At 70.0% G+C, this 223,786-nt stretch carries 202 protein-coding genes and 1 pseudogene (2 of these 203 cut by a window edge); 109 read left to right on the top strand and 94 right to left on the bottom strand.

Going from position 1 to position 223,786, the window contains the following annotated elements; all coding sequences use genetic code 11:
* The 3 genes in view from LG388_RS06870 to rsmA are tightly spaced (at most 55 nt apart) and all read left to right on the top strand, a layout consistent with a single transcriptional unit that may run on beyond the window.
* On the top strand, positions 1–1,405 hold the 3' portion of the coding sequence (locus tag LG388_RS06870; protein WP_225782122.1) for an LPS-assembly protein LptD. 1,172 nt of this gene lie to the left of the window's left edge; 1,405 of the gene's 2,577 nt are visible here — the last part of the coding sequence; the start codon falls outside the window, past its left edge; it ends in the stop codon at positions 1,403–1,405.
* Between the two features lie 55 nt (positions 1,406–1,460).
* Positions 1,461–2,885, top strand: coding sequence for a peptidylprolyl isomerase (locus tag LG388_RS06865; protein WP_225782121.1), 1,425 nt, complete (start codon positions 1,461–1,463; stop codon positions 2,883–2,885).
* 43 nt (positions 2,886–2,928) lie between these two features.
* Positions 2,929–3,711: a 16S rRNA (adenine(1518)-N(6)/adenine(1519)-N(6))-dimethyltransferase RsmA gene (gene rsmA, locus LG388_RS06860; RefSeq protein WP_225782120.1), complete on the top strand. Its 783-nt coding sequence runs from the start codon at positions 2,929–2,931 to the stop codon at positions 3,709–3,711.
* Positions 3,712–4,018: 307 nt separating this feature from the next.
* Here rsmA and LG388_RS06855 read toward each other — a convergent pair whose 3' ends face one another.
* From LG388_RS06855 to LG388_RS06840, 4 genes are all read right to left on the bottom strand, one after another.
* Positions 4,019–4,159: a hypothetical protein gene (locus tag LG388_RS06855; RefSeq protein WP_225782119.1), complete on the bottom strand. Its 141-nt coding sequence runs from the start codon at positions 4,157–4,159 to the stop codon at positions 4,019–4,021.
* A gap of 77 nt (positions 4,160–4,236) precedes the next feature.
* The gene (locus tag LG388_RS06850; protein WP_225782118.1) at positions 4,237–4,659 is read right to left on the bottom strand and encodes a barstar family protein; all 423 of its coding nucleotides are present in this window, start codon (positions 4,657–4,659) and stop codon (positions 4,237–4,239) included.
* A gap of 59 nt (positions 4,660–4,718) precedes the next feature.
* Positions 4,719–5,162 carry a ribonuclease domain-containing protein gene (locus LG388_RS06845; protein ID WP_225782746.1) on the bottom strand — a complete coding sequence of 148 codons (444 nt, stop codon included), beginning with the start codon at positions 5,160–5,162 and terminating at the stop codon, positions 4,719–4,721.
* A gap of 183 nt (positions 5,163–5,345) precedes the next feature.
* A complete protein-coding gene (locus LG388_RS06840; protein WP_225782117.1) occupies positions 5,346–7,691 on the bottom strand; it encodes an NADP-dependent malic enzyme in 2,346 nt (781 codons plus the stop codon).
* Positions 7,692–7,869: 178 nt separating this feature from the next.
* Here LG388_RS06840 and LG388_RS06835 point away from each other — a divergent pair, with 178 nt between their 5' ends.
* From LG388_RS06835 to LG388_RS06815, 5 genes are all read left to right on the top strand, one after another.
* Positions 7,870–8,916, top strand: a complete 1,047-nt coding sequence (locus LG388_RS06835) for an SPFH domain-containing protein (RefSeq protein ID WP_225782116.1) — start codon at positions 7,870–7,872, stop codon at positions 8,914–8,916.
* A gap of 84 nt (positions 8,917–9,000) precedes the next feature.
* Positions 9,001–10,518, top strand: a complete 1,518-nt coding sequence (locus LG388_RS06830) for a DUF4178 domain-containing protein (RefSeq protein WP_225782115.1) — start codon at positions 9,001–9,003, stop codon at positions 10,516–10,518.
* Positions 10,519–10,554: 36 nt separating this feature from the next.
* Positions 10,555–10,782 carry a DUF350 domain-containing protein gene (locus tag LG388_RS06825; RefSeq protein WP_225782114.1) on the top strand — a complete coding sequence of 76 codons (228 nt, stop codon included), beginning with the start codon at positions 10,555–10,557 and terminating at the stop codon, positions 10,780–10,782.
* Positions 10,783–10,941: 159 nt separating this feature from the next.
* Positions 10,942–12,504: a polyamine aminopropyltransferase gene (locus LG388_RS06820; RefSeq protein ID WP_225782113.1), complete on the top strand. Its 1,563-nt coding sequence runs from the start codon at positions 10,942–10,944 to the stop codon at positions 12,502–12,504.
* Between the two features lie 10 nt (positions 12,505–12,514).
* Positions 12,515–14,119 (top strand): FAD-dependent oxidoreductase, encoded by a 1,605-nt coding sequence (locus LG388_RS06815; RefSeq protein ID WP_225782112.1) that lies wholly within the window; start codon positions 12,515–12,517, stop codon positions 14,117–14,119.
* A 44-nt stretch (positions 14,120–14,163) separates the two neighbouring features.
* Here the strand turns inward: LG388_RS06815 and LG388_RS06810 are convergent, their stop codons facing one another.
* The 3 genes from LG388_RS06810 to LG388_RS06800 all read right to left on the bottom strand — a co-directional run bounded on the left by LG388_RS06810 (position 14,164) and on the right by LG388_RS06800 (position 16,333).
* Complete coding sequence (locus LG388_RS06810; RefSeq protein WP_225782111.1) at positions 14,164–14,556, bottom strand: hypothetical protein; 393 nt, start codon at positions 14,554–14,556, stop codon at positions 14,164–14,166.
* A 184-nt stretch (positions 14,557–14,740) separates the two neighbouring features.
* Positions 14,741–15,373: a type VI secretion system-associated protein TagO gene (locus LG388_RS06805; RefSeq protein ID WP_225782110.1), complete on the bottom strand. Its 633-nt coding sequence runs from the start codon at positions 15,371–15,373 to the stop codon at positions 14,741–14,743.
* Positions 15,374–15,535: 162 nt separating this feature from the next.
* Positions 15,536–16,333 (bottom strand): helix-turn-helix transcriptional regulator, encoded by a 798-nt coding sequence (locus LG388_RS06800; RefSeq protein WP_225782109.1) that lies wholly within the window; start codon positions 16,331–16,333, stop codon positions 15,536–15,538.
* A gap of 86 nt (positions 16,334–16,419) precedes the next feature.
* Between LG388_RS06800 and LG388_RS06795 the strand changes: the two genes are divergently transcribed.
* The 3 genes from LG388_RS06795 (at position 16,420) to LG388_RS06785 (ending at position 19,383) form a co-directional block, all read left to right on the top strand.
* A complete protein-coding gene (locus LG388_RS06795; RefSeq protein WP_225782108.1) occupies positions 16,420–16,887 on the top strand; it encodes a DUF3237 domain-containing protein in 468 nt (155 codons plus the stop codon).
* A 71-nt stretch (positions 16,888–16,958) separates the two neighbouring features.
* On the top strand, positions 16,959–17,966 hold the full coding sequence (locus LG388_RS06790) for a tripartite tricarboxylate transporter substrate binding protein (RefSeq protein WP_225782107.1): 1,008 nt from the start codon (positions 16,959–16,961) through the stop codon (positions 17,964–17,966).
* Positions 17,967–18,093: 127 nt separating this feature from the next.
* Entirely contained in the window at positions 18,094–19,383 is a 1,290-nt protein-coding gene (locus LG388_RS06785) for a flavin-dependent oxidoreductase (RefSeq protein ID WP_225782106.1), read from the top strand.
* 81 nt (positions 19,384–19,464) lie between these two features.
* Here the strand turns inward: LG388_RS06785 and LG388_RS06780 are convergent, their stop codons facing one another.
* The 3 genes from LG388_RS06780 to LG388_RS06770 all read right to left on the bottom strand — a co-directional run bounded on the left by LG388_RS06780 (position 19,465) and on the right by LG388_RS06770 (position 22,106).
* Positions 19,465–19,743, bottom strand: coding sequence for a DUF2061 domain-containing protein (locus tag LG388_RS06780; protein WP_225782105.1), 279 nt, complete (start codon positions 19,741–19,743; stop codon positions 19,465–19,467).
* A gap of 142 nt (positions 19,744–19,885) precedes the next feature.
* Positions 19,886–21,268, bottom strand: coding sequence for an aminopeptidase P N-terminal domain-containing protein (locus tag LG388_RS06775; RefSeq protein WP_225782104.1), 1,383 nt, complete (start codon positions 21,266–21,268; stop codon positions 19,886–19,888).
* 97 nt (positions 21,269–21,365) lie between these two features.
* A complete protein-coding gene (locus LG388_RS06770; protein ID WP_225782103.1) occupies positions 21,366–22,106 on the bottom strand; it encodes a nucleotidyltransferase family protein in 741 nt (246 codons plus the stop codon).
* 176 nt (positions 22,107–22,282) lie between these two features.
* Between LG388_RS06770 and tkt the strand changes: the two genes are divergently transcribed.
* The 4 genes from tkt (at position 22,283) to LG388_RS06750 (ending at position 27,073) form a co-directional block, all read left to right on the top strand.
* Positions 22,283–24,310: a transketolase gene (gene tkt, locus LG388_RS06765; protein WP_225782102.1), complete on the top strand. Its 2,028-nt coding sequence runs from the start codon at positions 22,283–22,285 to the stop codon at positions 24,308–24,310.
* Between the two features lie 65 nt (positions 24,311–24,375).
* Positions 24,376–25,374, top strand: coding sequence for a type I glyceraldehyde-3-phosphate dehydrogenase (gene gap / locus LG388_RS06760; protein ID WP_225782101.1), 999 nt, complete (start codon positions 24,376–24,378; stop codon positions 25,372–25,374).
* Positions 25,375–25,678: 304 nt separating this feature from the next.
* Complete coding sequence (locus LG388_RS06755) at positions 25,679–26,074, top strand: response regulator (RefSeq protein ID WP_225782745.1); 396 nt, start codon at positions 25,679–25,681, stop codon at positions 26,072–26,074.
* 132 nt (positions 26,075–26,206) lie between these two features.
* Positions 26,207–27,073 (top strand): hypothetical protein, encoded by an 867-nt coding sequence (locus tag LG388_RS06750; protein ID WP_225782100.1) that lies wholly within the window; start codon positions 26,207–26,209, stop codon positions 27,071–27,073.
* 19 nt (positions 27,074–27,092) lie between these two features.
* Here the strand turns inward: LG388_RS06750 and LG388_RS06745 are convergent, their stop codons facing one another.
* Positions 27,093–28,175 carry a pirin family protein gene (locus LG388_RS06745; RefSeq protein ID WP_225782099.1) on the bottom strand — a complete coding sequence of 361 codons (1,083 nt, stop codon included), beginning with the start codon at positions 28,173–28,175 and terminating at the stop codon, positions 27,093–27,095.
* A gap of 332 nt (positions 28,176–28,507) precedes the next feature.
* On the opposite strand from LG388_RS06745, the gene LG388_RS06740 reads away from it, so the two are divergent.
* Entirely contained in the window at positions 28,508–28,888 is a 381-nt protein-coding gene (locus LG388_RS06740) for a response regulator (RefSeq protein WP_225782098.1), read from the top strand.
* 55 nt (positions 28,889–28,943) lie between these two features.
* Here LG388_RS06740 and LG388_RS06735 read toward each other — a convergent pair whose 3' ends face one another.
* On the bottom strand, positions 28,944–29,423 hold the full coding sequence (locus LG388_RS06735) for a peptidylprolyl isomerase (RefSeq protein WP_225782097.1): 480 nt from the start codon (positions 29,421–29,423) through the stop codon (positions 28,944–28,946).
* 174 nt (positions 29,424–29,597) lie between these two features.
* On the opposite strand from LG388_RS06735, the gene LG388_RS06730 reads away from it, so the two are divergent.
* Both LG388_RS06730 and LG388_RS06725 read left to right on the top strand, forming a co-directional pair.
* The gene (locus LG388_RS06730; RefSeq protein WP_225782096.1) at positions 29,598–29,840 is read left to right on the top strand and encodes a DUF3606 domain-containing protein; all 243 of its coding nucleotides are present in this window, start codon (positions 29,598–29,600) and stop codon (positions 29,838–29,840) included.
* An 82-nt stretch (positions 29,841–29,922) separates the two neighbouring features.
* A complete protein-coding gene (locus LG388_RS06725) occupies positions 29,923–30,876 on the top strand; it encodes a YihY/virulence factor BrkB family protein (RefSeq protein ID WP_225782095.1) in 954 nt (317 codons plus the stop codon).
* Here LG388_RS06725 and LG388_RS06720 read toward each other — a convergent pair.
* Positions 30,833–31,249 (bottom strand): hypothetical protein, encoded by a 417-nt coding sequence (locus tag LG388_RS06720; protein WP_225782094.1) that lies wholly within the window; start codon positions 31,247–31,249, stop codon positions 30,833–30,835. The genes LG388_RS06725 and LG388_RS06720 overlap by 44 nt on opposite strands.
* A 128-nt stretch (positions 31,250–31,377) precedes the next feature.
* Positions 31,378–31,686: a hypothetical protein gene (locus LG388_RS06715; RefSeq protein WP_225782093.1), complete on the bottom strand. Its 309-nt coding sequence runs from the start codon at positions 31,684–31,686 to the stop codon at positions 31,378–31,380.
* Between the two features lie 442 nt (positions 31,687–32,128).
* On the opposite strand from LG388_RS06715, the gene LG388_RS06710 reads away from it, so the two are divergent.
* Positions 32,129–32,620, top strand: coding sequence for a hypothetical protein (locus LG388_RS06710; RefSeq protein WP_225782092.1), 492 nt, complete (start codon positions 32,129–32,131; stop codon positions 32,618–32,620).
* Between the two features lie 277 nt (positions 32,621–32,897).
* Positions 32,898–34,079 carry a metallophosphoesterase gene (locus LG388_RS06705; protein WP_225782091.1) on the top strand — a complete coding sequence of 394 codons (1,182 nt, stop codon included), beginning with the start codon at positions 32,898–32,900 and terminating at the stop codon, positions 34,077–34,079.
* Positions 34,080–34,094: 15 nt separating this feature from the next.
* Here LG388_RS06705 and LG388_RS06700 read toward each other — a convergent pair whose 3' ends face one another.
* The 3 genes from LG388_RS06700 to LG388_RS06690 all read right to left on the bottom strand — a co-directional run bounded on the left by LG388_RS06700 (position 34,095) and on the right by LG388_RS06690 (position 37,386).
* On the bottom strand, positions 34,095–35,279 hold the full coding sequence (locus LG388_RS06700; protein WP_225782090.1) for a YbhN family protein: 1,185 nt from the start codon (positions 35,277–35,279) through the stop codon (positions 34,095–34,097).
* 31 nt (positions 35,280–35,310) lie between these two features.
* Positions 35,311–36,591 (bottom strand): cardiolipin synthase ClsB, encoded by a 1,281-nt coding sequence (gene clsB / locus LG388_RS06695; RefSeq protein WP_225782089.1) that lies wholly within the window; start codon positions 36,589–36,591, stop codon positions 35,311–35,313.
* Between the two features lie 66 nt (positions 36,592–36,657).
* Positions 36,658–37,386 carry an endonuclease/exonuclease/phosphatase family protein gene (locus tag LG388_RS06690; RefSeq protein WP_225782744.1) on the bottom strand — a complete coding sequence of 243 codons (729 nt, stop codon included), beginning with the start codon at positions 37,384–37,386 and terminating at the stop codon, positions 36,658–36,660.
* Between the two features lie 444 nt (positions 37,387–37,830).
* Here LG388_RS06690 and LG388_RS06685 point away from each other — a divergent pair, with 444 nt between their 5' ends.
* Positions 37,831–38,256, top strand: a complete 426-nt coding sequence (locus LG388_RS06685) for a serine/threonine protein kinase (RefSeq protein ID WP_225782088.1) — start codon at positions 37,831–37,833, stop codon at positions 38,254–38,256.
* Positions 38,257–38,431: 175 nt separating this feature from the next.
* On the opposite strand, the gene LG388_RS06680 is transcribed toward LG388_RS06685, so the two are convergent.
* Complete coding sequence (locus tag LG388_RS06680) at positions 38,432–39,046, bottom strand: Spy/CpxP family protein refolding chaperone (RefSeq protein WP_225782087.1); 615 nt, start codon at positions 39,044–39,046, stop codon at positions 38,432–38,434.
* Between the two features lie 167 nt (positions 39,047–39,213).
* Positions 39,214–40,659, bottom strand: coding sequence for an ATP-dependent RNA helicase DbpA (dbpA, locus tag LG388_RS06675; RefSeq protein ID WP_225782086.1), 1,446 nt, complete (start codon positions 40,657–40,659; stop codon positions 39,214–39,216).
* 137 nt (positions 40,660–40,796) lie between these two features.
* On the opposite strand from dbpA, the gene LG388_RS06670 reads away from it, so the two are divergent.
* Genes LG388_RS06670 through LG388_RS06655 form a run of 4 tightly spaced genes read left to right on the top strand, consistent with a single transcriptional unit; the run spans position 40,797 to position 47,733 of the window.
* Positions 40,797–42,356, top strand: coding sequence for a type I restriction-modification system subunit M (locus LG388_RS06670; protein ID WP_225782085.1), 1,560 nt, complete (start codon positions 40,797–40,799; stop codon positions 42,354–42,356).
* Positions 42,353–43,600: a restriction endonuclease subunit S gene (locus LG388_RS06665; protein WP_225782084.1), complete on the top strand. Its 1,248-nt coding sequence runs from the start codon at positions 42,353–42,355 to the stop codon at positions 43,598–43,600. Before LG388_RS06670 ends, LG388_RS06665 begins: the two co-directional genes overlap by 4 nt.
* 12 nt (positions 43,601–43,612) lie before the next feature.
* Complete coding sequence (locus LG388_RS06660; RefSeq protein ID WP_225782083.1) at positions 43,613–44,638, top strand: virulence RhuM family protein; 1,026 nt, start codon at positions 43,613–43,615, stop codon at positions 44,636–44,638.
* The gene (locus LG388_RS06655; protein ID WP_225782082.1) at positions 44,635–47,733 is read left to right on the top strand and encodes an HsdR family type I site-specific deoxyribonuclease; all 3,099 of its coding nucleotides are present in this window, start codon (positions 44,635–44,637) and stop codon (positions 47,731–47,733) included. The genes LG388_RS06660 and LG388_RS06655 overlap by 4 nt, the downstream gene beginning before the upstream one ends.
* 95 nt (positions 47,734–47,828) lie before the next feature.
* On the opposite strand, the gene LG388_RS06650 is transcribed toward LG388_RS06655, so the two are convergent.
* The 4 genes from LG388_RS06650 to LG388_RS06635 form a co-directional block, all read right to left on the bottom strand.
* Positions 47,829–49,145, bottom strand: coding sequence for a biosynthetic peptidoglycan transglycosylase (locus LG388_RS06650; protein WP_225782081.1), 1,317 nt, complete (start codon positions 49,143–49,145; stop codon positions 47,829–47,831).
* A gap of 156 nt (positions 49,146–49,301) precedes the next feature.
* Positions 49,302–49,874 (bottom strand): hypothetical protein, encoded by a 573-nt coding sequence (locus tag LG388_RS06645; RefSeq protein ID WP_225782080.1) that lies wholly within the window; start codon positions 49,872–49,874, stop codon positions 49,302–49,304.
* Positions 49,867–50,919, bottom strand: a complete 1,053-nt coding sequence (gene xrtQ, locus LG388_RS06640; RefSeq protein ID WP_225782079.1) for an exosortase Q — start codon at positions 50,917–50,919, stop codon at positions 49,867–49,869. The genes LG388_RS06645 and xrtQ overlap by 8 nt, the downstream gene beginning before the upstream one ends.
* Before the next feature lie 10 nt (positions 50,920–50,929).
* Positions 50,930–53,107 (bottom strand): VIT domain-containing protein, encoded by a 2,178-nt coding sequence (locus LG388_RS06635; protein WP_225782078.1) that lies wholly within the window; start codon positions 53,105–53,107, stop codon positions 50,930–50,932.
* A gap of 227 nt (positions 53,108–53,334) precedes the next feature.
* Here LG388_RS06635 and creD point away from each other — a divergent pair, with 227 nt between their 5' ends.
* Together creD and LG388_RS06625 are read left to right on the top strand one after the other, a co-directional pair.
* Complete coding sequence (creD, locus tag LG388_RS06630) at positions 53,335–54,849, top strand: cell envelope integrity protein CreD (RefSeq protein WP_225782077.1); 1,515 nt, start codon at positions 53,335–53,337, stop codon at positions 54,847–54,849.
* A 28-nt stretch (positions 54,850–54,877) separates the two neighbouring features.
* Positions 54,878–57,322: a penicillin-binding protein 1A gene (locus tag LG388_RS06625; protein WP_225782076.1), complete on the top strand. Its 2,445-nt coding sequence runs from the start codon at positions 54,878–54,880 to the stop codon at positions 57,320–57,322.
* Between the two features lie 63 nt (positions 57,323–57,385).
* Here the strand turns inward: LG388_RS06625 and LG388_RS06620 are convergent, their stop codons facing one another.
* From LG388_RS06620 to creB, 4 genes are all read right to left on the bottom strand, one after another.
* Positions 57,386–57,811: a VOC family protein gene (locus LG388_RS06620; RefSeq protein ID WP_225782075.1), complete on the bottom strand. Its 426-nt coding sequence runs from the start codon at positions 57,809–57,811 to the stop codon at positions 57,386–57,388.
* A gap of 108 nt (positions 57,812–57,919) precedes the next feature.
* On the bottom strand, positions 57,920–59,380 hold the full coding sequence (gene creC, locus LG388_RS06615; protein WP_225782743.1) for a two-component system sensor histidine kinase CreC: 1,461 nt from the start codon (positions 59,378–59,380) through the stop codon (positions 57,920–57,922).
* Between the two features lie 63 nt (positions 59,381–59,443).
* Entirely contained in the window at positions 59,444–60,325 is an 882-nt protein-coding gene (locus tag LG388_RS06610; RefSeq protein ID WP_225782074.1) for a hypothetical protein, read from the bottom strand.
* A 43-nt stretch (positions 60,326–60,368) separates the two neighbouring features.
* Positions 60,369–61,133, bottom strand: a complete 765-nt coding sequence (gene creB / locus LG388_RS06605; RefSeq protein ID WP_225782073.1) for a two-component system response regulator CreB — start codon at positions 61,131–61,133, stop codon at positions 60,369–60,371.
* Between the two features lie 113 nt (positions 61,134–61,246).
* Here creB and LG388_RS06600 point away from each other — a divergent pair, with 113 nt between their 5' ends.
* On the top strand, positions 61,247–62,260 hold the full coding sequence (locus tag LG388_RS06600; RefSeq protein ID WP_225782072.1) for a YcjF family protein: 1,014 nt from the start codon (positions 61,247–61,249) through the stop codon (positions 62,258–62,260).
* Positions 62,261–64,672: 2,412 nt separating this feature from the next.
* Here LG388_RS06600 and cueR read toward each other — a convergent pair.
* Entirely contained in the window at positions 64,673–65,020 is a 348-nt protein-coding gene (gene cueR / locus LG388_RS06595) for a Cu(I)-responsive transcriptional regulator (RefSeq protein WP_370630130.1), read from the bottom strand.
* A 115-nt stretch (positions 65,021–65,135) separates the two neighbouring features.
* Positions 65,136–65,342: a heavy-metal-associated domain-containing protein gene (locus LG388_RS06590; protein ID WP_225782070.1), complete on the bottom strand. Its 207-nt coding sequence runs from the start codon at positions 65,340–65,342 to the stop codon at positions 65,136–65,138.
* A gap of 159 nt (positions 65,343–65,501) precedes the next feature.
* Between LG388_RS06590 and LG388_RS06585 the strand changes: the two genes are divergently transcribed.
* Together LG388_RS06585 and tenA are read left to right on the top strand one after the other, a co-directional pair.
* A complete protein-coding gene (locus LG388_RS06585) occupies positions 65,502–67,814 on the top strand; it encodes a cation-translocating P-type ATPase (RefSeq protein WP_225782069.1) in 2,313 nt (770 codons plus the stop codon).
* Positions 67,815–68,013: 199 nt separating this feature from the next.
* On the top strand, positions 68,014–68,733 hold the full coding sequence (tenA, locus tag LG388_RS06580) for a thiaminase II (RefSeq protein WP_225782068.1): 720 nt from the start codon (positions 68,014–68,016) through the stop codon (positions 68,731–68,733).
* A gap of 25 nt (positions 68,734–68,758) precedes the next feature.
* Here tenA and LG388_RS06575 read toward each other — a convergent pair whose 3' ends face one another.
* The 6 genes from LG388_RS06575 to gstA all read right to left on the bottom strand — a co-directional run bounded on the left by LG388_RS06575 (position 68,759) and on the right by gstA (position 76,559).
* Entirely contained in the window at positions 68,759–69,862 is a 1,104-nt protein-coding gene (locus tag LG388_RS06575) for an alkene reductase (protein ID WP_225782067.1), read from the bottom strand.
* A gap of 131 nt (positions 69,863–69,993) precedes the next feature.
* On the bottom strand, positions 69,994–71,742 hold the full coding sequence (locus tag LG388_RS06570; RefSeq protein WP_225782066.1) for a bifunctional protein-serine/threonine kinase/phosphatase: 1,749 nt from the start codon (positions 71,740–71,742) through the stop codon (positions 69,994–69,996).
* 75 nt (positions 71,743–71,817) lie between these two features.
* Positions 71,818–72,630: a formate/nitrite transporter family protein gene (locus tag LG388_RS06565; protein WP_225782065.1), complete on the bottom strand. Its 813-nt coding sequence runs from the start codon at positions 72,628–72,630 to the stop codon at positions 71,818–71,820.
* A 48-nt stretch (positions 72,631–72,678) separates the two neighbouring features.
* Positions 72,679–73,017: a nitrite reductase small subunit NirD gene (nirD, locus tag LG388_RS06560; RefSeq protein ID WP_225782064.1), complete on the bottom strand. Its 339-nt coding sequence runs from the start codon at positions 73,015–73,017 to the stop codon at positions 72,679–72,681.
* An 11-nt stretch (positions 73,018–73,028) separates the two neighbouring features.
* Positions 73,029–75,548, bottom strand: a complete 2,520-nt coding sequence (gene nirB / locus LG388_RS06555; protein WP_225782063.1) for a nitrite reductase large subunit NirB — start codon at positions 75,546–75,548, stop codon at positions 73,029–73,031.
* Positions 75,549–75,950: 402 nt separating this feature from the next.
* Entirely contained in the window at positions 75,951–76,559 is a 609-nt protein-coding gene (gstA, locus tag LG388_RS06550; protein ID WP_225782062.1) for a glutathione transferase GstA, read from the bottom strand.
* A 295-nt stretch (positions 76,560–76,854) separates the two neighbouring features.
* On the opposite strand from gstA, the gene LG388_RS06545 reads away from it, so the two are divergent.
* The 8 genes from LG388_RS06545 to LG388_RS06510 all read left to right on the top strand — a co-directional run bounded on the left by LG388_RS06545 (position 76,855) and on the right by LG388_RS06510 (position 84,140).
* On the top strand, positions 76,855–77,040 hold the full coding sequence (locus LG388_RS06545) for a DUF1328 family protein (protein WP_225782061.1): 186 nt from the start codon (positions 76,855–76,857) through the stop codon (positions 77,038–77,040).
* Between the two features lie 167 nt (positions 77,041–77,207).
* Positions 77,208–78,167, top strand: a complete 960-nt coding sequence (locus LG388_RS06540; RefSeq protein WP_225782060.1) for a transglutaminase family protein — start codon at positions 77,208–77,210, stop codon at positions 78,165–78,167.
* Positions 78,168–78,332: 165 nt separating this feature from the next.
* Positions 78,333–80,303 (top strand): tRNA uridine-5-carboxymethylaminomethyl(34) synthesis enzyme MnmG, encoded by a 1,971-nt coding sequence (mnmG, locus tag LG388_RS06535; RefSeq protein ID WP_225782059.1) that lies wholly within the window; start codon positions 78,333–78,335, stop codon positions 80,301–80,303.
* A complete protein-coding gene (gene rsmG / locus LG388_RS06530; RefSeq protein ID WP_225782058.1) occupies positions 80,300–80,965 on the top strand; it encodes a 16S rRNA (guanine(527)-N(7))-methyltransferase RsmG in 666 nt (221 codons plus the stop codon). The genes mnmG and rsmG overlap by 4 nt, the downstream gene beginning before the upstream one ends.
* 113 nt (positions 80,966–81,078) lie before the next feature.
* Entirely contained in the window at positions 81,079–81,693 is a 615-nt protein-coding gene (locus LG388_RS06525) for a LysE family transporter (RefSeq protein ID WP_225782057.1), read from the top strand.
* A gap of 13 nt (positions 81,694–81,706) precedes the next feature.
* On the top strand, positions 81,707–82,600 hold the full coding sequence (locus tag LG388_RS06520) for a ParA family protein (RefSeq protein ID WP_225782056.1): 894 nt from the start codon (positions 81,707–81,709) through the stop codon (positions 82,598–82,600).
* Positions 82,597–83,166: an alpha/beta hydrolase gene (locus LG388_RS06515; protein ID WP_225782055.1), complete on the top strand. Its 570-nt coding sequence runs from the start codon at positions 82,597–82,599 to the stop codon at positions 83,164–83,166. The genes LG388_RS06520 and LG388_RS06515 overlap by 4 nt, the downstream gene beginning before the upstream one ends.
* Positions 83,166–84,140: a ParB/RepB/Spo0J family partition protein gene (locus LG388_RS06510; RefSeq protein WP_225782054.1), complete on the top strand. Its 975-nt coding sequence runs from the start codon at positions 83,166–83,168 to the stop codon at positions 84,138–84,140. Before LG388_RS06515 ends, LG388_RS06510 begins: the two co-directional genes overlap by 1 nt.
* Positions 84,141–84,311: 171 nt before the next feature.
* On the opposite strand, the gene LG388_RS06505 is transcribed toward LG388_RS06510, so the two are convergent.
* Positions 84,312–84,662, bottom strand: coding sequence for a hypothetical protein (locus LG388_RS06505; RefSeq protein WP_225782053.1), 351 nt, complete (start codon positions 84,660–84,662; stop codon positions 84,312–84,314).
* 328 nt (positions 84,663–84,990) lie between these two features.
* On the opposite strand from LG388_RS06505, the gene LG388_RS06500 reads away from it, so the two are divergent.
* The 5 genes from LG388_RS06500 (at position 84,991) to LG388_RS06480 (ending at position 88,187) form a co-directional block, all read left to right on the top strand.
* Positions 84,991–85,896 carry a CsgG/HfaB family protein gene (locus tag LG388_RS06500; RefSeq protein WP_225782052.1) on the top strand — a complete coding sequence of 302 codons (906 nt, stop codon included), beginning with the start codon at positions 84,991–84,993 and terminating at the stop codon, positions 85,894–85,896.
* A 400-nt stretch (positions 85,897–86,296) separates the two neighbouring features.
* Positions 86,297–86,629: a hypothetical protein gene (locus LG388_RS06495; RefSeq protein WP_225782051.1), complete on the top strand. Its 333-nt coding sequence runs from the start codon at positions 86,297–86,299 to the stop codon at positions 86,627–86,629.
* Between the two features lie 54 nt (positions 86,630–86,683).
* A complete protein-coding gene (locus LG388_RS26780; protein ID WP_225782050.1) occupies positions 86,684–87,145 on the top strand; it encodes a DUF3592 domain-containing protein in 462 nt (153 codons plus the stop codon).
* Between the two features lie 57 nt (positions 87,146–87,202).
* Entirely contained in the window at positions 87,203–87,613 is a 411-nt protein-coding gene (locus LG388_RS06485) for a DUF6228 family protein (protein ID WP_225782049.1), read from the top strand.
* The gene (locus LG388_RS06480; protein WP_225782048.1) at positions 87,606–88,187 is read left to right on the top strand and encodes a hypothetical protein; all 582 of its coding nucleotides are present in this window, start codon (positions 87,606–87,608) and stop codon (positions 88,185–88,187) included. Before LG388_RS06485 ends, LG388_RS06480 begins: the two co-directional genes overlap by 8 nt.
* 177 nt (positions 88,188–88,364) lie before the next feature.
* On the opposite strand, the gene LG388_RS06475 is transcribed toward LG388_RS06480, so the two are convergent.
* Positions 88,365–89,795, bottom strand: a complete 1,431-nt coding sequence (locus LG388_RS06475; protein ID WP_225782047.1) for an FAD-binding oxidoreductase — start codon at positions 89,793–89,795, stop codon at positions 88,365–88,367.
* Positions 89,796–89,941: 146 nt separating this feature from the next.
* Here LG388_RS06475 and LG388_RS06470 point away from each other — a divergent pair, with 146 nt between their 5' ends.
* The 6 genes from LG388_RS06470 (at position 89,942) to LG388_RS06445 (ending at position 95,264) form a co-directional block, all read left to right on the top strand.
* The gene (locus tag LG388_RS06470; RefSeq protein ID WP_225782046.1) at positions 89,942–90,604 is read left to right on the top strand and encodes a TetR/AcrR family transcriptional regulator; all 663 of its coding nucleotides are present in this window, start codon (positions 89,942–89,944) and stop codon (positions 90,602–90,604) included.
* An 81-nt stretch (positions 90,605–90,685) separates the two neighbouring features.
* Positions 90,686–91,663: a tripartite tricarboxylate transporter substrate binding protein gene (locus LG388_RS06465; protein ID WP_225782045.1), complete on the top strand. Its 978-nt coding sequence runs from the start codon at positions 90,686–90,688 to the stop codon at positions 91,661–91,663.
* Complete coding sequence (locus LG388_RS06460) at positions 91,660–93,171, top strand: carboxylesterase/lipase family protein (RefSeq protein WP_225782044.1); 1,512 nt, start codon at positions 91,660–91,662, stop codon at positions 93,169–93,171. Before LG388_RS06465 ends, LG388_RS06460 begins: the two co-directional genes overlap by 4 nt.
* A 49-nt stretch (positions 93,172–93,220) precedes the next feature.
* Positions 93,221–93,802 carry a cob(I)yrinic acid a,c-diamide adenosyltransferase gene (locus LG388_RS06455; protein WP_225782043.1) on the top strand — a complete coding sequence of 194 codons (582 nt, stop codon included), beginning with the start codon at positions 93,221–93,223 and terminating at the stop codon, positions 93,800–93,802.
* A 121-nt stretch (positions 93,803–93,923) separates the two neighbouring features.
* Entirely contained in the window at positions 93,924–94,697 is a 774-nt protein-coding gene (locus tag LG388_RS06450) for a class I SAM-dependent methyltransferase (RefSeq protein ID WP_225782042.1), read from the top strand.
* Positions 94,698–94,898: 201 nt separating this feature from the next.
* A complete protein-coding gene (locus tag LG388_RS06445) occupies positions 94,899–95,264 on the top strand; it encodes a hypothetical protein (protein ID WP_225782041.1) in 366 nt (121 codons plus the stop codon).
* Positions 95,265–95,766: 502 nt separating this feature from the next.
* Here the strand turns inward: LG388_RS06445 and LG388_RS06440 are convergent.
* Positions 95,767–96,036 carry a DUF2164 domain-containing protein gene (locus LG388_RS06440; RefSeq protein WP_225782040.1) on the bottom strand — a complete coding sequence of 90 codons (270 nt, stop codon included), beginning with the start codon at positions 96,034–96,036 and terminating at the stop codon, positions 95,767–95,769.
* Positions 96,037–96,161: 125 nt separating this feature from the next.
* Here LG388_RS06440 and LG388_RS06435 point away from each other — a divergent pair, with 125 nt between their 5' ends.
* Positions 96,162–96,569 carry a PaaI family thioesterase gene (locus LG388_RS06435; protein ID WP_225782039.1) on the top strand — a complete coding sequence of 136 codons (408 nt, stop codon included), beginning with the start codon at positions 96,162–96,164 and terminating at the stop codon, positions 96,567–96,569.
* Between the two features lie 243 nt (positions 96,570–96,812).
* On the opposite strand, the gene phaP is transcribed toward LG388_RS06435, so the two are convergent.
* The 4 genes from phaP to minC form a co-directional block, all read right to left on the bottom strand.
* Positions 96,813–97,328 carry a TIGR01841 family phasin gene (phaP, locus tag LG388_RS06430; protein ID WP_225782038.1) on the bottom strand — a complete coding sequence of 172 codons (516 nt, stop codon included), beginning with the start codon at positions 97,326–97,328 and terminating at the stop codon, positions 96,813–96,815.
* 142 nt (positions 97,329–97,470) lie between these two features.
* Complete coding sequence (gene minE, locus LG388_RS06425; RefSeq protein WP_225782037.1) at positions 97,471–97,743, bottom strand: cell division topological specificity factor MinE; 273 nt, start codon at positions 97,741–97,743, stop codon at positions 97,471–97,473.
* A 5-nt stretch (positions 97,744–97,748) separates the two neighbouring features.
* The gene (minD, locus tag LG388_RS06420; protein ID WP_225782036.1) at positions 97,749–98,561 is read right to left on the bottom strand and encodes a septum site-determining protein MinD; all 813 of its coding nucleotides are present in this window, start codon (positions 98,559–98,561) and stop codon (positions 97,749–97,751) included.
* A 64-nt stretch (positions 98,562–98,625) separates the two neighbouring features.
* The gene (minC, locus tag LG388_RS06415) at positions 98,626–99,375 is read right to left on the bottom strand and encodes a septum site-determining protein MinC (protein WP_225782035.1); all 750 of its coding nucleotides are present in this window, start codon (positions 99,373–99,375) and stop codon (positions 98,626–98,628) included.
* Between the two features lie 274 nt (positions 99,376–99,649).
* On the opposite strand from minC, the gene LG388_RS06410 reads away from it, so the two are divergent.
* Together LG388_RS06410 and LG388_RS06405 are read left to right on the top strand one after the other, a co-directional pair.
* A complete protein-coding gene (locus tag LG388_RS06410) occupies positions 99,650–99,997 on the top strand; it encodes a hypothetical protein (protein WP_225782034.1) in 348 nt (115 codons plus the stop codon).
* 237 nt (positions 99,998–100,234) lie between these two features.
* Positions 100,235–101,980 (top strand): wax ester/triacylglycerol synthase family O-acyltransferase, encoded by a 1,746-nt coding sequence (locus tag LG388_RS06405; RefSeq protein ID WP_225782033.1) that lies wholly within the window; start codon positions 100,235–100,237, stop codon positions 101,978–101,980.
* Between the two features lie 76 nt (positions 101,981–102,056).
* Here the strand turns inward: LG388_RS06405 and LG388_RS06400 are convergent, their stop codons facing one another.
* Together LG388_RS06400 and LG388_RS06395 are read right to left on the bottom strand one after the other, a co-directional pair.
* Positions 102,057–103,340 (bottom strand): solute carrier family 23 protein, encoded by a 1,284-nt coding sequence (locus LG388_RS06400; RefSeq protein ID WP_225782032.1) that lies wholly within the window; start codon positions 103,338–103,340, stop codon positions 102,057–102,059.
* Positions 103,341–103,391: 51 nt separating this feature from the next.
* Positions 103,392–103,817: a hotdog fold thioesterase gene (locus tag LG388_RS06395; protein ID WP_225782031.1), complete on the bottom strand. Its 426-nt coding sequence runs from the start codon at positions 103,815–103,817 to the stop codon at positions 103,392–103,394.
* Between the two features lie 173 nt (positions 103,818–103,990).
* Between LG388_RS06395 and LG388_RS06390 the strand changes: the two genes are divergently transcribed.
* From LG388_RS06390 to LG388_RS06380, 3 genes are all read left to right on the top strand, one after another.
* Positions 103,991–105,406 (top strand): AsmA-like C-terminal region-containing protein, encoded by a 1,416-nt coding sequence (locus LG388_RS06390; RefSeq protein ID WP_225782030.1) that lies wholly within the window; start codon positions 103,991–103,993, stop codon positions 105,404–105,406.
* A gap of 170 nt (positions 105,407–105,576) precedes the next feature.
* The gene (locus LG388_RS06385; RefSeq protein ID WP_225782029.1) at positions 105,577–105,906 is read left to right on the top strand and encodes a hypothetical protein; all 330 of its coding nucleotides are present in this window, start codon (positions 105,577–105,579) and stop codon (positions 105,904–105,906) included.
* Between the two features lie 35 nt (positions 105,907–105,941).
* Complete coding sequence (locus tag LG388_RS06380; RefSeq protein WP_225782028.1) at positions 105,942–106,421, top strand: hypothetical protein; 480 nt, start codon at positions 105,942–105,944, stop codon at positions 106,419–106,421.
* 14 nt (positions 106,422–106,435) lie between these two features.
* Here LG388_RS06380 and LG388_RS06375 read toward each other — a convergent pair whose 3' ends face one another.
* The 8 genes from LG388_RS06375 to LG388_RS06340 all read right to left on the bottom strand — a co-directional run bounded on the left by LG388_RS06375 (position 106,436) and on the right by LG388_RS06340 (position 113,583).
* The gene (locus LG388_RS06375) at positions 106,436–107,143 is read right to left on the bottom strand and encodes a glutathione S-transferase N-terminal domain-containing protein (protein ID WP_225782027.1); all 708 of its coding nucleotides are present in this window, start codon (positions 107,141–107,143) and stop codon (positions 106,436–106,438) included.
* Positions 107,144–107,306: 163 nt separating this feature from the next.
* On the bottom strand, positions 107,307–108,641 hold the full coding sequence (fahA, locus tag LG388_RS06370) for a fumarylacetoacetase (RefSeq protein ID WP_225782026.1): 1,335 nt from the start codon (positions 108,639–108,641) through the stop codon (positions 107,307–107,309).
* 13 nt (positions 108,642–108,654) lie between these two features.
* Entirely contained in the window at positions 108,655–109,461 is an 807-nt protein-coding gene (locus LG388_RS06365) for a cyclase family protein (RefSeq protein WP_225782025.1), read from the bottom strand.
* A 35-nt stretch (positions 109,462–109,496) separates the two neighbouring features.
* Complete coding sequence (locus LG388_RS06360) at positions 109,497–110,276, bottom strand: ABC transporter permease (protein ID WP_225782024.1); 780 nt, start codon at positions 110,274–110,276, stop codon at positions 109,497–109,499.
* On the bottom strand, positions 110,273–111,043 hold the full coding sequence (locus tag LG388_RS06355) for an ABC transporter permease (protein ID WP_225782023.1): 771 nt from the start codon (positions 111,041–111,043) through the stop codon (positions 110,273–110,275). Before LG388_RS06355 ends, LG388_RS06360 begins: the two co-directional genes overlap by 4 nt.
* Positions 111,036–111,857, bottom strand: coding sequence for an ABC transporter ATP-binding protein (locus LG388_RS06350; RefSeq protein WP_225782742.1), 822 nt, complete (start codon positions 111,855–111,857; stop codon positions 111,036–111,038). Before LG388_RS06350 ends, LG388_RS06355 begins: the two co-directional genes overlap by 8 nt.
* Before the next feature lie 32 nt (positions 111,858–111,889).
* Positions 111,890–112,837 (bottom strand): ABC transporter substrate-binding protein, encoded by a 948-nt coding sequence (locus LG388_RS06345; RefSeq protein WP_225782741.1) that lies wholly within the window; start codon positions 112,835–112,837, stop codon positions 111,890–111,892.
* Entirely contained in the window at positions 112,834–113,583 is a 750-nt protein-coding gene (locus tag LG388_RS06340; RefSeq protein WP_225782022.1) for a TetR/AcrR family transcriptional regulator, read from the bottom strand. The genes LG388_RS06345 and LG388_RS06340 overlap by 4 nt, the downstream gene beginning before the upstream one ends.
* Positions 113,584–113,704: 121 nt before the next feature.
* Here LG388_RS06340 and LG388_RS06335 point away from each other — a divergent pair, with 121 nt between their 5' ends.
* Both LG388_RS06335 and LG388_RS06330 read left to right on the top strand, forming a co-directional pair.
* Positions 113,705–115,711 carry an acetoacetate--CoA ligase gene (locus LG388_RS06335; protein WP_225782021.1) on the top strand — a complete coding sequence of 669 codons (2,007 nt, stop codon included), beginning with the start codon at positions 113,705–113,707 and terminating at the stop codon, positions 115,709–115,711.
* 177 nt (positions 115,712–115,888) lie between these two features.
* Complete coding sequence (locus LG388_RS06330) at positions 115,889–117,112, top strand: MFS transporter (RefSeq protein ID WP_225782020.1); 1,224 nt, start codon at positions 115,889–115,891, stop codon at positions 117,110–117,112.
* Positions 117,113–117,128: 16 nt separating this feature from the next.
* Here the strand turns inward: LG388_RS06330 and LG388_RS06325 are convergent, their stop codons facing one another.
* The 3 genes from LG388_RS06325 to LG388_RS06315 form a co-directional block, all read right to left on the bottom strand.
* On the bottom strand, positions 117,129–117,533 hold the full coding sequence (locus LG388_RS06325) for a phage holin family protein (RefSeq protein WP_225782019.1): 405 nt from the start codon (positions 117,531–117,533) through the stop codon (positions 117,129–117,131).
* 293 nt (positions 117,534–117,826) lie between these two features.
* Entirely contained in the window at positions 117,827–118,156 is a 330-nt protein-coding gene (locus LG388_RS06320) for a cupin domain-containing protein (RefSeq protein ID WP_225782018.1), read from the bottom strand.
* Between the two features lie 118 nt (positions 118,157–118,274).
* On the bottom strand, positions 118,275–119,543 hold the full coding sequence (locus tag LG388_RS06315) for an MFS transporter (protein ID WP_225782017.1): 1,269 nt from the start codon (positions 119,541–119,543) through the stop codon (positions 118,275–118,277).
* Between the two features lie 331 nt (positions 119,544–119,874).
* On the opposite strand from LG388_RS06315, the gene LG388_RS06310 reads away from it, so the two are divergent.
* A complete protein-coding gene (locus LG388_RS06310) occupies positions 119,875–121,296 on the top strand; it encodes a YncE family protein (RefSeq protein WP_225782016.1) in 1,422 nt (473 codons plus the stop codon).
* A 196-nt stretch (positions 121,297–121,492) separates the two neighbouring features.
* Here the strand turns inward: LG388_RS06310 and kdpE are convergent, their stop codons facing one another.
* The 5 genes from kdpE to LG388_RS06285 all read right to left on the bottom strand — a co-directional run bounded on the left by kdpE (position 121,493) and on the right by LG388_RS06285 (position 126,689).
* Positions 121,493–122,209 carry a two-component system response regulator KdpE gene (gene kdpE / locus LG388_RS06305; RefSeq protein WP_225782015.1) on the bottom strand — a complete coding sequence of 239 codons (717 nt, stop codon included), beginning with the start codon at positions 122,207–122,209 and terminating at the stop codon, positions 121,493–121,495.
* A 376-nt stretch (positions 122,210–122,585) separates the two neighbouring features.
* Positions 122,586–123,482: an alpha/beta hydrolase gene (locus LG388_RS06300; protein ID WP_225782014.1), complete on the bottom strand. Its 897-nt coding sequence runs from the start codon at positions 123,480–123,482 to the stop codon at positions 122,586–122,588.
* Positions 123,479–124,339, bottom strand: a complete 861-nt coding sequence (locus LG388_RS06295) for an ABC transporter ATP-binding protein (protein WP_225782013.1) — start codon at positions 124,337–124,339, stop codon at positions 123,479–123,481. The genes LG388_RS06300 and LG388_RS06295 overlap by 4 nt, the downstream gene beginning before the upstream one ends.
* On the bottom strand, positions 124,336–125,403 hold the full coding sequence (locus tag LG388_RS06290) for an iron ABC transporter permease (protein ID WP_225782012.1): 1,068 nt from the start codon (positions 125,401–125,403) through the stop codon (positions 124,336–124,338). Before LG388_RS06290 ends, LG388_RS06295 begins: the two co-directional genes overlap by 4 nt.
* A gap of 173 nt (positions 125,404–125,576) precedes the next feature.
* On the bottom strand, positions 125,577–126,689 hold the full coding sequence (locus tag LG388_RS06285; protein ID WP_225782011.1) for an ABC transporter substrate-binding protein: 1,113 nt from the start codon (positions 126,687–126,689) through the stop codon (positions 125,577–125,579).
* A gap of 277 nt (positions 126,690–126,966) precedes the next feature.
* On the opposite strand from LG388_RS06285, the gene LG388_RS06280 reads away from it, so the two are divergent.
* Positions 126,967–128,016: an alpha/beta hydrolase gene (locus LG388_RS06280; protein ID WP_225782010.1), complete on the top strand. Its 1,050-nt coding sequence runs from the start codon at positions 126,967–126,969 to the stop codon at positions 128,014–128,016.
* A 113-nt stretch (positions 128,017–128,129) separates the two neighbouring features.
* On the opposite strand, the gene LG388_RS06275 is transcribed toward LG388_RS06280, so the two are convergent.
* Positions 128,130–128,798: an ATP-binding cassette domain-containing protein gene (locus tag LG388_RS06275; protein WP_225782009.1), complete on the bottom strand. Its 669-nt coding sequence runs from the start codon at positions 128,796–128,798 to the stop codon at positions 128,130–128,132.
* Positions 128,799–128,979: 181 nt separating this feature from the next.
* Between LG388_RS06275 and LG388_RS06270 the strand changes: the two genes are divergently transcribed.
* Complete coding sequence (locus tag LG388_RS06270; RefSeq protein ID WP_225782008.1) at positions 128,980–129,591, top strand: DUF4124 domain-containing protein; 612 nt, start codon at positions 128,980–128,982, stop codon at positions 129,589–129,591.
* A gap of 86 nt (positions 129,592–129,677) precedes the next feature.
* Here the strand turns inward: LG388_RS06270 and LG388_RS06265 are convergent, their stop codons facing one another.
* Positions 129,678–131,573, bottom strand: coding sequence for an adenylate/guanylate cyclase domain-containing protein (locus LG388_RS06265; protein WP_225782007.1), 1,896 nt, complete (start codon positions 131,571–131,573; stop codon positions 129,678–129,680).
* A gap of 398 nt (positions 131,574–131,971) precedes the next feature.
* A complete protein-coding gene (locus LG388_RS06260) occupies positions 131,972–132,883 on the bottom strand; it encodes a LysR substrate-binding domain-containing protein (protein WP_225782006.1) in 912 nt (303 codons plus the stop codon).
* Between the two features lie 215 nt (positions 132,884–133,098).
* Here LG388_RS06260 and LG388_RS06255 point away from each other — a divergent pair, with 215 nt between their 5' ends.
* Both LG388_RS06255 and LG388_RS06250 read left to right on the top strand, forming a co-directional pair.
* Positions 133,099–134,298, top strand: coding sequence for an acyl-CoA dehydrogenase (locus LG388_RS06255; protein WP_225782005.1), 1,200 nt, complete (start codon positions 133,099–133,101; stop codon positions 134,296–134,298).
* Positions 134,299–134,311: 13 nt separating this feature from the next.
* Positions 134,312–135,550: a CaiB/BaiF CoA-transferase family protein gene (locus tag LG388_RS06250; RefSeq protein WP_225782004.1), complete on the top strand. Its 1,239-nt coding sequence runs from the start codon at positions 134,312–134,314 to the stop codon at positions 135,548–135,550.
* A 110-nt stretch (positions 135,551–135,660) separates the two neighbouring features.
* On the opposite strand, the gene LG388_RS06245 is transcribed toward LG388_RS06250, so the two are convergent.
* From LG388_RS06245 to LG388_RS06230, 4 genes are all read right to left on the bottom strand, one after another.
* Positions 135,661–136,554 (bottom strand): DMT family transporter, encoded by an 894-nt coding sequence (locus tag LG388_RS06245; protein ID WP_225782003.1) that lies wholly within the window; start codon positions 136,552–136,554, stop codon positions 135,661–135,663.
* Positions 136,555–136,685: 131 nt separating this feature from the next.
* Positions 136,686–137,153 (bottom strand): CopD family protein, encoded by a 468-nt coding sequence (locus LG388_RS06240; protein WP_225782002.1) that lies wholly within the window; start codon positions 137,151–137,153, stop codon positions 136,686–136,688.
* A gap of 106 nt (positions 137,154–137,259) precedes the next feature.
* Entirely contained in the window at positions 137,260–137,415 is a 156-nt protein-coding gene (locus tag LG388_RS06235) for a hypothetical protein (RefSeq protein WP_225782001.1), read from the bottom strand.
* A 6-nt stretch (positions 137,416–137,421) separates the two neighbouring features.
* Entirely contained in the window at positions 137,422–137,613 is a 192-nt protein-coding gene (locus LG388_RS06230) for a hypothetical protein (protein ID WP_225782000.1), read from the bottom strand.
* A gap of 128 nt (positions 137,614–137,741) precedes the next feature.
* Between LG388_RS06230 and LG388_RS06225 the strand changes: the two genes are divergently transcribed.
* Positions 137,742–138,662: a LysR family transcriptional regulator gene (locus LG388_RS06225; RefSeq protein ID WP_225781999.1), complete on the top strand. Its 921-nt coding sequence runs from the start codon at positions 137,742–137,744 to the stop codon at positions 138,660–138,662.
* A gap of 66 nt (positions 138,663–138,728) precedes the next feature.
* Here the strand turns inward: LG388_RS06225 and LG388_RS06220 are convergent, their stop codons facing one another.
* Entirely contained in the window at positions 138,729–140,723 is a 1,995-nt protein-coding gene (locus tag LG388_RS06220) for a sigma-54-dependent Fis family transcriptional regulator (RefSeq protein WP_225781998.1), read from the bottom strand.
* Between the two features lie 326 nt (positions 140,724–141,049).
* Between LG388_RS06220 and LG388_RS06215 the strand changes: the two genes are divergently transcribed.
* Entirely contained in the window at positions 141,050–142,897 is a 1,848-nt protein-coding gene (locus tag LG388_RS06215; RefSeq protein WP_225781997.1) for an NAD(P)/FAD-dependent oxidoreductase, read from the top strand.
* Positions 142,898–142,934: 37 nt separating this feature from the next.
* Here LG388_RS06215 and LG388_RS06210 read toward each other — a convergent pair whose 3' ends face one another.
* Positions 142,935–143,867: a glutaminase gene (locus tag LG388_RS06210; RefSeq protein WP_225781996.1), complete on the bottom strand. Its 933-nt coding sequence runs from the start codon at positions 143,865–143,867 to the stop codon at positions 142,935–142,937.
* A gap of 86 nt (positions 143,868–143,953) precedes the next feature.
* Between LG388_RS06210 and LG388_RS06205 the strand changes: the two genes are divergently transcribed.
* Together LG388_RS06205 and LG388_RS06200 are read left to right on the top strand one after the other, a co-directional pair.
* The gene (locus LG388_RS06205; RefSeq protein WP_225781995.1) at positions 143,954–145,174 is read left to right on the top strand and encodes a helix-turn-helix domain-containing protein; all 1,221 of its coding nucleotides are present in this window, start codon (positions 143,954–143,956) and stop codon (positions 145,172–145,174) included.
* A gap of 129 nt (positions 145,175–145,303) precedes the next feature.
* Positions 145,304–145,963 (top strand): glutaminyl-peptide cyclotransferase, encoded by a 660-nt coding sequence (locus tag LG388_RS06200; RefSeq protein WP_225782740.1) that lies wholly within the window; start codon positions 145,304–145,306, stop codon positions 145,961–145,963.
* 22 nt (positions 145,964–145,985) lie between these two features.
* Here the strand turns inward: LG388_RS06200 and LG388_RS06195 are convergent, their stop codons facing one another.
* The 4 genes from LG388_RS06195 to LG388_RS06180 form a co-directional block, all read right to left on the bottom strand.
* Positions 145,986–146,882, bottom strand: coding sequence for a DMT family transporter (locus LG388_RS06195; protein WP_225781994.1), 897 nt, complete (start codon positions 146,880–146,882; stop codon positions 145,986–145,988).
* 173 nt (positions 146,883–147,055) lie between these two features.
* Positions 147,056–148,453, bottom strand: coding sequence for an amidohydrolase family protein (locus LG388_RS06190; RefSeq protein ID WP_225781993.1), 1,398 nt, complete (start codon positions 148,451–148,453; stop codon positions 147,056–147,058).
* Positions 148,454–148,461: 8 nt separating this feature from the next.
* Positions 148,462–149,208, bottom strand: a complete 747-nt coding sequence (locus LG388_RS06185; protein WP_225781992.1) for a sulfite exporter TauE/SafE family protein — start codon at positions 149,206–149,208, stop codon at positions 148,462–148,464.
* A 22-nt stretch (positions 149,209–149,230) separates the two neighbouring features.
* Positions 149,231–150,244 carry a tripartite tricarboxylate transporter substrate binding protein gene (locus tag LG388_RS06180; RefSeq protein ID WP_225781991.1) on the bottom strand — a complete coding sequence of 338 codons (1,014 nt, stop codon included), beginning with the start codon at positions 150,242–150,244 and terminating at the stop codon, positions 149,231–149,233.
* Positions 150,245–150,373: 129 nt separating this feature from the next.
* Between LG388_RS06180 and LG388_RS06175 the strand changes: the two genes are divergently transcribed.
* Together LG388_RS06175 and LG388_RS06170 are read left to right on the top strand one after the other, a co-directional pair.
* Positions 150,374–151,093: a GntR family transcriptional regulator gene (locus LG388_RS06175; RefSeq protein ID WP_225781990.1), complete on the top strand. Its 720-nt coding sequence runs from the start codon at positions 150,374–150,376 to the stop codon at positions 151,091–151,093.
* A gap of 18 nt (positions 151,094–151,111) precedes the next feature.
* Positions 151,112–152,032: an isopenicillin N synthase family oxygenase gene (locus tag LG388_RS06170; RefSeq protein ID WP_225781989.1), complete on the top strand. Its 921-nt coding sequence runs from the start codon at positions 151,112–151,114 to the stop codon at positions 152,030–152,032.
* A gap of 22 nt (positions 152,033–152,054) precedes the next feature.
* Here the strand turns inward: LG388_RS06170 and LG388_RS06165 are convergent, their stop codons facing one another.
* The 3 genes from LG388_RS06165 to LG388_RS06155 form a co-directional block, all read right to left on the bottom strand.
* Positions 152,055–152,603, bottom strand: a complete 549-nt coding sequence (locus tag LG388_RS06165; protein ID WP_225781988.1) for a CinA family protein — start codon at positions 152,601–152,603, stop codon at positions 152,055–152,057.
* Positions 152,604–152,761: 158 nt separating this feature from the next.
* Positions 152,762–153,271 carry a flavin reductase family protein gene (locus LG388_RS06160; protein WP_225781987.1) on the bottom strand — a complete coding sequence of 170 codons (510 nt, stop codon included), beginning with the start codon at positions 153,269–153,271 and terminating at the stop codon, positions 152,762–152,764.
* A 100-nt stretch (positions 153,272–153,371) separates the two neighbouring features.
* On the bottom strand, positions 153,372–154,601 hold the full coding sequence (locus LG388_RS06155) for a nucleoside recognition domain-containing protein (protein ID WP_225782739.1): 1,230 nt from the start codon (positions 154,599–154,601) through the stop codon (positions 153,372–153,374).
* 121 nt (positions 154,602–154,722) lie between these two features.
* Between LG388_RS06155 and LG388_RS06150 the strand changes: the two genes are divergently transcribed.
* The 3 genes from LG388_RS06150 to LG388_RS06140 are packed head-to-tail and all read left to right on the top strand — an operon-like array spanning position 154,723 to position 156,267.
* Complete coding sequence (locus LG388_RS06150; protein ID WP_225781986.1) at positions 154,723–155,154, top strand: GNAT family N-acetyltransferase; 432 nt, start codon at positions 154,723–154,725, stop codon at positions 155,152–155,154.
* 43 nt (positions 155,155–155,197) lie between these two features.
* Complete coding sequence (locus tag LG388_RS06145) at positions 155,198–155,743, top strand: DUF4256 domain-containing protein (protein WP_225781985.1); 546 nt, start codon at positions 155,198–155,200, stop codon at positions 155,741–155,743.
* Positions 155,740–156,267, top strand: coding sequence for a GNAT family N-acetyltransferase (locus LG388_RS06140; RefSeq protein WP_225781984.1), 528 nt, complete (start codon positions 155,740–155,742; stop codon positions 156,265–156,267). Before LG388_RS06145 ends, LG388_RS06140 begins: the two co-directional genes overlap by 4 nt.
* 31 nt (positions 156,268–156,298) lie before the next feature.
* On the opposite strand, the gene LG388_RS06135 is transcribed toward LG388_RS06140, so the two are convergent.
* Positions 156,299–157,108 (bottom strand): metallophosphoesterase, encoded by an 810-nt coding sequence (locus LG388_RS06135; protein ID WP_225781983.1) that lies wholly within the window; start codon positions 157,106–157,108, stop codon positions 156,299–156,301.
* A 211-nt stretch (positions 157,109–157,319) separates the two neighbouring features.
* Between LG388_RS06135 and LG388_RS06130 the strand changes: the two genes are divergently transcribed.
* Positions 157,320–157,493 carry a hypothetical protein gene (locus LG388_RS06130; protein WP_225781982.1) on the top strand — a complete coding sequence of 58 codons (174 nt, stop codon included), beginning with the start codon at positions 157,320–157,322 and terminating at the stop codon, positions 157,491–157,493.
* Between the two features lie 67 nt (positions 157,494–157,560).
* On the opposite strand, the gene LG388_RS06125 is transcribed toward LG388_RS06130, so the two are convergent.
* Positions 157,561–158,544, bottom strand: coding sequence for a LysR family transcriptional regulator (locus tag LG388_RS06125; RefSeq protein WP_225781981.1), 984 nt, complete (start codon positions 158,542–158,544; stop codon positions 157,561–157,563).
* Between the two features lie 114 nt (positions 158,545–158,658).
* On the opposite strand from LG388_RS06125, the gene LG388_RS06120 reads away from it, so the two are divergent.
* Positions 158,659–159,198 (top strand): hypothetical protein, encoded by a 540-nt coding sequence (locus LG388_RS06120; protein WP_225781980.1) that lies wholly within the window; start codon positions 158,659–158,661, stop codon positions 159,196–159,198.
* A 296-nt stretch (positions 159,199–159,494) separates the two neighbouring features.
* Here LG388_RS06120 and LG388_RS06115 read toward each other — a convergent pair whose 3' ends face one another.
* From LG388_RS06115 to LG388_RS06105, 3 genes are all read right to left on the bottom strand, one after another.
* Positions 159,495–161,387, bottom strand: a complete 1,893-nt coding sequence (locus LG388_RS06115; protein WP_225781979.1) for a phosphoenolpyruvate carboxykinase (GTP) — start codon at positions 161,385–161,387, stop codon at positions 159,495–159,497.
* Between the two features lie 149 nt (positions 161,388–161,536).
* Positions 161,537–161,689 carry a hypothetical protein gene (locus LG388_RS06110; RefSeq protein ID WP_225781978.1) on the bottom strand — a complete coding sequence of 51 codons (153 nt, stop codon included), beginning with the start codon at positions 161,687–161,689 and terminating at the stop codon, positions 161,537–161,539.
* Between the two features lie 113 nt (positions 161,690–161,802).
* Positions 161,803–163,011, bottom strand: coding sequence for a threonine ammonia-lyase (locus tag LG388_RS06105; protein WP_225781977.1), 1,209 nt, complete (start codon positions 163,009–163,011; stop codon positions 161,803–161,805).
* A gap of 314 nt (positions 163,012–163,325) precedes the next feature.
* Here LG388_RS06105 and LG388_RS06100 point away from each other — a divergent pair, with 314 nt between their 5' ends.
* The 7 genes and pseudogenes from LG388_RS06100 to LG388_RS06070 all read left to right on the top strand — a co-directional run bounded on the left by LG388_RS06100 (position 163,326) and on the right by LG388_RS06070 (position 172,483).
* Positions 163,326–165,653 (top strand): ATP-binding protein, encoded by a 2,328-nt coding sequence (locus tag LG388_RS06100; RefSeq protein WP_225781976.1) that lies wholly within the window; start codon positions 163,326–163,328, stop codon positions 165,651–165,653.
* A gap of 45 nt (positions 165,654–165,698) precedes the next feature.
* Positions 165,699–166,355 (top strand): LysR family transcriptional regulator, encoded by a 657-nt coding sequence (locus tag LG388_RS06095; protein WP_225781975.1) that lies wholly within the window; start codon positions 165,699–165,701, stop codon positions 166,353–166,355.
* 200 nt (positions 166,356–166,555) lie between these two features.
* A complete protein-coding gene (locus LG388_RS06090; RefSeq protein WP_225781974.1) occupies positions 166,556–168,088 on the top strand; it encodes an AMP-binding protein in 1,533 nt (510 codons plus the stop codon).
* 92 nt (positions 168,089–168,180) lie between these two features.
* Positions 168,181–169,404, top strand: a complete 1,224-nt coding sequence (locus tag LG388_RS06085; RefSeq protein WP_225781973.1) for an acyl-CoA dehydrogenase family protein — start codon at positions 168,181–168,183, stop codon at positions 169,402–169,404.
* A gap of 50 nt (positions 169,405–169,454) precedes the next feature.
* A pseudogene (locus tag LG388_RS06080) lies at positions 169,455–170,445 on the top strand (tripartite tricarboxylate transporter substrate binding protein).
* 41 nt (positions 170,446–170,486) lie between these two features.
* The gene (locus LG388_RS06075) at positions 170,487–171,545 is read left to right on the top strand and encodes an MBL fold metallo-hydrolase (RefSeq protein ID WP_225781972.1); all 1,059 of its coding nucleotides are present in this window, start codon (positions 170,487–170,489) and stop codon (positions 171,543–171,545) included.
* Complete coding sequence (locus tag LG388_RS06070; RefSeq protein ID WP_225781971.1) at positions 171,431–172,483, top strand: alkyl sulfatase dimerization domain-containing protein; 1,053 nt, start codon at positions 171,431–171,433, stop codon at positions 172,481–172,483. The genes LG388_RS06075 and LG388_RS06070 overlap by 115 nt, the downstream gene beginning before the upstream one ends.
* 42 nt (positions 172,484–172,525) lie before the next feature.
* Here LG388_RS06070 and recQ read toward each other — a convergent pair whose 3' ends face one another.
* Entirely contained in the window at positions 172,526–174,421 is a 1,896-nt protein-coding gene (gene recQ, locus LG388_RS06065; protein ID WP_225781970.1) for a DNA helicase RecQ, read from the bottom strand.
* 327 nt (positions 174,422–174,748) lie between these two features.
* On the opposite strand from recQ, the gene LG388_RS06060 reads away from it, so the two are divergent.
* The 11 genes from LG388_RS06060 to LG388_RS06010 all read left to right on the top strand — a co-directional run bounded on the left by LG388_RS06060 (position 174,749) and on the right by LG388_RS06010 (position 188,528).
* Positions 174,749–175,732 (top strand): ABC transporter substrate-binding protein, encoded by a 984-nt coding sequence (locus LG388_RS06060; protein WP_225781969.1) that lies wholly within the window; start codon positions 174,749–174,751, stop codon positions 175,730–175,732.
* A gap of 147 nt (positions 175,733–175,879) precedes the next feature.
* Positions 175,880–176,686 (top strand): ABC transporter permease, encoded by an 807-nt coding sequence (locus LG388_RS06055; protein WP_370630113.1) that lies wholly within the window; start codon positions 175,880–175,882, stop codon positions 176,684–176,686.
* A gap of 14 nt (positions 176,687–176,700) precedes the next feature.
* On the top strand, positions 176,701–177,483 hold the full coding sequence (locus LG388_RS06050; RefSeq protein ID WP_225781967.1) for an ABC transporter ATP-binding protein: 783 nt from the start codon (positions 176,701–176,703) through the stop codon (positions 177,481–177,483).
* Positions 177,484–177,487: 4 nt separating this feature from the next.
* The gene (hutC, locus tag LG388_RS06045; RefSeq protein WP_370630112.1) at positions 177,488–178,354 is read left to right on the top strand and encodes a histidine utilization repressor; all 867 of its coding nucleotides are present in this window, start codon (positions 177,488–177,490) and stop codon (positions 178,352–178,354) included.
* Between the two features lie 62 nt (positions 178,355–178,416).
* Positions 178,417–179,961 (top strand): histidine ammonia-lyase, encoded by a 1,545-nt coding sequence (hutH, locus tag LG388_RS06040; protein ID WP_225781965.1) that lies wholly within the window; start codon positions 178,417–178,419, stop codon positions 179,959–179,961.
* Between the two features lie 29 nt (positions 179,962–179,990).
* Positions 179,991–181,709 (top strand): urocanate hydratase, encoded by a 1,719-nt coding sequence (hutU, locus tag LG388_RS06035; protein ID WP_225781964.1) that lies wholly within the window; start codon positions 179,991–179,993, stop codon positions 181,707–181,709.
* On the top strand, positions 181,710–182,303 hold the full coding sequence (locus LG388_RS06030; RefSeq protein ID WP_225781963.1) for a HutD family protein: 594 nt from the start codon (positions 181,710–181,712) through the stop codon (positions 182,301–182,303).
* A gap of 41 nt (positions 182,304–182,344) precedes the next feature.
* Complete coding sequence (gene hutI / locus LG388_RS06025) at positions 182,345–183,562, top strand: imidazolonepropionase (protein WP_225781962.1); 1,218 nt, start codon at positions 182,345–182,347, stop codon at positions 183,560–183,562.
* The gene (locus LG388_RS06020; RefSeq protein WP_225781961.1) at positions 183,559–184,938 is read left to right on the top strand and encodes a formimidoylglutamate deiminase; all 1,380 of its coding nucleotides are present in this window, start codon (positions 183,559–183,561) and stop codon (positions 184,936–184,938) included. The genes hutI and LG388_RS06020 overlap by 4 nt, the downstream gene beginning before the upstream one ends.
* A gap of 28 nt (positions 184,939–184,966) precedes the next feature.
* Positions 184,967–185,794 carry an N-formylglutamate deformylase gene (hutG, locus tag LG388_RS06015; RefSeq protein ID WP_225781960.1) on the top strand — a complete coding sequence of 276 codons (828 nt, stop codon included), beginning with the start codon at positions 184,967–184,969 and terminating at the stop codon, positions 185,792–185,794.
* Positions 185,795–186,140: 346 nt separating this feature from the next.
* Entirely contained in the window at positions 186,141–188,528 is a 2,388-nt protein-coding gene (locus tag LG388_RS06010; protein WP_225781959.1) for a CHASE2 and HATPase_c domain-containing protein, read from the top strand.
* An 18-nt stretch (positions 188,529–188,546) separates the two neighbouring features.
* Here LG388_RS06010 and LG388_RS06005 read toward each other — a convergent pair whose 3' ends face one another.
* From LG388_RS06005 to LG388_RS05995, 3 genes are read right to left on the bottom strand one after another with little or no spacing between them, the layout of a single operon-like run.
* Entirely contained in the window at positions 188,547–189,743 is a 1,197-nt protein-coding gene (locus tag LG388_RS06005) for an amidohydrolase family protein (protein ID WP_225781958.1), read from the bottom strand.
* Positions 189,689–190,453 carry a TetR family transcriptional regulator gene (locus tag LG388_RS06000; RefSeq protein ID WP_225781957.1) on the bottom strand — a complete coding sequence of 255 codons (765 nt, stop codon included), beginning with the start codon at positions 190,451–190,453 and terminating at the stop codon, positions 189,689–189,691. Before LG388_RS06000 ends, LG388_RS06005 begins: the two co-directional genes overlap by 55 nt.
* Positions 190,454–190,478: 25 nt before the next feature.
* Positions 190,479–191,252 carry a ferredoxin--NADP reductase gene (locus LG388_RS05995; RefSeq protein WP_225781956.1) on the bottom strand — a complete coding sequence of 258 codons (774 nt, stop codon included), beginning with the start codon at positions 191,250–191,252 and terminating at the stop codon, positions 190,479–190,481.
* A 474-nt stretch (positions 191,253–191,726) separates the two neighbouring features.
* On the opposite strand from LG388_RS05995, the gene LG388_RS05990 reads away from it, so the two are divergent.
* The 12 genes from LG388_RS05990 (at position 191,727) to LG388_RS05935 (ending at position 207,333) form a co-directional block, all read left to right on the top strand.
* Entirely contained in the window at positions 191,727–193,349 is a 1,623-nt protein-coding gene (locus LG388_RS05990; protein WP_225781955.1) for a 6-hydroxynicotinate reductase, read from the top strand.
* Positions 193,350–193,374: 25 nt separating this feature from the next.
* The gene (locus tag LG388_RS05985; protein WP_225781954.1) at positions 193,375–194,340 is read left to right on the top strand and encodes a UPF0280 family protein; all 966 of its coding nucleotides are present in this window, start codon (positions 193,375–193,377) and stop codon (positions 194,338–194,340) included.
* 106 nt (positions 194,341–194,446) lie between these two features.
* Positions 194,447–195,088 carry an amino acid synthesis family protein gene (locus LG388_RS05980; protein ID WP_225782738.1) on the top strand — a complete coding sequence of 214 codons (642 nt, stop codon included), beginning with the start codon at positions 194,447–194,449 and terminating at the stop codon, positions 195,086–195,088.
* Positions 195,089–195,124: 36 nt separating this feature from the next.
* Positions 195,125–195,709 (top strand): amino acid synthesis family protein, encoded by a 585-nt coding sequence (locus LG388_RS05975; RefSeq protein ID WP_225781953.1) that lies wholly within the window; start codon positions 195,125–195,127, stop codon positions 195,707–195,709.
* A gap of 151 nt (positions 195,710–195,860) precedes the next feature.
* Positions 195,861–197,072 carry an ABC transporter substrate-binding protein gene (locus LG388_RS05970; protein WP_225781952.1) on the top strand — a complete coding sequence of 404 codons (1,212 nt, stop codon included), beginning with the start codon at positions 195,861–195,863 and terminating at the stop codon, positions 197,070–197,072.
* A gap of 237 nt (positions 197,073–197,309) precedes the next feature.
* The gene (locus LG388_RS05965) at positions 197,310–199,301 is read left to right on the top strand and encodes an ABC transporter permease (RefSeq protein ID WP_225781951.1); all 1,992 of its coding nucleotides are present in this window, start codon (positions 197,310–197,312) and stop codon (positions 199,299–199,301) included.
* Positions 199,298–200,122, top strand: a complete 825-nt coding sequence (locus LG388_RS05960) for an ABC transporter ATP-binding protein (RefSeq protein ID WP_225781950.1) — start codon at positions 199,298–199,300, stop codon at positions 200,120–200,122. The genes LG388_RS05965 and LG388_RS05960 overlap by 4 nt, the downstream gene beginning before the upstream one ends.
* A complete protein-coding gene (locus tag LG388_RS05955; protein WP_225781949.1) occupies positions 200,119–200,868 on the top strand; it encodes an ABC transporter ATP-binding protein in 750 nt (249 codons plus the stop codon). Before LG388_RS05960 ends, LG388_RS05955 begins: the two co-directional genes overlap by 4 nt.
* 83 nt (positions 200,869–200,951) lie before the next feature.
* Positions 200,952–201,683: a bifunctional nicotinamidase/pyrazinamidase gene (gene pncA, locus LG388_RS05950; RefSeq protein WP_225781948.1), complete on the top strand. Its 732-nt coding sequence runs from the start codon at positions 200,952–200,954 to the stop codon at positions 201,681–201,683.
* Positions 201,684–201,819: 136 nt separating this feature from the next.
* Positions 201,820–202,947, top strand: a complete 1,128-nt coding sequence (locus LG388_RS05945; RefSeq protein WP_370630129.1) for an ABC transporter substrate-binding protein — start codon at positions 201,820–201,822, stop codon at positions 202,945–202,947.
* Positions 202,928–203,491 carry a (2Fe-2S)-binding protein gene (locus LG388_RS05940; protein WP_225781947.1) on the top strand — a complete coding sequence of 188 codons (564 nt, stop codon included), beginning with the start codon at positions 202,928–202,930 and terminating at the stop codon, positions 203,489–203,491. Before LG388_RS05945 ends, LG388_RS05940 begins: the two co-directional genes overlap by 20 nt.
* Entirely contained in the window at positions 203,488–207,333 is a 3,846-nt protein-coding gene (locus tag LG388_RS05935) for a molybdopterin cofactor-binding domain-containing protein (protein WP_225781946.1), read from the top strand. The genes LG388_RS05940 and LG388_RS05935 overlap by 4 nt, the downstream gene beginning before the upstream one ends.
* Before the next feature lie 22 nt (positions 207,334–207,355).
* Here the strand turns inward: LG388_RS05935 and LG388_RS05930 are convergent, their stop codons facing one another.
* Positions 207,356–207,601 carry a hypothetical protein gene (locus tag LG388_RS05930; RefSeq protein ID WP_225781945.1) on the bottom strand — a complete coding sequence of 82 codons (246 nt, stop codon included), beginning with the start codon at positions 207,599–207,601 and terminating at the stop codon, positions 207,356–207,358.
* Between the two features lie 111 nt (positions 207,602–207,712).
* Between LG388_RS05930 and LG388_RS05925 the strand changes: the two genes are divergently transcribed.
* Entirely contained in the window at positions 207,713–208,207 is a 495-nt protein-coding gene (locus LG388_RS05925) for a DUF2165 family protein (RefSeq protein WP_225781944.1), read from the top strand.
* 33 nt (positions 208,208–208,240) lie between these two features.
* Here the strand turns inward: LG388_RS05925 and LG388_RS05920 are convergent, their stop codons facing one another.
* A complete protein-coding gene (locus LG388_RS05920; RefSeq protein WP_225781943.1) occupies positions 208,241–209,194 on the bottom strand; it encodes an acyltransferase in 954 nt (317 codons plus the stop codon).
* A 218-nt stretch (positions 209,195–209,412) separates the two neighbouring features.
* On the opposite strand from LG388_RS05920, the gene LG388_RS05915 reads away from it, so the two are divergent.
* Complete coding sequence (locus LG388_RS05915; protein WP_225781942.1) at positions 209,413–210,609, top strand: fumarylacetoacetate hydrolase family protein; 1,197 nt, start codon at positions 209,413–209,415, stop codon at positions 210,607–210,609.
* Positions 210,610–210,633: 24 nt separating this feature from the next.
* Here LG388_RS05915 and LG388_RS05910 read toward each other — a convergent pair whose 3' ends face one another.
* Positions 210,634–212,358 (bottom strand): M10 family metallopeptidase, encoded by a 1,725-nt coding sequence (locus tag LG388_RS05910; RefSeq protein ID WP_225781941.1) that lies wholly within the window; start codon positions 212,356–212,358, stop codon positions 210,634–210,636.
* Positions 212,359–212,431: 73 nt separating this feature from the next.
* Here LG388_RS05910 and LG388_RS05905 point away from each other — a divergent pair.
* A protein-coding gene (locus LG388_RS05905) for an IS5 family transposase (protein WP_225781940.1) occupies positions 212,432–213,198 on the top strand; the annotation gives its coding sequence in 2 pieces (ribosomal slippage) (positions 212,432–212,747 and positions 212,747–213,198; 768 coding nt in all).
* 162 nt (positions 213,199–213,360) lie between these two features.
* Here the strand turns inward: LG388_RS05905 and LG388_RS05900 are convergent.
* Positions 213,361–214,338: a tripartite tricarboxylate transporter substrate binding protein gene (locus LG388_RS05900; RefSeq protein WP_225781939.1), complete on the bottom strand. Its 978-nt coding sequence runs from the start codon at positions 214,336–214,338 to the stop codon at positions 213,361–213,363.
* Positions 214,339–214,439: 101 nt separating this feature from the next.
* Positions 214,440–216,005, bottom strand: a complete 1,566-nt coding sequence (locus LG388_RS05895; RefSeq protein WP_225781938.1) for a YifB family Mg chelatase-like AAA ATPase — start codon at positions 216,003–216,005, stop codon at positions 214,440–214,442.
* Between the two features lie 206 nt (positions 216,006–216,211).
* On the opposite strand from LG388_RS05895, the gene LG388_RS05890 reads away from it, so the two are divergent.
* The 3 genes from LG388_RS05890 (at position 216,212) to LG388_RS05880 (ending at position 218,905) form a co-directional block, all read left to right on the top strand.
* Positions 216,212–217,060, top strand: a complete 849-nt coding sequence (locus tag LG388_RS05890) for a TorF family putative porin (protein WP_225781937.1) — start codon at positions 216,212–216,214, stop codon at positions 217,058–217,060.
* A 74-nt stretch (positions 217,061–217,134) separates the two neighbouring features.
* Positions 217,135–217,473, top strand: a complete 339-nt coding sequence (gene glnK, locus LG388_RS05885) for a P-II family nitrogen regulator (RefSeq protein WP_225781936.1) — start codon at positions 217,135–217,137, stop codon at positions 217,471–217,473.
* A 40-nt stretch (positions 217,474–217,513) separates the two neighbouring features.
* Complete coding sequence (locus LG388_RS05880; protein WP_225781935.1) at positions 217,514–218,905, top strand: ammonium transporter; 1,392 nt, start codon at positions 217,514–217,516, stop codon at positions 218,903–218,905.
* Positions 218,906–219,087: 182 nt separating this feature from the next.
* Here the strand turns inward: LG388_RS05880 and pgaD are convergent, their stop codons facing one another.
* The 4 genes in view from pgaD to LG388_RS05860 are tightly spaced (each overlapping or abutting the next) and all read right to left on the bottom strand, a layout consistent with a single transcriptional unit that may run on beyond the window.
* On the bottom strand, positions 219,088–219,660 hold the full coding sequence (gene pgaD, locus LG388_RS05875; protein WP_225781934.1) for a poly-beta-1,6-N-acetyl-D-glucosamine biosynthesis protein PgaD: 573 nt from the start codon (positions 219,658–219,660) through the stop codon (positions 219,088–219,090).
* On the bottom strand, positions 219,653–220,930 hold the full coding sequence (pgaC, locus tag LG388_RS05870; protein WP_225781933.1) for a poly-beta-1,6-N-acetyl-D-glucosamine synthase: 1,278 nt from the start codon (positions 220,928–220,930) through the stop codon (positions 219,653–219,655). The genes pgaD and pgaC overlap by 8 nt, the downstream gene beginning before the upstream one ends.
* Positions 220,927–222,999 (bottom strand): poly-beta-1,6-N-acetyl-D-glucosamine N-deacetylase PgaB, encoded by a 2,073-nt coding sequence (gene pgaB / locus LG388_RS05865; RefSeq protein WP_225781932.1) that lies wholly within the window; start codon positions 222,997–222,999, stop codon positions 220,927–220,929. Before pgaB ends, pgaC begins: the two co-directional genes overlap by 4 nt.
* Positions 222,996–223,786, bottom strand: the final stretch of a protein-coding gene (locus tag LG388_RS05860) for a tetratricopeptide repeat protein (protein WP_225781931.1). The gene runs 1,840 nt beyond the window's last position; only the last 791 of its 2,631 coding nucleotides appear in the window; its start codon lies beyond the right edge, outside the window; the stop codon is at positions 222,996–222,998. Before LG388_RS05860 ends, pgaB begins: the two co-directional genes overlap by 4 nt.

The following is a 223,786-nucleotide window of genomic DNA, read 5'->3' as shown; positions in this document are numbered from 1 at the left end:
GCCCAACGATGCCTCGCTCAACTGGGGCAAGGGCAACTGGAGCGGCCGCGTGCGCGCCCTGTCCTACCAGACGCTGCAGGACCCGGACAACCGCATCCTGCCGCCCTACGACCGCCTGCCGCAGCTGACGGCCGACTACACGCTGTACGACTGGCGCGGCTTCGACTTCTCGCTCAACACGGACTTCACGCGCTTCCGTCGTTCCGGCCTGGGCGTGCAATGCACGCTCACCGATTCGCGCGAAGAATGCCAGCCCGATGCCGACCGCGCACTGGCACGGCTGCAGCTGAGCCGGCCTTTCGTGTGGCCCGGCGCGTACATCACGCCCAAGGTGCAGCTGCAGTCCGTCAACTACTCGTTCTCGGCCCCGCTGAGAACCGACGGCCGCACCTCGGCCACCAGCACGGTGCCCACCTTCAGCCTCGACAGCGGCATGACCTTCGAGCGCGACACCTCGCTGTTCGGCAAGGCCTACCGGCAGACACTGGAGCCGCGTGCGATGTACGTCTACACGCCGTACCGCGCTCAGAACCACCTGCCCATCTACGACACGGCGGCCAACGATTTCAGCTTCGCCACGCTGTTCACCGAGAACGAGTTCTCGGGCTACGACCGCGTGTCGTCCACCCATTCGCTGACCGTGGGCCTGACCTCGCGCTTCCTGGACGCGGAAACCGGCGCCGAACGCGCGCGCTTCGGCATCGCGCAGCGCCGCCGCTTCGACGACCAGCGCATCACCATTCCGGGCACCTCGGCCGTCACCGACCGCGCCAGCGACCTGCTGCTGGGCGCGCAGGTCACGCTCAGCCGCAAGTGGAGCGTGGACACAACGGTGCAGTACAACCCGGACGACCGGCGCTCGAACCGCAGCACCATCACGGCGCGCTACACGCCCGGCCCCTACCGCACGCTGTCGGCCTCGTACCGCTACCAGGCCGACCGCATCTCGACCGGCGGCAACGGCAACGAGTCCATCGACATCGGCTGGCAGTGGCCGCTCAACGACCTGTGGGGCGACAAGGGCCAGGACCTGGGCCCGGGCCGCGGCCAGGGCGGCGGCCGCTGGTACGCCGTGGGCCGGCTCAACTACAGCCTGCGCGACAAGCCTGCGAAGTACGACAGCCTGGGGATTCCCCAGTACACCAGCGCCAGCGACAAGCCGGGCCTGACCGATGCCGTGATCGGCGTGGAATACGACGGCTGCTGCTACATCGGCCGCGTGGTGCTCGAGAAGGTCAGCACCGGCTTGGCCACCTCCACCAAGCGCATCATGTTCCAGATCGAATTCCTGGGCTTCACCAGCATCGGTGCCAGCCCCATGCGCACCCTGCAGATGAACGTGCCGCGCTACCAGCCGCTGCGCCTGCCGCAGCTGGCCCCCAGCCGCTTCAGCAACTACGACTGAGCGGGCTTCCGTTTTGCACCGCTTCGCTCACGCACCGAGAAAGAAAGGCCTTGCCATGAACGCCTTGCGCTCCACACTCTTGCTGGCTCTGCTGGCCCTGACGGCCCTGGCCGCGAGCGCGCAAACGCCCGCGCCGCGCACCGCCGCGCCGCAACGCTCGGGCATCACCGACATCATGCGGGCCGGTCCTTCGGTCGCCGTGCCGGCGCCTGCCGCGCGGGCGGCCGCCCAGCCCGCGCAACGCGCCGCCGAGTACATCGTGGCGCTGGTCAATTCCGAGCCGATCACCAACACGCAGGTGCAAAAGCGCTTGCAGCGCGTGCTGGAAGAAGCCGGCCCGCGGGCGGCGGGCGTGCCGCGCGACGTGCTCACGCGCGATGTGCTGGAACAGCTCATCAGCGAGCGCGCCCAGCTGCAACTGGCCAAGGAGCAGAACATCCGCGTGGACCAGATGGCCATCGAGCAGGGCGAGCAATCGGTCGCCCGCCAGAACGAGCTCACGCTGACGGCGCTGTACCAGCGCCTGAGCCAGGCCGGCATCTCGCGCGAGGAGTTCCGCAACAACATCCGCGACCAGCTGCTGCTCACGCGCCTGCGCGAGCGCGAGCTGGAATCGCGCGTGCGCGTGAGCGAGCGCGAGATCGACGACTTCCTGGCCGAGCAGCGCGGCGGCGCCGGCGCGCCGGCCGAGCAGATCAACATCGCGCAGGTGCTGCTGCCCCTGCCCGAGAACGCCACCCCGGCGCAGGTCGCGGCGGTGCAGAAGCAGGCGCAGGACATCGCGGCGCGCGCGCGCAACGGCGAGGATTTCGCCAAGCTGGCGGCCGAGTTCTCCCAGGCGCCCGAAGCGCGCGGCGCCGGCGGCGCCCTGGGCCTGCGCGCGGCCGACCGCTATCCCACGCTGTTCGTCGAGGCCACGCAGAACACGGCCGTCGGCGGCGTGGCCGGGCCGCTGCGCTCGGGCGCCGGCTTCCACGTGCTCAAGCTGCTGGCACGCGAGCGCGGCGCCAGTGCCGCCGACGCGACCATCACCCAGACGCAGGTGCGCCACATCCTCATCCGCCCCGACGACAAGCGCACGGCCGAGCAGATCGCCGCCCAGCTGGCCGAATACAAGCGCCGCGTGCAAAGCGGCAGCGCCGACTTCGCCGCCCTGGCCCGCGACCACTCGCAGGACACCGGCAGCGCGCGCAACGGCGGCGACCTGGGCTGGACCGTGCCGGGCAGCTTCGTGCCCGAGTTCGAAGAGGCCATGAACCGCCTGCAGCCGGGCCAGATCAGCGACCCGATCGTGTCGCGGTTCGGCGTGCACCTGATCCAGGTGCAAGGCCGGCGCGAGGCCAAGCTGGACCCGCGCGAAGCCCGCGACGCCGCGCGCAACGTGCTGCGCGACCGCAAGATGGAGCAGGCCTACGAGGCCTGGGCGCAGGAAGTGCGCCACCGCGCGTACGTGGAAATGCGCGAGCCGCCGACCTCCTGAACGCCGAACGCGCGCACCGCATCCGCGCCGCCCTGACGACCCCATGAAGCACATCGCGCGCAAGCGCTTCGGCCAGCATTTCCTGTCCGACCACGCCATCATCGACGCCATCGTGCGGGCGATCGCGCCCCAGGCGGGCGAGCCGATGGTCGAGATCGGCCCCGGCCTGGCGGCGCTGACCCAGCCGCTGGTCGAACGCCTGGGACGCCTCAGCGTGATCGAGCTGGACCGCGATCTGGCCGTGCGCCTGCGCCAGCATGCGCAGCTGGACGTGATCGAAAGCGACGTGCTGGCGGTGGATTTCGACGCGCTGGCCGACCGGCTGGTGGGCGCCGGCCACGGCGGGCTGCGCGTGGTGGGCAACTTGCCCTACAACATTTCCACGCCCATCCTTTTTCATCTGCTGCGTTTTGCCGGCCGCGTGCGCGACCAGCACTTCATGCTGCAAAAGGAAGTCATCGACCGCATGGTGGCGCGCCCGGCCACGGCCGACTACGGGCGCCTGTCGGTGATGCTGCAGTGGCGTTATGCGATGGAGAACATCCTCTTCGTGCCGCCCGGGAGCTTCGAGCCGCCGCCGCGGGTGGACAGCGCCGTGGTGCGCATGCAGCCGCTGGCCCAGCCGCCCCAGGTGGATGCCGCGCGGCTGGAAGCCCTGGTGCAGCTGGCCTTCAGCCAGCGCCGCAAGCTGCTGCGCCATACGCTGGGCCGCTGGCTGGACGCGCACGGCTTCGGCGGCCGTTTCGACACCCAGCGCCGCGCCGAGGAAGTGCCGGTCGACGAATACGTCGCCCTGGCGCAGGAAGTCGGTCCGGTGGTGCGCTGATCCTCAGCGCGACCGCTGCTGCGCAGACGTGCGCGCATGACGCGAGCGCACCGGTTGCGCCATAGGTCCCGACTCCGCACGCCCAAAACAAAGCCCGCGCAATGCGCGGGCCGGCGAGCGAAGCGAAGCCCCCGAGGAACTGGCTCTGCCAGGCCTCTGGGGAGGTCTTGCAGACCGCGCGAGGCCAGTGGCCTCGCTCTTCGCCAGTCACCAAAGGTCCACTGGACCTTTTGTGTACGGGCTCAGCCCCCCTCCCGCCGAAGGCGAGAGAGGGGGAGCCGCGAAGCGGCCTGGGGGGTGCCTCTTGTTACGCCGCAGACAGCCAGTAGCTGCTGTTGAAGGGGCTGCTCATGCGCAGCGCCAGCGGCGAGACGTCGACGATCTTGTCGGTCGGCATCTTCTCGCCCGCTTCTTCAGCGGCGGCGGCTTCGAGCGAGATGCCGCTCACCGCGGGTGCCGCAGCGGCTTCGCCTGCGGCGGGGGCCGGATTGGCCCGTTCTGCTTGGCCGGTGGTTGCAGAACGGGCTACAGAAAAGAATAGAAGCAGCGGAAGGGCACCTTGCGGTCGCCCCAGTAGTCGGCGGCGTCGCGGAAGATGTCGAGCAGCTGCTCGCGCGCCTCCTTGTCGAACTTGGCATTGGCCGGAATCTGCTCCAGCACCACGACGAAGCCGGGCTGCGGGCCCGACTTGTGCAGCGGGTCCGTCATGCAGTCGTACAGCGCGTCGAAGTTCTTGCCGAAATGCGCCGGGAAGGTGAACTGCTGCGCGATCAGGTCCAGCACGTCCTGCTTGCTCTGCGCCTGCGACAGGTTGGCGTAGAGGAAGTGCTGGCCGGCCGCATGGGCGGCTTCCTGCAGGTCATGCACGCGGAAGGCGCGGATCGACTGGACAATGTTCGGGCGAACGCCACGCAGGGGCTGATTCGTCTCCGGGCTTCTTTCTTCCATGGTGGTCAAGGCTTCTCCCAAGCACAGGGGTGCGTCATTGCTCACGTCGCGCTCACAGTTCACGGCAGGATCCTTTTGAAACTGGCGTAGTGATCTGCGGTGTACCAACAGGCCTCGGGCGTGCGGGGCGGGCCGCCGCACACGATGCGGCGGGCGCCGCGGTTGCGTGCGCCGGGGGTGTCGACCGTGTATTCGCGGTAGTGGCCCCGCCGCTCGCGCGGCAAGAGGCGTTCCCGGTTGCCGAACACCGAGCCGTCCTTGTCGTAGCGGAAGGGGCCGCCGTCGAGGATGAGCTGGTAGGTTCGCCGCCCTTGCGCCGGCAGATCCCGCAGCGCAATGACGTTTTCCACACGATCCGCCCCATCGGACGGCCGGGCCTCGCGCGATTCCCGGGCCCAGCCGGCCTCACCGCCGCCCCACAAGGCTGCCAGCACTGCGCCCGTCAGTACGAACTTGGACGCGAATCTGGAAGCCGAGGTAAAGAGCGGGGCAGGTGCCGCCATGAAGGGCATCGAGAACTTTTGAGCGCGGTTTGGCGCGATCCAGAGCTGCGGGTTAACCCGCAGATTCAAGCCCGCCAGTGTGCACCAGAGCTGCACAAATAGCAAGCTTCTGCCTAATTGTTAGGCAGCAGGACGGGCGATGGGCACCCACGTCATGTGAGCGCCCACTCTTATGCAATCCGTTCAGCGGTCGGCGTTCGCGTCCGCCACCGTCAGCGCCGTCATGTTCACGATGCGGCGCACCGTGGCGCTGGCCGTGAGAATGTGCACAGGTTTGGCCGCGCCGAGCAGCACCGGGCCGATGGCGATGTTGCCGCCCGCGGCCGTCTTGAGCAGGTTGTAGGCGATGTTGGCCGAATCGATGTTCGGGAACACCAGCAGGTTGGCGTCGCCGGCCAGCGCGCTGTGCGGCATGATGGCCGTGCGCTGCTTGCCGTCCAGGGCCACGTCGCCGTGCATTTCGCCATCCACTTCCAGCCAGGGTGCCTGTACGCGCAGCAGCTCCAGCGTCTGGCGCATCTTCACGGCGCTCGGGTGGTTGCTGGTGCCGAAGTTGGAATGGCTCAGCAGCGCGGCCTTGGGCTTGAGGCCGAAGCGCATCATTTCCTCGGCCGCCATGGTCGTGATCTCGGCCAGCTCCTCGGCGCTCGGGTCGTAGTTGACGTGCGTGTCGACCAGGAAGACCTGGCGCTCGGGCAGCATCAGGCCGTTCATGCAGGCGTAGACAGGCACGTCCTGCGGCGTGCTGGCGCAGCCGCCCGCACGCTTGCCGATGACCTGGTCGATGTGGTTCAGGTGCTGCAGCGTGGTGCCCCAGGTGCCGCAGATCAGGCCATCCACCTCGCCCTTGTGCAGCATCATGGAACCGATCAGCGTCAGGCGGCGGCGCATCTCGATCTTGGCGACCTGGGCGGTGATGCCCTTGCGTTCGGTCATGCGGTGGTAGGTCTGCCAGAAGTCGCGGTAACGGTGGTCGAAGTCGGTGTTGACCACGTCGTAGTCCAGCTCCTCGCGCAGGCGCAGGCCGAACTTCTGGATGCGCTGGGCGATGATGGCCGGGCGGCCGATCAGCGTGGGGCGCGCGATGCCTTCGTCGACCACGATCTGGCAGGCGCGCAGCACGCGCTCTTCCTCGCCCTCGGCATAGGCCACGCGCTTCTTTGCGGCGCGCTTGGCGGCGTCGAAGATGGGCTTCATCGTCGTGCCGGAGGCATAGACGAAGGTCTGCAGCTTGTCGCGGTAGGCGTCCAGGTCCTGGATCGGGCGCGCGGCCACGCCGCTTTCCTCGGCCGCCTTGGCGACCGCGGGCGCGATCTTCATCATCAGCCGCGGATCGAAGGGCTTGGGAATGAGGTACTCCGGCCCGAAGCTCAGCTTCTCGCCCACGTAGGCCGCGGCCACGCGCTCGCTCTGCTCGGCCTGCGCCAGTTCGGCGATGGCGTGCACGGCGGCGATTTCCATCTCGTCCGTGATGGTGGTGGCGCCGCAGTCCAGCGCGCCGCGGAAGATGTACGGGAAGCACAGGACGTTGTTGACCTGGTTCGGGTAGTCCGTGCGGCCCGTGGCCATGATGACGTCGTCGCGCACGCCATGCGCCACTTCGGGCAGGATTTCCGGGTTCGGGTTGGCCAGCGCGAAGATCACCGGGCGCGGCGCCATCTTCGCCACCATCTCGGGCTTGAGCACGTTGGCGGCCGACAGGCCCAGGAACACGTCCGCGCCCTCGATCACCTCGCCCAGCGTGCGCGCGTCGGTCTTGCGCGCGAACAGCGCCTTGTCCTCGTCCATGAGCTCGGTGCGGCCCTCGTAGACCACGCCAGCCAGGTCGGTGACGAACACGTTCTCGCGCTTGAGGCCCACCTTGAGCAGCAGGTTCAGGCAGGCCAGCGCCGCCGCGCCCGCGCCCGAGGCGACCAGCGTCACGTCCTCGATCTTCTTGCCCGCCACCTTCAGGCCGTTGAGCATGGCGGCCGCCACCGTGATGGCCGTGCCGTGCTGGTCGTCGTGGAAGACCGGGATCTTCATGCGCTTGCGCAGCTCGCGCTCGACGTAGAAGCAGTCCGGCGCCTTGATGTCCTCGAGGTTGATGGCGCCGAAGGTCGGCTCCAGCGCGGCGATCACCTCGACCAGTCTCGTAGGGTCCTTCTCGTCGATCTCGATGTCGAACACGTCCACGCCGGCGAACTTCTTGAACAGCACGCCCTTGCCTTCCATCACCGGCTTGGAAGCCAGCGGCCCGATGTCGCCCAGGCCCAGCACGGCGGTGCCGTTGCTGATCACCGCCACCAGGTTGCCGCGCGAGGTGTACTTGAAGGCGTTGGCCGGGTCCTTGACGATTTCCTCGCAGGGCGCCGCCACGCCGGGGGAGTAGGCCAGGGACAGGTCGCGCTGGTTCACCATCTGCTTGGTCGCCGAAATCGCCACCTTCCCCGGGGTGGGCAGGGCGTGGTAGTCGAGCGCGGCACGGCGCAGCAGGGCGCGTTTGTCTTCGGGCGAGGCTTGAGGCGTCGTGGCGGTGGATTCGGACATCAGGGCTGGCTCCTGGCGTCGCGAAGGCGACGCTCGCTTGTTCTGAGGGGCGCTGATTGTAGGAGGGCGCCCTTGACCGAGGCCTGCCCTTTGGCATATCGGCCATGCACAACCGGCAATCGGCCATGCCCTTGTGGCAACATCCGCCCCCAACTTCATCCCGACCGAGGAGAACCGCATGGCCCTGATGGATTTCATCAAGAAGCAGTTCATCGACATCATCCAGTGGACCGAGACGGGCGACGGCACGCTGGCCTGGCGTTTCCCGATGCAGGAGATGGAGATCCAGAACGGCGCCTCGCTCACCGTGCGCGAATCGCAGATGGCCGTCTTCGTCAACGAAGGCCAGGTGGCCGACGTCTTCGGCCCGGGCATGTACAAGCTGACGACGCAGACGCTGCCCGTCCTCACCTACCTCAAGAACTGGGACAAGCTCTTCGAGTCCCCCTTCAAGAGCGACGTCTACTTCTTCAGCACGCGCCAGCAGGTCGACCAGAAGTGGGGCACGCCGCAGCCCATCACCATCCGCGACAAGGACTTCGGCGCGGTGCGGCTGCGCGCCTTCGGCAACTACGCCTTCCGCATCGCCGACCCGAAGCTCTTCCACACCGAGATTTCGGGCACGCGCGAGAGCTATGGCGTGGCCGACCTCGACGGCCAGCTGCGCGGGCTGGTGCTGCAGAACATCAGCAACGCCATCGCCGCCAGCGGCGTGCCCTTCCTGGACCTGGCGGCCAACCAGATCCAGTTCGCGCAGGCGCTGTCGAACCAGCTGGCGCCCGAGTTCGCCAAGATCGGCATCAAGCTCGAGACCCTCACGGTCCAGAATGTCTCGCTGCCCGAAGAGCTGCAGAAGATCCTCGATCAGAAGATCGGCATGGGCATGGTCGGCAACGACATGGGCAAGTTCATGCAGTACCAGACCGCGCAGGCGATCCCCAAGTTCGCCGAAGCCTCGGGCAGCGGCAGCGGGGTGGCCGGCGACGCCATGGGCCTGGGCGCCGGCGTGGCGCTGGGCCAGGTGCTCGCGCAGAACCTGGCCCAGGGCCTGAACCCCAACGCGGCGGCGCAGGCCGCCGTGGTGGCCACGGCGCCGGCGGCCACCGTGAGCGCCGACGAGGTGATCGCCACCCTCGAAAAGCTGGGCGAGCTCAAGGCCAAGGGCATCCTCACGCAGGAAGAGTTCGACAGCAAGAAGGCCGAACTGCTCAAGAAGCTGGTCTGAAGCGGTCCATGCGCTGGATGGCACGATGCGCCGGTGAGGGCGGCGCTTCGTCGACGCTGAACGCCCGCGCGGGCGGGGCGGCCCGTGGCTGAGCCCGGCACCGCCCAGCGCACCTACCGCGCGCCCTGCCCGGGCTGCGGCGCGCCGGTCGAGTTCCGCTCGGCCCAGTCCACGCACGCCGTCTGCGCCTACTGCCAGAGCACGGTGGTGCGCCAGGGCGAGCAGCTCGCGCGCATCGGCAAGATGGCCGAGCTGTTCGAGGACTTCAGCCCGCTGCAGCTCTTCGCCACCGGCCGCATCCAGGGCCGGCCCTTCACGCTGGTCGGCCGGCTGCAGTACGCCTATGCCGAGGGCCGATGGACGGAGTGGACGGCGCAGCTCGACGGCGCGGGCGCCACCGGAGAACAGGCCGAGGACCGCATCGGCGCGCTGAGCGAGGACAACGGCGCCTACGTCTTCTCGCTGCCGTATGCGCTCCAGCGGCCGGCGCCCGAGGCCGACAGCCTGCGCGTGGGCATGACCACGGCCATCGACGGCCGGCCCTTCACCGTCAGCGCGAACCAGGAAGTGTGGCTGGCGTCGGCGCAGGGCGAACTGTCGCACCTGCCCAAGCTGGGCGAGCGCTTCCGCATGGTGGAGCTGCGCAACGACCAGGGCCTGGTGCTGAGCCTGGACTACGGCAGCGCGCCGCCCACGGCTTCGCTGGGCCGCTCGGTGCAGCTGGCCGACCTGCAGCTGGCGGGCCTGCGCGCCTCCAGCGACAAGCAAGAGCAGGGCGGGCGCGACTTCAACTGCCCGAACTGCGGCTCGCCCGTGCATGTGGACCTGGAGAGCAGCAAGGCCGTGACCTGCGGCAACTGCCGCAGCATCATCGACCTCAGCCAGGGCATCGGCGCCGAACTGAAGTACGCGCTGCAGGACGAACCCGTGCGCCCGCTGATCCCGCTGGGCAGCCGCGGCCAGTTCAACGGCGCCACCTGGCAGGTGGTGGGCTTTCAGCACCGCGTGGGGCAGGAGCCCGGCGACGACGAGCAGTTCGGCTGGAACGAGTACCTGCTGTTCAACCGCCAGAAGGGCTTCAGCTTCCTGGTCGATGCCTCGGACGGCTGGAGCCTGGTGGCGCCCACCACCGGCGCGCCCCAAATGGCCGGCAACGGCAGCAGCGCCAGCTACCTGGGCAAGACCTACCACAAGCTCTACGCGTACAACGCCGAGACCACCTACGTGGCCGGCGAGTTCTACTGGCAGGTGGCGCGCGGGCAGAAGAGCTTCAACCGCGACTTCGCGCTCGGCAAGGCGCTGCTGTCGTCCGAAAGCACGCCGCAGGAGCTGACCTGGTCCAGCGGCGACCGGCTGGACAGCGCCGCCGTCGCGCAGGCCTTCGGCATGGACGCGCGCAAGGCGCAGTTCAAGCGCGACGAGGTGCAGCCCTTCACGGCCGCGCCCTCGCTGAGCATCGGCACCATCATCGTGATCGTCGTCGTGATCCTGGTGCTGCTGTCGCTGCTGAGCACCTGCTCCGGCGGCTCGGGCAGCGGCGGCGGCTACCGCAGTTCGGGCGGCTCCTACGGCGGCTACAGCAGCGGCGGCAGCCACAAATGACCTTTTCTTCTCTCTCACTCACCCCCGGAGGTTCTCATGCTGGGAATTGAATGGCTTCGGCCCGCCGCCTTCCTCGGCTCCATCCTGTTCGCGCTCATCGGCGTGCTGGTGTTCTGGATCTGCTTCGTCATCATCGACAAGATCACGCCGGTGGACATGTGGCGCGAGATCGTCGAGAAGCAGAACGTGGCCCTGGGCCTGGTGGTGGCGTCGATGAGCCTGGGCATCAGCCTGATCGTGGCCGCGGCCATTCACGGCGGCTGACCCCCCTCTTCCGTTTCTCGTGCACCCCGTGCTGCCCGCTTCCCCGCCGGGGACACAGGTGGCGGCCCGGCTCGACCGGCTCCACGGGTGGCCACTATAGGCTTCGCCGCGCGCGTCCCCGCAACCCACCGCCACGGGCCCTGAGCGCGCCCCTTCTCCATGAGTTCTGACGTTCTTGCGACGGCCGAGGCGCCCGACGACGGCGCCCGGGCGCGCGTGTCGCCCACCGCGCTGGTGCTGCTGACCAGCGTCTTCGTGGTCGCGGCCTGCGGGCTGGTCTACGAACTGAGCGCGGCGGCGCTCAGCTCCTACCTGCTCGGCGATTCGGTGCTGCAGTTCAGCACCATCATCGGCACCTACCTGTTCGCCATGGGCGTGGGCTCGTGGCTGTCGCGCTATTTCGACCGACAGCTGCCCGCGCATTTCCTGCGCGTGGAACTGCTGGTGGCGCTGGTCGGCGGGCTGCTGCCGGCCATCCTCTTTCTCGCGCACGCCTATGTGCCGGGCGCCTTCCGGCTGCTGCTGTACGGACTGGTGATGATCGTGGGCATGCTGGCGGGGCTGGAGATTCCGCTGGTGATGCGCATCCTGCGGCGCGACATCGGGCTCAAGGACCTGGTCTCGCAGGTGCTGACCTTCGACTACCTGGGCGCGCTCGCGGTGTCGGTGGCCTTTCCGCTCTTGATGGTGCCGCAGCTGGGCATGATCCGCACGGGTCTCTTCTTCGGCCTGCTCAACGCCTTCGTGGGCGTGTGGGCGCTGTGGCTGTTCCGGCACGAGCTGCGCCACGTGGGCGCGCATGCGCTGGCCTGCGTCATCACCATCGGCACATTGCTGGCCGCCTTTGTGGGCGCCGACGCCCTCACCTCGCTGGCCGAGGACAAGTTCTACCAGGACCGCATCGTCGTCAGCGCCACCTCCCCGTATCAGCGCATCGTGGTCACCCGAGGCAGCGCGGGCCACCGGCTGTACCTGAACGGCAACCTGCAGTTCGCCGAGCGCGACGAATACCGCTACCACGAGGCGCTCGTGCACCCCGTGATGGCCGCGCACGGCGCACCCAGGCGCGTGGCGGTGCTGGGCGGCGGCGACGGCATGGTGGTGCGCGAGGTGCTCAAGTACCCTTCGGTCGAACAGGTCACGCTGGTGGAGCTGGACCCGAACATGACGCGGCTCTTCCGCGACGACGCGCAGCTCGCGGCGCTCAACGGCGGCTCGCTGCGCTCGCCCAAGCTGAAGGTGGTGAACACCGATGCCTTCCAGTGGCTGTTCAAGCAGACGGAAGCGTTTTATGACGTGATCGTCGTGGACTTCCCGGACCCGACCAACTTCGCCATCGGCAAGCTCTACACCGAGTCCTTCTACGCGCTGCTGGACAAGCGCCTGTCGGCTGGCGGCTATGCGGTGATCCAGACCACCTCGCCGCTGATCGCGCGCCAGAGCTACTGGACCGTGGTGCAGACGGTGGAGTCGGTGGGGCTCACGGCCACGCCGTACCACGCGCATGTGCCCAGCTTCGGTGAGTGGGGCTTCGTCATCGCGAGCCGGCGGCCCTGGCGCCTGCCGGAACAGCTGCCCGAGGGCCTGCGCTTCCTCACGCCCGCCACGCTGCCGCTGCTGTTCGACTTCCCGAAGGACATGGCGCGCCTGCCCGCGCAGGTGAACCGCCTGTCGAACCAGGTGCTGGTCAACACCTACGAGCGCGAATGGGGAAAACATTGAGCGCCCGGCCATGAAGCGCCGGACCTTCATCGGCGCCACGGCCGCGGCCAGCGCGCTGGCCCTGGCCGGCTGCGAAGCCGATGTGCCGGCCATCGACGGCGGCTTCACCGGCATCGACCTGGCGCGCGGCCATGCCTGGCGCGATGGCGCGGGCCGCCGCGCAGCGCCCGCCCGCACCGAACGCTGCCGGGTGCTGATCGCGGGGGGCGGCGTGGCCGGCCTGGCGGCGGCGCGCGCGCTGCGGCTGCAGGGCATCGAGGATTTCGCGCTGCTGGAGCTCGAAGACGTTGCCGGCGGCAACGCACGCGGCGGCCAGGTCAACGGCATCGCCTGTCCGCTGGGCGCGCATTACCTGCCGGTGCCCGGGCCCGACGCGCACGAGGTGCAGGACCTGCTCGAAGAACTGGGCCTGCGCCAGCGCGTGGCCGGGCGCTGGGTGCTCGACGAGCGCCACCTGTGCCACAGCCCGCAGGAGCGGCTGTACTTTCAAGGCGAATGGCAGGAGGGCCTGCTGCCCGTGCACGGCGTGGGCGACCGCACGCTCGCCCAGTACCGGCGGCTGGCGCAAGAAATCGCCGAGCTGCGGCAGCGGGAGCGCTTCGCCATCCCCGCCTTTCGTGCGCCGTGGACACCGACGCTCGCCGCGCTCGATGCACAGCCCTTCGCCACGTGGCTCGACGCCCAGGGCCTTCATGATCCGCAGCTGCGCTGGTACCTGGACTACTGCTGCCGCGACGACTACGGCGCCGGCATCGAGCATGTGTCGGCCTGGGCCGGCATCCACTACTTCGCGAGCCGCCACGGCTTCCATGCGCCGGGCGAGGCGGAGGACGACGACGGCGAGCGCGAAGCCGTCTTCACCTGGCCCGAGGGCAACGGCTGGCTCAGCGCGAAACTGGCGGCGCCGCTGGGCGAGCGGCTGCGCAGCGGCCATGCCGTCACGCGGATCGCCGACGGGCGGCATGGCGTGGAAGTCGACGCCTGGGACGCGCGCACGCAGCAGACCGTGCGCTGGCAGGCCGAGCGCTGCATCGTCGCGCTGCCGGCCTTCGTCGCCGCGCGCGTGGTCGAAGGCGCGCCCGGCTGGCTGGCAACCGCCGCGCGCCAGCTGCCGTACGCGCCCTGGCTGGTGGCCAACGCCCACCTGCGCGCGCCCTTGAAGGACCGGCCCGGCGCCGCGCCCAGCTGGGACAACGTGGTCTTCGGCACCCAGGGCCTGGGCTATGTGGATGCCGGCCACCAGCGGCTGGACCCGACGCCGCAGGCCACCGTGCTGAGCTGGTACCGCCCGCTGGGCCCCAGCCGCTGGGACGGCGCCAGCGCACGCGAAGGCCGGCAGCAGCTGCTGGACGCCCCATGGACCCACTGGCGCGACCAGATGCTGGGCGAACTTGGCGTGCCACACCCTGACCTGGCGCAGCAGATCACGCGCATCGACATCATGCGCTACGGCCATGCCATGGCCATTCCGACGCCCGGCCTGCGCCAGCAGCTGCCGCGAGTGGGCGTCCTACATGCTGGCCGGCTGGCCTTCGCACATGCCGATTGGTCCGGCTATTCAATCTTCGAGGAAGCCTTCACGCGCGGACACTTGGCGGCGGCGAGCTTGCTTTAATTTCTCTGGCCTGCGTCCCGTCCACGACGCGTTCTATTTCTGATTTAGTTGTAACCCAACTCATAACGAGCCGCCTCAATTGAAATCACCTTATGTAGTGAGTCACACAAAGATTTTGGCTCTCCACTTTTTCTACAGTTGTTGTTGGCTTCAAGGCTCTTTCCTGCTAAGTTAAGAACTTCAATATGCTCGCGCGCCGTGTCTCGCATCCATTTTTTATCGATTTCGGTGCAGATAGCTCTACCTTGAATCTCTACGCCGCTTCTGTTCTTTGCCAAATAGGTCAATTTTCCGTCGCTGTAGTCGAAAACTTTCCCAGAGTTTGGGGAAACTAGGTCCTTCCTAAAGGACTCAAGGCACTGCTCAGCAGGGGATTTTGTGCATCCGGCAGTACCGAGTAAGGTAAGAGCTAAAACCCAGAAGAGAGGGGTACGCATTACACAATTCCTTCTTATTTCAGTCATGGCTATCCTCCAACCAATTTAGCTCTCGCTCCAATTCCCGTTGATAACACAAAATTCCACCCGCATTTGCACGGCGCTCGTATGCACTTCGGTAGGGCGCATTTAATCCCGAGTGCAACACCCATATATTTTATCTGGACTTATTCTCTTGCCTACCTCACCATTGACATGCCGAGCGAATGTCGGCGAGTGCCGCGACCCCGCCAGAGGTGTTGAATATTGCTGTGACTGGGCTCTCGCTGTAAGGAGTCAGGCTAACAACGAATGACGAACTGTCCCCAATTTGCTTGAGGAGTGGGATGGGATTCCTGATGAACGATGCTTTGTGGTCTGTCGAGATTGACCACTTCACCTTTACGGCGGCGTCCTTATCAACCCTATAGGTGACGGCAATTCCATCAGAACCCAAGAAAGAATTCCAGTTTACATAAGCCTCAGTACTATTGTTCTTGCATCGCACGATCAATGAGACGGGGCCACCATATTTTCCTTTACCTTCGTCAGCGTCAAGCATTGCGTAAAAAATCGGCTTGTCGGTTAATGGGTCTTTGTCGCTTGACGTTGACCATTTTCCTTTTTGCCCCGCAACGGCCACTTGTGCTTTAGGTGCACTCGCCGGCTTTAGTTTCTTAGTGGCTTGATCAAAGCAGTTCAGGCGCAGGGCATCAGTCCCAAATGATGCGCAGCGAGCGAGTTCAGCATCCGGCACTGTAGCGATTCCGGAGATGCTTTGGCCGTGCGCATGCACCACCGTTGCTGCTGCGACGACGGCCAGTCCCAAACGAATCATTCCAACCTCCACAATTGATACGCCATGTTACATCATGGTCGGCTCTGCGTAATTCGGGAATGTCACTGTTGTGGCGCCGCAGCGGCGGCGCCGGTTCAGTTCTCCTGGGTGGCACGAACAGCACCAGATGGACTTTTCTGACCCCCACGAGGCGCAGCCCGATCAGCTCGCCTGCAGCACTCGTGCGAACAACTCGTCGCGAAAGTGGATGCCCAGCCGCGCGAAAGCGCGCTGACGGTAGGTCTTGACCGTGGGCAAGGCCAGTTCCAGGTCGGCCGCGATGCCTTCCAGCGTCAGGCCGCGCAGCAGGCGCACGCACACCGCCTGCTCGCGCGCCGTGAGCGTGGGGCACAGGCGCAGCAGCCGCGCCTCCAGATCGGTCGGCACGGCAGCCACCGCCTGCAGGTCGGCGGACGGCAAGGCCGCCGGAAGGCTCAGCGCCACATGCTTGCGCACGATGGCCAGCAGCGCCGGCGCCAGCGCGCCCAGCCGCTCCAGCGCCGTCGGCCCGAAAGCGGGCTGGTGGGCGTGTCGGTAGAAGTTGATGGCCAACATGCCGCCTTCGGCCGCCTGGGCCAGCGACAGCCGCTCCGTGATGCCATGTGCGTCGTAGACCTTGGCACGATGCTCGGCCGGCGCTTCCTGCGCGTCCAGGTGGCACAGGTGCGGCGTGCGGGCCGACAGCAGCGTCATCGGGCCGAAGCTGCGGTCGGCACGGTGCGGGCCGCTCAAGTAGGCGCGCCAGCAGTCGCGCGTGGTGTCGGGCACGCCGCAGCTCGCGGACAGCAGCAAGGCCGGATCGGTGCCCAGCCGGTACACCGACCAGGACGCGGCGGGCAGCACGGCCTGCACGCCTTCCAGCGCAGCAGTGCCGAAGCCGGGCTGGCCGATCTCGTCGATCAGGCCGCCGAGCAGGCGGGGAGCGGCATCGGGCGCCGCATGGAGCGGCCAAGTCTTCATGGGAAAACAGGGAACGGTGGGGCGAACAGCGGCTGTCATCTTCGCGGATGACAGTGCGCCCTGCCACCCGGACATACGCTAGCGCCATGACCTTGCCCGAACCGCCGCCGCTGCATTTCTTCGCCAGCCTCTGCGTGGAGGTGGCCGCCCCGCAAGAGGTGGGCGCCACCCCGCGCGGGCGCCGCCGCCTGATCCCGATCACGGGCGGCCACGCCCAGGGCGTGGACTGGCAGGCGCGCGTGTGCGAAGGCGGCGCCGACTTCCAGCTGATCGGCGAGGACGGCCTCACGGACCTGGACGCGCGCTACACGCTGGAAACCGATGCCGGCGACTGGATCTACGTGCAGAACACGGCCCTGCGCGCCGGCCCGCCCGAGGCCCTGGCCCGGCTGGCGCGCGGCGAGCCGGTGGACCCGGCGCTGATCTATTTCCGCTGCCTGCCGCGCTTCGAGACCGCGTCGAAGGCGCTGGGCTGGATCAACAGCCGCCTGTTCGTGGGCACCGGCGCGCGCCGGCCGCAGCAGGTGGAGATGCAGTTCTTCCTGCTGGGCTGAGAAGCTGTGAACCCGCCCCGGCCGCGGCCCAGCCAGCCCTTTTCCTTACAGATTCAGAACACGGAGACACCATGACGCCCATCCATCGTTCCTTCCCGCCCCGCCGCACCGCACTCGCCCTGGCCGCGACCACGCTGGCCACCTTCGGCCTGGCCCTGCCGGCCGCCGCCCAGGGCAGCTACCCCGACAAGCCGGTGCGCATCATCGTCGGCTTCCCGGCAGGCACGGGCCCCGACATCGTGGCCCGCCTGCTGGCGCAGAAGCTGTCGGAAGGCTGGAACCACGTCGGTGTGGTGGTGGACAACAAGCCCGGCGCCGGCGGCCTGATCGCCGCCAGCGAAGCGGCCCGCGCCGCGCCCGATGGCTACACGCTGATGCTCGGTGAAACCGGCCAGCTCGCCATTGCGCCCAGCAGCTACAACCGCCTGCCCTATGACCCCGCCAAGGACTTCGTGCCCGTGAGCCAGGTGGCCAGTTCCGACTTCGTGCTGCTGGTCAACCCGCAGAAGGTGCCGGCCCGCAACGTGAAGGACTACGTGGCCTGGACTCAGCAACAGAAGGGCCTGTTCATGGCCACCTTCGGCGCCGGCACGCCGGGCCATTTCGGCGCCTACCTGTTCGGCGAGGCCGTGGGCCAGAAGCCCGAGCCCGTGCACTACCGCAACACGGCCGATGCGCTGGGCGGCCTGTTCGGCGGCGATGTGTCCAGCGTGTTCGCCAGCGTCGGGCTGGCCGTGCCCAACGTCAAGGGCGGCAAGCTGGTGGCCCTGGGCAGCACCGGCACGGCGCGCAGCCCCTCGCTGCCCGAGGTGCCCACCATCCGCGAGCAGGGCTACCCCGACCTGGCCTTCTCGTCCTGGTTCGGCATCGTGGCGCCGGCCAAAACGCCCTCGGAGGTCGTGCGCAAGCTCAGCGCCGATGTCATGCGCGCGGTGCAGTCCGTCGACGGCAAGCAGAAGCTCACCGATGCGGGCTTCCGGCCCACCGGCACCACCGCGTCCGAATTCGCCCAGATCATCGCCACCGACACCGCCACCTGGGGCAAGGCCGTCGCGGCGACTGGCTTCAAGGCCGACTGATCCACGGAAGGGCCTCGCCGGCTGCCCTGGTGCCTCAGCCCAAGGGCTCCCCTCGTGGCCGGGCCGCCACCGCGTCACGCCGACCGGGATGACAATCCCGGCACCTGCTGCACCCAGAGAGAAATTCATGAAAGTCGCCATCATCGGCGCCGGCATCGGCGGCCTCACGCTCGCGCTGGCGCTGCACCGCGCCGGCATCGCCGCCGAGGTCTACGAGGCCTCCGAAGAAATCCGCCCGCTGGGCGTGGGCATCAACCTGCTGCCGCATGCCGCCGCCGAGCTGACCGGGCTGGGCCTGGGCGATGCGCTGGACCAGATCGGCGTGCAGACCGCCGCACTGAACTACTACAACCGCTACGGCCAGCAGATCTGGCACGAGCCGCGCGGCCTGGCCGCCGGCTACCCGGTGCCGCAGTACTCGGTGCACCGCGGCGAATTCCAGATGGCGCTGTACCAGGCGGCGGTGCAGCGCCTGGGCGCCGGGCGCATCCACACCGGCCTCGCGCTCGAATCGGTGACGCGCGCCGGCTCCACGCTGATGGACCCGACCGGCGAGCCGGCCGTGTTCACGCTACGCCGGCGCAGCGACGACACACTCGTGGAAGCCAGCGCCGACGTGCTGGTGGGCGCCGACGGCATCCACTCGGCCGTGCGCCGCAGCTTCTACCCCACGGGCGATGCGCCGCGCTTCTCGCGCCGGCTGCTGTGGCGCGGTGTGACCGATGCGGCGCCCTACCTGGACGGCCGCACCATGTTCATGGCCGGCCACCAAGACCAGAAGTTCGTCTGCTACCCGATCAGCGAACAGCTGCGCCGCGAAGGCCGCTCGCGCATCAACTGGATCGCCGAGCTGCGCGTGCCCGGCACCGAGGACGACACGCCGCCCAAGAGCGACTGGAACAAGCGCGTGGACAAGTCGGTGTTCGCGGACAGCTTCGCCGACTGGCGCTGGGACTGGATCGACATTCCGGCCGTGATCGACGGCGCCGAGGCGATCTACGAGTTCCCGATGGTGGACAAGGACCCGCTGCCCGGCTGGACGCGCGGCCGCGTGACCCTGCTGGGCGACGCCGCGCACCCGATGTACCCCATCGGCTCGAACGGCAGCGCGCAGGCCATCATGGACGCGCGCGCGCTGACCGACGCGCTGGTGCAGTTCGAGGATCCGTCGATGGCGCTGCGCGAGTACGAAGCCGACCGGCTGCCGCGCACTTCGGGCATCGTGCTGCGCAACCGCATGAACGGCCCCGAGCAGGTGATGCAGCTGGCGCACCAGCGTGCGCCGCAGGGCTTCGACGACATCGAAAAGGTGGTGCCGCATGCCGAACTGGCGGCGATTGCGCTGCGCTACAAGCAGCTGGCGGGCTTCGATCCGGCGGCCGTGGCGCGAGCGGCGGCAGGCGCCGTCAGGGGCTGAACCAGCCGAGCGGCAAGAGCGCGACGGCTCCCCAAACAAGGGCCACGATGCGGCCTTTGGGCATTGGCGCGGATCCGGCGTTCAGGCGCCCACCGGTTGCACGGCAGGCTGCGGCGCGTGCACGCCGGCCGACGCGACGGCTTGGGCCGCCACCCGGCGGTTGCGCCGGCGCTCCCAAAGCTTCTCGTGGAAGAAGAAGGCCACGGCCTGGACGCTGGGCTCCAGCAGACTCAGCGTCAGTGCCATCCACAGGTTGCCGGTGACCGCATAGGCCACCAGCGCCGCCACCGTGATATGCAGCACGTAGTAGCTCGCGGTCTTCTGCAGGGCGGGCAGGTGGGGGCGGATCAGGCGGCTCATGGGCGACTCCGGTCTGGCAGCGAACCAGATGACGATCAACATGCCTCAAATGATAATTACTATCAATTGAAACCATGATGAGATCCGCCCATCGCCGCCATGCACGGGCCCTATGGCCGGCCGCTCCTGGCGGCCCCCCAGTTCAGCCGCGCATCAGGGCCTCGATCTCGTCACCGTGCACGGGCACGCCCCGCGTGATCAGCTCGCAGCCGGTGGCGGTCACCACCGCGTCGTCCTCGATGCGGATACCGATGTGGTGGAACTCGGCAGGCACGCCCTCGGCTGGCCGCACGTAGAGGCCGGGCTCGATGGTCAGCACCATGCCGGGCTTCAGGATGCGGCTGGGGCGGTTCTTGATGAGTTCGCCCGAAAGCGGATCACGCCGCTCGCTGACTTCGCCCACCTGCGTGGGCTCCACGTAGCTGCCGCAGTCGTGCACGTCCATGCCCAGCCAGTGGCCGGTGCGGTGCATGTAGAACTGGAAGTAGCTGCGGTTGTCGATCACGTCCTGCACCGAGCCCACCTTGTTGGCGTCGAGCAGGCCCAGGTCGAGCAGGCCCTGCGCCAGCACCTTCACGGTGGCGTCGTGCGGGTCGTTGAAGCGGTTGCCGGCCTTGGTCGCGGCCACGGCCGCGTCCTGGCTGGCCAGCACCAGGTCGTACAGCGCGCGCTGCGGGCCGGTGAACCGGCCGTCGGCCGGGAAGGTGCGCGTGATGTCGCTGGCGTAGCCGTCCAGCTCGCAGCCGGCGTCGATCAGCACCAGCTCGCCCGCGCGCACGGGCGCCGCGTCGGCGCGGTAGTGCAGCACGCAGGCGTTGGCGCCGGCCGCCACGATGGAGCCGTAGGCGGGGTACTGCGAGCCGCCGCGGCGGAACTCGTGCAGCAGCTCGGCGTCGAGGTGGTACTCGCGCACGTCTTCGCCGGCGCGCAGCATGCGCGCGCTGGTCTGCATGGCGCGGATGTGGGCGCGCGCGCTGATGGCGCTGGCGCGGCGCATGATGTCCAGCTCGTGCGCGTCCTTGACCAGCCGCATCTCGTCGAGCAGGCCGCACAGGTCGCGCTGCTGCTCAGGGCACAGGGCGCCGAAGCGCACGCGCGCGCGCACCTGCTGCAGCCAGCCGTCGATGCGCGTCTCCAGCCCCGCGTGCGTGGCAAAGGGGTACCAGACCACGGCCTTGTTCTCCAGCATCCTGGGCAGCCGGCTGCCCAGCTGGTCGACCGAGAAGGCCTCATCGACGCCCAGCGTGCCGGGCGCCGCGTCGGGGCCCAGGCGATAGCCGTCCCAGATCTCACGCTCCAGGTCCTTGGGCGCGCAGAACAGCGTGCTGCGGCCGTCCCCGGTCAGCACCAGCCAGGCATTGGGCTCGGTGAAGCCGGTCAGGTAGTAGAAGTAGCTGTCGTGCCGGTACAGGAAATCCGTGTCGCGGTTGCGCGGCCGCTCGGGCGCGGTGGGAACGATGGCGATGCCGTCGGGCCCGATCTGGCGGGCGAGTGCGGCGCGGCGGGAGGCGTAGGGCGAGGTCATCGGCGCATCGTAGCGCCGCGCCGGCCGTCTGTGCGCGCGGCGGGGGCGGCCCGAAGCGGCAGGGCCCACCCTGGCGCTGCAGGCGGGCGAAGGGCCCTCAGGCCGCCTCGGCGTTGAGCTGCGCCAGCCGCTCGGGCGTGCCGACGTCGGTCCAGCGGCCGGTGTGCAGCTGCGCGCCGACGCGGCCCGCGCCCATCGCGCGGCGCAGCAGCGGCGCCAGCGGCGCGTGGATGCCTTCGGGATTGCCGGGCGCGATCTCGCACCAGGGCGTGCCAAACAGCTCGGCCCGGTACAGGCCGATGCCCGAGAAGGTGAAGCGCGGCCCCGGCGCGTCGGCCGGCAGGTCGAGCGCGCGGCCTTCCGCATCGATGCCGAAGTCGCCTTGCGGATGGTGCGGCGGATTGACGACCAGCCACAGCTGCGCCAGCAGGCCGCTGGCGGCGAAGGACTCGACCACCGGCGCGCTGAAGCGGAAGTCGGGCGCATGCACGTCGCCGGCCACGGCCCAGAACACCTCGCCCAGGCTCGGCAGCGCGCGCACGATGCCGCCTGCGGTTTCCAGCGCGTCGCCGAAGTCGCGGCCCTCGTGCGAATACGCGATGTCCGACGCGCCGCCTGCGGGCCAGGGCGCATGGGCGCCGAAACGGGCCTCGATCTGCTCGCCCAGCCAGGCCGTGTTGACCACCAGCCGCGTGAAGCCGCCGCGCGCCAGTGCCTGCATGTGCCACTGCATCAGCGGCTGGCCCTGCACGGGCAGCAGGGGCTTGGGCGTGGCATCGGTCAGCGGCCGCATGCGCTGGCCGCGGCCGGCGGCCAGGATCATGGCCTGCGCCTTCATGGACAGGCCTCCCGGCCAGCGAAAGAGAGGGGAAAACGGGACATGGCGGCACTCTATCAGCGGGCTCCGCAAGAACCGCTGCGCGGGCCCGGCAAAGGCCGCCACGGGCCGGGCCACCCCCCGCTCGCTAAAATCGCGGGTTCTCCCCTCTATCCCTTCCCCCGAAAGCTCACCCCATGGCCCCACAAGCCCTGATGGCCAACGCGATCCGCGCGTTGGCGATGGACGCCGTTCAGCAAGCCAACTCCGGCCACCCCGGCGCCCCGATGGGCATGGCCGACATGGCCGTGGCCCTGTGGGGCGAGCACCTGAAGCACAACCCCGCCAACCCGCAGTGGGCCGACCGCGACCGCTTCGTGCTGTCCAACGGCCACGGCTCGATGCTGATCTATGCCGTGCTGCACCTGACGGGCTACGACCTGCCGCTGCAGGAGCTGAAGAACTTCCGCCAGCTGCACAGCAAGACCGCCGGCCACCCCGAAGTGGGCATCACCCCCGGCGTGGAAACCACCACCGGCCCGCTGGGCCAGGGCATCACGAACGCCGTGGGCTTCGCGCTGGCCGAAAAGCTGCTGGCCAGCGAGTTCAACCGCGACGGCCACACCATCGTCGACCACCGCACCTACGTGTTCCTGGGCGACGGCTGCCTGATGGAAGGCATCAGCCACGAAGCCGTGGCCCTGGCCGGCGCCTGGAAGCTGGGCAAGCTGATCGCGCTGTACGACGACAACGGCATCTCCATCGACGGCAAGGTCGCGCCCTGGTTCATCGACAACACGCCCGAGCGCTTCCGCGCCTGCGGCTGGCACGTGATCGGCCCGGTCGATGGCCATGACGCCACCGCCGTGTCGGCCGCCATCGCCGAAGCGAAGCAAGGCGGCGACAAGCCCACGCTGATCGTGTGCAAGACGCAGATCGGCAAGGGCAGCCCCAACCGCGCCAACACCGCCAAGGCCCACGGCGAGCCGCTGGGCGCCGAGGAAATCGGCCTCACGCGCAGCGCCATCGGCTGGGCCCACGCGCCCTTCGAGCTGCCCGAGACGGTGTACGAAGCCTGGAACGCCAAGGCCGCCGGCGCCGAGAAGGAAGCCGCCTGGAACGAGAAGTTCGCCGCCTACGAGGCCGCCTTCCCCGACCTGGCCGCCGAGTTCAAGCGCCGCATGGCCGGCGAGCTGCCCAAGGCCTTCGACCAGGTGGCCGTCGACGCCGTGCTGGCCGCCCACACGCAGGCGCAGACCGTGGCCAGCCGCAAGGCCAGCCAGATCGCGCTGGAAGCCTTCACCGCCGCGCTGCCCGAACTGCTGGGCGGCAGCGCCGACCTGACCGGCTCCAACCTGACCAAGACCGCCGCCACGCCCGACCTGCGCTTCGACGCCGAAGGCGCCGTGGTGAAGAACGAGGCCGGCCTGGGCGGGCGCCACATCAACTACGGCGTGCGCGAATTCGGCATGGCCGCCATCATGAACGGCGTGGCGCTGCACGGCGGCTTCATCCCCTACGGCGGCACCTTCCTGACCTTCAGCGACTACAGCCGCAACGCGATCCGCATGGCGGCGCTGATGAAGCAGCGCGTGGTCCACGTGTTCACGCACGACTCCATCGGCCTGGGCGAGGACGGCCCCACGCACCAATCGATCGAGCACGCGGCCAGCCTGCGCCTGATCCCGAACCTGGACGTCTGGCGCCCGGCCGACACCGCCGAAACGGCCGTGGCCTGGGCCGTGGCCCTGCGCAACAGGAACAAGCCGACGGCGCTGCTGCTGTCGCGCCAGAACCTGCCCTACGCCCCCAAGGACGAGCTGGCCGACATCAGCCGCGGCGCCTACGTGCTGGCCGAACCGTCGCGCGTGGGCCTGAAGAAGAAGCCCAAGGCCGTGATCATCGCCACCGGTTCCGAAGTGCAGCTGGCGCTGCGCGCGCAGGAGCTGCTGGCCGCGCGCAGGATTCCCGTGCGCGTGGTGTCCATGCCCAGCACCACCACCTTCGACCGCCAGGACGTGAAGTACAAGAAGGCCGTGCTGCCCAAGGCCCTGCCGCGCGTGTCGGTGGAAATGGGCACGACCGACGGCTGGTGGAAATACGGCATCGACGCCGCCATCGGCATCGACACCTACGGCGAATCGGCCCCCGCGCCGGTGCTCTTCGAGCATTTCGGCTTCACGCCCGAGCACGTGGCCGCCACGGTCGAGGCCGTGCTGCGCTGAGGCGCGGCGGCCTCGCACGCACGGCAGAGATTGGCAGAGTTTTCCAACTTCAGGAGATTTTTCGCATGACGATCAAACTGGGCATCAACGGCTTCGGCCGCATCGGCCGCAACGTGCTGCGCTCGGCGGTGCAGAACTTCCCCGACATCGAAGTCGTGGGCATCAACGACCTGCTGGAGCCGGACTACCTGGCGTACATGCTGCAGTACGACTCGGTGCACGGCCGCTTCAAGGGCGAGATCGCGGTCGAAGGCAACACGCTGATCGTCAACGGCAAGAAGATCCGCCTGACGCAGGAACGCGACCCCGCCAACCTCAAGTGGAACGAGGTGGGCGCCGACGTGGTGCTGGAATCCACTGGCCTGTTCCTCACCAAGGAAACGGCGCACAAGCACATCGACGCGGGCGCCAAGAAGGTCATCATGTCGGCCCCGTCCAAGGACGACACGCCCATGTTCGTGTTCGGCGTGAACGACAAGACGTACAAGGGCGAGGCCATCATCTCCAACGCCTCGTGCACCACGAACTGCCTGGCGCCGCTGGCCAAGGTGCTCAACGACAAGTGGGGCATCAAGCGCGGCCTGATGACCACCGTGCACGCCGCCACCGCCACGCAGAAGACCGTGGACGGCCCGTCCAACAAGGACTGGCGCGGCGGCCGCGGCATCCTGGAAAACATCATCCCGTCGAGCACCGGCGCCGCCAAGGCCGTGGGCGTGGTGATCCCCGAGCTGAACAAGAAGCTCACGGGCATGAGCTTCCGCGTGCCGACTTCCGACGTGTCGGTGGTGGACCTGACGGTGGAGCTGAACAAGGAAGCCACCTACAAGGAAATCTGCGCCGAGATGAAGGCGCAGTCCGAAGGCGCGCTCAAGGGCGTGCTGGGCTACACGGAAGACAAGGTCGTCGCCACCGACTTCCGCGGCGACGCCCGCACGTCCATCTTCGACGCCGAAGCCGGCATCGCGCTGGACGGCACCTTCGTCAAGCTCGTGTCCTGGTACGACAACGAGTGGGGCTACTCCAACAAGTGCCTGGAAATGGCCCGCGTGGTGAGCAAGTAAGCGGACCTCGCGTCGCTGCGAAAGGCGCCTTCGGGCGCCTTTTGCTTGGGCGCGGCACCATCCGCCGGGCCGTCCTACATCGGCGGGCCGCCTCGGCTGTCAGGCCGGCATCCCCGGGCGCCGCAGCATCGCGGGCATGTTTCACTTCGACGACGAGGAATCCGACCATGCCTTCTCTTTTGCTGTGGCTGCTGGGCGTTCCGCTGAGCGCGATCATCCTGCTGAACCTGTTCGGCATCCTCTGAGCGCCGGCGGCGCAGCGCCGCTAGACTGCATGCCCGACAGAAGCTGGCTGCAGGAGAGCATGGCGCTGATCACCTTTCTGGTGGAGGACAACTCCACCATCCGCGAAAACCTCATCCCGGCGCTGGCGGACCTGGCCGACGCACCCGTGGTGGGCGTGGCGGAAACCGAGGCGCAGGCCGTGCAATGGCTGCAGGACCACCGCGAGGTCTGGCACCTGGCGGTGGTGGACCTGTTCCTGCGCGAAGGCTCGGGGCTGGGCGTGCTCAAGCATGCCTGCGCCAACCGCCAGCCGCACCAGCGCGTGGTGGTGCTGACCAACTACACGCAGCCCGACATCCGCGACCGCTGCCTGGAGATGGGCGCCGACGCGGTGTTCGACAAGTCCAATGAACTGGACGATTTCCTCGAATACTGCGCGCAGGACCGGCCTTCGCAGATGAGCCCGCTGGGCTGATCGCTGACCACTGGCCGCTGGCCGGCGGCACCCACCGCGCTGCGCCGCGCGCGCACCGGCTTGCCGGGTCCACAGCATCGGGCCAGGGGAATTGCGCCGGGCGGCCATGCGCCCGTGGCTAAGCTCCCCGCCATGGACCGCCCCTGCCGCCTTCGTCGCCCGTTCATCGTCCTCTTCAGCCTCGCCGTGCTCGCGGCGTGCTGGCTCACCCCCGTCGACCGGTATGCACGCGAACAGGTCAGCGCCGGCCTGCAGCGTTCGCTGACCGCCTTTGCCGCCGCGCGCACGCTGGGCGCGGCCGTGTCGGTGGTGCAGAGCGTGCGGGTCGATGCCGTGGTGGGCGTGGCCCCAGGCGAGGCGCTGCGCCCGCTGTCCGAGCTCATCGACCGCTTTGCCGCCGTGATGCTGGCCGCCAGTGTGGCCTTCGGCGTGCAGTTGCTGCTGCTGGGCGTGGGCGGGCACCTCGCGGTGTCGGCCGCGCTTACGGCGGTGCTGCTGGCCTGGGCGTGGATGCGATGGCGCGGCGAGCGGCCGGCGGCAGCGTCCGCGGCGTCCGCCGCCGCCGGCCCCTGGGCATCACCGCCCCCTTCCCGCAGCAGCCTGCGCTGGCTCATGCCCGTGCTGATCGGGCTGCTGATGGCGCGCTTTGCCGTGCCGCTCTCGGCGGTCGCGAGCGAAGCCGCGTACCGCGCCGTCATGGCCGGCGAGTTCCAGAGCGCCATGGCGAGCCTGGAAGGCGCGCCCGCCGCGGTGGAAGCCAGCGGGGTGGCGGGCGCGGCCGATGAGAAAGGCTTCGTCGACCGCCTCAAGGCGCTGGCCGACCGCGTGAAGAACACGCCGGCCGTCATCGAAGGCCTGCTGCAGTCCGCCAAGGACTGGGCGACGCAGATCGTGCGCCTGATGGCGGTCTTCGTGCTGCAGACGGCCGTGCTGCCGCTGGCCTTCCTGTGGCTGTTCTGGCGGCTCGCGCGCGGGCTGGTGGGCCCGCCCGCGCGCTAGCCAGCGGTGCACCCGCGGGTCACGCGGCTGCCGGGGCCGGTGCGGGCCGTTCCTCGCGCCCGTCGGGGTGGCGCGCAAAGCGCTGCGGGTCGCGCCCGTGCACGGGCGCGTCCTCGGCCCAGGGCCAGCCGCCGAACTGGGTGCGGCGGTAGTCCTGCATGGCCTGCATGATCTCGGCCTGCGTGTTCATCACGAAGGGGCCGTACTGGGCCACCGGCTCGCCGATCGGCCGGCCCTGCAGGAGCAGCAGCTCCACCGGCGCGCCGCCGAGGGCCGTGAGGGCTACGTCCTGCCCGGCGTGCAGTTCGATGGCCGCCGGGCCCTGCACGCGCTGCCCGCCCACCTGCAGCGCCTCGCCGCGGAACAGGTAGAGCATGCGCCGCGTGCCCGCGCCGGCCGCCGCCGGCAGCGTCCATTCGGCGCCGGCGTCCAGGCGCAGCGTCCAGATCGCCACGTCCGCATCGGCCTGCGCGGCCCAGGAGTCGGGCGGCGGCGCCAGCGGCTGGTCGACGCCCGTGCCGCCATCGGCGGGCGCCAGCCGGCCAGCCACCACGCGCACGTCGGTGCGGCGGCCCTGCGCATCGATGCTGTGCCACTGCGGCACCTGGTCGGCCCAGAACATGGTGAAGTTCGGCGTCACCATCTTGCGGCGCGCGGGCAGGTTCAGCCAGATCTGGAACAGCTCCAGCGGGTTGTCGGCCTCCTGGTTGAGCAGCGGGAACATCTCGGCATGCTGGATGCCCGCGCCGGCCGTGAGCCACTGCACGTCACCGTCGCCGTAGCGCGCGGCGGCGCCCAGCGAATCGGCATGGTCGATCAGCCCGCGCCGCACCACGGTCACGGTTTCGAAGCCGCGGTGCGGGTGGCCCGGAAAGCCGGGCACCGGGTGGCCGTGGTACAGGCTCCAGCCGTCCTTGCGGCTGAAGTCGGCGCCGATCTGGCGGCCCTGCACGGGCGCGTCCGGGCCCATTTGCGCATTGGCGCGCGGGTAGGCGTCGTCGTGGTACGCGCAGAAGAGGAAGGGGTCGATCGTGGGCCAGGGAAAGCCCAGCGGATGGACCTGGAGGATCGGGGAGGTGGTTGCGGAAACGGGGGCGGACATGGGGTCAGCGGCTCCAGAAGGACTGCGCGGCCGGCCTGCCGCGCCATGGATCGAAGATGGAGCCAGTGTCCCCGCTTTCCAGCGCCGCAACAGGCCTGCGGGTGCAACAGCCTGGCCGCATGGCTGCAACAACGAAAGGCGGATGCAGACGGCCGCCTTCGGCCGGACGGCCGCCCGCCCAGGGCCAAAGCGGTAGGCGTCGTCCGACTCCGCGGAGGGCTGCCGGCGTCCAAGAGGGGCGCGGCGCGACGGGTACGGTGCGAAGCATCCGGCGCAGCCGCATGCTGCATGCACTTCTGCATGACAGGGCCCGCCCCGTGCTTTTTCGCATCATGACCCTGCGCATCTTTCTTGTCGAAGACAACAAGACCATCCGAGACAGCCTGATCCCCGCGCTGGAGGATCTGGCCAGCGCCGAGGCCGTGGGCTACGCCGAGAGCGAGGACGCCGCGGTGAACTGGCTCACCGAGCATTCGGATGCCTGGCATGTCGCGGTGATCGACCTCTTCCTGCAGAAAGGCTCCGGCCTGGGCGTGCTGCGCCGCTGCCTGCAGCGCCAGCCGCATCAGCGCGCGGTGGTGCTGAGCAACTACGCCACCGACGACATGCGCTCGCGCTGCCGGGCCCTGGGCGCGGACGCCGTGTTCGACAAGTCCAACGAGCTGGAAGACTTCATGGACTGGTGCAACGGGCTGCGCTGGCGCGCGGCCTGACGCGACGCCTGGCGCTTCCCGTCGGCGCGCATTCGCGCGCCTTCCTGGATGCCGCTCAGTGGTGATGCCCGCCCGCGCCATGCACGTGGCGGTGGGCGATCTCTTCGGGCGTGGCGGCGCGCACGCCGGCCACGGTGAGCTGGAACTTCAGCGTCCTGCCGGCCCAGGGGTGGTTGCCGTCCAGCAGCACCTGCGGACCCTTGATCTTGACCACGGTGAACACATGGTCCCGGCCGTCGTCGAGCTGGCCGCGCAGTTGGCCGCCCACCTTCACGCCGGGCGGGAATTCGCTCTTGGGGATGGTGCGCACCAGCGCCTCGTCGCGCTCGCCGAAGGCATCGGCCGGCGCCAGCGTCAGCGTGGTCTGGTAGCCCGTGTCCTGGCCCTCCAGCGCCTCCTCGATCCTGGGCAGCGTGTTCTGGTAGCCCCCGTGCAGGTAGGCCGTGGGTTCCTTGCCGGCCTCCACGAGTTGGCCGGTGGTGGCATCGCTCACCCTGTAGCGCAGGGTGACGACGGAATCCTTGGTGATGGGCATGGTGCGAATGCTTGATGCTGGAACTGAATGGAAGCGCGCATTGTCGGCGCGCGAGGCCGGCCTTGCAGGCAGACACCGCCCGGGGATCCGGATGCACCTGTTCCTACACCCGCGCCGCCGCCTGCGCCCTACGGTGACCGCTTTCGAACCGCATTCCCTCCAGGAGCACGCACCATGAGCGACACCCCCGACCCCGCCGTCCTGGCCCCCGAAGGCAACGACCCCGACCGCATCGACCTGCGCTCCGAAGCCGGCAAGCGCGAATGGACCCGCAAGCTGGACGTGAGCGAAGAGCAGCTGCGCGAGGCCATCGATGCCGTGGGCGACCGTGCCACCGACGTCGAGATGCACCTCAAGGGCAGCCGCAGCACCACCAACCAGGAACGCGTGGCCGAGACACCGCCCGGCAACGGCTGACAGGCGGCGGGGCTGCGCATGCGCTAAGGTGCGAAGCGGCAACCGGCCACGCGCCCTTGGCAACGCTTTCCCTCACCGACGCATGCGCCCCCAGGAACTCTTCCAACTCTGCAAGAAGGCCGTCCAGGCCTGGAGCGACGACTACGCCCCCAGCATGGGCGCGGCCATCAGCTACTACACGATGTTCTCCATCGCGCCGCTGCTGATGATCGTGATCGCCGTGGCGGGCTACCTCTTCGGCGAGGAAGCGGTGCGCGGCGAGATCGCGCAACAGCTGGCCGGCCTGATGGGCGCCGACGCCGCAGGCGCCGTGCAGGCCCTGGTCGCCAATGCCAGCCGGCCCGACAAGGGCTTCGTCGCAGGCGCCATCGGCGTCGGCGTGCTGGTGGTGGGCGCGACCACGGTCTTCGCCGAACTGCAGAGCGCGCTGGACCGCATCTGGCATGTGCCGCGCGACCAGAAGCGCGGCGGCGCGCTGGCCACGCTGTGGGCCCGCCTGCTGTCCTTCGGCCTCATCCTGGGCCTGGCCTTCCTGATGATGGTGTCGCTCGTCGTGAGCGCCCTGCTGGCCGCGCTGGGCAGCTGGGTCGGCGCGCTGCTGCCGGGCTGGGAGCTCATGCTGCAGGCGCTGAACCTCGTCATCGCCTTCGCGACCATGACGCTGCTGTTCGCGATGATCTACAAGTTCATGCCTTCCACGCACATCGCCTGGCGCGACGTGTGGGTGGGGGCGGCCGTCACCTCGCTGCTGTTCCAGGTCGGCAAGACGGCCATTGCGCTCTACCTGGGCCGCAGCGGCATGACCGAGACCTTCGCCGCCGCCGGCTCGCTGGTGGCCGTGCTGGCGTGGGTGTACTACGCGGCGCAGATCTTCCTGCTCGGCGCGGAATTCACGAAGGTCTATGCGCAGGAACACGGCTCCAAAAGGCCCGCGCCTGGTGCCGCGCCGGCGGCGCTGCCGGACGCGGCGATGGAATGGAACCAGGCGCTGCTCAGGCGCGCAGCAGCACGTAGAGCCCAGCCGCCGTCAGAGTAGCGGCCACCGCCAGTCCGCCTGCGGCCAGCTGTCGCATCCGTCGGCGATGCAGCTCGATGCGCTGCACCAGCAGCGTGTTCTGGTCCGCCAGCGCCTTGATCAGTTCGCTGGATGCCTGCATCTGCTCCGACAGCTGGCGCACTTCCGCCTCCAGCGCCTCGACCTTCCTTTGCAGCGCCTCGGCGGGCGTGTGCGTCACGGCGGCGCCGTCGCCCGGCGACTCGTCCGGCGCCGCTGCGGCCGCCGGCTTCCTGCGCCGCGCGCCCACCGTGTTCCACAACCGCGTCGCGCCTTCGGCCACCTTGGGCGCGTTGTCGATCACCTGGCCCCAGGGGATGTTGGACAGGACAGTGAAAAGGACTCCGGGGGACATGGCGGCAAACGGGCAGGGCGGAAGGACATGGTGACATATGCCTCGCCGGCCCGGGACCAAAAGGCATGGATGCCATGGGCCTTGACGGCCCCCGCCGCTTGCGGGACAGCGGCCGCCGAGGAAAAAGCTCAGCGCGGCAGGTAGCGCTCGGCCAGGCGTGCGCCCTGGTCCATCAGCCGCGTGAGGCCGCCGGTGCCGCTGGCGGCGCGGCCGACCAGGGCGCCGCCGATGGCGGCCTTGAGCAGGCGGCCGCCCACGGAGCGGCTGCGGCCGGCCGAGGCCAGCATCCACAGGCCCAGGCCCAGCACGACCACATGCTCGCCCGGCAGATCGGGGCGGCGCGCGTCGGCCTCGCGCAGCGCCTGCCACCACGGCTGGCGCGGGAGGCCGGTATCGGCGGCGTCTTCATGGATGGCGGAAGACAAAGGGGTGTTCATGGGCATTCGACGACGTGAGGGGTGCGGGGTGCGTGCGGGGCCGGCGCCAGGCCGGCGCCCGCGGTTGAACGAAGCCGCATTCTTGCCGACTGCCAGCGCGCTGCCCCCGCGCCAGGGGCGCGGCGGGCCGTAGGTCCGCACCGCACGTTGGCCGCCCGGGCGCGCCCCGGGGAGGGGCGCCGTGCCTCCTGGCGCCCGCAAAGTCCGACCAAATCAGTCAGGTGCAAGGCGCCGCACGGCCCCTTGGATCGGCGATTTTCGATCCTCGCAATACTTCGTTGCATTTGAAGGGGACTCGCTGCGACGCTCCCGATGCAATAGCAGCCCCCGCGTAAACGCCGATTCGCGCCCCATTCTTGCTACGCAGAATCGGCGGCCGGGCGCCAGACCGGCCCAGGCTGACCTCCCATCTTCCGGACCTTCGCTTGCCATGACACCGTCGATGTTCTCCCTTCGCCCCTTTCTGGCCCTGGGCACCGCCGCCCTGCTGATGGGTGCCAGCCTTTCGGCGCAGGCTTTTGCCAACCCGCCGATCCAGATGGCTCCCCAGGGGGTGGAGTTCATGTGCGGCGGCCAGCGCAGCGCCGCCGAACTGGCGTTCATGGAGCGCGTGTCGCCGCGCTGGGGCGCCACGGTGGAATTCGCCGTCAACGGCGCGCCGCGCGGCCGCTTCGACGCGCCGGTGCAGGTCAGCATGCGCAACAAGTACAACGGCGAGCATGTGCTGCAGGCCCAGGCCGACGGGCCGCTGATGGTGGCGCGCCTGGCGCCGGGCACCTATGAAGTGCAGGCCACGCTGGGTTCGCTCACGCTCACGCAGGAACTGGTGGTGCGCCTGGGCCAGCCCGGCCGCACGCTGTTCCTGTGGCCCTCCAACTTCGACATCGCCTCGGCCACCCTGCCGCGGCAGACACTGGCCCAGGGCGCACGCTGACGAAGCCTTACCGCTTTCGCAGCGAACCGCCGGGCCCCGGCGGTTTTTTCCTTGCGGGGCGCCGCCTCGCTGATGGGCGTTCCCCACCCAGGCAGGCGCGGCGGTTCGGCCCCCCGGAATCCTGACGCGGCCCAAGCCCATTGCGCGCAGGGTCGGCGCGCCGCGCTCTCGATGATGTAGCGTTGCCGAAGTGACCTTTCGCGCGCATTGTTTCCCCTGCGCGACACGCGCCCGCCCACTTCCGCGTATGCTGCGGCGCAGCATAATTCGCGCCCCCATGCCACTCGCTCCGCTCACCGTCCTCACGACGCTGCTTCACGTCTACATCGCGCTGCGGCTCACGCCGGCCCTGATGCAGACTGGCGCCGCCTGGGCGCTGCTGCCGGCCGTGCTGGCGGTGTCGGCCGCCACCATGCCGCTGCCTTTCCTGCAACGGCCCTGGCTGCGCGGCGCGCTGGGCCGCCGTGCGCAATGGGTCGGCCTGCTCGCGATGGGCTGGTTCTCGTCGCTGCTGCTGCTCACGCTGGCGCGCGACGCGGGGCTGTTGCTCGGCACGGCGGCGCAGTGGCTGGGCCTGCACGACTGGAACCTGCCGCGCTGGCAGGTGGGCAGCGCGCTGGCCGTGGTGGGCCTGGCCACGGGCGTGAGCGCGGCCGGCTACTTCAATGCCCGGCGCACGGCGCCCGTGCGCCGCGTCGAAGTGCCGATCGCGCACCTGCCGCAGCAGCTGCACGGCTTCACCATCGCGCAGCTGTCGGACATCCACGTCGGCCACACCATCGGCCGCGGCTACATCCAGCGCATCGTCGACCGCGTGAATGCGCTCGACCCCGACATGGTGGCCATCACCGGCGACCTGGTGGACGGGCCGGTGGCCGAACTGCGCGAGCACATCGCGCCGCTGGGCCAGCTGCGCGCGCGGCATGGCACCTTCGTGGTGACGGGCAACCATGAGTACTACGCCGGCGCGCAGCCGTGGATCGACGAGTTGCGCCGCCTGGGCCTGCGCGTGCTGCTCAACGAACACGTGGTGCTGCAGACGCGCAACGTGCACGGCGCGCAGACGGATGAGGAGGTGCTGGAAAGCGCGCTGGTGGTGGCCGGCGTGACCGACTACACCGCCGGCCATTTCATCGCCAGCCATGCCAGCGACCCACAGCGCGCGCTGCAGGACGCGCCGCCCCTGGTGCGCACGCGCGTGCTGCTGGCGCACCAGCCGCGCACCGCGCCCGCCGCGGCCGAGGCCGACTTCACGCTGCAGCTGTCGGGCCACACGCACGGGGGCCAGTTCTTTCCGTGGAACCTGTTCGTGCCGCTGCAGCAGCCCTTCACGGCCGGCCTGCACCGGGTGCAGCAGATGTGGGTCTACATCAGCCGCGGCACGGGCTACTGGGGCCCGCCCAAGCGCTTCGGCGCGCCGTCGGAAATCGCGCTCATCACCTTGACGGGCCAGGGCTGATCGGCCTGGGAAGCCTCAAGGCCTCCGGCCACGCGCGTCGGCCGCAGGCGCCTGCGCCGCAGCCCCCGCGCGCAGCTTGCGCGCATTGGCTTCCATGCCCAGGTACAGCACGGCCGCCACGCCCAGCGGGATCCAGTAGTACACGGCGCGGTAGCACAGCACGGCGGCGAGCAGGGCGTTGCGCGAGGGCGAGCCTTGCGTGCCCATCAGCAGCGCCACCACCACCGATTCCAGCACGCCCAGGCCCGCGGGCACGCGCGACAGCAGGCCCGCCACAGCGCCGATCAGCAGCACGCCGAGCGCCAGCGGGTACGGCACCTGCCCTTGCAGCAGCACGAACATCGCCGCGCCCATCACGGCCCAATTGCTGCACGACAGGAGCAGCTGCAGCAGCGCCACGCGCCAGCCCGGCAGGTCGATCGCGTGGCCGCGCACATGGAATTCGCGGCGCGTGGAAAAGGCGCACATCGCCCCATAGGCCAGCACCAGCCCGACCATGCCCGCGCCCACCGCACGCAGCGCCAGGCCGCCCAGGTGCCAGCCTTCGGGCAGGACGGGGGGCCACGCCGCGAAGGCCAGCCCGGCCAGCAGGCAATAGCCCAGCCAGTTGGTCAGCATGCTGGTGCCCACGATGCGCGTGACCGTGGCCGCCTTGAGCCCCAGCCGCGTGTAGAGCCGCGCGCGCATGCCCACCGCGCCCACGATCGTGCCCATGTTGAGGTTGAAGGCATAGCTCACGAAGGTGATGGCCATGACCGTGGCCGCAGGCAGCCGGTGGCCGGTGTAGTGCCGCCCGATCAGGTCGAAGGTGGCATAGATCCCGTGGCTCAGCGCCGCCAGCGCCGCCGCCGCCGCGAGCACGGCCCAGGGGTAGGCGCGCATGGCGGTGAACACTTCGGCCCATTCCACGGCGCGCGCCTGCTGCACCAGCAGCACGGCCACCAGAAGCAGGAAGACGAGCACCGCGCCGCGCCTGGCCCACGGCCACCACGGGCGCGTGCGCAGCGGGCGATGCGCCGGTGGCGCGCTCGCGCCTTCACCGCCGGGCTGCGGGCCGGACGGCGGCCCGCGCCATGCGATGGGCGGCCCGCCCGGGCCTTCGCCGTGCGGAGCTTCGCCCCGCCGTTGGCCCGCAGGCAGGGGCGCCAGGCCGAATTCGCGCACCCGCCCGTCGTTGCCGCGCGATGCGCTGGCGGTCATGGGCGGGCTCCGGGTCGCATGAGGCGAGCGCTCAGGCGCAATCGGTCTGCGGCGCGCGGTTGACGGGCGTCTGGCCCTGGCTGGCCTGATTGGCTGGGCTCGCGGCAGCCTCGGCCAGGTCGGTGGCATGGGCCGGCACCAGGCGCGGGGCATGCCGGGGCAGCCAGCGCGCCCACGCCGGGAACCAGCGCATGAAGTGGAAGACGAAGAAGCTGCGCACCAGGCGCCAGCCGCTCCATTCCTGCAGGTCGTCCGGCTGCACCTGCTTGCAGGCCTCGCGCATCAGGTGCTCCAGCCGTTCGTACAGCTGCGCGTTGAAGGCGGGGTCGCGGATCAGCACGTTGGCCTCGAGGTTCAGCGACAGCGACAGCGGATCGAGGTTGCTCGAGCCCACCGTGCTCCACAGCCCGTCGGTGAGCGCCACCTTGCCGTGCAGCGGGCGCTCGCAATATTCGTAGATGCGCACGCCGGCATGCAGCAGGTGGTGGTACAGCATGCTGGCCGCCGTCTTCACGATCGGCATGTCGGGCTCGCCCTGCAGGATGAGGCGCACGTCCACCCCCCGGCGCGCGGCACGCCGCAGTTCCTTGATGAGGCGGTAGCCCGGGAAGAAGTAGGCATTGGCGATCACGATGCGCTCGCGCGCCGTGCGGATGGCCGCCAGGTAGTGGCGCTCGATGTCGTCGGTGTGGCGGCGGTTGTCGCGCACCACGAACATCATCTCGGCCTCGCCCGTGGGCTCGTTGCGCACGTCGGCCGTCACCTTCAGCCGGCGGCGGAACCAGCGGTGCCCCTTGCCGCCCAGCGCCACGGCATGCAGCATGAAGCGGTGGATCTCGTCGACCACCGGCCCGGTGATCTCCACCGCGTAGTCCTGCTTGGCCTCGGGGCCAAAATCCATCAGGTGGTCGGCCGAATAGTTGATGCCGCCCACGAAGGCCAGCCGGCCGTCGACGACCACGATCTTGCGGTGCATGCGGCGGAACACGTTCAGGCGCTGGCCCAGCACGCGCCGGCCCGGGTCGAACACGCGCAGGTGCACGCCGGCCTCGCGCATCGAATCGATGAAGCGGGCCGACAGGTCGGGCGAGCCGAAGCCGTCCACCATCAGGTCCACGCGCACGCCGCGGCGCGCGGCTTCGCACACGGCGGCATGCAGTTGCAGCCCCACCTTGTCCTCGAAGAGGATGAAGGTCTCGATCAGCACTTCGCGCTCGGCGGCGCGGATGGCCTCGAACACGCGCGGGAAGAAGGCTTCTCCGTTCTCCAGCAGGCGCACGCGGTTGCCTGCATGCCATTGGCGCTTGCTCATGAGCGTTCCTGGTTCGTCGTCATCGTCGATGCCGGGGGCGTCGCCATCGCGGCCGCGCGCCCGGGCTCACAGCGAAATCTCCGCCACCAGCGGTGCGTGGTCGGACAGGTGCGACCAGGGCTGGCGCGGCAGCACCACCGGCGCATGGGCCTGCGCATTGCGCACGTAGATGCGGTCCAGCGGCAGCAGCGGCAGGCGCGACGGGAAGGTGCGCGCCGCCGCGCCGCGCGCGGTGCGGAACACCTCGTGCAGCCCGGCGCGCTCTTCCAGCAGCTGGTGCGCGCGGTTGCGCCAGTCGTTGAAGTCGCCCGCCACCACCAGCGGCGCGTCGGCCGGCACTTCGTCGCGCACGATGTGGCACAGCAGCTCCAGCTGCTGCTGGCGGTGCGATTCGGCCAGGCCCAGGTGCGCGCAGATGGCATGCACTTCCTGCGCGCGGCCCGGGATGCGCAGCACGCAATGCAGCAGCCCGCGCTTTTCGGGCCCCGCGATGGACACGTCGTGGTTGCGGTGATGCACGATGGGGAACTTGGACAGCAGCGCATTGCCGTGATGACCGCGCGGATACACCGCGTTGCGGCCATAGGCGAACTGCGGCCACATCGTGTCGGCCAGGAATTCGTAGTGCGGCGCCTCGGGCCAGTTGTCGACCTTTTTCTGGTGGCGCGAATGCGTGCCCAGCACTTCCTGCAGGAACACCACGTCGGCGCCCACCGTGCGCACGGCTTCGCGCAGCTCGGGCAGGATGAAGCGGCGGTTGAGCGCCGTGAAGCCCTTGTGCGTGTTGACCGTCATCACCTTGAGCGACGACGGGGGCAGGGGCTCGGCCGCCGGGCCGCCTGCAGGGGCAGCCGCCTGCACGGCGGGGCCGGCAGGGGCCGCACCAGGCGTGGCATGCGGGGGCGTCGTCGGCGCGGGATCGGTGAGATAGGACACGTGCCATTTGTACGAAGCGGCGCCCGGGCGCCCCTGTAGGAAGGCGCGAGAAATCGGCCACGGCGAACTTCCGGCGCGCACCGGCCCGCACGCGCGCGCAGCCGGTTCCTACACCGGGGCCTTGCCGGCCCCGACAAATGCGGCCCGGACGTGTCACTAGCTTGAAAAGGTCAGAGTCCCAGCGCGCCGCGGCCGGCCCGAACCTGCAACCTGTTCAGGGCCACCTTCTGCGAAGAGCCACGCGCACTGCGTCTTTGCCCATGGACGCCCCGTTCTTCACACCCCCCTTCAGGAGCCATTCTCATGACGCACCTCCGCCTTCGCCGCCCCTTGCTGAGCCTTGCCGCCGCCGGCCTGCTGGCCGCTGCCGCCGTCGCCCACGCACAGCCCTCGGTGCCCGTCACCCGCTCGGGCGAGGCGAGCACGCAGACGCCCGCGGGCGAGCCCAACCCCACCCAGCGCCCCGGCGTGGGCATGCCGGCCGACCGCAGCGCCGTGCGCAGCGAAGCCGCCATGAACAACCGCCACCAGAACACCACCAACGCCCCGGCGTCGGGCGAGGCCAGCACCAAGTACATGGGCCAGCCCAACACCACGCCGCCCACCGGCCAGCGCACGCGCGAGGAAGTGCGCCAGGGCGCGCTGCATCAGGCGCGCCCCTTCGGCGACAAGGGCGAGCGCCCCGACGTGCCGACCAACCCCACGACGAGCACCGGCACGCCGAAGTAAGCGGCGCGCGACAGGCGAGCGGCCCGGCCTTGCGCACCCGGCCCGCGCCTCATGGAAAAAGGAAGAAGCCCCGCCGGGCTGCCCGGGCGGGGATTCTTTTCATGGAGCACGAGGCTCGGCTGGGCCAGCCGCCCGCGCCGCTGCAGCAGCAGCGGGCCACGGGGCGGGGCGCCGGTCAGCTCTTGGCCGGCGCCGCCGGGGCATGGCCGTCATGCCCACGGTGGTGCGGGTGGTGCGGGCCATGGCCGTGGCGCGGACCGTGACGCTGGAGGGTCTCGGCGTCGAAGGTCTTCTGCTGCTCCGGCGTCAGCTGCGCGTAGAACTGCTTGGTGGCCTGCGCGCGCTGGGCGAAGCGTGCCTGCCGCTCGGCCTGGCGGGCCTGCATGCGGTCCAGGCGCTCGGGCGTGCTGAGCTTGGCGAAATCTGCACGCGACAGACGCGACTGGCCGGTGGCGGGCGGAACAGGGGGCTGGAGCGCGCCCGTGTACTGCGCCCAGGCCGCTTCCTGCGAAGCGTTGAGCTTGAGCTTGTCCTTGAGCTGCGCCTGGCGCTCGACCATGCGCTTGTGCATGCGCTCGAAGCGCTCGGCCGGGTCCAGCTTCTTGTGCTCGCCACGATGGCCGGGCTTGTCGGCCTTGGCCTGCGCCGCTTCCTGCGGGGCGGGGCCCGAAGGCGCCATCTGAGCCTGCACGGGTGCCGCGCCCACCGGTGCCGGTTGCTGCGCCGAGGCGGCGAATGCGGCCGACGCCATCAGGCTGGCCCACAGAACACGTTGGCGAAGAGAGATCATGCTTGGCTTCCTTTGCATTTCAAACCGCTGACCGAAAGTTCAGCGGGTGAATGAAGTGTGAGCCGCAGGCGTCAACCCGCCGTGGCGGCCGGGTCAAGAAGTTGGGGCCGAAGGTAAAGAAGATCGATGGCGTCGTGCGTCGGAAGGTGCGCCTCGCGGTGCCTTCTTCACGCCTCGTCCATGATGCGGACCTTCACACTCTTGCCCTTCACGCCGCCCTTGGTCAGCTTCTGCTGCGCCTGGCGGGCCAGCGTGCGCTCGACGGCCACGTAGGTCGAGAACTCGTTGACGTTGATCTTGCCCACCTGTTCGCGCGTGAACGGCGCCACACCGCCCGCGTCGCCCGTCAACGCACCCAGCACATCGCCCGCGCGGATCTTTTCCTTGCGCCCGCCCACGATCTGCAAGGTCACCATGGGCGGCAGCAGCGGCGCCTGGCTGGCTGGGGTCAGTTCGGCCAGCGGGTGCCATTCGGATTCGGACTTCTGCAACTGCTCGATCTTGCCGACGTTGCCCATCTCGTCCATGCTGGCCAGACTGATGGCCCAGCCTTCCTCGTCGGCACGGCCGGTGCGGCCGATGCGGTGGATGTGGACCTCCGGATCGGGCGTGACATCCACGTTGATGACCATCGCCAGCTGGGCGATGTCCAGCCCGCGTGCGGCCACATCGGTCGCCACCAGCACCGAACAGCTGCGGTTGGCAAACTGCACCAGCACCTGGTCGCGCTCGCGCTGCTCCAGCTCACCGAACAGGGCCAGCGCGCTGAAGCCCTGCTCCTTCAGATAGGCCACCAGCGCGCGGCACTGCGCCTTGGTGTTGCAGAAGGCCAGCGTGCTGGCCGGGCGGTAGTGCCGCAGCACATCGGCGACGGCCGCCAGGCGGGCTTCGTCCCCCGGGCTGCCGGGCACTTCGTACCAGCGCTGCTGGATCTTGGTCTTTTCATGCTGGGCCTGCACCGTGATGGTCTGCGGCGCCTTCATGAACTGGTGGCTGAGTTTTTCGATGCCTTCGGGATACGTGGCCGAGAACAGCAGCGTCTGGCGTTCCTTGGGGCATTGCTTGGCGACCACGCAGATGTCGTCGAAGAAGCCCATGTCGAGCATGCGGTCCGCCTCGTCGAGCACCAGCGTGTTCAGGGCCTCCAGGCTCAGGTTGCCGCGCGCCAGATGGTCCATGATGCGCCCAGGCGTGCCGACCACGATGTGGGCGCCGTTCTCCAGGCTGGCCGTCTGGTTGCGCAGCGGCACGCCGCCACACAGCACCACCACCTTGATGTTCTCTTCCGCGCGCGCCAGGCGACGGATCTCCGTCGCCACCTGATCGGCCAGCTCGCGCGTGGGGCACAGCACCACCGACTGCACCGCAAAGCGCCGGGCATTGAGGTTGGCCAGCAGCGCAATGCCAAAAGCGGCGGTCTTGCCGCTGCCGGTCTTGGCCTGCGCGATCAGGTCTTTGCCCAGCAGCGCCACCGGCAGGCTGGCCGCCTGAATGGGCGTCATCTGCGTGTAGCCGAGCTGGGTGAGGTTGGCCAGCACGTGGGGGGGCAGGGGCAGGGCGCTGAAGTCGGTGGGGAGGGGGCCATGGGGGGATTGTCGCGGGCTGGGCTGCACCAGTCGCGAATGGCATTCGGAACAAGTGACAGTCGTATAGGCGCGCTTAGACTGCCTCAAAACGCTAGCCGACGCAGCGACTCATCAAGACACGCACAACACGACGCATCTATCTGAACTGCCTTGCGCAAAACATCATGACAAGCAACGAACAACGCGCCGCCCTGCAGCGCAAGATCTGGGATATCGCCAATGACGTGCGCGGTGCCGTCGATGGGTGGGACTTCAAGCAGTACGTGCTGGGCACGCTGTTCTACCGCTTCATCAGCGAGAACTTCATCGATTACATCACCGGCGGCGATGCATCCGTCCATTACGCAGCCATGGCAGACAGTGATCCGAACATTGCGGCCGCCAAAGACGACGCCATCAAGACCAAGGGCTACTTCATCTACCCCAGCCAGCTGTTCGTCAACGTGGCGGCCAACGCCCACACCAACGAGCGCCTGAATACCGACCTGGCCAACATCTTTTCCGCCATCGAAGCCTCCGCCAACGGCTACCCGTCCGAGCGCGATATCAAAGGCCTGTTTGCGGATTTCGACACCACCAGCAATCGTCTGGGCAACACCGTCAAGGACAAGAACGCCCGATTGGCCGCCGTGCTCAAGCGCGTGGCCGAACTGGACTTCGGTGGTTTTGACACCAGCCGTATCGACCTGTTCGGCGATGCCTATGAATTCCTGATCTCCAACTACGCCGCCAACGCCGGCAAGTCGGGCGGCGAGTTTTTTACCCCGCAAAACGTCTCCAAACTGATCGCCCAGCTGGCGATGCACAAGCAAACCAGCGTCAACAAGATCTACGACCCGGCTTGTGGCTCTGGCTCGCTGCTGCTGCAAGCCAAAAAGCACTTTGACGCCCACATCATCGAAGAGGGTTTCTTCGGCCAGGAGCTCAACCACACCACCTACAACCTGGCGCGGATGAACATGTTCCTGCACAACATCAACTACGACAAATTCAACATCCAGCTCGGCAACACCCTGACCGAACCGCACTTTGGCGACGAAAAGCCCTTCGATGCCATCGTTTCCAACCCGCCGTATTCGGTGAAGTGGATCGGCAGCGATGACCCTACGCTGATCAACGACGACCGCTTTGCCCCGGCCGGCGTGCTGGCGCCCAAGTCCAAGGCCGACTTTGCCTTTGTGCTGCACGCGCTCAGCTATCTGTCCAGCAAGGGCCGCGCCGCCATCGTCTGCTTCCCCGGCATCTTCTACCGGGGCGGGGCCGAGCAGAGAATCCGCCAGTATCTGGTGGATAACAACTACGTCGAAACCGTGATATCGCTGGCGCCCAACCTGTTCTACGGCACCACCATCGCCGTGAACATCCTGGTAATGTCCAAGCACAAGACCGACACGAACATCCAGTTCATCGACGCCAGCGGGTTGTTCAAGAAAGAAACCAATAACAACGTGCTGCTGGATGCGCACATCGACCAGATCATGGCCGTGTTCGACAGCAAGGCCAACGTCGATCATTTCGCCAGGTCCGTGTCGTTGGAAGAGGTAATTGCCAACGACTACAACCTGTCGGTCAGCAGCTATGTCGAGGCCAAGGACAACCGCGAGGTGGTGGATATCGCCCAGCTCAATGCCGAACTGAAAAACACCGTTGCCCGGATCGACCAGTTGCGCAAGGACATTGATGCCATCGTCGCGGAGATTGAAAGTGGGGAGTTGGAGGCATGAGCGGCAAGAACTTCTTGGAAAAGCTGCTGGATGGCGTTGATGTGGAGTGGAAGGCGCTGGGTGAAGTGCTAGTTCGCACCAAAGGCACGAAGATCACTGCGGGTCAGATGAGGGACCTCCACAAAGAGGGAGCACCAGTCAAGGTATTTGCCGGCGGAAAGACGGTAGCATTTTTGGACTTTGGAGATATTCCAGAAAAGGACGTAAACCTAGAGCCTTCAATCATTGTTAAGTCTCGCGGCGTGATCGAATTCGAGTATTGCGATCAGCCGTTCTCGCACAAAAATGAGCTGTGGTCTTACAACGCTAGCGGGAAAGCGATCAACATTAAGTATGTTTATTATTTCCTCAAGCTAAACGAACCGTACTTCCAGAACATTGGCAGCAAAATGCAAATGCCGCAGATTGCAACGCCGGATACTGATAGGTTCGAAATACCCATTCCCTGCCCGGACAACCCCAAAAAATCGCTTGAAATCCAGGCCGAAATCGTTCGCATACTGGCCAGCTTCACCGAGCTGACCGCCGAGCTGACCGCCGAGCTGACCGCCCGCAAAAAACAATACAACTACTATCGCGACAAGTTGTTGAGTTTTGAAGAAGGGGAAGTGGAGTGGAAGACGTTAGGGGAAGTTATCTATTCACTAAAAACAGGGCTAAATCCGCGAAAGAACTTCCAGTTAAACACACCGGACGCCAAAGGATACTACGTGACTGTTCGTGAGATTCAGAACGGTAGAGTTACGTTTCTTGAAAAGACTGACAGGGTAAATGAGCGGGCATTGAAATTGATTAATGGTCGCTCCAATTTGGATGCTGGCGACGTACTTTTTTCCGGTACGGGAACAGTCGGGCGAACGGCTGTGGTTGAAAATAAACCAGAGAACTGGAATATCAAAGAAGGTGTATATGTGATTAAGCCGAAGCAAGAGGAGATATTGCCTAGGTTCCTTGCTCATCTTTTGAATTCTAGTGAAATAGTTAAAGAGTACAGCAAGAAAATTGTGGGAAATCCTGTGGTTAGTTTGCCAATGGGTGATTTGAGGAATTTGAAAATTCCTGTGCCACCATTGAATAAGCAAGCCCGCATCGTCGCCTTCCTCGACAAATTCGACGCCCTGAACAACTCCATCACCGAAGGCTTGCCGCGCGAAATCGAATTGCGCCAGAAGCAATACGCGTATTACCGCGACTTGCTGTTCAGCTTCCCCAAACCAGAAGCCGCTTTAGCCGCCAGTGCGTAAAGGGATACGGCCATGCCCAAACACCCGCTCACCCTGCGCGATCAAACCACGGAATTCTTGCTCTACACGGCCCCGAATGGCGCGATCAAGGTGGAGGTTCTGCTCGCCAACGAGACCATTTGGCTGACCCAGAAGCGCATGGCGGAGTTGTTTGGCGTAGGCGTCCCCGCCATATCCAAGCACCTGAAAAACATCTTTGAAAGCAATGAGTTAGACCCGAATTCAGTTATTTCCGTTTTGGAAACAACTGCCGAAGACGGCAAAAAGTACCAGACCCAGTACTACAACCTGGATGCGGTGATCTCGGTGGGCTACCGCGTCAATTCGGCGCAGGCGACGCAATTCCGCATCTGGGCGACCCAGCTGATCAAGGAATACATCATCAAGGGTTTTGCCATGGATGATGAGCGGCTGAAGAATGGCCGTTACTTTGGCAAGGACTATTTCCGCGAACTGCTGGAGCGGGTGCGTTCGATCCGTGCCAGCGAGCGGCGGATTTATCAGCAGATCACCGACATCTTTGCCGAGTGCAGCATCGATTACGACCCGAAATCCGAGACGACACGCCTGTTCTATGCCCATGTGCAGGACAAGTTTCATTTTGCGATCACCGGCCACACGGCAGCCGAAATCATTTCGCTGAAGGCAGATGCCAGCAAGCCCTTGATGGGCATGACTACCTACAAGAACGCGCCCGATGGCCGGGTCCTGAAATCCGATTCACTGGTGGCGAAAAATTACCTGAGCGAAGAGGAAATCCGGAAACTGGAGCGGACCGTTTCGGCGTTCTTCGATTACATCGAGGGCATCATCGAGCGGCGCACCACCTTCACGATGGAGAGCTTTGCCGCAAGCGTGGACAAGTTTCTGTCCTTCAACGAATACCGGATTCTGGAAGGCTACGGCAACGTCACCCGCCAGCAAGCAGAGCAGAAAGCCGTTGCTGAATATGAGAAGTTCAATAAGCAGCAGCGCATCGAATCCGATTTCGATCGCACCGTGAAAAAGCTGCTGAAAAGGAAGGACACCAAAGAATGAGCGACTACAAAACCATCGCCGAGTCCCGGAATTTCATCGTTCTGGACAGGTACGAGCGGGAATGGACGGTTGCCGAGGGCTACCAGAGTGAAAGCGATCTGGAGCGCGAGCTCATTCAGGATCTGCAAAATCAGGGCTATGAATATCTGCCTGGCCTGAGCACGCCCGAGGCCTTGCTGGCGAATGTGCGCGTCCAGCTGCAATCACTCAACGCCGTTCAGTTCACGCATGGCGAATGGCTGCGCTTTGTTGAAACCTTCCTCGACAAGCCCAGCGATGGCATCGTCGAGAAGACCCGCAAGATCCACGACGACTACATCCACGACTTTGTCTTTGACGACGGCCGCATCCAGAACATCTACCTGCTGGACAAGAAGAACATCGCCCGCAACAAGGTGCAGGTGATCAAGCAGTTCGAACAGGCAGGCAGCCACGCCAACCGCTATGACGTGACGATTCTGGTCAATGGCCTGCCGCTGGTGCAGGTGGAGCTGAAGAAGCGTGGCGTGGCGATCCGGGAGGCCTTCAACCAGGTGCATCGCTACAGCAAGGAGAGCTTCAACAGCGAACATTCCTTGTTCAGGTATCTGCAGCTGTTCGTGATCTCCAACGGCACCGACACCCGTTACTTTGCCAACACCACGCAGCGCAACAAGAACAGCTTCGACTTCACCATGAACTGGGCGAAGGCGGACAACACGCTGATCAAGGACCTGAAGGACTTCACGGCCACCTTCTTCCAGAAGCACACCTTGCTCAATGTGCTGCTGCATTACTCGGTGTTCGACGTCAGCAACACGCTGTTGGTGATGCGGCCTTACCAGATCGCCGCCACGGAACGCATTCTGTGGAAGATCAAGAGCAGCCATCAGGCCAAAAATTGGAGCAACACGGAGAGTGGCGGCTACATCTGGCACACCACCGGCAGCGGCAAGACGCTGACCAGCTTCAAGGCAGCGCGCCTGGCCACCGAACTGGACTTCATCGACAAGGTGTTCTTCGTGGTGGACCGCAAGGATCTGGACTACCAGACCATGAAGGAATACCAGCGCTTCTCGCCGGACAGCGTCAACGGCTCGGACAGCACGGCGGGCCTGAAGCGCAACCTGGAGAAGGACGACAACAAGATCGTCGTCACCACCATCCAGAAGCTCAACAACCTGATGAAGAGCGAGGCGGACCTTCCCATCTACGGCAAGCAGGTGGTGTTCATCTTCGATGAGTGCCACCGCAGCCAGTTTGGCGAGGCCCAGAAGAACCTGAAGAAAAAGTTCAGAAAGTTCTGCCAGTTCGGCTTCACCGGCACGCCCATCTTCCCGGAAAACGCACTGGGCGCCGAAACCACGGCCAGCGTGTTTGGCCGTGAGCTGCACTCGTACGTGATCACGGATGCCATTCGTGACGAGAAGGTGCTCAAGTTCAAGGTGGACTACAACGATGTGCGCCCGCAGTTCAAGGCCATCGAGACCGAAAAGGACGAGAAGAAGCTGAGTGCGGCGGAGAACAAGCAAGCCCTGCTGCACCCGGATCGCATACGCGAGATCACCCAGTACATCCTGAACAACTTCCGGCAGAAAACCCACCGCTTGCATGTTGGCAGCAAGGGCTTCAACGCCATGTTTGCCGTCAGCAGTGTGGATGCAGCCAAGCTTTATTACGAGTGCTTCCGGGAGTTGCAGAAGAACAGCGACAAGCCTCTGAAGGTGGCGACCATCTTCTCGTTCGCCGCCAACGAGGAGCAGGACGCGATTGGCGACATCCAGGACGAGAGTTTTGATGTGTCGGCCATGAACAGCAGCGCCAAGGAGTTCCTGAGCGCGGCCATCGCCGACTACAACGCACTGTTCAAGACCAACTTCAGTGTGGACAGCAATGGTTTCCAGAACTACTACCGCGACCTGGCCAAGCGCGTCAAGGAGCAGGATGTTGATCTGCTGATCGTGGTCGGCATGTTCCTGACCGGTTTTGATGCGCCCACGCTCAACACGCTTTTTGTCGACAAGAACCTGCGCTACCACGGGCTGATGCAGGCCTATTCGCGCACCAACCGGATTTTTGACGCCACCAAGACCTTCGGCAACATCGTCACCTTCCGCGACCTGGAGCAGGCGACCATCGACGCCATCACCCTGTTCGGTGACAAGAACACCCGGAACGTGGTGCTGGAGAAGAGCTACAAGGAGTACATGGAAGGCTTCACCGATGCGGCCACCGGCGAGGCGCGGCGAGGCTTCATGGAGGTGGTGCAGGAACTGGAAGCGCGTTTCCCCGACCCTGCGGCCATTGAGAAGGAGGCCGACAAGAAGGCCTTCGCCAAGCTGTTCGGCGAATACCTGCGCGTGGAGAACGTGCTGCAGAACTATGACGAATTTGCCAGCCTGAAGGAGCTACAGACAGTTGACCTCGCGGATGCAACTGCGGTGGAGGCCTTCAAAGCCAAGCACTACCTGAGCGATGACGATCTAGCGGAACTGCAAACCATCACGCTGCCCGCTGAACGAAAAGTTCAGGACTACCGCTCTACGTACAACGACGTGCGCGACTGGCTGCGCCGCGAGAAAGCAGGCGCCGACAAAGACAAGTCGACCATCGACTGGGATGACGTGGTCTTCGAGGTGGATCTCTTGAAGTCGCAGGAAATCAACCTGGACTACATCCTGGAACTGATCTTCGAGCACAACAAGAAGACCAAGAAGAAATCGGATCTGGTGGATGAGGTGCGGCGGGTGATCCGCGCAAGCCTGGGCAACCGCGCCAAGGAGAGCCTGTTGGTGGACTTCATCAACCAGACCGACCTGGACCAGCTCGGCGACAAGGCCAGTGTGATCGATGCATTCTTCACGTTCGCCCAAGCCGAGCAGCAGCGTGAAGCGCAAGACTTGATCGCGACGGAGGGCCTCAATCCCGAGGCAGCGAAGCGCTACATTGCCGCCTCACTCAAGCGAGAGTTCGCCAGCGAGAACGGCACCGAACTCAACGCAGTGCTGCCCAAGATGAGCCCCTTGAACCCACAGTTCAAGACCAAGAAGCAAACCGTCTTTCAGAAAATCGCCGTGTTCGTTGAGAAGTTCAAAGGGGTCGGCGGGAATATCTGACTGAACCTTCTTTTGGGCCGAACTGCCGAACGGCCTCATGCAGCCCATGAAAACGCACACGCCGCCCCCGCTGCTGCAGCCGTTGCCGCCGCCGGTCAGCGCCGCGGCTGCGTTTCACTGCGCGCGGGGGTAGCGGTGTCGGCCAGCCACGGGTACTTGGCCTGCTCCACCTGCTTGAGCAGCGCCTCGCGCTGCCGCCGCGGAATGCCGCGGATGCTTTCGGCCACCCATTGCAGGCGCTTGGGGTCCAGCCCGCCCTCCTTGGACCAGCGTTCGGCGGCCAGGCCGGGCGCGTGCAGCATGCTGGCCAGCCACACGGCCTGGGCGGGTTCCAGGCGCAGGGCGCTGCGCTTGAAGTACAGCTGCGCCGCCGCCTCGGCGCCGCACACGCGGCCCCAGGGGGCGTTGTCCAGGTACAGCTGCAGGATGCGCGCCTTGCCCAGGGTGTTTTCCATTTCCACGGCGTAGAGCAGTTCGCGCAGCTTGCGCTCCAGGCTGCGTTCGCTGCCGGTGACGAGCATCTTGGCCAGCTGCTGCGTCAGGGTGCTGCCACCGCGGTCGATGCCGCCCTTGGCCTGGTTGCGGTCCAGCGCGGCGCTCAGCTCGATCAGGTCGTAGCCCGGGTGGTTGAAGAAGCGCTGGTCTTCGGCGGCGATGACGGCGCGCGCCAGCCAGCTCTGGTCCGTGAGGCGGCTGGGGGCGCCGCAGCTGCTGCGCGCGCCCAGCATGGCTTCGGTGCCCAGGCCTTCGACGCTGAATTGCGCCACCTGCGGCTGCAGCTTGAAGTGGCCCGAAGGCTGGCTCACGTGCGCCTGCAGCGCCAGCGTGCCGCCGATGCGCGCGCGCTGCAGCTCGGGCAGGTGCGGGGCGGCCACGGCGTACCAGCGCGCGATGGGCGCTTCGTCCATCTGCAGGTCCACGTCCAGCGCGGTCTGCGACAGGCGGCCCGTCCATTGGCCGCGCAGCGGCGCGTCGGCCGCGGGCAGGCGCCCGGCCGCCTCGCGCGGGGGGGCAGCTTCCAGCGTGCCGCGCAGGCGGCTGGCGTCGCGGTGCAGGCCGATCTGCAGATGGTCCAGCTGCAGCGGCTGCGGGCCCAGCGCCGCCACCTGCGCGCTGCACGGGGCGCAGCGCAGGTACAGCAGCTGCGCGCTGTCGACCCAGCGGAACTGCACGGGGCCGTAGCGGGTGTTCAGGCGCAGGCCGTCCAGGCGCGGCGCCAGCCAGGGCGAGGTGGCCACGCGCAGCAGCGTGGGCACGCCCAGTTCCAGCGTCAGCGGGCCCACCTTGCGCTCGATCGCCCATTCACCCCGGGCGGGCGCCAGCCCGATCTTCACGACCAGCGCCAGGGCCACCCCCGCCGTCACCAACAGGGCCAGCAGCCCGAACAACACGATGCGCAGCGCTCTCTTCACCACAACGTTCCCTTTGCCGGCCCGTGGGAACGGCCGGCCTCCTGCCTGCATGGTGCCACGGCCCCGCGTCGGTGCGCGGTCATCCGGCGCCGCGATGCGCGGGGGTTGCGCGCGGCACACATTTCGCGCGTGGCGCGGCGGCGCTCTCGCCGGGGTTCACCGCAGCGGCGCGGCCACGGTCACGGCCTGCCACGGGCCGGTGGACTGGCCGCTGGCACCGGCCCAGTACCAGGCCGAGGTGTCGGTGAAGGACTGGCCCTTGGCGTCTTCGATGCGCTCGCAGACACGCAGGCCGTTCGAGCCCTTGCGTTCGGCCTGGAAGCAGCGCCACATGCGGCCCTGGGCGTCGCGTTCCAGCCGCGCCTTTTCGATGCGCCAGCCCAGCGCGCGGTAGCAGTCCACGGCGGGGTGCAGCATGCGCGTGGGCTGGGTCACGTGGCGCATGACGAACAGGCGCTCGCCGTCGGTCATGCGCGCGATCTGGCCCGGGAACTGGCGCGCAAAGCGCGCTTCCACCTCGCCCAGGGCCAGCGGGCGCAGCGCGGCGCCGTCCCATTGCTGCGGCCATTCGTGGTGCGACACGGCCAGCGTGTCGGCATGCGCCGGGGCGCGCAGCGCGGCCACGCTGCCCCACAGCAGGCACAGGCCCAGCGCGGCGGCAAAGAGGATCTTGTGCAGGGTGCGGTGCACGAAGGTGTTGGCGAAGGGCTGCGCCAGAAAGTCAGGCATGCGTATCGACACGGCGGGCTCCGGGCGTGGTGATGAGGGACGAGGGCGGCGTGGCCGCATCGGTGGCGAAGTGCGCGCGGCGGGGGGGCCAGGCGATCAAACCGGACCCTGACTTTCGATTGCTCGCGTGTCTGGCAGTGCGCGCAGGCCGCGCCATGAAGAAGGCAATGCCGCCGCACACCGCCGCCAGCACCGCCAGGCCCAGCGCCTCGTGCGCCCAGCCGGGCAGGGCGCGGCCGGCGCCTTCGGCGGCCACCAGCAGCGCGTTGCGAACCACGTTGCCCACCAGCACCAGCGCGCTCACCACGGGCAGGCGCGTCAGGAAGGTGCGGCTGTCGCTGTGGGCGAAGAACAACGCCGTGGCACAGGCCGTGAAGTAGCCCAGCCACACCATCTGCACGCCCGAGCAGGGCGCATCGACGATGACCAGCCGGCCCGATATCCACAGGCTCGCGCCTTCGCGCGCCACGCGGAAGAAGGGCATGAGCAGCCAGTGGCTGAGTTCGGCCGTGAGCACGCGCAGCGGGTAGCCGGCGTAGAACTGCAGCGACGACAGCAGCGGCAGCGCGAGCACGGCCAGGCCCAGCACGGGCAGGGCGGGCACGCCGGGCAAGGGCGCATCGGCGGCCGCGCCCAACGCGGGGCGCGGCAGGAAGGCCAGCAGGCCGCAGGCGATGGCCAGCACGGCCAGCAGGCTGGCCAGCAGGGGCGGCCAGGCCGGCAGCGGGCCCAGGCCGGTGCGCAGCAGCGTGGCGGCCACGGTGGCGGCGCCGGCCAGCAACAGCCAGCCCAGGCGCGGGGCGGTGCGCAGCGCGGCGCGCTGCTGCCAGGCCAGGGCCGCCAGGGCGGCCAGCGCCAGCAGGCCCAGCGGATCGTCGGAGCCATCGGCCAGGCGGCGGCCCATCCACAGCCAGGCGGGCCACAGCGCGAGGGCCTGGGCGGCCAGCCAGAAAGGCGCGGGCACGCGGTCGAGCCGGATGCCCGCGTCGAGCCAGCGCGGGTGGTGCTGCGCGAGGTGAGAGAGGGTCAGGGTGGCAGGTCGCACGACGATCCCCTCAGGCCGTGAGCTTGCGCGCGTCGTGGCGGCGGGCGCGGCGGCGCAGCATCAGCAGCACCGACAGGGCGACGGCCATCGCACCCAGGGTTTCGGGTTCGGGTGTGCTGGGCACTTCGGCGCCCAGGGCGGTTTCGCCCACGCCCTGCGGCAGGGGCAGCGGCTGGTTCACGCCATCGACCGCGCCGGTGGTGTTGCGCACCACCTGGTCCACCGCGATGAAGCTGGTGTACTGCGTGAGCAGGCTGTACTTCAAGCCGAGATCGGTGATGGCCTGGCGCAGGTCGTCGCCGGCCTGCAGCGCTTCCTGGTCGCTCAGCGCGGCGATGCGGTGGCGGGCCCACAGGGCGCGCAAAGCCGGGGTGCTGCGCGGCGTCGCGGCGTCGATGCGGATCTGCTGCTTCCACGGGCCGGTGGCGCTGCGGCCTTCGATGCTGACGCCGCCCTTCGCTTCACCGCGCCACTTGCCGAACACGATGACCGGGCGCTCGCCCAGCACGTCGGGCAGCTGCTTGGGTTCCACGTCGTACACGTCCAGGCCGCTGAAGGTGGCGCGCACGTTGGTCAGCACGGGCGACTCGACCATGCGGCGGAAGCGCGCGGCCTGCTCGGGCGCCTGCACGGGGTCGGTGATGATGAAGGGCTCGCCCATGCCGGCGCGGGCCAGGCCTTCCATCAGGTGGCGGTTCACCGACGAACCGATGCCGAAGGAGAACAGGTTGGCCTTGTCCAGGTTGCGGCGCACCAACTCGAAGGCTTCGCGCTCCACGGTCACGTAGCCGTCGGTCACCACCACGATGCTGCGCGACACGCCTTCGGCCTTGGGCTCGGCGTACACGCGCTTGAGGGCGGGGATCAGCTCGGTGCTGCCGCTGCCTTGATAACGCTCGATGGTGGCGATGGCCTGCGCGATGTTGGCGCTGGTGGCAGGCACCGACTTCGGGTTGAGCATCTTGTTGCTGCCCGAGAAGAGCAGCACGTTGAAGGTGTCGCTGGGGCGCAGGCCGCCGATCAGGCGCTGCAGCACGTCCTTGGCGGTGTCGAGCGGAAAGCCGTGCATGGAGCCCGAGATGTCGACCACGAAGATGTAGTCGCGCGGGTTGATGGCGCTCGCGGCCACGGCCTTGGGCGGCTCGATCATGGCGAGGAAGAAGTTCTCGGCCCCGTCACCCTGGCCCTTGTGCAGCAGCAGGCCGGACTGGATCTGCTCGCCGGCCAGGCGGTAGTCGATCACCACGTCGCGGTTGTCCAGCGGGCGGCCGTCGTTCTTGAGGGCGATCTCGGCATGCTGGTTGCCGTCGCTCTTCTTCACGTCGATGGCATGGGTGCGCGAGCGCACTTCCTGCAGGCCCATGGGCGTGTCGAGGGTGGCCTTGAGCGTGAACTGCGTGGACGGCGCCACGCCTTCGCGCAGCGTGGGCTGGGCGACCCACTTGGCGTTTGCGTTCTCCGACTGCGGGCTGGAACGAGCCCCCACGCTCGGCACTTCGTGTCCTCGCTGCCCCCCGAGGGGGCCGACGCCAGCTTGGGACGGCCCGGCGCTGGCATAGCGCGGCCCCACCACGGTCGGGAACACGAACTGGTAGTTGCCGCCCTGCGGCACCAGCAGTTCGGTGTAGCGCAGTTCCACCTTCACGTCATCGCCGGGCAGGATGTTGGCCACGTTCATCTGGAACACGTTGGGCAGGTGCTGTTCCAGCAGGGCGGCGGTCTTGCCTTCGGTCTTGGCGGTTTCGTACTCGATGCGCGCCTGCTGCTTCTCGCGGATCTGCGCGGTGATCAGGCGGTCGGCCAGGCGCACGTTCAGGCCGCCCACGGCCGCCTGGGTGGAGCCGGGGAACACGTACTTGGCCTGGATGGGGCGCGTGCCTTCGTTGCGGTAGCGCTGCGTGACGGTCACGTCGGCGATCACGCCGGCGATGCGCACGTCCACCTGCGTGCTCTTGAGCGGCAGGCGGTCCAGCTCGGGCGAATCGCTCTTCACGAAGAAGTAGGGGCTCTCGGTCTTCTGGCGCGGGGCCGAGTCCGTGCGGTCTTGTGCATGCACCGGACGCAGCGTGAGCAGCGCGAAACAGCCCGCGGCCAGGCCCACGGTGGCCAGCCACATGGCGGCGGAACCCCAGCGGCCGCGCGGGCGTTCGGTGGCGGGGGGCTTGCGGTCTGGTTCGGTGATCTGCATGGCGCGGTTCCTTCCTCGGTGGTGCCGGTGTGTGCGGTGCCGCTACTTTCTTTGCGGCCCGAGAAGGCAGAAGGAAGCCAAGAAGAAGCACGAATCCGCTTCGACGCGTTGTGTGAAGTCGGTGTGAAGTCTTTGTGCAGCGGCGCTCCCGCGGGCTTCATCGCCGCTTCGGCTGCGCGGCCGACCATGCGGGCCACGCAACGAACACACCCCGGAGAGGAAGAACCATGCTCATCCAGACCCTGCGCCATTCGGCGCTCGCCAAGGTGGCCCTGCTGATGCTGCTCATGCTGCTGCTGTGCATTCCGCTGGGCGAGATCGGCAGCCTGGTCAGCGAACGCCGCGCCAGCCGCGACGAAGCGGCGCAGGAGCTGGCCGCCACCCATGCCGGCACGCAGACGCTGACCGGCCCGCTGCTGCTGATGCCCTTCACCGAGCGCTGGACCGAGGCCCAGCGCAACAGCGAGGGCAAGGTGATCGGCCAGGTGCCGCAGCAGAAGCTGCGCCACACGGTGCTGCTGCCCGAGCAGTTGCGCATCGAGGGGCAGATGCTGCCGGAATCGCGCTACCGCGGCATCTTCGAGGTGCTGTTCTACAAGCTCGACGCCCGGCTGGGCGGCCGCTTCGCCATTCCGGCGCTGCCGCCGCGCCCCAGTGAAAGCGGCGGCCAGCTGGAGCTGGGCACGCCGATGCTGGCGCTGGCCCTGGGCGACGTGCGCGGCATCGTCGGCATGCCGCAGGCCACGCTGGGCGGCGTGGCGCTGAAGTTCCAGTCGGGCATGCCGGGGCTGAACGGCCACGGCATCCATGCGCCGCTGCCGCCCGAAGCGGTGAAGGCGCTGCGGGCCGGCCAGCCGCTGGAATTCGACATGGGCCTGCAACTGGTGGGGCAGGACCGGCTGGACATCGTGCCGCTGGCCGAGGACACGCAGGCCCGCATCCACTCGCCCTGGCCGCACCCGAAGTTCGGCGGTCGCTTTCTGGCCACCGAGCGCACGGTGACCGATGCCGGCTTCGACGCGCGCTGGCAGATCTCGTCGCTGACCAGCGATGCGCGGGCGCAGCTGATCCGCCATTTCAAGGCCGAAGCCGCGCCCACGGCGCTGAACGCCCAGGCGGTCTGCAACGGCGACGCCTCGGATTGCGCAGCGGCCGACGCGTCGGCGGCGGCATCGGTGGCGGCCGTGCGCAGCTACCCTGGCGGCGTGGACCGGGCCTCGTCGGGCGCCATCGACACCTTTGCCGTGTCGCTGACGCAGCCGGTGGACGTGTACGTGATGGCCCACCGCGCCGCCAAGTACGGCGCGCTCATCATCGGCCTGGTGCTCATGGGCTGCTTCATGGTCGAGCTGTTCCGCCAGCTGCGGCTGCACCCGATCCAGTACGGGCTGGTGGGGCTGTCGATTGCGCTGTTCTTTTTGTTGCTGGTGGCGTTGTCGGAAAAGCTAAGCTTCTGGCAGGCCTACGCGCTCTCCGCCTGCGCCAGCGTGGCGCTGCTCATGGCCTACTTCAGCGCGGTGCTGCACAGCGTCAAGCGCGGGCTGGGCCTGGGTGGCTTCGTGGGCGTGCTCTATGCCGCGCTGTACGGGCTGCTGGCCTCGGAAAGCAACGCACTGCTGCTGGGCGCCCTGCTCACTTTCGGGATGCTGGCCACCTTGATGCTGCTGACGCGGAACGTCGACTGGTATGCGTTGTCCAACGGCCGGGCCGCCCGTCCGGCCGCCCCCGCGGGCGGCCATTGATGCCCCGCACTGATTCTTGAAAGAACCCATGACTTTTCTCTCTCGCATCCAGGCCCTGGCGGCCGGTTCGCGCGCGCGGCTCATCGCCGTGTGGGGCCTGGCCGGCCTGCTGGGCCTGGCCGTGGCCGGCGTGCTGGCCCTCGGCGTGGCGGTGGCGCTGGTGTCGCGCCAGCTGCCCGACGTGTCCTCGCTGGCCGACTACAAGCCCAAGCTGCCGCTGCGCGTGTACTCGGCCGAAGGCTCGCTGATCGGCGAGTTCGGCGAGGAACGCCGCCAGCTGGTGCCCATCGACCAGATGCCCAAGGTGCTGAAGGATGCCGTGCTCGCCACCGAGGACGCGCGCTTCTACCAGCACGGCGGCGTGGACAGCAAGGGCCTGCTGCGCGCCTTTGTCGCCAACCTGTCGGGCGGCCGCGCGCAGGGCGCGTCCACCATCACCATGCAGGTGGCGCGCAACATGTTCCTGAGTTCCGAACGCACCTTCACGCGCAAGTTCAACGAGGTGCTGCTGGCCTACCGGCTGGAGGAACGGCTGACCAAGGACCAGATCCTGGAGATCTACCTGAACCAGATCTACCTGGGCAACCGGGCCTACGGCTTTGCGGCCGCCGCGCAGACCTACTTCGGCAAGCCGGTGCAGCAGCTCACGGTGTCGGAAGCCGCGATGCTGGCCGGCCTGCCCAAGGCCCCCGGCACCAACAACCCGGTGAACAACCTGCGCCGCGCCGTGGCGCGCCAGCAGTACGTGATCAACCGCATGCAGGAAACCGGCTACCTGAGCGCCGAGCAGGCCGAAGCGGCCCGCGCCGAGCCGCTGAAGCTGCGCGACCCGGCCGACCCGAACCGCGTGCATGCCGAGTTCGTGGCCGAGATGGTGCGCCAGCAGATGGTGGAGCGTTTCGGCGAGGAGGCCTACACGCGCGGCCTGAAGGTCTACACCACGCTGGCCGACGCTGACCAGCGCGCCGCCTACGCCGCCCTGCGCGAGGGGATCATGGATTACGAGCTGCGCCAGCCCTGGCGCGGGCCCGAAGGCTTCGTGGCCCTGCCCGAGGACGCGCAGGACGTGAAGGCCATCGACACCGCGGTGGACGACGCCCTGGCCGACCACCCCGACAACGGCGACCTGCTGGCGGCCGTGGTGCTGGAAGCCAGCAGCAAGAAGTTGACGGCCGTGCGCGCGAACGGCGACACGGTGGAGATCACGGGCCGTGGCCTGCAGCTGGCCCAGCGCGGCCTGGCCGCCAAGGCGCCGCCGAACCTGGAGATCCGGCGCGGCTCCATCCTTCGCGTGATGCAGACCGAGGGCAAGACGCCCACCTGGACCGTGGCCCAGCTGCCCGAGGTGGAGGGCGCCCTGGTCGCGCTGGACCCGCGCGACGGCGCCGTGCGCGCGCTGGTGGGCGGCTTCGACTTCAACAAGAACAAGTTCAACCACGTCACGCAGGCCTGGCGCCAGCCGGGCTCGGCCTTCAAGCCCTTCATCTATTCGGCCGCGCTGGAAAAAGGCTTCATGCCGTCCACGCTGGTGAACGACGCGCCGCTGTACTACGACGGCAGCACCACGGGCGGCCAGCCCTGGGAGCCCAAGAACTACGACGGCAACTTCGACGGCCCGATGACGCTGCGCGAGGCGCTCGCGCGTTCGAAGAACATGGTGACCATCCGCGTGCTGGAGGCCATCGGCACCCAGTACGCTCAGGAGTGGATCGCGCGCTTCGGCTTCGAGCCCGAGAAGCACCCGGCCTACCTGCCGATGGCGCTGGGCTCGGGCGCCGTCACGCCGCTGCAGATGGCCGGCGCCTACGCCGTGTTCGCCAACGGCGGCTGGAAGGTGCCGCCGATGCTGGTCACGCGCATCACCGACCACCGCGACCAGCTGATCGAGGAATGGAAGCCACCGGTGCTGGAACAGATGCCGCGCGCCATTCCCGAGCGCAACGCCTTCGTGATGGACACGCTCTTGGCCAGCGTGGTGAAGAACGGCACCGGCCGCCGCGCCTACACCGCGCTGCGCCGCGACGACCTGTACGGCAAGACCGGCACCACCAACGATTCGCACGACGCCTGGTTCGCCGGCTTTGCCACCACGCGCGTGGCCGTGGCCTGGATGGGCTACGACACGCCGCGCCAGCTGGGCGTGCGCGGCGAGACCGGCGGCAGCCTGAGCCTGCCGGTGTGGACGCGCTACATGCAGGGCGCGCTCAAGGGCGTGCCGGTGGCGCAGTTGCAGGCGCCGGCCGACGTGGCCAACCTGGGCGGCGAATGGGCGTACGCCGAATATGCGCACGGCGGCGGCGTGCAGCGACTCGGCGTGGAAGAGCCGCCGCCGCTGTACCCCGTGATGCCGGGCGACGCGGGCAGCACGCCGGGATTCGGCGGCAGCGTGCCGGCCGAGGCGGGCGGCATGCCGTCCATGCCCGCGCCGGCCTCGTCGCCGGAGCGCAACCGCATCCTGGACATCTTCCGCTGAGGGCGCAACGCCTGGCCGCGGTGGGCAGGCGCCGCGGCCAGCCCTGGCTGCGCCGCCGGGGAATCAGGCGCCTTCGGCTTCCCACTGCGGGTTGAAGGCGACCTCCCACACATGCTGGTCCGGGTCCTGGAAGTAGCCCGCGTAGCCGCCCCAGCTCGTGTGCCGGGCCTGTTTGAGGATGTGCGCGCCGGCGGCCTTCGCCTGCGCCATCACCGCATCGACCTGCGCGGCCGAGCCCACGTTGTGCGCCAGGGTCAGCGAAGTGGGCGAGGCCGCCGCCAGCGGCAGGCCCGTGTCGTGCGCGATGCTGGCCCGCGGCCACAGCCCGAGCCGCAGCCCCGGCTGTAGGTCGAAGAAGGCGACGGCGCCATGCGCGAATTCCGTGCCGATGACGCCTTCCGTGGGCCAGCCCAGGCCATCGCGGTAGAAGCGCACGGCGCGTTCGAGGTCGTCGACGCCGAGGGTGATGAGGGTGAGGTGGGGTTTCATCGCGATCCCATGTGTGATCCCTTGCGCAATCCGCTGCACAAGTCCAGGAATGGAAGACGGAAGGCAGAGCCGGCGCTGTCGCGCACCGGCTTCCGGGGTGGAGCGCCGTCAGGCATCGCGCCCCGGCTCCACGCGCTGCGCCGTGGTCGGCAGCGTGAGCACGGCCAGCGCGCCGCCGCCGGGCGCGTTGCCGAGGTCCACCCGGCCGCTGTGCAACGTGGCGATTTCCTGCACGAAGGCCAGGCCCAGGCCCGTGCTTTTCTTCTGGCTGTGCGGCCGCGCCAGCGAATAGAACTTCTGGAACACCTTGTCGCGCGCATAGTCGGGGATGCCGGGGCCCTGGTCGCGCACGCTGATGCGGGCCTGCCGCGAGCTGCGCTCCAGCGCCAGCTGCACTTCGCCGCCGGCCGGCGAGAAGTCGATGGCGTTGGCCAGCAGGTTGGACAGCGCCTGCTGCAGCAGGAAGCGGTCGCCTTCCACGGCCGCGTCGCCACGCATCTGCAGAGTCACGCGCACCTGCCGCTGGCTGGCGGCGGCGCGGGCGCTGGCTGCGGCCTCTTCGAGCAGCGGCCGCAGCGCCACCACCTCCGTGCGCTCCAGCACGCGGCGCGCTTCCAGCGCCGTCAGCTCCATCATGCGGTCGACGATGTGCTGCACGCGCAGCGTCTCGCGCTCGATGTTGGCCAGGAAGCGCGTGCGCTCCTCGGCAGGCATGCCTTCTTCCTGCAGCAGCTCGGCCGCGCCGCGGATGGCCGACAGCGGGCTCTTGATCTCGTGCGTGAAGGTCTGCACGTAGTCGGCCACGTAGTTGCGGCCGGTGACGGCGTCGCGCATTTCGTGCACCGCATTGCGCAACATGACGACGGCCTGCCGCACCATGCGCACCGGATGAAAGCCCCGCTGCGTGCGCAGCCAGCGGATGTAGTCGGCGGTGAGCCCGAAGGGCCGCACCAGCCACACCGAGACGATGAGCGCGAACACCAGGAGCGCCGCCGCGGAGCCGATGCCCACCCACAGGGTGCGCGTGCGCGCGTCCTCGACGAAGCGGCCGAAGCTCTGCACCGGCTTGCCCACGCTGACCACGCCCACGATCTCTCCGGCCCAGCGGATGGGCGCGGCGACGTAGAGCACGGAGCTGCGCGGGTCGCTTTCCAGGTCGCGCGTGGCACGCGCGCCGTACTGTCCGGCGAGCGTGCGGGCCACGTCGCGCCACTGCGAATAGTCGGCGCCCACCGAACGGCCCGTCGAATCGAAGAGCACGCGGCCGTTGCGGTCGGTCACGTACACGCGCAGCTCCACCTTCTGCTTGTGCAGGTTGTAGATCTGCGCCGAGAACTCGCGCGCGTAGACCGACTGGAACAGCGGCACCAGCCGCTGCACGTTGATGGCGCCGGCCAGCACGTCCTGCTCGATCAGGCTGGCCAGCAGCTGCGAGGTTTCGACCTGCGATTCCTCGGCCGACTCGCGGTAGCGCGGGTCGATGTCCTGCATCACGCTGTACAGCAGCCCGCCGATGCCGGCCACGTAGATCAGCAGGATGCCCAGGAAGATGCGCGTGCGGCGGGAGATCAAGGGGCGGCCACGGCGATCGATTCGGTCACGGGCCCGCGTCGTGCCGCAGACCCAGCGTCATCAGAACGCGTACAGGTGCATCTGCAGCACTTCGGCCGCGCCCGAGACGGTGTCCAGCCCCACCAGGTTCACGTCAGGCAGCTCGGACACGGCACCGGTGCCGGGGTCGTAGCTGCGCACCTCGCCGTCGCCGGCGAAGGCCAGCACCTGGCCGTCGAGCGTGCCCGCCAGCCCGTAGTAGTCGGAGCGCAGCCCGCTGGCCAGCACGGTGGTTTCGCCGTCCAGGCCCACGCTGACCAGGCCTTTCGACTCCGCCGTGCGGTAGAGCACGCCATCGACGAAGGCCAGGTCGCCCTGCGAGGCGCCTGCACTCTGCGCACTGGCCGAATTCAGGCTCAGCACTTCGTTGAAGGTGCCCAGTTCATAGACCTTCACGCGGCTGCTGAAGGCCGTGGCGACGCCGATGTAGTTGCCCTCGATCACCAGCGAATTGACCATGCCGCCGGCTTCGAGCACCTGCGACATCTGGCCGGTGGCCCAGTCGAAGCGGTACAGGCCGCCGAAGTCGGAGGCATAAATGTCGCCATTGCTGGCCACCGCCACGTCCGTGATCGGCCGGTCGAAGGAGTAGATCTCCCGGCCCTCGCCCGTCTTCGCGTTGTGGACGAAGATGTCGCCATCGCTCAGGTCCGACAGGAAGACCCAGTCGGTCTTGGCCGAAGCGTGCGCGTCCAGCACCGCGGCATCGAGCCCGTTCGCCCCCAGGTAGGCCCGGGCATCCGCTTGCGACACCCCGGCCAGCTCGGCCGCCATGGCCGTGGTGATCTTGAAGTGATCCAGGGCCGCGAAAAGCTGGCCGGGCGTCGCCACCAGCTTGGCCAGTTCGGCCTGCGCCTGTTCAACGGTCACGCCATGCTGGGCCAGGATGTTCGCCAAAGACATTCGGTGTTCCTTGATGGAGGATTGGAAAAGGGGAGACTGCCCCTCACGGAGCGGCCGGCAAGTCCTCGTTCAAGGCATAGCCGGTGCCCCGGAGGGTACGGATGGGGTCGAGTGCGGGCGCCACGGCGCGCAGCTTGGCCCGCAAGGTCTTGATGTGGGCGTCGACGGTGCGATCGAAGCTCTCGCTGGCATCGTCCCACACCTGGTTGAGCAGTTCGTCGCGCGTGAAGACGCGGCCCGGCCGCTGCACCAGCAGGCGCAGCAGGCCGTATTCGTAGCGCGACAGCTCCAGCGCGCGGCCGTAGTAGCGGATCTGCATGCGCTCGGTGTCGACGACGAAGGGCAGCGCGGGGGCCGCCGCAACGGCCGGTGCTGCCACGGGCGGCGCCACGCCCACGGAGGGCGCGGCAGCGACACCCCGCTGGCTGCGCCGCAGGATGGTGCGCACGCGCGCCACCAGTTCGCGCGGCGAGAAAGGCTTGGCGATGTAGTCGTCCGCCCCCAGTTCCAGCCCGACGACGCGGTCGATCTCGTCGCTGCGGGCCGTGAGGAAGACCATGGGCAGCTCGGGCAGGGCGCGCTCGCGCAAATGGGCCTGCATCTTCCTGAACAGCTCGAAGCCGTTCATGTCGGGCAGGCCCACGTCCAGGATGGCCAGGGCCGGCAACTCCGCCCTGAAGCTCTGCAGCGCGGCCTCGGCCGTCTCGCACCACACGGGTGTGAACCCGTCGCTGCGCAGCACGTACTGCAGGGTGTCGGCAATGCCCGATTCGTCCTCGACGATCAGGATGCGGGGTGGGGTGGACATGGGCGCCGATGGTAGCGGCGCCCGCCCGGATGCAGGCACGTGGAACCTTTGGTCACTCACATGTCCCCAAAGTGCTGCACATTGATGTTTTTGAACAAGGAGTTCGACCGAGCATGAGCCCCCAGGACAGCCGCAGCATCGTCACCCTCTGCCTGATGGCCGCGTTCGTCGACGGCCAGAAGCACGACCGGGAGCGCGAGGAAGTGCGCCGCATCGCCGAAAGCCTGGCCCAGGCGGCCGGCGACATCCACCTGCCCACGCTCTACCAGGACGTGCTGATGAAGCGCCAGACGCTGGCCAGCGTCGCGGCTTCGCTGCAGGACGACGGCGCCCGCCACCTGGCCTATGAGATGGCCGTGTGCGTCTGCGATGCCGACGGCAGCCAGAGCGAGCCGGAACGCGCCTTCCTGCGCGAGCTGCGCGAAGCCCTGAAATTGAGCAGCAGCGAAGCGCAGGCCTTTGACGAAGCCGCCGACGCGGTGGCACAAGCCCCGTTGACGGCCCCCGTGCCTCCTCTGGCCGCAGCGGCAGCCGCAGGTGCCGTGGTTCCGGTGGCGCCCGAGATTGCCCCTGAAGTGCCCGCCGCGCCCGTGGCCGCAGGCCCCACGGTGGACGCCGCCGCCCTGGACAAGCAGATCCTCAACGCCTCCATCATGAACGGCGCGCTCGAGCTGCTGCCCGAGAGCCTGTCCACCCTGGCCATCATTCCGCTGCAGATGCGCCTGGTCTATGGCATCGGCAAGGCGCATGGCTACGAGCTGGACAGCGGCCACATCAAGGACTTCCTGGCCACGGTGGGCGTGGGCCTCACTTCGCAGTACCTCGAACAGGCGGGCCGCAAGCTGATCGGCGGGCTGCTGGGCAAGGTGGGCGGGGGCTTGCTGCGCGGCGTGGGCAAGCAGGCCGTCAGTTCGGGCATGAGCTTCGCGACGACTTATGCCCTGGGCCATGTGGCCAAGCGCTACTACGGCAGCGGCCGCCAGCTGTCCACCCAGATGCTCAAGGACAGCTTCGCGGGCGTGGTCCAGCAGGGCGAGCAACTCCAGACCCGCTATCTGCCGCAGATCCAGGAACAGGCGCGCAGCCTGGACACGGCCAAGGTCCTGGCGATGGTGCGCGGCCGCTGACCGGCGAACCGCCGGGCACACCGGAGCCGGCCTCGAGGCCGGCTTTTTTTCGCCCCCGATTCCGTGCAGCTTCCGTGCGGCGGATGTCCACAGCTTCCTGGTGCCCGGATTCTGTGGACAGATGGTTTTTCAGTGCGCACGGCCGCGATTGGGTGTGTTGAAAAGGTTGTGGATGGATGGAAGCGGATGCGCCGCGCAAGGGGCCGGCCCGAGCCTGGATCCGGACGCTTGCAGGCCGAAGGGCGCAGTTTTCCAGAAACTGTCCACAACCTTGTGCTTTGACACGAACGTCCGGATCGGCGATGGCCGACTGCGCTGCCGGCTGTGCACTGCACAAAAGTCCAGCAGATTGTCGAAAATTCTTTGAAATCAATGGGTTGCGATTGCTTTACAACCCAGCGCCCAAGTTGCCCACAAAGTTGTCCAAGTTTTGTGGGGAGAAGCCAGGAAAAGGCGGCTCCGCAATGCTTTCGCCAGAGTCAGCGGCAGGGCCGTCGCAGCGCGGCGAGGTGCGGTTGTGCGGCGCCGGGTATCGATGCGCAGGGCGTGTGCCTGGCCGGGCATGAGGGAACGCACCACGCTGCCTTTCAGCCCCCGGATCCAGGTCCGGCGACCCCGTCGCAGCACGGGCGGTTTCGCGGGTCGGCCCGTTGTGCCCCCGAGTTCGGCCCACGTCCCACGGCCCGGAGATTTTTTCGCATGCCGAGCGGGCCTGGTTTTCCCAGTTATTTCTTTTCTATCTGATTGGTAGTAGTAGATAAGGGAAGGCCGCAGCTGTGGATAGCCGCTCTTTCTTCAATGGCCACAGGTGCTTGACGACGCGGCATGGATGTGCGCAGCCATGCTTTCGGACCGTTCTGCCGCGGCGAACAAGAATCCTGCGTCGCGCACGGCTGTGGATAAACGGCTGCTTGTGCCAGTTTTTTCCCCAGAGTTGTCCTTTGACAGGCCCTCCGGAATCCGAGAATAGGCGTGGCTCAAGAGTGAACACGCCCTGCCCAATTGCTGAGCAGTTCATTGGATGCCCTTGAAAATCAAGCACTTGCGGTTGCCCTACAACAAAGCGCCCAGCTTGCTCACATAATTGTTCAGGATTTGCGGGGAGAAAGCGCCCGAACGCGGTCGAGGCGGGTTCCGCGAGCGGCCAGCCAGCCCGGACGGCGCCCGCCGTGCGCATGGGCCTGAAACCGGGGTCCCATTTCTGCGGAGATCCCCTTTTTTTTAGGGTGAGGCGCCCTGGGTTTTCCTATCAGGTCTTCTATTTCTGATGAGTCGCCGGAGTCAGCCTCGGCCCGGCCTGTGGAAATCCGTTGTTTCTTCAATGGCCACGCTTGGTTGCGGCCACGCGCAGGCTGTGGGCAGCCATGCGTTCGCACTGCCGCCGAGGCGCGAACAACCCCTCGCAGGGCGCCTGCACTGTGGATAACACCGGGGGTTGTGCCCGGAATCTCCCCAGACTTGTCCTTTGACAACCTGCTCCTTGTTCGGGCTGGCCGCCCTTGCCGCCCGAACTGTGCACTGCACAATATTTCAGCAGAGCGTTGAAATTCATTGTGAATCAAAGACTTGTGCGTGCTTTACAAGGAAGCGCTCAAGTTGCTCACAAAGTTATCCCCGCTGGGCGGGGACAAGGGGCCATGGCGACCTCACCCCGCCGAGCAGGTCGCTCCAAGCGAGGCGTCGCGGAACCGGCTGCCGGGCCCCTGAGGCGCGCGCAGGGCCTGCCCGGGCGGCGCGCCATGACACATGCCGCATGTCCGCGCGTGCCGGGCACAGACCGCGCTCGGCGAGGGGTCGCCAGATGCGTCGGCCGATCCGCGAGCAGGCGCGACTTTCAAAAAAGCTTCGCACGCGCTTTCAGCGGCGCCGGTGGACGCTCGAGCCGATGCGCTCGGCCATTTTTTTCCGGGGCCCGGCTGCCTTTGTTTTCCCAATCTTTCTTCTATTTCTGATTAGTAGTAGTAGTTAAGGGCCCGGCCTGGCTGTGGACACATGCTTTTTCTTCAATGGCCACGCGCGCTTGCTTCGTCCGCCATCCTGTGCGCAGCCCTGCTTCGTGGCTGTCCGCCGGGCGGGAACAAGTGCGAAGCGGTGCGGCGGTCTGTGGATAACCCGGCCGTTGTGCCGCGGAAGTCCCCAGCGTTGTCCTTTGACACCGGTTCCAGAATGTGGGAAAGCGCGGGGCCGGCGCAAACTGTGCACTGCACAAAAAACCGGCATATTGTTGAAAGCCTTTATGCATCAATGACTTGCATGGGCTTTACAACAAAGCGCGCAACTTGCCCACAAAGTTATCCAAGCAAGATGGGGAGAAGGCAGGCCCCGCCCTGCGGCGGCTGCGCCAGCGTCGAGGGCTTGGTGCGTGAGGCCTGCCCGGGACGCGTCTCGCGCGTCCCGCCGCCCATTCGGCGTTCAGGCACTGCCGGCCAGGTCGTCCAGGATCGGACATTCCGGCCGCGTATCGCCATGGCAGCACTGCACCAGGTGCGAGAGGGTCTGCTGCATCGATTGCAGCGCCGCGATCCGCGTTTCGAGCTCCGTGAGGTGCTTCTGCGCGATCTGACGCACGCGGGCGCTGCTGCGCCGGCGGTTGTGCCACAGGCCCACGAGTTCGGCGATGTCTTCCATCGCAAAACCCAGGTCCCGGGCGCGCTTGATGAAGCGCAGGGTGTGGATGTCCGCCTCGCTGTACTGGCGGTAGCCGCCGTCGGTGCGGGCCACGGGAGGCAGCAGGCCCAGGCCCTCGTAATGGCGCACCATGCGCGCCGATACGCCCGAGCGCCGGGCGGCCGTGCCGATGGAGAACAGCGTTCTCGTGCTGCGGGCGGCCGGGACGGCAGGCGCCGCGGCCGGGAGGACGGCGCTCATGCGGGCCTCAGCCCTGCACGGTGTAGCCGGCTTCGGCGATCGCGGCGGCCAGCGCTTCGCGGGGCTGCGAGCTCTGCACGTCGACACGGCCGGTGGACAAGTCCACCTGCACGCGGGCCTGGGCATCGAGCCCCTGGATGGCATCCTCGACGCTGCGCACGCAATGCTGGCAGCTCATGCCCTGGACTTGGAAATTCTGCGACGACGGATTCATGGAAGCTCCTGGATCTGGGTAGGAAAGAATGGCTCGCAAGATGAGCACGGCGCCGATGATGAACCTTCTCACCGTGGCAAGGTCAAGCCTGCGCTGGCGAAAGGGATTCCGCGCCGGGGCGCTTGACCTTCTCATGATGGCAAGGTTTAGGCTTCTTCCATGAACTCCAACCCCAGCCCTTCTCTTTCGGGCGCTGCGCCGCGCGCAGCGCAGTCCTTCGACCTCGGCGTGGGAGGCATGACCTGCGCTTCCTGCGTGGCGCGGGTCGAGCGCGCCCTGCAACGCGTGCCCGGCGTGGCCAGCGCGAGCGTGAACCTGGCGACCGAGTCGGCACGCGTGCAGGCCGCGCTGCCCCCGGGCGATGCCGATGCCGCCCAGCAGCTGCAGGCGCAGCTCAGCCGCGCCGTGCGCGCGGCGGGCTATGAGCCGCGCGCGCCGCAGGCCGCCGCGGCGGCCGAGCAGGCATCGCCCTGGGCCGGCTTCGGCCCGGTGGCCGCCGGGCTGGCCTTGTCGGCGCCGCTGGTGCTGCCGATGCTGCTCATGCCGCTGGGGGTGGCGTGGATGCCGCCGCCCTGGCTGCAGCTGCTGCTGGCCGCCCCCGTGCAGTTCTGGCTGGGCGCACGCTTCTACCGCGCGGGCTGGCATGCGGCGCGCGCAGGCACCGGCAACATGGATCTGCTGGTGGCCCTGGGCACCAGCGCGGCCTTCGGGCTGTCGCTGTGGCTGTGGTGGCGCAGCGCGACGGGGGCGCACGCCGGGCATGGGGCGCCGCATCTGTATTTCGAGGCGTCGGCGGTGGTCATCACGCTCGTGCTGCTGGGCAAGTGGCTGGAAGCGCGCGCCAAGCGGCAGGCCACGGCCGCCATCCGCGCGCTGCAGCAGCTGCGGCCGGAAACCGCGCACCTGCAGCAAAAGCGCGGCGCGCGCATGGAAGAAGTCGACGTGCCCATCGCCGAGGTGATGGTGGGCGACCGGCTCGTGGTGCGCCCCGGCGAGCGGGTGCCGGCCGATGCCCGGGTGGTCGAGGGCCGCTCCGAATTGCAGGAGGCCATGCTCACCGGCGAGCCGCTGCCCGTGCCCAAGCAGGCCGGCGACCGGGTGACCGGCGGCTCGGTCAACGGCGAGGGCCGGCTGGTGGTGGAGGTGCTGGCCACGGGTGCCGAAAGCGTGCTCGCGCGCATCATCCGGCTGGTGGAGGACGCGCAGGCGGCCAAGGCGCCGATTCAGCGGCTCGTCGACCGGGTGGCCGCCGTCTTCGTGCCCGTGGTGCTGCTGATCGCGCTGCTCACCTTCGGCGCCTGGTGGCTGGTGCTGGGCGCCGGCGTGGAGACCGCGCTGATCCATGCGGTGGCCGTCCTGGTCATCGCCTGCCCCTGTGCGCTGGGCCTGGCCACGCCGGTGGCCGTGATGGCGGGCACCGGCGTGGCGGCGCGGCACGGCATCCTGATCAAGGATGCGCGCGCGCTGGAACTCGCGCACCGCGTGGACACCGTCGCCTTCGACAAGACCGGCACGCTGACGGTCGGCCAGCCGGTGCTGAGCGGCTTCGAGCCGGTGACCGGTGCGTCCGAAGCCGACCTGCTGGCCGTGGCCGCGGCGCTGCAGTCGGGCAGTGAGCATCCGCTGGCGCGCGCGGTGGTGCAGGCGGCCCGCGCGCGCGCGGTGGACCTGCCGGCCGCCGAAGCGGTGCGCGCCGTGCCGGGCCGCGGCGTGCGCGGCCGCGTGCAGGGGCCGGGCGGCGGCGGCGAATGGGCCATCGCCAGCCTGCGCTGGTGCGAAGAGCTCGGCGTGCAGGTGGATGCCGCGCAGGCGCAGCGCTGGTCGGCACGCGGCGCATCGCTGTCGGCCCTGCTGCGCCTGCCCGCGGGCGCCGATGGCACGGCGCCCGCCGGGCCGGCGCAGCTGCAGGCATTGCTGGCCTTCAGCGACGAACCCAAGCCCGGCGCGGCCGAAGCCGTGGCCGCGCTGCGCGAGCGCGGCCTGCGCGTGGTGATGATCTCGGGCGACAACGAAGCCGCCGCGCGCGCCATGGCCGCGCGCGTGGGCATCGCGGCCGAGGACGTGCGCGCCCAGGTGCTGCCCGGCGACAAGGCGGCGGCCGTCGGCGCGCTGCGCGAGGGCGGCCGCACGGTCGCCATGGTGGGGGACGGCGCGAACGATGCGCCGGCGCTGGCCGCGGCCGACGTGGGCATTGCCATGGCCAATGGCACCGACGTGGCCATGGAGGCGGCCGGCATCACGCTGATGCGCGGCGACCTCGCGTTGGTGAGCCAGGCCCTTCAGCTCTCGGACCGCACCGTGGCCAAGATCCGCCAGAACCTGTTCTGGGCCTTTGCCTACAACGTGGTGGGCATCCCGTTCGCGGCGCTGGGCCTGCTCAGCCCCGTGGTGGCAGGCGCCGCCATGGCCGCCTCGAGCGTGAGCGTGATGGCCAATGCGCTGCTGCTGCGGCGCTGGAAGCCGAAGGGCTGACCGCAGAGGCAAAGAGGCGGAAAGAGGCGGAAAGAGGCGGCACAGGCCGCGTCGATCACCACCGCCGTGCCGCCGGCCGAAACCGTGCGCCTGCTGTTCTTCTCGCCCAGCACTTCATGGTCCAGGTCGTGTCTCCAAGGGCCGGGTCTGAGAAACTGGCGCGTTGACCGCCTGTTCCCCCTGTGACCCCCCGTTGCCCATGTCCCCTGCCGCCCGCCCCGCCGTTGACGCCCCGATGAACCCCGAGCCCTTGTTCGAGCGCCTGAAGGCGGCGCGTCCCGCCGACTGGCAAGCCTACGTCGACCACGCCTTCGTGCGCCAGCTGGGCGCCGGCACGCTGCCCGCATCGGCCTTTCGCCACTACCTGGTGCAGGACTACCTGTTCCTGATCCAGTTCGCGCGCGCCCATGCCCTGGCGGTGTACAAGAGCCGCACCCTGGCCGACATGCGCGCGGCGCAGGCGGGGCTGTCGGCCATCCTCGACGTGGAACTGGGCCTGCACGTGCGCCTGTGCGAACGCTGGGGCCTGACGCCCGCGCAACTCGAGGCCACGCCCGAGCACAGGGCCACGGTGGCTTACACGCGCTTCGTGCTCGACGCGGGCATGGCCGGCGATCTGCTCGACCTGCACGTGGCGCTGTCGCCCTGCGTGCTGGGTTATGCCGAAATCGCGCGCACGCTGGCGCCTGCGGGCGTGCAGGCGCTGGGCGATCACCCTTACCGCGAGTGGATCGGCGAGTACGCGGGCGCGCCGTACCAGGCCGTGGCCGAGGCGGCCAGCCGGCAGCTCGATGTGCTGGCGGCGCGCAGCATGACGGCGCAGCGTTTCGATGAACTGGCGGCGCTGTTCGCCCAGGCCTCACGGCTGGAGGCCGATTTCTGGCAGATGGGCCTGGCGGCCGAGGCGGAAGCGGCCTGACGCCGTCCGGCCAGGCCGAGGGTTCTCAGGCCAGCGTCGGATAGTCGGTGTAGCCCTTCTCGCCGCCGCCGTACAGCGTCGCCTTGTCCAGCGCGTTCCAGGGCGCGCCTTCGCGCAGGCGGCGCACCAGGTCGGGGTTGGCGATGAAGGGCCGGCCGAAGGCGACCAGGTCGTCGCCTTCCTGGACGGCGGTTTCGGCCAGCGGCTGGTCGTAGCCGTTGTTCACCATCCAGGCCGCCTGGCCGCCGGCGGCGCGGTAGGCCGTCTTGAGCGCGTCGTAGTCGAAGGGGCGGTCTTCCAGCTCGCGCGGGCCGCCCGTGGCGCCTTCGATGATGTGGACGTAGGCCAGCCCCAGCGGCGCCAGCTGCCGGACCACGTAATCGAACAGCGGCTGCGGGTGGCTGTCCACGATGTCGTTGGCGGGCGTGACGGGCGACAGCCGGATGCCGACCTTGCCGCCGCCGATGGCATCGACCACGGCGCGCGTGACTTCGAGCAGGAAGCGCGCGCGGTTCTCGATGGAGCCGCCGTAGTCGTCGGTGCGCTGGTTGGCGCCGTCCTTGAGGAACTGGTCGATCAGGTAGCCGTTGGCGGCATGGATTTCCACGCCGTCGAAGCCGGCGGTCTGCACCGCGTTGCGCGCGGCCGCGGCGTAGTCGTGCACGATGCCCGGGATCTCCGCGGCGTCCAGCGCGCGCGGCATCGAGGTTTCGGTGAAGGTGGGCACGCCGTCCTTGATCAGCACGGTCTTGGTCTTGGCCGCGATGGCCGAGGGCGCCACGGGCGCGCCGTGGTCCGGCTGCAAGTCGGTGTGCGACACGCGGCCCACGTGCCACAGCTGGGTCACGATCTTGCCGCCGGCCTGGTGCACGGCCTCGGTCACCCGCTTCCAGCCGTCGAGCTGTTCGGTGCCGTACAGGCCCGGCACGTCGGCATAGCCCTGGCCCTGGTGGCTGATGGCGGTCGCTTCGGTGATCAGCAGCCCGGCCGTCGCGCGCTGCGCGTAATAGGTGGCCGTGATGGGGCGCGGAATGGCGTTGGGCGAGCGGTTGCGCGTGAGCGGTGCCATGACGATGCGGTTGGCCAGTTGCAGGTCACCGGCCTGCACGGGGTCGAAGAGAGTGGGCATGACGGAAAAGTCGTGGCGTGGGAATGGAACGCGCAAGCGTAGTGCAGCACCCCTCAACCCTGCTGGTGCAGCGCAACGGCCTTGGTGGTAGGACGCGGCCGATCACCGGCCGGCCTTCCTGGCGCGGCCCTTCAGCGTCCCAGCGCGCGCAAGCCGGCCAGCACCGCCGTCGCCAGTCCCAGCACGATGGTGCAGACCTGCCAGAACAGCACCGGGTTGCGTGCGGCCAGCGGCAAGGGCCGCGTGCGCAGCAGCGCGGGGCCGGGGTGGTGCAGGTCGTGCACGAATTCCGACACGGCTTCCTGCCGCCGCGCCGGATCGGGCTGCAGGGCCTTGTGCAGCACCGCGTCCACCCAGGCCGGCAGCTCGGGCCGGTGGTGGCGCAGTGGCACGTAGCGCAGGCGCTTGAGGTCGGCGGGCGTGCGCACGCGCGTGACGGCCAGGCCATAGGGCAGATGGCCGCTGAGCATCTGGTAGCTCAGCACGCCCAGCGCGAACAGGTCGGAGGCGGCCGTGGGCCCGCCGCCGGCGAAGCATTCGGGCGCCGTGTACTGCAGCGAACCCGCGATGCGCGGGGCTTGCAACGCGGATGCGGCTTCGGCCAGGCCGGCCACATGGGCCGAGGCGAAATCGATGATCTTCACCGTGCCGCTGCGGTCGATCATCACGTTCTCGGGCCGCAGGTCCAGGTGCAGCATTTCCTTGCCGTGCAGCGCCTGGAGCCCCTTCGCCAGCTGCACGACCAGGCCGCGCACGCGGTCCAGCTCAGGGTGCGGGTGGTCGTTCATCCATTGCGCGAGCGTCTGGCCTTCGACATGTTCCATGGCCACGAACAGGTGCCCGCGCGCGCGATCGCCGGGCCAGGCCCGCAGCAGGTGGGGGCTGCGCACGCGGCGCGCCACCCATTCCTCGAGGAGGAAGCGGTCCAGCGCATCGGCGTCCTCGCGCAGCTCGGTGGCGGGCACCTTGACCGCCCAGGGCCGGCCGGTGGCGTCATCGGTGGCCAGGAAGACCTGGCTGCGGGCGCTGGCGTGGAGTTCCCGCACGAGCGTGAAGCCCTCGAAGGCCATGCGCGGCGCCAGCGGCGGTGGCAGGCGCAGCTGGGCGCGCCGTGCCTGCCACGGTCCGGCGTCCAGCGGCGGGAGGGCATCGATGCGCAGCAGCTGCACGGTGGCGTCGTCGGTGCTGCCGCGCTCGCGCGCGCTGCGTGCCAGGGCCGCCGCGGCGGCGTCGAAGTCGCCGGGATGCGCCGCGAGCGCGCTGTGCACGGCGGCCGCGTCCAGCCGCTCGCAGGCGCCGTCGGTGGCCAGCAGGTACAGCGCGCCAGGCTCGGCCTCCAGGCACCGGTGGTCGATTTCCACGCGGGGCAGGGCGCCCAGCGCGCGCCCCAGGTAGCGCTGCCCGCCGCCGAGGTGGACGCGGTGGTCCTCGGTCAGCGGCTCCAGCGCCTGCGCATGCACGCGGTAGATGCGCGAGTCGCCCACGTGCAGCAGATGGACTTCGCGGCCCTTGAGCACGAGGGCGCTGAAGGTGCAGCAGTAGCCGCGGTCCTTGTCGAAGCGTGCGTCGCCGCGCTGGTTCTGCGCATGCAGCCAGGCGTTGGTGGCGCCCAGCACGCATTGCGCGGCGCGGCGCAGCGACCAGGCGTCGGAGGTGGCGTAGTAATCGTCCAGGAAGCCGCGCACGGCCGCCGCGCTGGCGATGTGGCTCACCGGGCTGGAGCCGATGCCGTCGGCCAGCGCGACGGCGATGCCCTTGCTGCGCAGCGCCGCGCCGGTGGGAACGACGGCGCCATGGAAGTCCTGGTTCAGGCCTTTCTTTTCAGGATCGCTGCCGGCCAGCGAATGCTGGCCGAGCGTGACGCGCAGGTCATCCGACACGGGGGCGAGTGGGGGCGGGGATTCGCTTCATCGCATGCTGCCGGCCGCGGCGATGTGGCCGTGCGGCAGGCCGGGTCAGGCCACCTTGCGCTTGGGCGCCGTCTTGTAGTGCGTGGAGTAGAGCGTCAGGCCCACGAAGGTCAGGCCGCCCACCAGGTTGCCCAGCACGGTGGGGATCTCGTTCCAGATGAGGTAGTCCATCACCGTGAAGTTGCCGCCCAGGAGCAGGCCGATGGGGAACAGGAACATGTTCACGATGCTGTGCTCGAAACCCATGTAGAAGAAGACCATCACGGGCATCCACATGCCGATGGCCTTGCCCGACACCGAGGTGGACATGAAGGCCGCCACCACGCCGGTGGACACCATCCAGTTGCACAGCACGCCGCGCACGAAGAGCGTGAGCATGCCGGCGGCGCCGTGCGCCGCGTAGCCCACGGTGCGGCCTTCGCCGATGTGGCCGATCTTGTCGCCGACGGCATTGGGCGCTTCCGAGAAGCCGAAGGTGAAGATGATGGCCATGAACACGGCCACGGTGAAGGCGCCCGCGAAGTTGCCGCAGAACACCAGCCCCCAGTTGCGCCACACGCCCTTCCAGGTGGCGCCGGGGCGCTTGTCGAGCACGGCCAGCGGGGCCAGCGTGAACACGCCGGTCAGCAGGTCGAAGCCCAGCAGGTAGAGCAGGATGAAGCCGACCGGAAAGAGCATGGCGCCGACCAGCGCGTTGCCGGTGTTCACGGTCACCGTGACGGCGAAGGCGGCCGCCAGCGCGAGGATGGCGCCGGCCATGTACGAGCGGATCAGCGTGTCGCGCGTGGACATCAACAGCTTGGATTCACCGGCGTCGACCATCTTGGTCACGAATTCGGCAGGGGCGAGATAGGCCATGGGTGTCTCGTGGTGGAGAGAAGAAGGGGGAGAAAAAAGCAAGAGCGATCAGTTCAGGGCGACGAGCACCTGGCCGTCTTCCACGCGCACGGCGTGCACGGTCACCGAATGCTCGGGCGCCTCCAGGCATTCGCCGGTGGCCAGGTCGAAGTGGTTCTTGTAGAGCGGCGAGGCGACGACGACGCGCTCGCCCAGGCTGCCGATCAGCCCGCGCGCGAGCACGCTCGCGCCGGACTTCGGGTCGATGTTGTCGATGGCATGGAAGCGGTCGTCGCCGAGCCGGAACACGGCCACGTGGCGGCCGTCGACGAGGGCGCAGACGCCGGTGTGGGGCACGATGGCGTCCGCCGCGCAGACACGGGTCCAGGTGGGGGTCTTGGCCAGCATGGTGCGGTTCCTCAAACAGGGGCGGGGGCTTCGCGCTCGTCGGCGCGGGCGGGGCGGATCTGGCCGCGCTCCTTGACGAAGACGATGCGCGCATCGGGCTGGTCGCTGTTGACGAAGCTCTTGAAGCGCGCGCGCACGGCCGGGTCGGTCACGGCGGTCTTCCACTCGCACTGGTAGGTGTCGACCACGTGCTGCATCTGGGCCTCGAGTTCGGCGGCGATGCCGAGCGAGTCCTCGATCAGCACCTGCTTCAAGTAGTCCAGACCGCCCTCCAGGCTCTCGCGCCAGGTGCTGGTGCGCTGCAGCCGGTCGGCGGTGCGCACGTAGAACATCAGGAAGCGGTCGATCAGCGCGATCAGCGCTTCCTTGCTGAGGTCGCTGGCGATCAGCTCGGCGTGGCGCGGCTTCATGCCGCCGTTGCCGCAAACGTAGAGGTTCCAGCCCTTGTCGGTGGCGATCACGCCCACGTCCTTGCCCTGGGCTTCGGCGCATTCGCGCGTGCAGCCCGAGACGCCGAACTTGATCTTGTGCGGCGCGCGCAGGCCCTTGTAGCGGTTCTCCAGCTCCACCGCGAGGCCGACGGAGTCGTCGACGCCGTAGCGGCACCAGGTGCTGCCGACGCAGCTCTTCACCGTGCGCAGTGACTTGCCGTAGGCATGGCCCGATTCGAAGCCGGCGGCGATCAGCTCTTCCCAGATCAGCGGCAGCTGTTCCAGCCGGGCGCCGAACATGTCGACGCGCGCGCCGCCCGTGACCTTGGTGTATAGGCCGTACTTCTTGGCCACCAGGCCCACCGCGATCAGGCCGTCGGGCGTGACCTCGCCGCCCGGCATGCGCGGCACCACGGAATAGGTGCCGTCCTTCTGGATGTTGCCCAGGAAGTAGTCGTTGCTGTCCTGCAGCTTGGCCAGCTGCGGCTTCAAGACGAACTCGTTCCAGATGGAGGCCAGCACGCTGGCGGCCACGGGCTTGCAGATGTCGCAGCCCAGGCCCTGGCCGTGCCTGGCCAGCAGCTCGTCGAAGGTCTTGATGTTGCCCACGCGCACCAGGTGGTAGATCTCCTGGCGCGAGTAGGCGAAGTGCTCGCAGACATGGTTGTTGACGGCCATGCCGCGGCGCGCCATCTCGAACTTCATGACCTGCGTGACCAGCGGCACACAGCCGCCGCAGGTGGCGCCGGCTTTCGTGCAGGCCTTGATGTCGCCGATGGTGCAGGCGCCTTCGCCCACGGCCGCGCAGATCTGGCCCTTGCTGACGCTGTTGCACGAGCAGATCTGCGCCGTGTCGGGAAGGGCCTCCACGCCCAGCCCCGGCCTGGCCTTGCCGTCGGAGGAGGGCAGGATCATGAACTCGGGGTCGTCGGGCAGCGCGATGCCGTTGAGCGCGGTCTGCAGCAGCGTGCCGTACTCGTCGGCATTGCCGACCAGCACGGCGCCCAGCAGCGTCTTGCCGTCTGCACTGACGACCATCTTCTTGTAGACCTGCTTGCGCTCGTCCACGTAGTGGTAGCTCAGGCAGTTCGGCGTCTTGCCGTGGGCGTCGCCGATGGAGGCCACGTCCACGCCCATGAGCTTGAGCTTGGTGCTCATGTCGGCGCCCTTGAAGGCCGCCTCCGCGTGGCCCGCGATGTGGCGCGCCGCCACGCGGGCCATGTCGTAGCCCGGCGCGACCAGGCCGAACACCTGCTCGTTCCACGAGGCGCATTCGCCGATGGCATACACGTCGCGGTCGCTGCTGCGGCAATGGTCGTCGATCACGACGCCGCCGCGCGGCCCGATGGCCAGCACGCACTGGCGGGCCAGTTCGTCGCGCGGGCGGATGCCGGCCGAGAACACGATCATGTCGGTCTCCAGCCAGGTGCCGTCGGCGAAGACCATCCGGTGGCGGGCGGTGGCGCCGTCGGTGATCTCCACCGTGTTGCGGTGCGTGTGCACCTGCACGCCCAGCGCCTCGATCTTGCTGCGCAGCATGCGGCCGCCGCCGTCGTCCACCTGCACGGCCATCAGGCGCGGCGAGAACTCGACCACGTGCGTGTCCAGGCCCATGTCGCGCAGCGCCTTGGCGCATTCCAGGCCCAACAGGCCGCCGCCCACCACCACGCCGCTTTGGGACCGGGCGCCCGAAGCCTTCATGGCCTCCAGGTCCTCGATGGTGCGGTAGACGAAGCAGTGCGGCCGGTCGCGGCCCGGCACGGGCGGCACGAAGGGGGCCGAGCCGGTGGCCAGCACCAGCTTGTCGTAGGGCAGCACCTCGCCGTCGGCGGTGGTCACGGTGTGGGTGCGGCGCTCGATGGCGACGGCCTTGGCCGCCAGGCGCAGCGAGAAACCCGTCTTCTCGAAGAAGCCGGGAGCGACCAGCGACAGGTCCTCGGCCGTCTTGCCGCTGAAGAACTCGGACAGGTGCACGCGGTCGTAGGCCGCGCGCGGCTCTTCGCACAGCACCGTGACTTCGGCCTGCGGCAGCCCTTCGTCGTGGAGCTGCTCGAGGAACTTGTGGCCGACCATGCCATGGCCGACGACGACGATTTTCATGGGGAGACTCCTGCACATCCCGCGCTCCGGCGGTGACGGCCGGCGGCGGTGGACGCTGCGGCGTGTGGGTGCAGGCGCACCCCCGCTGGATCACGGATGTGAATCGGGTGGGAACAACCGGGCTGCCGTCCTTTCGGACCTTCAGCTCGCTCGGGTTCCGCCGTCATTAGCGGAGGTGGGTGAGATCGCGGCCTCCGTGCCGCGCTCACCAGAGATCAAGCAAGAAAAATGCCAGACCGACTGTCGGGGTGGACGCAGCGCCGGAGACAAAGCGCGCGGGCGCGATGCGGCAGCGCCCATGAAAACGCCCCGTTGCTGTGCACGCGGGTGCCAGAACGGGGCGTGGACACGGCGGCCTGCAGGCCGCGCCAAAGGGCGAGGTCGCGGCGCGGCCGGACGGCCTTACTTGATCAGGCCTTCGGCCTTCATTGCGGCCTGCACGGCCGGGCGGGCGGCCACGCGGGCGTGCCAGGCCTGCACATGCGGGTAGGGCGACAGGTCCAGGCCCGTGGGCTTGGCCCAGTTGGTCACGGTGAAGAGATAGCCGTCGGCCACGCTGAAATGCTCGCCCGACAGCCATTCCTTGCCTTCGAGCTGGCCATTGAGCCACTCGTAGCGCTGGGCCAGCTTTTCCTTGGCGAGGGTCTTCGCTTCTTCAGGCATCTTGGGGTTGAAGAGCGGGCTGAAGCCCTTGTGGATCTCGGTGCCGATGAAAGTCAGCCATTCCTGCAGGCGGTAGCGCGCCAGCGTGCCGTTGGCCGGCGCCAGGTTCTTCGTCGGCGCCAGGTCGGCGATGTACTGGACGATGGCCGGGCCTTCGCGCAGGCGCGTGCCGTCGTCGAGTTCCAGCAGCGGCACGTAGCCCAGCGGATTGATGCTGTAGTAGTCCGTGCCATCCTGCAGCTTGTGCGACTTGGTGCTGGCCAGCACGGCTTCGCAGGCGATACCGGCTTCGTACAGCGCGATGTGGGGCGAAAGCGAACAGGCGCCGGGCGAGTAGTAGAGCTTCATGAGGTCCTTCGTGTTGGAGGAAGATGGAACGGGGTGCGCAAGGCAGGGCGGTGGGTGCACCGCCATGGCGGCGTTGCGGCCGAGAGCACCTGCGGCTCGGCGAATGTAGCCTTTTGCGGCGGCTTCCGCGCGGCTGGGGTCGCGCGCGCGTCGCGTGCGCACCGGGGGCGGGCGCGCCGTCCTACGCGGCTGCGCGCGGGCTGCCGATGCGTCGGGCGCGGGTGGCCGCCTACCTTCTGTTGCGTCCGCTGCGGTTCGCGGCACGGCCCCTTTCCCGCTCGTTCAGGAGTTTCTCATGCTCAAGTACGCACTGATCTTCGCGCTGATCGCCATCGTGGCCGGCGCGCTCGGCTTTGGCGGCATTGCCGCCGGCGCGGCGGGCATCGCCAAACTGCTGTTCGGCCTGTTCCTGGTGCTCGCGATCGTCTTCGTGGTGCTGGCGATGCTGGGCATCGGGGCCGCCAAGAGAGCCCTGGACTGAGGACGCGATGGAGCTGTCCCTGGCTGCGGCGATGAACGTGCGCGCGCAGGCCCTGCGCGTGCTGCAGCGCACGCGGGCGGATTGGCGCCTGCCGCTGCGGCCCGCCGCCGGCTTGCGGCTGCCGCCTTCGTCCGCCGGCCACCGGCTCCTTGCCACGCGCCTGGACCATGCATCATTCGATCATCGACACGCAGCTGGCGTACGAGGTGCAAGCGCCCGCGCACCTGCTGTTCAACCTTGAGGCCGCCCGCTGCGACGGGCAGCAGGTGCTCGAGGAAGCGCTGACCGTCGAGCCGCCCCTCGCGCTGCGCCACTATTGCGACGCCAACAGCGGCAACCGCTTCTTCCGCTTCGACGCGCCCGCCGGGCCCTTGCAGCTGCGCTACCGCGCCGTCGTGCGCCGGGAGGCGCACCACCGCCCCGCCGACCTGCGCGAGCAGCCGGTGAGCGAGGTGCCCGACGCGCTGGTGAAGTATCTGATGCCCACGCGCTACTGCGAATCGGACGTGATGGCGCGCGCGGCGCAGCAGCTGTTCGGCGACCTGCCCCCTGGCATCGGGCGCGTGCAGGCCATCTCGGACTGGATCCACGACAGCCTGTGCTACCAGCCCGGCAGCAGCGACTCGACCACCACCGCGCAGGAAGTCTTCGTGCAGCGGGCCGGCGTGTGCCGCGATTTCGCGCACCTGGGCATCACCTTCTGCCGGGCGCTCAACATTCCGGCGCGGCTGGTGGTGGGCTACGTGAATTTCGAGGAGCCGCCGCAGGACTTCCATGCGATCTTCGAAGCCTGGCTGAGCGGTCAGTGGGTGGTGTTCGACCCCACGCGCATGGCGCCGGCCGAGCGGCTGGTGCGGGTGGGCACCGGCCGCGATGCCAAGGACGTGGCCTTCTGCACCTTCTTCGGCCCGGTGAACCTGACCGCCAAGGACATCCGGGTGCGCGAACTGCAGGATGCCTCGGCACCCGAACTGGCGCCGCCGCGGCCCAGCGGCATCCTGCTGGGCATCGAAAAGCCCGAGCCGCTGGCCGCGCTGCCCGGTGAGCCGCTGCCGCCCGGCGGCGCAGCCGCGGCGTGCGAGGCGCCCTCGGCCGCGCACGAGGGCCCGGGCCTGGGGCTGCGCTGAGCCGGGCGCGCCTGGCGCGGGCAGGGCGCGCGGCGCGGGGATGACGGCATTGCCCATCTTTTAAGCACATGAAAGGGCGGGCGTCTAAAATTGCCGCCCCTTCCGTGCTTTGCGCAGCCGCCTTGCAGCAGCCTGCAGGCTTCGTGGCTGCGCCACCCTCACCACATGCTTTATCCCGAAGAATTCGACGTCATCGTCGTGGGCGGCGGCCATGCCGGCACCGAGGCCGCGCTGGCGTCCGCGCGCATGGGCGCCAGGACCTTGCTGCTGACCCACAACATCGAGACGCTGGGCCAGATGAGCTGCAACCCCAGCATCGGCGGCATCGGCAAGGGCCATCTGGTGAAAGAGGTGGACGCACTGGGCGGGGCCATGGGTATCGCCACCGACGAGGCGGGTATCCAGTTCCGCATCCTCAATTCGAGCAAGGGCCCGGCCGTGCGCGCCACGCGCGCGCAGGCCGACCGCATTCTCTACAAGGCCGCGATCCGCCGCCGGCTGGAGAACCAGCCGAACCTGATGCTGTTCCAGCAGGCCGTGGACGACCTGATGGTGGAGGGCGATGGCGACGGCGCACGCGTGGTGGGTGCCGTGACGCAAGTCGGCATTGCCTTTCGCGCGCGCGCCGTGGTGCTGACGGCCGGCACCTTCCTGGACGGCCGCATCCACGTCGGCCTGGACAACTACCAGGCGGGCCGCGCGGGCGACCCGCCGGCCGTGAGCCTGTCGGCGCGCCTGAAGGAGCTGAAGCTGCCGCAGGGCCGCCTGAAGACGGGCACGCCGCCGCGCCTGGACGGCCGCACCATCGACTTTTCCAAGTGCACCGAGCAGCCCGGCGACGGCATGCCCGGCGGCGGCAACCCGGTGATGCCGGTGTTCAGCTTCATGGGCGATGCGGCCATGCACCCGCAGCAGATGCCCTGCTGGATCACGCACACCAACGCGCGCACGCACGACATCATCCGCTCCGGCTTCGACCGCAGCCCGATGTTCACGGGCAAGATCGAAGGCGTGGGGCCGCGCTACTGCCCGAGCGTGGAAGACAAGATCAACCGCTTCGCCGACAAGGACAGCCACCAGATCTTCCTCGAGCCCGAAGGGCTGACCACGCACGAGTACTACCCGAACGGCATCTCGACCAGCCTGCCTTTCGACATCCAGTACGCACTGGTGCGTTCGATGCCCGGGCTGGAGAACGCGCACATCCTGCGGCCGGGCTACGCGATCGAGTACGACTACTTCGACCCGCGCGGCCTCAAGAGCAGCTTCGAAACGCGCGCGATCCAGGGCCTGTTCTTCGCCGGCCAGATCAATGGCACCACGGGCTACGAGGAAGCGGCGGCCCAGGGCCTGTTCGCCGGCATCAATGCCGCGCTGCAATGCCGGGGGGAGGGCGCCTGGGTGCCGCGGCGCGACGAGGCCTACCTGGGCGTGCTGGTCGACGACCTGATCACCAAGGGCGTGACCGAGCCCTACCGCATGTTCACCAGCCGGGCCGAGTTCCGGCTGCAGCTGCGCGAGGACAACGCCGACATGCGCCTGACCGAGATCGGCCGCCGGCTCGGGCTGGTGGACGATGCGCGCTGGGACGCGTTCAGCCGCAAGCGCGATGCTGTTTCACGTGAAACAGAGCGCCTCAAGTCGACCTGGGTGAACCCGCGCAACCTGCCGGCCAGCGAATCGGAACGCGTGTTGGGCAAGGCCATCGAGCATGAGTACAACCTCGGGGACCTGCTGCGCCGGCCGAATGTGAGCTACGAAGCACTGCTGTCGCTGGACGGTGGCAAGTACCGGCCCGAGGTGGCGCTGAGCGCCGATGCGGTGGAGCAGGTGGAGATCGCTGCCAAGTACGCCGGCTACATCGACCGCCAGCACGAAGAAGTGCAGCGCGCGGCGCACTATGAAAACCTGCGGCTGCCCAAAGACCTGGACTATGCGCAGGTGCAGGCGCTGAGCATCGAAGTGCGGCAGAAGCTGGCGCGCCAGCGGCCGGAGACGCTGGGCCAGGCTTCGCGCATCTCGGGTGTCACGCCGGCGGCCATCTCGCTGCTGCTGATCCACCTGCGCAAGGGGGGCTACAGGGCCTTCCAGGCGGCAACGCCTTCGGCCGCTGCCGCGACGGAACCTGCTGCATGAACGCGGCGGGCCTGGAAGGGCAGCGCCCCGCGCTGCTGGACGGCGCACGCGCCTTGGGCGTGCCGCTGGGCGAATCGCAGGTCGATCGGCTGCTGGCCTATGGTGCGCTCATCCTCAAGTGGAACAAGGTCTACAACCTCACGGCGCTGCGCGATCCGGCGGCCGTGCTCACGCACCATCTGATGGACAGCCTGGCGGCCGTGCCGCCGCTGACGCGCGTGCGGCCCGGTGAAACCCGCCTGCTCGACGTGGGCGCCGGCGCGGGCCTGCCGGGGGTGGTGATCGCCATCCTGCGCCCCGACGTGCAAGTGCATTGCCTGGACGCCGTGGCGAAGAAGATGGCCTTCGTGCAGCAGGTCGCCTCCGAACTCAAGTTGCCCAACCTGCGCGGCGTGCATGCGCGCGTCGAGAGCTGGACGGGCGCATACGACGTCATCAGCTCCCGCGCGTTTGCCTCCTTGCCCGACTTTTTCAGCGGTTCACGCCACCTGCTGGCAACGGATGGCCTGTGGCTGGCCATGAAGGGCAAGGTGCCCCAGGACGAGCTGACCGCGCTGCAGGCACAGGCTCTCGGCGTGGATGTGTTTCACGTGGAACAACTGGCGGTGCCTGGCTTGGACGCGGACCGTTGCATCGTCTGGGCGCGGCCGGCGGCGGCGTGAATCCGGGTCCGCATTGCTCCTGATCCGGGTGTCTGCACCCGCGGGCGCACGTGGGCGCAGGTGCCTCGCTTAGACTCCGGCCTCTTTCTCTCCTCACGGGTGGAGTCATTTCCATGTTCGGCATTTCGGACTACGGCGCCTTCGTGGTCGCGGTCATCGTCTTCCTGGCCATTCCCGGCCCCGGCAACCTGGCGCTGGTCACCTCGACCAGCAAGGGCGGCATCCGCGGCGGGCTGGCGGCCACGCTGGGCTGCATCTGTGGCGACCAGGTGCTGCTGTGGGCGGCGGTGGCCGGGGTGGCGGGCCTCCTGGCCGCCAACCCGGCGCTGTTCCATGCCGTGCAATGGCTGGGCGCTGCCTACCTGGCCTGGCTGGGTTTGAAGATGCTGCGCGCCCGGCCCGGCGACGCACCCGTGCTGCAGATCCAGCCGCGCCAGTACTTCCGTCAGACCTTGACCATCACCCTGCTCAATCCCAAGGCCATCGTGTTCTACATGGCTTTCTTCCCGCTCTTCATCGACCCGGCCCGGCACCAGGGCCTGCGCACCTTCGGCGTGATGGCGCTGACCATCGCTGCGCTGACCTTCCTCTACGGCCTGGGCGCGACACTGCTCACGCACTTCCTGGCCGAGCGCGTGCGCGCCAACCCGCGCATCGCGGCGCGGCTGGAAAAGCTGGCGGGGGTGTTCCTGCTGGGCTTCGGCGTCAAGCTGGCGCTGGGCCGCTGAGGGAAAAGGGCACATGGCAAGAATTTTCTGCATCGCCAACCAGAAGGGCGGCGTCGGCAAGACCACCACCACCGTGAACCTCGCCGCGGGCCTGGCCAAGGTGGGCCAGCGGGTGCTGATGATCGACCTGGACCCGCAGGGCAACGCGACCATGGGCTCGGGCATCGACAAGCGGGAGGCTGAATACACGGTCTATGACGTGCTGCTGGAGTCCGCGTCGGTGGCCGAGGCGCGCGTGCGCGCCGCCGAGCCCTGCGGCTACGACGTGCTGGCCGCCAACCGCGAACTGGCGGGCGCCGAAGTCGAAATGGTGGCCCTGGACCGGCGCGAGAAGCGCCTGCGCACGGCGCTGGCCGCCGTGGGCGCCGAGTACGACTTCATCCTGATCGACTGCCCGCCCTCGCTGAGCCTGCTCACGCTCAACGGCCTGTGCGCAGCCCATGGCGTGATCGTGCCCATGCAGTGCGAATACTTTGCGCTGGAAGGGCTGACGGACCTGGTCAACACCATCAAGCAGGTGCACGCCAACCTCAACAGGAACCTGTCCATCATCGGCCTGCTGCGCGTCATGTTCGACCCGCGCATCACGCTGCAGCAGCAGGTGAGCGAACAGCTCAAGGGGCATTTCGGCGACAAGGTCTTCGACACCGTCATCCCCCGCAACGTGCGCCTGGCCGAGGCCCCGAGCTACGGACTGCCCGGCGTGGTGTTCGACGGCGGCGCGCGCGGCAGCCAGGCCTACGTCGCGTTTGCCGAAGAGCTGGTGAAGAAGATGCCGCCGGCCAGCGCAGCCGCAGCCCCGGCGGCGGCCGAGCCGGCACCACCCGTGGTCACGCCCGTGGCCGCCGCCCAGGCCGTGGGTGGCGAAACCGGCCCCGGCACCCCCCACGCCGGTACCGACGCATGAGCCCGCCTGCCACCCCCGCCGCGGCCCCGCGCGTGCTGCTCCTGCCCGGCTGGCAGAACAGCGGCCCGGGCCACTGGCAGACGCGCTGGGAAGCCCTGCATGGCGACCGCCGCGTGGACCAGCACGACTGGACGCGGCCGCTGCGCGGCGACTGGTCGGCCCGGCTCGAGGAAGAGGTGCTGGCCGCGCCCGGCCCGGTGCTGCTGGCCGCCCACAGCCTGGGCTGCATCCTCGTCGGCGCCTGGGCCGCCCATTCGCGCAACACGCACAAGGTGGCCGGCGCGCTGCTGGTTGCCCCCGGCGACGTGGAGCGCGAGGACCTGCGCCAGCAGATCCCGGGCTGGGCCCCCATCGTGCGCCGCCGACTGCCCTTTGCCGCCACCCTGATCGGATCGACCAACGACCCGTACTGCAGCGCGGCGCGGGCGCAGGCGCTGGCGCAGGACTGGGGGGCACGCTACATCGAAATGGGGCCCTGCGGCCACGTCAATGCCGAATCCGGCCTGGGCGACTGGCCCCAGGGCCGGGCCTGGCTGCTCGAACTGAACCAGAAAGAAGACGCTTGATGGCAACGAAGAAACCGAAGGGATTGGGCCGCGGCCTGGAAGCACTGCTCGGGCCCACCAGCGGCGGCGTGGCCGAGCCGGACGAAATGAACGGCGCCGAGGCAGCCGGCGCATCGGCACCGCGCGAAGGCGCCCCGAGCACACTCGCGCTCGACCAGATGGTGCCCGGCGTCTACCAGCCGCGCACGCGCATGGACGAGGGCGCGTTGTACGAACTGGCGGAAAGCATCAAGGCGCAGGGCATCATGCAGCCGATCCTCGTGCGGCGCCTCGATGCCGCGCAGGCGGCGGCCAAGAATGCCGCCTACGAGATCATCGCCGGCGAGCGCCGCTTCCGCGCGGCCAAGCTGGCCGGCCTGGACAGCGTGCCGGTGCTGGTGCGCGACGTGCCCAACGAGGCCGCCGCGGCCATGTCGCTGATCGAGAACATCCAGCGCGAAGACCTGAACCCGCTGGAAGAGGCGCAGGGCCTGCAGCGGCTGGTCAGCGAATTCGGCCTCACGCACGAAGCCGCGGCCCAGGCCGTGGGCCGCTCGCGCAGCGCCGCCAGCAACCTGCTGCGCCTGCTGAACCTGGCCGAGCCGGTGCAATCGATGCTGATGGCCGGCGACGTGGACATGGGCCATGCGCGCGCGCTGCTGGCGCTGGACCGCGCCACCCAGATCACGGCCGCGAACCAGATCGTGGCGAAGAAGATGTCGGTGCGCGAAGCCGAAGGCCTGGTCAAGAAGCTGTCGGCCGAGTTCAGCCTCACGGCGCCGCGTCCGGCGGCGCGGGCCGACAAGTCGCGCGACCTGCAGCGCGTGGAAGAGGAACTGGCCGACCTGCTGATGGCGGCCGTCGAGGTGCGCATCAAGAAGCGCAGCAAGCGCGGCGGCAAGGTCGAAGAAAGCGGCGAGCTGGCCATCCAGTTCGGCTCGCTGGAGGCGCTCAACGGCCTCATCGACCGGCTGCGCGGCCCGGGCGCCGACTGAGCTCCCGCGCCGGCGCGGCGAGCCGGCGCGCCCGGCGCCTTGCGCGCGCAAAAAAAGAACCCGGCCACGCTTTCGCGTGCCGGGTTCTGCATTCAGGCCCCTCCCAGGCCCCACCCGGACCTCATTCACAGGCGGAGCCCGCCTGAGTGCTCGGGGACAGTGCCTGAAGGCTTACAGGCCTGCGTTGTGCGTGGTGAACGCGCCGGTGTGCAGGTTCGCCGGGATCTGGCTGTCGGCGAAGGCACCGGCTTCCAGGTTCTGCGCGCCGTCGTGGGCGGCGGCCACGGCCTCGGCTTGCACCGAAGCGCGGTCACGCGGGTTCTGCAGCGCGCCCATCGAACGGGCATGCAGCGGGATGTTCTGGTCCTTGGCGTGGGCAGCGGCCACGGCCTGCTGCTGCACTTCGGCGCGGCTCAGTTGGCCCTGGAAGTCCAGCACGCCTTGGTATTCCTCGGCGTGGACGGCGCCGGTCAGGGCGGCGAAGGACAGGGCGGCAACGGCAAAAATCTTCGAGGTCTTCATTTTTCAACTCCTGATGGATAGCGGTTTGAACAGAGCGATCAGCGCACCTTGCGGTGGTCGCTTCGGGTCTGCGTTCAATCGCTGGCCCGTGAGATGAATTGTGGACCTGTCGGATAGGTAGAAACCCTTGATTTTCCGAACACGCTGTTCCTGGAATGGAAACAATCGAGGTTCGCAGATGCGGGCGCGCACGATTCGCTTCATGGGTAGAACGGCTGCCGACCTGTCCTCCGGGCTATGCCCTTGGCCTGCCTTTCGGCAGATGCCGCCTGGGGGGCCAGGCCGCTAGTCTCGCAGCCCTGTTCCACACACGCTGACAGGGAAGCCCATGCCTTGCTCGTTCTCACGCACCGCTGCCGCCACCTTGCTGGGCGCCGTGGCGCTCGCCGGCTGCCAGAGCACCGATATGCAGATGGGCAGCCCGTCGGCCAAGACCGTGGCCACCGGCAGCGCGGCGGGCGCGGCCTCGGCCAACGCCAGCAGCCGCCTGGAGCGCTGCGAATCGCCGCTGGGCACGGTGTCGCTGGTGGAGAACGTCAACGCCGGCTGGTACACGGTGCTCACGGGCCAGTACCAGCTGCCGCCCACGGCCAACCTGCTGCGCCTGCTGGTGCAGCAGTCCAACTGCTTCGTGGTGGTGGAGCGCGGCGCCGCCGGCATGGGCGCCATGCAGCGCGAGCGCGCGATCATGCAGTCGGGCGAAATGCGCGCGGGCAGCAACTTCGGCCGCGGCCAGATGGTGGCCTCGGACTATGCGCTGTCGCCCGAGATCGTCTTCAACAACAGCGACGCGGGCGGCATCGGCGGCGCGCTGGGCGGGCTGGTGGGCGGCAACCGCGGCCGCGCGCTGGCCACCATCGGCGGCAACATGCAGACCAAGGAAGCGGCGGCCATGCTGACCTTGGTGGACAACCGCTCGGGCGTGCAGGTGGCGGCTTCGGAAGGCAGCGCCTCCAAGATGGACTTCGGCGCCTTCGGCTCGGTCTTCGGCAGCCGGGCTGGCGGATCGCTGGGTGGCTATTCCAACACCGCGCAGGGCAAGGTGATCTCGGCCGCCTTCATGGACGCCTTCAACCAGATGGTGCTGTCGCTGCGCAATTACCAGGCGCAGACCGTGCGCGGCCAGGGCCTGGGGGGCGGCGGCCGGCTGGGCGTGGACGGCGGCGTGGCGCCTTCGCAGACATCGGCGCCGGCCGAGCGCGCGGCTCCGGCGCGGCGCGCAACGAAGAAGTAGGGCGCGCCTTTCTCTCTTTCGTGGCGCATGAAGCCAAGCCCGGCGATGCCGGGCTTTTTGCATGGAGGCTGAAGAGGTGAGGTTGAGACTGCCTTGTGCTCGAAGCTGACGCCAACGCAGGCCGACGCCAGTCACTCGCGAGCTTCACCCAGCCGTGAGAAAAAGTGCCCAAACTTGCTGGTCCGCCCGCCGTTCACGGTCAAAAGTGAGGCAAAGTTAGGCCGATCAGGCAAGCCGCTTTTCGTGGAGTGTTAGTGCTGGATGAATATCCATCTCGCCTTGACTCCAGCCAGTATTCATGCGGGCTGCAGTCTGATCGCGACGCCGATGTTAGGGAGACAGGCGGCCGTGTTACGCAGCAGCGCTGTCTCCCTATAACCTAGTTAAACAGCAGATGGCGATGGCTTGGGTTCGTGACGTTTCCAGTTTTTACGATTTCATCGGGTACGTGGTTTTGCGCGCGCCTGATCGGTTTCCGAAGGAGGACTATCTGCCCGAAGCTGAGCAGATGAATCTTGAGAGAGCTTTCGCGGAATTGCGAAAGGGGATCGCGTTGGTGGAATTAGACAACCCTGGTGCCGACGAGCGGCGAGGGCTCTCTCGCATCCTTGACGAAACGCTGTCCTTGTATAAAGCCGGCTATGAAGTGGCCGCTCTCACAGACTTCAAGACTTCGAGAAGCTCATCTTCAAAAGATGAAAATGACTGGGAACGTCAGGCGGCTACTGTCTAACATTTCGGTCAACCGGACCGCCTCCGGCGTCTGGTCACCTTCACGTTAGACGCCATGAAACCCCGGCTTTGGCTGACGTTGTGGACTGTTTCCAGCTTTGGGCTCCTCGGGCTAGGCGTGACTGACGCATATTTCAACCATGCGCTAGAGACTCGAGGGGCTGTTGCGAATGCGATTGTCACGGAAATGCAGCCCCGGTTGGGGCGAAGTAGTCATCCCTCCATCAAATACCGGCTTGAGCTAAAAGGGAGTAGCTATACGCACGACGACCCGTTCGGGCGGGCCGACCTATGGTCCAGCATTTCGCAAAAGCACTGGGACGAAATGCGAGTGGGCGGCCTAATTCAGGTGAGCTACTTGCCAGCTCGGCCGTCGATCAATCGCCCTACCGGCTCGCCGTCACGCTGGGGCGACGCCGCGGCAGCCTTCGTTTTTGGTTGTGTCGGCGTCGGACTCGGCTGCGTTTTGCTTGCCGCCCATGGCACTAACCTAACGCGGCGGCACTATGGCGTCTAACAATACGCTCCAACGGACGGCTGCGCCGCCGGCTGAGCTAAATCGTTGAGCAGCACTATGACCACAGTCCGACTCGGCGGTCCAAATGAGACAGCAGTTCGACTATCTGTGCCGGATCGCGCAAAACGCGAATGGCCCGACCACTTCTCTATCGAGTTCGAAGGCCTCGGCCTTCTGGCACGCATTACTGTAGAGAACCCACCATTCGCTCCGGTGTTGGGCAAGTACTTCAAGGAGTTGGCCAACTCGCAGGCTGCATGGTCCGGCGTCAAGGAGTGGCAATCCGCAGAAGGCGAACTTGTGATTCGGTCAACTTGTGATCCGACAGGACATGTGCGCATTGAGTTTGATGTCCATCCCGGATTCGGCTCGGCTCAGGCTTGGCGCGCCGTCGCTGCAGTTGTGGTGGATCTAGGCTCCATCGCCGGCATTGCCTACGCGATTGAGGAAGTGTTTGCGTATGAATGAGCCTGAGCTAAGTGCCGGTACCGTGCTGCTCAACCCTTTGCTGCAGCGGACGGCTTCGCCGCCCGCTGAGCGCGAACGTTGGACGTCAACCATGCAACCGTGGTTCGCTGCATTTTTCTCTTTTTTCATCTGCCTTGGTGCCGAGGCGCAGCCAAGCAGCAACCTTGCGTACGACGACCAATTCGTCTGGTATTTGTCAGGTCGTTTGGCAAGCGAACTGACAGTGCTCCAGGCTCAATCAGGCATCAAGCTCAGTGAGGGTGAACGGGCTGAGCAAAGGCAGCAGTTCGAGATCGTGTATCACCACTATTTAGTGAGATGCGATGGGCCGCTCCCACAGATTGCAAACGCTTTGAAATTCGCGGACATGTCGATCACTTCGCAACGGCCTGGCACGCAACTGCTCGGTTATGTCGGGTCGATGGACCACGAGATTTGGCCGCGAGTACAGGCTTGGCACGTCACAGTTCTCTCCGAACTCTTGGCTACATACAAAGCTGGCAAGTACGGCTTTTTCCCTGACTGTGTCGTCTCAGGCTATCGAGACCAGAACCCCCTGCCGAGTCAGAAGTGACGCCCAACCCTTCATTCCAGCGGACGCCCAGGGGCGCCGTTGAATTTAAACGTTAAATGACGGCTTGGCCGATGATGCGGCCGGGCTGCTTCTGGTCGATTGCAGCCCGCGCCCCGTGAAGCTGTGGGCACGATGTCACTTCGCACCCGGCCCGCGCGCCCAGCCGCCCATCTATCTTCAGCCCCAGCTGAAAATCTTCCCCGGATTCATGATGTTCTTCGGATCCAGTGCGCGCTTGAGGGTGCGCATCAGGTCAATGGCGCCCGCGCCGGCCTCGTCGACCAGGAAGCCCATCTTGTGCAGGCCCACGCCGTGCTCGCCGGTGCAGGTGCCTTCCAGCGCGATGGCGCGCGCCACCAGCGCGTGGTTGAGTTGCTCGGCCTTCTCGCGCTCGGCCGGGTCGTTGGGGTCGATCAGGTAGCCGAAGTGGAAGTTGCCGTCGCCCACGTGGCCGACCAGGAAGTAGGGGATGCCGCTGGCATCGACCTCGGCCACCGATTCCAGCAGGCAGTCGGCCAGGCGCGAGATGGGCACGCAGGTGTCGGTGCTGATGGCGCGGCAGCCCGGGCGTGAGGCAATCGCCGCGAAGTAGCTGTTGTGCCGCGCCGTCCACAGGCGCGTGCGCTCTTCGGGTGTGCTCGCCCACTCGAAGGCGTTGCCGCCGTGGCCGCTGGCGATCTCCTGCACCGTCTCGGCCTGCTCCTTCACGCCGGCCGGTGAGCCGTGGAACTCCATCAGCAGCATCGGCTCCTCGCGCAGGTTCAGCTTGCTGTAGGCGTTGACCATGCGCACCGTGTTGTGGTCGATCAGCTCCACGCGCGCGATGGGCACGCCGAGCTGGATCGTCTCGATGGTGGTGCGCACGGCGGCCTCGATGCTCGGGAAGGAACAGATCGCGGCCGACACGGCTTCGGGCAGCGGATAGATGCGCAGCGTGATCTCGGTCACCACGCCCAGCGTGCCTTCGCTGCCCACGAAGAGCCGCGTGAGGTCGTAGCCGGCCGAAGACTTCTTGGCCCGCGTGCCGGTGCGCACCACCTCGCCGCTGGCGGTCACCACTTCGAGCGCCAGCACGTTCTCGCGCATGGTGCCGTAGCGCACGGCGTTCGTGCCGCTGGCGCGCGTGGCGGTCATGCCGCCGATGGAGGCGTCGGCGCCCGGGTCGATGGGAAAGAACAGGCCCGTGGACTTGATCTCGTCGTTGAGCTGCTTGCGCGTGACGCCCGGCTGCACCGTGACCGTGAGGTCGTCCGCATTGACCGACAGCACGCGGTTCATGCGCGAGACGTCGACGCTGATGCCGCCCTGCACGGCCAGCAGATGCCCCTCGAGCGAGGAGCCGACGCCGAAGGGGATCACGGGCACGTCATGCGCGCCGGCCAGCTTCACCGCATCGGCCACGTCCTGCGTGCTCTCGGCGAAGACCACGGCCGCGGGCGGCGGCACCTCGGTGTACGAGGACTCGTCGCGGCCATGCTGCTCGCGCACCGCCAGCGCGACCGAGCACTGCGCGCCAAAGCGCGCCTGCAGCGCGGTGATGAGCGCCGCGGGCACCTCGCGCGGGGCGATCTGGGGGGCGACGTGGGCGAGTTGCGTGGGCGCATTCATGATGTTGTCTCTCTGGGGAGGAAGGCAGGGCAATCACTGTACCGGGATCGCCGCGCGGCGACCGGCAGGGCCGGGTTTGCCCGCAGCGGTGTGGGCCGAGCCGGCATTTACATTATGTTCGTAATGCATATTTCATGGAGAGGGTGATGACCCTGAGGCCTTCGCCGGCGCGGCATCCGCGACGCAGCCATGCCGAGCGCAGCGCGGCCACGCAGCAGCACCTGATCGCCACTGCCATCGAGGTGATCCAGACTGGCGGGCTGGAGGAAATGTCCATCCACCAGCTGGCGCGGCGCGCCGGGCTCAGTTCCGGAGCCGTGCAGCATCACTTCGATTCCAAGGCGGCGCTGATGATGCGGGTGCTCGACGAGCTGCTCGCTTCGGACGCGTTGCAGAGCCAGCTGCTGCCCGACCCGGCGGCACCGCTGGCGGCCCGCGCCGCCCATTTCGTGCGGGCGCTCTGGCAGCAGGTGTACGCGCAGCCGCGCTTCATCGCCGCCTGGCACATCTACCTGGGCAGCCGTTCGCAGCCCGAGGTGCTGGCGCATGTGCAGCGGCAACGCGAGTCGGTCGGCCGGCGCGTGCGCGCGCAATTCGCCACCGCGCTGCCGGAGCTCTCGCGGCTGCCCTCCGGGCCACGCGAGGCGCTGGTGGCCATGGCGCTGTCCACGCTGCGCGGCATGGGCCTGCTGACCCTGTTTGCGCCGCCCTCGCACGCGCAGTCCGACCAGCTCGATTGCCTGATCGGCCTGATCGTGGACCAGTGCCGCGCGGCCGCGCAGCTGACTGCCCCTCCCGACACGCGCTGAACCTCAGACCCTGCGCCGTGCCATCCCGTGCGCAGGCCGGGCCGCGCGCCATCCTTTTCCACGACTGACGAGACAACGAGCATGACCCTTCTTTCCCGCCGCCTGTGCCTGGGCGCCGCCCTGCTGGCCGCCGCTGCCGCCGGGCAGGCCCAGAGCTACCCGAACCGGCCTGTGCAGCTGATCGCGCAGCAGCCGCCCGGCAGCGGCTCCGATGCCATCACGCGCGCCTGGGCCGACTGCGCGGCGCGCGGGCTGGGCCAGCCGGTGGTGGTGCAGAACCGGCCGGGCGCCAACGGCGTGCTGGCGGTCAACACCCTGAAGGCGCAGCCGGCGGATGGCTACACGCTGATGAGCATCGGCATGTCGCAGATGACCATCACGCCCTACGTGTACCGCACCGCGCCCTATCTGCCCGACAAGGACTTCGACGACATTGGCGTGCTGGGCACCACGCCGCTGGTGCTCACCGTGCCGGCCTCGCTGGGCATCACGCGGCTCGACCAGCTCGGGCCGCTGGCCAGGGGCAAGGCGGGCGGCCTCGATTTCGGCTCGCCCGGCAAGGGCAGCCCGGCGCATCTGCTGACCACCGCGCTGGTGGAGCGCCTGGGCGTGGCCGGCACGCACGTGCCTTTCGTGGGCGAATCCGCGGGCCTCACGGCGCTGATGGGCGAACAGATCCAGGCCATGACGCTCGTGATCGGCACCGCCGTGCCGCATCTCAAGGCGGGCAAGCTGCAGGCGCTGGCGCTCTTCGGCGCGCGGCGCTCGCCGCTCCTGCCGCAGGTGCCCACGGTCGCCGAGGCGCTGCCCGCGGCCGCGGAGCTGGCGCGCCCCTTGTGGATCTCCATCGTCGCGCGCGCCGGCACGCCGCCGGCCGTGCTCGCCCGCCTGAGCGAGGTCACGCGCGCCTGCAATGCCGACGCCGGCTACCGCACGCGCATGGAGGGGATGAACGTGACGGTAACCGACTCGCGCCCCGGTGAGGCCCGCGAATGGGCGGCGCGCGACGCGCAGGTCTGGCGTCCGCTGATCGACCGCCTGGGCCTGGCCACCGAGTGAATGCCACGCCGGCCGAAGCGGCGCTGGTGCGGCTCTCCCATGGGGGCCGCGTGCGTGGCCAGTGCACCGATGGAGGGGTGGCCTACCGCGGCGTGCCCTTTGCCCAGCCGCCGACGGGGGCGCTGCGCTTCGCGCCGCCCCTGCCGGCGGCCGGATGGCGCGGCGAGCGCGACTGCACGCAGCCCGGCCCGGCCGCCCCGCAAGTGCCGCGCGGCAACCCGGGCGCCGTGCTGGGCGATCCGGACTGCCTGCGACTGAACCTCTGGGCACCGGCCGGGGCGGCGCCCGGCGCGGCGCTGCCCGTGATGGTCTGGGTGCATGGGGGCGGCTTCATGCGCGGCAGCGCCAGCGAGCCGCTGTATGACGGCGCGGCCTTCGCGCGCGCCGGCGTCGTGTTCGTGGCGCTGCAGTACCGGCTGGGCGTGGACGGCTTCATGCACTTCCCGGGCGTGCCGGCCAACCGCGGGCTGCTCGATCTGCTCGAAGGCCTGCGCTGGGTGCGGCGCGAGATCGGCAACTTCGGCGGCGACGCAGGACGTGTGACGCTTTTTGGCCAATCCGCCGGCGGTGGTGCGGTCGCCTGCTTGATGGGACTGCCGGCCGCGCGCGGGCTGTTCCAGCAAGCGGCGCTGCAAAGCCCCAGCATCACCTGCCACAACCTGGCCGACGCGGCCTTGGCGCGCGAAGCCGTCGCCGGCCTGCTGGGGGTGCCGGCCACGCTGGACGCACTGGCGGGCGTGCCGCTGCCTGTGCTGCTGCGGGCCGTTCAGCGCCTGTCGGTCGATGCGGCCCTGCGCGTGCGCTGGGGCCTGGGCCCGCGCCACTTCTTTCCGTTGCGGCCGGTGGTCGACGGCGAGCTGCTGCGCGCGCCACCGGTCGCCGCCCTGCGCCGGGCGGCAGCGGGGCAGGGCGCGGTTCGCGGCGTGCTGGTCGGCGCCAACGCGCAGGAAATGCGCCTGTACCACGTGCCCGGCGGCGCCCTGGACCGCTTCACCCTGGCCGACGCGCGGGCGTTCGCGGCGCAGATGGGCCTGCCGCCCGGGGCGCCCGAGCGCTATGCGCCTGAGCGCGGCGCGGCCCATGCGGGCGAACTGCTGTGCCGGCTGCAGACCGACGGCTACTACCGTGCGCCTGCGCGGCAGATCGCCCGTGCATCGGAGGCCGCGGGGCGGCGCACCTTTTTCTACGAATTCGACTGGCACTCGCCGCAATGGAACGGCCAGCTGGGTGCGGCCCATGGCGTGGAACTGCCCTTCGTCTTCCGGACGCTGGACACGCCGGCCGGGCGTGAACTGGCCGGCCCGGCACCGCCCGCGGCGCTGGCGCAGGCCATGCACGGCGCGTGGCTGCGTTTTGCGCGCGAGGGCGACCCCGGCTGGCCCGCCTACACGGCTCGGGCGCCGTGGCAGCGGCGCTTCGACACGGTCTCGCACGACGAGTGCATGCCGGCCTCCGAGGCCGGCCTGGACCTGTGGGACGCCGCGGACGCCCCGGATGCCCCGGCCTGACCCCGTCCGTGGGTGACAATCCGCGCCCCAGATTCCCGAGGAGGCCCGCATGGCCAACCGACTCACGCAGATCGCCACGCGCACGGGTGACGACGGCACGTCCGGCCTGGCCGACAACACGCGCCTGCCCAAGCACCATGCGCGCTTCGCGGCGATGGGCGACGTGGACGAGCTCAATTCGCACATCGGCCTGCTGCTGTGCGAGCCGCTGCCCGGGCCCGTGCGGGCGCTGCTGGTCGACGTGCAGCACCAGCTCTTCAACCTGGGCGGCGAGCTGTCGATGCCGGGCCACGCGCTGCTGAAGGAAGAGGCCGTGCTGCAGCTGGACCAGGCGCTGGCCGACCACAACGCCGCGCTGCCACGGCTGCAGGAATTCATCCTGCCGGCCGGCACGCGCGCGGCCGCGCAGGCCCATGTGTGCCGCACCGTCGCGCGCCGGGCCGAACGCGCCGTGGTGGCGCTGGCTGCCCACGAAGGCGAGGGCGCCGTGAACGCCGCGCCGCGGCACTACCTCAACCGCCTGTCCGACCTGCTTTTCGTGCTGGCGCGCGTGCTCAACCGCATGGACGGTGGCGACGACGTGTACTGGAAGAGCGAGCGGCTGGCGCGCACGCAGCGCGACGGCGGCTGAGCACGGCCCGCATGGCCGGACACGGCGCATGCCAGGGCCCGCGCGCTGCGGGTTTCCACTCCCTTCGGCCTGTGGGGCGGTCGGCGACGTGCGCCGGGAGCGGCCCCTATCATGGCGCCCGATGAACGTTCAGGCCCGCTCCGCGCAGGACCCGGTCAAGGTCCAGCTCCCGCACACGCCGCTGCCGGCCTATTACGCCGACGAGGCCGAGCACACGCGGTACCTGCGCCGCATCTTCGATGACACGGCGCCCGACTACGACCGCATCGAGCGCGTGCTCGCCCTGGGCAGCGGCCCCTGGTACCGGCGCACGGCGCTGCAGCGCGCGGGCCTGGCCGAGGGGGCGCAGGTGCTGGACGTGGGCATCGGCACCGGCTTGGTCGCGCGGGAGGCGCTCGCGCTCATCGGCCCGCGCGGCCAGCTGGTGGGCGTGGACCCGAGCCCCGGCATGATGGGCGAGGTGGCGCTGCCGGGCGTCGAACTCGTGACCGGCCGCGCCGAGGCGCTGCCGCGGCCCGACGCCAGCGCCGACTTCCTGAGCCTGGGCTATGCGCTGCGCCACATCTCGGACGTGGGCGCGGCCTTCGACGAGTTCCACCGCGTGCTGCGCCCGGGCGCGCGCCTGCTGATCCTGGAGATCAGCAAGCCCGAAAGTGCCTGGGGCACGGCCGCGCTCAAGGCCTACATGCGCACCGTGGTGCCGGTCATCGCGCGCGTGGTGGCGCGCAGGAAGAGCACCACGCCGGAGCTTTGGCGCTTCTACTGGGACACCATCGAGGCCTGCATCGCGCCGGCCACGGTGATGGACGCGCTGCGCGCGGCGGGCTTTGTGGACGTGCGGCGGCACGTGGAGCTGGGCGTGTTCTCGGAGTACACCGCGACGCGGGGCCATTGACATTGATGCAAGGGCGCGTCGCTGGGCCCTGGCTGCCGGGACGCGGTGCCGACCGCAGGCGGCGGAAAGCCCCCACGGTGTGACCGAGTGGAACAGCGTGCTGCGCCTACGCGGCGGGCCGCGCGGCTTGCCTACCCTCTTCTGGCTTCGGCGCCGCGTCGTCCGCGCCGCCCATGCGGATCCACTTTTCAGGAGGCACCCATGCGCTCGTTCAATCTCAACCGTCGCCGTCCCCTCGGGCCCGGCACCGGCCTGCTGGCGGCCGCTGCCCTGGCCCTTGCAAGCGCCGCGCTGCCGGCCTTCGCGCAACCCAGCCAGCCGCCGCAACGCGCCCAGACCCTGCCGCAGCCCTCGACCGACGGCAAGGTGCTGGGCGGCGTGAAGAAGGGCACCGACGCGGCGGGCCGCGGCATCGACCGCGCTGGAGACGCCACGCTGAAGGGCGTCAACCGCGCGTCGGAAGCGGCGAGCCGGCCCATCCGCAATTTCGGGGAATGGCTGGGCGGCAAGCTGCCGAAGGGGCCGGCGCGGCCGCAGGATCCCGCATCTTCCGGAACTGGCGCCTGAGAAGGTGTGAACGAACCCCACATGCCCGCTCATCCCGCCCAGGTGCACGCCCTCATCGTTGCAAATGCTCGCCATAGCCCGAGCCATGGCTGCGCTTTGCGCCTCGATGGCGCACCCCTGGACGGTCTGCTTGGCCACGCCGGATTCATTCACACCTTCTGAGCCCTGGGCCTGGGGCGGGTGCCCGCCTTCGCCTCGCGTCCTCGCTGGCCTCGCCGCCGTCCAGACGCCCTTGTCCGGAACGCCGCTGGGGCATCGGGCCCTCTTCACCCAGCGCGCCCAGCTGTGACATTTGCTGACGCCAGCGCCTGAGCAAGTGCCAACTTTGTCACGATTTGCGCATGCAATGGCGTGAGAAAGTCATTCCCGTCACACATCAAGAACCCATCAACGAGCCGAACTTGTTGCAAGTCTCCTCGTGGGCCCGCTCAGGGCTTCTTCGCGGCCCGCCTTTCGAGCGGGCCTTTTTTCTGGGCGCGGCGGCTTGCGGGGGCCGCGGCGTTCAGCGCCGCCGGGGTGGCGCCGGCGATCGCCAGTGCATGAATTCGTCCTCGTGGCATTCGATGTCCAGCTCCTGCACGCGGCCCAGCAGCCGCTCCTGCGCGTCGCGGATCGCGTGGTTGTAGACGCTGGGGGCGATCTCCTGCAGAAAGAAATTGAGCATCGCGCCGGCCTGGATGTTGCCGATGCGCTGGCCCAGCTCTTCGTCGAAGTAGCGCTCGATGGACTGGACCGCCTGCTGGCGGACCTCGCGGGGCAGTTCGATGGACATGACGAAGAAAGAAAAGGCGGTGAGGGCGAAGCCGCAAGCATCGCACGCCGCCGGCGCTGCGCGCGCGACAGGCGCAGCGTCCGGCCGCCCCTATGCTGGGCCCATCGCTGCTGCTTCACGCTTCCATGAACGAGATCGAAACGAACACCCAGCCCCTGCTGCGCGCCATGGGCTTCGACCGGCTGCTGCACAGCGACCCGCAGGGCGTGGCGCGCGTGCGCTTCCTGCCGCGCCCGGAGTTCGCCCACACCGAAGGCACCATCGTGCAGGGCGGATTCATCACGGCCTGGCTGGACAACAGCATGGCCTTTGCCGTGGTCGCGCGCGAGCCCGGCGTGGGCCTGGCCTCTCTGGAGCTGAAGGTGAGCTTCCTGGAACGCGTGGGCGTGGCCCCGGTGGAGGCCGAGGCGCGCGTGCTGCGCTGGGGTGGCAGCGTGGTGTTTCTGGAAGCCTCGCTGTACTCGGCCCAAGGCCAGGTGCTGGCGCGCGCCTCGTCCACCGGCAAGCTGCTGCGGCCGCGCGCCCCGCGCTGAGCGCCGAAGGCAGCGGCCGCATCGCTTCCGGCACCTTGGCGAGGCCAGCGCCCGGCCGCTGGCTGCCCGCTGCCGATGGGCTCAGAAGGTGTGAATGAATCCGGCGTGGCCGAGCAGGCCGCGAAAATGCGACCGATCAAGGCGCAAAGCGCAGCCATAGCTCGGGCTATGGCGAGCATTTGCAACGCAGAGCGGGTGTGTTTTGGCGGAATGAGCGGGCATGTCGGGTTCGTTCACACCTTCTCAGGGCTTCTTCTTGTCGCGGCCCGGCTGCAGCAGCTGCGACACCTGCTCCACGTTGTCCTGGATGCGCTGGCGCACGATGTCGAAGGCTTCGGACTGCGACTTGGCCGCCACTTCGGCCAGCTCGCGCAGGTCGTTGAGCGCCTGCTGGAAGGCCGATCTGCCCATTTCGTCGAGCTTGGCCAGGTTGGCCGACATGTCCTGGCCCTGCATGCCCGAGACGGCGTCCTGCCAGTTCGTGATGGACTGGCGCAGCATCTCGGTCTGGCGCTGCACGACGGTCTGCAGCCCCTGGTACGAGCGCTTGTTGGCTTCCACCAGCGCCTCGATGTCCTTGCGGCCGTGCTCCATCAGCGTGGCCGCGGTGCCCGTGAGGTTCAGCGACTGCAGCCGCTCGGCCGCGCCTTCCAGGGCTTGCCGCATGGCGTTCTGCGCCTCCTGGAACTGGGCGGCCGGGTCGGCGCCGGGGGTGTTGTCCTTGGAGGATGCGGTACTGCTGGTCTTGCGGGTGGCCATGGGCTCTGTCTCCTTGAAGGGATGGATGGGAAACGAAACAGCGAATGCCCGTGCACGATACGCCGGCAGGCCCCCTATGCAAAGCGCCCCGTCACGGCCGTGGCGGGGCGCAGGGCAGGGCGCAGAAGAGGAAGGCCCACGCTCAGCGCGCGGCGGCGGGCGCTTCGGGCAGCTCGATCTTGATGTCCAGCACTTCCAGGTCGTCCTGCTTTTCCAGGTGCACCTTGATGTCGCCGGGCTGGATGGACACGTACTTCGAGATCACGGCCACCAGCTCGCGCTGCAGCTCGGGCAGGTAGTCCGGGCGCCGGCCGCTGAGGCTGGAGCGCTCGTGCGCCAGGATGATCTGCAGCCGGTCCTTGGCCACGCTGGCCGTCTTCTTCTTCTCGCCGAGCAGGAAGGAGAGAAAGGACATGGGCCTTACCTCCCGAACAGGCGCTTGAAGAAGCCGGGCTTCTCGGCCTCGACGAAGCGCATCGGACGGTCTTCGCCCAGGAAGCGCGCCACCACGTCGGTGTAGGCCTCGGCCACGTCGGTGCCCTTGTCGTGGATGGCTGGAATGCCCTGGTTCGACGCATTGAGCACCGTCTCCGATTCCGGGATCACGCCGATCAGCTTGATGCGCAGGATGTCCTGGATGTCTTCCAGCGACAGCATCTGGCCGTCGGCCACGCGGCCGGGGTTGTAGCGCGTGATCAGCAGGTGCTCCTTGATCGGCTCGCCGCCCTCCTTGGCCCGCTTGGTCTTGCTGCTCAGCATGCCCAGGATGCGGTCCGAATCGCGCACCGAGGACACCTCGGGGTTGGTCACGATCAGCGCCTCGTCGGCGAAATGCATGGCCATCAGCGCGCCAGTCTCGATGCCGGCCGGCGAGTCGCAGACCACGTAGTCGAAGTCCATCTCGCGCAGCTCGTTGAGGACCTTCTCCACGCCGTCCTGCGTCAGCGCTTCCTTGTCGCGCGTCTGCGAAGCGGCCAGCACGTAGAGGTTGTCGCACTGCTTGTCCTTGATCAGCGCCTGCTTGAGGTTGGCCTCGCCCTGGATCACGTTGATCAGGTCGTACACCACGCGGCGCTCGCAGCCCATGATGAGGTCCAGGTTGCGCAGGCCCACGTCGAAGTCGATCACCGCCGTCTTCTTGCCGGCCAGGGCCAGCCCGGACGCAAAGCTCGCGCTGGTGGTCGTCTTGCCGACGCCGCCCTTGCCCGAGGTCACCACCACGATTCTGGTCATTGCCTGAGTCCTCTTTTCTCTTCGATGAATGGATTGAGATTGTCCGAAAGCCCGCGCCTGGGAATCAGGACGCGATGGCTTCCATCAGCAGTTTTTCGTCGGCCAGGCGGATTTGTGCCGCCTTGCCCGCCACGCCGGCCGGCAGCGGCACTTCGGCGGTGCGGTAGATGCCGGCGATCGCGATCAGCTGCGCTTCCAGGCAGGTCGTGAAGATGCGCGCGTCGGCATTGCCGCGCGCACCCGCGATGGCCTTGCCGCGCAGCGGCGCGTACACATGCACATGGCCGTCGGCGATCACCTCGGCGCCGAAGTTCACCACCTCGGTCACGATCACGTCGCCCCCGCGCGCATACACCTGCTGGCCCGAACGCAGCGGCCGGTCGATCAGCAGCGTGCCGCCGGCAGGCACCGGCACCTCGCGCACGATCTGCGGCTCGGGGGCGGGTGCCGGGGCTGGCGGGCGCGTGACCGGCGCCGCCGGCATGGCGGCGATCGCCAGGCCGGCGGCGCGCGCGGCCTGCGCATGCGCGCCGTTGGCGCCGCGCACGGCCACGGGCTGGGTCTGGTGGCGCGACAGGATGGCGCGCAGCGACACGAAATCGATCGGCGCCTGCTGGTCCGCTTCGTTCAGCTGGGAAAGATCGATGACCACCGGCTCCTGCTCGAAGAAATCGGGCGAATCGGCCAGCTGGGCGTCCAGCGCCGTGCGCAGCACGCCGAGGTCACCGGTCTTGAGGATCACCGCGATCAGCGGCAGCGTCGCGCTCTTGAATTCGAACACCGCGCGGTGGCGCGCGGCGGAGGCATCGGTCATCGGAACGGGAAGGTGGAAGAAAGACAGGGCGTAGCAGGCCGCGCCCGAAGCGCCCGAGTCTAACGGCCCCTTCCCGCCATTTCCGGCGCGATCGGAGCGCTTCTTCCCGCCAACGCACAGCTGTTGCAGCAGGTTTCATCTTTGCCGGCTGCGTGCGGGGCGCGAGCCGCTGCAAGTCAGTTTCGTTTCGTAACCTCGCCGGGGGCTCCCCCACGGCGGCCGCGCCCGCCAGAATGGGCGGCATCCATACAAGAAGCATTCAGGGAGTTTGCAGATGGATCCGATCTTGGACATTCGGCCGGTCCGTGCCGACCTGTTCACCTACAGCCTGCGCGCGCCCGGGCAGCCGCCGCGGCTGGTGGACGATTATTTCGGCCCGCTCGAGCGCTGCCTCTGGGACGCCGGCGAGGCCCTGAACCACTACTTCGAGCGCGTGGAGCTGCATCTGGCGGGCCGGCCGCTGGGCGCCGTACCGCTGCAGCGGCTGCGCTGCCCGCGGCAGCGCCAGCAGCTGCTGGACTGGGTGGGCAACGGCCTGGCCGGCATCGGGCGGCGGCGCGACCCCGGCCCGGCGGCAGAGCCCGAAGGTGCCGACACCGCGCCCGGCCGGCCCGCGGCCTGATTTGCCTCGATCCGCCCTTCGAGCCCCTTTCGAACCCTTTTCGAGCCGCCCACCGCCGGCACCCCCGCGGGCGATGCGGCCGGGTGCGCCGAGGGGGCGGGTGCCCTGTTGCCGCCGCGACCGCATCGGCGTTTGTGCCAATGGGCCGGGCTCTGCGCCGCGGTACAAAGGATGCGCAGAAAGGGCCTGCGCATGGCCAGGTGCAGGCCCAAGAATCCAACTGCCAAGGAGGCACCCGTGAAGCATCTCAGTGGCCTGGACGCCACCTTTCTCCATTTCGAAACCCCCGAAATGCCCATGCACGTCGGTTCGCTGAACGTGCTGCAGCTGCCCGACGACTACGAGGGGGACTTCTACGAGGATGCCAAGGTCTTCATGGCCAGCCGCATCCATCTGGCGGATGTCTTCACGCGCAAGCTGGCGCTGATGCCCTTCGACCTGTCCAACCCCGTGTGGGTGGAGGACGACGACGTCGACATCGACTACCACGTGCGCCACATCACGCTGCCGCGGCCCGGCACCAACCGGCAGCTGCAGCAGTACGTGGCGCGGCTGCACTCCTCGCTCATCGACCGCAGCCGCCCGATGTGGGAGTTCTACATCATCGACGGCCTCAAGAGCGGCCATGTGGCGCTCTACACCAAGGTGCATCACGCGGGCATCGACGGCCAGGCCGGTGTGGCGCTGGGCAAGGCCATCTTCGACCTGCAGCCCACCGGCCGCGTCGTGAAGCCGCCGCGCGACAAGCCCCGCCGCGGCAGCTACCAGCTGGGCATGGCCGAACTCGCCACGGCCGCGCTGCGCAACACCGCGGCCCAGTACGTCAAGCTCTACAAGATGCTGCCCGCGCTGGGCAAGGCGATCAGTTCGCTGGCCACGCCCGGCGAGGGGCCGGGCGCCACGGACGTGCAGGAACTCGTCAAGCGCTTCGACATGCGCGCGCCGCGCACCGCCTTCAACGTCTCCATCACCAACCAGCGCAGCTTCGCGGGCCGCACCATTCCGCTGGCCGACACCAAGGCCATCGCGCGGCACTTCGGCGTGTCGCTCAACGACGTGGTGCTGGCCACCGTCTCGGGCGCGCTGCGCAAGTACTTCCAGGACAGCAACGACCTGCCCGAGCAGCCGCTGATCGCCGGCGTGCCGGTGAGCCTGCGCGAAGCCGGCGACGAGACCGCCAACAACCAGGCCAGCATGATGCTCGTGAGCCTGGCGACCGACATCAAGGACCCGCTGGAGCGGCTCAGGGCCATCAACAAGTCCTCCTCCGCCTCCAAGGCCACGGTCAACAAGTTCCGCGCCGTGATGCTCGACGACTTCCCGATGTTCGGTGCGCCCTGGCTCATGTCGGGCATGGCATCCACGATCGGCCGCTCGGGCCTCGTCAACGTGCTGCCACCGGCCACCAACGTGGCCATCTCCAATGTCGCGGGCGCCCCCTTCCCGATGTACTTCGCGGGCGCGCTGGTCACCTGCTACTACCCGGTGTCCATCGCCAGCCACGGCTGCGCGCTCAACGTCACGGTGCAAAGCTACAACGGCCGCATGGACTACGGCCTCATCGCCTGCCGCCGCGCGGTGCCCGACATCACCGAGATCGGCGACTACATGCTGGCCGAGCACCAGGCCCTGATGGCCTTGATGGAGAAGGTGCCGCCCGTGGCCGGCGATGCCAGCGCGGCCAAGGCCATGGACGCGTCGATCCCCAAGGCCGTGCTGGGCAACCTGGACCATGACCCGGAAGAGGTGCGGCGCCCGCCCGCCCCCACGAAGGCGGCTCCGCGGCGCAGCCCCGCCAAGGCTGCCGCCGCACCGGCGTCGGCAGAAGAAGGCGGCGCCGCACGCGCGGCCCCGGTCCGGCCGGCGCGCAAGCGCCCCGCGGCCAAGGCCACCGCCGACGCCCCCAAGCGGCTGCCTCCCGCCGCGCCGGCCAAGCGCGCGGCACGCAGCAAGAAGGCGGCGGCACCCGCCGCCGGCCGCTGAATCAGGTCCCCCACGCCCAGGAAAAAAGCCCGCCGGCAAACCGGCGGGCTTTTTCGATGGATGCCGCGCGCCGTGCTCAGGCGTTCCTGGCGCGGCCCAGCAGCGCCCACAGGAGGATGGCGCCGAAGGTCGCGGTGCCGATGCCGCCCAGCGCGAAGTCGCCGAACTTCAGCGTGAATTCGCCCGTGCCCAGGATCAGCGTGATGGCGGCGACGATCAGGTTGCGGTTCTCCGAAAAGTCCACCTTGTTGTCGACCCAGATCTTGGCGCCGGCCACGGCGATCAGGCCGAAGACCACGATCGAGACGCCGCCCATCACGGGCAGTGGAATGGCCTGGATCAGCGCGCCGAACTTGGGGGAAAAGCCCAGCACCAGTGCGATGAGGGCCGCCACCACGAACACGGCCGTCGAATAGATGCGCGTGGCGGCCATCACGCCGATGTTCTCGGCATAGGTGGTCACGCCCGTGCCGCCCGCGCCGCCGCTTACCACGGTGGCCACGCCGTCGGCCATGAAGGCGCGGCCGATCAGCGGGTCGAGGTTGCGGCCGGTCATGGCCGTCACGGCCTTCAGGTGGCCCAGGTTCTCGGCCACCAGGATGATGGCCACCGGCGCGATCAGCAGCATGGCGCTGGCCTGGAACACCGGCGCCGTGAAGGTGGGCGCGCCGAACCAGGCCGCGTTGGCGATGCCCGAGAAGTCCATCGGCTTGCCCAGGCCCAGGCCGTTGGTGAGCACGGCATACACCACGGTGGCCAGGATCAGCCCGACCAGGATCAGGAGGCGCTGCACCATGCCGCGCGTGAACACCGCGACCAGGCCCACGCAAAGGAAGGTCACGGCCTGCATCCAGGCGTCGAAATTGGTCGGCGCCATGTTCTTGATCGGCACCTGCGCGAGGTTCAGGCCGATCACCGCCACCACCGCGCCCGTCACCACGGGCGGCATGAAGCGCTCGATCCAGCCCGTGCCGATGGCCTGCACCAGCAGGCCGATCAGGAAATAGAGCACGCCGCAGGCCACGATGCCGCCCAGCGCCACGCCCAGGTTGGCATTCGGCCCCTGGCCGCCATAGCCCGAGGCCGCGATCACCACGCCGATGAAGGCGAAGCTCGAGCCCAGGTAGCTGGGCACGCGCCCGCCCGTCATCAGGTAGAAGATGAGCGTGCCGATGCCGCTCATCAGGATCGCGATGTTGGGGTTGAAGCCCATGAGGATGGGCGCCAGCACCGTGGCGCCGAACATCGCGATCACGTGCTGCACGCCCATGGCCGCGGTCTGCGGCCAGGGCAGGCGTTCGTCGGGCGCCACCACGGCGCCCGGGGTCATGGCGACTTCGCGCCAGCTGAACAGGCTCATGTTTCTCTTCTCCTCGTCGTGTCGAGCATGCGCTCGGGGTGTCGTTCTTCTTCAGTCGCGCGGCACGAGCATGGCCATCGTGATGCGCGAAATGCACACCAGCTCCCCGGCCTCGTTGGCCAGTTCGATCTGCCACACCTGCGTGGTGCGGCCGCGGTGCACCGGCCGGGCCGTGCCGGTCACCCAGCCGCTGGTGGCGGCGCGCAGGTGATTGGCGTTGATGTCCAGGCCCACGGCGCGGTGGCCCTCGGGCGAGGCGAAGTACGCCCCCATCGAGCCCAGCGTTTCGGCCAGCACCACCGATACGCCGCCGTGCAGCAGGCCGAAAGGCTGGACGGTGCGCTGGTCCACCGGCACCCGCGCGCGCAGGAAGTCGTCGCCGATCTCGATGAACTCGATGCCGAGGTGGCCGACGGCGGTGTTGGGAGACAGGTCGTTGAGCGCCTGCAGATCGATGGGTTTTTGCCAGATGGCCATGGGCGAAGGGAGGGGCGTTGAAAGTCGCAAAACTATAGCCACCGCCCGCCCTTCCTGCCGCGCTTTCGTGACCCGCGAGCCGGCGGGGCGCCGGCCGGGGGCGCGCCACGGCCTTCGCGGGCCGGGCGCGAGTCCCTACAGCGCGCACGGCGCGGCCTTGGTACGCTGCGCTGGTGACCCACCGCGCCCCCCCCACCGAGCCGACCGCAGCCGCGCCCCCTCTGGCGCGGCGGGGGGGCCGGCGCTGGCTGCTGGCGCTCGCCGTGCTGCTGGGCTTGCTGGCCGGCGGAGTGGGCCTGCTGGTCAGCCGCCTGCCCGACGGGCCGACGCTGGCGCGCCAGGCCGAGGCCGAATTCGAAAAGCGCTTCGGCATCGGCCTGGAGATCGGCTCGGCCGAATGGCGATGGCAGCCGGTGCCCCGGCTGGTGCTGGAGGACGTGCGCACGCGCCAGCCGCAGCCCATCACCCTGGCGCGCATCAGCGTCACGCCGCAATGGCGGCTGCTGTGGCAGCGCGAAATCGGCCTGGCCCGGCTGGAGGTGGACGAAGTGCGCCTGCCCAGCGCTTCGGTGCGGGCCTTCCGCGGCCGTGAAACGCGCGCGGACGACCCGCCCGCCGACGGCCGCTGGCATCCCGCGCCCGTACCCGTCGAACGCTTCGTGTTCCGTGACCTGCGCTGGGTCGACCGGCGCGGCATCGAGCTGGATTACGCCGGCCAGATCGATTTCGACCCCGGCTGGCTGCCGCGCGCGGCCGAGATCCGGCGGCCCGAGGTGGCGCCGCCGGTCGCGCTGCGGCTGCGGCGCGAGGACGCGCCCGCGCAGGCCTCGGCGGCGGCGACGCACGCATGGCAGGTGCAGGCCGACGCGGGCGGTGGCGGCTGGCAGGGCCGCGCGCAACTGCAGCAGGAGGAAGAGGGCGGCGCCCTGCGGCTGGACGCCGACCTGCAGCTGCGCGAGGTGGACGTGGCCCAGCTCGTGGCCGCCTTCGGGCGCAAGCCGGCGCTCGAAGGGCGCGCCAGCGGCCGCACCACGCTGCAGGCGCGCGGCGAGCGCCCGGGTGAGCTGCTGCGCAGCCTGCGCACGCGCACGCAGTTCCACATCGCGCCGGCCACGCTGCTGCGCTTCGACCTGGCGCGCACCGTGCGCACGCTGGGGCGCGAGCGCGCGGGCCAGACCGTGCTGGACGAACTCGAAGGCACGCTGCAGACCCAGGCCACCGGCGAGGGCACGCGCCTGCGCTACCACGACCTGCAGGCCCGCTCCGGCGTGCTCACGGCGCAGGGCCGGCTGCAGGTCTTCAACCGCCGGATGCAGGGCCGGCTGGCCATCGACCTGGTGGACGGCGTGGTGGGCGTGCCGCTGCAGCTGAGCGGCACCCTGGATTCGCCGCACATCGGCCTGGGCAGCGGCGCACTCGCCGGCGCCGCCGCGGGCACGGCCGTGCTGCCTGGTGTGGGCACGGCGCTGGGCGCCCGCCTGGGCCAGCAGCTGGAAGACTGGTTCGGCGACGAAGAAGACGAGGGTGGGGCGCCAGCGCCGCCCCGGCCGGCGCATCCGCCCGCCGACAAGCCTCGCGCCCGGCCCTGACGGCGCCCGCGCGTGGCCGGGCGGGTCTTCATCGCCGCCCCGCTCCTACGCGCATTGCCGGACTGTCCCACAGCCGCCGCCGGCGCTTGGGCCGACCCTTGGTCCTCCAGGCGCCCGCCGCGGGCCTCGAACCGTCGAGGCGCGGCCCGCGTCCCTCAGGAGATCCGCCCATGACCGATGCCGCCGATGCCGTTTCCCGCGCGCCTGCCGCCCCTGCGGCGGCGCCGCGCAGCCTGCCGCTGTCGGCCGACGAGCGCGCCAGCCTCATGCGGGCCGGCGCGCTGGCGCTGGACGCCGCCGGCCGCGAAGTGCTGATGGGCCTGAGCGCCGCGCAGTCGCAGCAGTACCTGGACTTCGTGCGCCGGCCCACGCAGGCGCCGGAGGACCTGGCCCGGCACCAGGCGCTGACCTTGCAGCTGGAGCGTGCGCGCCTGCGCCGCTCGGCCGAAGCGCCCGACCACCACAGCGCCGCGGCCCTGCAGGCCGCCATGAACGCCTGAGCTTTTCCCTTTTGCCTTCAGAGGAGATCACGACCATGACCCGCCAGCCGAACGACACCCCGACGAACGGTGCCGCGCCCGCCTTCGCCTTCCCGACCGCCAGCCATCCGGAAGAGGGCGAGAAGGTGCGCCCGCTGCCGAGCGCCCAGCCCGGCGAGGACCTGCTGGACGACGCGATCTCCCAGTCCTTCCCGGCCAGCGACCCGGTATCGGTCACCGTGAGCCCGGTGCCCCAGGACGAGGCGCAGAAGAAGAAAGACCGCGCCACGCCGGCCACGCCCTCGAGCGCGCCCTCGCCGCTGTGGGCGGTGGCGCTGGTGTCGACGGCTGCGCTCGGGGTGGGCGCGGCCCTGCTGTGGGGCCGCCACCGCAGGGCGCAGCAGCCGGCCGCCCGCATCGCCAACGGCCTGCGCGGCGCCTGGGCGCAGGCCGGCCGGCAGGTGGAGAAGGCCCGCAAGCAGGGCCTGCAGGAGCAAAAGCGCGTGCGCAAGTTGCTGCACGGCCTGCAGCGCTGACGCGCCGCGAGCGCTCAGCGCGGCGCGGCCGGAATCTGCAGGCCGCGGGCCACGGCCGGGCGCGCCACGAAGGCGTCCAGCACGCGCTGCACTTCCTGGAAGTCGTCGAAGCCCACCAGTTCGCGCGCCTCGTAGAAGCCCACGAGGTTGCGCACCCACGGGAAGATGGCGATGTCGGCGATGCCGTACTCGCTGCCCAGCACCCATTCCCGGCCGGCCAGGTGCCTGTCCAGCACGCCCAGCAGGCGCTTGGACTCGGCCACGTAGCGGTCGCGCGGGCGCTTGTCCTCGTAGTCCTTGCCGGCGAACTTGTGGAAGAAGCCCAGCTGGCCGAACATGGGGCCGATGCCGCCCATCTGGAACATCACCCACTGCAGCGCCTGGTAGCGCCCGGCGGCGTCCTTCGGAATGAAGCGGCCAGTCTTCTCGGCCAGGTAGACCAGGATGGCGCCCGACTCGAACAGCGCCAGCGGCTGGCCGCCGGGGCCGTCCGGGTCGATGATCGCGGGGATCTTGTTGTTCGGGTTCAGCGACAGGAATTCGGGCGACAACTGGTCGTTGCTGCCGAAGTCCACGCGGTGTACCTCGTAGGGCAGGCCCAGCTCTTCCAGCAGGATCGACACCTTCACGCCGTTGGGCGTGGGCAGCGAATACAGCTGCAGGCGCTCCGGATGCCGGGCCGGCCATTTCTTCGTGATCGGGAAGTCGGAAAGCGTGCTCATGCGAAGGTCCTCGTTGGCGGATCGGCCATTGTGGCCATTCGCAGGGCGCGCCGGCCGGCCGGCCGGCGAAGGGCTTGCGGTCGCGGGGGCATGCGGCGCGCGTCCTGCACGTCTGCGCACGCGCGCGCAGGCGTCGGCCGGCCGTGGCCGCCCGCGCCGGCCCCTAACGGGCGGCCGCGTCCACGGCCGGCAGCACCTCGCCGCGGCATTCGCCGAAGCCGATGCGCGCATGGCCGGCGCGCTGGCACCAGCCGCGCAGGACGACCGTGTCGCCGTCCTCGAGGAAGGTGCGCGTCTCGCCCGTGGCGGGCAGTTCGATGGGCTGCGTGCCGCCGCGCGAGAGCTCGACGATGGCGCCGGCCTCGCCGGGCGTGGGGCCGGAGATGGTGCCCGTGCCCAGCAGGTCGCCCGGCTGCAGGTTGCAGCCGCCCACCGTGTGCTGCGCCACCATCTGCGCCAGCGTCCAGTACTGGTGGCGAAAGCTCGTGGCCGAGAGGCGGTCGCCCGCATGGCCGGCGGCGCGGTGGCGCGGGCTCTGCAGCCGCACCTCGAGCTGCACGTCCACGCCGCCGTGTGCGCGGTTGGCCGGGCTGTCGAGGTAGGCCAGCGGCTGCGGCTCGTCGGCCGGCCGCTCGAAGGGCACGCGGTAGGGCGCCAGCGCCTCCATCGTCACGATCCAGGGCGAGACGCTGGTGCAGAAGTTCTTGCCCAGGAAGGGCCCGAGTGGCGCCATCTCCCAGAACTGGTGGTCGCGCGCCGACCAATCGTTGAGCAGGCACATGCCGAAGAGGTGCGACTCGGCCTCGCCAATGCCGATGGGCCGGCCCTGCGCGTTGCCGGGGCCGACGTAGAAGCCCATCTCCAGCTCGTAGTCGAGCCGGCGGCAGGGGCCGTACTGCGGCGCGCTGGCGCCGGGCGCCATCGCCTGGCCCCAGGGGCGGTGGAAGGGCGTGCCGCTGGGCACCACGCTGGAGGCGCGGCCGTGGTACGCGATGGGCAGCCAGCGGAAGTTGGGCGTGAGCGGATCGTCCGGCTTGAGCACCCGGCCCACGTTCAGCGCATGGTGCACCGAGGTGTAGAAGTCGGTGTAGTCACCGATCCGGCTGGGCAGGCCGAGCTCGGCCTGCGCCTGCGGCACGAGCGCGGCGCGCAACGCCTCGGTGGCCGGGCCCGTGGCGCCGTCGACCAGGGCGTCGAAGAGCGCGAGCCGCAGCGCATGCCAGGCCTCGGGGCCCATCGCCATCAGCGCGTTGAGCGTGGGCTGCGACGCGGCCCGCAGCGCCTGGCCCGCGAGGCCGGTGAAGGCGCCGGCCTGCGCAGCCGCCTGCAGGTCGATCACCTGGTCGCCCAGGGCCACGCCGCCGCGGAAGGCCTCCTGGCTGCCCGCGCGGCGGAACACGCCGAAGGGCAGGTTCTGGATCGGGAAGTCGCCGTCGGCGACGTTGGCCGAGGCCAGCCAGCTGCGCGCGTGCGCATCGTGGGTGCGGTCGAGCGCCATCGAGGCCGTCCCCTCAGGCCGAGGCCATCAAGGCCTCGTCGAAGATCGCGACGGCGCGCGTCCAGCCGGCCGATGCGCCCCGGATCTTGTGCGGGAAGCAGCTGATGAAGAAGCCGTGCGGCGGCAGCGCCTCGAGGTTGTGCAGCTTTTCGAGGTGGCAGTAGCCGATGTCGCGGCCGGCCTTGTGGCCTTCCCAGATCAGGCCCGCGTCCTGCGTCTCGCCGTACTTCTTCGCGGTGTGGACGAAGGGTGCGTCCCAGCTCCAGCCGTCGGTGCCGGTGAGGCGCACGCCGCGCTCCAGCAGGTACATGGTGGCCTCGTAGCCCATGCCGCAGCCGCTGGAGACGTAGTCGGGCTGCCCGTAGCGCTCGCCGGCGCGGGTGTTGACCACCACGATCTCCAGCGGCTTGAGCGTGTGGCCGACGCGCGCGAGCTCGGCCTCCACGTCGGCGGCCGTGACCACATAACCGTCGGCGAAATGGCGGAAGTCCAGCTTCACGCCCGGCTGGAAGCACCACTCCAGCGGCACCTGGTCGATGGCGATGGCGGGCTTCTTCTCGCCCAGCGCCTTGTCCATGGTGGAGTGGAAGTGGTAGGGCGCATCGAGGTGCGTGCCGTTGTGGGTGGACAGCTGCACCTGCTCCACCGCCCAGCCCTCGCCGTCGGGCAGGTCGGCCTTCTGCAGGCCGGGGAAGAAGGGCGTGATCTGCTCGACGGTGTTCTCGTGCGTGAAGTACTGGATCTTGGGCGCGAAGGGCGGCGGGTCGCTCAGCACGTCGTTCTCGAGGTAGATCGACAGGTCGACGAATCGGCGGGGCATGGCAGGTCTCCTTGGGGGTGTTCGTGGGGGTGGATTCAAGGCCGCTGCCAGCGCAGCAGGCGGTGTTCGGCCCAGGCCAGCAGTGCGTTGCTGACGAAGCCGATCAGGCCCAGCAGCACGATGCCGGCGAAGAGCTCGCTGGCGCGGAAGGCGCGGGCCGCCAGCAGGATGGCCTGGCCCAGGCCGCCCTGCGAGGCGATCATCTCGCCCACCACCGCCACGATCAGCGCGACGGTGAGCGCCAGGCGCATGCCGGCCAGGATGTCGGGCAGCGCGTGCGGCAGGCCGATCTTGAAAATGAAGGCGGTTCGCGACAGCTGCAGGCAGCGCGTCACCTCGGCCAGCCGTGCATCGACGGTGGCCAGTCCGTGCACGGTGGCCAGCAGCACCGGCCACATGGCACCGAAGGCCACCACCGCCAGCACCATGCGCGGGCTCAGTCCGAAGATCGCGATCGCCAGCGGCAGCACCGCCGACGCGGGCAGCGGGCGGACGAACTCCAGCATCGGCTGCAGCCAGTCGCGCGCCGTGGCCGAGGCGCCGATCAGCACGCCCAGCGCCACGCCGGCCAGCGAGGCCAGCAGCCAGCCCTGCAGCATGCGGCCGACGGTGTCCACGGTCCAGGCGGCCAGCTCGCCCTGGCCGTTGCCGCGCAGGTTGAAGCCCTCGGCCAGCGCGCCCCAGGTGGCCTGCGGCGTGGGCAGGAAGACGCGGCTCACCCAGCCCAGGTTGCTGGCCGCCCACCACAGCGCGATCACCGCGCCGAGCACCAGGGCGGAGCCCAGCCAGCTCGCCGACGTCGGGCGGTCGTTCATGCGGCCCCCATCCGGCGCGCGACATGCCGCTGCAGCCGCAGCATGGCGGCGTTGACCGCATAGCCCACCACGCCGATCCAGCCCAGCCAGGCCAGCATCAGCGCCGGGTCGAAGCTCTGCTGCGCGATCATCATGGCGTAGCCCATGCCGTGCGGGTTGGCGGCGATCTCCACCGTCACCGCCACCACCAGCGCGATCGCCACGCCCAGGCGCAGCGCGACGAACAGGCGCGCCGCGATGGCCGGCAGCACGATCTTGAAGGCCCGCTCGCGCGCCGACAGGCCCAGCACGCGGCTCACCTCCAGCAGGCGCGGCTCTACCTGCCGCACGGCCGCCTGCACCAGCAGCATCAGCGGCCAGAAGGTGGCGAAGGCGACGATGGCCAGCTCCATGCGCACGCCGAAGCCGAACATCAGCATGGCCAGCGGGATCAGCGCGACCGAGGGCACGGTGCGCAGCAGCTCGGTCGTCATGAAGCCCATGCGCGCCGCGCGCGCCGACAGCCCCAGCGCGATGCCGCCGGCCAGCGCCAGCAGGCCGCCCACGAGCAGGCCCAGCGCGGCCGTGCCCAGCGTGAAGCCGGTCGCCTGCCACAGCGAGCCGTCCATCGCCGCGCCGGCGAAGGCCTTGACGGCCGCGCTGAGCGGTGCCAGCGAATCGCTGCCCAGCGCCGCCGCGCGCCGCGCGTAGGCTTCGAAGGCACCCAGCAGCAGCGCCGGAATGACCCAGGGCCGCAGCCGGTCCGTCCACAGGCGCCGCTCAGCCATGGCCGTCCTCGATGAAGGTGAAGAGCTCGCGCCGCAGCCGCACGAACTCGGGGTGCTCGCGCGTCGTGAGCTGGTCGCGCGGGCGCGGGATCGGCACGTCGATCATGCGCGCCAGGCTGGGCCGCCCGGGGCCGGGGTTGGCCTGCAGCGCGATCACGCGGTCGCCCAGGTAGATCGCTTCTTCCAGGTCGTGGGTGACGAAGACGACGGTGAGGCCATCCTCGCGCACCAGCCGTGCGAGCTCGTCCTGCAGACCCTGGCGCGTCATCGCGTCGAGCGCGCCGAAGGGCTCGTCCATGAGCATCAGCTCGGGCCGCTGCGCGAGGCAGCGCGCGATCTGCACGCGCTGCTGCATGCCGCCCGAGAGCTGCAGCGGGAACTTCTGTGCGTGCGCGGCCAGGCCCACCTTGGCCAGCACCTCGGCGGCGCGCGCCGCATGCTCCGCCGCGGGCACGTGCGCGGCCTCGAGCGCCAGGCGCACGTTGCCTTCGACCGTGCGCCAGGGCAGCAGCGCGCGGCCGTAGTCCTGGAACACGAAGGCGATCTCGCGCGCGGGCTCGCTGATCGGCACGCCATGGCGCAGCACCTGGCCGCTGCTGGGCGTGACCAGCGCGCTGGCCGTGCGCAGCAGCGTGGTCTTGCCGCAGCCGCTGGCGCCCACGATGCAGACGAACTCGCCGCGCGCCACTTCGAAGCTGGTGGGCGAGAGGATCTCGCGCCCGCCCAGGCGGATGCTCACCGCGTCGAAGCGCAGCAGCGGCGCCGGGGCGTGGACGGCGGCGGCCGGCGCCGCCTGGGCCCGGCGCGTGGCCATGAAGTCGGGGGCTCCCATGACGGACTGCGGCCTCAGCGCGCGATCAGCCGCGCCACGTCGATCGTGGACTTGAGCATCTCCTGCTCCTTCATCAGGCCGACCCAGTAGGCGAGCTGCTTGTCGTTGACCACCGGCCCGGGCGGCGAGATCTGCACCTTCGCCAGCACGTCCGGTGGCAGCTTGATGTACTTGCCGATGGCCGCACGCACGCGCGCATCGTTCTTCGGCTGGCCCATGAAGGCGGCCGCCTCCACCAGCGATTCGCGGAAGGCGCGGACCGCCTGCGGGTTCTTCTCGGCCCAGTCGCGCCGCGCGGCGTGCACGATGGTCTGGTTGCCCTCGGGCAGGAAGGTGGAGTAGTAGCTGGCCACGTAGCCCGCGCCCGATTCGGTGATGCGGCTCATGAACGGATCGGCCGAGACCACCGCGTCCACCGAGCCGCCGCGCAGCAGGTCCGCATGCTGCGGGAAGGCCGCCTCGACGAAATTGACCTTGCGGTGGTCCACGCCCTGGTCCTTGAGCCAGGCGCGGAAGGTCACGTGCAGGAAGGCCCCCAGGCCCGGCACGCCGACCTTCTTGCCCACGCAATCCTGCGCCGTCTTGATGCCGCTGCCGGCGCGCGCCACCAGGCCGAAGCCGGTGATGCCCTTGGACGTGAGGCCGCCGCCGGCCACCAGCACCAGGTCCAGCCCGCCGTCCACCGCCTGCAGGAAGACCGAGGGCGTGGGGCCGCCGATGGTCAGGGAGCTGGACTGCAGCGCGGCGGGAATGGTGGAGTTGAGCGGGATGAATTTCGGCTCCACGTCCAGCGCGCGCTTCGTGAAGTAGCCCTCTTCCTTGGCCACGAAGACCGAGGCGAAGTCGGTGACCGCGGTGAAACCGAACACGATCTTGGTCGTGCCCTGGGCGCGGGCGGGCAGGGCGGCTGCCGCGAGCGTGGCGGCGCCGAGCGCCGAAAGTGCAGTGCGTCGTTTCATCAGGCTTGTCTCCGTGTGTGGGTCTTCTTGGAAGGCGCCGCCTTCGTACGAGCGGCGCGGGCAACGCGGGGGGCCGGCATGGCGGCCCGCAGGCCGCCCGCGATGAAGTCCACCATCAGCGCGCCGGCGGCCGGGTCGTTGGCCTGGGCCTCGCCGCCGGACAGGCGCTCCACGCGCGTGTCGGTCAGGTGGTGCAGCAGCGCCCCGAGCGCGAACTGGTAGCCCCAGGCCACCTGCGCGCGCGTGGCGTGCGGCAGGGCGCGCTGCAGGGCGTCGATAAAGGCCGTGGCCAGCGGGTCGAAGTAGTGGCGCAGCACGCGGTCGGCCTCTTCCGTGGCGTGCGACAGCTCGCGCGCCACCAGCAGCGCGTAGTACTCGCCTTCGTGGCTGGCGCGCAGGGTCAGCACCGGGGCCGTGAAGGCCTCGATGATGCGCGGCAGCGTGCGCGGGTCGGCGGCGTCGATGGGCACCGCCGCCAGCGCTTCCAGGCGGCGCTCGATGGTCGGGCGCCAGTGCGCGAAGATGGCCTCGAAGAGCGCGTTCTTGGGCCCGAAGTAATAGCCCACCAGCGCCAGCGGCACGCCGGCCTCGTCGGCGATCTGGCGGATGCTCACCGCGTGGTAGCCGTAGCGGGCGAAGAGCTTCTCGGCCGCCAGCAGGATGGCCTGCTTGCGGTCGGGGCGCGGCTCGGCCGCTGCTGCCCGTGCTGCCCGCAGCGGCGATGAACGGGAGGTCGACGGCACAGCCATGCTTCGTATTGAACAAACGTACAAATAACTTGTACACGCGTACAAACCCCGAGTCGCGGAAATGACGGCGCTGGGGCCGATCCGCATTGAGCGGACGGCGCCGCCGCATTAGGCTGGCCGGATGAGCCTTCCTGCCTACGTTCCCCAGATCCGCCTCTACCAGAACTGGCTGCGCGACACGCGCGGCCTGCACTTCGACAGCTACGACGCGCTGTGGCGCTGGTCGACCACCGAGCTCGACGCGTTCTGGCAGAGCATCTGGGACTACTACGGCCTGCGCTCGCCCACGCCGCACACCGCGGTGCTGGCCGAGCGCCGCATGCCGGGCGCCCAGTGGTTCCCCGGCGCACAGGTCAACTACGCGCGCGAGGTGCTGCGCCATGTGGACGCAGCCCACGCCGCCGGCTGCCTGGCCATCGTGAGCGAGAACGAGCTGGGCGAGGTGCGCGAGATGAGCTGGCCCGAGCTGCGGCGCCAGGTCGCTTCGGTCGCACTCACGCTGAAGTCGCTGGGCGTGCAGCGCGGCGACCGCGTGGCCGCCTACCTGCCCAACGTGCCCGAGACCATCGTCGCCTTCCTGGCCTGCTCCAGCCTGGGCGCGGTGTGGAGCGTGTGCGCGCCCGACATGGGCACCGCCGCCGTGGTGGACCGCTTCAAGCAGATCGAGCCCAAGGTGCTGATCGCCGCCGACGGCGTGTACTACGGCGCCAAGGCGCTGGACCGCAGCGCCACCGTGCAGCAGCTGCGCGAGGCGCTGCCCAGCGTGCAGAAGCTGCTGCTGCTGCGCACGCCGCATGCGGCCACGCAGATCCCGGCCGAGGCCGACTGGGCCAGCGCCAGCGCGCGCGACGACGCCGAGGTGGCCGCCTTCGAGCCCGAATGGCTGCCTTTCGACCACCCGATCTGGGTCGTGTACTCCAGCGGCACCACCGGCCTGCCCAAGCCCATCGTGCACGGCCAGGGCGGCATCATCATCAACATGTACGCCTGCGGGCTGCACAACGACGTGGGCGCCAGCTACAGCGACAACAACCGCGGCGAGCGCTACCACTGGTACAGCTCCACGGGCTGGGTGATGTGGAACTCGCAGCTCTCGGGTCTGGCCTTCGGCACCACCATCTGCCTGTTCGACGGCCACCCGGGCGGCAGCAAGGACAAGCCCGACTGGACCGTGCTGTGGCGCTTCGTCGCGCGCCATGGCGTCACCTTCTTCGGCGCCGGCGCGGCCTATTTCGCCAACTGCATGAAGGCCGGCGTGGTGGCCAAGGACTGCGGCGACCTGTCGCGCGTGCGGGCGCTGGGCAGCACCGGCTCGCCGCTGGCCGAGGACGTGCAGCGCTGGGGCACGGCGCAGCTCCAGGCCGCCGGGTCGGCCGATCCGTGGTGGTGCAACATCTCGGGCGGCACCGACTTCTGCGGCGCCTTCGTCGGCGGCCACCGCGAACTGCCCGAAGTGCCGGGCCAGATGCAGTGCCGCCAGATCGGTGCTGCCGTGGAAGCCTGGAACGAGCAGGGCCGCCCCGTGATCGGCGAGGTGGGCGAGCTGGTCTGCGTGCAGCCCATCCCGTCGATGCCGCTGTACTTCTGGAACGACCCCGGCAACGCGCGCTACCTCTCCAGCTACTTCGACACCTACCCGGGCGTGTGGCGCCACGGCGATTGGCTCAAGGTGGGCGAGGACGGCGGCTGCGTCATCTACGGCCGCAGCGACGCCACCATCAACCGCCAGGGCCTGCGCATGGGCACCAGCGAGATCTACAACGCCGTCGAAGCCCTGCCCGAAGTGCTCGATTCGATGGTGGTGGACCTCGAATACCTGGGCCGCGACAGCTACATGCCGCTCTTCGTGGTGCTGCGCCCCGGCGTCGTGCTGGACGATGCGATGCGCAAAAAGCTCAATGACGCCATCCGCGCCGCGCTGTCGCCGCGCTTCCTGCCCGACGACATCTTCCAGGTCGCCGAGATCCCGCGCACCCTGTCGGGCAAGAAGCAGGAGCTGCCCATCAAGAAGCTGATGCTGGGCCAGCCGCTGGAGAAGGTGGTCAACAAGGAGGCCATGGCCAACCCGGGCTGCCTGGACTGGTACGTGGCGCTGGCCGCCAGGCACGCGCAGCGCACCGCGGCCTGAAGGCGCGGGCCACGCGGGGCGGCGCGCCCCGGCGTGCCGGTCGGAGATCGCGCCGCCCGCCGGCGGCGCGTGCGCGCAGCGGGTCTAATGCGCCGGCGGCGCGCTGCGCCGACCCGCCCATCCGCCCATCCGCCGCCTCCTCCCTCGGCCGCGCCCCTGGCCCGGCCTGTTGCCCGCATGTCTTCCGATTCCGCTCCCTGGCGGGGCATCGCCGCGCTGAGCGTCGCGCTCGCGCTGAGCCAGTTCTTCCGCGGCTGCCTGGCCGTGATCGCGCCCGAGCTGCAGCACGACCTGCAGCTGTCGCCAGCCGGCTTCGGCGCGCTGTCCTCCTGCTTCTTCATCGCCTTCGGCCTGGCGCAGGTGCCGGTCGGCATTGCCTTCGACCGCTGGGGTGTGGGGCGCCCCACGCGCTGGCTGATGGCGCAGGGCACCGTGTCGGCGCTGCTGTTCATGGCCGCGCCCAGCGGGCCGGTCGCGATGCTGGCGCAGGCCGGGCTGGGGCTGGCCTGCGCGCCCATCTTCATGGGGCTCATGCACTACACGCTGGCCGCGCTGTCGCCGCAGCGCAGCGTGGGCGTGCTGGGCCGCGCCAACGCCGTGGGCATGCTGGGCGCGCTGGCGGCCACGGCCCCGCTGGGCTGGGCGGCCCATGCCTGGGGCTGGCGCAACCCGCTGCTGCTGGCGGCCGTGGCGATGGCGCTGGCCTGCGCCGGCGTGTGGCGCTGGGTGCGCGACGAGGGGCATGCCGACGCGCGCGCCGAATCGGTGCCGCAGATGCTGGGCAGCAGCCTGGCGCTGCTGGCGCGGCCCGCGCTGTGGACGCTGATCCCGCTGTGCGTGGCCATGGCCGCGGGCACCACCTTCCGCAACGCCTGGGGCGGGCCGTACTTCGCCGACGTGTTCGCGCTGCCGGCCGGCGCGCGCGGCCTGGCGCTGGCGGTGCTCAGCGGCATGGGCATCGTCACTGCCATCGGGCTGCCGGTGCTGGTGCGGCGCGGCTCCCTGCGCGGCACCATCGCGCGCGGCGCGGCCGTGGGCGTGGCGGCGGCGGTGCTGCTCGCGCTGGCGCCGGCGGTGGGGCTGGGCCTGAATCTGACGCTGCTGGCCGTGCTGGTCACGATCGGCATGCTGCATCCGCTGGTGATGACGCACGGCCGTGAACTGCTGCCGCCGGCCCAGCGCGGGCGCGGGCTGGGCGTGCTCAACAGCTTCGTGTTCCTGGGCTCGGGCTTCGCGGCCTGGCTCTTCGGGCAGGTGGCCGATGCGGGCCAGCAGCGCGGCTGGAGCGCGCCGGACATCTACAGCGCGATCTTCGGCCTGGCGGCGCTGCTGGCGCTGGCCGGCCTGCTGCCCTACCTGCGCAGCCCCGTGCCGCCCTCGGACGGCGCGGCGCGGCGCTGACGCCGCTGCAGCGCGGCTACAACCAGTTGCCGCTGCCCTGCGGCATCTGGATCTGCATCGCCGGGTCGCTGCCGCCGAAGAAGGCGCCGATCAGCAGGCTGAGCACCGACACGAAGAGACTGGCGAACAGCGCGGTCCAGAAGCCCGAGACGTGAAAGCCCCGCACCAGCGCCGCCACCAGCAGGATCACCAGCGCGTTGATCACCAGCAGGAACAGGCCGAAGGTGAGCAGGGTCAGCGGCAGCGTGAGCACGATCAGCAGCGGCTTGACGATCGCATTGGCAAAGCCCAGCAGCAGCGCCGAGGCGATCAGCGCGCCGGCGCTGTCGAAGCGCACGCCCTTGAAGATGTGGCTGGCCACCCAGAGCGACAGCGCCGTGATGGCCCAGTGGACGAGGAAGGGAGCGAGGTTGTCGAGCATCGCGCCATGCTAAGCCCATGCGGGCCGCGCAGCGCGTGGGGCCGGTCCTTGCGTGTGCTGCGCTGGTCTGATGCGCTGGCGCTGGACCTGCCGCCCCTGGACGAAACCCACCAGGAATTCGTCGAACTGCGGGGCCAGGCGAGGTGCGCGGATGAAGCCGCGCGGGCCGGTGCCTGGCATGCGCCGGTCGCGCACACGCAGGCGCACTACGACCAGGAAGACCGGTGGATGGCGGACACGGGCCTCGCGGCGGCCACGGCCACCGCCTCCAGCACCGCGCCGTGCGCGCGGCGCTACTTGCGCACGACGATGGTCAACAGCGCCGACGCATCGTGCACTGCCGCCACGCTGTGCGGCGTCTTGCCCAGCAGGTAGAGCAGCTGCCCGGGTTGCAGCGCCTGGCTGCGCCCTTCGGAGCGCACCTCGAGCTGGCCCTCGATGCATTGCAGCGTGATCTCGCCGTTCACGCTGTGGGTGGGAAAGGTCTCGCCCGCGCGCAGCACGAGGCGGATGACCTCCAGGTCGTTGGATTTGAACAGCGCCGTGGTGCGCTGGGAGGCCAGGCGGCCGCCGAATGGCGTCACGTCCGCGGCCTGTCCGGGGAGGGAGTGTTCGAGTGCCATGCGCGCAGTATGCGCGCGCCGCCCCGGTGCGCAAGCCCGGTCGAGCCCGAGGCCCGGGCCTTCGGCCCGCCCGCGCGCCGCGCCTGCGTGGGCGCGGCGGAGACGGAGACGGGCGCCCTCAGCGGATCGGCGCCAGCGTGCCCAGCCGCCGCGCGCGCCACAGCAGCGTGCCGGCGATGCACAGGTTCAGCGCGTTCCACGCGATGCCGTTGAGGAAGGCCGCGTGGTAGCTGCCCGTGAGGTCGAAGACCTTGCCTGACAGCCAGCCGCCCAGCGCCATGCCCAGCAGCGTGAAGCTGATCACCAGGCCGACACGGCCGCTGGCCTGGCGCGGCGGGAAGAACTCGCGCACGATGATGGCGTAGGCCGGTACGATGCCGCCCTGGAACAGGCCGAACAGCGCCGACACCACGAACAGCGGCACCAGCCCGTCGAAAGGCAGGAACAGCATCAGCGCCAGCCCCTGCAGCACCGAGCCCAGCAGCAGCGTGCGCAGGCCGCCGATGCGGTCGCAGATCCAGCCCGACACCAGCCGGCTCACGATGCCGCAGGCCAGCATCAGCGACAGCATCTGCGCCCCGCGCGCGGCGCCGAAGCCCAGGTCCACGCAGTAGGCCACGATGTGCACCTGCGGCATGGCCATCGCCACGCAGCAGGCGATGCCGGCCACGCACAGCAGCCCCTGCGCCATGCCCAGGCTGAAGCCGAAGGGGCGCAGCGTGGCATCGATCGGCGCCGCCATGCCGGGCTGCGACACCGCCGGCGCGGGCTCGTCGAGCGCCGGCGGGCGCTCGCGCAGGCACAGGGCGAGCCCGGCCATCGTCAGCGCGCAGAACAGGCCCAGCCCCACGTAGGTGGGCCGCCAGCCGGCGCTGTCCACGAAGTGCTGCACGATCGGCGGCCACACCGCCCCCGCCAGGTAGTTGCCGCTGGCGCAGACGGCCACCGCGATGCCGCGCCGGCGCACGAACCACAGCGAGGTGTCGGCCACCAGCGGCGCGAACACGGCGCCGCTGCCCAGTCCGATGAACACCGCCTGCAGCAACCCGAAGGCCGCGATGCTCTGCGCGAAGCTGGCCGCGATGAAGCCCAGGCCGATGCTGAAGGCGCCCGCGAACAGCGGCCAGGCCACGCCATGCCGGTCGGCCAGGCGGCCCATCAGCACGCCACCGATGCCGAAGCCGATCATCAGCAGCGTGTAGGGCAGCGAGGCATCGGCCCGCGCCACGCCGAAGTCGGCCTGCACGGCGGGCAGCACCACCGAGATCACGTACATGCCGCTGCTGCCCACGGTCATGATCAAAAGCGTGATGCCCAGGCGCAGCCAGGCGTAGGGCGAGTCGGGCAGGCGGGCGCGGGCACCGGGGGCGGGGAGGGTGGCGGACATGTCTCTGGGATGTTGTTGTGGCACAGGGGGCTCCGTGGCCACCTGGACGCAGTGTGCCTGCGCTTCGCGTCCGGCGCTGCCGCCGCCAAACCCCGGACAAAACATTGAGAACGATTCGTCTTTACAAGAAGCCAGTAACATCCGCCACGATCCCGGCCGAGGCCGGGCGCTCGGGTGAGCCACCGGTGTGCGGCCGCTGCGTTCAGCGCAGCTCCGGACCAGGGCGGCCGGCTCGGCGCGCTGCGCTGCGCCTGCCTGTCTTCGGGCCGCCGAAGACGGGGTACGGGTGCCAGCCCACCTCTTGATTCATAGCTTCCAAAAGGAAAACCGCATGAGCGCTGCTCAACTGCCCTCCCGCTTGCGCGTCGCGCGCCCCGTGGCCGCCGTCGGCCTGGCCCTGCTGCTGGGCGCCTGCGCCACCGGCCCGGCCTTCGAAGTGCCGGCCGAGGACTTCAAGGGCCGCGTCAGCCTGGTCGACACGCCCGTCGTGCTGCCGGGCTCGGAAGTGAAGGTGGCCGGCCAGAACTTCGTGCCTGGCCAGCAGGTGCAGTTGAGCTACGGCGGCGCCAGGCTCGGTTCCGCCGTCACCGTCGACGCCGAGGGCAAGTTCCGCACCGCATTTAACGTGCCAGCGGACGCACCGGCCGGCCAGCATCCGGTGGTCGTGAACGCCAGCAAGCCGCTGGCCGCACTGGTGCAGCCGCTGAAGGTCTCGCCCCATGTGCCGCTGTCGGGCCAGGACCGCTTCAGCACCGCCTCGCAAAAACTGGTGCCGGGCCTGTACCAGGCCGCCTACAGCGCCAGGAGCGACCGCGTGTTCGTCACCTCGGCCGCCGGCCGGCCCCCGGTCACGCAATCGGAGCTGGTGAAGGTGCATCCGCAGACGCTGGCCATCGAGGCGCGCGTGGCGCCCCGCCCCGCCCCGGCCCGCGCACCCGCGCCCGGCCAGCAGGCCCGCGACCCGGGCGTCTTCGCCGTCTACGGCGTGGGCGTGGACGACAGCCAGGGGACCGTCTGGGTCACCAACACGCGCCAGGACACCGTGGCCGTGTACCGCCAGTCCGACCTGGCCCTGCTCAAGCAGTTCGAGCCGGGCGCCGTGCCGCATGCGCGCGACGTGCTCGTCGACGAAGCACGCGGCAAGGCGTTCGTCTCTCCCGTGTTCCACCCGGCCATCAAGGTGTTCGACACACGCACGCTCCAGGCCCTGCCGGAGATCAAGATCGAGACCACGGTCAAGGGCCGCGACGCGAAGGACTTCTCGCCGATGAGCATCGACCTGGACCGCGCGGCCGGCAAGCTCTACGTGGTCAGCGGCACCGCGCCGGAAGTCGCCATCATCGATACCGCCAGCGGCAAGGTGGACAAGGTGTTCCTGGTCGAAGGCGTCCGCTCGGCGGCCGGTATCGGCTACGACGAGCGCAGCAAGCGCCTGTTCGTGACCGGACAGGGCAGCGACAACGTGGTGATCGTCGACCCGGCCACCGGCAAGACGCTGCATGACGTGCCCGTGGGCGCCGGCCCGTTGAACGTGGCCGTGGACGCGCCGCGCGGCCTGGCCTACATCCCCAACCGCGCCGCGGGCACGGTCACCGTGGTCAACACCGACGGCAGGATCGTGGCCAACCTGCCCGGCGGCACTTTCCCCAACCACCTGACCTTCGACGGCAAGGGCAGCGTCTTTGCGGTGAACAAGGCGCGCGGCGCCGAAGACCCGCAGGGCGACCGCATCACGCGCATCACGCCGCGCTGAGCCGCCGCGCGCAACGACCCGCGCGGCCGCAACCCCGCGCCGCGTTCGCCGGCCCCATCCCCCCGAGGGCCGCCGGTGCCGCGGCCGGACGCAGAACAGCCAAGGGCCCCGGTCGGGGCCCTTGCCACGTCTGCGGTGCGCGCGCGATGCCGCTGCCGCCAGGCTCAGGACATCAGGGCATCAGGGCATCAGGGCATCAGGGCATCAGCCGGTAGCCCACCGCCGTCTCGGTCAGCAGGTGCTTCGGCTGGGCCGGCTCCACCTCCAGCTTGCTGCGCAGGTGGCCCATGTAGACGCGCAGGTAGTGGCTGTGCTCACCGTGCGACGGCCCCCACACCTCGCGCAGCAACTGGCGCTGCGTGAGCACGCGGCCCGCATGCGCCACCAGCACCGTCAGCAGGCGGTATTCGGTGGGTGTGAGGTGCACCTCGGCCCCGGCGCGCCGCACCTGCCGCGCCGTGCGGTTCACCTCGATCGCCCCCGCGCCCTCGCCGAAGCGGAACACGGCATCCTCTGCGGCCGAGCCGCCTTCGCTGCCCGCTGCCGCGCGCGGGCGCCGCAGGTTGGCCCGCACGCGCGCCAGCAGCTCGCCGGTGCCGAAAGGCTTGGTCAGGTAATCGTCCGCGCCCGCGTCCAGCGCGGCGATCTTGTCGGCTTCATCCACGCGCGCCGACAGCACGATGATCGGCACCGTCGACCAGCCGCGCACGTCGCGGATCAGTTCCAGCCCGTCGCCATCGGGCAGCCCCAGGTCCAGCACCAGCAGATCAGGCCGCCGCGTGCCCGCCGCCGCCAGCCCTTCGCGCTGCGTGCCGCATTCGTGCACCTGCCAACCCTCGGCCTCCAGCGCGCCGCGCACAAAGCGGCGGATCTGGGGTTCATCTTCGATGACCAGGGCGGTGGGGGAGGGCATGCGGTGTGATGAAAAGAAGGGGCGGAGGCGAGGCACGGCGGGGGGCAGTGTGCCTATTGCTGTCATCGGCCTTCAGGCAAAAAGCTCGTAAAACGCCTCGATCTCGCCAGCCATTCGAATACTTCATCGTTCCTTCCGCCGCAATGTCTTCGAATGTCTCGGCGTTCCATCAAAAGTGGCTCGCCACCCCCGGTAAGAATAATCGGCCGCACAAAGACAATACCGTCCGTGCCGTAGCTGTTGCACCCGAAGCCCCAGCTTACTTCTGGCCTGTACTGGAGTACCGGGAGCGATGGGATCTCATCGAAAAAGAACTTGATGCCTAGCTCTTCCATCAAGAGAACGTCCCCCGGTAATCCGGGCGCATGCCTTTCCGTCAAACGTTAGCGCCAATAAACCGCAATGTTCGCTGCGCCGCGATCATCAGGATCGACGCATGGTCTTCTTCCGGGAACACGCGGAAGGTGAATTCGCCCTCGCCGAAGCGTGGGCCCAGCTCGGCCGCCAAGCCCTGCGCGCTGGCCACCATCTGCCGTTTGGCGCGTCGCGCGACCAGTTGCTCGTAACCGGGCTGCGCGCGCTGCCACGGCGGCACTTCGCCTTCGTATTCGCCCACGGCCAGGAACAGGCGCGGGCGGCTGGCGTGGGGCAGGGCTGAGCTCAGGCGGGCGCGCAGGTCGGCTTCGTCCCACCAGATCGAGGGGCTGATCGCGGCCCAGTGGCGGAAGGCGTCGGGGCGCGCGGCCAGGGCCTGCAGCACGAACTGGCCGGCCAGCGAATGGCCGAACAGGCTCTGGCGGGTGCCGTCCAGCGGCAGTTCGGCGCGCAGCGCGGGCGCCAGCTCATCCGCGATGAAGGACAGGAAGGCGTATGCGCCGCCGACGGTGCCGGCGGGCGGTGGGGCTTCATTGGCGGGCGGTCCGGCCGTGAAGTCGCGGCGGCGCAGGGCTTCGGCGTACAGCGGCTGGCCGCCGTCCGCGTCTTCCTGGGCGATGCCGATCACGGCGGTGGGCACCACGCCCGTGGCGTCGGGCCGGTGGCTGGAGCGGCGGATGCCTTCGACGAAGGTGCCGAACAGCGCATTGGCGTCGAGCACGTAGATCGCGGGAAAGCCGCCCGCTGGCGCTTCACCCGGCGGGACCCACAGGCTGATCCGGTAGGTCCGCCCGTTGGCCGCTGCGCGCAGGCGGCGCACCTGGGAGCCGGGCAGCGCGACGGCGGGCCAAGCGTGACCTGTCGGGGCGGCGGGCGTGGCCGGTGTGGGGTCGCTCATCGCGTGCGCGCGTCCGCAGGCAGCGCATTCGGCAGCACATCGTCCACCATGATCTGCAGGCCGCCGCGCGAGCAGTGCTCCACGCGCGCCTGCACGCCATAGACCTGCGCCAGCGTCTCGGGCGTGATGGCCTCGGCCGGCGTGCCGGTGGCCACCACGGCGCCCTGCGCCAGCATCACGATGCCTTCGGACCAGCGCGCGGCGATCTGCAGGTCGTGCAGCACCATGATGGCGATCATGCCGCGCTCGCGCGCCAGCTCCTGCACCAGGCGCATCACGCGCAGCTGGTGCTGCAGGTCCAGCGCGCTGATGGGTTCGTCCAGCAGCAGCACGCGCGGCTCGCGCACCAGCGACTGGGCCAGCGACACCAGCTGGCGCTGCCCGCCCGACAGGTGGTCCAGCCCTTCAAGCGCGAGGTGCAGGATGCCCACGCGCTCCAGGATGGCGACGGCGCGGCGCTGGTCGGCGTCGTGGCCGGCCTTGCCCTGGTGTTCGCCCGGCGCGTCCGTGGCCGAGGCCTGCAACGCGCCCAGCACGCTTTCGAGCACCGACAGCGCCACGCCCTGCGGCAAGGTCTGCGGCATGTAGGTCACGCGGCGCGCGTGCTCGGCCAGCGGCAGGCCGACCAATTCCTGGGGGCCCAGCTTCACCGAGCCGGTGGCCGCCTGCAGGCCGGCCAGCGCGCGCAGCAGCGTGCTCTTGCCGGCCGCGTTGGGGCCCAGCAGCGAATGCACCTCGCCGGGCCGGAACACGGGCAGGCTCAGGTTCCGGATGATCTGGCGGTCGCGGTAGCCGGTGGACAGGCCGCTGACCTGCAGCGCGTCGGTGTAAAGCACGGATGTGGGCGCGTGGCTCATGAACGGCCCGGGTTGCGGAAGATCAGGAACAGGAACACCGGCACGCCCACGATGGCCGTGACGATGCCCACGGGCATGATGGCCCCCGGCACCAGCGTCTTGCTGGCCACCGAGGCCAGCGACATGATCAGCGCGCCGCACAGCACGCTGGCCGGCAGCAGGAAGCGATGGTCTTCGCCCAGCAGCAGGCGCGCCATGTGCGGGCCCACCAGGCCGATGAAGCCGATGGTGCCGGCGAAGGCGACCGAGGTGGCGGCCAGCAGGCTCACGCGCAGCAGCGTCAGAAAGCGCAGCCGGCCCACGTCCACGCCGAAGCTGCGGGCGCGGTCTTCGCCCAGGCGCAGCGAGGTCAGGCGGCCCGCGGCCATCAGCGAAAAGGGCAGCACCCCGGCCAGCACCAGCGCCAGCACGCCGACATGGTTCCAGGTGGCGCGCGAGAGCGATCCCATGCTCCAGAACACCAGCTGCTGCAGCGCTTCCTGCGACGACAGGAACTGCACCAGCGCCACCAGCGCGTTGAAGGCGAAGACCAGCGCAATGCCCAGCAGCACCACGGTTTCCACCCCCGCGCTGCGCCGCCGCGCCATGGCCTGCAGCAGCAGCACGGAGCCGAAGGCGAAAACGAAGGCGTTGAGGGGCACCATCCATTCGGGCGGCACGAAGGGCAGGCTCACGCCCAGCACGATGGCCAGCGCCGCGCCGAAGGACGCGGCCGACGACACGCCGAGCGTGAACGGGCTGGCCAGCGGGTTGTTGAGGATGGTCTGCATCTCGGCGCCCGCCAGCGAGAGCGCGGCGCCGACCAGCACGGCCATCAGCGCATAGGGCAGGCGCACCTGCCAGATGATGGCCTGCTGCGGCGCAGAGAGCGCATCGGGCGAGAAAAGGCCGCCCAGCACCTGCAGGGCCGTGAGCGAGGAGGGGCCGGTCACCAGGTCGAGCAGGAAGGCGGCCACGCACAGCAGGCCCAGGCCGGCCACGATGAGCACGCGGCGCGCCACCAGCTTGCGGTACGCCAGCAGCACCTCATCGGCGCTCAGGCGCAGTTCGGCGGTATGGCTCATTTCAATGCCGCCCGGCCGCCCGAAGGCATTGAAAGGCCCCCTCGGGGGGCAGCGAACCGCGCGAAGCGGGGAAGCGTGGGGGTCCTCATTTCAATGCCGCCCGGCCGCCCGAAGGCATTGAAAAGCCCCCTCGGGGGGAGCGAACCGCGCGAAGCGGGGAAGCGTGGGGGTCTTCATTTCAGGCCTATCCAGCCCGCGCCTTCGTACGGCACGGCCAGGAAGCGCTTGTTGATTTCATCCAACGTCTTCACCGGGTCCACGTCCTTGAACAGCTCGGGGTGGATCCAGGTCGCGAAGGCCTCGATGGCCACGATGTCGATCGGCGAATTGATCAGCTGGTGCGCCAGGCCGTAGGCGCGGCCGGCCTTGACGGCCGACAGCTGGGCGATGCCCTGGCGCTGCGCCACGGCATTGAGGGATGCGCGTGCGCGCGCGGCGTCATAGCCCGCGCCCAGCACCAGGCCGCCGGCCTTTTCCAGGTGCGCGCCGCCGGTGGCGATGTAGACCTGCGGGTCGCGCGACATCACGTATTCGAGGTTCAGCTTGCCCGTGGGCGCCTTCAGCACGTCGGCGCCGATGTTGTGGCCGCCCACGAACTCGATGTACTCACCCATGTTGCCCTTGCCGGGCGAGTTGCAGCAGTCCTTGCTGATGCCCGCATGCGCTTCCAGGAAGACGGCGGGGCGGTCCTTGGCGGCCAGCCTGGCCACGCGCTGGGCGATCTTGTCGCGGTGCTGGCGGCTGAAGGCGATGTACGCGTCGGCCTGGGCCGCGCCGCCCGTCAGCTGGCCCAGGATGCGCAGGCTGGGCGCCTGGTTCTTGAACGGGTTGTCGAAGAAGTCGATGAACACCACCGGGATGCCTGCCGCCTGCAGCTGGGCGATCTGCGCGTCGGTGGGGCCGGAGCCGACCGAGACCACGGCCACGTCGGGCGCGGCGGCCAGCACGGCTTCGAGGTTGAAGCTGCCGGCCGAGCTGGCCACCTGCGGCACCTTGGCCAGCGCGGGGAAGCGCTTGAGGTACTGCTGGTAGGTGGCGTCGCCGATGCGGTGGATGTCGCGCGGCCAGGCGGCCAGCGGCTTCACGGGGTCGGGCTGGATCAGCGCCAGCGCGACCAGGAAGCGGCCGTCGTCGATGGAGATCTTGCGCACCGCGTCCGGCACCGTCACCGTGCGGCCGCGCAAGTCGGTGATCTGGGCGGCGTCGGCCGCGCGCGGCAGCAGGGCGCCGCCCAGCGCCAGCATCAGGCCGCAGACGGCGGCAAAACGGCGGAAGCTGGTTTTCAACAAGAACGATTCCTAATTGCAGGGCAAACCCTGGATGTTGCCACAGGCGGCCTGGGCCGGCCGGCGCCACCGGGCCCAGGCACGAGCGGGCGCGATGGGCTGGCGGCCGCTTCTACTTCTAGAATGAGCTGAAAGCGAACTATTCTCATCTATGGCGGGTGCGGCGCGGACGGCGGGGTGACGAGCCCCCTCGCGCCGCCAGGGCTCTTTCGAGCCCTCCCCGCCTTGTCTGCGTCTCCCCGGCCCGCGCCGTGAGATGTGAGCCCTCCCTCCCTCCATGTCCCCTTTGCCCTCTCTGCCCCGGCGCCCTCTGTTGCTGGCCCTGGCCGCTGTCGGTCTGCAGGCCTGCGGCGCGATGCCTTCGTCGCCCGGGGCGGCCGCCCTTTCGCCCGCGCCGTCCCCCAGCGGCCCCCCGAGCGGCCCGGCCCGTGCGGCGGGCCAGAAGGTCGGGCCCACGGTGGCCGACCGCGGCTCGCCGCATTACGCCTTCGACCACTTCGAGTTCGACTCCGTCGACGGCCAGCGCCACTACCGCGTGCAGCTGGCGGTGCCCCAGGCGCCGCCGCCGGGCGCCGGGTATCCGCTGCTGCTGATGCTCGACGGCAACGCCGCCTTCGGCGAGCTGTCCGACGGCATGCTGGCGCAGATGGCCGCCGGCGGCCGGCCGGTGGCCATCGCCGCGCTGGGCTACCAGACCGAGCAGGCCATCGACGTCACGGCGCGCGCCTACGACTACACGCCGCCGGTGCCGGGGGAGCATCCGACCTGGGACAGCGAGGCGCGCCGGCGCCGCGGCGGCGGGGCCGACGTGTTCCTGAACCTGATCGCGCAGCAGGTGTTGCCCGAGCTGCGCCGGCGCGTGCCTTTCGATGCGGCGCGCAGCACGCTCTGGGGCCATTCCTACGGGGGGCTGCTGACGGTGTACGCGCTGCTCACGCGGCCGGCACTGTTCGCGCGCTATGCGGCGGCCGATCCGTCGCTGTGGTGGCACGACAGCTTCATCCTCGAGGTGGAACGGCACGCCCGCCCCCTGCCGGCCGGCCGGCCCACCGAACTGCTGCTGATGGCGGGCGGCGCGGCCACCGCGGCCCGGCCCGAAGCCCCCGCCCCGCAGGCGCCGGCCGGCCCCGCGCCCAGCTTCGCCGAAGGCACGCCGGCCGGGCGTGCGAACCGGCTGGCCTCCATGGCCGAGGCCGTGCCCCGGTTCGCCGCGCGCCAGGCGCAGCGCGCCGGCCTGTCGGTGCAGTGGCTGCCCTTCCCGGGCGTGGGCCACGGCCCCCTGCGCGCGGCGTCCATCCCGCCCACGCTGCGGCTGGCGGCGCGCTGAGGCGGGGGCTCCAGCAGCCGTGGCGGGGAAGAAGGACTGGGCCCTGCGCGGCGCGGACGTCATTGCGGTCCCCCGCGCGCCCGGAGGCCCGGCCCTGCGCCGGCAGCTTCCTGTCAGGCCATCGGCAGGTCGAAGCGCGCCCGCCAGGGCAGCGCGGGCCAGGCTTCGCCGCTGGCCACGATCACCAGGCGGCGGCCGGCCTGCGCCACCTCGGCCAGCGCGGCCTGCAGCGCGCGGACCGAGGCCGCGTCGAGTGCCGCACCCGGTTCGTCGAGCAGCGTGAGCGGGCGGCCGCTGGCCAGCGCGCAGGCCAGCCACACCTTGCGCCGCGAGCCGGTGGAGAGCATGTGCATGCCCTTGTCCAGGTGCGGCGCCAGGCCGAAGGCCTCGGCCAGCGCCTCCCAGCGCGCCGTGTCGAAGCCGGCGTCGTCGGCGCGCAGCTGCGCCACGCTCTCGCGCACGCCCATCGCGTGAAAGGCCTGCGTGCCGGGGTCGACGTAGAAGACCTGCCGCCGCCACGCGGCCGCATCGCCGGGCAGCGCGGCCAGCGGCAGGGCCAGCCCGCCGCGCAGGGCCAGGCCGGGCGCGGGCTCACCGGCCAGTGCGCGCAGCAGCGTGCTCTTGCCGCTGCCGGTGTCGCCGTGCAGCAGCGTCAGGCCGGGGCCGAGGTCGGCGCTCCAGGCGCGCACCAGCGGCGTGCTGCCTTCGAAGGCGAGGTGCAGGTCGCGGATGCGCAGTGCGGGCGGCGGGGCGTCGGTGCCGGAAAAGGGGGAAGGAGCCATGCGGCAACACTACACCATCGCCGACCGCGCCGACCGCGCCGACCGCGCCGACCGCGAGAGCGGGCAATCGGGCAATCGGGCGGATGCCGCGCCCCGGTTTTCTTGGCAGGCGGATGCACGGCGGCAGGGCCTCGCCCGGCGGCTGGCGGCGGCGCCGGCGGCGGCTCACAATGCCGGGACGATGTCCTGCTTCGCCCGCCTGCTCCTCGCGTCCGTGGTCCTGGGCGCCGCCAGCGCGCCCGCGTCGGCCGACGTGGCCCGCTGCACCGACCTGCGCGGCCGCGTCATCTACACCGACCAGGCCTGCCCTTCGGGCACCCTGCAGACCGGCGCCGTGCCGGTGCCCGAAGCGGCGCCGCCCGGCTACCAGGGCGATGACGGCCCGCGCCAGGCCCAGGTGGAAAGCGCCGAGCGCGCGGCCCGCCTGCAGCGCGAAACGGTGGAGGCCGCGCGCCGGCAGGCCCGCCCTGACCCGCCGGCCGACCCGGGCCTGACCGTGATCGGCCCCGCGCCGCGCCCGTCGCCCGAGGAACAGCGCTGGAGCGAGCGCAGCGAGGACCGCGTGTGGATCGACCCCTGGGACGGCTACCCGGGCGGCTACTACCCCGGGGCCGGTTATCCCCGGCGGCCGCGCCCGCCCATCGACCAGCGGCCGGTCATCCGCCACTGCGACGCCGGCGGCTGCACCGATACGCTGGGCAACCACTACAACCGCAAGGGCCAGCTCGACCGTTATGAAGGCCCGGGCGGCAAGACCTGCCGGCCCGTGGGCTCGACCACCATCTGCCGATGAGATGAGCTGCGGGCCGGGCCCGCGGCGCCGAGCGTTCCGCGTGAACGGGCGGAAAGGGCGCAGAGCGCCATCCCGCGCTCACGGCTTCACCGCTCGTGCGCGCGCAGCAGCTCGTACACCATCAGCGGCCGCTGGCGCCCGCGCAGTTCCACCGCGTCGATGCGGCGCGTGGGCAGCCGCCCGTCCAGGGCCTGGGCCGTGGTTTCGGACACCAGCGCGCGCGTGCCCAGCTCGCGATTGATGCCTTCGATGCGGCTGGCCACGTTCACGGTGTCGCCCACCGCGGTGTAGGCCAGGCGGTCATGGGCGCCCAGCACGCCCGCCACCACCGGCCCGGTGTGGATGCCGATGCGCGTGTCGAAGGGGCTGAGCCCGCGCGCCCCCCACTCGGCATTCAGCGCGTCGATGGCCGCCAGCAGCGCCAGCGCGGCATGGCTGGCCTGCAGCGCCGCGTCGGGCAGTTCCGTCGGCGCGCCCCACAGCACCATCATCCCGTCGCCCATGAACTTGTCGATGGTGCCGCCATGGCGCACGATGACCTCGGAGGCGAGGTTGAAATACTGCGTGAGCTGCTCCACCAGCAGGTCGGGCGGCGTGGATTCGGCCAGCGCGGTGAAGCCGTGGATGTCGGTGAACATCACGGTCACTTCGCGCGGCTCGCCGCTGGGCTCCAGCGGGCGGCCTTCGGCCAGCAGCTGGCGCACCACGTCCACGGGCACGAAGCGCCGGAAGGCCCGCAAGCCGCGCGCCGAATCGTCCAGCGCCTGGTCCAGGTGCTGCAGTTCCAGCACGCGGCTGTTCACGCGCGGCAGGTGGTCCAGCTCCAGCCGGCCGATCCGCCGTGCGATGCCCGACAGCTGTTCGACCGGGCGCGTCACGCGCTGGGCCAGCCGCAGCGAATAGACCAGGATCAGCGCCAGGAAGGCCGCCACGAGCGCCAGCGCCCACAGCAGGGCGCGGTGCAGCCCGCCCATCAGCGCCTCCTCGGGCACCCAGCTGACCAGCTCCCATTGCGTGGACGGGATGCGCGACAGGCGCACCAGGTAGGGCACGCCTTCCACCTCCAGCCGGAAGGCGGGGCGCGCGGCCTCTTCGGGGCTCAGGCCGCTCGCGCGCAGGTGCAGGTGCACCGCGCCCAGCACGCCGCCCATGGGCTCGGCCAGCATGCCGGGCTGCTCGCGCAGGTCGCTGCGCGCCAGCACCTGGTGGCTGGCCGTGAGCAGCGCGCTGTCGCCGTAACCGGCGCGGCTGAACTGGCGCACGAAATCGCCCAGGCGGCTCAGCGTCACGTCGCCCACGCTGATGCGCAGCGGCCCGTCCCCGTCCTCGCGGCGGCCGGGCACCGCATAGGTCACGCCCAGGTCGGGCGGGTTGGTGTAGACGTAGGGCTCGGTCCAGATCGGCTGCTGCGCGGCCACGGCCTGCCGGTACCAGGGCCGCGACTGCGGGTCGTAGCTGGTCTGGAAGGTGGCCACCGATTGCGTGGCGAAGCGCGCCTGCGGGCTCGCGTCGGGGTTGTCGAAGGGCGGCTTGTACTCCCAGGTCTCGCGCGTCACGCCGCCCTGGTGCGCGATGAAGCGCACGCCCGGCGCCGGCTTGCGCCCGACCAGCAGCATGTGCCCGGCATCGTCCGCCACGTACAGGCTGTCCAGCTCGGGCGCCTGCATCAGCAGCGTCCACATCAGCTCGGCCGAGGCCGCGGCCTCGGGGCCGGTCGGGCTCAGGCGCGGCGCCCCGGCCAGCGCGTCCACGGCCGAGGCGGTGCGCCGCAGGAAGCCCTGGATGCGGTCCTCCACGCGCTGGTGGTCCGCATGGTGCGTGGACTCGCCGATGGTCGACACCAGCCGCTGCGCGCCCCAGTAGCCCGCGCCCACCAGCAGGGCCGATTGCGTGAGCACCAGCGTGGCGAGGATGGTGCCCACGTCCACACGGAAGCGGCGCAGGCGCGCAGGGCGGGGAAGGGCGGCGGACGGCGTGGACATCGAAGGTGGCGAAGCGGAAGGAAGGCGCGCGGAAATTCGCGCGTCCGCATCATCCGCAATCCCCGCGCCCTGGCGCCACAACGCTTGCCGGCACAGGACACATTCGTTGCCGGGCCTGCCGACTACGACACGTTTTCCCCGGGAAACTGGCGCGCTCGCGGCGGGGTGGCTGCACGGCATCCCGCTCTTGTGCGGCGCGGCTGTGCAGAATTTCTCGTCGAGCCGGCGGCGCTGAAGGCCGTACGGCGGGACGGACGTCCTGGGCACTTTCAAAACGGCGGGGCATGCGCCGGCTGGCGCGCGGCGGGGCGGTCTTGCGCAGTGCATGCTGCGACGTGCGTGTGGTGCCGGGAGCAAGCATGATCGCGTGCCCCGGCGCGGCCTTGTGCGCCGCGCGCTCAGCCGCCCGCCTGCGCCAGCAGCCAGTGGGAGAAGGTGGCCAGCAGCGGGCGCTCTTCCGCCCGCTCGGGCACCACCAGGTAGTAGCCGCGCTGGCCCTGCAGCGGGCGCTCGCAGGCCACCACCAGCCGGCCCTGGGCCAGTTCGCCTTCGACCAGCATCGGCGGAATCAGCGCCACGCCCAGGCCGTGCACGGCCGCCGCCGCGAGCATGGAGAACAGTTCGTAGCGCGCGCCGCGGCGGCTCATGGGCACCTGCAGGCGCTGCGCCTCGAACCATTGGTGCCACACGTCGGGCCGGGTGCTCTGCTGCAGCAGCGGCAGGCGCGCCACGTCGGCGGGCGCGTTGCCGGCCGGCGCCAGGCCGTGCGCCGCCAGCAGGGCGGGGCTGCACACTGGCAGAACGTCTTCCTTCATCAGCAGGCGCGCGCGCGTGCCGGCCCAGTTGAGCACCTGCCCGGGCGTGCCGGCGTACAGCGCGGCGTCGAAATCGGTGTCCGCGAACAGGAAGGGGCGCGTGCGCGTCTCGATGTGCACCAGCGCGTCGGGGCAGGCGCGCTGGAAGTCCGGCAGCCGCGGCAGCAGCCAGCGCGTGGCGAAGGTGGGCACGGCCGCCAGCGCCAGCGAGCCGCCCTCGCCCTGCTCGGCCATGGCGTCGAGGGTGTCGCGCTCCATTGCTTCGAGGCGCCGCGCCGTCTGCCGCGCATAGGCGGCGCCGCTGGCCGTCAGCTGCACGCCGTGCCGCGTGCGCCGGAACAGCGCCACGCCCAGGAAGTCCTCCAGCGCCGTGATCTGGCGCGACACCGCGCTCTGCGTGAGCGCCAGTTCCTGTGCGGCGCGCGTGTAGCTTTCGTGCCGCGCTGCGGCCTCGAAGCACATCAGGGCCTGGGTGGAGGGAATTCGACGTCGCATGGCTGCTATGCAATCCTGACATGCACAAGGGCGGGCGCCGGCTGGGCGGCCCACCCCTGCATCGTAGCCAGATGTGCGTTACCAGCATATCTGGGTGCGCATTCCTCGTTTGCGCCGGGACCGGGGGCCGGCGTAGCATGCGCGGCATTCCTCCTTCCTTCCTCCCTTCTCGCGAGGCGCGTGCCTCGTGCCCCCTTTCTCCGGAGATTCGCGCCATGGCCGCCAAAGCATCCTTCCACTGGGACGACCCCCTGCTGCTGGACCAGCAGTTGACGGACGACGAACGGGCCGTGCGCGACGCCGCCAACGCCTATTGCCAGGACAAGCTGGCGCCGCGCGTGCTGGAGATGTTCCGCGGCGAGAAGACCGACCTCACCATCTTCCGCGAGATGGGCGAAGTGGGCCTGCTGGGCCCCACCATCCCCGAGCAGTACGGCGGCCCGGGCCTGAACTACGTCGCCTACGGCCTCATCGCCCGCGAGGTCGAGCGCGTCGATTCGGGCTACCGCTCCATGGCCAGCGTGCAGTCCTCACTGGTGATGGTGCCGATTTACGAATTCGGCACCGAGGCGCAGAAGCAGAAGTACCTGCCCAAGCTGGCCAGCGGCGAGTGGATCGGCTGCTTCGGCCTGACCGAGCCCGACCACGGCTCCGACCCCGGCAGCATGGCTACCCGCGCCTACAAGACCGCGGGCGGCTACAAGCTCAAGGGCAACAAGATGTGGATCACCAACTCGCCGGTGGCCGACGTCTTTGTCGTCTGGGCCAAGGAAGTGAGCGAAGGCGGCGCCGTCGGCCCGATCCGCGGCTTCGTGCTGGAAAAGGGCATGAAGGGCCTCTCCGCCCCGGCCATCCACGGCAAGGTGGGCCTGCGCGCCTCCATCACCGGTGAGATCGTGATGGACGACGTCTTCGTGCCCGAGGAGAACGCCTTCCCCGAGGTGCAAGGCCTCAAGGGCCCCTTCACCTGCCTGAACAGCGCGCGCTACGGCATCAGCTGGGGCGCGATCGGCGCCGCCGAGGACTGCTGGCACCGCGCCCGCCAGTACGTGCTGGACCGCAAGCAGTTCGGCCGCCCGCTGGCCGCCAACCAGCTGATCCAGAAGAAGCTGGCCGACATGCAGACCGAGATCACGCTGGGCCTGCAAGGCAGCCTGCGCCTGGGCCGCATGAAGGACGAAGGCACGGCCGCGGTCGAGATCACCTCGATCATGAAGCGCAACAACTGCGGCAAGGCCCTGGACATCGCCCGTCTGGCGCGCGACATGATGGGCGGCAACGGCATCAGCGACGAGTTCGGCGTGGCGCGCCACCTGGTCAACCTCGAGGTGGTCAACACCTACGAGGGCACGCACGATGTGCACGCCCTCATCCTGGGCCGCGCGATGACGGGCATTGCGGCGTTCTCCAACTGAACGGAGCCGTCGCATGAGCACGCCACCCGCCGCCCTCGACGGCATCCAGGTCCTGGACCTGTCCCGCGTGCTCGCGGGGCCCTGGTGCACCCAGATCCTCGCGGACCTGGGCGCCGACGTGGTCAAGATCGAGCGCCCCGGCACGGGCGACGACACGCGCACCTGGGGCCCGCCCTTCCTGAAGGACGCGCAAGGCCGGGACACGGCCCAGTCCACCTACTTCACGGCCTGCAACCGCAACAAGCGCAGCGTCACCATCGACATGGCCACGCCCGGCGGCCAGGCGCTGCTGCAGAAGATGGCCGCGCAGGCCGACGTGGTGGTCGAGAACTTCAAGACCGGCGGCCTGAAGCAGTACGGCCTGGACCACGAAACGCTGCGCGCGAAGAACCCGCGCCTCATCTACTGCAGCGTGACCGGCTTCGGCCACGACGGGCCCTACGCCGAGCGCGCCGGCTACGACCTGATGATCCAGGCCATGACCGGCATGATGAGCATCACCGGCCGCCCCGATGGCGAGCCCGGCGGCGGCCCGCTGCGCGTGGGCGTGGCGCTCACCGATCTCTTCACCGGCTGCTACGCCAGCACCGCCATCCTCGCCGCGCTGCGTGTGCGCGAGCAGACCGGGCAGGGGCAGCACATCGACATGGCGCTGCTCGACGTGGGCATGGCCATCCTGGCCAACCAGGCCAGCGCCTTCCTCAACACCGGCCAGGCGCCGCAGCGCCAGGGCAACACGCACCCCAGCCTCGCGCCCTACCAGGACTTCCCGACCCAGGACGGCGCGATGCTGCTGGCCATCGGCAACAACGGCCAGTTCGCACGCTTCTGTGAAGCGGCCGGCCGGCCCGAATGGGCGCAGGACGAACGCTTTGCCAGCAACACGCTGCGCGTGAAGCACCGCGACGCGCTGATCCCCGCCATGGAAGCCGTCACGCGCACGCGCACCACGGCCGAGTGGATCGCGCTGCTGGAGGACAAGGCCGTGCCCTGCGGCCCCATCAACGACATCGGCCAGGCCTTCGGCGATGCCCAGGTGAAGGCCCGCGGCCTGGCCGTGACCTTGCCGCGCGAGGCCGGCGATGGCATTGCCGCCATCACGGGCGTGGCCAGCCCGCTGCGCCTGCAAGCCACGCCGCCCGTGCTGCGCCGCGCGCCGCCCGCGCTGGGGCAGCACACCGACGAGGTGCTGGCCGAGCTGGGACTGTCGGCGCACGAGATTGCCGCGCTGCGTGGCGACGGGGTGCTGTAGGGCGGGGCCTGCGCCCGGGAGGTGCCGGGCCTGCCCCTTGTCGCTCCACTGAAGCCTGAAAGCAGAAATATCCCGGCGTGTGTGCCACTGCGCCAGCGTGGCTGCCGTGTTCAGGCGGGCCGACCGGCCTGTGCCTTGCCCTTCGGCGCCTCGCTGCGCGCCAGCCACAGCCCGCTGGCGATGATCAAGGCGCCGCCGCCCAGCGTCCATGCATCGGGCGCGGTGTGCCAGAACAGCCAGTCGAGCAGCAGCGCCCAGGCCAGCGCGCTGTACTCGAAGGGCGCGATGGCCGCGGCCTGCCCATGGCGGAAGGCTTCCGCAATCGTCATCTGGCCCAGGAAGCCGCTGATGGCCAGGCCTGCCAGCACCCACGCATGCCCGGCCTGGATCGGGACCCAGTTCGGCGCCGCGAGCAGGCTGCCGCCCACGGCCATGCCGGCCGTGGTCCAGAAGACCAGCGCCGCGCTGGACTCGGTGCGGCTGATGAGCCGGCCCAGCATGTTCGACAGCGCATAGCAGCACGCGGCCACCAGGATGGCCACCGCGCCCATCGAGAGGAAGGCCCCTTGCTCGGGCCGCAGCGCGATCACCACGCCCGCGAAGCCCAGCCCGATGGCCCACCAGTGGCGCGGCTGCACCGGCTCGCCCAGCATGGGCACGGCGATCAGCACCATGAGCAAGGGCGCGATGAAGGCCAGCGTGTAGGCCTCGGCCAGGCCCAGGGTCTGCAAGCCGTAGACGAAGAGCACCAGCATGCCCATGTTCAGCGTGGCGCGCAGCAGGTGCAGGCGCCAGCGCAGCCGCCGGTTGAACACCCCCGCCGCCTCGCGCCGCCAGGCGATGTACAGGCACACCAGCGGCAGCGCGGTGAGGCCGCGCAGCGCCATCACCTGCAGCGGCGGGTAGTGGCCGGCCAGGTTCTTGAGGAGCGCGTCCATGCATGCGAAGAAGGCGCAGGCGAGCAGCATCGCGGCGATGCCGCGCAGGGTTCCGTCGGGGAGCATCGTGTAGGAGGAGGAGAAGCGGGGCCTGGCACCCGGGCGCGGTGCAGGCCTCGCTTCGAGCATAGCCAGCCTGCCGCCGAGGCGCAGCAGGGTTGATCGTTAGGCTCTCAGGCCGGGCGAGTGTCCACCGGTCAGAAGGCCCGGCCCACCAGTGCCACCGCCAGCGTCAGAACGCCCAGGCCCAGGTTCACCGCCACCAGGCGGCGGATCTGGTTCAGCCGCGCCGCCGCCACGGGCCAGTCGCCCGCCTGCACGGCCAGGCGCAGGCGCTTGAAGCCGGCGAAGCGGATGTGGCCGTAGATCAGGCTCATGACCAGGCCCAGCGTGAGCATGGCGTGCACGCGCCAATGGGTGCCGGCCATGCCGCCCAGGCCCATCAGCAGCACCAGGCCGCTGGCCCACAGCAGCAGCACGGCCGCCGACACGCCCGCGAAGAAGCGCTGCAGCGCGGCCGCCATGAAGGGCAGGCGCTGCGGCGGCTGCAACAGCGCCACGGCGGCCGGGCGCACGGCGAAATGCATCGTCGCCATGCCGCCCACCCAGAAGGCGGCCGCCGAGACGTGGAGGAAGACGAGGAAGCTGTAGGTCGTGGGGTTCATGGGCCGATCATGACACCCGCCGCGCAGGCGCCGGCCATGACGGCCTTGGGGGGCGGGGGCGCTTGGGATGCCGCGGCGCGCCCGAAGCCCGTGCCTGAGCCGCGACTCAGAAGCTGTGAATGAATTCGGCGTGACCGAGCAGAGCGTCAAAACGTTCGCAATCGAGGCGCAAAGCGCAGCCATAGCTCGGGCTATGGCGAGCATTTGCAACGATGAGTGCGGGCGTTTTGGCGGGATGAGCGGGCATGTCGGATTCGTTCACAGCTTCTCAGGCCGTGCGACCCAGCGCCGGGAGTTCGCTATGGCCCACCCCCAGGTCGTTGAGCTCGTGCTGCCCCAGCGCCTGCAGCGCGCGCAGCTCGGCCCGCTGGTGGCGCGCCCGGGCGGCGCTCCGCCAGCGGCGGCGCAGGCCGGCAAGGGGCTGGGCGATGCGGGGAAGGTGGCGCAGGGCGGCGTTCATGGCAGGCTCCGTTTCCGGAAGGGAGAGAAGAAGAAAAAACGGTTGGCGAAGTGAGAGTGCCGCCATGATGGCTTGCGCAGAGCTATTGGAGAAGTTGAGAATCCTGAGACCTCTCATCAGGATCTCTGATGCGCCACCTCAACCTCGACCAGCTGCGCACCCTCATCGCCATTGCCGACCTGGGCAGTTTTTCGGCCGCCGCGCAGTCGCTGCACCTCGCGCAGCCCACCGTCAGCCTGCATGTGAGCGAGCTGGAATCGCGCCTGGGCGTGCCGCTGCTGGTGCGTGCCGCGCGGCGCGCACAGCCCACGCCGGCCGGGGCCGAACTGGTGGAGCGCGGCCGGCGCCTGTTGCGCGACGTGGACGAGGCGATCGACGCGGCGCAGCGCCGCCACGCGGGGCTGGAAGGCCGCGTGCGCCTGGGCGTGAGCACCACGGGCCTGGTGGTGGACCTGCTGCCGCCGGTCTTCGCGGCGCTGTCGCAGCGCTACCCGGGCATCGAGGTTTCGCCCAGCTTCGTGGGCTCCGAAGGTTCGGTGGCCGGGCTGCAGGCCGGCACGGTGGACGTGGCCATCGTCTCGCTGCCGCAGCCGGCCGTGCCCGGCGTGCGTTTCACGCCCTGGCTGCGGCATGACATGCGCGCGCTGGTGCCCGCGCAATCGGCGCAATGGCCGGCGGTCAAGCGCGCCACGCCGGCCTGGCTGGCCGGGCGGCCGCTGATCATGAACGAGCCCGGCAGCCGCATGCAGGCGCTGACCATGGAATGGTTCGCGCGCGCCGGCTTCGCGCCGCGGGCGCGCATCGAGCACAACTACGACACCGCCATGCGCGGCCTGGTCGAGGCCGGCTACGGCGCCGCGCTGCTGCCGTTGCTGGGCGACCTGGCGACCCATGCCAGCCCGCGCGTGCGCGTGCTGCCGCTGAGCCCGCGGCTGGTGCGGCACCTGGTGATCGGCCAGCGCGCGAACGAGGCGCGCGACGGGCCGGCGGCGCGCGTGGCGGAGGTGCTGCTGGCCTGGTCGCCGGAGCGCGCGCAGGCGAAAGCGTGAGCGCAAGGACGGGCGCTGGCGTGCGCGCGGCCGGCGGCCCTGCGCGCGCAGCCCGCCGCTGAGCCGCTACGGGCGCGGACCGCGTCCGTCCCAGCGCACCTGCCGCGGGCCCAGCAGGCGCTGGATGCGCCGGTGCACGGTGGAGCGGTTCACGCCCAGCAGGCGCGCCACTTCGGACACATTGCCCTGGCACTGCGCCAGCAGCTGTTCCAGCGCGTCGCTGGTCTGCGAAGCTTTGCCGTCGGGGGTGCGCACCGGTATCGAGGGCGAGCCGCCTGCCGGCGCCCCGGGACGCGCCGCCTGGAGGGCGTCGGGCAGATGATGCAGATCAAGGGTGCCTTCGCCTGCCAGGTCCGTGCCCTCGGGGTCGCCGCCCAGTGCGGTGGCATAGCGCAGCACGTTGTGCAGCTCGCGCAGGTTGCCGGGCCAGTGGTGCGCCATCAGCGCTGCGCGCGCGGGCTCGCTCAGGCGGTAGGGACCCAGGGCGGCCAGCAGGCGGTCCAGCATGGCGCCCAGGTCCTGGCGCTGGCGCAGCGGCGGCAGATGCAGTTCGGCGGCATTCAGGCGGTAGAGCAGGTCCTGCCGGAACTGGCCCGCCTGCACCAGCGTGGCCAGTGACCGGTGCGAGGCCGACACCACGCGCAGGTTCACGGCGCGCGGCTCGCGTGCGCCCACCGGCGTGACCTGCGACTCCGACAGCACGCGCAGCAGCTTGGCCTGCAGCGCGAGCGGCATGTCGCCGATTTCGTCCAGGAACAGCGTGCCGCCGTGCGCGGCCTCGATCAGGCCCGTGCGCCCCTTGCTGGCGCCGCCGGTCCAGGAGCCTGGCAGGTAGCCGAACAGCTCGCTCTCCAGCAGGGCCTCGGGAATGGCGGCGCAGTTGATGGCGACGAAGGCGCCGCTGCGGCCGCTGCTGGCATGCAGCGCGCGCGCCAGAAATTCCTTGCCCACGCCGGTCTCGCCCTGCACCAGCACCGGCAGGGTCTGCGGCGCCAGCCGGGCGGCCTTGTGCAGCAGGGCGTCCATGGCCGGGTCGCCAGCCGTCAGCGCCTGCAGGGCCGGTGGCAGCGGCGGTGGCGCGCTCAGCGTCAGGCTGCGGGCTGGCGCGCGCTGCGGCTCCATCGCATGCGCGAACAGGATGTTGCCGTCGCGGGCGCGCACGATGCGCTCCTGCGCGGGCCGGTTGCGCCGCAGCTCGGGCAGGTGCCGCAGGTCGATGTCGAAGAAATGCTCCAGCGGCTGGCCGATCAGCGTGCGGCGCTGGCGCCAGTCCAGCCCGGCCGCGGCGGCCAGGGTGCGGGCGCCCGCATGCGTGGTGGCGCGGATGCGGCCGCGCGCATCGATGCTGATGGCGGCGTCCGGGTCCACGTCCAGGAAGTCGGGCGACTGCGAGAAGCGCAGCACCCAGTCGTTGCGCGATTGCGCCATCAGGTTGGCCAGCTCCACGCGGCGCGCGGCGGCCACCACCAGGTTCAGCGCCAGGTTCTGGCTGGCGCGCTCGGCCGGCGCCTTGAGCAGCGACAGGTCGAGCACCGCCGCCAGCTCGCCGCGCAGGTCGTAGATGGGCGCCGCGGTGCATGAGAGCTGGGTGTGCGTGAAGTCGAAATGGTCGCTCTGGTGCACGATCAGCGCCTCGCCCGTGGCCAGGCAGGCGCCCACGGCCGAGGTGCCGGCGCGGTCTTCGCGCCATTCGGCGCCCAGGTACAGGCCGGCGTGGCGCAGGTCGCTGGCCTGCAACTGCTGGCCCAGAAAGTCCACCGCCACACCATGCCGGTCGGCCAGCAGCAGCACGTAGTCCAGCCCCTTGAGCTGCTGGTAGAGCCGTTCCAGCCCGCTGCGGGCGATGCGGATCAGCGGCTCGGACTCTTCCTGGTGGGCGCGCAGCTGCCCTTCGGGAACGATGTAGGCCTCGCAGGTCTGCGCCGGGTCCAGCCGGTGGTGGTCGATGCAGCGGCGCCAGCTGCTCAGCACGGCCTTGTCGCGGTCGACCCGGCCCGAGGGATAGCCGAGCCCGAAGGCTTCGATCTCCTGGGTGTGCGAGGCATAGGTCTGCAAGGGCATGGCGGACGCTCGGGCGCAACAAAGTCAACGCCGGAAATTCTGCGAGCCCGGCGGGCTGGGGGGCACATGGTTTACCCAACTCCAGGGCCGCTGCGACGCCAGTGGACGTGCAACACCTGTTGCACATCGTGCGTCAGCTGATGCGCGGTGCCACAGCCTTCCACGTGGATCGCGGCTGCTGGGTTTCCCCAGCCTGCGGTGTGCAAGTCCTTGATTTTTCTGGCCTGTGCGTCGGCACGGCGGCGTGGCACATCCGTTGCAAAAGCCGGTCAGCCCGAAGGCCGTTGGCGGCGCGGGCTGGAGCCACACACCATCAGGAGACCCCAATGACCGACACTCTTGCCAACCCCGCTTCGGGCGCTGCGCGCGCCACCGAACCCGACCCGGCCCGCGCCAGCGTGCAGGCACTGCTGGACCGGCTCAACCACGCGCTGGCCCGCCGCGACGCCCAGGCCGCCGCTGCGCTGTTCGCCACCGAGTCCTACTGGCGCGACCTGGTGCTGCTGACCTGGAACATCAAGACCATGGAAGGGCAGGCTGCCGTGCAGCACATGCTGGACGCGCAGTTCGCGGCCATCGAGTCCATCGTGTTCGGCATCGACCCCAACGAGATGGTCGACGAGGCCGATGGCGTCACCTCGGCCTGGATCACCATCGACACGCAGCACGCGCGCGGCGACGGCCACATCCGCATCAAGGATGGCCGCATCTGGACCCTGCTGACCGCGGCGCAGGAACTCAAGGGCCATGAAGAGGCGACGGGCACACGCCGTGCCATGGGCGCCGAGCACGGCATCCGGCGCGGGCGCAGCACCTGGCTGGAGCGCAAGCAAGACGAGGCGGCCCGGCTGGGCCACACCGAACAGCCCTATGTGCTCGTGATCGGCGGCGGGCAGGGCGGCATCGCGCTGGGCGCGCGGCTGCGGCAGCTGGGTGTCTCGCACATCGTCATCGACCGCCATGAACGCCCCGGCGACCAATGGCGCAGCCGCTACAAGTCGCTGTGCCTGCACGACCCGGTCTGGTACGACCATCTGCCGTACCTGCCCTTCCCGGCCAACTGGCCCGTGTTCGCGCCCAAGGACAAGATCGGCGACTGGTTGGAGATGTACACCAAGGTCATGGAGGTGAACTACTGGTCGTCTTCCAATTGCCTGGGCGCGCGCTACGACGAAGCGAATCAGGAGTGGGAAGTGACGGTGGAGCGCGAGGGCAAGCGACTCGTCATCCGCCCGAAGCACCTGGTGTTCGCCACCGGCATGTCGGGCAAGGCCCATGTGCCGAAGATCCCGGGCCAGGAGCTGTTCAAGGGCGAGCAGCAGCACTCGTCGCAACACCCCGGGCCCGACGCCTACGCTGGCAAGAAGGTGGTGGTGATCGGCGCCAACAACTCGGCCCACGACATCTGCGCCGCGCTGTGGGAGCACGGGGCCGACGTGACCATGGTGCAGCGCTCGTCCACGCACATCGTGCGCTCGGACTCGCTGATGGACATCGGCCTGGGCGACCTCTATTCCGAACGTGCGCTGGCCAGCGGTGTGACGACCAAGAAGGCCGACCTGATCTTTGCCTCGCTGCCCTACCGCATCATGGCCGACTTCCAGGTGCCGCTGTACGACCGCATCCGCGAGCGCGACGCCGAGTTCTACGCCAAGCTGGAGGCCGCAGGCTTCATGCTGGACTTCGGCGACGACGACTCGGGCCTGTTCATGAAGTACCTGCGCCGCGCCTCGGGCTACTACATCGACGTCGGCGCCTGCGACCTGATCATCGACGGCAGCATCAAGCTGCAGGCCGGCAAGGGGATCAGCCATCTCAGCGAAAACGCCGTGGTGCTGGAGGACGGCACCGAGCTGCCGGCCGACCTGGTGGTCTACGCCACCGGCTATGGCTCCATGAACGGCTGGGTGGCCGACCTGATCAGCCCCGAAGTGGCCGACAAGGTGGGCAAGGTGTGGGGCCTGGGCTCCAACACCACCAAGGACCCCGGCCCGTGGGAGGGCGAGCAGCGCAACATGTGGAAGCCCACGCAGCAGGAGGCGCTGTGGTTTCACGGCGGCAACCTGCACCAGTCGCGCCACTATTCGCTGTACCTGGCACTGCAGCTCAAGGCGCGGCAGGAGGGGCTGCCGGTGCAGGTCTACGGCCTGCAGGCGGTGCACCACACGCGCTGAACGACGGTTGCAGCACGCGGCTGCACCGGGCGCCTTCTCAGAACACCGACAGCCCCGTGCGCTGCGTGAACATCTCCAGCGCCTTCATGCCCAGCAGCGAGTTGCCGGTCTCGTCGAGCGCGGGCGACCACACGGCCAGCGTGAGCCGGTCCGGCACCACGGCCACGATGCCGCCGCCCACGCCGCTCTTGCAGGGCAGGCCGATGCGGAAGGCGAACTCGCCGGCCGCGTCGTAGGTGCCGCAGGTCAGCATCAGCGCGTTGATGCGGCGCGCCTGGCGCTCGGTGACCACCGGCGTGTCGGCCCGCAGCGGGTGCGCGCCGTCGCGGCACAGGTAGCCGGCCGCGCGCGCCAGCTGCAGGCAGCTCATGCGCAGCGCGCACTGGTGGAAGTACAAGTCCAGGACCGTGGCCACGTCATGGTCGATGCGCCCGAAGCTCTTCATGAAGTTGGCCAGCGCGTGGTTGCGAAAACCCGTGGCGGCTTCGGAGGCGGCCACCTCCTCGTCGTAGCCGATGGGCTCGCCCGCCAGGTGGCTCATGAAGCCGCGCAGTTCGCGCAGCGCGTCGGCGCCGTACAGGCCCACGATGCGGTCGGCCACCGCGATGGCGCCGGCATTGATGAAGGGATTGCGCGGCGTGCCCTGCTCGAACTCCAGCTGCACCAGCGAATTGAAGGGGTTGCCCGAGGGCTCGCGGCCGATGCGCGCCCACAGCTGCTGCTCGGGCAGGTGGCGCATCGCGAGCGTGAGCGTGAACACCTTGGAAATGCTCTGGATCGAGAAAGGCACCGCGCCGTCGCCGGCCACCGCTTCCTGCCCGTCGCCGCAGCGCAGCGCGATGCCGAAGCGGCGTGCATCCACCCGCGCCAGCGCGGGGATGTACTGCGCCACCTGGCCGCGCGGGCCCTCCTGGGCCAGCTCGCGCTGGAGGCGGTCGGCGATGTCGTCGAGGATGGGCTGGAAGTCCATGGCAGGCAGGGCAGGGCGATGCAGGGCGGGAATCGCGGCATTGTGGGCCACGCACGCGGCGGGTGCGGCGGGTTAGCCTTGCGCCCATGGATTCGCTCATCAACGCCGCCGCACGCGCCCTGGCCCGGGGCGATGTGCTGGCGGCACTGCAGCAGGTGGCGCTGCGCACCGACCCGCCGGCGCTGGCCCTGCGCGGCATCGCGATGGCGCAGCTGGGCGAGCATGGACGCGCGCGCGAGCTGCTGCGCCGGGCCGAAAAGGCCTTCGGTGTCCACGAGGCCGTGGCCCGCGCGCGCTGCGTGGTGGCGCAGGCCGAAGTGGCGCTCGCGCTGCGCGAGCTGGACGCCGCGCCGCTGGCGCTGCATCGCGCGGCCCAGGTCCTGACGGCGCTTGGCGACCGTGCGAACGCGCTGCAGGCGCAGGCCATCGCGGCGCGCCGCGCCCTGCTGCTGGGCCGGCTGGCCGAGGCCCAGGCCGCGCTGGTGGCGCTCGACGGCCAGGCGCTGCCGCCCGCCCTGGGCGCCGTGGCCGAGCTGGCCGCGGCCGAGCTGGCGCTGCGTGCGCTGGACGTGGACGCGGCGGCCTCGGCGCTTGCCCGCGCGCAGCGCGCCGCGGAACGTGCCGGCGTGCCCGCCCTGCAGGCCGAGGTGCGCGATGCGGCGGCGCTGCTCGACCGCCCGGCGGCCCGGCGGGTTGGCCCGGGCGGCGAGCAGCCCCTGCGCCTGGCCGAGGTCGCGGCGCTGATGCGGGGCGACACGCGCGTGGTCGACGCCTGCCGCCATCGCCTGCTGGCCGACGGCCGCGCGCTGAGCCTGGCGCGCCGCCCCGTGCTCTTCGCGCTGCTGCGCGCGCTGGCCCGGGCCTGGCCGCAGGACGTGCCGCGCGAGGCGCTGGTCGCCGAGGTCTTTCGCCAGCGCGAGGCCGACGACACCCACCGCGCCCGGCTGCGGGTGGAAGTCGGCCGCCTGCGCCAGGCGCTGGGCGCCGTGGCGCGGGTGGTGCGCACCGACCGCGGCTTTGCGCTGCAGGCGCCGGGCGCGCAGGCCGTGGTGCTGTTGCTGCCGCCGGTGGACGGCGAATCGGGCGCGCTGCTCGCGCTGCTGGCCGACGGCGCGGCCTGGTCCACCTCGGCACTCGCACAGGCGCTGGGTGAAAGCCAGCGCAACGTGCAGCGCGCGCTGGCCGAATTGCAGGCCGCCGGCCGCGTGCGGGCCGTGGGCCGCGGCCGCGCGCAGCGCTGGGTGACGCCGCCGCTGACCGGAATCACGACGATCTTGTTACTCCCGGCCGCGCTGCCCATTGCCTAGAGTGGTGGCCATGGCGTGCGGCGTTCGGCGCCATGCCCATTCCACAGGAGTTCTGCCATGCCTTCGACTGCTTCTTCGTCTTCCTGCGCCTGCGCCGACAGCGCCCCGCTGGCGCCCCCGCCCCGAGCCATGCCCTTGCCCGACGCGCAGCCGGCGCAGGTCGTGCGCGAGTACGGCCCTTTTCCGGGCGTCGACGCCATCCACGGCGTGACGCATGACGGCCGCCGCGTGTGGGCCGCCGTGGGCGACCGCCTCCTGGCCATCGACCCGGCCAGCGGCCAGGCCACGGCGCAACTGCGGCGCGCCGGGGATGCCGGCACGGCCTTCGACGGCACGCACCTGTGGCAGATCGCCGGCGCGCGCATCGAGCGCATCGACCCGGCCACGGGCGAGGTGCTGGCCGCCATTCCGGCGCCCGGCGGCGGCGAGGATTCGGGCATGGCCTGGGCCGAGGGCAGCCTCTGGGTGGGCCAATACCGCCAGCGCAAGATCCACCAGGTCGATCCGCAGACGGGCGAGGTGCTGCGCACCCTGGAGTCGAACCGCTTCGTCACCGGCGTCACCTGGGTCGACGGCCAGCTGTGGCACGGCACCTGGGAGGCGGACGAAAGCGAGCTGCGCCGCATCGACCCCGACAGCGCGGCCGTGCTGGAGCGCCTGGCGATGCCGGCCGGCGCGGGCGTGAGCGGGCTGGAGTCCGACGGTGCCGAGCTCTTCTACTGCGGCGGCGGACTCAGCGGCAAGGTGCGTGCGGTGAAGCGGCCGCGCAGCGCGCCGGCCGCGTGCTGAACGCCACGGGCGGCGTGCGGATCTACGCGCGCGGGGGCCGGTTGACCAGCACGATGCCCAGCGCCACGCCCGCCAACGCCAGCACCAGTTGCAGCGTGAGGGGCTCCTTGAGCAGCGCCACGCCGAAGATCAGCGCGAACAGCGGCGTGAGGAAGGTGAAGGACGAGATGCGCGTGGCCGGGTAGTGGCGCAGCATCCACATCCAGGCCAGGTAGCTGGCGAAGGCGCCGATCACGGTCTGCAGCGCGATCGAGAGCCAGGCGTAGTTCGAGTACGCGAAGCCCCAGCTTTCGCCGCGCAGCAGCGACAGCACGGGCACCACGGCGGCGGTGACGGCCAGCTGGTAGAACAGCGTCTTTTCGGCGCTCACCGTGGCCAGCTTCGTGGCGCGGATCACCAGCGTGGTCAGGCCCCACAGCACGCCGGCGGCCAGCGCCAGCGCGTCGCCGTAAAGCTGCCCGGGGCTGCTGTGGCCGAAGCTCTCGCTGAAGGCGACGAACACCGCCACGAAGGCGATGGCCAGGCCCACCCACTGCATGCCGCGCAGCCGCTCCACCGGCACGAAGCGCGGCAGCAGCAGTGCCACCACGAAGGGCGAGGTGTACAGGAACACCGTGAGCCGCGAGGCACTGGTGTGCTGCAGCCCGAGGTAGATGCACACGAACTCGCCTGCGAACAGCAGGCCCGCCGCCAGCCCGCCCGGCAGCGAGCCGTCGGCCTGGAACAGCGGCACGCCGCGCGTCCGGCACCACAGCCACAGCAGCAGCACCGCGCCCACCATGCGCAGCGTGGCCTGCCACATGGGCGGCACTTCGGTCACGGTGGTCTTGATCAGGATCTGTTGCAGCCCCCAGAAGGCGCAGCAGGCCACGAGGATCGTGACGGCGCGGCTGTCGAGATGAGTCTTGCGGTCGGTCATGGCATGGCGGCGGCCCGGCGGGCGCCCCGGGCAAACGGGGCGATCTTGCGGCCGGCGCCGGGATTGCGGAAATTGGTAATTCTGAGCCGAGCCATCAGTTTCCGTGATCGCCGGGTGTCGCCCTCGCTGCACGCGGCCCGGCTGGCCGCCCGCCGGGCGCCGCCGCGGGCCGGCTAGGTGAACGCCGCCCGGTGGGCGTCGGCCGTGGCATGCACGCGCTGCAGCGGCGCGCGCGCCACGTCGCGCCGCGCCACCTCGGCCACCTCGCGCATCAGCGCGCGCGCGTCCCAGTCCACCGGCCAGCCCTCCCACAGGCGCAGCGTGCCGTTCACGAACACGGCGCGGATCTGGTCGCGGTTGCCGAAGCGCACCAACTCCCAGCTCAGGTCCCAGCTGGGCAGGAACTCGGGCACATCCAGGTCCAGCAGCAGGAAGTCGGCCGCGAAGCCGGCCTCGATGCGGCCGGTGAGCGTGCCCAGGCCCGCGGCTTCGGCGCCGCGGTGCGTGCCGTGGTCCAGCCAGGTCCAGCCGCCGCCGCAGGACGAGTCGCCGTTCGCGAGGCCGTGCGTGAGGCGCTGCGCGGTCTCGGCCGCGTCCATCAGCCGCAGGCCGTCGGCGCGCGTGCCGTCGGTGCCCAGGCCGAAGGGCACACCCAGCAGTTGCAGCATGCCGGCGTCGAGCACCGCGTTGCCCTTCCAGGCGCTGGCCACCGGGTTGTAGGCGACGGCGGCGCCGCTGTCCCGCAGCAGGCCGAACTCGCGGTGCGTGAGCAGCGTGGCATGCGCGAGCAGCGCGCTGTCGTTGAGCGCGCCCACCGCATGCAGCAGCTCAATGGGCCGCAGGCCGCGCGCCACCAGCGACCGCTCCACGGCCGCGAGGTGCTCGTTCACATGGGTCTGGAAGCGCCGCCCGGCCTCGCGGGTGAGCGCGGCCACGTCGTGCAGCATGCGGTCGCTGGCAGCCTCGGGGATCGAGATGGCGAGCGAGGGGTGCACCAGCGGGTCGTGTTCGTACTCAGCCAGGAAGCCCGCGGCACGGTCGAGGATGCGGCGCGCGCCGGTCTCGCCGTCGGTGTTGTGTGCGTCGTTGCAGATCAGGCCCAGCACACAGCGGATGCCGGTGTCGCGCGCGGCCTGCGCCACGCCGGCCAGGCCTTCCTCGGAGCGCGTGCCGGCGTCGACCACGGTGGTGAAGCCGCCGCGCAGCGATTCCCAGGCCGCGAGCTTGGCCGAGAGGTACGCCGCGTGGGTGTCGAGCACACCCTCCATCGGCACCCAGATGCGCTTGAAGATCTCCGAGGGTTCACCGAAGGCCAGCGACTTGCCGAAGGCCTGCGTGAGGTGCGTGTGGGTGTCGACGAGGCCGGGCATCAGCAACTGCTGCGGCAGATCGACCATCGCACGACCGGGGTGGGCGGCCTGCACCTCGTCGCGCGGCCCCACGTGGGTGAAGCGCCCGCCTTGCACGGCCGCGGCCCAGCCGCGCTGCGCACCGTCAGGGCGCATGAGCCATTCGGGTGCCAGCAGCAGCGGGCCGCCGTCGGCGGGCGTGAGGTCGGACGAGGAGAGCATGCGAAGTCCTAGGCGAAGAGCAGAGAGACGAACCAGGCCCCGACCAGCAGCAGCAGGCCGCTGACGAAGCGCTGCAGCCGCTGCCGGTCCAGGCCGCGGGCCAGGCGCTGGCCGGCCAGCGAGCCGACCAGCATCAGCACGCCGCAGACGGCGGCCAGGTCCCAGTCGAGCCGGTGCGCGGCCGCGTGCACGGCGCTGCTCGTCAGCGCCACGGGCAACTGCACGGCCTGCGCCGCGATCACCGCGAAATCCACGCGCTGGCGGCACAGCATCAGCAGCGGCAGCAGCAGCACCGGGCCGCCGGTGCCGGTGAGCGCGGAGCCGATGCCCACCAGCAGGCCCAGGCCCGCGAGCACCGGTGCCGGCAGCAGCGGCGCGGCGTCGGCATGCCGGTCCCGCGCCATGAAGCCGCGCACCCCGGCGAAGAGCACCAGGGCCGTCACCCCGCCCAGCAGCACGCGCGCAGGCAGCGCCTGCGCCAGCAGCGCACCGCCGGCCGCACCGGCCAGCGCACCGGCCAGCAGCGGCACGGTGCGCCGCGCCAGCGCCGGCTCGCGCGCCAGCGGCCGCAGCGCGACCAGCGCCGGCAGCGCGAAGGCCAGCGAGGCGGCGGCGATGGCCTGCGGCGGCGGCACCTCGCCGAAGCGCGTGAGCACCGGCACCAGCAGCACACCGCCGATGCCGGTCGCGCCGATCAGCCCGCCCGCGAGCAGCACCGCAGGCAGCAGGATCCAGGCGTGGGCGAGCAGGGTCATCCGGGGGGTGGGCAGAGGGGGCCTACTCGGCCTTGATGTTGGCCGTGGCCACCACCTCCTGGACGGTGCGGCGTTCCTTGCTCAGGTAATCGGCAAAGGCCGGGCCGGTCATCACCACCGGGCGCACCGCGATCTCGGCGAGGCGGCGCACGACCTCGGGGTCCTTCATGGTGGTCTCGACGGCCTGCATGAGTTGCTGCGCGACCGGGGCGGGCACACCGGCGGGCGCCAGGATGCCAAGCCAGGAGTCGACCTCGAAGTCCTTCAGCGCCGCGGTCTCGGCCAGCGCCGGCACATTGGGCGCGATGCCCGCGCGCTGCTTGGAAGTCACACCGAAGGCCTTGACCTTGCCGTCCTTGATGAAGGGCTGGGCCAGCGACAGCGGCAGCACCGCCAGGTCGAGCTGGCTGCCGGCCACGTCGGTCAGCACCTGCGGGCCGGACTTGTAGGGCACATGCACGATGTCCATCGCGGCGCGCTGCTTGATCAGCTCGGCCGTGACGTGCAGCGAGGTGCCCACGCCGTCGGTGCCGAAGTTGAGCTTGCCCGGCTCTTTCTTCGTCAGCGCGATCAGTTCGGCCATGTTGGCGGCCGGCAGGCTGCTCTTGCCGATCAGCACGAAGGGCGAGACGCCGATGGTGGCGATGGGCGCGAAGTCCTTGAAGGTGTCGTAGCGCACGGCCGAGGGTGCCACCAGCGGCGCCACGTTGAGCGGGCTGGCCACGGCGAAGAGCAGCGTGTAGCCGTCGGCCGGCGCGCGCGCCGCCTTCTGCGTGCCGATGGTGCCGGCTGCGCCCGCCACGTTGTCGATCACCACCGGCTGCTTGAGCACCTCGCCCAGCTTGGTGTTGACCAGGCGCGCGGTGGCGTCGACGCCGCCGCCGGCCGCGAACGGCACAATCAAAGTGATCGGCTTGGCCGGGTACGACTGCGCGATGGCAGCCGGCGCGCCGAGGCCCAGCGCGAGGCTGGCACCGAGCGCGGCAGCGAAGGCGCGGCGCGACGACGAAGGCAGAAGAAGATGGAAGCGGGGCATGGCAGGTTTCCTCGAACGGTTGGACGGACGGACCAGAGAAAGCACCCGGACGGTGCGAGAATCTACTCGTTATGACAAGTTATAACAAGCGATGCAAACGCCGTGCCAGCGCGGCGGGTGGCCGGGCGCATGGCTGATCTGCCGCAGTCGCTCCATGCGCGGCTGCGCGACGCGCTGCGCGCCGACATCCTCGAAGGGCGCCTGCGCCCGGGGGACAAGCTGCCTTCCGAATCCGAGATGCAGGCCGAGCACGGCGTCAGCCGCATCACCGTGCGGCAGGCGCTGGCGGCGCTGCAGGCCGACGGGCTGATCGTCAAGCTGCACGGAAAAGGGGCGTTCGTGTCCCATTCCAAGGCGTCGCAGAGCCTCAACCGCCTGCAGGGCCTGCACGAGGCGATCGGCACCGAGGCGCATGCCGTGAGCAACCGGCGCCTGGCCTGGCGCCAGCTCAAGGCGACGGCGGCCGTCGCGGCTCAGCTGCAGTTGCGCACCGGCGATCCGGTCTACCAGCTGCAGACGCTGCGCTATCTGGACCGCGAGCCGCTCTCGGTCAACACCTCCTGGCTGCGCCCGGCGCTGGGCGAGAAGTTGATTCGCGTGGATTTCTCGCGCCGCGACCTGATCGAAGTCTTCGAGCACGAAGGGGGCCTGGCCATCGGCCGCGCCGACCTCGAGATCGGCGCCGGCGTGGCCCGGCCGGCCGATGCGAAGCTGCTGCAGATCGCGCCCGGCGCGCCGGTGCTGGAAGTGCAGCGCATCGTCTACAGCGACTCCGGCGAGCCGGTGCATGTCGAGACGGCGGTGTACCGCGCCGACACCTTTCGCTACCGGCTGGCGCTGGCGCGCTGATTGCAACCGAACCGCACCATGTCCCATACCATTCCCCTCATCGACGTGTCGCCCCTCGCGGGCGACGATGCCGCCGCCCGCCGCGCCGTCGCGGTCCAGGTCGGCGCCGCCTGCCGCGACATCGGCTTCTTCGCCATCACCGGCCATGGCGTGCCGGCCGCCGTCGTGGACGGCACCTTCGCCGCCAGCGCCGCGTTCTTCGCCCAGCCGATGGCCGCCAAGCAGGCACTGGCCTATGCGAGCCTGAGCCACAACCGCGGTTATGTCGGCACCGGTGTCGAGGCGCTGGACGAGCACCGCGGCGCCGACCAGAAGGAAGCCTTCAACCTCATCTGGACCGACGAGGCCACGCGCCCGCCCAATGCTTGGCCGGCGCTGCCCGGCTGGCGCGAGCAGGTGCAGGCGTATTTCGATGCCACGCTGGCGGCAGCGGGCCGGCTGCACCACGCCTTTGCGCTCGACCTCGGCCTGCCCGAGGACTTCTTCGACGACAAGATCGACCGGCCCCTGGCGACGCTGCGCCTGCTGCACTATCCGGCGAGCGCGAACGCCGCGCAGGACGACGGCATCGGTGCCGGCGCCCACACCGACTACGGCAACGTCACGCTGCTCGCCACCGACGGCGTCTCGGGCCTGCAGGTCCAGGGCCGCGGGCGCGACCAGTGGATCGACGTACCGCCGCTGCCGGGCGCCTTCGTCTGCAACATCGGCGACTGCCTGATGCGCTGGACCAACGATGTGTACCTGTCGACCCCGCACCGCGTGCTGCGGCCGGCGCGCGAGCGCTACTCGATCGCGCTCTTCCTCGACCCCAATCCGGATGCCCTGGTCAGCGCGATCCCGAGCTGCGTGCCGCCCGGCGAGGCACCGCGCCACGCGCCGGTGACCACGCAGGCTTACCTGCAGTCGCGCTTCGACGCGACCTACGGCAAGGCTTGAAGGCAGCGGGCCCGCGCGGGACTCAGAGTGCTGCGGCGGATCCGCGCTGCAGCACCTCGTCGAACTGCCGCAGCAGCTCGCGCGCGAACAGGTCCATGTTGATGGCGCGATCGGACTGGCCCGTGGCGAGCGTGCGGCTGTGCACGGCGTCGCGCTCAGGATCGCCTGCGACGGCCACGCACACATGGCCGGCCGCGTCGCCATACGGGCTGCCCGACGGGCCGGCGGCCCCGCTTTCGCACAGGCCCCAGGTGGCGCGGTGCATGTCGCGCACGCGCGCGGCCATCATGCGGGCATAGGGCTCGGTCTCGGCGCGCAGGCCTTCCATGTCGGCGGCCGTGAGGCCCATGAGCGCCTTGCCCGCGCGGCGCGAATAGACGACCGCCCCGCCCAGAAAGAAGGCCGACGCGCCCGGGATGGCCAGCAGCGCGGCCGAGACCAGGCCGCCCGCCGACGATTCGGCCACGGCCACCGTCTGGCCGCGCGCGCGCAGCGTCCCGCCGATGCGGGCGGCGATCACATTCAGCGGTTCCAGCGGCGGGTTCACAGGCATTTCGAGTTCGTGGCGCATAGAGGTCGGTGATGGTGGCACAGCGCGAGCGTCGCGCGTCAGCCGGCGCGCGCAGCGAAGTCCTCGGGCACCCACGGGACCGGCTTCGCCGGACCGCCGGGGTGTACCCTTCTCGCGCAGCAGCGGGGGCGCGGCGAGGCTGCCTGGCGGGGAAGCCCTCAGAGCGGGTGTTCGGTGTAGAAGCGGCCGCCGTGAAAGAGCAAGGGCGGCGTGCCTTCGCGGTGGCTGCAGCGCTCCACCTCGCCGACGAAGATCACGTGGTCGCCTTCGTCGTAGCGGCTGCGGTTGAAGCATTCGAAGCAGGCGACGGTGCCGGCCAGCAGCGGCGCGCCGCCCACGCCCTCGGTGTATGCCACGTCGCGCCAGCGGTCCACGTCGCGCGCGGCAAAACGCTCGGCCAGTGCCTTCTGGTCGGCCGCGAGGATGTTGATCGCGTAGTGCGAGCCGGTGCTGAAGTGCGGCATCGAGCCCGCGCGGCGCGCCAGGCTCCACAGCACCAGCGGCGGATCGAGCGAGACCGAATTGAACGAATTGGCCGTGAGCCCCACCAGGGCGCCGTCGGCGGCGCGCGCGGTGACGATGGTCACACCCGTGGCGAACATGCCCAGCGCGGCGCGGAATTCGGGAGCGGAAAAATCGGGCGCCTGGGCACGGCGGGGTGGAGACACGGGGCAGAAAGCCGGCAGGCGGCATGAACGGAGGCCGCCTATTCTGGCCGATGCGCCCCGGCCCTGCTGTGCGGATGGTTCCGGCCGGCGGTGCCCTGCCTCAGCCGAAGAACCAGTAGCTCACGCCGATCGCCGTCACCAGCCCGACCAGGTCGGCGAAGAGCGCGCAGCCCACCGCATGCCGCGCGCGGCGGATGCCCACGGCGCCGAAGTACACGGCCAGCACGTAGAAGGTGGTCTCGGTGCTGCCCTGGATCACGGCGGCGGTGCGCGCGGCGAAGCTGTCCACGCCCTGGCTCTGCATGGTCTCGATCAGCAGCGCGCGGGCCGCCGAGCCGGAGAAGGGCTTGACCAGGCCGGTGGGCAGCGCGTCGACGAAGCGCGTGTCCCAGCCCGTGTGGCCCACCAGCCAGCGGATGCCGTCGAGTGCCGCATCGAGCGCGCCCGAGGCGCGCAGCACGCCGATCGCGCACAGCATGGCAACCAGGTAAGGCAGCAGGTTCTTCGCCACCTCGAAGCCTTCCTTGGCGCCCTCGACGAAGCTGTCGTACACCGGCACGCGGCGCAGCGCGCCGACCCCGAGGAAGAGCACGATCACGCCGAACAGCACCAGGTTGCCCAGCAGCGAGCTGAGCGCCGCCAGCGCCGCGGCCGACAGCGAGGCCAGCAGCAGCATGAAAGCGCCCAGCGCCGCCGCCATGGGCAGCAGCCAGGCCAGCACCACCGGGTCCCACAGCCTCAGGCGCTGCACCACCGCCACCGTGAGCAGCGCGACCAGCGCCGAGATCGCGGTGGCGATCAGGATCGGCAGGAACACCAGCGTCGGATCGGCCGCGCCCTGCTGCGCGCGGTACATGAAGATGCTGACCGGCAGCAGCGTGAGCGCGCCGGTGTTGAGTACCAGGAACAGGATCTGTGCGTTGCTGGCCTCGTCGGGCCGCGGGTTCAGCGTCTGCAGTTCGCGCATGGCCTTCAGCCCGATGGGCGTGGCCGCGTTGTCCAGCCCCAGCGCGTTGGCCGCGAAGTTCATGGTGATCAGCCCCAGCGCCGGGTGGCCGCGCGGCACCTCGGGCATCAGCCGCGCGAACAGCGGCCCCAGCAGCCGGGCCAAGGCGCCCACCAGCCCCGCAACCTCGGCGATGCGCAGAAAGCCCAGCCACAGCGTGAGCGTGCCGAAGAGCAGCACCATGATCTCCACCGACAGCTTGGCCATGCCGAACAGCGCCTCCACCATGGCCGCGAAGGCCGTGGCGTCGCCGCCGACCAGCCAGCGGCCCAGCCCGGTGGCGGCCGCGATCAGGAAAAAGGACAGCCACAGGGCGTTGAGCACGTCGGAACCCATTCAAGCAATGCAGATGGAGCGAGTCTCGCCGACGCGCGCCGGCGCGGCGGGCCCCGGGGCCCGCGCCGCCTGTGCGACGATCCCGCACCTGCAGACACCGGAGACCTCCATGACCCTGGCCTGGACCGACAGCGACGCGGACATCGACTGGGACGAGCTGTCGGCCCTCTACCGTGCGGCGCCGCTGGGCGACAAGAAGCCCGAACTGCTGCGCAAGACCTTCGGCAACAGCCTCTTCAAATGCTTCGTGCGCGACGCCGGCCGGCTGGTGGCCGCGGGCCGTGCGCTGGCCGATGGCGCGGACTGTGCCTACCTGTGCGACATCGCCGTGCTGCCCAGCCACCAGGGCACGGGCCTGGGCCAGCAGGTGGTGCAGCGGCTGGTGCAGGCTTCGCGCGGCCACAAGAAGATCCTGCTGTATGCCGTGCCGGGCAAGGAAGGCTTCTACCGCCGCTTCGGCTTCCTGCGCATGAAGACCGCGATGGCGATCTTCGAGAATCCTGCGCAGCAGCTGGCGCGCGGCTACCTGAGCGACGATTGAGCGTGCGCCCGCATCCATGCATCGACCGATTTCAGGAGACCCGATGGACAGCGATTCGCACTCCGAGTTGCTGCAGACGCTCGCGCAGCGTTTTGCGCAGCACATGCACCGCCACCCCGGGCTGGCATGGCCGGCCGTGCAGGCCCGGCTGGCCGCGCGGCCGGCCCGGCTGGTCTCGCTGGCGCAGATGGAAGCCACCGGCGGCGAGCCCGACGTGGTGGCGCAGGATCCGGCGACGGGCGAGTTCCTGTTCGTCGATTGCGCCGCCCAGAGCCCCGCGGGCCGCCGCAGCTGCTGCTACGACCGCGAAGGGCTGGAATCGCGCAAGGAACATCGGCCGGCCGCCTGCGCCACCGAGCTGGCGGCCGACATGGGCATCGAACTGCTCGACGAAGCGCAGTACCGCGCGCTGCAGGCGCTGGGCGAGTTCGACACCAAGACCTCGAGCTGGCTGCGCACGCCCGCGGCCATGCGCGCGCAGGGCGGGGCACTGTTCGGCGACCGGCGCTACGGCCAGGTCTTCACGTACCACAACGGCGCGCAGTCCTATTACGCGGTGCGCGGCTTTCGCGGCGTGCTGAAGGTATGAGCGCGGGCCCGCAGGGCTTCGACTTCGAGCCGCTGGGCGAAGCCCACCTGCCGCTGCTGCAGGAATGGCTCACCCGCCCGCATGCGGCGCAGTGGTGGCAACCCACGCCCACGGTCGACGAGCTGCGCGAGGACTACCTGCTGCCTGCGCACGCCGACGGCACGCATGCCTTCATCGTGCACCAGGCCGGTCGGGCGATCGGCTTCATCCAGAGCTACCGCGTCATGAGCGCGGGCGGGGGCTGGTGGCCCGACGAAACGGACCCCGGCGCGCGCGGCATCGACCAGTTCCTGGCCGACGAGGCGGCACTGGGCCGCGGCCTGGGGCGCGCCATGATCCGGGCCTTCCTGGCGCGGCTGTTCTCGGACCCGGCGGTGACCGTGGTGCAGACCGACCCGCACCCGGCCAACGCGCGGGCGATCCGCTGCTACCGCGCGGCCGGCTTCGTCGACGTGGGGCCGGTGCAGACGCCGGACGGGCCGGCGCTGCTCATGCGCTGCCGGCGCGCGGATTTCCGCGCCTGAGCCCGGCGCGGCCCGGCGGCCGGACCTGGGTTCAGGCGCGGACCTCGATCAGCCGCTGGGGCGCGAAGCCGGCCTGCTCGCCCTTGTCCGCATAGCCCAGCGGATTCGCGATCACGCGGCAGCCGTCCTTCACGTAGTCGAAGGCGCAGTGCAGGTGGCCGTGCAGCCAGACATCGGCCAGTGGCAGCAGCGCGTCCAGCGCATTGCAAAAGCCCGCCGTGCCGGGCACGAGGCCGTAGCGCGGGTCGGCGCTGGCCAGTGTGGGCGCGAAATGGGTCACGGCCACGGTGGGGCCGTCGAAGGGCGCCGCCAGCGCGGCACGCAGCCAGGCCTGGTGGCGCAGCGCCTCTTCGCGCACCTGGGCCGCCAGCATGGGCGCGCCGTGGCGCATGCCGGCCATCTTCTCCAGGTAGAAGTTGGCGGCGCGAAAGGCCTTGCCGCGCTGGCGCTCGGTTTCTGCCGCACTGGCGCCGGGCGGCACCAGCGCGTCGAAATCGGCCCACAGCGTGCAGCCGACGAAGCGCACGCCATCGATCACGCGGCTTTCGCGGTCCAGCCACTGGATGTCCAGCGCCTCGCACAGCGCGCGCAGCCGGGCATGCACGGCGTCGAAGTCGGCGCCGTCGTACTCATGGTTGCCCGGCACGTAGAGCACCGGCGTGGGCCAGCCGTGGCGCGGCGAGAAGCGGCCCAGGCCGTAATCCTCGTCGGGCAGGCGCGAGCCGGGCTGGTAGGAGCCGATGTCGCCGGCCAGCACCAGCAGGTCGGCACCTGGCGCGGGGGCGATGCGCACCTGCGGCTGGCTTTCCAGGTGCAGGTCGGACAGCAGCTGAATCTTCATGGGAGCGCCAGTGTAGGAGGGTGCACGGGCCGCACGCGCAGCGCCACCGCGCCGTCAAATGCACAGCGAATGTGCAAAAGAGCCCTTCCATGTGCGCGCAAGCCAAGGTTATGCGTCCAATGCATGGCTCGGGGCTTGGTTTATATAGGGATAACCCTTATTCTTCTTCCATCGCAACCAACCAGGGCGTGGCTCGATAGCCCGCACCGCCATGTTCAGTCTGATTTCCCTGATCGTCCGCTCGTTCCGTCCCCTGGCGGGTCAGAACGCCAACAGCCCGGCATCGGTGCTGATGGAGCGCGCCGAGTCCAGCGTGGGCCGCAACCCTCGCCACGCCCAGGAGCTGCGCGAAGCCGCCAGCGCTTGGCTGCGCGTGGTCCGCTGAAGATCTCGACGATCAGGCTGTCGCTCGAGCGGCAGCCTTGCCGGCTCCTTTCAAGGCTTGTCGGCCTTCATCCGTAAGGAAGCGCATACTCGCGCAGTGAGCGCGCATAGGCATCGGCTGCGGCGCGCACCAGCGTGTCGCGCAGCCAGCCGTGGGCCGGCGCGCCCTGCTGGCGCCGGTGCCACAGCGCATCGACGTGCACCAGCGGTACGCTCATGGGCAGTTCGCGCTCGACCAGGCCCTCGGCCACGCCCATCGAATGGATGAAATGGCGCGGCATCACGGACAACAGGTCCGACTCGGCCGCCACCCGCGCGGCGGTGAAGAACTGGTTCACCGTCAGCACGATGCGGCGTTCGCGCCCCAGACTCTGCAGCGCCTCGTCCACGAAGCCCCAGGGCCGGCCCGAGAAGCTCACCAGCACGTGCCGCGCCTCGCAGTACGCGTCCAGCGTCAGCGGGCGGCCGGCCAGTGGATGGCCGCTGCGCATCACGCACACGTACTGGCCCACATAGAGCCGATGGGTTTCGAAGGCCAATGCCTCGCCCGCCTGCGCGCGCGAGGTCAGGTCGGTCATCACGGCCGGGAAGTAGCCCACGGCCAGATCGATGCTCTCGTCTTCCAGCAGGCGGCGCGGATCGCGCGTGGTCAGCGGCACCAGCCGCAGCGACAGGCCGCGCGCCTCGGCTTCGAGGATGCGCACGGTGCGCGGCAGCACTTCGGCGGCGGTGGCGTCGGCCATGGCGAGGGTGAAGCTGTGGTCGGCCAGCGACGCATCGAAGGCGGCGGGCACCAGCGCGTGTTCCAGGTGGCGCAGCGTGTCGCGCACCACGGGCCACAGGGCCAGGGCGCGCGGCGTGGGCTCCACGCCGGCGCCCGCGCGGCGCACCAACTCGTCGCCCAGCGATTCACGCAGGCGCCGCAGCGCGTTGCTCACGGCCGGTTGCGTGAGAGAGAGGTTGCGTGCGGCGCGCGTCAGGCTGCGCTCCGCCATCACCTCGTCGAAGACGCGCAGCAGGTTCAGGTCGAGCGTGCGGAAGTTGACATCCATAAGTGTGATGAATGACTGGCATCACAAATATAAACTTGAACAACACTAGGGCAAACCCTAATATTCGTTCCATCGGGCCACGAGCCCTCTCACAGTCCCATGGAGGGACCCACCATGTCTTCCTTCGTTCACGTTGACCAACCCCTGAGCCACCCCGGAGTGGCCCGCGCCGAGCAAGTGTTCGGCTATGTGCAAGAACAAAGCCGCCAGTTCCAGGGCGCGCGCGGCCTGAGCGCCGTGCGGCTGGCCGCCATCGTGGCCGCGCTGGTGGCCGTGGCCGACAAGTTCGTCACCCACTGGACCGACGGCAGCCTGCTGGCCGCCTGGATGGTGATGTGGCTGGTGGCCTTCCTGGGCCTGGCGCTGTTCGCCGGCGCTGCGCGCGGTGCCGCGGCCCGTGGCCTGCAGGCCTGGCAAGGCGCAGCCCGCAAGATGGCCGCCGCCCGTGCCGATGCCCAGCTGATGGAAGCCGCGCGCCGGGATCCGCGCGTGATGAGCGACCTCCAAGCCGCCATGACCCGCGACGACGCCTGGACGCCGGCGCCCCTGGCTGCTGCTGAAACCACCCCGGCCGCAGCGCTGGAAGTGCCTGCGGTGCGCATGCCCACGGTCTACGAAGCCATGCGCCGCCTGAACAGCAGCCGGTATTACTAAGCATCCCCCAGGGCGCTTCGCGCCTCCCCCTTCTGCTGCGGAAGGGGGCTGAGCCGGTACACAGAAGGTCCAGTGGACCTTTTGTGACTGGCGAAGAGCGAGGCCGCTGGCCTCGCGCGGTCTGCAAGACCTCCCCGACGGTCCGGCGAAGCCGGCCCCGTGGGTGCCCTGAGTTGGGACGGGCCCCGCTTTCGAGAGCCGCCTTCGGGCGGCTCTTGCGTTGGGGCGTCGCATGCAGCGGGGCACAAAAAAACCACCGCGTCGCGGTGGTTTTTTCATGGGCGCCGGCGGGTGGCTCAGGCCGCCAGGCGCGTCTCGATCTGCTGCTTGATCTCGCCCATCTCCTTGGGCAGGTGGTAGGCCAGCTGCGTGAACAGCTCCTCGTGCAGCTTGAGCTCGGCCTGCCAGGCGGCCTTGTCGATGCTGGTGACGGTCTGGAACTGCTCGGCGCTGAAGTCGAGGCCGGTCCAGTTGAGTTGCTCATACGACGGGCTCACGCCGAACACGTGCTCCTGGCCGCCCTGGGCCTGGCCTTCCAGGCGGTCGATCATCCACTTGAGCACGCGCATGTTCTCGCCGTAGCCGGGCCAGACGAACTTGCCGTCGGCGCCCTTGCGGAACCAGTTGGTGGTGTAGATGCGCGGCAGCGTGGCGCCGGATTGCTGCAGCCTGGCGCCCAGGTCCAGCCAGTGCTGGAAGTAGTCGCTCATGTTGTAGCCCATGAACGGCAGCATGGCGAACGGGTCGCGGCGCACCACGCCCTGCTGGCCGAAGGCGGCTGCCGTGGTTTCCGAGCCCATGGTGGCGGCCATGTAGACGCCTTCGTTCCAGTTGCGCGCCTCGGTCACGAGCGGCACCGTGGTCGAGCGGCGGCCGCCGAAGATGAAGGCGTCGATCTTCACGCCCTTGGGATCGTCCCAGGCCGGGTCCAGCGCGGGGTTGTTGGTGGCGGCCACCGTGAAGCGGGCGTTCGGGTGGGCGGCCTTGGCGCCGGTTTCCTTGGCGATCTGCGGCGTCCAGTCCTTGCCCTGCCAGTCGATCAGGTGCGCGGGCAGTTGCTTGCCCGGCACGTCGTCTTCCATGCCTTCCCACCAGACGTCGCCGTCGTCCGTGAGCGCCACGTTCGTGAAGATCACGTTCTTGTCCAGGCTGCGCATGCAGTTGGGGTTGGTCTTGTGGTTCGTGCCCGGGGCCACGCCGAAGTAGCCGGCTTCGGGGTTGATCGCGCGCAGGGAGCCGTCGGCCTGGGGCTTGATCCAGGCGATGTCGTCGCCGATGGTCGTGACCTTCCAGCCTTCGAAGCCGGCGGGCGGCACCAGCATGGAGAAGTTGGTCTTGCCGCAGGCGCTCGGAAAGGCGGCGGCCACGTGGTACTTCTGGCCGTCGGGCTTGGTCACGCCCAGGATCAGCATGTGTTCGGCCAGCCAGCCCTGGTCGCGGCCCATGGTGGAGGCGATGCGCAGCGCGAAGCACTTCTTGCCCAAGAGCGCGTTGCCGCCGTAGCCCGAACCGTAGGACCAGATCTCGCGCGTTTCCGGGTAGTGCACGATGTACTTGGTCTTGTTGCAAGGCCATTTCACGTCGGCCTGGCCCGGCTCCAGCGGGGCGCCCACGGTGTGCACGCAGGGCACGAAGTCGCCATCGGTGCCCAGCACGTCGTAAACGGCCTTGCCCATGCGGGTCATGATCTTCATGTTCACGGCCACGTAGGGGCTGTCGGACAGTTCGATGCCGATGTGGGCGATGTCCGAACCCAGCGGGCCCATGCTGAAGGGCACCACGTACATGGTGCGGCCCTTCATGCTGCCCTTGAAGAGGGCGTTCTCGCCCGTCTGCAGCAGGGCACGCATCTCGGCCGGGGCGGTCCAGTTGTTGGTCGGGCCGGCGTCTTCCTTCTTCTGGCTGCAGATGAAGGTGCGGTCTTCCACGCGCGCCACGTCCGACGGATCGGACAGCGCCAGGAAGGAATTCGGGCGCTTGGCCGGGTTCAGCTTCTTGAAGGTGCCGGCGTCGACCAGCTGCTGGCACAGGCGCTGGTATTCCTCGTCGCTGCCGTCGCACCAGTAGATGCGGTCGGGCTGGGTCAGCGCGGCGATCTCGGCGATCCAGGCGATCAGGCGGGGATTCTTGACGTAGTCGGGGGCCTGAATGGCCGGGGCGGCCCGGCCTTGAGCCACGGTTGCGTTCATCGAAAAAACTCCAGAAAGAAAAAACGTCGTCTTTTCGAACGGCGCTCGCGCGGGGTGCGCAAGCGCCGTTGGAGAAAACGTCTTCAGTCGGGAGGAGGGCGGCGGGCCGGCGCCCGCCTGGCAGGGAGGCCGCAGCCTCCGGCCGCCCGTCAGGCCATGAACACGGCGATGGAGGCCAGCAACAGCATCAGCACGCCGCCGGCGATGGGCAGCACGATGGGCATGAGGGGAACGATGCTCTCGACGACGTCCTGCTCCAGCTGGGCGTTCTGGGCGGGATCTGCGGGCGTGGGGTGGGACATTCCTTCGGACCTCTACATCTCAAACTGGGCGCCGATTTTACCGGCACCCCCGCGCAAGCCCTTGTCGGCGTTTGCCCTCAAAAGAAAAGGTCTCCCTTGGCGGGCCTGCAGGCTCAGCGCATCTCGCGGGCGTCGAAACCGGCGGCCTGCAACGCGCCGATGACCGCCGCCAGGTGTTCGCGCCCGCGCGTTTGCAGCACCAGCTCGATCTCCACGTTCTGCGCCGCGAGCAGGGTGAAGGCGCGCTGGTGGTGCACTTCGTCGATGTTGGCGCCCGCTTCGGCCACCGTCGCCGTGATGCGCGCCAGCGAGCCCGGCACGTCGCGCGTGCTCACCGTCAGCCGCGCCAAGCGGCCGGCGCGCACCATGCCGCGCTCGATGATGGCGGCCAGCAGCAGCGGGTCGATGTTCCCGCCCGAGAGCACCAGCCCCACGCGCTGGCCTTCGAAACGCGCGCGGTGGCGCAGCAGCGCGGCCAGGCCGGCGGCGCCCGCGCCCTCGACCAGGGTCTTCTCGATCTCCAGCAGCATCAGCACGCCCTGCTCGATGTCGCCTTCCTCCACCAGCAGCAGGTCGTCCACCAGCTGGCGCACGATGGCCTGGGTGCGCACGCCCGGCGTGCCCACGGCAATGCCTTCAGCGATGGTGCTGGTGCCGCCCACGTGCGATGTGCCCTGCACCGCATTGACCATGGCCGGAAAGCGCGCCGTCTGCACGCCCACGATGCCGATGCCCGGCCGGCGCGCGCGCGCCGCCACCGCCATGCCGGCGATCAGTCCGCCGCCGCCCACCGAGACCACCAGCGTATCGAGATCGGGCACGTCCTCCAGCATCTCCAGCGCCACCGTGCCCTGGCCCGCGATGATGGCGTCGTCATCGTAGGGATGGACGAAGACCAGGCCCCGCGCCTCGGCCAGCTGCAAGGCATGGGCGCGCGCGGCGTCCAGCGAATCGCCGTGCAGCACCACCTGGGCGCCGAAGCCGCGGGTGCGCTCGATCTTCACGCCCGGCGTGAAGCCGGGCATGACGATGGTGGCCGGGATGCCCAGGCGCTGCGCATGGTAGGCCACGCCCTGCGCATGGTTGCCGGCCGACATGGCGATCACGCCCGCCAGCGGCGGCGCCCCCGCGCGCGTGAGTTCGGCCATCTTGTTGCAGGCGCCGCGCTCCTTGAACGACGCCGTGAACTGCAGGTTCTCGAACTTCAGGAAGACCTGCGCGCCCACGATCTCGGAGAGCGTGCGCGATTCCACGCAGGGCGTGCGCAGCACCTGGCCGCGCAGGCGGGCGGCCGCGTTTTCGATGTCGTCGATCTGGACCATGGGCCATTGTGGCGCCTGGCGGGCACGCGGCATGCCGGCGCGGGCGGCGGCCGAGCGCGCTCGCGCGCCGGCGCGGGCCGGCCGCCCCGCAGGCGGCGCCCTCTCCCGTGCGGCGCCCCTGCGGACGGGCGGGCTCGAGGGGTCATTCGTCTTAAGGGTTTTTCCTCTGGCCCTGTCTTCCCCCCTTTCACGCTCTGCGTTATGGTGGCGCCGAGTTCCGGCGAAACCGCGCCAGCGCAGTGAAACAGAGAAAGGCCCGCCAAGACGGGGCGATGGCTGCCGAACCGCCCGACTTTTCCGAAGGAGCCCTGCCCATGCCCAAACGATCCGGTGTCGACGCCCTGGCGGTGCTGCCGCGCGGGCAGGCCTTGCCCTCGCCTGGCCTGCGCGAGGCGCCGGTGCTGGAGCTGATGTGCTCGCATTTCGTGCTCACGCTGGCCGCCAAGCAGGGTCCGCGCTTCAACGTGCGGCGCGACCTCAACGGCCTGCTCTCGCTGTCGGGCCGGCACCTGGTGTGGCCGGCCTCGGTGCTGCAGCGTTTGCGCGAATTCCTGGCGCGCCGCTGCGCGGGCAACGAGGTGTGGAAGGGCGTGGAGCGCCTGGACAACCGCAGCCTGCTCGAGCGGCACGGCGTGTGGCGCGGCCCGTACGAGGAAGGCACGCTCTTCTTCTACCTCGACGAATACGTCAAGGACCAGCCCAAGGACCTGCTCACGGTGCTGTCGGTCACGCGCGACTGGCTCACGCAGGCGCTGCGCAAGCAGAGCACGCTGGTGGAAAAGAACATCGACGCGCTCGCCGGCCTGCTGCAGCTGAACAAGGCCGAGCGCGCGCTGCTGCTCTACGGCACCCTGGCGCGCTACCAGCGCGACCTGCGCTCGCTGCTGGTGGAGTTCAAGGTCAACAACGCGCCCGAGGCCTATGCCGCCCTCGCCGAGGTGGCCGGCGTGAGCGCCAGCGAAGTGGGCGAGGCGCTGCGCGCGGGCTCGCGCCTGGAGCGCATCGGCCTGGTCGAGAACCTGATCTCCGAGCACAACATCACCGACCTGGCCGACCTCATGAAGGTCAGCGAGAAGCTGCCGCCCGTGCTGATGCGCGAATACCGCGATCAGGCCGAGCTCATGGCCGTGTTCACCCGGCCCTGCGGCAAGAGCGCGCTCGCGCTCACCGACTTCGACTTCGTGGCCGAGGACGCGCAGATGCTGGTCACGCTGCTGCGCGCGGCCATCGCGCGCAAGGAACCGGGCGTGAACGTGCTGCTCTACGGCCCGCCCGGCACCGGCAAGACCGAATTGGCCAAGGTGGTGGCGCAGGCCGCGGGGCTGGAGCTGTTCGAGGTCGAATACGCCGACCGCGACGGCAATTCCCTCAGCGGCCGCGACCGCTACCGCTCGCTGCAGATCGCGCAGGTCTTCCTCAAGGGCAGCGCGCAGGCGGCGCTGCTGTTCGACGAGGTGGAGGACGTGTTCCCGCCCCTGAGCACCGAGGCCGCGCAGTTCATGGCGCGGGCCGAGCAGATCCCTTCGCCCGCCGCCAGCGGCAGCGTGAGCGGCAAGGCCTGGGTCAACCAGATCCTCGAATCCAACCCCGTGCCCACGCTGTGGGTCACCAACCGCATCGAGCAGATCGACCCCGCTTTCCGGCGCCGCTTCGCCTATCACCTGGAATTGAAATCGCCGCCGCCCGGCGCGCGCGAGCAGATCGTGCGCAAGGCGCTGGCCGACGTGCCGGTGTCCGAGGCCTTCACCGCGCGCCTGGCCGAACGCAAGGGCCTCACGCCGGCGCAGATCCGCACGGCGGTGCGCTTCGCAGGTCTGGCCGCGCACGAGGGCATGAGCGCCGAGGCGCTGATCGAGCGCCAGCTGCGCAACGCCGACCAGGCGCTGGGCAATGGCGGCGCGAGCCGCGGCGAACGCCTGCAGGTCACGACCTGGGACCTGGACATGCTCAACGTTGAGACGCGCTTCGAGCTGCCGCGCATCGTGGAGGCGCTGCGCGCGCGCGGCCACGGCACCCTGTGCTTCTACGGCGCGCCCGGCACCGGCAAGACCGCGCTGGCCGAACACATCGCCAAGGCCATCGGCCGCCCGCTGATCATCAAGCAGGCCAGCGACCTCATGAGCAAGTACGTGGGCGAGACCGAGCAGGCCATGGCCGCCATGTTCCGCGAGGCCGAAGCCGAAAAGGCCGTGCTGCTGCTGGACGAGGCCGACTCCTTCCTGCAGGACCGGCGCGGCGCGCAGCGCACCTATGAAGTGACCGAGGTCAACGAGATGCTGCAGGGCATGGAGCGCTACCAGGGCGTGTTCATCTGCACCACCAACCTGATCGACCGCCTGGACCAGGCCGCGCTGCGCCGTTTCACCTTCAAGATCCAGTTCAAGCCGCTCACCGCCGAGCAGCGCGAACGCATGTTTGTCACCGAGGCGCTGGCCGGTGACGCGGCCGCCCTCACGCCCGCGCTGGCGGCGCGGCTGTCGCGCCTGGAGCAGCTGTGTCCGGGCGACTTCGCGGCCGTGAAGCGGCAGGTCGAGATCCTGGCCGCCGCGTTCACCCCCGAAGAATTCCTGGATCAGTTGGAAGCGGAACACCGCCTCAAGCCCGAGGTGCGCGAGGCGCGGGGCATGGGCTTCGTGCACTGAAGCGCGGCCGCGCTCGGGCGGCCACGCGCTATGCTGGCCGCACCCATGGAACTGCGGACCCTGCGCTACTTCATCGCCGTGCTGGAAGCCGGCAGCCTTTCGCGTGCCGCCGGCTCGCTCTACATCGCCCAGCCCGCGCTCACGGCGCAGATCAAGAAGCTGGAAGGCGAACTGGGCGCCCAGCTCTTCGAGCGTTCGCACGCCGGCGTGACGCCCACGCCCGCCGGCCTGCAGCTGTACGAGGATGCACGGCGCCTGCTCAGCGACGCGGACGCCGTGCGCGACCGCGTGCTGCGCCTGCCCAAGGGCCCCGAAGGCTCCGTCACCGTCGCGCTGCCGCTGCTGCTCGTGTCGCTGCTCATGGGGCCGGTGCTGGCCTCGCTCAAGCGCACGCACCCGCGCATCCGCGTCTTCGTGCTGGACGACCTGAGCCTGATGGTCAAGCAGGCCATGCTGGAGCGGCGGGCCGACATCGGCATCCTGGTGGACACGCCGGCGGCGGACGAACTGAACGCACGGCCCTTTGCGCGCGAGGCGATGTTCTTCTGTGGCAAGGACGTGCAGGGCGACGTGGCGCCGCTGCTGCGACCGCAGGTGGTGCTGCAGACCCTGGCCCGCGAGGCGCGCGCCATGATCGAGCGCGGCCAGTGGCAGGCGCGCTGGCTTGGCGGGGCTTCGGGCGGCGGCGAAGCGGCCGGCTGACGCTCGGTCCGGACGTGGATCGGCCCGCTGGCGTGGGCCATCACTTCCGGTGATCCACACGCATCAGCAAACGGTATTTCCTGCAGCTGGCCCTCTTCTGGAACAGTGCCAACGCATGCCCGCCCGGCGCGGCGCAGTGATTCCAGGAGACAGCCATCAACCCCGCATCCCCTTCCCCCTGCCCGAGCCCGGTCGCCAACGTGGGCGCCCTGGTGGCGCGCAGCGCGCGCGCCCATGCGCAGCGCATCGCCGTCAGGAGCCCGGCGCGCAGCCTCACCTATGCCGAACTGGAGCAGCGCTCCAACCGGCTGGCCCATGCCCTGCTGGGGCTGGGCCTGGCGCGCGGCGACCGCGTCGGCATCTACCTGCCCAACTGCGTCGAAATCGTCGAGATCGAACTGGCCTGCTACAAGGCCGGGCTGGTCAAGGCGCCCTTCAACGCTCGCCTGTCGCCTTCGGAAGTGGGCGAGATCGCGGCCAACAGCGAGGCCGCGGTGGTCGTGACCACCGCCGAGCGCGCCGAGAGCTTCCGCCCGCACCTGCGCGGCGCGCCGCCGCGGCTGTTGCTGCTCGACGGCACGGGCGAGCTGTCGTACGAAGAAGCGCTGGCGCGCGCCAGCGACCAGTTCACGCCGGTGGCGGTGCATGCCGACGAACTGGCGGTGCTGCACTACACCTCGGGTTCCTCGGGTGTGCTCAAGGCCGCGATGCAGACCTTCGGCAACCGGCTGGCGCAGCTGCGCAAGTTCCTGATGCGCTCGGAATCGGGCGAGGGCCATTCGCTGGGGCTGGTGGGGCCGATCACGCACGCCTCGGGCATGCAGATCGTGCCGGCGCTGTGCAGCGGCATGACCATCCGCCTGTTCTCGGGCTTCGAGCCGGCGCGCTTCCTGGCCGACATGCGGGCCGAGCGCATCACCCACACTTTCATGGTGCCGACCATGATCAGCATGCTGCTGGCCGAGCTGGAAGGCCAGTACCGCCCGCTGCCCGACCTGCTGCGCCTGGGCTATGGCGCCGCGCCGATGGCGCCGGCGCGCATTCTCCGGGCGATGGACGTGTTCGGCCCGGTGCTGGCGCAGGGCTACGGCGCCGGCGAGACCACTTCGGGCGTGTGCGCGCTGAGCGTGGAAGACCACCTGCATGCGCGCGCCGCGCGGCCGGAGCGCCTGGCCTCCTGCGGGCGGCCGCTGCTGGAGTGCGACGTGCAGATCGTGGACGACGAAGGCCAGCCCGTGGCGACGGGCGAGATCGGCGAGATCGTGGTCGGCGGCGAGGACGTGTTCGCCGGCTACTGGCGCGCGCCCGAGCTGACGGCCGAGGTGCTCAAGAACGGCCGCTACCACACCGGTGACCTCGCGCGCATGGACGAGGAGGGCTATGTCTACATCGTCGATCGCAAGAAGGACATGGTGATCAGCGGCGGTTTCAACGTCTACCCGTCCGAGGTGGAGGCCGTGCTCTACCAGCACGAGGCCGTGCAGGACGCCTGCGTGATCGCCATCCCCGACGACAAGTGGGGCGAGGCCGTGGCGGCGCATGTGGTGCTCAAGGCCGGCCATGCGCCCGACCGCGCGCTGCTCGACGCCTTCTGCCACGAGCGGCTCGCGGGCTTCAAGCGCCCGCGGCACATCGCGTTCGTGGCCGAGCTGCCCAAGAACCCCAACGGCAAGGTGATGCGCAAGGCGGTGCAGGCGCCGTACTGGGCCGGCCACGACAGAAAGGTGAACTGAGATGAAACGACCCCCACGCTTCCCCGCTTCGCGCGGTCCGCTGCCCCCCGAGGGGGTGCGCCAGTGCCTTCGGACGGCCGGGCGTCACTGACATGGATGCCATGACCGATCCGACCACCGCCGCCTCGGCGCCGATCTTCACCGGCCCCTTCGAAGGCTCCGAGCGCGCCGCGGCGCTCATCCCGCGCCTGCAGGAATTCCTGAACGGCGAGTTGGCCGAGCTGGCGCGCGCGCACCACGTGAACCACGAGGACGGGGCCAGCCGCGAACTGCTGCAGCAGGTGTGGCAGCGTTCGCATGCGCTGGGCTTCTACCGCATGACGCTGCCTGAGAAGATGGGCGGCCTGGGCCTGTCGGTGCTGGACCATGCGCTGGTCAAGGAAGCGATCTACAGCAGCGGCTCGCCCTTCGCGCCGCATGTGTTCGGCGAGCTCAGCGGCCCGCCCCGCGTGGGTGCGCTGGCGCGCTTTGCCACGCCCTGGCAGATGCAGCAGTTCATCCTGCCCGTGGCGCAGGCCGAGAAGGCCATCTGCTTCGCGCTGACCGAGGAACAGGCCGGCTCCGACGCCGGCGCGGTGCAGACGCACGCGGTGCAGGAGGGCGACGCGTTCGTGGTCAATGGCCGCAAGCGCTTCATTTCCGGCGCGCCGTTCGCGGACTTCGCGGTGCTGGTCTGCTCCACGGCCGCCACGCCCAGCGCCGACCCGAGGCAGCGCGAGGTCTCGGCCTTCTTCGTCGACCTGAAGGCGCCCGGCGTGCGCGTGGAATCGGGCTACAAAACGATGGCCGGGCAGTCCAGCACAGGCAACATCGTGTTCGAGAACGCGCGCGTGCCGGCGGCCTGCCTGATCGGCGAACGCGGCCGGGGGCTGGGCCTGGCGCTGGGCCGCATCGCAGTCAACCGGCTGCTGCACTGCCCCGGCATGCTGGGCCTGGCGCAGGTGGCGCTGCGCGATGCGCGCGACTACGCGCTGTCGCGCCAGCAGTTCGGCCGCGCCATCGGCCAGTTCCAGGCCATCCAGCACATGCTGGCCGACATGGCGACCGAGCTGGCCGCGGCGCGCGCGCTGATGATCCATACCGCGCGCCAGCTCGACGCCGGCGCCGAGGGCCGGGCCGAAAGCTCGATGGCCAAGCTGTTCTGCTCCGAAACGGCCTTCCGCATCGCCGACCGCGCGGTGCAGATCCATGGCGGCGAAGGCATCGTGCAGGGCCGGCGCGTGGAGTTCCTGTTCCGCCTGCTGCGCATGTACCGCGTGCTCACCGGCACCAGCGAGATCCAGCGCAACGCCATCGCCAAGGAACTGCTGGCCTGACCCGACGGGCGCCCGCCGCGCTTTCTCTCAAAACAATGACGGAGACAGACATGAACCCCCTCAACCGCCGACAGCTGATCGGCCGCACATTGGCGGCCGCTGCACTGCCCTGGGCCGCGGGCGCTTCCGCGCTCGCGCAGAACCCCTACCCGAGCCGGCCGCTCAAGTGGATCGTGCCCTACCTGCCCGCCACGGGGCCGGACACGGGCGCGCGCATCCTGGCCGAAGCCGTGGGCCCGATCCTGGGCCAGCCGGTGGTGATCGAGAACCGCGCCGGCGCGGCCGGCAACATCGGCACGCGCCTGGCGGCCGCGGCGCCGGCCGATGGCTACACGCTGCTGTACACCGGCGGCGCCCATCGCGGCCAACATGCACATCTACAAGGCGCCGGGCTATGACGCGCTGAAGGACTTCCGCCACGTCATGGGCCTGACGAGCTCCGAAGTGGCGCTGGTGGTGAGCGCCGATTCCGACATCCGAACGCTGGACGAACTGCTGGCGCGGCTCAAGGCCGCCCCGGGCCAGGTGGACTATGCCTCCGGCGGCGTCGGCACGCCCTCGCACCTGGGCATGGAACTGTTCCTCAGCGCCACCGGCACGCGGGCCATGCACGTGTCCTACAAGGGCGCGTCGGAGCTGGTGCATGCGGTGCTAGGCAAGCAGGTGGTCTTCGGCATGCCCATCTACCCGGCGGCCTATCCGATGATCAAGGCGGGCAAGCTGCGTGCGCTGGCCGTCACCGGCGCCCAGCGCAACCCCACGGCGCCCGATGTGCCCACGCTCGCGGAGCTGGGCGTGAAGGGCGTGGAGCTGACCTCGTGGGGCGGTTTCTCGGTGCCGGCCGGCACGCCCGATGCCGTGGTCGAACGCCTGCGCAGCGCCTTCGAGCAGGCGATGAAAAGGCCCGAGGTGGTCGCCAAGCTCGAAGAGCAGGGCGGCCGCGTGCAGATGCAGGACGCCGCGACCTTCGTGCGCAGCATCGAGCAGGAGATGCGCCTGACCAGCGCCATGATGAAGAAGGTCGGGCTGGAGCCGATCTGAGCCACTGCCGCCCCGAGCGCGCCCTTTTCAGGATCCCCCGCATGCGTTCCTCCTCTTTGCTGCCCGCCGCCCTGGCGGCGGTGCTGGCCTGCGCCGTCTCCGCCTGCAGCACGGCGCCGGCCAACACCGCACCTGCCCACACCGCCGCGCCCGCCGACACGGGGGCCGCGTCCCCCGCCACCCTGCGCCACCAGGCCCAGGTCGCGCGTGCCTATGACCTGGCGCCCGGCGCCGACGGCCAGGACGCACGGCGCGGCTTCATCGCCGCGCCCACCGGCCAGATCCGCGCCGCCGACGGCCGCGTGGTGTGGGACTTCGATGCCTTCGCCTTCGAGACGGGCGCCGCGCCCCCCACCGTCAACCCCAGCCTGTGGCGCCAGGCGCTGCTGAACAACAGCGTCGGCCTGTTCCAGGTGACCGAGGGCATCTGGCAGGTGCGTGGCTTCGACCTGGCCAACCTCACGCTGGTGGAGGGGCGCACCGGCTGGATCGTGGTGGACACGCTGACCACGCGCGAGACGGCCGCAGCCGCGATGGCCTTTGCCCGCCAGCACCTGGGCGACAAGCCGGTCTCGGCCGTGGTCTTCACCCACAGCCACATCGACCACTTCGGCGGCGCGCTGGGCGTGATCTCGGCCGAGGAGGTGAAGGCACGCCAGGTGCCAGTGGTGGCCCCGGCGGGCTTCATGGAAGAGGCCACGAGCGAGAACCTGCTCGTGGGCACCGCCATGGGCCGGCGCGCGGCCTACATGTACGGCAACCTGCTGCCGCGCCATGCCCGGGGCGCCATCGACACGGGCCTGGGCAAGGCGCTGGCGCAGGGGCGCATCGGCATCCTCGCGCCCACGGTGCTGGTCGACAGGCCGACGCAGGAGATCGTCCTGGACGGCGTGCGCTTCGTCTTCCACAACGCGCCCCATTCCGAGGCGCCGGCCGAGATGGTCTTCGCCGTGCCCGAGAAGAAGGCTTCGGCGCGGCCGAGCTGGTGTCGCACACGCTGCACAACCTGTACACCCTGCGCGGCGCCAAGGTGCGCGATGCGCTGGCCTGGGCCGGCTACATCGACGCCGCCATCGGTCAGTTGCAGGGCGCCGAAGTGATCTTCGGCCAGCACAACTGGCCGGTGTGGGGGCACGATCGCATCGTGAAGTACCTGCAGTCCCAGCGCGACGCCTACCGCTACATGCACGACCAGACGGTGCGCGGCATCAACGCCGGCCTCACGGCGCCCGAGATCGCCGAAACGATGCGCCTGCCCAGGAGCCTGGACGCGCAGCTGTCGCTGCACGGCTACTACGGCACCGTGAAGCACAACGTGCGGGCCATCTACCAGTACTACATGGGCTGGTTCGACGCCAACCCCGCCAATCTGGACCCGCTGCCGCCGGTGCAGGGCGCGAAGAAGTACGTGCAGCTGGCCGGCGGCGCCGACGCGGCGATCCGGGCCGCGCAGCAGGCCTACGACCAGGGGAACTACCGCTGGGCTGCCGAGCTGCTCAAGCACGTGGTGCTGGCCGACGGCAACAACCGCGCCGCGCGCGAGCTGCAGGCCAGGGCCTTCGAGCAGATGGGCTACCAGGCCGAGTCGGCGCCCTGGCGCAACTTCTACCTCAGCGGGGCGCTGGAGCTGCGCAAAGGCCCGCCGCCCCCGCGCCCGCCCGGTGGCGCGATGGCCAACATGCTGCCGCACGTGCCCACCGAGCGCTTCCTGGAAACGATGGCCGCGTACCTCGACGGCCCGGCCGCCGACGGCCTGGCCATCGGCGTGAACCTGGAACTGACCGACGCCGGTGGACGCTGGGGCCTGTGGCTGGAGAACGCCGTGCTGCACCACCGGCGCGGCACGGTGCCCGGCGAAGCGCAGGTGAACCTGTCGATGCCGCGCGCGGCCTTCCTGCGGCTGATGTCCGGCGCCGCGCGGCCCACCGAGGTCCTGCAGGCGCCGGGCGTGCGCATCGAGGGCGACGCCCAGGCGCTGCATCGGCTGCTGGGCCTGCTGGAGCGCGGGCCGGGCAATTTTCCGATCGTCACGCGCTGAGGCGCCACGCCGCGCGGCCGTAACGCAGGCCGTGCGCAAGCGCTAGTGCTCGCCGCACACCCGCAGCACATCCTCGCCGTACTTCTCGAGCTTGCTGGCGCCGATGCCGCTGATGCCCTGCAGGTCTTGCAGCGATTGCGGCGCGCGGGCGGCGATGGCGGCCAGGGTGGCGTCGTGGAAGATCACGTAGGCGGGCAGGCTGTGCGCCTTGGCCACTTCGGCGCGCCAGGTGCGCAGTGCCTCGAAGCGGGCCTGGCCCGTGGCGTCCAGCGGTGCGGCGGCGGCCGGCGCTTTCTTCGCCGCGTTTGAGCCGGCGGCGCTCGCGCCGCGCCGCGAGCGCCGGGCGGGCGGCGCGTTGATCGATGCGCGCAATTGCACGCGCGCCTCGCCCCTGAGCACGGCGCGCGACTCGGGCGTGAGCTGCAGCGTGTGGTAGCGCTCGGCGTCCACGTGCAGGGCGCCGATGGCGATCAGCTGGCGCAGCACGCCGCGCAGTTGCGCTTCGCTGTAGGTGTCGCCGCGCCCGAAGGTGGACAGGCCGTCGTGCCCCTTCTGCCGGACCTTGTCCGTGTCCTTGCCGCGCACGATGTCCATGATGTGGCCGGCCCCGTAGCCGATGCCGTCCTGCTTGCGGATCCAGTAGACGGTGGACAGCAGCATCTGCGCGGCCTCGGTGCCGTCCCAGAGTTCAGGCGGCGTCAGGCAGTTGTCGCAGTTGCCGCAGGGCGTCGATGCTTCGCCGAAGTACCGCAGCAGCCGCACGCGCCGGCAGTCGGTGGCTTCGGCCAGCGCCAGCAGCGCATCCAGCTTGCCGCGCATGACCTGTTTGAAGGCCTCGTCGGCAGGGCTCTCGTCGATCATGCGGCGCTGGTTCACCACGTCCTGCAGGCCGTAGGCCATCCAGGCGTCGGCCGCTTCGCCGTCGCGGCCGGCGCGGCCGGTCTCCTGGTAGTAGCCTTCGATGTTCTTGGGCATGTCCAGGTGTGCGACGAAGCGCACGTCGGGCTTGTCGATGCCCATGCCGAAGGCGATGGTGGCCACCATCACGAGGCCGTCTTCGCGCAGGAAGCGGTCCTGGTGCTTCTGGCGCAGCGCGGCGTCCAGGCCCGCGTGGTAGGGCAGGGCGTTCAGGCCGGCGTCCACCAGCGCCTGCGCCACCTCCTCCACGCGCTTGCGCGACTGGCAGTAGACGACGCCGGCCTCGCCTGCGTGCTCGCTTTCGATGAAGCGCAGCAGCTGCGCCACGGCGTCCTTCTTCTCGACGATGGTGTAGCGGATGTTGGGCCGGTCGAAGCTGCTGACGAAATGCCGGGCTTCCTGCAACTGCAGGCGCTCCACGATGTCGGCGCGCGTGAGCGCATCGGCCGTGGCCGTGAGCGCGATGCGCGGCACGGCCGGGTAGCGCTCGTGCAGCAGCGTCAGCTGGCGGTACTCGGGCCGGAAGTCGTGGCCCCACTGGCTCACGCAGTGCGCCTCGTCGATGGCGAACAGGCTCAGCTGGCCGCGCGCGAACAGGTCGTCCAGCAATTCGAGGAAGCGCGGCGTGGTCACGCGCTCGGGCGCGGCATAGAGCAGCGTGATCTCGCCGCGCGAGAGGCGCCGCTCCACGTCCTGCGTCTGCTGCCAGTCCAGCGTGGAATTGAGGAAGGCGGCCTGCACGCCCGCTTCGTGCAGCGCGCCCACCTGGTCGTGCATGAGCGCGATCAGCGGCGACACGACGACCGTGATGCCGCGCCCCAGGCGCTGGCGCGCGATGGCCGGGATCTGGTAGCACAGCGACTTGCCGCCCCCGGTGGGCATGAGCACCAGGGCGTCGCCGCCGGCGATCACATGCTCGACGATGGCGGCCTGGGTGCCGCGGAAGGCGTCGTAGCCGAAGACGTCCCGCAGGATCTGTGGGGCAAGCTCAGGGGAGGAGGGGGAGGCGGTGACGGGCACGTCGGGCAGGAAGGAGGCGCCGGCCTTCTCGGTCCGCGCGGGCCTGCATTGTCGCCGCCGCGTCGCGCGGGATGGCCGAAGGCTGGCACATGGCTTGCATCCGTCACCGCGGGTGGGCCTGGTTGATCCTGTATAGACAGCAAAAGGGTGCATGGCGACTTTCCATGCACCAGGATGAGACACTCTATTGGTGTTGACCCTGTATAGACAGGTTCCCAAGCCCCCTAGACTGCGCCCGTCGCGACCCGATGTCGCGGCGGCTGAGTCGGGCAGGACCCCTGCCGTTGTTCCACTTCCACCCCACCCCTGCCTTCACGAGGAGAGTCCATGTCCTGCACCCCCGCCACCCGTCGTCGCCTTTCGCGCAGCACTGCACTGGCCCTGGCCGCCGGCGCCTGCCTGTGGGCCGCCGCTTCCGGCGCCAGCGCCCAGACCAAGATCGTGCTCGGCATGTCCGGCTGGACGGGCTTCGCGCCGCTGACGCTGGCCGACAAGGCCGGCATCTTCAAGAAGAACGGGCTGGACGTGGAGATCAAGATGATCCCGCAGAAGGACCGCCACCTGGCGCTGGCCTCCAAGGCCATCCAGTGCGCGGCCACCACGGTGGAAACGCATGTGGCCTGGAACACGAACGGCGTGCCCATCGTGCAGATCTTCCAGCTCGACAAGTCCTACGGCGCCGACGGCATCGCCGTGCGCAACGACATCAAGAGCTTCGCCGACCTCAAGGGCAAGACCGTGGCCGTGGACGCGCCGGGCACGGCGCCGTACTTCACGCTGGCCTGGCTGCTCTCCAAGAACGGCATGAGCGTGAAGGACGTCAAGACCGTCACCTTGGCGCCGCAGCCGGCGGCCCAGTCCTTCGTGACCGGCCAGAACGACGCCGCCGTGACCTACGAGCCCTACCTGTCGACCGTGCGTGCGAATCCCAGCGCCGGCAAGATCCTGGCGACCACGCTGGACTTCCCGCACATCCAGGACACGGTGGGCTGCGCGCCCGACTGGCTCAAGGCCAATCCGGCGGCCGCCAAGGCCCTGGCCGATTCGTACTTCGAGGCGCTGGAACTCATCAAGAACGACACCGCCAAGTCGCACGAAACCATGGGCGCGGCCGTCAAGCAGACCGGCGAGGCCTTTGCCAAGTCCGCCAGCTTCCTGCGCTGGCAGGACAAGGCGGCGAACCAGAAGTTCTTCGCCGGCGAGATCGAGACCTTCATGAAGGACGCCGCGGCGATCCTGCTGGAGGCGGGCGTGATCCGCAAGCTGCCGGACAACTACAGCGTCATGTATGACGCCTCCTTCATCAAATAAGACGCCGATATTGCTACTGCGCGGCCCGATCTCGGGCCTGCGCTCCTCGCCGTACGTCAGTACGGCTGTGGTGCTCGACCCGACCTCGGGCCGCTCGCTACGCAATCTCGCCGTCTTATGGCGTGTCCTGTTCGCTTCCTTTCTGCCATGACTCAACCTTCGACGCCGCGGCGTCGCGCCATGAAGCCCCTGGAACCCGTCTCGCCCACCGCGCGCTGGGTGCTAGGGCTGGCCTTCTTCGTGCTCTTCGTGCTCGTGTGGGCCTTCTTCACGCTGGGCGGGTACGTCTCGCCCACCTTCCTGGCCAGCCCGATCACGATGGTGCAGGAAGCCATTCTTCTCTTCACCGAATACAACTTCATCCACGACATCGGCATGACCGTGTGGCGCGTGTTCGGCGGCTTCCTGCTGGCCGCGGTGATCGCCGTGCCGCTGGGCATCGCCATGGGGGCGTACAAGCCGGTCGAGGCCTTCCTGGAGCCCTTCGTTTCCTTCTGCCGCTATTTGCCTGCGTCCGCCTTCATTCCCTTGCTCATCCTGTGGGCCGGCATCGGCGAGACGCAGAAGCTGCTGGTGATCTTCATCGGCTCGGTGTTCCAGATCATCCTGATGGTGGCCGTCACGGTGGGCGGCGCGCGCAAGGACCTGGTGGAAGCCGCCTACACGCTGGGCGCCAACAGCCAGGGCATCGTGCGCCGCGTGCTCATTCCCGGCGCCGCGCCGGGCATTGCCGAGACGCTGCGCCTGGTGCTGGGCTGGGCCTGGACCTATGTGATCGTGGCCGAGCTGATCGGCTCGTCCTCGGGCATCGGCCACATGATCACCGACAGCCAGGCGCTCTTGAACACGGGCCAGATCATCTTCGGCATCATCGTCATCGGCCTGATCGGGCTGGTGTCGGACTTCGTGTTCAAGGCCATCAACCGCAAGTTGTTCGGCTGGGCCAGCCTGTGAAGCAGCAACAGACCATGAGCAGCCAACTCTCCATCCGCGGCGTCTCGCGCACCTTCACCAGTCCGGGTGGCAAGTCCACGCAAGCCTTGCAGCCGGTCGATTTCGAAGTCCAGAAGAACGATTTCGTCACCATCCTCGGCCCCTCGGGCTGCGGCAAGTCCACCTTGCTGCGCATCGTCGCGGGGCTGGACCATCCGAGCAGCGGCGAAGTGCTGCTGGACGGCCAGACCATCGAAGGCCCCGGCGCCGACCGCGGCATGGTGTTCCAGAGCTACACGCTCTTTCCCTGGCTCAACATCGAGCAGAACATCCGCTTCGGCCTGCGCGAGCGCGGCCTGCCCGAGGCGCAGCAGAAGGAGCGCGCCGACTACTTCATCGCCAAGGTGGGCCTGCGCGGCTTCGAGCAGCACTTTCCCAAGCAGCTCTCGGGCGGCATGCAGCAGCGCACGGCGATCGCGCGCGCGCTGGCCAACGACCCCAAGATCCTGCTGATGGACGAGCCCTTCGGTGCGCTGGACAACCAGACCCGCGTGCTCATGCAGGAGCTGCTGCTGGGCATTTGGGAGGCCGAGCAGAAGACCGTGCTGTTCGTGACCCACGACATCGACGAGGCCATCTTCATGGCCAGCCGCGTGGCCGTGTTCAGCGCGCGCCCGGGCCGCATCAAGAGCGAGATTGCGGTCGACCTGCCACACCCGCGCCACTACACGATCAAGACCTCGCCCGAGTTCATGGCACTGAAGGCAAGGCTGACGGAAGAGATCCGCGCCGAGTCGATGGCGGCGGCCCACCACTGAAGCCATGAACAAGCCGGCCCGCGCTCTGGCATCCGCCCCTCGCCGGAAGGAGGCGGTGCGCGCTGCGTCCCCGTCGGCGACGGGCGCAGCGGCCGCCGTGCCTGTGCGCACCCGAGGCGAGGGTGTCAAGGCGGCCGCACCGCAGGCCCCCGCGCTGGCCCTCTACGCGCAGATCAAGGAACACATCACGCGCCGCATCCAGCGCGGCGAGTGGCCGGCCGGGCACCGCCTGCCCTCGGAGAACGAGCTCGTGGCGCAGTTCGGCATTTCGCGCATGACCGTCAACCGCGCGCTGCGCGAGCTGGTGGACGAAGGCCGCATCGTGCGCGTGGCCGGCGTGGGCAGCTTCGTGGCGGAGGACAAGCCGCAGTCCACGCTGCTGCAGATCGCCAACATCGCCAGCGAGATCCGCGCGCGCGGCCACGACTACGGCTTCGCGCTGATCGAGGCCGAGCGCCAGCCGGCCTCGCCCGACGTGGCGGCCTGGCTGGACCTGCGCGCGGGCGAATCGGTGTTCCACAGCACCTGCCTGCACCTGGAAAACGGCCTGCCCGTGCAGCTGGAAGAGCGCTGGGTCAACCCGCGCGTGGTGCCCGACTACCTGGCGCAGGACTTCCGCCAGCTGCCGCCCAGCGAATACCTGGTGCGCCACGTGCCCTTCGACCAGATCGAGCACCTGGTCGATGCCGTGCTGCCCAGCGCCGAGCAGGCCCGGCGCCTGGACATGCCGCAGGACCAGCCCTGCCTGCTGCTCACGCGCCGTACCTGGACGCGCGGCACGCCCGTGACGGTGGTGCGCTGCCTGCACCCGGCCTCGCGCTACCGCCTGGGCAGCCGCTTCCGCGCCGACGGCAACCCGACCTTCAACTGACGCACGCGGCACCCCGACCCTTCGTTTCCGCTGATCACAACTTGTATAGACAGGCTGCCACCATGACCACTGCTCTGACCCTCACTCCCGGCGCTGTGTCGCTGGCGGCGCTGCGGCGCATCCATGCGGGCGGCGTGACGCTCGCGCTCCACGCGGCGACGCGTGCGCCGATGGAAGCCGCGCAGGCCACGGTGCAGCACATCGTGGACAACGACGAGGTGGTCTACGGCATCAACACCGGTTTCGGCAAGCTGGCCAGCACGAAGATCGGCCACGACCACCTGGCCGAGCTGCAGCGCAACCTGGTGCTCTCGCACAGCGTGGGCACGGGCGAGCCGCTGGCGCCCGCGGTGGTGCGGCTGGTGCTGGCCACCAAGGCCGTGAGCCTGGCGCGTGGCCACTCGGGCGTGCGGCCCGCGCTGGTCGATGCGCTGCTGGCGCTCTTCAACGCGGGCATCACGCCGCGCATTCCGGCCAAGGGCTCGGTGGGCGCCTCGGGCGACCTGGCGCCGCTGGCGCACCTGGCCTGCGTGCTGATCGGCGCGGGCGAGGCGCTGCTGGCCGATGGGCGCATCGTGTCGGGTGCCGAAGCGATGCAGCGCATCGGCCTGGCGCCCTTCGTGCTCGGCCCCAAGGAAGGGCTGGCGCTGCTCAACGGCACGCAGGTGTCCACCGCGCTGGCGCTGGCCGGCCTGTTCGGCGCCGAGAACGTCTTCGCCTCGGCGCTGATGGCGGGCGCGCTCTCGCTGGAAGCCATCCAAGGCTCGATCAAGCCCTTCGATGCGCGCATCCACGCCGCGCGTGGTCAGCCGGGGCAGATCGCCGTGGCGGCCGCCGTGCGCGAACTGCTCCAGGGCAGCGACATCATCCCCAGCCACGCCGACTGCGGCCGCGTGCAGGACCCGTATTCCATCCGCTGCATTCCGCAGGTCATGGGCGCCTGCCTGGACAACCTCACGCACGCCGCGCGCGTACTGGTCACCGAAGCCAATGCCGCGTCGGACAACCCGCTGGTCTTCATCGACACGGGCGAGGTGATCTCGGGCGGCAATTTCCACGCCGAGCCCGTGGCCTTCGCGGCCGACATCATCGCGCTGGCCGTGAGCGAGATCGGCGCCATCGCCGAGCGCCGCATCGCGCTGCTGTTGGACACCGGCCTCTCGGGCCTGCCGCCCTTCCTGGTGCGTGATGGGGGCCTGAATTCCGGCTTCATGATCGCGCAGGTCACGGCGGCGGCGCTGGCGTCCGAGAACAAGTCGCTCGCCCATCCGGCCAGCGTGGACAGCCTGCCCACCTCGGCCAATCAGGAGGATCATGTGTCCATGGCCACCTTCGCCGCCCGCCGCCTGGCCGACATGGTGAACAACACGGCCGTGGTGATCGGCATCGAAGCCATGGCCGCCACGCAGGGCATTGAACTCAAGCGCAGCGCGACGACGCCGCGCAGCTCGGCCTTGGTCGAAGCCGAGATCGCGCGCATCCGCACCCAGGTGGCCTTCGTCGAGCGCGACCGCTACCTGGCGCCCGACATCGAAGCCATGCGCCTGTGGGCGCTGAACGCGGACCTGCCAGCCGCGCTGCTCGATCTCCTGCCCAGCCACGCCTGAACCCGAACCGCCCTTCAAGGAGCTCCGCCATGAACGCACCCACCCCGCCCTTCGTCGCCCAGATCGGCACCCGCCACGACCCCAGCCGCAGGATCGCCGCGCCCACGGGCACGCAGCTCACGTGCAAGAGCTGGCTGACCGAGGCGCCGTTCCGCATGATCCAGAACAACCTGCACCCCGACGTCGCCGAGCGGCCCGAGGACCTCGTGGTCTACGGCGGCATCGGCCGCGCGGCCCGCAACTGGGAGTGCTTCGACCAGATCCTGGCCTCGCTCAAGGATCTGGATGAGGACGAGACCCTGCTGGTGCAGTCGGGCAAGCCCGTGGGCGTGTTCAAGACCCACGCCGATGCGCCGCGCGTGCTGCTGGCCAACTCCAACCTCGTGCCCAAGTGGGCCCATTGGGAGCACTTCAACGAGCTGGACCGCAAGGGCCTCTTCATGTACGGCCAGATGACCGCGGGCAGCTGGATCTACATCGGCGCGCAGGGCATCGTGCAGGGCACCTTCGAGACCTTCGTCGAGGCCGGCCGCCAGCACTACGGCAACAACCTCACGGGCAAGTGGATCCTGACCGCCGGCCTGGGCGGCATGGGCGGGGCGCAGCCGCTGGCCGGCGTGCTGGCCGGCGCCTGCGTGCTGGCCATCGAGTGCCAGCAGAGCTCGATCGACTTCCGCCTGCGCACGCGCTACCTGGACAAGCAGGCCAAGGACATCGACGACGCGCTGGCCCTGATCCAGCAGCACACGGCGACGGGCGAGGCCGTCTCCATCGGCCTCTTGGGCAACGCGGCCGAGGTCCTGCCCGAGCTGGTGCGCCGCGCCAAGGCCGGCGGCCCGAGACCCGACATCGTGACCGACCAGACCTCGGCCCACGACCTCGTGCACGGCTACATGCCCATGGGCTGGACGCTCGCGCAATGGAAGGGCGCGATGGAGGACCCGGCCCGCCACGCCGAACTCAGGAAGGCCGCGGCGCAGAGCTGCAAGGTGCACGTACAGGCCATGCTGGACTTCCACGCCATGGGCGTGCCCACGGTGGACTACGGCAACAACATCCGCCAGGTGGCCAAGGACGAAGGTCTGGTCAACGCCTTCGACTTCCCGGGCTTCGTGCCGGCCTACATCCGCCCGCTGTTCTGCGAGGGCAAGGGCCCGTTCCGCTGGGTCGCGCTCTCGGGCGACCCGGAGGACATCTACAAGACTGACGCGAAGATCAAGGAGCTGTTTCCGAACAACAAGCACACGCACCGCTGGCTGGACATGGCGCGCGAGCGCATCGTCTTCCAGGGCCTGCCCGCGCGCATCTGCTGGCTGGGCCTGGGCGAGCGTCACCTCGCGGGCCTGGCCTTCAACGAGATGGTGCGCAAGGGCGAACTCAAGGCCCCCATCGTGATCGGCCGCGACCACCTGGACACGGGTTCGGTGGCCAGCCCCAACCGCGAGACCGAGGGCATGCGCGACGGCACCGACGCCGTCTCCGACTGGCCGCTGCTCAACGCGCTGCTCAACACCGCGGGCGGCGCCACCTGGGTCAGCCTGCACCATGGCGGCGGCGTGGGCATGGGCTACTCGCAGCACGCGGGCATGGTCATCGTCTGCGATGGCACCGAGGCTGCAGAAAAGCGCCTGGCCCGCGTGCTCGTCAACGACTGCGGCTCGGGCGTGATGCGCCATGCCGATGCGGGCTATGAACTGGCCATCGCCACGGCCAAGAAGTTCGGCCTCAAGCTGCCGATGGTGAAGTAAGTGGCGCCTCTGCCTCCCTCGGTGCGGCGTTTCGCCATCGACGCGTTGCCGGCCACGCCGTGGAAGAACGGCGGCGGCAGCACGCGCGAGGTGGCGAGCTGGCCGCCCGGTGCGGGCTTCGAGGGCTTCGACTGGCGCGTGTCCATCGCCACCATCGCCGCGAGCGGGCCCTTCTCGCGTTTTCCGGGCGTGGACCGCGTCATCACCCTGCTCGAAGGCGACGGCGTGCAATTGCGCGGCGACGGCATCGACCACCGGCTGGCCGAGCCGTTCGCGCCCTTCGCCTTCAGCGGCGACGCGGCGATCGACTGCGCGCTGCTGGGCGGCGCCTCCAGCGACTTCAACGTGATGACACGGCGCGGTCGCCTGCGCGCGGAACTGCGCGTGCTGCGCCGCGCCGCCGCGTTACCCGCTGCGCCGCATGGCCTGCTGCTGGCCTGGCGCGGCGACTGGCAGGCCAACGACGCATCGCTGACGGCGGGACAGGGCCTGTGGTGGGCCGACGCGGACATCGCCACCGCCCGTGCATGGCGGTTGGACACGGCTGGCGACGACGCCGCCTTGCTGGCCGTGCTGTGGCACGGCACTGAATAGCCGCGGGCGCCGAGCCGACCCCCGCGCAGAAGAGGACCCCCATGCCTTCATTCGACACCTTACCTTCGGCCGACGGCCTGTGGACCGACCTGCGTGACCGCGACGGCCAGCCTTTCGCCATCGCCGTCGTGGATGGACAGATCGCCTGGACCGGCGCGCCGGACGCCGTGCCGGCGGCACATGCGGCCGCGCCGCGCCACGCGGGCGGCGGCGCGCTCGTCACGCCCGGCCTGGTGGACTGCCACACGCACCTGGTCTACGGCGGCCAGCGCGCCAACGAATTCGCCATGCGCCTGGCCGGCGCGAGCTACGAGGAGGTGGCCCGCGCCGGCGGCGGCATCGTCTCCAGCGTGCGCGCCACGCGCGCGGCCAGCGAGGACGAACTCTTCGACAGTGCTTCGGCGCGGCTGCGCAGCCTGCTGGCCGAGGGCGTCTGCGCCATCGAGATCAAGTCCGGCTACGGCCTCGCGCTCGAGCACGAGCGCAAGCAGCTGCGCGTGGCGCGGCGCCTGGCGGCTGCCCACGGCGTGACCGTGCGCACCACCTTCCTGGGCGCGCACGCGCTGCCGCCCGAGTACGCGGGGCGCAGCCAGGACTACATCGACCTGGTCTGCCGCGAGATGCTGCCGGCCCTGCATGCCGAAGGCCTGGTCGATGCGGTCGACGTGTTCTGCGAGCGCATCGCGTTCTCGCTGGCCGAGACCGAGCAGGTGTTTCGCGCCGCGCAGGCCCTCTCCATCCCGGTCAAGCTGCATGCCGAGCAGCTCTCGGACATGGGCGGCGCGGCGCTCGCGGCGCGCTACGGTGCGCTGTCCTGCGACCACATCGAGCACCTGTCGCAGGATGGCATCGACGCCATGGCCGCTGCCGACACGGTGGCGGTGCTGCTGCCGGGCGCCTACTACACGTTGCGCGACACGCATTTGCCGCCCATCGCGGCGCTGCGTGCGGCCGGCGTGCCGATGGCCGTGTCCACCGACCACAACCCCGGCACCTCGCCCGCGCTGAGCCTGCTGCTGATGGCCAACATGGCCTGCACGCTGTTCCGGCTCACCGTGCCCGAGGCACTGGACGGCATCACCCGGCATGCGGCGCGCGCGCTGGGCCTGCAGGACACGCACGGCGCCATCGCGGTGGGCCGCCCTGCCCACTTCGTCCTGTGGGACCTGAAGGACGCGGCCGAGCTGGCCTACTGGTTCGGCCAGCGCCCGGTGCGCTGCGTGGTGCGCCAGGGCCGCATCGCGGACGGATCCGTATGAACGCGCTGTTCGCGGCCAACGCGCTGCTGCCGGAGGGCTGGGCCAAGGACGTGCTGATGGGCTGGGACACCCAGGGCCGTCTCACGCAGGTGCAGGCCGGCGCCGCGCGGCCCGAAGGCGTGGCGCAGGCCGCCGGCCCGCTGCTGCCCGGCCTGCCCAACCTGCATTCGCATGCCTTTCAGCGCGGCATGGCGGGCCTGACCGAGTACCGGGCCGAGGCCGAAGATTCCTTCTGGAGCTGGCGCGAGCTGATGTACCGCTTCGCGCTGCGCCTCACGCCCGCGCAGCTCGAAGGCATCGCCTTCGGCCTGTACGTGGAGATGCTGGAAGCCGGCTTCACGTCGGTGTGCGAGTTCCACTACGTGCACCACGACACGGACGGCCGCCCCTATGCCGACGATGCCGAACTGGCGCGGGCGCTGATGCGTGCCGCGCAGCGCGCGGGCATCGGCCTGACCTTGCTGCCCGTGCTCTACCAGACCAGCGGCTTCGGCGGCACGGCGCCGTCACCAGGACAACGGCGCTTCATCCGCCGCACCGATTCGATGCTGCGCCTGCTCGACACCCTGCGGCCGGATTGCGACGCACAGGGCGCACGGCTGGGCCTGGCGCCCCATTCGCTGCGCGCCGTGCCGCCCGAGGCCTTGCGCGAGGTGCTGGAGGGTCTGCGCGCGCAGGACGCGACGGCGCCCATCCACATCCACATCGCCGAACAGGTGAAGGAAGTGGCCGACTGCATCGCCTGGAGCGGCCAGCGCCCCGTGGCCTGGCTGCTGGACCACGCACCGGTCGACGCGCGCTGGTGCCTGGTGCACGCCACGCACATGGACGCCGACGAGTACCGCCGCGCGGCCGCGACAGGCGCCGTGGCCGGCCTGTGCCCGACCACCGAGGCCAACCTGGGCGACGGCATCTTTGACCTGCCGCAGTGGACGTCGGGCCGTGGCACCTGGGGCGTGGGCTCCGACAGCCATGCCTGCGTGGACGCCGCCGAGGAACTGCAGATGCTCGAATACGGCCAGCGCCTGCTGCGCCGCCAGCGCAACGTGGCGACCACGGCGGCGCAGCCGCAGGTGGCCACCGCCATGTGGGGGGAGGCCGTGCACGGCGGCGCGCAAGCATCGGGCCGCGCGCTGGCCGGCCTGGCGCCGGGCCAGCAGGCCGACTTCGTGGTGCTGGACCCGGCGCACCCGGTGCTCGCCGGCCTTGACGCACCCGCGATGCTGTCGGCCCATGTGTTTGCCGCCGGCCGGCAGCGCCCCATCGACAGCGTGTGGGTCGCCGGCCGGCTGCGCGTTCAAGGCGGTCGTCACGCGCAGCAGGCCCAGGCGGCGGCGGGCTTCGTGCAGGCACGCCGCCAACTGCTCACCGATTGACCGATCCGTCCTGATCCCGGGTTTCACCATGACCGCCTTCACCACCACCGAGCCGCCCTTCCGCTTTCGCCCCGGCACGCGCCCGCTGCTGATCTCGATGCCGCATGTGGGCACACATGTACCGCCCGCGCTGGCCGCGCGCTTCACCGACGAGGCAAGGCAGGTGCCCGACACCGACTGGCACCTGGAGCGCCTGTACGGCTTCGCCGATGCGCTGGGCGCCTCGGTGCTCGTGGCCACGCATTCGCGCTACGTGATCGACCTGAACCGCCCGCCGGACGGCGCGAGCCTGTACCCGGGCCAGAGCGTCACAGGCCTGTGCCCCGTCGACACCTTCGACGACACGCCCATCTACCGGGATGCGGCCGACCTGCCTGGCGCGGCCGAGATCGCCGCGCGCCGCGACGCCATCTGGCACCCGTACCATGCCAAGCTGGCCGAGGAGCTGGCGCGCATCAAGGCCAGTCACGGCATCGCCATGCTGTGGGACGCGCACTCGATCCGCTCCGTGCTGCCGCGCTTCTTCGAGGGCAAGCTGCCCGACCTGAACCTGGGCACCGCCCAGGGCGCGAGCTGCGACCCGGCCCTGGCCGAACGCCTGCTGGCCATCGCCAAGCAGGCCGAGGGCTACACCAGCGTGCTGAACGGCCGTTTCACGGGCGGCTACATCACGCGCCACCACGGCCGGCCGCAGGACGGCCAGCACGCCGTGCAACTCGAGATGACGCAAAGCAGCTACATGCAGGAGGCCTTGCCCTTCCACTACCTGCCCGATGTGGCGGCCGGCGTGCAGCCGCACCTGCAACGCCTGCTGCAGGCCGTGCTCGACTTCGCTGAGGCGCATCGGCCGCCCTGAGCCGCGCCGCCGGGCGCGGGACACCCGGGCGCCCCGGGGACCATGCACTGGAAAAGGGCGGGCTGAGACGCAGCCTCGGCCTTTTTCCCGTTTGCCGTGCGCCGCATCAACCGTGAACTGGCAGTTCACCTTTGCGCCCGAGGTCGTGGGGCAGAATCTGTTGCATGGGTAAAAAAGTCTTACCCATGCGGATTCCAAGGGAGGCCTTGTGCATGACGGCGCCGTGAGCGCCGCGTGACACCGGGCGGTTCAGGTGCCAGAGGCGGGCCCCTTCGCGGGCCGCCGGGCGCTCGGGCCGGGGCTGCCTGCGGATCGACGCTTTCCGCCGGACCCACGAAGCCCATTGATGCGAAGACGGACCGCCAAGCGCCGGGTGTTGCTGGAATGGCTGCTGCTGGCCGGGTTGCTGCCGCTCCTCATGCTGGTGCTGGCCGAGCGGCCCGAGTTGCAGCAGCTCGACGGTCGGGTGCAGGACCGGCTGCTGCAGGCGTTGCCGGCGGCTCCTGCGGACGGGCAGGTGCGGGTCGTGGTGGACCGTGCCAGCCTCGACGCGCTGGGGCCCTGGCCCTGGCCGCAGGCGACGCACGCGCAACTCCTGCAGGCGCTGGCCCCGCACCAGCCCCGCAGCGTGCTGCTCGACGTGGACCTGGGTGGGCCCGCCTCCGCCGACGCGCCGGACGCCCTCGCGGCGGCCCTGTCGCGCCTGCCCGTGTATCTGGTGCAGCGCGAGGCTGTGGGCGCCAGCGAGCCGCAGCTGCTGCCCCTGCCCCCCGCGCTGGCCGCGGCCGCGGCGGGCGTGGGCCACGCGCGGCTCGTGCCCGGGCCGGACGGGGTGGTGCGCACGCTGTACGCCCAGGAAGGGCGTCCCGGCCGGCTCGTGCCCTATGTGGGATGGCTGCTCGCCCACCAGCGGCCGGCCGAGGACCGGCCCGAAGCGGCTCCGCTGCAGGACGCGGCGGGCGCCTGGCAGCGCCGGGGGCCGTTCAGCTTTGCAAGGGCGAACGAAGCGGGGCGTGCGCCCACGCTGTCCTACGTGCAGGTGCTGCGCGGCGAGGTGCCGGCGGCGCAGCTGCGCGGGCGCGACGTGCTCGTGGGCCTGGGGGCCGATGCCGGGCTGGGCGACCTGTGGGCCGTCTCGTCCGGGCACCCGTCGTCGCTGCGCGTGCCGGGCGTGGCCGTGCATGCGCAGGCCATCGCCGCGCTGCGCGCCGGCCGCACGGTCGCGCCGGTGCAGGGCTGGCCGCGGCGGTTGTGGATCGTGCTGCCGCTGCTGGCGGGCCTGTGCTTCTTCCCGCGGCGCGAACGCCAGGCGGCGCTCGGTGCCCTGGCCCTGGGCGCGCTGTGCGTGCTGGCCAGCGCGGGCCTGCTGCTGGCGCTGCGGCTGTGGCTCTCACCCGTGGCCCCGGTCCTCGGCCTGTGGGCAGGCTGCCTGCTGTGGCGCTGGCGGCGCCAGTCGCTGATGCTCGCTGCCTTCCGCCGCCAGCTGGCCCGGCTGCACGACGGCCTGCGCGCGGGCGAGCCGCCCCTCGACCCGCGCATGCAGGGCCCGCTGACGCTCGAGCAGCAGCTGCTGGCGCTGGACGATGCGGTGCAGCGGCTCCAGTCGCTGCAGCGGCTGTTCCGCCAGGGCCTGCGCGACCTGCCCGTGGCCGTGCTGCTGTGCGGGCGCGACGGCACGGTGCGCCATGCCAACCCGGCCGCGCGGCAGCTGCTGCGGCTGCACCGGCGGCGCGATGCGCACGGCCGCCTGCAGCGCATGGCCCTGCCGGCCATCCTCGACCGCCTGCGGCCCGCCGGCGCTGCGCCGCCGCCCGAGGGCCACTGGGCCACGGTGCACCAGGGGGCGGTCTACCAGCGCGCAGGCTTCGTGTTCCGCGTGCGCTGCACGCCGCTGGGTGGCCGCGCGCACGGCTGGGCCGTGGTGCTCGACGACCTGACGGCCGAGCACCGCATGCAGGCCGAGCGGGCCCAGTGGCTGCGCTTCCTGTCGCACGACCTGCGCAGCCCGCAGGTCAACATCCTCAGCCGCGTGGCGCTCGATGAGCGGGCGCATCCGGATGCGCCGGGACGGGCCGAGCTCGCCGCCGCCGTGCGGCGCGAGGTCGAACGCACGCTGGCGCTGGCCGAGGGCTTCATGGACCTGGGCCAGGCCGAAGCCGGCGACTTCACGCAGGGCGAGGTGCTGGTCGAGGCGGCGGCCGGCGACGCCGCGGACCAAGTCTGGGCCTATGCCGAGTCGCGCGGCGTGCGGATCGAGGTGCGTGCGCCCGCCGGGACCGAGACCTTCGTGCGCGGCAACGCGGGCCTGCTGGTGCGGGCGGTGGTCAACCTGCTGAACAACGCGATCCGCCACAGTGCGGCCGGCAGCGCGGTGCGGCTGTGCATCGGCGTGAACGGCGGCGAGGTGCTGCTGATGGTGAGCGACGCTGGCGAGGGCATGAGCGCGGCCCAGGTGCGCCGGCTGCGCGGCTGGCTGGAGCCGGGCGGTGCCTGGCCCCCCGGTCGCCCGGCCGCCGCTGCGCAAGGCCGCGCGTCCGCAGGCGCCGCGGGCGCTGCAGCGCCGCCCGTGCGCGCCCGGGGCCTGGGCCTGGCGGTGGTCTGGGCCGTGGTGCAGCGCCACGGCGGCTGGGTCGACCTCTGGAGCGCGCCCGGCGCGGGCAGCAGCTTCGTCATCGCGCTGCCGCTGCTCGCGGTCGACGAGGCGACGACGCTGCGGGCCGAAACCCTGTTCTGAAGGCCGGCGCCCGCGCCCTCAGTGGGCGCCCAGCACCACGGGCACTTCGGTGGCCGGCGGCGTGTTGCGGCTGCGCCCGGCGCGCACGAGGCCGTCGATCATCACCATGCCCACGCCCGGGATGTCGCCCAGCTGCACGCTTTCCAGCAGCGTCTTGCCGGCCGTGTGCTGCGCGCGGTCCATGAAGACGAAGTCCGCCGCGCGGCCCACCTCGATGAGGCCGCAGTTGAGATTGCGCATGCGCGCCGTGTTGCCGGTCGCGAAGCAGAACACGACCTCGGCCGGGATGTCGGCCATCGACGAGATCAGCGACACCATGCGCAGGATGCCCAGCGGCTGCACGCCCGAGCCGGCCGGCCCGTCGGTGCCCAGGATCACGCGGTGCGGGCACTTGAGCTCGATGGCCGCGCGCGCCGCACCGATGGCCACACGCTCGTTACCGTTGTGCACGATCTCGATGCCGCGCGTGCTTTGTTCGCACAGCTCGCACACATGCTTGAGCGGCAGCGAGGTGTGGCCGCCGTTGATGTGGCCGATGATGTCGGCGTCGGCCTCCAGCACCGTGTCCTTGTCGATGTAGCCCGAGCCCGGCACCGACGGCCCGCCCGTGTGGATCGTGCTCTGGATGCCGTACTTGCGCGCCCAGGCCACCATCTCCTTGGCCTCGTAGCCGGCCTTCACCGTGCCCAGGCCCACCTCGCCGAGCAGGCCCACGCCGGCCTCGGCCAGTTCCTTGAAGTCGCTCTCGACCATGCCCTTCTCGATCACCGGCGCGCCGGCCAGCACCTTCACGCCGCCCGGGCGGAAGGCGTCGAAGGCCCGCTGCGCCGTGATGGCCAGCGCCTTCAGGCCCACGATGTCCTTGGGCCGGCCGGGGTAGTGCACCTCGCCGGCCGAGATCATGGTGGTCACGCCGCCGTTCATGCTGGACTCGATCCAGTTGAGCTGACTCTGGCGCGGTGTCCAGTCGCCGGCCACCGGATGCACGTGGCTGTCGATCAGGCCCGGCGCCACGCACACGCCCCGGGCGTCGATGACGGTCTTCGCGCCTTCGGTGTCGCAGTCCTTGAACTTGCCGACGGCCGTGATCAGGCCGTCGTTCACGACGAGGGTGTCGGCGTCCAGGATGGGGTGGTCGATGTCGCCGGAGAGCAGCAGCCCTATGTTCTGGATGACGACCTTGCCCGACTTGCCGGCGGCTGCGACTTCTGCCATTTCGATTCCTCGTGAGGGGTGGGGGTGGAAAGCTCGTTGTTCCTGTCGTCCTGGCGCACCGTGCGCATCACCGTCTCGATGACGAAGGCCTCCCAGTGCGCCACGGCCTCGGGCGACTCCAGCGGCTCGCCCAGGAAGCTGGTGAGCGTGTAGCGGTTGGACATGTAGAAGTAGCCGGTGGCCGCGATCAGCAGGTACAGGTCGCGCGCGGCCAGGTCGGTGCGGAACAGGCCCTGCGCGCCGCCGCTGGCCAGGATCTGCGCAATGATGGCCACGGCGCGCGAGGAGTATTCGCGTGCCCGCAGCGACTTGGCGATGTGCCGGCCCTTGTGCAGGTTCTCGGTGTTGAGCAGCGTGACGAAGTCGGGGTTCGCGCGGTAGTAGCCCAGCACGAAGCGGATCACCTCGGCGAGTGCCTCCACGGGGCGCTCCATGTCCAGCGCGATGGCGGCCTCGGCCTCGTCCATGCGGTGGTAGATGCCCTCCAGCACCGCGACGAACAGGCCTTCCTTGTTGCCGAAATAGTAGTAGATCATCCGGTCATAGGACTTGGCCGCCTTCGAGATCTTCTCGACGCTGCCGCCCTCGTAACCGTATTTGGCGAACACCTTGGTCGCCGCGCGCAGGATCGCGTCCTTCGAGGCCTGCGCCTGCGCCTCGCGCACGCCGGTCTTGCGCTGCGGGCGGGCGACGGTCTTGCGCGTGGCCATCAGGGCGTCAGGGCCTCAGTGGGGCTTACTTCTCGACGAAGGCGCGTTCGACGACGAAGTCACCGGGCGTCGAGGTGTTGCCTTCCTCGAAGTCGCGCTTCTCGAGGATTTCCTTCAGGTCGGCCAGCAGCGCCGGGCTGCCGCACATCATGGCGCGGTCTTCCAGCGGGTTGATCGGCGGCAGGCCCAGGTCGTCGGTGAGCTTGTTGCTCTTGATCAGGTCGGTGATGCGCCCCTGGTTGCGGAAGGGCTCGCGCGTCACGGTGGGGTAGTACAGCAGCTGCTTGCTCACCATCTCGCCCAGGAACTCGTGCTGCGGCAGTTCCTTCGTGATGTAGTCGTGGTAGGCCAGCTCGGCCACTTCGCGCACGCCGTGCACCAGGATCACCTGCTCGTACTTGTCGTAGGTGTCGGGGTCGCGGATCGTGCTCAGGAAGGGCGCCAGGCCGGTGCCGGTGCCGAACAGGTACAGGCGCTTGCCGGGCAGCGTGTAGTCGATCAGCAGCGTGCCCGTGGGCTTGCGGCCGACGATGATGGTGTCGCCCACCTGGATGTGCTGCAGGTGCGAGGTCAACGGGCCGTTCTCGACCTTGATCGACAGGAACTCCAGCTCTTCCTCGTAGTTGGCGCTGGCGATGCTGTAGGCGCGCAGCAGCGGCTTGCCATTGATCTTCAGGCCGATCATGGTGAAGTGGCCGTTGGAGAAGCGCAGCGCGGGGTCGCGCGTGGTCTTGAAGCTGAACAGGCGGTCGGTCCAGTGGTGGACGGAGAGGACGCGTTCTTCGTTGAAAGCACTCATGGCAAGGCTTGGAAAGGTGGAAGGAGATCGGAGACGTGAGGCTTGCAAACGGGGCTGGCGGCGTCAACCGGCTGAAGGCGCCCGATTGTCGGGCATGCCGCCGGGGCGGCCCGGGCGTGGCCGCGGGCCCCGGCAGGCGGGGCCGCGCGCCGGCCGGCCCGCGGCCGCACCGCCCAGGCGGTGCGCAACGGGCGCTTGCCGCGGCCGCGCTGCGGCCCCGCGCACCAGGACTTCGGTCTCATCGGCTCGTGCACCTCTTTTGCGTTCGCGGCGCACCACGGTGGTGACCGCATCCTCAGGAAAACACCCATGCAAGCATCGCGCCGCATGGTTAAATTTCCCATTCATGTAGCGAACACCACATGAAAGTGGAGCGGATGCTACACAAAGGGTGCTGGCGTCACAAGCACGAGACAAACCCGAATGCGGGCATGCTTGTTGCAGACCGGACCGATGCATCAACGGAACGCCACGATGACTGAACACACGAAGACCGACGGCCTGCCTGGCATGGATCTGCCCGTGCTGCCCGACAGCGCCGCGCTGGGCCTGGGCAAGGCGCCGCCGCGCAACGAGCGCATGAGCACGGCCAAGGTGGAGTGCAACGCCTGTCCGGTGCTGTGCCAGATTTCCGAGGGGCGCACCGGCGCCTGCGACCGCTACGCCAACCGCGCCGGCGTGCTGGTGCGGGTCGATCCGGTCGTGCTGCTGCGCCGCGAGCTGGCCAGCGACGCGCCGGCCCTCGTGCCCTTCGCGCGGGCCGGGGCCGAGCCCGCGGCCGCCGAGGACGCCGCGCCCGACTGGGACGGCGACCTGCTGCTGGCCGACCAGGTCTTCGTCACCGGCATCGGCGCCTCCACCACCTACCCCGACTACAAGCCCGCGCCCTTCATCGTCGCCTCCAAGGCCGAGGGCGTGGACATGGTCACTGTGGTCACCGAAGGCATCTTCAGCTACTGCAGCGTGAAGGTGAAGATCGACACCGACCGCTTCCTCGGCCCCGAGCAGGCCAACATCCGCTACAAGGGTGAGGTGGTGGGCCACGTGACCACGGCCGAATACGGCTCGCAGATGCTGTCGCTGGGCGGCGTGCACCACCTCACGGGCGGCAGCAAGAAGGAAGGCCGCATGACGCTGGAGCTCATGCAGAACCTGTGCAACAAGCAGGCGGCCGAATGCGCCATCGACGGCGGCGCCAGCCTGGTCATCCAGGCCGGCAAGGCGCCCATCGTCAACGGCGTGGAAGAGCAGCGCATGCGCGTGGGCTGCGGCTCGGCCACCGTGGGCATCTTCGCCAAGCAGCTGCTGGGCCTGGCCGACGAAGTGGTGGTGGTCGACGACCACATCACCGGCGTGCTGACCGAGCACCAGGCCGGCCGCTGCCTGTCGATGGCGCCTTCGGGCATCCAGATGCGCGGGCGCAAGTCCACCCCGGGGCGCTACTTCCAGGTCGCCAATCCCGGCAGCGGCTGGGGCGGCACCGACATCGCCGATCCGCTGGCCATCATCGAAGGCTGGGAAGAGGGCGTGGCCCGGCCCGGCTTGCGCCTGCTCATGACCTCCACCACCGGCGAGCAGGCCGAGTGGTACGTGCTCGACGAGCAGCTGCGGCCCGTGCGGCAGGACATGCCGGCCGAGGTGCAGAAAGTGGTGGACCGCATCGGCGAGAACTGCGAGCCCTCGCTGTGCACGGTGCTGTTCCTGGGCGGCGCCGGCGGCTCGCTGCGCGCCGGCGTCACCGAGAACCCGATCCTGCTCACGCGCGCCATCAAGCGTGCGCTGGTCAACGTCACCTGCGGCGGCGCGCCGGCCTATGTGTGGCCGGGCGGCGGCATCACGGTGATGGCCGACGTCATGCGCATGCCCGACAACGCCTTCGGCACCGTGCCCACGCCGGCCATCATCGCGCCCATCGAGTTCAGCATGAGACTGGCCGACTTCGCGGCGCTCGGCGGCCATGTGGACCACGTGATGCCGCTGGAGCAGGCGCTGCGCCGCGGGGCCTGGCAGGACGACGGCGCGCCGCTCGCGCGCCGCTGGGTCGCGCCGGGCGCCGACAACGTCTGGCCGCTGGGCCATGGGCCCATGCTGGGCTGAGCGGCACCCGCGCCGACGCTTCGCCATGGCCGCCACCCGTCACCGCCTCGACGCCGCGCGCTGGCATTTCCAGCACGGGCCGATGGACCTCGTGCTGCAGGCCGAGGGCGAGGCGCAGGCCGTGGCTGCGGCGCACGAGGCCGCCTGGCAGCGCTTCGTGCCGCTGCTGGACGAGCTGGTCGCCGAGCTGCCCGCCTTGCGCCAGCCCGTGACTGCGCGGGCGCCGCTGCACGGCGCGGTGGCGCGCCGCATGCATGCGGCCTGCGCCGCCGCCGTCGCCGACGCACCCGAATTCATCACGCCCATGGCGGCGGTGGCGGGGGCCGTGGCGCAGGAGCTGATCGCCTGCTACGCGCGGCCCGGCATCGCGCGCGCCTGGGCCAACAACGGCGGCGACATCGCGCTGCACCTGGCACCGGGTGAGCAGGCGCGCGTGGGCTTGTACGCCGACCTGGCGAGCTTCGATCCGGCCGCCGCGCAGGCGCTGCGCACGGACGGCCAGTTCACGGTGCATGCCGGCATGCCCGTGCGTGGCGTGGCCACCAGCGGCTGGCGCGGCCGCAGCTTCTCGCGCGGCATCGCCGACAGCGTGACGGTGCTGGCGGCCACGGCCGCGCAGGCCGATGCAGCCGCCACCGTGATCGCCAACGCGGTCGATGCGCCGCACCCCGCCATCCGGCGCCTGCCCGCCTGCGACTGCAAGGACGACAGCGACCTCGGCACGCTGCCGGTCACGGTCGACGTGCCCGCGCTGCCGGCGGCAGCGGTGGCCGCGGCGCTGGCTGCCGGTGCCGCGCGCGCGCAGGCGCTGCAGGCCGCCGGGCACATCCATGCCGCGGTGCTGGTATGCCAGGGGCAATGGCGCAGCGTGCAGCCCTTATGCTCGGTGATTCACGGGGTGCCGGCGGCCCCTTCCGGGCCTCGGACGCCCCTGCCGGATCCGGCCCATCACGCCGCGGCCGGCGTGGCGGTTGGTTCAGTATTTGCTTAACGAGTGGCAGATTCATGATGAAGTTGTTCCCGCATCCATCCTCTGCGCACGACGCCGCTTCGCGGTGCATGCGCGTCCGCCGAGGCGCACCGCGATGAGCGCGTCGCTGATCGACGTGCGCCGCGTGTTCACCCACGTGGAACACATCCACCACGAGTTCGGCCCGCGTGCCGGCGCGCCGCTGGTGCGGGGCGCCATCGGGGCGGTGTTGACCAACCCCTACGCCGGCCGCTACGAGCCCGACATCCTGCCGATGATGGGCCAGCTCGACCCCGTGGGCGTGGACATGGCGCATCGGCTGCTCGCGGCCATGGACGTGTCCACGGAACAGATCGCCACCTACGGCAAGGGCGCCATCGTCGGCGCGGCCGGCGAACTGGAGCACGGCGCGCTGTGGCACGTGCCCGGCGGCTACGCGATGCGCGAGCTGCTCGGCTGGAAGGGCGACCGCGCGGCCTACACGGCCGGCAAGGCGGAAGAGAAAAGCGGCCAGCCCGGCAACGCGCTGTCCATCGTGCCCTCGACCAAGAAGGTCGGGCCGCCCGGCGCCGCGCTCGATGTGCCGCTGACCAACATCAACGCCAGCTACGTGCGCGGCCAGTTCGACGCCATCGAGGTGCGTGTGCCCGGCGCGCCGGCCGCCGACGAAATCGTCTTCATCCTGGCCATGAGCACCGGCTACCGCGTGCATGCGCGCGTGGGCGGCCTGCGGGCCGAAGACATCAGCAAATGGGATGGCCTGCGCTGAAGCGCCGCCCGCACAAGCAAGAAAGAAGGATCCTCCATGCCCGCAGACATCCGCAAGCTCGTGATCCAGGTGGACGAAACCCGCCAGGAGCAGGGCCAGGCCATCGACCCGCCCACGCGCCGCGCCGTGGCCATCGCCGTGATCGCCAACCCCTATGCGGGCCGCTACAGCGAGAACCTCGACGAACTGATCGCCATCGGCGAGGAACTGGGCGCGCTGCTCGGCCAGAAGGCCGTGAAGGCGCTGGGCATCGCGCCGGGCCAGGCGCAGAGCTATGGCAAGGCCGCGATCGTTGGCGAGGGCGGCGAGCTGGAGCATGCCGCCGCCATCCTGCATCCCAAGCTGGGCGCGCCGCTGCGCCAGGCCGTCGAGAAGGGCGCCGCGCTGGTGCCCTCGGCCAAGAAGCGGGGCACGCTGGGCACCGCCATCGATGTGCCCCTGGGCCACAAGGATGCGGCGTTCGTGCGCAGCCATTTCGACGCCGTCGAGGCCCGTGTGAGCGACGCGCCGCGCGCCGGCGAGATCGTGGTCGCGGTGGCCGTGACCGACAGCGGCCGCCCGCTGCCGCGCATCGGCGGCCTGCAGGTGTCCGAGATCGAGGGCAAGGACGGGTTGAGATGAAAACACCCCCCAAGCGGCTTCGCCGCTCCCCCCTCTGCTTCGCGATGGGGGCGCTCCCGGTGGCCGGGCAGAGCCCGCTCCACGGGAGCCCTGAGCCACAACGTTCTTGCTGCCATTCACCCATGACCCCCTCTATCCAAGGAGTCTTCGCATGAAATCCCTGTCCTTCGCTCTCAGCGCCCTGTCCCTGGCCGCCCTCAGCGCCACGCTGGTGCCTGCCCATGCCCAGGGCGTGCTCAAGATCGGCGAGATCAACAGCTACAAGGCCCAGCCCGCCTTCCTCGAGCCCTACAAGAAGGGCATGGAGCTGGCCGTCGAGGAGATCAACGCCAAGGGCGGCGTCAACGGCCGCAAGATCGAGCTGATCACGCGCGACGACAACGGCAACCCCGGCGACACCGTGCGCATGGCCGAAGAGCTGGTCTCGCGCGAGAAGGTCGAGATCCTGACCGGCGCCTTCCTGTCCAACACCGGCCTGGCGCTGGCCGACTTCGCCAAGCAGAAGAAGTTCTTCTACCTGGCCGGCGAGCCGCTGACCGACAAGATGACCTGGCAGGGCGGCAACCGCTACACCTTCCGCCTGCGCCCGGGCACCTACATGCAGGCCGCCATGCTGGTGCCCGAGGCGGCCAAGCTCAACAAGAAGCGCTGGGCCATCGTCTATCCCAACTACGAGTACGGCCAGTCGGCCTCGGCCGCCTTCAAGCAGCTGCTCAAGGCCGCGCAGCCCGACGTGGAATTCGTCGCCGAGCAGGCCACGCCGCTGGGCAAGGTCGATGCCGGCAGCGTGGTGCAGGCGCTGGCCGATGCCAAGCCCGACGCGATCTTCAACGTGCTGTTCGCGGCCGACCTGTCGAAGTTCGTGCGCGAAGGCAACACGCGCGGCCTGTTCAAGGGCCGTGAGGTGGTCAGCGTGCTGACCGGCGAGCCCGAGTACCTGGACCCGCTGAAGGACGAGGCGCCCGATGGCTGGATCGTGACCGGCTACCCCTGGTACTCGATCAAGACGCCCGAGCATGACGCCTGGGTGAAGGCCTACCAGGCCAAGTTCAAGGACTACCCGCGCCTGGGCTCGGTGGTGGGCTACAGCATGATCCACTCGGCCGCCGCCGGCATCGCCAAGGCCGGCAGCACCGACACCGAGAAGCTGATCGCCGCCTTCCGCGGCCTGGAGCTGATGTCGCCCTTCGGCAAGATCAGCTACCGCGCGTCCGACCACCAGTCCACCATGGGCGCCTACGTGGGCCGCACCAAGAACGAGGGCGGCAAGGGCGTGATGGTGAACTACACCTACCTGGACGGCGCCGACCCGCGCTTCCAGCCCACGGCCGACGCCATCAAGAAGTCGAGAACCGAAGACTGACACCCCCCAGGCCGCTTCGCGGCTCCCCCTCTCTCGCCTTCGGCGGGAGGGGGGTGCACCCAGAGGCCCGGCGGAGCCGGTTCCTCGGGTGCCCTGAGGACTTCGCTTCGCTCGCCAGCTTGCGCATGCAGGGCCGCAGGCGCTTCGAGCTGCCAGGCGTCCAGGCGCCGTGACCACCGGGCCTCGGCCCGCCTCGCCGGCCCCCACGCCGTTCCGCACCGACCACGATAGACCGCCATGAGTTTCTCGGGATTGATCGTCCAGCTCCTCAATGGACTGGCCTCCGCCTCTTCGCTGTTCCTGGTGGCAGCGGGGCTGTCGCTGATCTTCGGCGTCACGCGCATCGTCAACTTCGCGCACGGCTCCTTCTTCATGGTGGGCATCTACATCGCCTACACGCTCACCGATCGCTTCGCCGACACGCTGGGCTTCTGGCCCTCGCTGGCACTGGCTGCGGTGGCCGTAGGCGTGCTGGGCGCGCTGGTCGAGGTGCTGCTGCTGCGCCGCATCTACAAGGCGCCCGAACTCTTCCAGCTGCTGGCCACTTTCGCGCTGGTGCTGGTCATCAAGGACGCCGCGCTCTGGATCTGGGGCCCCGAGGAGCTGCTGGGCCCGCGCGCGCCGGGCCTGCGTGGCTCGGTCGAGATCCTGGGCCGCCAGTTCCCGAGCTATGACCTGTTCCTGATCGCCGTCGGCCCCGTCGTGCTGGGCGCCGTGTGGCTGCTGCTGACACGCACGCGCTTCGGCACGCTGGTGCGCGCCGCCACGCAGGACCGCGAGATGGTCAGTGCGCTGGGCGTCAACCAGGCCTGGCTCTTCACCGCCGTGTTCGCGCTGGGCGCCCTGCTGGCCGGCCTGGGCGGCGCGCTGCAGCTGCCGCGCGAGCCCGCCACGCTGGAAATGGACATGCACACCATCGGCGCGGCCTTCGTGGTCGTGGTGGTGGGTGGGCTGGGGTCGCTGCCCGGCGCCTACGTGGCCGCGCTGCTGATCGCCGAACTCAAGGCGCTGTGCATCTGGCTGGGCGTGGTCGACGTCTTCGGCCTCAGCGTCTCGTTTTCCAAGCTCACGCTGATGGTGGACGTGATGGTCATGGCCGCCGTGCTGGTGTGGCGCCCCTGGGGCCTGATGGGTCGTGCCCAGGCGCCGAACCGCTACGTCGGGATGCCCGAGGAGCCGCTGCGCCGGCCGTCGACCCTGTACGTGGCCGCCGCCGCCGCGCTGGCCCTGGCGCTGGCCGCGGCGCCGCTGCTGACCTCGGCTTCGTCGTACACCACGGTGCTGCTGATCGACCTGATGATCGCGGCCCTGTTCGCCACCAGCCTGCACTTCATCATGGGGCCGGCGGGGCTGCATTCCTTCGGCCACGCGGCCTACTTCGGCCTGGGCGCCTATGGCGCGGCGCTGCTGGTGCGCAGCATCGGCCTGCCGATGGAGCTGGCCCTGGTGGTGGCGCCGCTGATCGCGGCGGCCGGGGCCTTCGTCTTCGGCTGGTTCGCGGTGCGGCTGTCGGGCGTGTACCTGGCCATGCTGACGCTGGCCTTCGCGCAGATCACCTGGGGCATCACCTACCAGTGGGACACCTTCACGGGCGGCAGCAACGGCCTGACCGGCGTGTGGCCCTCGGACACCTTTGCGGACAAGCGCATGTACTACTGGCTCACGCTGGTGCTGGTGGGCCTGGGCGTGTGGTGGCTGCGCCGCGTGCTGTTCTCGCCCTTCGGCTATGCGCTGCGCGCGGGCCGCGACTCGGTGCTGCGCGCCGACGCCATCGGCATCCACGTCAAGCGCATGCAGTGGGTGGCCTTCATCATCGCCGGCGCCGTGGGCGGCCTGGCGGGCGCGCTGTTCGCCTTCTCCAAGGGCAGCATCTCGCCCGAATCGCTGAACGTCACCAAGTCCATCGACGGGCTGGTGATGGTGCTGCTGGGCGGCATCCAGACGCTGGCCGGCCCGGTGGTGGGCGCCATCACCTTCACCTGGCTGCACGACACCGTGGCGCGCACCACCGACTACTGGCGCGCCATGCTGGGCGGCATCATCTTGCTGCTGGTGCTGCTGTTCCCGCAGGGCATCGCCGGCTTCGTCAAGCAGGTGGTGGACCGCTGGCGCCCCGGGCGGCCCGAGCCGCTGCCCGCGGCGTCGGGCCACGGCCTCGCGGCCGGCGCCGGAGCTCCCGCCCCGGCGGCCGGTTCGGGCTCCATGACCGCCAAGGAGGTGCGCGCATGAGCCCCGCATCCCATTCCGACGTGCTGCTGCAGGTGCGCGACCTGGGCAAGTCCTTCGGCGGCGTGAAGGCCGTCGACGGCATCAGCTTCGATCTGCACGCCGGCGAACTGCTGGCCTTCATCGGCCCCAACGGCGCCGGCAAGTCCACCACCTTCAACATGGTCAACGGCCAGCTCAAGGCCAGCCAGGGCTCCATCCGCCTCGGCGGCGTGGAGCTGACCGGCAAGGCGCCGCGCGACATCTGGCGCCTGGGCGTGGGCCGCACCTTCCAGATCGCCGAGACCTTTGCCTCGCTGACGGTGGTGGAGAACGTGCAGATGGCACTGCTCTCGCATGCCGACAAGCTGTTCTCGATGTGGCGGCGCGCGGCCGACTTCGAGCGCGACAAGGCGCTGGCCCTGCTCGACCAGGTGGGCATGAAGGCGCAGGCCGACCGCCCCTGCAGCGAACTGGCCTACGGCGACGTCAAGCGCGTGGAGCTGGCCATCGCCATGGCCAACGACCCCAAGCTGCTGCTGATGGACGAGCCCACCGCCGGCATGGCGCCCAAGGAACGCAACGAGCTGATGGCCCTGACCAAGCAGCTGGTGATCGACCGCAACATGGCCGTGCTCTTCACCGAGCACAGCATGGACGTGGTCTTCGCCTACGCCGACCGTTCCATCGTGCTGGCCCGCGGCCGGCTCATCGCCGAAGGCAAGCCGGCCGAGATCCGCGACCATCCGAAGGTGCAGGAGGTGTACTTCGGCAGCGGCAAGACCTTCGAGAAGATTGCCAAGGAGGCCGCCGAGGTCAACGCGGCGGTGGGAGCCCACGCATGAATGCCACGACGACATCCGCCAGCCCCGTCCTGCTGAAGGCGCAGAGCCTGTGCGCCTGGTACAGCGCCGCGCAGATCCTGTACGACGTGGGTCTGGAAGTGCGCCGCGGCGAGGTGGTGGCCCTGATGGGCCGCAACGGTGCCGGCAAGTCCACCACGCTGAAGGCGCTGATCGGCATGCTGGCCAAGCGCCGCGGCCAGATCGACTTTCTGGGCCAGGACATCTCGCGCGCCGAGCCGCACCAGGCCGCGAAGATGGGCCTGGGCTTCGTGCCCGAGGACCGGCGCGTGTTCACCGACCTCACGGTGATGGAGAACCTCGAAGTGGGCAGGCAGCCCGCGCGCCGCTGGGCCGACGGCAGCGAGGCACCGCAGTGGACGCCCGAGAAGCTGTTCAAGCTCTTCCCCAACCTGGGCGAGATGCCCAACCGCCCGGGCGGCCGCATGAGCGGCGGCGAGCAGCAGATGCTGACCGTGGCGCGCACGCTGATGGGCAACCCCTACCTGGTGCTGCTGGACGAGCCCAGCGAAGGCGTGGCGCCCGTGATCGTCGAGCAGATGGCGCACATGATCCTGGAGCTCAAGGCCCAGGGCGTGTCCATCCTGCTGTCGGAACAGAACATGCACTTCGCCGAACTCGTGAGCGACCGCGCCTACGTGCTCGAGAAGGGCCAGATCCGCTTCGAGGGCAGCATGGCCGAACTCGCCGCGAACGAAGGCGTGCGCCGCGCCTACCTTTCGGTCTGACACTCCCTGGCGTGCCACGGCCTGGCGGTTTGCGTGGCACGCCCCGTGCATCGTCATCGTTCCATTCACTGGAGGGCCTTGTCATGACCGTTCTGTCTTCTCGTCGTCGTTTCCTGGGTGCTGCAGCCGCGCTGGGCGCGGGGTGCGCCGCAGCGCCCCTGTGGGCGGCCGCGCCCATCCAACCAGGCGCCAAGGCGGCGCTCATCGTGGTCGATGTGCAGAACTGCTTCGTCGAGGGCGGCACGCTGCCCGTCAAGGGCGGTGCCGAGGTGGTGCCCGTCATCAACGCGCTGGCGCCGAAGTTCCAGAACATCGTGGTCACGCAGGACTGGCACACGCCGGGTCATGCCTCCTTCGCCAGCGCGCACAGCGGGCAGAAGGCCTTTTCCAGCATCCGGCTGAACTATGGCGACCAGGTGCTGTGGCCCGACCACTGCGTGCAGGGCACCGACGATGCGGCCCTGCACAAGGACCTGCAGCTGCCCACCGCGCAGCTGATCATCCGCAAGGGTTTCAACAAGGGCGTGGACAGCTACTCGGCCTTCCAGGAGGCCGACCGCAAGACCGTGACCGGCCTGGCAGGCTACCTGAAGGCGCGCGGCATCGACACCGTGTTCGTGGCCGGCCTGGCCACCGACTTCTGCGTCGCCTGGACGGCGCTGGACGCGCGCAAGGCCGGCTTCAAGGCCTACGTGATCGAGGACGCCACGCGCGCCATCGACCTCAACGGCTCGCTGGCCGCGGCCTGGAAGCAGATGGCCGCGCAGGGCGTGCGGCGCATCCAGTCGGGCGACATCGCGGCCGCGGCGGGTTGACGGAATTCCTCAGGGGGCGGGGCGGGCCGGGCGTTCCGGCCCAGAGCAGAACAACAAGAAGTCAGAACCAACACACGAGGGGCTTTCAGTGGCGATGGATGGAACCGGACGGGAAGCAGTGAGGAGACGCGATCTGATGGTGGCCGGCGCGGCGCTGGCCACGGGGCTGGGGCTGCACCGGCAGGCCGCGGCGCAGGGCGTGAGCGACGCGGCCATCCGCCTCGGCCAGTCGGCCGTGTTCAGCGGGCCGGCCAAGGACTTCGGTGTCGACTACCAGGCCGGCATCCAGCTGTACTTCGAGCGCGTCAACAAGGCCGGCGGCGTGCACGGCCGGCGCCTGGAGCTGGTCAGCTACGACGATGTCTACGATCCCGCGAAGACCGCGGCCAACACCGCGAAGCTGATCGACGAGGACAAGGTCTTCGCGCTGGTGGGCTACGTGGCCACGGGCAACCTGGCGGCGGCGATGCCGCTGGCCGAGAAGGCGGGCGTGCCCATGTTCGCACCGCTGGTGGGCACAACGTCCTTTCGCACCAAGGTCAACCGCCACCTGTTCCACGTGCGCGCGGGCTACGACCTGGAGCTGCGCAAGATCATCAGCCACCTGTCGACCATCGGCATCCAGTCCATTGCGGTGGTGCACCAGGACAGTCCCTTCGGCAAGTCCAACCTCGCCACCTGCGAGGAACTGGCCGCCGACTACAAGGTAAAGGTGCTGAAGGCGCTGCCGGTGGCCATCGCGACGGAAGACGCCAAGGCGCAGGCGGCCGAGCTCATCACCTTGAAACCCGGTGCCGTGGTCATGCTCATGGCCGGCCGCCAGGTCGAGGTCTTCATGCGCGACTACCGCGCCAGCGGCGCGGGCGCGCCGCTGTACACGCTGTCGGTGGGCATCACCGACGCGGCCGGCTCGGCCAAGCGGCTGGAAGGCAAGCTGGCCGGCCTGGTCACGGCCAGCATCGTGCCGCCGCCCAAGGCGATCCGCGTGCCCATCGTGGCCGACTACCAGCAGGACCGCGCCGCCTTCGGCCAGAAGATCGACAGCTACACCGCGCTGGAGGGCTACATCGTGGCCCGCGTGATGGTCGAAGGCCTGGTGCGCGGCGGGCGTGCGCTCACGCGCGACAGCTTCATCGCCGGCATGGAAAGCATCGGCCGCACCAGCTTCGGCGGCTTCCCGGTCGAGTACAGCGCGCGCAACCACAACGGCTCCAATTTCGTCGACCTGGAGATGTACACGAGTGATGGCCAATTGCGGCGATAGCGGCCGCGCCGAACCCCTGCGGCTGAACGTCAATGGCCGCGACGTGGCGGTCGCGGCCTCGCGCCAGGCCTCGCTGCTGCACCTGCTGCGCAACGACCTGGGCCTGAACGGCCCGAAGTACGGCTGCGGGCTGGGGCAATGCGGGGCCTGCACGGTGCACGTGGACGGCACCGCCGCGCGCGCCTGCGTGATTCCCGCGCACGGCATGGCGGGGCGGCGCATCACCACGCTGGAAGGGCTGGCGGGCCAGGCCTCGGCGGCCGGTTCGCTCGTGCGCGCCTGCGCGGCGCCCGGCGCCGGCCCGGCGCGCGACTGGCACCCGGTGCAGGCCGCCTTCGAAGAAGCGCAGGCCGCGCAGTGCGGCTACTGCCTCAACGGCATGGTGATGCAAGCCGCGGCGCTGCTGGCGCGCGAGCCGCAGCCCAGCGAGGCGCGCATCCGCGCAGAACTCTCCGGCAACCTGTGCCGCTGCGGCACGCATGTGGAAATCCTGCGCGCCGTCACCCTGGCGGCGCAGCGCATGGCGGAGGCCCCGGCACCGTGAGCCAGCCCCGCCGCGCCGACCTGCCGCGCACGCGCGCCGACTTCCTGCAGGGGGAGGGCGTGCTGGTCATCGTGCGCGCGCCGCCGCCCGCGCCGCCGCCGGCCAAGGGCCAGCCGCTGGCCGTGCCCGCCAACCCGGCCGAAGGCGATGAAGTGCTGCTGGCCGTGTGGGACGACGGCAGCGTGAGCGCCCTCAACGGCCACGTCGACCTGGGCACCGGCATCCAGACCGCGCTGTCGCAGATCGTGGCCGAGGAACTGGACCTGGGCCTGGCCTGCGTGGCCATGCAGCTGGGCCACACGGCGCGCGTGCCCAACCAGGGCGCCACCATCGCGAGCGCCTCGATCCAGATCCATGCGCAGCCGCTGCGCCTGGCCGCCGCGCAGGCGCGCCACTGGCTGCTGGCGCGCGCGGCCGAGCGGCTGGGCGTGGCGCCTGGATCGCTGGTGATGCACCAGGGCGTGGTGCGTGCGCGCGAAGGCGACGCCGCGCAAGCCCTGCCCATCGGCGCGCTCGTGGCCGGCCAGCGCACGGTGCTGCGGCTGGATGCCGACACGCCCGTCAAGCCCGCGGCCGACTACCGCATCGTGGGCACGCCGCAGCCGCGCGTGGACATCCCGGCCAAGCTCGCGGGGGAGCTGGCCTTCGTGCACGACATGCGCCTGCCCGGCATGCTGCACGGCCGCGTGGTGCGCCCGCCCTATGCAGGCGCCGACCATGGCGACTTCATCGGCAACACGCTGGAATCGGTGGACGAGGCGTCCATCGCCCACATCCCGGGCATCCGCGCGGTGGTGGTGATCCGCGACTTCGTCGGCATCGTGGCCGAACGCGAGGAGCATGCCGAGCAGGCGCTGCGCGAACTGCGCGTGCGCTGGAAGCCCTGGCCCGGCATGCCGGAGCTGGACGCGCCCGGCAAGGTGGCGCAGGCCATCCGCGACAACGCCGCCACCACGCGCAGGCTGGTGGACGAGGGCGACGTGCAGGCCGCGCTGGACGGCGCCGCGCATGCGCTGCAGCGCGAGTACCTGTGGCCTTATCAGCTGCATGCGTCCATCGGCCCGTCCTGTGCGGTGGCGCACTGGGCCCCCGAAGACGGCGTGGGCCTGCGTTGCTGGGCCGGCACGCAGAACCCGCATGTGCTGCGCGCCGACCTCGCCAAGCTCATGGGTCTGTCGGACGTCGAGGTCGACATCGTGCGCATGGAGGCGGCCGGCTGCTACGGCCGCAACGGCGCCGACGACGTGGCGGCCGACGCGGCGCTGCTGGCGCGCGCCGTCGGCCAGCCGGTGCGCGTGCAGCTCACGCGCGAGCAGGAACACCAGTGGGAGCCCAAGGGCACGGCCCAGCTCATGACCGTGGCCGGCGCACTGTCCGCGTCGGGCGGGCTCGCGGCCTGCGACTTCCAGACCGCGTACCCGAGCAACGGCGCGCCCACGCTGGCGCTGCTGCTCACGCGCACCGTGGAGCCGCTCGCGCAGGCCTACGAGATGGGCGACCGCACGGCGCGCCCGCCCTACGCGTACGAGAACCTGCGCGTGCAGGTCCACGACATGGCGCCCATCGTGCGCGCCTCGTGGCTGCGCGGCGTGTCGGCGCTGCCCAACGCCTTCGCGCACGAATCCTTCATCGACGAGCTGGCCACCGCCGCGGGCGTGGACCCGGTGCAGTTCCGCCTGCGCCACCTGGAAGACCCGCGCGCCGTCGAACTGATTCAGGCCACGGCGCAGAAGGCCGGCTGGCGCTGGCGCACCGGGCCGCAGGAGAACAGCGACGGCGGCCTCGGGCCAGGTGGCGACATTCTTTTCGGGCAAGGCTTCGCCTACGCCCGCTACGTGCACAGCAAGTGGCCGGGCTTCGGGGCCGCCTGGGCGGCCTGGGTGGCCGACGTGGAGGTCAACCGCAAGACCGGCGAGGTGCATGTGCGCCGCGTGGTCGTGGGCCACGACGCGGGCCTGACCATCAACCCGGCGGGCGTCGAGCACCAGGTGCACGGCAACGTGATCCAGACCACCAGCCGCGCGCTCAAGGAAGAGGTGCAGTTCGCGCCCGCCTCCGCGCCGGCGCAGGCGGCCACGCGCGAACAGTTGCCCGGCGTGCTGCCCACCGGCGTGGTGGCGAGCCGCGAATGGGGCAGCTACCCGATCATCAATTTCCGTGAAGTGCCGGTGATCGAGGTGCTGCAGATGCCGCGCCCTGGCGAGTCGCCGCTGGGCGCGGGCGAGTCGGCCTCGGTGCCCGGCACGGCCGCCATCGCCAACGCCATCTTCGATGCCACGGGCGTGCGCTTCCGTGCGCCGCCCTTCACGCCCGAGAAGGTGCTGGCCGCGCTGAACCCGCTGCCCGGTGGCGATGGCGCTGCGGCCGGCCCGCCGCCTGCGAAGGGGCCGCCGCCCCTCGGTGAAGCGGCCGGCGCGGGCGCACCGGCCCCGGGTCGCCCGCTGCCTGAAACCGCCGTGCCGCCGCGCCGCAAGGGGCTGTGGAGCACGGCCGCCGCGCTGGTGATCGGCGGGCTGGGCGCCGTTGCGGGCCTGATGGGCTGGCGGCCCGCCATCGCGCCGGTGTCCTTCAGCGCCCCGGCCTACAGCAGCGAGACCATCGAGCGCGGCCGCGTGCTGGCCGCGGCGGGGGACTGCATCGTCTGCCACACCGCGCCCGGCGGCCTGCCCTATGCGGGCGGGCTGGCGATGCAGACGCCCTTCGGCGCCATCCACACCACCAACCTCACGCCCGATGCCGAGACCGGCCTGGGCGCCTGGTCCTTCAGCGCCTTCCAGCGCGCGATGCGCGAGGGCATCTCGCGCGACGGCAGGCACCTGTACCCCGCCTTCCCGTACACCGCCTTCGCCAAGACCAGCGACGACGACCTGCAGGCGCTGTACGCGTACTTCATGTCGCTGCCGCCCGTGAAGGCCGGGGCCCGGGCGGACGGCTCGCCGGCCGTCCTGCCGGCCAACGACCTGCGCTTCCCCTTCAACCTGCGCCCGCTCATGGCCGGCTGGAACGCGCTCTTCCACGACCCCGCGCCGTATCAGAACGTGCCCACGCAGAGCGCCGAATGGAACCGCGGCGCCTACCTGGTCAACGGTCTGGGCCATTGCGCGGCCTGCCATTCGCCGCGCAACGCGCTGGGGGCCGAGAAGACGGGCGATTCCTTCCTGGCCGGCGCCATGATCGACGGCTGGGAGGCGCCCGCGCTCACCGCCCTGTCGAAGAGCCCCGTGCCCTGGGACGCGGAGGGCCTCTACGCCTACCTGCGCCACGGCCATTCACCGCGCCACGGCGTGGCGGGCGGCCCCATGGCCGAGGTGGTGCGCGAGATGCAGGCGCTGCCCGACAGCGACGTGCGCGCCATGGCCACCTACCTGGCCAGCTTCAATCCCGCGCCCAAGCCCGAAGCCACCACGCCGGAAGCCCGGCAGCAGCAGGCGTGGGCCGTGGTGCAGTCCGCCGCGGCGAACCAGGGCCGCTTGCTGGGGCCCGCGCAGCGCCTGTTCGACAGCGCCTGCGCGGCCTGCCACCACGACGGCGACGGCCCCATGCTGCTGGGCGTGAACACGCCGCTGGCGCTCAACAGCCAGCTGAGCAGCGCGCGGCCCGACAACCTGATCCGCACCATCCTCGACGGCGTGCGCGAGCCCGCCACGCGCGACATCGGCTACATGCCGGCCTTCCGCGACGCGCTCAGCGATGCGCAGATCGCCGAGCTGGCCGGCTACATGCGCGCGCGCTTCGCGCCGCAGGCCGCGCCCTGGGCCGACCTGCCCGCGCAGGTGGCGCGCGTGCGCGCGGCGGCCGGGCATGGCGCGCCGGCGGCGCATCAGGCCCGCGCCCAGCGCTGACGCGCCGCAGGGCCCCTGCGGCTCAGCCGCGCTGGCTCGGCCGCGCCGGGTGGTCCAGCTCGATGCACAGCCGCAGCGTGCCATCGGCGGCGGCCTGCCAGCAGCGCCGGCGCACGATGAAGGTCAGCACGCCGCCGGGCCCGGCCAGTTCCACGTGGTCGTCGATGCAGGCCCCGGCCGGCAGCACCAGCGCCCGCAGGGCGGCTTCCAGCCCGTGGCGGCGGGCGCTGTCGAGGGCGGTGGCGGTCCAGTGCGTGACGGTGGGCATGCGCGTGCTCCGGCGGTGTGGCAAATTCAGGGCGGCGCGCCCGGCGCGCCATCCGATCATCGGAGGGGCCCGCGGGCCCGCTTGTCCGCCCCATTGTCCGGAGACATCGCCATGCCGACCACCCGCCTCGCCAAGATCCTGATGACGCTGGCCCTGGGCCTGTTCGCCTTCATGGTCACCTTCAACAACGTCACGGACTACGGCTCGAACTTCGCCTTCGTGCAGCACGTGCTGAGCATGGACACCACCTTCCCCGGCAACGCCGCCATGTACCGTGCCGTCACCACGCCGGCGCTGTGGCACGGGGCCTACCTGCTCATCATCGCGGGCGAGGCGCTGACCTGTGCGCTGCTGTTGCGCGGTGCCTTCGCCATGTGGCGCGCGCGCCGCGCCGCCAGCGCCGATTTCGCGCGCGCCAAGCAGGCCATGGTGGCCGGCGCACTCGTGGGCTTCGGCGTCTGGTTCTTCGGCTTCATGGTGGTGGGCGGCGAATGGTTCCTGATGTGGCAGTCGCGCACCTGGAACGGCCAGGACGCGGCCTTCAAGTTCTACATGGCCATCCTGGGCGTGCTGGTCTTCGTCAACCAGCCCGATCCCGAACTCTGAGAAGGCGCGGGCGGGGCAGGTGGCGCGGGCCGCTCACCGCACCACGGGCGCCGCGTCCGTCGCCGCGTGCTCCGCCGGCGGCTTGGCCTGCGCGCCCGGCGCCATCAGCTCGTCGAGCAGTTCGTCCTTCTCGGTCCACAGCTGGGCCAGCCAGCGGTGGAAGCGCGCGCGGAAGGGCTTGTCTTCCTCGTAGTTGCCGGTGCTGAACTCCAGCGGGATGGGCAGCGTGCGCGCCCGCAGCACGGCGTGGCCGGCGCGGCCGCACAGCAGGTCCCAGAAGGTGGGCACGCCCCGGGGGTAGGCGATCGTCACGTCGATCAGCGAGCGGAACTGGGTGCCCATGGCATGCATGGCCAGCGCCAGCGCGCCGGCCTTGGGCTTGAGCAGGTGCCGGTAGGGCTGGCCCTGCGCCTGGTGTTTGGCGGGCGTGAAGCGCGTGCCCTCGGCGAAGTTCGCGATGCTGGTGGGGACGTGGCGGAACTTCTCGCAGGCGCGGCGCGTGGTCTCGCGGTCCTCATGGCGCAGCTGGGGGTTGCGGCGCAGGGCGGCGCGCGAATGCCGCTTCATGAACGGGAACTCCAGCGCCCACCAGGCCAGGCCCACCACGGGCACCCAGATCAGCTGCTGCTTGAGGAAGAACTTGAGCAGCGGGATGCGGCCGCTGAAGGCCTGCTGCAGCACGAAGATGTCGACCCAGCTGCGGTGGTTGCAGTTGACCAGGTACCAGCCCTGGCGCTCCAGCCCGGCGGGGCGCTGCACGTCCCAGCGCTCGCGCTGCACCAGCCGGATCCACAGGTTGTTGCACTGGATCCAGCCGCTGGCGCAGGCATTGAGGGCGCGGTCCAGCGGCCGGCGCAGCGCACGCACCGGCAACAGCAGCTTGAGCAGCGCCAGCAGGAACAGCGGGGCCGCCCAGAAGAGCGTGTTGACGACCAGCAGCAGGCCGGCAATGAGGCCGCGCAGGGGCGAGGGCAGGAAAAAGAGCATGGGTGGCAGGCAGGCAGCGAACGCGCAACGAGCCCGCCATTGTGCGACCACTGCGGCCCGCCCGGCCGGGCCTTGGCCCACGCCGGCCGCCGGGGCGGGTTCGCCCCGTGCGCGGCGGGCCCGCGCGCGGCCAGAATCCGGTTTCAGTCCTGAACCTTCCGGCCGGTGGGGCGCCTGCAAGCGCGCCAGCCGGCCCTTGCCGTCCGCCCCTTTTTTCCATGCCATTGCTCACCACGCTCACCCCCGCCCAGTCGCTGCCGCACGATGCCCAGCGCGCCCTGTTGATCGGCCGCGCCTGGCTGCCCGGCGTCGGTCCCACGCTGGTGGCCGTCCATGGCGACGCCTTGCACGACCTGAGCTGCCTGGCCCCCACCGCCAGCGAGCTGCTGGAACAGCCGGCCCCGGCCGCGGCGGTGCGTACCGCGCTGGCCAGCGGGCAGGCGCCGCGCGTGGCGGACCTGGCCCAGGCCCTGGCCAACAGCGCGGCCGAGGCACGCGACGAGGACCGGCCCTGGCTGCTGGCCCCGTGCGACCTGCAGGCCGTGAAGGCCAGCGGCGTCACCTTCGTGGCCAGCCTGCTGGAGCGCGTGATCGAGGAGCAGGCACGCGGCGATGCCTCGCGCGCCGAAGCCATCCGCGCCGGCCTCTCGCAGGTGCTGGGCGACAACCTCGCGGGCATCGTGCCCGGCTCGCCGCAGGCGGCGCGGGTCAAGGAACTGCTGATCGCGCAGGGCGCCTGGTCGCAGTACCTGGAAGTGGGCATCGGCCCCGATGCCGAGATCTTCACCAAGGCGCCGGTGCTCGCAGCCGTGGGCACGGGGGCCGACGTGGGCATCCACGAGAACTCGGTGTGGAACAACCCGGAGCCCGAGGTGGTGCTGGCCGTTAACAGCCGCAGCGAAGTGCAGGGCGCGAGCCTGGGCAACGACGTGAACCTGCGCGACGTGGAGGGGCGCAGTGCGCTGCTGCTGGGCAAGGCCAAGGACAACAACGCTTCCTGCGCCATCGGGCCCTTCATCCGCCTGTTCGACGCGCATTTCGGGATCGACGACGTGCGCCGCATCACCGTGGGGCTGCGCGTGTCCGGGCCCGAAGGCTTCGTGATGGAAGGCAGCAGCTCGCTCGCGCAGATCAGCCGGGACCCGCTGGCGCTCGTGGCCCAGGCCATCGGCGCGCACCACGACTACCCCGACGGGCTGATGCTCTTCCTGGGCACCATGTTCGCCCCCACGCAGGACCGGCACGGCCCGGGCCAGGGCTTCACGCACGTGGTGGGCGACGTGGTGCGCATCTCGGCGCCGGAGCTGGGCGCGCTCGGCAACCGGGTGGTGCATGCGCAGGCCGCGGCGCGCTGGCACTTCGGCATCTCGGCGTTGATGCGGAACCTGGCGGGGCGGGGGCTGCTGGGCGGCTGAGCCGCCGCCGGTCGCGCGAGCTCCTCAGGCGTACTCGAGGTACGTCAGGCCCTGCTGCTGCAGCCCGACCAGGTCGGCGCGCGCGAAGGTCTGGGGAAGTCCGGCGATGACCGACACGATGTCGGCCTGCGAGAAACCATGCGCATGGGCATCGTCCACGATCACTTGCCGTTCATGCGCGGAAGGCGCGTGGCCGATCACATTGCGATAGAGCAGTTGCACCAGATCCGCATCACTGCCGCCGCCGGCCAGGATCGCGGTGGTGCCCGAATTCACCAGGACCTCAGCCATGCTGCGTGCATCCATGAAGTCTGCATGGTGGATCAATGCGCCCATCAGCGCCTCGTCCGACAGCGCTTGGCGGCCCAACAGCGCCGTCACCAGGCCCACGGCCGTCGCCGAGGCCTCGCCCACCTGCAAGTCCAGCGCCACGTTCTTGTCGCTGAACGCCAGCCGTTCGATGTTCACCAGCCAGTCCTGCGACAGTTTGGGGTCGGTGCCCTTGCGGGTCACGGTGTATTCCTTGCGGGCTTCGATGTCCCCCAGCCACGGATCGTCGGGGTTTGCAGGAGGCGTGGCGCGCTTGAGCTCGTAGTCACTGCGACGTGCGCTGTAGACGGCCGTGTCCAGCCCATCCCGCCCGTCGATCTGATCCTGCCGATCGTCGCCGCCGCCGTCCAGCCGGTTGTTGTAGGCGTTGCCGTAGAGCATGTCGGGCCCCGCGCTGCCAATGGCGTTCTCGATGACCGTGCCGTAGGCAATGAAGACGTTGGGAGAGAAGCCGTACGGGCGCACGATCTGACCGTTGTGGATTTCGGTCATTTCGTAGACGCTTCCATTCACGAAGCCAATGATCGACCCTGCGCCTTCGGCCAGGTCGACCAGGCTCCACTGCGAGTTCTCCAGGTCGGGAAAGGGCGCGTTGTGGGTGTTGATGACCTTCAGGGTGTCGATGCCGCCCGCGTCCCACAGCGTGCTCACGGCCGCCGTGCCGATGTCGTAGCTCCAGATCGTGTCGCGCGCTTCGTAGCGCGTGTTGGGCCCATAGAGGTGCTGGATCGCAAGGATGTCGTACGGCATGGGCGTGACGGCGGGCATCAGCCCGCCCAGCCAGTCGCTCCAGTCGTAGGACATGATGGTGTTCGACACGTGATCCTCCCACCCCGGCAAGGGATTGGTCGCGCGCTCCCGTCCTGCCTCCTCGAAGGGATGGCTGAGCCCCAGTGCATGGCCGATCTCATGAATGAGGGTGCCGTAGGCGTAGTACTCGTCGCTGTCGTAGCTGGCCGCTGCCGTATGGACCTGAGTCGGGGCCAGGCGGTCGTTGCGCCAATCCCAGGTCAGCCAGACGTCGCCGGCCAGGGCGCTTTCGTTTTGCGGTAAGTAGGCATGCGCCACCGCACCGGGGAACATGGCCTTCGTGAAGCCAAAGCGCAGGTCACCGACATCCGCGCCTGTTTCGGAGACTTCCACGAACTTGACGTTGGCCACGCGTTCCCAGGTGTTCAGCGCCGAGCGAACGGCCTCCTGCTGGGCGGTCGCCAGGGGCTGCCAGCCGGCTGCGATCTCGCCGCCGCCATAGCTCCAGCCGCCGTCAAAAACGGCGGTGCGCGTGGGGAAGCTGTAGGTGAGGGTCGTACCGGGCTGCCAATGCTCCGTCGCCCCTGGCGTGTTCTGCAGCGCGGCGATTCGATAGTCGTCGCTGACGGGCGTGCTGACCGTCGCAGATCCTGTGTTCCATCTCGGCATCCGTTCCTCCCTGAATTGCTAGGGCGTGTTAACACTAATTTCCAGACTGGCAGTTTTCCAAGAAACTGCGAGTATGGAAATCACCCCTGAACAGTTCTCGCGCATTGAGCATTGCCTGCCTCTGCAGCGCGGCAATGTCAGCCTGACCAATTTGCAAGTGGTCAACGCCATGTTGTATGTTGCCGAGCACGGCTGCAAGTGGCGTGGATTGCCCAAGCGGTTTGGAAACTGGCACACCATCTACACGCGCATGCGCCGCTGGACCAAGGCTGGCGTGCTGGACAAGATGTTTGAAGAGCTACAGCGCGAGCAGGTCATTCGCATCAAGATTGAGGCAGTCTCGCTCGACAGCACCAGCATCAAAGTGCATCCCGATGGCGCTGGCGCTTTAAAAAAAACGGGCCGCAATCCATCGGCAAGTCTCGAGGCGGATGGAACACCAAGATTCATATGGTTGCCGCGGATGCTCGAACGGCCGTGACATTCTGTTTGTCACCAGGTCAGGCGCACGATGCGCCTGCAGGTCGACGCCTGATCGAAAGTCTGGGAAAGACCAGCAGACCCGTGCACTTGCTCATGGATCGCGCCTACGAGGGCAACGAGACGCGCCAACTGGCGCTGGACTTGGGTTTCATTCCCGTCGTTCCACCCTCAAGGAAGAGGCTGGATCCATGGGAGTACGACCGGGCTATGTACAAACGCCGCAACGAAGTGGAGCGTCTGTTCAGGCGGCTCAAGGGTTATCGACGCATCTTCTCCCGATTCGAGAAGCTCGACGTGATGTTCCTCGGCTTCCTCAGCTTTGTGCTGGTGGCCGATGGACTTCGCAGTTTGTGTTAACACGCCCTAGCGTGTGGCCAGGGCAGACCTCACCCGGGCCCGTCGGTGTCATCTTGCGATTCATCGCTCTTTTTGTAACGAGCGGCTGCGGCACTTCCGCACACAAAAGCCGGCTTGCGTTTGCTGCGTGCGACTTCACGCAGCTGTCTGCATTCTTTGGTATCAATCGCTCGGCTTCAGCCCCGCCCGCTCAATCACCGGCCGCCAGGTGCGCAACTCCTGCGCCATGAAGTCCGCCAACTGCTGCGGGGTGCTGCCCACCGGGTCGAAATAGGCGGTCTGCAGCCGTTGGCGGGTGGCCGGGTCCTGCAGCACCGCGGCAATAGCCTGGCTCATGCGCTGCACCGTGGCCGGCGGCGTGCCCTTGGGCGCCAGGTAGGCGAACCAGGGCACGGCCTGGATGTCAGGCAGGCCCGATTCGCGCAGCGTGGGCAGTTCCGGCAGCAGGGCCGAGCGCTCGGCCGAGGTGACGCCCAGGGCCACCAGCCGACCGGCCTTCACATGGGGCATGACCGACACCGGCGGCAGGCAGGCGAAATGCACGTCGCCCTGCAGCAGCGCCGTGGTGGCCTGCGCCGAGGAGGCATAGGGAATGTGTACCGCGAAGGACTGCGTGCGCAGCTTGATCAGCTCCACGCCCAGGTGCGAGATGGAGCCGTTGCCCGTGGTGGCGAAGTTGAAGCGGCCAGGCTCCCTGCGCAGGGCGGCCAGCCAGTCCTTCACGCTGCGCACCTGCATGGCGGGCGTGGCCACGCAGACGTTGGGTGTGGTTGCGGCCAGGGACACGGGCACCAGGTCCCGGAAGGGGTCGTAGGGCAGCTGCTTGAACAGCACCGTGTTGTAGACCAGCGGCGCGTTCACGGACAGCAGGAAGGTGCGGCCGTCCGGCGCGGCCTTGGCCACCTGGTCGGTGCCGCTGTTGCCGCCCGCGCCCGGCTTGTTGTCCACGATCACGGGCTGGCCCAGGCGCGGGCCGAGCTGCTCGTTGACGATGCGCGCCAGGATGTCGGGCGAGGAGCCCGCCGCGAAGGGCACCACGATGCGGATCGGGTGCCGGTCGCTGTCCTGCGCGGCGGCATTGAGCGCCAGCAGGGCGAATGTGGCACAGGCAGCAGCGGTTCGCAGGCGGGTCCAGGGCATCGGCGGTCTCCTCGGTTTCGGCGCCAAGCAGGGATTCTGCGCGCGCTCCGGCGGCGGCCCGGTCGCCTGCGGGCATGGCCGCCCGCCTCGGCGCGCCGGATTCAGGGCGGCGGCCGGTCGCCGCGCAGCGCGCGCCGGTACTGGATCGCCTCGGCCACATGCGCGGCGCTCACGGCCTCGGCGCCCGCCAGGTCGGCGATGGTGCGCGCCACGCGCAGCGTGCGGTGCGTGGCGCGGGCACTCCAGCCCAGGCGTGCGGCGGCCTTGTGCATGAAGGCCAGCGCGGCGGCGTCCAGCGCGGCATGGCGGTCGATGTCGGCACCCTGCAGCTGCTGGTTGCTGCATTGCTGGCGCGCCAGGGCCCGTTCGCGCGCCGCGACGGCGCGTGCGCGCACCGCCGCGCTGGGCTCGCCCGGCGGGGCGCCGAGCAGTTCGTCGCTGCGCACGGCCGGCACTTCCACATGCAGGTCGATGCGGTCCAGCAGGGGGCCGCTGAGCCGGCCCTGGTAGCGGGCCACCTGGTCGGGCGTGCAGCGGCAGCTGCGGCCTGCGGCCCCCAGGTAGCCGCAGGGGCAGGGGTTCATGGCCGCGATCAACTGGAAGCGCGCCGGGAACTCGGCCCGCCGCGCGGCGCGGGCGATGGTGATCTGGCCGGTTTCCAGCGGCTCGCGCAGGGCCTCCAGGGCGCTGCGGTTGAATTCGGGCAGTTCGTCCAGGAAGAGCACGCCGTGGTGCGCGAGCGAGATCTCGCCGGGCCGCGGCGGCGAGCCGCCGCCCACCAGCGCCACCGCGCTCGCGCTGTGGTGCGGCGCGGCCAACGGCCGGTGCATGAAATGCGCGGGCTCGAAGCGGCCGGCCAGGCTGGCGATGGCGGCCGTTTCCAGCGCTTCCTGCACGCTCAGCGCCGGCAGCAGGCCGGGCAGCCGCCGCGCGAGCATGGATTTGCCCGCGCCGGGCGGGCCGACCATCAGCAGGCTGTGGCCCCCGGCCGCGGCGATTTCCAGCGCCCGGCGCGCACCGGCCTGGCCCTTCACGTCGGCCAGGTCCGGCTGCGCGGCCGTCGGCGCGGGCGGCCCGGCCTGCACGCGGGCCCAGCCGGCAGCGTCCTCCGGCGGGCCGTCCGCCGCCTCGGCGGCCAGGGCGCTGTCGGCCGGCAGGAAGCGCCGCACCACATCGAGCAGGTGGCGTGCGCCGTAGATCTCGGCCCCGGGCACCAGCGCGGCCTCCTGCGCGCTGGCGTGCGGCAGCACCAGCCGGGTGTGCGCATGCGGGCCGCGCAGGGCCAGCGCCATCGCGAGCGCGCCGCGCACGGCACGCAGCTCGCCCGACAGCGACAGCTCGCCCGCGAACTCGTGGCCCGCCAGCCGCTGGCCGTCGATCTGCCCGCTGGCCGCGAGGATGCCGAGCGCGATCGGCAGGTCGAAGCGGCCCGAGTCCTTGGGCAGGTCGGCCGGGGCGAGGTTCACCGTCACCCGCTTGTTGGAAGGGAACTCCAGCCCCGCGTTCTGCAGTGCCGAGCGCACGCGCTCGCGCGCCTCCTTCACCTCCACGTCGGCCAGCCCCACCAGCGTGAAGGAAGGCAAGCCGTTGGCCAGATGCACCTCGACGGTGACCGGCGCCGCATCCAGCCCCAGCAGGGCGCGGCTTTGCACCAAAGACAGACTCATGAACGTGCGACTCCCTGATTTGGTGCATGCGGGCCGTCGCGGCGGGGCCCGTGTCCGCACACACCTGGCATGGGGTCGATGGTGCCGCGCTTTCCCTGCGGGTGCCTCTGCGCAGGCAGCCCCCGCCTCCCTCCGGCGTGCACTTTGGCACGGTCCCTGCTAACAGGCTGAAACGTATTCCCACACCACCGCGAGGAGCTTGAGAGATGACCCGTTCCGTTGTTGCCGCGTTCGCCGTCCTGGGCGCCGCCTTCACAGCCACCGCCGCCCTGGCGCAGGACGCGGCCCCCGCGTCGCCGGTCACGGCCAACGTCGCCCTGACTTCGAACTACAAGTTCCGCGGCCAGGACCAGGACCAGATCGGCCACAACGGCTACTACAAGAAGAAGGCCTTCAAGCCCGCCATCCAGGGCGGCTTCGACTTCGCCCACGAAAGCGGCTTCTACCTGGGCAACTGGAACTCCAGCGTCAACTGGCTCAGCGGCAACAGCATCGAAAGCGATCTGTACGGCGGCTACAAGTTCAAGGCCGGCCCGGTCGATCTGGACGTGGGCGCCATCACCTACATCTACCCCGGCAACACGGTGGGCAACACCACCGAGCTGTACGCCGGCGTGAGCTGGGCCGACGACGCCATCGGCGCCTTCACGCTGAAGTACTCGCACACCGTGTCCAAGGACTACTTCGGCTACGCCGGCGAGAAGAACGGCTCGGGCCTGAAGGGCCGGGGCACCGGCTACCTGAACCTGTCGTACAGCAAGGTGGTGGTGCCCAACCTGACGCTCAAGGCGGCCGTGGGCTACACGCGCATGAGCAGCGACATCCGCAGCCTGGGCTACAAGAGCTACGTGGACTACAACGTGGGCGCCACCTACGACTTCGGCGGCGGGCTGACGCTGTCGGGCTCGGTGCAGGGCGCCAACAAGAAGGACAGCTATCTGCTGACCACCGCCGACGGCTTCGATGTCTTCGGCGACGGCTCCTTCCTCTACGGCGCGCAGTCGCAGTCCGTGAACAAGGCGCGATTCATCGTCACCCTCGCCAAGTCCTTCTGATCCACCGCCGGGCCGCTGCGGCCCCGTTCACCCGGGTTGCCGCGCGCCCCTCATCCCTTCCAAGGAGAGAAACCATGAAGATGATCGCCGCCATCATCAAACCCTTCAAGCTCGACGAGGTGCGCGAGGCGCTCTCGGCCATCGGCGTGCAGGGCATCACCGTCACCGAGGTCAAGGGCTTCGGGCGCCAGAAGGGCCACACCGAGCTGTACCGCGGCGCCGAGTACGTCGTGGACTTCCTGCCCAAGGTCAAGATCGAGGCCGCCATCGCCGACGACATCGTCGAGCAGGTGATCGAGGCCATCGAGAGCGCCGCGCGCACCGGCAAGATCGGCGACGGAAAGATCTTCGTCTACGACGTGGAACAGGTCGTGCGCATCCGCACCGGCGAGACGGGGCGCGAGGCGCTCTGAACCACGCACACAGCGACGCACAAGAACAAGGCAAATGGACATGAAAAAACTGCTTGCATCGTTGGCGCTCGGCCTGAGCGTCCTCACCCTGGGTCTGGGCGCCAGCGCCCAGACGCCGCCCGCCGAAGCGCCCGCCGTGACGGCCCCGGCCGCTGCCGAGCCTGCTGCCGCAGCCGCTGCGGCTCCTGAGGCCGCCGCGCCCGCGCCCAAGGTCGATTCGGGCGACACCGCCTGGATGCTGACCTCCACGCTGCTGGTCATCCTGATGACCATCCCGGGCCTGGCCCTGTTCTACGGCGGCCTGGGCCGCAGCAAGAACATGCTGTCGGTGCTGATGCAGGTCTTCGTGATCTTCTCGCTCATCAGCCTGCTGTGGTCCATCTACGGCTACAGCCTGGCCTTCACGGGTGACGGCAGCTTCATCGGCAGCTTCGAGAAGCTGTTCCTGAGCGGCGTCACGACCGAAACCTTCGGTGCGTTGACCACCATTCCGGAGCATGTGTTCATCTCCTTCCAGGGCACCTTCGCCGCCATCACCGTGGCGCTGATCGTGGGCGCCTTCGCCGAGCGTGCCAAGTTCGCCGGCGTGCTGGTGTTCTCGGTGCTGTGGTTCACCTTCAGCTACCTGCCCATGGCCCACATCGTCTGGGGCGGTGGCCTGCTGGCGCAGGACGGCGCGCTGGACTTCGCGGGCGGCACCGTGGTGCACATCAACGCCGGCGTCGCCGGCCTGGTGGGCGCCTACGTGGTGGGCAAGCGCATCGGCTTCGGCAAGGAAGCGTTCACGCCCCATTCGCTGACGCTGACCATGGTCGGTGCCTCGCTGCTGTGGGTGGGCTGGTTCGGCTTCAACGCCGGCTCCGCCGGTGCCGCCAATGGCGGTGCGGGCCTGGCCTTCATCAACACCGTGCTGGCCACCTCGGCCGCGACGCTGGCCTGGATCCTGGGCGAGGCGCTGCACAAGGGCAAGGCGTCGATGCTGGGTGCCGCTTCGGGCGCCGTCGGCGGCCTGGTGGCCGTCACGCCGGCCGCCGGCTTCGTCGGCCCGATGGGCTCCATCGTGCTGGGCGTGGTCGCCGGCTTCGTCGGCCTGTGGGGCGTGGGCGGCTTGAAGCGCATGCTCAAGGCCGACGACGCCTTCGACGTGTTCGGCGTGCATGGCGTCTGCGGCATCGTCGGCGCCATCCTGACCGGTGTGTTCGCGGCCCAGGGCCTGGGCGGCACCGGTGGCCTGACCCCCGACACCTTCTCGATGGGCGCGCAGGTCTGGATCCAGATCAAGAGCGTGCTGTTCACCATCGTGTGGTCCGCCGTGGTCGCCTTCATCGCCTTCAAGATCGCCGACCTCACAGTGGGCATCCGCGTGAGCGAGGAAGAAGAGCGCGAAGGCCTGGACATTTCCTCGCACGGCGAAACGGCCTACAACCGTTGATCGCCCTCGGGCCGGCCTCCACCGAGGGGCCGGTCCCGCGATCCGGCCTCTGGCGGGGCCTGGGTCGCAGACCGAGTTTTCAGCAAGAGTCTCCTTTGGATGTTCGCCCGCCCGCGCCTTGCGCCGGCGGGTTTTTTTTGGGACCTTCGCAGGCCGCTGGAACCCGAGCCAGGGGGGCGGTTTCAGGCCGCGGCGCGCATGAATGGGGCGTCGCGCAGATCGCCGGGCGTGGTGTCCTGCGCCTCGCGCAGGCGGCCCTGGCGGTTGTGGTGCACCAGCAGCAGCCTGGCCTGGCGGTACTGGCTCAGCTGGGTGGGCGGCAGCTCGACATATTCGGCCAGCGCCATCAGCGAGGAGTCGTCCGCGTGTGAGACCGGCGGCTGCCGCCACTGGCGCCGGCGCAGCGGCGCGGCCACGAGCATGAGCGCGCAGATGACGCCGATGACCAGCGCGTAGAGCAGCAGCAACTGCTGCGTGGCCGGCTGCGCCGATGCGTCGCGCAGGTAGCGCCAGGCGTGGTACCCGGCAACGGCCCAGACCGCGCCCGTGAACAGCGGCCGCAGCACGCGCAGCCACAGGCAGATCCTGAGCCTGCGGGCCGGCGACCAGCGCGGCCCGTAGGCGGACAGCGGGATGCGGGCCGCATCGATGATCGGCTCCTGCACGTGGGGCGGTTGGCCCCACAGGCGCGGGGCGTCCATCGGCGCGGGGGCGGGTGCGGCGATGGCGGCGGGTGACACAGGGCTTTCAGGCATCGGTGACTCCTCGGTCGGGACTGGTCCAGATGGCGCGCTTGCCGCGTCGGCGCAGCAGGGCGGAGGGCAGGGCCACCACCGTGGCCACCATGGTGATGGCCCAGAAGGCGACGGGGTACCAGATGGCGCTGAAGTAGTAGCGCAGCAGGTCGCGGTCGTAGCGGCGGTCGATCCACAGGCTGGCGAACATCTGCAGCATGCAGGTCAGCGCCAGCAGCATGCCCTGCCACTGCGGCAGCAGGGCGGTCTGCCAGTGCGACGCCTCGGGCAGCAGAGGCCGCAGCAGGCCCATGACCAGCACGAAGGCCATGGCATAGGCCCACAGCACGCTGGTCATGTATTCGAAGTAGACCGGCCACAGGCGCCAGCGGCGCGGGTGCAGCACCTGGGCGGTGTAGCGCGTCATGGTCTGGATGCCGCCCACCGCCCAGCGCAGGCGCTGCTTCCACAGCCCGCGCAGCGTCTCAGGCATGAGGATCCAGCACAGCGCGCGCGGCTCGAAGCGCAACTGCCAGCCGCGCAGCTGCAGCTTCCAGCTCATGTCGATGTCCTCGGTCAGCACATCGGGGCTCCAGAAGCCGGCCTCGATCACGGCCTTGCGCCTGAACATGGCCAGCACGCCCGAGACGGTGAACAAGGGTCCGATGAGCTGCTGGCTGCGCTTGATCAGGCCGATGATGGAAGAGAACTCGCCGACCTGCATGCGGCCCAGCAGGGTGGTGCGGGTGCGGATGCGCGGGTTGCCGGTCACGGCCCCGATGCGCTCGAACTGCAGCATCGGCGCCACCATCCAGTGGATGGCATGCGGGTCCACCAGCGCATCGCCGTCCACGCCCAGGATGTACTCGCCCGCGCCGAGCTGGCAGGCCGTGTTCAGGCTCACGGCCTTGCCCTGGTTCTGCGCGTTGTGGATCACGCGCAGCCGTGGGTACTGGCGCGCCAGCCGGTCCAGCGCGGCCCCGGTGCCGTCGCTGCTGCCGTCGTTGATGGCGATGACCTCGTAGTTCGGATAGGTCGAGCGCATCAGCTGCCCGATCACTTCGGCGATGTGCGGCTCCTCGTTGAAGCAGGGCACCGTGACCGTGACCAGCGGCCACTCCGCCAGGCCCGCCAGCTGGGCCGGCGGCTGGCGGTAGTCGCTGCCGCGCTCGAAGACCCAGGCATGGGCCAGGCCGCCGGCCATCCAGACATAGGCCATGAAGAAGGGGTAATAGAAGACGAAGCCGAAGACCAGCGCCGGCAGCGCGTCATGGACGAAGCCGGTGCTCATGCGCCGCCCCTCTGTGCGCGCGCGCCCGCCCCGGGCTGCGGCTCGCGCGGCAGCTCGCGCGCCAGCTCACGCCGGGTGGACAGCATGCGCCGCAGCAGCGCCAGCGAGGGCTGGTCGTGGTGGAAGTCGTCGGGGTAGTAGCCCAGGTGGCGCATGCCCAGCTGTTGCAGCAGCTGCCATTGCGCCTGCAGCTCGGCGTCGGGCACCGGCTGGCCGCTGCGCCAGTCGCGCGCCTGCAGCTCGAACAAGGTGCGTTCGGCGCCGCCGGGCGTGGCGGCGACGCGGCGCGCCAGCTGCGCCAGCCAGGCCTGGGCATCGGCCACTTCCTCCATGCGCGGCATGGCCATCAGCGCGACATAGTCGTAGGCCGCCAGCGAGGCCTCGTAGTCCTGCGCGAACCACTGCCGCGCCTCGGGCTCCAGCACCGGTCGCGCGTACAGGTTGCGCGCGGTTTCCAGGTCGGGCTGCCAGGCGGCCGTGCGTGCGCGCAGTTCGTGCGTGAAGTCGATCAGGTGGCGGGTCTTGGCCTCGGTCCAGCGGCGCATCAGCGCCGCGTCGGCGCGGATCGCCGCCACGTCGGCCGGCAACCCCCACTGGCGGTAGGTGGACAGTGCGGCCTCGCTGGTGTCCTCGTCGTCGCCGAGCATGGCGTCGTCGTGGAACAGCAGGCCCTGGAAGCGCGCATGGCGGCCCAGGTCTTCGTAGAGGTCGCCGATCAGCGCCCGCACCCGGGCGTCGAAGGGCGTGAGCCGGTGATAGCGGCCCTGGGCGGCCTGGGGTGCCTGGGCGCGCACCACCTGCGCCGCCAGCGCATGCCCGGCCGGCAGGCGGAAGGCCATCACCGGCATCCACGCGTACACCTTGGCGCCCGCGCGGGTGTAGAGCTGCCAGGCGGCGCGGCTGAACAGGTCGGCACGCACCGGCAGGTGCCGGTTGGGGAAGTAGAGGGCGTCGGCGACGCCGTCGCCGTCGGGGTCGGCATAGGCCTGCAGGAACACGGCGCGCGGCATCACCGTGGCGACCCGCTCGACCAGCAGCGACAGGTTGCGCTCCTGCTGCGCCGGGTCGGGGTCGTACACATAGTCCAGGTCCACGTGCATGACCCGGTTGACGTGCCCCGGCTCCAGGCCGGCGGGCTTGCGCAGCAGCCACAGGTACTGCGGCGACTCCAACTCGTAGGACGGCAGGGCCCGGCGCAGCGCGGACAGCGGCACCTGGCGGTCGTTCGGGCCGTCCTCGAGCGTGAAGGTGATCGCCAGGCCGGCCCGGCGCGCCGCCTCCAGTGCCTGCGCGTGGTAGGCGCCATAGGGCCAGGCCAGCGAGCGCACACGGGCGCCCGTGCGGGCTTCGATCAACTCGCGGCTGCGTCGCAGGTCGGCCTCGATGCGCTGCATGTGGGCCTGCACGCTTTCGTAGCGGCCCGGCTCGTCGCCGTAGCGCAGCGTGGTGGCGGCGGGCAGCAGGTTGCCCTGCGGATTGCCCGGCACGCCCTGATGCAGGTCGTGCGAATGGCTGGCCAGTTCGACCCAGCCCGATCGCGCCATCTCCGCGGCCTCTTCCCAGCGCACGAAATGCTCGCGCGGCACCCAGCGGTCGCCGTAGCGCACCTGCTGGCCCTGCGGCACTTCGAGCCAGCTCGACACCAGCGCGAACACGGCCGGAAAGCGGTACTGGCGCAGCAGCGGGAACACCTTTTCGTAGGTGCTGCGGTAGCCGTCGTCGAAGCTCAGCAGCACCGCGCGCGGCGGCAGCGGCGCGCCGCCGGCGCGCGCGTCCAGCACCTGCTGCAGGCTCACCGCGTGGTAGCCGTTGGCCTGCAGCCACGAGAAGAAGTCGATCAGCGTGCTTTCGCTCACGGCCGTGCCGTCGGCGCCGTGCTCGAAGGCTTCCCGGATCTGCGCGAGCACGTCGTGGAAGGCGAGGGCGCGGAAGGTCTGGCCGTCGTCGGCGTCGGCTGCCGGCAGGGCCGCGGCCCGCAGACGCAGGCTGGGCAGGCCGGCGGCCATGAGCAGGCCGCCGGCCAGCAGCTGGCGGCGGTTCAGAAAGGGAACGCGGCGGCGGGGCGTCATGACAGGGGAATGGAAAGCTGCAGGTACAGGCGGGTCTGGCGCTCGTGCCGGCCGTCGTAGGGGTGGCGGCCCACCGACGCGCCGTAGCGGAGCTGCGCCTCGGGCCCGAGCTGCCAGCGGTGTTCGTAGCTCAGGCGCCAGAGGGCGCCGCCGCCGAAGTCCGATTGCGAATAGCGGCCGGCGCTGAGCTCGACCGACTGGAAGAAGCTGCGCTCGTACTCGCGCCAGGTCAGCCATTGCGCGCGCACACCGGCCTGCACCGTGTGTTCGCGCGCCGGGCTGAAGTAGGGCCGCTCCTGGTGCGCGTAGCGGCCCATGTCGGCGCCCAGGGTGGTCTCCAACTGCAGACGGGGCCCACCGATCCAGCGTTCGCGCCATTCGAGGCCGGTGCCGTGGCGGCGGTTGCCATCGCTCAGCGCCAGCCGTTCCACGTTCAGCCGGAGTTCGCGGCTTTCGCTGTGCACCCAGCGCGCCTCCAGGGCCAGCGCGCGGGCGCCGATGCCGGCGGCGCGCGCGCGCCAGGGCGTCTGCGGGCTGTCGCCGTCGTAGCGCGCGGCCAGGCGCAGCCGGTCACTGGCGCGGTAGTCCACGGCGGCGCCCAGGCTGCTGCGATGGGGCCCGGTGTTGGCCTGCTGCAGCTGGGCCTGCGCCTGCCAGCGGCCCTGCGTCCAGCCCAGGCCCAGCGCGGTGCGCTGCCAGTGGTGCGGTGCGCCCAGGTCGGTGCGGCCCTGGGCGCGCGCATGGCTGGCATGCACGCGCCAGGCATCGTCCAGCAGCGCCGAGCTCA

Source organism: Xenophilus sp. Marseille-Q4582, assembly GCF_916700565.1.
GTDB lineage: Bacteria > Pseudomonadota > Gammaproteobacteria > Burkholderiales > Burkholderiaceae_C > Xenophilus.
The sequence above is the reverse complement of the archived record's forward strand: the minus strand, read 5'-3'. Positions and strand labels throughout refer to the sequence as shown.

Bases quoted from the DNA above. Each gene is read 5' to 3' on its own strand.
- LG388_RS06395 (WP_225782031.1), bottom strand. From the start codon at position 103,817: ATGGCCATCTGGCAAAAACCCATCGATCTGCAGGCGCTCAACGACCTG.
- LG388_RS06375 (WP_225782027.1), bottom strand. From the start codon at position 107,143: ATGAGCACGCTTTCCGACTTCCCGATCACGAAGAAATGGCCGGCCCGG.
- LG388_RS06310 (WP_225782016.1), top strand. From the start codon at position 119,875: ATGAGCGCTGCTCAACTGCCCTCCCGCTTGCGCGTCGCGCGCCCCGTG.
- LG388_RS06265 (WP_225782007.1), bottom strand. From the start codon at position 131,573: ATGTCCACGCCGTCCGCCGCCCTTCCCCGCCCTGCGCGCCTGCGCCGC.
- LG388_RS06440 (WP_225782040.1), bottom strand. From the start codon at position 96,036: ATGTCCATCGAACTGCCCCGCGAGGTCCGCCAGCAGGCGGTCCAGTCC.
- LG388_RS06340 (WP_225782022.1), bottom strand. From the start codon at position 113,583: ATGGCTGTGCCGTCGACCTCCCGTTCATCGCCGCTGCGGGCAGCACGG.
- LG388_RS06115 (WP_225781979.1), bottom strand. From the start codon at position 161,387: ATGAACGCAACCGTGGCTCAAGGCCGGGCCGCCCCGGCCATTCAGGCC.
- LG388_RS06785 (WP_225782106.1), top strand. From the start codon at position 18,094: ATGAAAGTCGCCATCATCGGCGCCGGCATCGGCGGCCTCACGCTCGCG.
- LG388_RS06620 (WP_225782075.1), bottom strand. From the start codon at position 57,811: ATGAAACCCCACCTCACCCTCATCACCCTCGGCGTCGACGACCTCGAA.
- LG388_RS06515 (WP_225782055.1), top strand. From the start codon at position 82,597: ATGAGCCCGCCTGCCACCCCCGCCGCGGCCCCGCGCGTGCTGCTCCTG.
- LG388_RS26780 (WP_225782050.1), top strand. From the start codon at position 86,684: ATGAAACCCCGGCTTTGGCTGACGTTGTGGACTGTTTCCAGCTTTGGG.
- LG388_RS06625 (WP_225782076.1), top strand. From the start codon at position 54,878: ATGACTTTTCTCTCTCGCATCCAGGCCCTGGCGGCCGGTTCGCGCGCG.
- minD (WP_225782036.1), bottom strand. From the start codon at position 98,561: ATGACCAGAATCGTGGTGGTGACCTCGGGCAAGGGCGGCGTCGGCAAG.
- nirD (WP_225782064.1), bottom strand. From the start codon at position 73,017: ATGCTGGCCAAGACCCCCACCTGGACCCGTGTCTGCGCGGCGGACGCC.
- LG388_RS06330 (WP_225782020.1), top strand. From the start codon at position 115,889: ATGTCTTCCGATTCCGCTCCCTGGCGGGGCATCGCCGCGCTGAGCGTC.
- LG388_RS06635 (WP_225782078.1), bottom strand. From the start codon at position 53,107: ATGCAGATCACCGAACCAGACCGCAAGCCCCCCGCCACCGAACGCCCG.
- LG388_RS05975 (WP_225781953.1), top strand. From the start codon at position 195,125: ATGCCCGCAGACATCCGCAAGCTCGTGATCCAGGTGGACGAAACCCGC.
- LG388_RS06135 (WP_225781983.1), bottom strand. From the start codon at position 157,108: ATGAAGATTCAGCTGCTGTCCGACCTGCACCTGGAAAGCCAGCCGCAG.
- LG388_RS06770 (WP_225782103.1), bottom strand. From the start codon at position 22,106: ATGAAGGCGCAGGCCATGATCCTGGCCGCCGGCCGCGGCCAGCGCATG.
- LG388_RS06120 (WP_225781980.1), top strand. From the start codon at position 158,659: ATGTCTTCCTTCGTTCACGTTGACCAACCCCTGAGCCACCCCGGAGTG.
- LG388_RS06275 (WP_225782009.1), bottom strand. From the start codon at position 128,798: ATGGCTCCTTCCCCCTTTTCCGGCACCGACGCCCCGCCGCCCGCACTG.
- LG388_RS06660 (WP_225782083.1), top strand. From the start codon at position 43,613: ATGCCCAAACACCCGCTCACCCTGCGCGATCAAACCACGGAATTCTTG.
- LG388_RS05965 (WP_225781951.1), top strand. From the start codon at position 197,310: ATGAGTTTCTCGGGATTGATCGTCCAGCTCCTCAATGGACTGGCCTCC.
- LG388_RS05995 (WP_225781956.1), bottom strand. From the start codon at position 191,252: ATGAGTGCTTTCAACGAAGAACGCGTCCTCTCCGTCCACCACTGGACC.
- LG388_RS05895 (WP_225781938.1), bottom strand. From the start codon at position 216,005: ATGAGTCTGTCTTTGGTGCAAAGCCGCGCCCTGCTGGGGCTGGATGCG.
- pgaD (WP_225781934.1), bottom strand. From the start codon at position 219,660: ATGCCTGAAAGCCCTGTGTCACCCGCCGCCATCGCCGCACCCGCCCCC.
- LG388_RS06220 (WP_225781998.1), bottom strand. From the start codon at position 140,723: ATGCCCTTGCAGACCTATGCCTCGCACACCCAGGAGATCGAAGCCTTC.
- LG388_RS06730 (WP_225782096.1), top strand. From the start codon at position 29,598: ATGAGCGACACCCCCGACCCCGCCGTCCTGGCCCCCGAAGGCAACGAC.
- LG388_RS06790 (WP_225782107.1), top strand. From the start codon at position 16,959: ATGACGCCCATCCATCGTTCCTTCCCGCCCCGCCGCACCGCACTCGCC.
- LG388_RS06545 (WP_225782061.1), top strand. From the start codon at position 76,855: ATGCTCAAGTACGCACTGATCTTCGCGCTGATCGCCATCGTGGCCGGC.
- LG388_RS06075 (WP_225781972.1), top strand. From the start codon at position 170,487: ATGCGTTCCTCCTCTTTGCTGCCCGCCGCCCTGGCGGCGGTGCTGGCC.
- LG388_RS06845 (WP_225782746.1), bottom strand. From the start codon at position 5,162: ATGGCGGCACCTGCCCCGCTCTTTACCTCGGCTTCCAGATTCGCGTCC.
- LG388_RS06445 (WP_225782041.1), top strand. From the start codon at position 94,899: ATGCGCTCGTTCAATCTCAACCGTCGCCGTCCCCTCGGGCCCGGCACC.
- LG388_RS06725 (WP_225782095.1), top strand. From the start codon at position 29,923: ATGCGCCCCCAGGAACTCTTCCAACTCTGCAAGAAGGCCGTCCAGGCC.
- creD (WP_225782077.1), top strand. From the start codon at position 53,335: ATGCTCATCCAGACCCTGCGCCATTCGGCGCTCGCCAAGGTGGCCCTG.
- LG388_RS05960 (WP_225781950.1), top strand. From the start codon at position 199,298: ATGAGCCCCGCATCCCATTCCGACGTGCTGCTGCAGGTGCGCGACCTG.
- LG388_RS06295 (WP_225782013.1), bottom strand. From the start codon at position 124,339: ATGAGCCACGCGCCCACATCCGTGCTTTACACCGACGCGCTGCAGGTC.
- LG388_RS06240 (WP_225782002.1), bottom strand. From the start codon at position 137,153: ATGAACCCCACGACCTACAGCTTCCTCGTCTTCCTCCACGTCTCGGCG.
- LG388_RS06590 (WP_225782070.1), bottom strand. From the start codon at position 65,342: ATGAATCCGTCGTCGCAGAATTTCCAAGTCCAGGGCATGAGCTGCCAG.
- LG388_RS06680 (WP_225782087.1), bottom strand. From the start codon at position 39,046: ATGATCTCTCTTCGCCAACGTGTTCTGTGGGCCAGCCTGATGGCGTCG.
- LG388_RS06475 (WP_225782047.1), bottom strand. From the start codon at position 89,795: ATGAATGCGCCCACGCAACTCGCCCACGTCGCCCCCCAGATCGCCCCG.
- LG388_RS06165 (WP_225781988.1), bottom strand. From the start codon at position 152,603: ATGCGCCACGAACTCGAAATGCCTGTGAACCCGCCGCTGGAACCGCTG.
- LG388_RS06180 (WP_225781991.1), bottom strand. From the start codon at position 150,244: ATGCCCCGCTTCCATCTTCTTCTGCCTTCGTCGTCGCGCCGCGCCTTC.
- LG388_RS05900 (WP_225781939.1), bottom strand. From the start codon at position 214,338: ATGCCCTGGACCCGCCTGCGAACCGCTGCTGCCTGTGCCACATTCGCC.
- LG388_RS06200 (WP_225782740.1), top strand. From the start codon at position 145,304: ATGCCCTTGCCCGACGCGCAGCCGGCGCAGGTCGTGCGCGAGTACGGC.
- LG388_RS06050 (WP_225781967.1), top strand. From the start codon at position 176,701: ATGAGCAGCCAACTCTCCATCCGCGGCGTCTCGCGCACCTTCACCAGT.
- LG388_RS06000 (WP_225781957.1), bottom strand. From the start codon at position 190,453: ATGGCCACGCGCAAGACCGTCGCCCGCCCGCAGCGCAAGACCGGCGTG.
- LG388_RS06505 (WP_225782053.1), bottom strand. From the start codon at position 84,662: ATGAAGACCTCGAAGATTTTTGCCGTTGCCGCCCTGTCCTTCGCCGCC.
- LG388_RS06685 (WP_225782088.1), top strand. From the start codon at position 37,831: ATGACGCACCTCCGCCTTCGCCGCCCCTTGCTGAGCCTTGCCGCCGCC.
- LG388_RS06735 (WP_225782097.1), bottom strand. From the start codon at position 29,423: ATGCCCATCACCAAGGATTCCGTCGTCACCCTGCGCTACAGGGTGAGC.
- LG388_RS06740 (WP_225782098.1), top strand. From the start codon at position 28,508: ATGACCCTGCGCATCTTTCTTGTCGAAGACAACAAGACCATCCGAGAC.
- hutC (WP_370630112.1), top strand. From the start codon at position 177,488: ATGAACAAGCCGGCCCGCGCTCTGGCATCCGCCCCTCGCCGGAAGGAG.
- LG388_RS06150 (WP_225781986.1), top strand. From the start codon at position 154,723: ATGACCCTGGCCTGGACCGACAGCGACGCGGACATCGACTGGGACGAG.
- LG388_RS05910 (WP_225781941.1), bottom strand. From the start codon at position 212,358: ATGCCGAGATGGAACACAGGATCTGCGACGGTCAGCACGCCCGTCAGC.
- LG388_RS05890 (WP_225781937.1), top strand. From the start codon at position 216,212: ATGACCCGTTCCGTTGTTGCCGCGTTCGCCGTCCTGGGCGCCGCCTTC.
- LG388_RS06255 (WP_225782005.1), top strand. From the start codon at position 133,099: ATGGCCGCCAAAGCATCCTTCCACTGGGACGACCCCCTGCTGCTGGAC.
- hutI (WP_225781962.1), top strand. From the start codon at position 182,345: ATGCCTTCATTCGACACCTTACCTTCGGCCGACGGCCTGTGGACCGAC.
- LG388_RS06435 (WP_225782039.1), top strand. From the start codon at position 96,162: ATGAACGAGATCGAAACGAACACCCAGCCCCTGCTGCGCGCCATGGGC.
- LG388_RS06825 (WP_225782114.1), top strand. From the start codon at position 10,555: ATGCTGGGAATTGAATGGCTTCGGCCCGCCGCCTTCCTCGGCTCCATC.
- rsmA (WP_225782120.1), top strand. From the start codon at position 2,929: ATGAAGCACATCGCGCGCAAGCGCTTCGGCCAGCATTTCCTGTCCGAC.
- hutU (WP_225781964.1), top strand. From the start codon at position 179,991: ATGAACGCACCCACCCCGCCCTTCGTCGCCCAGATCGGCACCCGCCAC.
- LG388_RS05930 (WP_225781945.1), bottom strand. From the start codon at position 207,601: ATGCCCACCGTCACGCACTGGACCGCCACCGCCCTCGACAGCGCCCGC.
- LG388_RS06815 (WP_225782112.1), top strand. From the start codon at position 12,515: ATGAAGCGCCGGACCTTCATCGGCGCCACGGCCGCGGCCAGCGCGCTG.
- LG388_RS06020 (WP_225781961.1), top strand. From the start codon at position 183,559: ATGAACGCGCTGTTCGCGGCCAACGCGCTGCTGCCGGAGGGCTGGGCC.
- LG388_RS06315 (WP_225782017.1), bottom strand. From the start codon at position 119,543: ATGTCCGCCACCCTCCCCGCCCCCGGTGCCCGCGCCCGCCTGCCCGAC.
- LG388_RS06745 (WP_225782099.1), bottom strand. From the start codon at position 28,175: ATGTCCGCCCCCGTTTCCGCAACCACCTCCCCGATCCTCCAGGTCCAT.
- LG388_RS06810 (WP_225782111.1), bottom strand. From the start codon at position 14,556: ATGCGTACCCCTCTCTTCTGGGTTTTAGCTCTTACCTTACTCGGTACT.
- creB (WP_225782073.1), bottom strand. From the start codon at position 61,133: ATGTCCACCCCACCCCGCATCCTGATCGTCGAGGACGAATCGGGCATT.
- LG388_RS06510 (WP_225782054.1), top strand. From the start codon at position 83,166: ATGGCAACGAAGAAACCGAAGGGATTGGGCCGCGGCCTGGAAGCACTG.
- LG388_RS06720 (WP_225782094.1), bottom strand. From the start codon at position 31,249: ATGTCCCCCGGAGTCCTTTTCACTGTCCTGTCCAACATCCCCTGGGGC.
- LG388_RS06805 (WP_225782110.1), bottom strand. From the start codon at position 15,373: ATGATTCGTTTGGGACTGGCCGTCGTCGCAGCAGCAACGGTGGTGCAT.
- LG388_RS06600 (WP_225782072.1), top strand. From the start codon at position 61,247: ATGAGCCCCCAGGACAGCCGCAGCATCGTCACCCTCTGCCTGATGGCC.
- LG388_RS05915 (WP_225781942.1), top strand. From the start codon at position 209,413: ATGCCATTGCTCACCACGCTCACCCCCGCCCAGTCGCTGCCGCACGAT.
- LG388_RS06010 (WP_225781959.1), top strand. From the start codon at position 186,141: ATGCGAAGACGGACCGCCAAGCGCCGGGTGTTGCTGGAATGGCTGCTG.
- LG388_RS06670 (WP_225782085.1), top strand. From the start codon at position 40,797: ATGACAAGCAACGAACAACGCGCCGCCCTGCAGCGCAAGATCTGGGAT.
- LG388_RS06715 (WP_225782093.1), bottom strand. From the start codon at position 31,686: ATGAACACCCCTTTGTCTTCCGCCATCCATGAAGACGCCGCCGATACC.
- hutH (WP_225781965.1), top strand. From the start codon at position 178,417: ATGACCACTGCTCTGACCCTCACTCCCGGCGCTGTGTCGCTGGCGGCG.
- LG388_RS06380 (WP_225782028.1), top strand. From the start codon at position 105,942: ATGACCCGCCAGCCGAACGACACCCCGACGAACGGTGCCGCGCCCGCC.
- LG388_RS06060 (WP_225781969.1), top strand. From the start codon at position 174,749: ATGTCCTGCACCCCCGCCACCCGTCGTCGCCTTTCGCGCAGCACTGCA.
- LG388_RS06100 (WP_225781976.1), top strand. From the start codon at position 163,326: ATGCCCAAACGATCCGGTGTCGACGCCCTGGCGGTGCTGCCGCGCGGG.
- LG388_RS06245 (WP_225782003.1), bottom strand. From the start codon at position 136,554: ATGCTCCCCGACGGAACCCTGCGCGGCATCGCCGCGATGCTGCTCGCC.
- LG388_RS06005 (WP_225781958.1), bottom strand. From the start codon at position 189,743: ATGGCAGAAGTCGCAGCCGCCGGCAAGTCGGGCAAGGTCGTCATCCAG.
- LG388_RS06190 (WP_225781993.1), bottom strand. From the start codon at position 148,453: ATGCTCTCCTCGTCCGACCTCACGCCCGCCGACGGCGGCCCGCTGCTG.
- LG388_RS06205 (WP_225781995.1), top strand. From the start codon at position 143,954: ATGGATTCGCTCATCAACGCCGCCGCACGCGCCCTGGCCCGGGGCGAT.
- LG388_RS05970 (WP_225781952.1), top strand. From the start codon at position 195,861: ATGAAATCCCTGTCCTTCGCTCTCAGCGCCCTGTCCCTGGCCGCCCTC.
- LG388_RS05985 (WP_225781954.1), top strand. From the start codon at position 193,375: ATGGCCGCCACCCGTCACCGCCTCGACGCCGCGCGCTGGCATTTCCAG.
- LG388_RS06210 (WP_225781996.1), bottom strand. From the start codon at position 143,867: ATGGACTTCCAGCCCATCCTCGACGACATCGCCGACCGCCTCCAGCGC.
- LG388_RS06360 (WP_225782024.1), bottom strand. From the start codon at position 110,276: ATGAACGACCGCCCGACGTCGGCGAGCTGGCTGGGCTCCGCCCTGGTG.
- LG388_RS06710 (WP_225782092.1), top strand. From the start codon at position 32,129: ATGTTCTCCCTTCGCCCCTTTCTGGCCCTGGGCACCGCCGCCCTGCTG.
- LG388_RS06690 (WP_225782744.1), bottom strand. From the start codon at position 37,386: ATGACGGTCAACACGCACAAGGGCTTCACGGCGCTCAACCGCCGCTTC.
- LG388_RS05945 (WP_370630129.1), top strand. From the start codon at position 201,820: ATGGTGGCCGGCGCGGCGCTGGCCACGGGGCTGGGGCTGCACCGGCAG.
- LG388_RS06485 (WP_225782049.1), top strand. From the start codon at position 87,203: ATGACCACAGTCCGACTCGGCGGTCCAAATGAGACAGCAGTTCGACTA.
- minC (WP_225782035.1), bottom strand. From the start codon at position 99,375: ATGACCGATGCCTCCGCCGCGCGCCACCGCGCGGTGTTCGAATTCAAG.
- LG388_RS06185 (WP_225781992.1), bottom strand. From the start codon at position 149,208: ATGACCCTGCTCGCCCACGCCTGGATCCTGCTGCCTGCGGTGCTGCTC.
- LG388_RS06450 (WP_225782042.1), top strand. From the start codon at position 93,924: ATGAACGTTCAGGCCCGCTCCGCGCAGGACCCGGTCAAGGTCCAGCTC.
- LG388_RS06365 (WP_225782025.1), bottom strand. From the start codon at position 109,461: ATGCCCCGCCGATTCGTCGACCTGTCGATCTACCTCGAGAACGACGTG.
- LG388_RS06270 (WP_225782008.1), top strand. From the start codon at position 128,980: ATGTCCTGCTTCGCCCGCCTGCTCCTCGCGTCCGTGGTCCTGGGCGCC.
- LG388_RS06480 (WP_225782048.1), top strand. From the start codon at position 87,606: ATGAATGAGCCTGAGCTAAGTGCCGGTACCGTGCTGCTCAACCCTTTG.
- LG388_RS06820 (WP_225782113.1), top strand. From the start codon at position 10,942: ATGAGTTCTGACGTTCTTGCGACGGCCGAGGCGCCCGACGACGGCGCC.
- LG388_RS06800 (WP_225782109.1), bottom strand. From the start codon at position 16,333: ATGAAGACTTGGCCGCTCCATGCGGCGCCCGATGCCGCTCCCCGCCTG.
- gstA (WP_225782062.1), bottom strand. From the start codon at position 76,559: ATGAAGCTCTACTACTCGCCCGGCGCCTGTTCGCTTTCGCCCCACATC.
- LG388_RS06085 (WP_225781973.1), top strand. From the start codon at position 168,181: ATGGATGCCATGACCGATCCGACCACCGCCGCCTCGGCGCCGATCTTC.
- LG388_RS06280 (WP_225782010.1), top strand. From the start codon at position 126,967: ATGTCCCCTTTGCCCTCTCTGCCCCGGCGCCCTCTGTTGCTGGCCCTG.
- LG388_RS05955 (WP_225781949.1), top strand. From the start codon at position 200,119: ATGAATGCCACGACGACATCCGCCAGCCCCGTCCTGCTGAAGGCGCAG.
- pgaB (WP_225781932.1), bottom strand. From the start codon at position 222,999: ATGACGCCCCGCCGCCGCGTTCCCTTTCTGAACCGCCGCCAGCTGCTG.
- kdpE (WP_225782015.1), bottom strand. From the start codon at position 122,209: ATGCCCTCCCCCACCGCCCTGGTCATCGAAGATGAACCCCAGATCCGC.
- LG388_RS06055 (WP_370630113.1), top strand. From the start codon at position 175,880: ATGACTCAACCTTCGACGCCGCGGCGTCGCGCCATGAAGCCCCTGGAA.
- rsmG (WP_225782058.1), top strand. From the start codon at position 80,300: ATGAACGCGGCGGGCCTGGAAGGGCAGCGCCCCGCGCTGCTGGACGGC.
- LG388_RS05880 (WP_225781935.1), top strand. From the start codon at position 217,514: ATGAAAAAACTGCTTGCATCGTTGGCGCTCGGCCTGAGCGTCCTCACC.
- LG388_RS06840 (WP_225782117.1), bottom strand. From the start codon at position 7,691: ATGTCCGAATCCACCGCCACGACGCCTCAAGCCTCGCCCGAAGACAAA.
- LG388_RS06105 (WP_225781977.1), bottom strand. From the start codon at position 163,011: ATGGTCCAGATCGACGACATCGAAAACGCGGCCGCCCGCCTGCGCGGC.
- LG388_RS06655 (WP_225782082.1), top strand. From the start codon at position 44,635: ATGAGCGACTACAAAACCATCGCCGAGTCCCGGAATTTCATCGTTCTG.
- LG388_RS06665 (WP_225782084.1), top strand. From the start codon at position 42,353: ATGAGCGGCAAGAACTTCTTGGAAAAGCTGCTGGATGGCGTTGATGTG.
- LG388_RS06320 (WP_225782018.1), bottom strand. From the start codon at position 118,156: ATGGCACTCGAACACTCCCTCCCCGGACAGGCCGCGGACGTGACGCCA.
- gap (WP_225782101.1), top strand. From the start codon at position 24,376: ATGACGATCAAACTGGGCATCAACGGCTTCGGCCGCATCGGCCGCAAC.
- LG388_RS06865 (WP_225782121.1), top strand. From the start codon at position 1,461: ATGAACGCCTTGCGCTCCACACTCTTGCTGGCTCTGCTGGCCCTGACG.
- LG388_RS06130 (WP_225781982.1), top strand. From the start codon at position 157,320: ATGTTCAGTCTGATTTCCCTGATCGTCCGCTCGTTCCGTCCCCTGGCG.
- LG388_RS06525 (WP_225782057.1), top strand. From the start codon at position 81,079: ATGTTCGGCATTTCGGACTACGGCGCCTTCGTGGTCGCGGTCATCGTC.
- clsB (WP_225782089.1), bottom strand. From the start codon at position 36,591: ATGAGCAAGCGCCAATGGCATGCAGGCAACCGCGTGCGCCTGCTGGAG.
- LG388_RS05925 (WP_225781944.1), top strand. From the start codon at position 207,713: ATGCCGACCACCCGCCTCGCCAAGATCCTGATGACGCTGGCCCTGGGC.
- LG388_RS06355 (WP_225782023.1), bottom strand. From the start codon at position 111,043: ATGGCTGAGCGGCGCCTGTGGACGGACCGGCTGCGGCCCTGGGTCATT.
- LG388_RS06175 (WP_225781990.1), top strand. From the start codon at position 150,374: ATGGCTGATCTGCCGCAGTCGCTCCATGCGCGGCTGCGCGACGCGCTG.
- tenA (WP_225782068.1), top strand. From the start codon at position 68,014: ATGTCCCCTGCCGCCCGCCCCGCCGTTGACGCCCCGATGAACCCCGAG.
- LG388_RS06290 (WP_225782012.1), bottom strand. From the start codon at position 125,403: ATGAGCCATACCGCCGAACTGCGCCTGAGCGCCGATGAGGTGCTGCTG.
- LG388_RS06225 (WP_225781999.1), top strand. From the start codon at position 137,742: ATGCGCCACCTCAACCTCGACCAGCTGCGCACCCTCATCGCCATTGCC.
- LG388_RS06385 (WP_225782029.1), top strand. From the start codon at position 105,577: ATGACCGATGCCGCCGATGCCGTTTCCCGCGCGCCTGCCGCCCCTGCG.
- LG388_RS06300 (WP_225782014.1), bottom strand. From the start codon at position 123,482: ATGAGCGACCCCACACCGGCCACGCCCGCCGCCCCGACAGGTCACGCT.
- LG388_RS06495 (WP_225782051.1), top strand. From the start codon at position 86,297: ATGGCTTGGGTTCGTGACGTTTCCAGTTTTTACGATTTCATCGGGTAC.
- LG388_RS06700 (WP_225782090.1), bottom strand. From the start codon at position 35,279: ATGACCGCCAGCGCATCGCGCGGCAACGACGGGCGGGTGCGCGAATTC.
- LG388_RS06575 (WP_225782067.1), bottom strand. From the start codon at position 69,862: ATGCCCACTCTCTTCGACCCCGTGCAGGCCGGTGACCTGCAACTGGCC.
- cueR (WP_370630130.1), bottom strand. From the start codon at position 65,020: ATGGTGCGCCATTACGAGGGCCTGGGCCTGCTGCCTCCCGTGGCCCGC.
- mnmG (WP_225782059.1), top strand. From the start codon at position 78,333: ATGCTTTATCCCGAAGAATTCGACGTCATCGTCGTGGGCGGCGGCCAT.
- LG388_RS06775 (WP_225782104.1), bottom strand. From the start codon at position 21,268: ATGACCTCGCCCTACGCCTCCCGCCGCGCCGCACTCGCCCGCCAGATC.
- tkt (WP_225782102.1), top strand. From the start codon at position 22,283: ATGGCCCCACAAGCCCTGATGGCCAACGCGATCCGCGCGTTGGCGATG.
- LG388_RS06215 (WP_225781997.1), top strand. From the start codon at position 141,050: ATGACCGACACTCTTGCCAACCCCGCTTCGGGCGCTGCGCGCGCCACC.
- phaP (WP_225782038.1), bottom strand. From the start codon at position 97,328: ATGGCCACCCGCAAGACCAGCAGTACCGCATCCTCCAAGGACAACACC.
- LG388_RS06325 (WP_225782019.1), bottom strand. From the start codon at position 117,533: ATGCTCGACAACCTCGCTCCCTTCCTCGTCCACTGGGCCATCACGGCG.
- LG388_RS06610 (WP_225782074.1), bottom strand. From the start codon at position 60,325: ATGTCTTTGGCGAACATCCTGGCCCAGCATGGCGTGACCGTTGAACAG.
- LG388_RS06705 (WP_225782091.1), top strand. From the start codon at position 32,898: ATGCCACTCGCTCCGCTCACCGTCCTCACGACGCTGCTTCACGTCTAC.
- LG388_RS06230 (WP_225782000.1), bottom strand. From the start codon at position 137,613: ATGAACGCCGCCCTGCGCCACCTTCCCCGCATCGCCCAGCCCCTTGCC.
- LG388_RS06750 (WP_225782100.1), top strand. From the start codon at position 26,207: ATGGACCGCCCCTGCCGCCTTCGTCGCCCGTTCATCGTCCTCTTCAGC.
- glnK (WP_225781936.1), top strand. From the start codon at position 217,135: ATGAAGATGATCGCCGCCATCATCAAACCCTTCAAGCTCGACGAGGTG.
- LG388_RS06520 (WP_225782056.1), top strand. From the start codon at position 81,707: ATGGCAAGAATTTTCTGCATCGCCAACCAGAAGGGCGGCGTCGGCAAG.
- LG388_RS06400 (WP_225782032.1), bottom strand. From the start codon at position 103,340: ATGAGCCTGTTCAGCTGGCGCGAAGTCGCCATGACCCCGGGCGCCGTG.
- pncA (WP_225781948.1), top strand. From the start codon at position 200,952: ATGACCGTTCTGTCTTCTCGTCGTCGTTTCCTGGGTGCTGCAGCCGCG.
- LG388_RS06540 (WP_225782060.1), top strand. From the start codon at position 77,208: ATGCATCATTCGATCATCGACACGCAGCTGGCGTACGAGGTGCAAGCG.
- LG388_RS06195 (WP_225781994.1), bottom strand. From the start codon at position 146,882: ATGACCGACCGCAAGACTCATCTCGACAGCCGCGCCGTCACGATCCTC.
- LG388_RS06500 (WP_225782052.1), top strand. From the start codon at position 84,991: ATGCCTTGCTCGTTCTCACGCACCGCTGCCGCCACCTTGCTGGGCGCC.
- LG388_RS05920 (WP_225781943.1), bottom strand. From the start codon at position 209,194: ATGCTCTTTTTCCTGCCCTCGCCCCTGCGCGGCCTCATTGCCGGCCTG.
- LG388_RS06250 (WP_225782004.1), top strand. From the start codon at position 134,312: ATGAGCACGCCACCCGCCGCCCTCGACGGCATCCAGGTCCTGGACCTG.
- hutG (WP_225781960.1), top strand. From the start codon at position 184,967: ATGACCGCCTTCACCACCACCGAGCCGCCCTTCCGCTTTCGCCCCGGC.
- LG388_RS06835 (WP_225782116.1), top strand. From the start codon at position 7,870: ATGGCCCTGATGGATTTCATCAAGAAGCAGTTCATCGACATCATCCAG.
- LG388_RS06110 (WP_225781978.1), bottom strand. From the start codon at position 161,689: ATGTCCCACCCCACGCCCGCAGATCCCGCCCAGAACGCCCAGCTGGAG.
- pgaC (WP_225781933.1), bottom strand. From the start codon at position 220,930: ATGAGCACCGGCTTCGTCCATGACGCGCTGCCGGCGCTGGTCTTCGGC.
- LG388_RS06170 (WP_225781989.1), top strand. From the start codon at position 151,112: ATGTCCCATACCATTCCCCTCATCGACGTGTCGCCCCTCGCGGGCGAC.
- LG388_RS06095 (WP_225781975.1), top strand. From the start codon at position 165,699: ATGGAACTGCGGACCCTGCGCTACTTCATCGCCGTGCTGGAAGCCGGC.
- LG388_RS06410 (WP_225782034.1), top strand. From the start codon at position 99,650: ATGGATCCGATCTTGGACATTCGGCCGGTCCGTGCCGACCTGTTCACC.
- LG388_RS06140 (WP_225781984.1), top strand. From the start codon at position 155,740: ATGAGCGCGGGCCCGCAGGGCTTCGACTTCGAGCCGCTGGGCGAAGCC.
- LG388_RS06585 (WP_225782069.1), top strand. From the start codon at position 65,502: ATGAACTCCAACCCCAGCCCTTCTCTTTCGGGCGCTGCGCCGCGCGCA.
- LG388_RS06350 (WP_225782742.1), bottom strand. From the start codon at position 111,857: ATGGCCACGCGCCGGGCCCAGGCGGCGCCGGCCGCCGCCGTCCACGCC.
- LG388_RS06125 (WP_225781981.1), bottom strand. From the start codon at position 158,544: ATGGATGTCAACTTCCGCACGCTCGACCTGAACCTGCTGCGCGTCTTC.
- LG388_RS05990 (WP_225781955.1), top strand. From the start codon at position 191,727: ATGACTGAACACACGAAGACCGACGGCCTGCCTGGCATGGATCTGCCC.
- LG388_RS06470 (WP_225782046.1), top strand. From the start codon at position 89,942: ATGACCCTGAGGCCTTCGCCGGCGCGGCATCCGCGACGCAGCCATGCC.
- LG388_RS06145 (WP_225781985.1), top strand. From the start codon at position 155,198: ATGGACAGCGATTCGCACTCCGAGTTGCTGCAGACGCTCGCGCAGCGT.
- LG388_RS06335 (WP_225782021.1), top strand. From the start codon at position 113,705: ATGAGCCTTCCTGCCTACGTTCCCCAGATCCGCCTCTACCAGAACTGG.
- LG388_RS06565 (WP_225782065.1), bottom strand. From the start codon at position 72,630: ATGGCCTATCTCGCCCCTGCCGAATTCGTGACCAAGATGGTCGACGCC.
- LG388_RS06850 (WP_225782118.1), bottom strand. From the start codon at position 4,659: ATGGAAGAAAGAAGCCCGGAGACGAATCAGCCCCTGCGTGGCGTTCGC.
- LG388_RS06645 (WP_225782080.1), bottom strand. From the start codon at position 49,874: ATGCCTGACTTTCTGGCGCAGCCCTTCGCCAACACCTTCGTGCACCGC.
- LG388_RS06755 (WP_225782745.1), top strand. From the start codon at position 25,679: ATGGCGCTGATCACCTTTCTGGTGGAGGACAACTCCACCATCCGCGAA.
- LG388_RS06780 (WP_225782105.1), bottom strand. From the start codon at position 19,743: ATGAGCCGCCTGATCCGCCCCCACCTGCCCGCCCTGCAGAAGACCGCG.
- LG388_RS06455 (WP_225782043.1), top strand. From the start codon at position 93,221: ATGGCCAACCGACTCACGCAGATCGCCACGCGCACGGGTGACGACGGC.
- nirB (WP_225782063.1), bottom strand. From the start codon at position 75,548: ATGAAAATCGTCGTCGTCGGCCATGGCATGGTCGGCCACAAGTTCCTC.
- fahA (WP_225782026.1), bottom strand. From the start codon at position 108,641: ATGGCGCTCGACCGCACCCACGATGCGCACGCGCGCAGCTGGCTGGCC.
- LG388_RS06795 (WP_225782108.1), top strand. From the start codon at position 16,420: ATGACCTTGCCCGAACCGCCGCCGCTGCATTTCTTCGCCAGCCTCTGC.
- LG388_RS06260 (WP_225782006.1), bottom strand. From the start codon at position 132,883: ATGCGACGTCGAATTCCCTCCACCCAGGCCCTGATGTGCTTCGAGGCC.
- LG388_RS05940 (WP_225781947.1), top strand. From the start codon at position 202,928: ATGGCCAATTGCGGCGATAGCGGCCGCGCCGAACCCCTGCGGCTGAAC.
- LG388_RS06465 (WP_225782045.1), top strand. From the start codon at position 90,686: ATGACCCTTCTTTCCCGCCGCCTGTGCCTGGGCGCCGCCCTGCTGGCC.
- minE (WP_225782037.1), bottom strand. From the start codon at position 97,743: ATGTCCTTTCTCTCCTTCCTGCTCGGCGAGAAGAAGAAGACGGCCAGC.